Here is a 226,664-nt window from a genome sequence, read left to right on the forward strand (position 1 = left end):
CCCCCCGATACACGTTCTCGGTGTATCAGACAGGAGATGTCCGATGCTTACGCTCGATGCCGATTTATTACGGGTGATCGCGCCGAAAGTTACGGGTACGAGGGCGGTCAGGCAGGCTGAAATCATCGCCGACGTGGGCGCGGCGCTGGAAGACACATTGGAATACTACGATATTTTCTCACGAATCCGCATTGCGCATTTTCTGGCGCAGATTGCCCACGAGTGCGATGGCTTTTGCACGACCGAGGAGTACGCCAGCGGCAAGGACTATGAAGGGCGGCTCGACCTCGGCAACACCCAGAAGGGCGATGGAGTGAGATTCAAGGGCCGGGGGCTGCTGCAACTGACCGGCAGGTTCAACTATGCCGCAATGTCCGATACGCTCGGCATCGATCTCGTTGCGGACCCGCACCTCGCGGCCGAGCCGGTGACGTCGTTGAAGATCGCCGGCGAATACTGGAAGAGCCGCAAGATCAATGTGGCGGCCGACGCCGACGACCTGATCACGGTGACCAGAAAGGTCAATGGTGGTCTTAGGGGGCTGGCGGAGCGCCAAGCCTATCTCGCCAAGGCCAAGGTAGCGCTTGCCGGCAAGAGGGCGGAGCATATCGCCAATCCGTCCGGCGGCATGCCGGTCCTTCATCGGGGCCTAAGGGGTGATGCCGTCGAAGTCCTGCAGCGGCGCTTGCGGGCGCAGGGCTACCTCGTCGCAATCGATGGCGACTTCGGGCCGGGGACCGAAACGGCGGTTCGGCACTTTCAGGCGACCCGCAGCCTCAAGGTCGACGGCATCGTGGGCCCTTCCACCTGGGGCGCGCTGCCCGACGAACTGGCGCAGGCGGCCTGACGGTACGATCGGCTGGCGCGGCGCGAGCAGGAGATGAAGCGATTTACCGCCGAACTCGTATCGCTTATGTCGGTTCGATGACAGGTGAACCCCATTCGCCCCGGCGCAGGCCAATCGCCAATTCAGCCGACGCCCTCGCTGCCGGCTTCACGATCGGGGCGTCCGACACCGCCGCCCCGGAGATCGTCGCCCGCGCGGACGCGCCGGGCCCGCGCATCGAGCGTCTCGCGCGGGACGGCCGCACCTTGTGGATCAAGCGGCCGGCGCGTGACGACCGGCCGGTCTGGCTGGCGGCGCAGCGTGTGCTGGCGCGCCTGGTGCCGCTCGATTTCCTGAAACCCGCGCCGGGTCTCGACGGCGCCGGAGCGATCGCGCGCGAGGTCGGCATGATCACGGCGCTGCGCGCCGGCGGCTTTCACGTGCCGGAGATCGTCTACGCCTCGAGCCGGGCGATCGTGCTCGGCGACCTCGGGCCGACGATCGCCGCCATTGCCCGCGATGCGCGGGCGAGCGGCGACCGGGGGGACCTGCGCGCCGCGCTGTTACTGGCCTCCGCAGCGCTCGCCCGGTTGCACGCCGCCGGCCATGTGCACGGCCGGCCGAGCCTGCGCGACTTCACCTTCGACGGCGAAACGGTCGGCTTCCTCGACTTCGAGGAAATGCCGACGGCGGTGATGCCGTTCGCGGTGGCGGCCGCGCGCGATGTCTGGCTGTGGTCGATCCAGGTGTTTCACGCGATGGGGCCGGACGACACCGAAGCGATCCTGCGCACCTATGTCGCCGGTGTGCGCCCGGACGTCGAGGCGGAGCTGAAGCGCGCCCTGCGCCTGCTCGCCCCGGTCGCGCGCGCGCTGAACCGCCCGGTGACGCGGTTCGGAAACCGCGAGCTGCGGCGGTCCGTGGGCGGGACGCTGGTGCTCGCGCGGCTGCTGGCGGAGCGGGGCGTAGCTGCCTGAGCTCGGGGCTGCGGCGAATGCCCTGCCGGACATCCGCCGCATCCGCGTCAGTTGGTGAGCTTCACGACGTTCGCCTTGAGCTCCTTCGCCTTGCGAATGCCGTCGAGCTGGTCGTGCCAGTAGGAACTGCCGGCGGCGGCGGAGATGCCGGTGATGATGGTGCCAACGGGACCTTTCAGTCGATTGAGAAATTCAGTGAGGGCTGCGTAGGAGACCTCGTTGCCCGCCTGTCCAGCTTCACCGACTGCTGCCGGGTCGGGTGGGGTCGAAGCGCCGGCGCCGAGCGCGTCCAACGCGATCTGGAACACATTGAAATCAGCGAGCAAGGCAAGCACGATCCCGACGGCGGCAGAAATCAGCCGGATAATCCAGATGCGCAGCTGCTCACGCTGATCGTATTGCGCCTGAAACTTGGCGATCGCGGCTTTCGTCTTGCCAGCCAGCAGCAGCAGCTGTTCCTCGGTCGCGTCGGGACCCATCAGTCCGACAAGGTCCGTCTTGAGCTGGGCGGCGATGGCCTTCTTGTCCGTCACTGCCCCGATCGCCTCCTTTGCGGTGGCTTCCAGTGCGGCGATCTGGGCGGTGATCCGTGCCTTCGCCGTCGCGTTCTGGGGCAGGAACTCGGTCGAGAGTTTCAATGCATCCTCGATCGAGACTTCCGACGACAGCGACACCTTCTTGAACATTTCGTAGCCGGCGAGCTGGTTCAGAAAGCCCCGGATGGCCTCCATGATCGCCTCGACCACCGTCGAGAAAAACAACATCAGGAATACGAGCAACCCCAAAGTCCCCAGCGCCTGATCCATGACCGCCCCCCAAGATAGCGATGCCCCCATAGCGGGAGTCTCGATCATACAAGACACGTATTGCGCGTGAAGAGGGATTTTGCGGTTGATCGCGGTCGGTGATTGCGGGGCGAGCCGCCCGCGCAAATCATGGCCGCTCTCCGGCATCCGTGGTTGCCCGCTGCGACCGAGCGGTTATATCTCGCTTATCGATAGGCGCGCCGCCGCGACCCCCTCCGTCCTTTCCCCTTCCGGGTTCCCGAAGGCTCCAAGAAGGTTCCCCATGTCAGCACCGCTCACGCCCAAGTTCGGCATCGGCGCCCCCGTGCGCCGCCGCGAGGATGCGGCCCTGATCACAGGGCACGGCAGCTTCACCGGCGACATCACGCCGGCGGACTGCCTGCACGCCGTGGTGCTGCGCTCGCCGATGGCGCATGCGCGTTTCACGATCGGCGACCTTGCCGCCGTGCGGGCGATGCCGGGCGTGCATGTCGTCTGGACGGCGGACGACATCGGCGATCTCGCCGCGATGCCGACCAAGGCGTTCCCGAAGCAGGCGAACGGCCAGCCGATCCGGGTGCCGCGCCATCCGGTGCTGGCGGAGGGCACCGTGCGCCATGTCGGCGATCCGGTCGCCTTCGTCGTGGCCGACAGTGTCGTCGCGGCGCGCGATGCGGCCGAGGCGATCGAGGTCGCCTACGACGGCCTGCCGGCGATCGTCGACACCGGCGCGGCGCTGGACGACGGCGCCACCCTCGTCTGGCCGGAGCACGGCACCAATCTCGCCTTCGAGCACCATCTCGGCGACCGGGCCGCCACGGCGGCGGCGTTCGCGCGGGCCGACAGGGTGGTGGACCTCACCATCCTCAACAACCGCCTCGTCGCCAACTACATGGAAACCCGCGCCGCGATCGCGGACTACGACGCGGCGAGCGGTCGCTGGACGCTGACCGCCGGCACCCAGGGCGGCCACGGCATCCGCGACGTGCTCGCCAAGGACATCCTGAAGGTCGACCGGTCGCGCATCCGCGTGGTGACGCCCGACGTCGGCGGCGGCTTCGGCACCAAGGCGTTCGTCTACGCGGAATACCCGCTGCTGATGCGCGCCGCCGAGCAACTCGGCCGGCCGGTGAAGTGGGTCGCCGACCGCAACGACCATTTCGTCGCCGACGCGCACGGCCGCGACAACGTCACCACCGCCAAGCTGGCGCTGGACGCCGACGGCCGCTTCCTCGCCCTCGAGATCGATCTCGTCGCGGCGATGGGCGCCTACCTGCACCAGTTCGGACCTTACATTCCCTGCCTCGGCGTCACCATGTCGACCGGGCTCTACGACATCGGCGCGATCGACGTCACCGTGCGCGGCGTCTACACCCACACCACGCCGACGGACGCCTATCGCGGCGCCGGGCGGCCGGAGGCGGCCTATCTGATCGAGCGCCTCGTCGACGTCGCGGCGCAGGAGACCGGGCTCGACCCGGTGGAGATCCGCAAGCGCAACTTCGTCGCCACCGCCGCGCTGCCCTACAAGACGGTGACCGGGCGGCTCTACGACACCGGCGAGTTTTCCGGCCACCTCGACAAGGCGCTGGAACTCGCCGACCGCGACGGCTTTGCCGCGCGCAAGGCGGCGAGCGCGGCCGAGGGCAAGCTGCGCGGCTTCGGCTTTGCCACCTATATCGAGGCCTGCGCCTTCGCCGGCTCCGAGGAGGCGAACGTCACGCTGAACCCCGACGGCAGCGCGACCCTGTTCATCGGCACCCAGACCAACGGCCAGGGCCACGCCACCGCCTATGGCCAGGTGATCGCCGGCTACCTCGGCATCGATCTCGACAAGGTCGAGACCGTGCAGGGCGACACCGACCGGGTGCGCGTCGGCGGCGGCACCGGCGGCTCGCGCTCGATCCCGCTCGGCCTCGCCTCGGTCGACATCGCCTCGAAGGTGCTGGTGGAGAACATCCGCCAGCTCGCCGCCGACCGGCTCGAAGCGGCGCCCGGCGACATCGAGCTCGAAGGCGGCAGCGTCCGCGTCGTCGGCACCGACCGTTCGCTCAGCCTCGCCGACCTCGCGGCCGGCACGCCGGACCCGGAAAAGCTGAAGGCGCACGGCAATTTCGAGCAGGAAGAGTGCACCTACCCGAACGGGACGCACGTCTGCGAGCTCGAGATCGACCCGGAGACCGGCACGACCACGATCGCCCGCTACACCATCGTCGACGACTTCGGCGTGACCGTGAATCCGCTGCTGCTCGCCGGCCAGGTGCATGGCGGCGTGGCGCAGGGCATCGGCCAGGCGCTGCTCGAAAACACCGTCTATGACGGCGACGGCCAGCTGCTGACCGCGACCTTCCTCGACTACACCATGCCGCGCGCCGACGATTTCCCGATGTTCGACTTCAACACCCGCAACGTGCCCTCGACGACCAACCTGCTCGGCATCAAGGGTGCCGGGGAGGCGGGCACGATCGGCGCGGCGCCGGCGGTGATGAACGCGGTGGTCGACGCGCTGTCGGACGCCGGCATCCGCCACATCGACATGCCGGCGACGCCGTCCCGCATCTGGCAGGCGCTGTCGGCCGCCTGATCCCCGCCGCGGCGGGCTTCGGCCGGCCGCGACCAACGGAAGACGGCGGCCGTGACGCGATCGCGGCCGCCCCCGGGACGGACGGCGCCACGCCGGCCGGTCCCTTGGGAGCGAAGTCCCGTGTCCGGTCCCCTGCTCGGCGTCACGCTCAAGATCGCCGCCACCTTCGCCTTCACCCTGATGGTGACACTGGTGAAGCTGGTGGCGGACCGGCTGCCGGTCGGGGAGGTGGTGTTCGCGCGCTCGGCGCTCGGCCTGATCCCGGTGCTGCTGATGCTCGCCTGGCAGCGGGAGCTGCCGCGGGCACTCAGGACCAGCCATCCGGGCGGCCATTTCCTGCGCGCCATCGTCGGCACCACCAGCATGTTCTTCTGGTTCGCCTCGCTGGCGCTGTTGCCGCTGCCGGATGCCACCGCGATCAACTACGCCGGTCCGCTGATCTGCACCGCGCTGGCGGCGATCCTGCTCGGCGAGAAGGTGCGGGCCTACCGCTGGTCGGCGGTGACGATCGGCTTCCTCGGCGTGCTCGTGGTGCTGTCGCCGCATCTCGGCGGCTTCACCTCCGGCCGGCTCGACGGCGCGGCGGTCGGCGCGCTCTATGCGCTCGGCTCGGCGTTCTTTGCGGCCCTCGCCATGGTGACGATCCGCCGCCTGACCGCGACCGAGGGCACCGGCGCCATCGTGTTCTACTTCTCCGGCTCCGCCGCGCTGTTGGCGCTCACCACGGCGCCGTTCGGCTGGGTGATGCCGAGCGCCGGCGACGCGCTGATCCTGCTCTGCATCGGCCTCACCGGCGGCGTCGGCCAGGTGCTGATGACCCAGAGCTACCGCCACGCCGAAGCCTCGGTGATCGCGCCGTTCGACTACACCAGCATGATCTGGGTGATCCTGCTCGGCATCCTCGTCTTCGACGAGATCCCGACCCTCACCGTGCTCGCCGGCTCCGCCATCGTGGTCGCCGCCGGCATCTTCGTCATCTGGCGCGAACGCCAGCTCGGCATCGAGCGGGCGCGGGCGCGCAAGGCGAATACGCCGTCGTGAGACCGGGACGGCCGGGGCCGGGCACTTCGCCGGCATATCGTTTCCTTGACATCGGGGCATCGCAGTCACACATTCCGGGCAGTGACGAGGGGCGCCCTAACGGGCTGAGACGCACCCTTAGAACCTGATCTGGATCGTGCCAGCGGAGGGACGTCACCGGTTTCGAGCCTTCGCGGTTCGTGCTGCCCTCCGCCATATGCCGAGGGCTGTTTTGACAACTCCCGTCCCATCCTCATCGTCGTCGAGCGTCCGGCCCCCCGGGCGATCCGTCGACGTCGCCGTGCTCGGCGCCGGCGTCGCGGGGCTGGTGACCGCGGTGACGGCGCTGCGGGCGGGGTTGTCGGTCGCGGTCTACGAGCGCGGCCCGCGCGATTTTTCGGCCTCGGCCGGCTACAAGGCCGGCGGCATGCTGGCGCCGTTCTGCGAGGCCGACGGGGCCGAGGCGGATGTCGTCGACCTCGGCTTGCGGTCGATGGCGCTGTGGCCGACGCTGCACGACGGCGTCGTGATCCGCGGCTCGCTGGTGGTGGCGCCGCCGCGCGATGCGGCCGGGCTCGCCCGCTTCGGCCGGCTGACCGAGGGGCACGAGCCTGCCGATGCGGCGCGGATCGGCGACCTCGAACCCGACCTCGCCGGCCGGTTTCGCAGCGGACTGTTCTTCCCCGGCGAGGGCCATCTCGATCCGCGCCAGACGCTCGGCGCGCTGCGCGATCAACTCGAGGCGGCCGGTGTCGCCGTCCGTTTCGACTGGCGCGGCGATCCGGACGCCATCGCCGCCGGGCGCATCGTCGATGCCCGTGGGCTCGGCGCGCGCGACCGCTTTGCCGATCTGCGCGGCGTCAAGGGCGAGATGGTGGTGATCCGATCGCGCGATGTCGCGATCAGCCGGCCGGTGCGGCTGCTGCACCATCGCCACCCGCTCTACCTCGTGCCGCGCGGCGAGGGCGTCTACATGATCGGCGCGACGACGGTCGAGAGCGACGTCGGCGAGGCGGTCACGGTGCGCTCGGCCGGCGAACTGCTGACGCAGGCCTACGCGCTGCATCCCGCCTTCGGCGAGGCGGAGATCATCGAATTCAACGCTGGGCTGCGCCCGGCCTTCCCGGGCAACGAGCCGCGCATCGTCGAGGACGGGCGCGTGATCGCGGTCAACGGGCTCTACCGCCATGGCTGGCTGATCGCGCCGGCGCTCGCCGAGGATATCGTCGCCCGGATCGTGGGCGCGGCGCCGGCTTCCAAGAAACACGAGGTTTTCCATGCAGATCCAGCTTAACGGCGAGGCGATCGAGACTGCTGCCGCAACGCTCGACGCGCTGGTCGTCGCGCAGGACTACGACCCCGACATCGTCGCGACGGCGCTGAACGGCGAGTTCGTGCCGCGCGGCGAGCGCGCCGCGACGCCGCTCGGCGAGGGCGACGCGGTCGAGGTGTTCAGCCCGCGCCAGGGAGGATGAGATGACGGTTTCCGCAAAGCCGCTGGAGTTCTACGGCACGCCGGTCGAGAGCCGCTTCCTGCTCGGCACCGCGCGCTATCCCTCGCCGGATCATCTGCGCCGCGCCGTGGAGCGCTCGGGCGCCGGCATCGTCACGGTGTCGCTGCGGCGTGAATCCGCCGGCGGCGACAAGGCGGGGCATGCGTTTTGGGAGCTGATCCGCGGCCTCGGGGTCAAGGTGCTGCCGAACACCGCCGGCTGCCACTCGGCCCGCGAGGCGATCAAGACCGCGCTGATGGCGCGCGAGGTGTTCGGCACGCCGTGGATCAAGCTCGAGGTGATCGGCGACGACGCGACACTGCAGCCCGACCCGTTCGGCCTCGTCGAGGCGGCGGCGGAGCTCACGTCGCAGGGATTCCAGGTGTTCCCCTACATGACCGACGACCTGGTGCTCGCCGACCGGTTGCTCGAGGCCGGCTGCCGGGTGCTGATGCCGTGGGGCGCGCCGATCGGTTCGGGCCGTGGCCTCAACAATCCCTATGCGCTGAAGCTGCTGCGCGCCCATGTGCCGGACGTGCCGCTGGTGGTCGACGCCGGGCTCGGCGCGCCGAGCCACGCCGCCGCCGCGATGGAACTCGGCTACGACGCCATTCTGCTCAACACGGCCGTCGCCACGGCCGGTGACCCGCCGGCGATGGCCGAGGCCTTCGCGAAAGCGATCGAGGCCGGGCGCACCGCCTTCGAGGCCGGCATCATGGAAGCGCACGATCTCGCGCACGCCTCGACGCCGGTGTTCGGGGCGCCGTTCTCGCCGTTCGCCGGGCAGGGCAACTGACATGGCGCAGCCTGACCTCGCCACGTTGGGGCTCGACCGCTTCTATCTCGTCGCCGACCGGCTGCACTGGCTGCCGCGGCTGCTGCCGCTCGGGCTGAAGCTGGTGCAGCTCCGGATCAAGGACCAGCCGGAGACGATCGTCCGCGCCGAACTCGCCGAGGGGCTGGCGCTGTGCCGCGCGCACGGGGCGACGCTGGTGGTCAACGACTACTGGCAGCTCGCGATCGATCTCGGCGCCGACTGGCTGCACCTCGGCCAGGAGGATCTCGCGGACGCCGACGTCGCCGCGATCCGCCGCGCCGGCCTCCGCCTCGGCATCTCGACGCATTCGGACGAGGAGCTGGAGGTGGCGCTCGGCGTCGATCCCGACTACGTGGCGCTCGGGCCGGTCTACGAGACGACGCTGAAGAAGATGCCGTGGGGGCCGCAGGGGCTGGACCGGCTCGGTCACTGGCGCGGGCGCATCGCCTGTCCGCTGGTCGGCATCGGCGGCATCACGCTGGAGCGGGCACCGGGGGTGTTCGCGGCCGGCGCCGACATCGTCTCGGTGGTCTCCGACGTGCTCGGCGCGCCGGACCCGGAGGCGCGCTGCGCGGCGTGGCTGGACGCCCGGGACGGCTGGACGCGATGAGCGGCCGCTCAGAACGCCTTGAAGGTCGGGATCGTCTTGGTGTCGGCAATGCCGGCGATGACGTGGAGCTGCTCGTTGACGAAGCGGCCGATGTCCTCGCCGTCCTCGAGGTAGAACTTGACGATCAGGTCGTAGTCGCCGGCGGTGGAATAGATCTCCGAGGCGATCTCCGCATCTGCGATCGCCGTCGCCACCTTGTAGGACTGGCCGAGCTGGCACTTCACGAGCACGAAGAACGCCGTCATCTTGCCTCTCCCCGGGTTGGTCGTCCGCTGCGGCGCGCAGTCGATCACTTCGGGGGGCCGGGTGCAAGGGTGGGGGTGTGCCGGCGGCTTGCCGTGTTGCGCCCCCTCCCGTGCTGCGCACCTCCCCCGCTTCGCAGGAGAGGGGACGCAGGAGGTTAGGGCGCCGTCTCAAACAGCGCTTCGCTACGGCGTAACCTTCGTTTTGCGAAAGCCCCATCACCCATCGTCCCCTCTCCTGCGAAGCGGGGGAGGGACAGGGAGGGGGGAGGCCACACGGCAGGAACCTGCCGCAAGCCACCTCCCCAAAACCACGGAAACCCACACATGACCGCCATCGCCGTCACCATCGCCGGCTCCGATTCCGGAGGCGGGGCCGGGATCCAGGCCGATCTCAAGACCTTCTCCGCGCTCGGCGTCTATGGCGCCAGCGTGATCACCGCGCTGACCGCGCAGAACACCCGCGGCGTCACCGGCATCCACGCGGTGCCGCCGGCGTTCGTGCGGGCGCAGATGGATGCGGTGTTCTCGGACCTCGCCGTCAACGCGGTGAAGATCGGCATGCTGGCCGACCCCGGCGTGATCGAAGCCGTCGCGGCCGGGCTCGACGCCTGGTGCCTGACGCAGGTGGTGCTCGATCCCGTCATGGTGGCGGCGAGCGGGGATCCGCTGCTGCAGCCGGAAGCCGTCGAGACGCTGCGGACGCTGCTCCTGCCGCGGGCCGCGCTGGTGACGCCGAACCTGCCAGAGGCGGCGCGGCTGCTCGGCACCACGCCGGTGACCGACCCCGCCTCGATGGCGGCGCAGGGGCGGGCGATCGTCGAACTCGGCGCGCGCGCCGTGCTGGTCAAGGGCGGTCACGGCGACGACCACGAGAGCGCCGACGTGCTGGTGACCGCCGACAGCGTGCACTGGTTCACCGCGCCGCGGCACGCGACGAACAACACGCATGGCACCGGCTGCACGCTGTCCTCGGCGATCGCGGCGGGGCTCGCCCGCGGCGACGACCTGATCACCGCGGTCGGCAATGCGAAGACCTGGCTGACGGCGGCGATCGTCGCGGCCGACAGCCTCGCCATCGGGCACGGCCACGGGCCGGTGCATCATTTCCACGCCCTCTGGCCGGCACGGGACGACGGGTGACGCCCGCCGTTCCGAGGCTTATCCTCAACCGATGAGCACGATCGAACAGAGTGCCGCCCTCGAACCGGACCGCCTCGGCGCGCGTGATCGCGCCCGCTTCTTCCGCGCGGCCCGGCACGACCGGCTGGAGGGGCTCACCGCCGCCTTCCGGGCCCATCGCTACGCGCCGCACAGCCACGAGACCTATGTCGTCGGCGTCATCGTCGCCGGCTGCGAGGCGTTTCAGTTGCGCGGCGCGCGGCGGCTGGCGGCGGCCGGCGACGTCTGTTTCGTGCATCCCGGCGACGTGCACGACGGCGAGCCCGCCGGCGAGGGCTATGCCTACCGGATGACCTATCCGTCGATCGGGCTGATGCAGGAGATCGCCGCCGACCTCACCGACCGCGACGTCGCGCCGGCGCCGTTCTTCGCCGACCCGGTGCTGCGCGATCCGGCGGCCTATGCCGCCTTCGTCGCGGCGCACCGCGCGCTGGAGGCCGAGCCGGACGGTCTGCTCGGCGAGGAGGCGCTGGTCGCCGCCTATGGGCTGCTCGTCGCGCGCCATGCCGGCGTCGCGCCGATGGCGACGACGCGCGGCACCGGCGCCGCGATCGGCCGGGCGCGCGAGTTCCTCGACGCGCATTTCGCCGAGGAGATCGATCTCGCGCGGCTCGCCGGCGTCGCCGGCCTGTCGCGGCATCATTTCCTGCGCCGGTTCAAGCACGAGACCGGGCTGACGCCGCACGCCTATCTCACCGACTGCCGCGTCCGCGCCGCCCGCCGGCTGGTCGCGGCCGGCGAACCGCTGGCCGAGGTGGCGGCGGCGTGCGGCTTCTTCGACCAGAGCCATCTCACCAACGCCTTCAAGGCCCGCGTCGGCGTGGCGCCCGGGGCGTTCCGGCGCGGCTAGGCCGGGTCAGCCGGCGAGCGCGCGGACGATCATCGCATCATCGACATTGCCGCCCGAAACGATCGCGACCACCGTCTTGCCTTCCAGCGGCAGCTTGCCCGTGAGGGCTGCGGCGAGCGCCACGGCGCCGCCGGGCTCGACCACCAGCTTCAGCCGCCGCGCCGCGAAGGCGACCGCGGCGAGGGCCTCGTCGTCGCTGACGGTGAGGCCGCCGGCGACGCGCGGGCCGTTCACCGAAAAGGTGATCAGCCCCGGCGTCGCCGCCATCAGCGCGTCGCAGATCGAGCCGTCCGGCTCGGCGTTGCGCACGCGGACACCGCCGGCGAGCGAGCGGGCATGGTCGTCGAAACCGGCCGGCTCGACGGTATAGACCGCGCAGCCGGGCGCGAGGCGCTCGACCGCGAGCGAGATCCCCGCCGTCAGCCCGCCGCCGCTGGCGCAGACCAGCACCACGTCGGGGACGCGGCCGAGGTCGGCGAGCTGGCGGACCAGCTCGAGGCCGGTGGTGCCCTGGCCGGCCATCACGCCGGGGTCGTCGTAGGGGTGGACGAAGGTGGCGCCGGTCTCCGCGCAGATCGCGCGGGCGATGACGTCGCGGTCCTCGGTGCGGCGGTCGTAGAGCACGACGCGGGCGCCGTAGCCCTCGGTGTTGCGGATCTTGATCGCCGGCGCATCGCGCGGCATCACGATCACCGCTGGCATGCCGAGGATTTCCGCCGCGGCGGCAACGCCTTGCGCGTGGTTGCCGGACGAGCAGGCGACGACGCCGGGTCCGCGCGCCGCTTCCGGGATCATCGAGAGGCGGTTGAAGGCGCCGCGGAACTTGAAGGAGCCGGTGCGCTGCAGGCACTCGGCCTTGACGAACAGGCGGCCACCCCCGCCGACCGCGACGTCGTGCACGGGCAGCAGCGGCGTCAGGGTGGCGTAGCCCGACAGGCGCGCGGCGGCGGCCTCGATGTCGGCGAAGGTCGGGTCGTGCTGTGGCAGCGGCACCGCGCCGGAGAGATTGGTTGCCGTCGGAGTGCTCATGCCGCCGCCTCGCTCAGCCGCAGCCGGGGCGACGCCCGGCGGGCGGCCGCGGCTGCTTCATTCCGCCGCCGAGGGTTGCGCGATCTTGGGGGCGTTGGCAACCCGCTCGCCGTTGGCGATGCGGATGTTGGTGAGGAACTGCAGCGCCGCCGCCTGCCAGGAATAGGTCAGCGCCAGCTTGCGGCAGGCCTCGGGCGACATCTCGAGTGCGCCGAGGGCCGCGGTGCGCAGGTCCTCGTCGAGCACGCCGACGGGATGGCTGCCGACGATGTCGATCGGCCCCATCACCGGATAGGCCGCGACCGGCACGCCCGAGGCGAGCGCTTCGAGGATGACGTTGCCGAAGGTGTCGGTGCGGCTCGGGAACACGAAGACGTCGGCGGCGGCGTAATGCCGGGCGAGGTCCTCGCCGAACTTCGCGCCGGTGAACACGGTGTCCGGATAGCGCCGGCGCAGCGCGTCGAGCTGCGGGCCGTCGCCGACGACGACCTTGGTGCCGGGCAGGTCGAGGTCGAGGAAGGCCTCGATGTTCTTTTCCACCGAGACGCGGCCGACGTTCATGAAGATCGGCCGCGGCAGGTCGAGGAAGTCCTTGTCGCGCGGGCGGTAGAGGTCGGCGTCGATGCCGCGCGACCAGCGCATCAGCCGGACGAAGCCGCGCTCGGTGAGCTCGCGGGCGAGGCTTTCCGTCGCCACCATGCAGCCGGCGCCGGAATTGTGGAACCGGCGCACGATCGCATAGAGCCAGGATGAGGGGATCGGCAGGCGGGCCGAGACATATTCGGGAAAGCGGGTGTGGTAGCTCGTGGTGAACGGCAGCCCCTGCCGCCGGCACCAGCCGCGCGCGAACAGGCCGAGCGGCCCTTCGGTGGCGATGTGCACGTAGGACGGCTGGCCCTTGGCGATCTCGGCGGCGAAGCGGCGCGGCGTCGTCAGCGACAGCCGGATCTCCGGGTAGGTCGGGCACGGCACCGTGCGAAAGGCCTGCGGCGTCACCATGGTGACGTCGACGCCCATCTTGCGCAGCTCGGTGTTGTTGCGATCGATCGAGCGCACCACGCCGTTGACTTGCGGGTGCCAGGCATCGGTCACGATGGTGATGCGGGTCATGCGGCGGCCTGGGCGCCGGGGGCCGGCTCGCTCACCGGCTCGGCGAGGTCGGACGCCGCGGACCGCGCGGACAGCCGGGTCCAGCGCAGGATCTCCATGCGGCCGTCGTGGTGCTCGACCAGCGCCGTGCAGCTCTCGACCCAGTCGCCGGTGTTGTAATAGGCGATGCCGTCGATATCGCGGACGGCGGCGTGGTGGATGTGGCCGCAGACAACGCCGTCGGCGCCGACCCGGCGCGCTTCGCCCGACAGCGCCTGTTCGAAGGCGCCGATGAAGTTGACGGCGTTCTTGACCTTGAGCTTGCCCCAGGCCGACAGCGACCAGTAGGGGAAGCCGAGCCAACGGCGGACCTTGTTGACGACGGTGTTGAGGTTCAGCGCCGCGACATAGGCCCAGTCGCCGAGCAGCGCCAGCCATTTGGCGTGGCGCACGACGACGTCGAACTGGTCGCCGTGGATGACGAGCAGTTTGCGCCCGTCCGCTGTCTCGTGGATCGCGGTGTCGGTGACCTCGACGTCGCCGAAATGGGTGCCGAGGTAGCTGCGCAGGAACTCGTCGTGGTTGCCGGGGGTGTAGACGATGCGGGCGCCCTTGCGCCCCTTGCGCAGCATCTTCTGCACGACGTCGTTGTGCGCCTGGCTCCAGTACCAGGATCGCTTCAGGCGCCAGCCGTCGATGATGTCGCCGACGAGGTAGATCGTCTCGGCATCGTTGTAGCGCATGAAGTCGAGCAAGAGTTCGCTCTGGCAGCCGCGCGTGCCGAGATGGACATCGGAAATAAACAATGTCCGGAAGTGCCGGGCTTCTGGTTGTTCAGACATGACGCGATGCCGACGGGTCGCGTGGACCCTGATCTTTCAGGTGAAGACGACGGCATGTAAGGCGATTCCGACCACAGAATTATGACAGGGGAACTGTCGGAGCCGTCAGGCTTTTGCCGGCTTCCGGCTAACCGAGCAGCGCGCGCAGCGCGACGACCGCACCGACCCCGACCACCACCGCCGCGAGCAGCGGCAGCCGCAGCACGGCGACGATGGTGACGATAGTGGCGAGGATCTCGGCGGGGCCGGCCGCCGCGCCGGGGGCGATCACCGCGACGAGCACGGCGACGGGCAGCGCATCGAGGGCGGCGCGGGCGCGGCCGCCCTGCGGGATGCGGCCGGCGAGCCAGAGGCCGGCGACGCGGGTGGCGTAGGTCGCGACCGCCATGGCGGCGATGGCCGCGAGGTTGGCGGGGGTGAGCGCGAAGGCGTCCATGGCGCGTCTCCTCCGGTCAGCGCTTCGCGGCCGCGGGCAGCGGTGGCGCGGCGGGTGTCGTCAGCGCGGCGGTGGCGATGCCCGCACCGGCGCCGGCGATGACGTACCAGGCGCCCGGCAGCAGCCGGTGCACGAGGATGGCGGCGGCGGCGCTGGCGACGGTGATCTTCAGCGTCGGCCGGCCTTTCCAGAAGCCGGCGACGAGGCCGATGAACACGGCGGTGAAGGCGAAGTCGAAGCCGAGGGCGCGCGGGTCGGCGACCAGCTTGCCCAGCGCCGCGCCGGCGACGGTCAGCACCAGCCAGTTGACGTAGAGCGGCAGGGCAAGGCCGGCGTAGTAGGCCGGGGTCAAAGGGCGCTCCAGCGCCCGGCGTTCGGCGACCGCCCAGATCTCGTCGGCCATGAAGAACACGGCGACGAGGCGCCCGGCGCGGCCGAAGCGGCCGAGCTTCTGCGAAAACGACGCGCCCATCAGCACGTGGCGGAGGTTGATCAGCAGCGTGGTGAGGCCGAGCGCCGCCCAGGGCGCGGGATCGCGCCAGAGGTCGATCGCGAGGAACTGCGCGCTGCCGGCGAAGACGAAGGCGCTCATCGCCAGCACTTCAGCGAGCGACAGGCCCTTGGCGGCGGCGTTGGCGCCGAGGATCAGGCCGAACGGCATCACCGCCACGGCGAGCGGCAGGATGGCGACGACGCCCGCGGCGAATTCGGCGCGGGGGGAGGCGAGGTGCGTGGTCATGGCCGGGGCGTAGCGCGTCACAGCGCCCGCTGGCTTGGAAAAGATTGCTGCCGGGGCCGGATCGGCGCGGATGCTGCCGGATTTGGCGGTCGGGGCGCACGGGCAGATCGCGCCTGTCGTTGGTTCGCTTCCAGCTATCCGCAGACCACGGCCGAGATTGAAGGTGCCTGTCGCGCCGGCTTTTCCTCGCCCTTCGAGACGGCCGCTTGGCGGCTTCCTCAGGGTGGAGATCGGCGCCGTCGTCCGTCAGGCAAACAGGGCGTAGCGCTCGTCGAGGCTCAGGCGAGAGAGGACGTCGGTGTCGTCCTCGTCATGCGCCGCGGCGGCACGCAGCGCGGCGGGCCGGGGCTGCGGGTCGGCCGCGGGCGGCTCGAATGCGGTGTCCGGCTCTTCCTCCGGCTCGTCGAGCGCAGTGTCGGCGGCGAAGGCGTCGATGTCGCCGGCGGACGCCTCGTCCGCCGCGTCAACCGCACCTGCGTCGTCGATCGGTGCTTCCAAGGTCGAGGCGACTTCGAGGAGATCTGCCGCGGCGGCGGCTTCGGCCGTATCGAACGCGCCGGCCCCGAGGTCATTGGTCTCAAGGTCATCGGCCCCGAGCTCATCGGCGGCGAGATCGGCTGCCGTGTCCGAAACGTCGTCGAAGGCCGCGATCTCGTCAAAGGCGGCCACGTCGTCGGCGAGCGGTTCGTCCTCGGCCTCGATCCGGTCGAACACCATGGTGTCGGCGGCGGTGCCGTCGTCGAAGGCCGCAGGTGCCGCGGCCATCAGGTCGTCGACGTCGGCCTGCTCGGTGCCCTGGCCGGCGAGCGCCGGGCCGTTGAGGAGGTGGGCGTCGGGGCGGGTGTCCATGTGGTTGGGATGCGGCCTCGCCACGGGCGCCGCGGTCTCCGACGGCTCCATGCCCCAGATTTCGATCATCGAATCGATGCGGCTCTCGAGGTAGCGCAGCACGTGCACCACCTTCTGCGTCCGCTGGCCGGTGAGGTCCTGGAAGGAACAGGAGGTATAGATCGTGGTCGTCAGCGTCTCGAGCGCGGCGCAGATCTCTTCCTCGACCTTCGCCTCGCGCATCACCCAAGCGATTTCCTGGATCTTCTCCGCCGACTCGAGGATCTCGGAAGTGGCGTGCTCGGTCTGGGTGACGATCGCGTCGAGTTCGTCGGAGGCCTGGTGGAAGCGGCTGCCGGTCGCGCCCTCGAACTTGATCTCGGCGATCTCGGCCTTGGTGCGCTCGATCGCGTCCTTCATCTCGCCGATGTCGAGGCGGATACGGTCGGCGTCGGGGCGGCGCTCGCGGCGCAGCAGCTTCTCGAGCTTGCCGATGGCGTCGACCACGACCACCGTGTCGGCGGCGCGGTGGCGGCGGGCATATTCGGCGAGGAACCAGCGGCCACGCTCGGTTTCCATCACGGCGGCTTCGATCGCCTCGAAGTCCTGCTCGCGCAGCGGGGAGATTTGCGTGTTGGTCATAGCCGCGGGCGAGGCCCCATGATACGTCTTCGGTCGTTTTTCGGCGCCGCAGTTTCATCCGGTCATGCACCCCTGCCTCGGCAAGGGCGTTGTCATCCGTAAATCGACTGATCTGCAACGACGAAGCAGGCGCGACACTAGCGACTGATTCCTACTTTCGAGTTTATGGCCGGTCACTGGTCGTGGCAACCGCACAGTTCCGTCTCTCCGCCGCCGCAGCGATGTCGTTCTTCTTCGGCGCATCGTTGTTCAGCACCGGAATTCTGATTCCCTACTTTCCGCTGATCCTCGCGGCCCGCGGTCTGAGTGCGGAGACGATCGGCTATGTGCTGGCCGCGCCCTATCTGCTCCGCCTCGTCGCGCTGCCGGTGATCGCCGCCCTCGCCGGGCGGCTGCCCGACCGGCGCTTTGCGCTGTCGATCGTGGCCGCCGCGACCTTCGGCGCCGCCATCGCCTTCGGCAGTGCGACCGCGCCCTGGCAGATCTTTGTCACGGCGAGCCTCGTGCTGCTGCTCGTCCAGGGCTTGCAGCCGGTGACCGAGGCGATCGCGCTCAGCATCGACCGGCGCGGGCTCGGCAACTACGGGCGGATGCGGCTCTGGGGCTCGGCGACCTTCATCGTCGCCAACATGGCGGGGGGCGCGCTGCTCGCCGATCGCGGCATCGACGCGGTGTTCCTCGCGCTGCTCGCCACCTTCGCCTTCACCTTCCTCGCCACCTTCGTGCTGCCGGCGACGGGGCGCACGGTCGCCGCCTCGGGCGGCGCCAGCGCCGCGATCCTGCGCGACCGGGTTTTCCTCGCCGTGCTCGTCGCCGGCGGGCTGATCATGGCCGGCCACGCGGCGCTCTACGGCTTTGCCTCGCTGGTCTGGCAGCAGCGCGGCTACTCGGAGGCGGCGATCGGGATCTTCTGGGCGATCGGTGTCGTCGCGGAGATCCTGCTGTTCGCGGCCGGGCCGGCGGTGTTCCGGCACGTCTCGCCCTACGGACTGCTGGTGTTCGCCGCCGCTTCCGGCACGGTGCGCTGGCTTTTGTTTCCGGGCGACTACGGCCCGGCCGTGACGGCGCTGATGCAGGTGTCGCACGCCGGGACCTTCGCCTGCGCCCACCTCGGCATGATGCGCTTCATCTCGTCCGTGGTGCCGGACGGCCGCGTCGCCTCGGCGCAGAGCACCTACGTCATCTTCGTCGGGCTGTTCATGGCGGTGTCGACGGCGCTGTCCGGGGCGGGGTTTGCCGCGCGCGGGGGCGGGACCTTCACGCTGATGGCGGCGTTCTCGGCGGCGGCGCTGGTGCTCCTCCTCGCCGTGGGCCCACGCGTGCAGCGGTTGCCGGTCGCCAGCTGAACCCGGCCGCGGGGGCCTAGCCCCAAAGGTCCGGCGTCGCCGGCTGCACCGTAGAGCCCTCGTAGACGAGGCCGGGCACCCGGTCGGCGGCGAGCAGCAGCGGGCCGTCGAGATCGACGTAGCGGGCGCGGGCGGCGACCAGCAGCGCCGGCGCCATGGCGAGCGACGTCGCCAGCATGCAGCCGACCATGACGTCGAGCCCCGCCGCCTCGGCCGCCGCCGCCATCGCCAGCGCCTCGGTCACGCCGCCGGTCTTGTCGAGCTTGATGTTAACCGCATCGTAGAGCGTGGCGAGGCGCGGGATGTCGGCGCTGGTGTGGGCGCTCTCGTCGGCGCAGACCGGCACGTCGCGCGGCATGTCCGCCAGCGCCGCGTCGGCGCCCTCAGGCAACGGCTGCTCGACGAGGGCGACGCGGTGCTGGCGGCAGGCGGCCATCATCAGCGGAAAGACCTCGGCGGACCAGCCCTCGTTGGCGTCGACGATCAGCGCCGCATCGGGCGCGCCGCTGCGCACGGCGGCGAGGCGCTCGGCGTCGCCGGGGCCGCCGAGCTTGATCTTCAGCAGCGGCCGGCCGGCGTTGGCGCGGGCGGCGGCGGCCATCGCCTCGGGGGTGTCGAGGCTCAGCGTATAGGCGGTGACGAGGGGCGCGGGCTCGGGAAGGCCGAACAGCGCCGCGGCGCGGCGGCCGCTTTGCTTTGCCTCGAGGTCGACGAGGGCGCAGTCGAGTGCGTTGCGGGCTGCACCCGCCTTCATCGTCCGACGCAGCGTTTCGCGGTCCAATCCGGCCGCGACCGCGTCCGCCATCGCCAAGATGTCGGCGGCGACACCCTCGACGGTTTCGCCGTAGCGGGCATAGGGCACGCATTCGCCGCGGCCGGCGTGGGCGCCGTCGGTGACGGTCGCCACCACCACGGCGGCCTCGGTCTTCGAGCCGCGCGAGATGGTGAAGCGACCGGCGATCGGCCAGCGTTCCGCGGCGACGGTGAGGGCGCGCATCAGGCCGGGAACTCCGCGGCGAGGCGGTCGACGAGCGGGCCGACGCCGAAGCGGACCGGGTCGGACGCCGGCAGGCCGTACTCGTCGGCGGTAGCGGCCAGCACGGCGCGGGCTTCCGTCTCGTCGAGGGCGGCGGTGTTGACCGCGATGCCGATGCAGCGGATCGCCGGGTTGGTCAGCCGGCCGCAGGCGATGGTGAGGTCGATCACGTCGGCGATCGTCGGCAGCGGGTGGGCGACATTGCGCATCGTGGTGCGGGTCGGCTCGTGGCAGACGACGAAGGCGTCCGGCTGGCTGCCGTGCAGGAGGCCGAGGGTGACGCCGGCGAACGAGGGGTGGAACAGCGAGCCCTGGCCCTCGACGACGTCCCAGTGGCCGGGGGCGGCGTCCGGCGTCAGCCATTCGGCGGCGCCGGAGATGAAGTCGGCCACCACCGCGTCGATGGCGACGCCGCGGCCGGAGATCAGGATGCCGGTCTGGCCGGTGGCGCGGAAATCGGCGTCCATGCCGCGCGCCCGCATCTCGGCCTCCAGCGCCAGCGCGGTGTACTTCTTGCCGATCGAGCAGTCGGTGCCGACGGTGAGCAGCCGAAGGCCGCTGCGCTTGGTGCCCTTGCCGGTGGCAAAACGCCGGTCGGCGTGGCGCACGTCGAACAGCTTGGCGCCGGCCGCGTCGGCGGCGGCGCGGATTTCCGGCACGTCGCCGAGGCGCATGTGCAGGCCGCTCGCGACGTCCATGCCGGCGGCGATCGCGGCGACGATGGTCGCCACCCAGTGGTCGGGCAGCAGGCCGCCGGGGTTGACGACGCCGATGACGAGGGTCTTCGCGCCGGCGGCCGTCGCCTCGGCGAGGGTGAGGTCGGGCAGGCCGGCGTCGGCGTTGCAGCCGGGAAGGCGCAGCTGGCCGACGCACCAGTCGCGGCGCCAGTCGACGATGCCGAGCCCGGTCTTGGCGGCGAGCGCGTCGTGCACGTCGCCGAGGAAGATCAGATAGGGACGGGCGATCTCCATGGCGCGGACCTTTCGCGGAACGGCGCGTCGCCGCGCGCATTTTGCGACGGTCGACAGGGTGCGGTGCAAACCGGTATATGGGCGGGGAAGATCGGCGGCAAGCATCGGGCAGCGCCCGATGCGAGCCGATGGCGATGGCGGGAGTGACGGCGTGACGAACGCATCCGGTGACCGGTCGAGCAGCGACGCATGACGGAACCGACCGCTCCGGTCGCCGAAGCCGGCGCCGCGACGACCGACGCCGGGCGCGTCGCGCTGGCAGGTGACTGGACCATCGAATCGGCCGGCGTGCTGCGCGATCGGCTGACCCGGGCCATGGACGCCGAACCGGGCGACATCGTCGTCGACGGCAGCGCGATCACCCGCTTCGACACGGCCGGCGCCTGGCTGGTCGAAACCGCGCGGCGACGGCTGGACGCCGACGGCCGCAAGGTCGCGCTGGAGAATTTCGACGCGGACGCGGCGAGCCTGATCGAGACGGTCGGCCGCTTCGGCCAGGACCAGACGTCGGCGCCCGCGCGCGGCAACATCGCCCAGCGCTTCATCGAGGCCGTCGGCCGGCAGGCGCTCGACCTCGTCGGTGATGCGCTCGCGGTGCTCAGCCTGTTCGGCGAACTCTGCGCCGCGGTGGTGGGGCTCCTGACGCTGCGCCGCAAGATGCGCTGGGCGTCGCTGTTCAACCACATCGACCGGATGGGGCTGAAGGCGATCCCGATCGTCGCGCTGATGAGCTTCCTGATCGGCATGATCATCGCCCAGCAGGGCGGCTTCTATCTCCGCACCTTCGGCGCCGAGGTCTACGTCATCGCCCTCGTCGGCGTGCTGGTCTGCCGCGAGATCGGCGTGCTGCTCACCGCGATCATGGTGGCGGGGCGCACGGGCAGCGCGATCACCGCCGAGATCGGCTCGATGAAGATGCGCGAGGAGATCGACGCGCTCACCGTGCTCGGCGTCTCGCCGACCGACGTGCTGGTGATGCCGCGCGTGCTGGCGCTGGTGATCTCGCTGCCGCTGCTCACCATCGTCGCCGACCTCGCGGCGCTCGCGGGGGCCTGGGTGATCGTGGTCACCTATATCGGCATCCCGTCGAACACCTTCTTCCAGCTGCTGCGCGAGGCGGTGACGCTGCAATATGTGCTGATCGGCCTCGCGAAGGCGCCGGTGATGGCGGCGACGATCGGGCTGATGGCCTGCGTCGAGGGGCGCAAGGTGTCGGGCTCGGCCGAATCGCTCGGCCTGCACACCACGCTCTCCGTGGTGAAGGGCATCTTCATGGTGATCGTCATGGATGGCTTCTTCGCCATCATGCTGGCTTCGGCGGGGATCTGACGCATGGACGATCCGGCGCCCGAGGTCATGGAAGCGGCGACGACGGCGAAGACCGACGCAGGCGAGCGGCCGGTGGTGATCCGCGGCCGCGGCATCACGGTCGGCTTCGGTGGCAAGCCGATCCTCGAGGACCTCGACATCGACGTCTACCGCGGCGAGATCCTCGGCGTCGTCGGCGGCTCGGGCACCGGCAAGTCGGTGCTGCTGCGCACGATCATCGGCCTCAACCGGCGCATCGCCGGCACGGTGGAGATCTTCGGGCAGGATCTCGACGCGGCGACGGATGCCGAGCGCAACCGGATCGGCCGCCGCTGGGGCGTCCTCTTCCAGCAGGGCGCGCTGTTTTCCTCGCTGACCGTGCTGCAGAACGTCGCCGTGCCGATCCGCGAGCATTTCCCGATGCCCGAGGACCTGCGCAATGAACTCGCCCGGCTGAAGATCGAGCTCGTCGGCCTGCCGCCGGACGCGGCCGACAAGTTTCCCTCGGAACTGTCGGGCGGCATGATCAAGCGCGCTTCGCTCGCCCGCTCGCTGGCGCTCGACCCCGACATCGTGTTCCTCGACGAGCCGACCGCCGGGCTCGACCCGATCGGCGCCGCCGACTTCGACGCGCTGATCCGCAACCTGCGCGACACGCTGGGTCTCACCGTGTTCATGGTGACGCACGATCTCGACAGCCTGGTCGGCATCACCGACCGCATCGCGGTGCTCGGTAACCGGAAGGTGCTGGTCGACGGCACGTTCCGCGAACTGAAAAACTTCGACCATCCCTGGACGCAAGCCTATTTCAACGGCGAGCGTGCCCAGCACTATGATTTTGAAGCGATGGACGCCGCAGCCGCGGCAGCCGCTTCGACCCGGACCACGGAGAAGGCCTGATGGAGTCCCGCGCCAACTACGCTGCGATCGGCGGCGCCGTGCTGGCGATCGTCGTGATCACCATCGCGTTCATGCTGTGGCTGACCAATGCCGGTGAACGCGCGCAGCGCGTCGCGATCCGCGTCATCTTTCCGGGCGCCGTGACCGGCCTCAACACCGGCTCGGCGGTGCTGTTCAACGGCATCCGCATCGGCGAGGTCTCCGACCTGCAGCTCGATCCGGACGATCCGAGCACCGTCGTCGCGATGATCAACGTCGACCGCACCAAGCCGATCCGCACCGACACCCGCGCCGTGCTGAGCTACCAGGGCTTTACCGGCATCGCGAACCTCGCGCTGGAAGGCGGCTCGCGCAATGCGCCGCTGCTGACCGAGACGGTGCCGCCGGAGGGCGGGATTCCGACGATCCAGGCCGAGGTGTCGCCGTTCCAGGACATTCTGGAAAGCGCGCGCAACGTGCTGATCCGCGCCGACAGCGCGATGGCGGCGATCGACGACTTCATCACCGACAACGGCCCGGCCTTCGGCCGCTCGATCGACAACGTCGAGACCTTCACCCAGGCGCTCGCCCGCAATGCCGACGACATCGGCGGCGTGGTCGAGAACGTCTCCAAGGCGGCCGCGGCGCTCGGCGACATGTCGGACCAGCTGCGTGGCTCGGTGACGCGGGTCGAGGAGATCCTCACCGCGGTCGAGCCGCAGAAGGTGACGGAGATCGTCGACGGCGCGGTTGCGGCGGCCGAACGGCTCGACGGCATCCTCGCCCGCGCCCAGACCATCGCCGACGGCATCGAAGCGGCCGAGATCAACGCGCTGCTCGACAACGTCACGCAGGCGAGCGCCAGCCTCGCCCAGGTGATGGAGCGGGCCGACCAGGTCGTCACCGCGATCGATCCGGCCGAGGTGCGGGCGCTGGTGCAGGCGGTGCGCGAGGCGAGCGAGCGGGTCGGCTCGATCGCCGTCGATGCCGACCGCCTCGTCAAGGCGGTCGATCCGCAGCGCATCGAGACGATCGTGCAGTCGGTCGAGACGGCGACGCGCTCGATCGCCGATACCTCCACGGCGCTCGGCCCGATCGTCGTCACCGTGCGCGACACCTTCGCCCAGGTCGGCGCCGTGGTCGGCGCGATCGATCCGCCGCGGGTGAAGGCCGTCGTCGAGGACGTCAGCGCCTTCACGGCGCGGCTGCAGGGCACCGGCGAGGTGATGGACGAGGTGCTCGGCGACCTCCAGACCGCCTCGAACAGCCTCGCCGACCTCGGCCGGACCATCGACACGCGGCGGCCCGACGTCGACGCCATCATCGTTTCGGCCCGCCAGCTCGCCGACCAGATGAACGGCATCGCGAGCCGCGCCGACGGCGTGCTGCAGAAGATCGACAACTACGTCGAGGGCGACGGCGAGGGGCTGGTCGTCGAGGCGACGGCGGCAATGCGCTCGATCCGCTCGGCGGCGGATACGCTGAACGCGCAGATCGGGCCGATCACGGCGAATGTCGCCAGCTTCTCCGACCGCGGCCTTTCGGGCATCACGCAGTTCGTCATCGAGGGGCGGCGGGCGCTGAGCCGGCTCGAGCGGGTGCTGAGCGGCGTCGAGCGCGATCCGCAGCAGTTCATCTTCGGCAACGACGGCGTGCCGGAGTACGCGCCGCGGCGGCGCTGACCGGGCGTCCCGCACTGCTGAATCTGTTGCAGCGGCGCTACGACGCGGCGGGAACCGTGCCTGGCAGCCGTCGACGGTCTTTTCGTGCGAAGTGACCGTCTCTTAAGGATAGGTTGCGGGATCGGCGAATCGATCCCGTGCGGCTTCAAGGAACAGTCTCGATGATGGCAGGGCAGATGCCGGGCGGCATGGGCGAAGCACGATGCGGCCGGCGGGGATCGGCGGCGCGGCTTTTCGCGGCGTTGTCGCTCGCCGCCCTCGTCTCGGGATGCGCGGCGCTCGGTGGCGGCAGTACGCCGCCGTCGATCTACGACCTCACCGTGCCGGCGACGCCGCCGCCCGCCGGCAGCAGCACGGCGCAACTGCTGGTGCCGGTGCCCTCGGCGATCGAGGCGCTCGATACCGCGCGGATCGCGGTGAACCCGTCGCCGATGCAGATCTCCTATTTCCCCGCGGCGCAGTGGAGCGACGAGCTGCCGCGGCTGCTGCAGGCGAAGCTGGTGCGCGCCTTCGAGAACAGCGGCCGCGCCGGCGCCGTCGGACGCCCCGGCGAGAGCCTGACGATCGATTTCCAGATCATCGTCGACATCCGCAACTTCGCCTTCGACGCCGCCGGCGACGCCGCCGTCGTCTCGCTCGGCGTCAAGATCCTCGACGACCGCACCGGCCGCGTCGTCGCCACCCGCATCTTCGACACCCGCTCCCCCTCCGCCTCCGACACCGCCGAAGCCGGCGTCGCCGCCCTCGACCGGGCCGCGACCGACGCGATCGGGCAGGTGATCGGGTGGGTGCTGGGACGGGTGTGAGGCGGGCGATTTTGCTGACCTGCGGAGCGTGGTGAAGGGCAGGGGATAGGGCGGGTCCGCAGCGCCGGACGGCCTTTGTCCACGGGTTGGTTTCGTCCCAGCTGCTGACCGTCTGCTCCCCCGAGACTGCCGGCATGGCATGCTCAGCCCACGGCGGCTTGATCCCCGCAACTCACCCAAGTCCTCGATCGTCGTTTCCACGATGCCGAGCCTCCCGAAAGGTGGGGTCTGGCGCACCCGGCCTCGTCCTTCGAGACGGCCCTCACGGGCTTCCTCAGGATGAGGCCTCCGAGGGAATTCCTTTTCATTTCAGTCGCTTGCCCTTTTCGTCATCCTGAGGAAGCCGCGAAGCGGCTGTCTCGAAGGGCGAGGGAAAAGCCGCGGCGGCGCCGCGTCCCGTCCTTGCCAAGACCCCTTGGCGCGGGATGGCGAGGTGAGCCGGTTCCTCGATCCGGTGTCCTACAGGGCGACGACAGGCTGCGAACAAGCGGCGTGCCGCACGCCCGGCCGTGCCCCGCGCGCCTCCCGCGCCCCGCCGCCCAGCTCACCTTGATCCGTGGGACGCCCCGCGCGAGCTATCCGCCCACAACGCAGAAGGGCGCCCAACCGGGCGCCCTTCCACGCATTCAAACCATCCCCGCCCGGCCTCAGCCGAGCTTGCCGCTCGCGTGCGCCAGCATGGTGTAGACCTTGCCGGTGTCGGACGCGAGGTAGCCTTCCGCCACGGTGCCGTCGGTGTCGGTGCGCTCGATGTCCTCGAACAGCGACTGGAAGTAGGCGAGGTAGCGGTCGACGGCGGCGCGGAATTCCGGGTCGCGCTGGTACTTGCGGCGGATGTCGTCGAAGGTCTGCTGGCCCTGCAGCGTATAGAGGCGGCGCGTGAAGACGCCGGTCTCGCCGTTGCGGTAGCGATGCCAGAGGTCGACGAAAGCCTCGTGGTCGATCGCGCGGGCGATGTCGACCGACAGCGAGTTCAGCGACTCGACCATGTGCAGCGGGCTGCGGCCGTTCTCGGGCGCACGCGCCGGGGCGGGCTCGTTGCCACGGAGGGCAGGTGCACGCTCGTCGGAGGCGCGGCGCAAGAGGTCGGCGATCCAGCCGCGCTCGCCCTTCGGCGCGGCTGCGGCCGGCACCGTTTCGGGGGCGAGGGTGGCGGCCGGGGCGGCGACCGGCGTCGGCGCCGGACGCGGGGCGGGCTGCGGCCGCGGTGCCGTGGCGACGGCGGTGGCCGCCGCGGCGGGCGCGCTGCTGCGGGTCGGCGCGACGCCGCGCGGCGTCGTCGGTGCGCCGCCGCTGTTGCGGGCGACGATCTCGGAGAGCTCGTTCAGCGCGCGGATCTGCTCGCCGACGACCTTGCGCATCGCGGCGGCCGACTGCTGGGTTTCCTGCGGCAGGGCGAGGATGCCGTCGCGCAGGTCGCCGCGGATCGAGTCGAGCTCGGCCTGGACGGTGCCGGCGGTGCGGCGCATGTCCTCGGTCGCCTCGGCAAAGCGGCGCACCGCGTCGCCGATCGCCTCGCCGACCTCGCGGACGAGGTTTTCCTTCAGCTCGACGAGGGCGTTCTGGGTCTTCTCGCCTTCGAGCTCGGCGGTCATGCCGAGCGACTGCAGCTGCTCGGTGACGTTGGTCGCCGCGGCTTCCGCCGAGCGGGACAGCAGGTGGCCGACCTCGCGGGCGCGCTTGTCGGCGGTCGCCAGCGTGTCGCTGATCAGGGCGGTGAAGCCCTCCATCGAGCGGCCGACGGTGGCGGCGGTGTCGGCGAGGCCATTCGCCGCCGCTTCGAGCGCCGCCTGCTTCTCCGAGACGGTGCCGTCCAGGGTCGTGCTCGCCTCGGCGAGCGCCTTGGCGGCACCCGACAGGGTGCGGGCTTGGCTCTCGAAGCGCTCCGAGATCGCGGTGACGTTGGCCATCACGTCGGTCGAGACCGAGCGCAGCGTCGAGACGTTCTCGGCGATCACCTGGGCGGCGCCGGCGGTGTCGTCGACGACGCGGTCCATGGCGCTGCGGAAGTCGCCGGTCTGCTGGCTGAGGCCGCGCTCGATGCGGGCGAGGTTGCCGCTCGCCTGGGACAGGATCTGGCCGAGGCTCTCGTTGGCTTCGGTGAGCTGGCCGAGCACGCCGGTGATGTCGTCGCGGACGCGCTCGTTGGTGGTCGAGACGGCGGCGACGACGTCGCGGCTCTGCTGGTCGAGGGCGGCGAGCAGGGCGCGCGACGAGGCGGCGACGGCGCGGGACGCCTCGGTGCCCTTGCCGGCGATCTGCTCGACGATGCCGTTGCCGCTGCGGTCGAGTTCGCCGATCAGGCGCTCGCCAGCGAGGCGGACGCGGGCGGTGATCTCGTCGCTTCGGGCGTCGAAGGCATCGGTCAGCACGCCGGCGCCGGTGACGAAGGCATCGGCGAGTTCGCCGCCGCGGCCCTCGATCAGCTCGCGCAGCGTGGTGATGCGCTCGGCGAGCAGGTTGGTGAGGCGCGCGGTGCTGCCGTCGATGAGGCCGGAGGCCTCGCTGCTGCGCGCGGCGAGCGCCGCGTCCAGCGCCTCGGCGGCCTCGGCGAAGCGGCCGGAGATGTCTTCGGCCGAGCCGAGCAGGTTGGAGCGGATGCGGATGCTCTCGCTCGACAGGCGGTCGGAGACCTCGTCGACCGAGGAGACGAGGATCGAGCGGGCGCGCTCGCTCTCGTCGCCGAGGCGGCCGGTGAGGCTGTCGATCGCGGCGACGACGTCGGTGCGGACGCGCTCGCTCTCGGTGGAGAGGGCTTTCGCGAGCAGCTCGACGAGTTCGAGCACCGACTTGCTGGTGCGCTCGCGCTCGATGGCGAGGCGGCCGGTGACGGTGTCGGACATCGCGAGCAGGTCGCCGCGCGACCGCTCGATCTCGCCGCCGATGGCGCCGGTGACGCCGCCGAGGGTTTCCTCGAGCAGGGTGCGGGCGCGCTCCGATTCCGAGCCGATCGCCGCGGTGACGGTGCCGAGGGCGGTTTCGAGCGAGGCGCGGGCGCGCTCCGCCTCGGCGTTGATCGCGCCGGTGACACCGTCGGTGGCGCCGGTGAGCAACTGCTCGGCGCGGCGCGCCTCGGTGTCGATGGCGGTGGTCAGCGCCGTGGTGGTCGCCTCGATCAGCGCGCGGCTGCGACCGGTCTCGGCGGCGATCGCCTCGGTGAGGCTGCCGGCCGCGGCCTGCAGCTCGCCGCGCGACGCCTCGGCACCGCCGGCGATCGCGCCGACGAAGTCGGTGGCGGCCGTCTCGAGGTCGCCGCGGGTCTGCGCGGTGCCGCTGGCGATGGTGTCGACGACGCCGGTGGCGACGCCCTCGAGCAGGCCGCGCGAGCTTTCGGCGCTGCCGGTGACGGCGGCGGCGAACTCGCGGGCGGCGGCTTCGAGGTCTTCACGGGTGCGCAGCGTGCCGCTGGCGACGGTGTCGACGATGCCGCTGGCGACGCCCTCGAGCAGGCCGCGCGAGTTCTCGGCGCTGCCGGTGACGGCGACGGCGAAGTCGCGGGCGGCGGCTTCGAGATCGGCGCGCGAGCGCTCGGTGCCGTCGGCGATCGAGATCGCGACGGTGCCGGCGACGGCTTCCAGCAGGCTGCGCGAGGTCTCGGCGCCGGCGACGACGCGGTCGGCGAACGAGGTGGCGACGAGGTCGAGATCGGCACGCGAGCGTTCGGTGCCGGCGCCGACGGTGGCCGAGAAGCGGTCGGCGGTCTCTTCGAGCAGGGTGCGGGCGCGGTCGGCCTCACCGCCGAGCGAGCCGGCGAAGCCCGCCGTGGTCGCCTCGATGGTGACGCGGGCGCGGGCGGCCTCGTCGGAGATCGCGGTGGCGATCGCGGCGAGGGCGTCGTCGAGCACCGAGCGGGCGCGGTCGGTCTCGGTGCCGAGGCGGCCGGCGGCGTCCTCGACGGTGCCGACGAGCTCGGTGCGGACGCGGTTGCTCTCGCGCTCGAGGATCGAGGCGGCGTCGAGGATGGCGCGGGCGAGCGCCTCGCGGGCGGTCTCGGTCTCGCCGGCGAGGCGGGCCGTGATCGCGCCGAGGCGGGCATCGAGGGTCGTCTGCAGCAGCTCGGCGCGGCTGTCGAGGGTTTCGGCGACCTCGAACACCTTGGAGCCGAGCGAGATGTTGATCTCGGACACCTTGTCGGTGAGGACGTCGGTGAATTCCTCGGTCTTCTTCTGCAGCGACTGCGCCACGACCTCGATGCGGCCCTCGATGGCCTCGACCATCTCGGTCTGGCCGGAGGAGAACGCCTGGGCGAGATCGCGGGTGCGGGCGACGAGGGTCTCGGTGATCTGGCGGGCGCGGGCGTCGAGCGCCTGGTCGATCGCCTGGGTGCGGCGGTCCAGCGTTTCGGCGAGCTGGTCGGTCTTCACCACGATCAGCGCGGTGGCGTTGTCGAGGCGGCCGCCGACGTTCTCGTCGAAGCTGGTGAGGTGGGTGGTGAGGGCGCCCGAGAAGCGCTCGGTGCGCTCGTCGAGCGAGCCGAGCACGGCGCCGGTGCGGCCGTCGATCAGCTCGACCAGCGTGCCGGTGCGGCGGTCGAGCGACTGCTCGAAGTTGCCGAGGCGCTCGTCGAGGGTGGTGACGATGCCGCCGGTGCGGCCGTCGAACAGCGTCTGCAGCCGGTCGACGTTGTCGCCGAGGGCACGGTCGATGACGTTGGAGCCGGCCTCGATCGCGGCCTGGATCGCCAGCGTCCGGGCGGCGAGCGCCGTTTCAAAGCCGGTGACGCGCTCTTCCAGCGTCCGGTCGATCTCGCCGGTGCGGTTGACGAGGCTTTCGACGAGGGCGGCGGCACGGCCGTTGACGATCTCGTCGAGGACGCGGATGCGCGCCTCGAAGCTCGACGACAGCGCGTCGGAGCGATCGTCGAGCAGGGTCGCGAGCTGGTTGCCGGTGATGGCGATGGTCTCGGCGACCTTCTGGCCGCGGGCGTTGATCGAGCGGGCGATCTCGGCGCCGATGGTGGCGAGGCGGTCGGTGAAGTCGGTGCCGGAGGTGGAGAGAGTGCTCTCCACCGAGGCGGCGGCCTGGTCGATCAGGGCGCGGACGGAGTCCGAGCGCTCGGTCAGGGTGCGGGCGATCGCGGCGCCGGTCTCGGCGAGGCTGTCGGCGAGGCCGCCGCCGTTCACCGTGATGACGTCGTGCACCTCGCGGCCGGTCTGCGACAGGCGGTTGACGAGGTCGGTGGCGCGGGTGGCGATCTCGCCGGTGATGCGGCTGCCGGCCTCGTCGAGGCGGTCGTTGATCTCGCCGCCGCGGATGGCGAGGTCGATCATCAGCGCTTCGCCGGTGGAGCGCAGCGTGCCGGTGACGTCGTCCATGCGGTCGGTGAGGGCGGCGACGACCTCGGCGCTGCTGCGCGACACCTCGCCGGAGACCTCGTTGGCGCGTTCGGTCATCACCTCGGCGACCTCGGCGGCGCGGGCGCCGAGTTCCTCGGTGAAGCGGGCGGTGGTTTCGGCCACCGTGTCGGCGATCTCGCGGCCGCGGGCGGAGACGACTTCGTCGATCTCGCTGGCCGACCGGCCGAGCGTTTCGGCAAGCGCCGCGGTGCGGTCGGCGAGGCTCTGGTCGAGGCCGCCGGCGCGCTCGTCGAAGGCGACGACGATGGCGTCGGTGCGGTCGGTGAGCAGCCGCTCGATGGTGGTGGTGCGGCTGGCGAGGGCGGATTCGAGTTCGCCGGTGCGCGCGGCGAGGGTGGTTTCCAGCTCGCCGGTGCGGGCGGCCAGCGCGGTTTCGAGCTCGTTGGTGCGGGCGGCGAGGGTCGCCTGCAGCGCGCCGGTGCGGCTGGTGAGGGCGGTCTCGAGGTCCATCGTGCCGCCGGACAGCGCCGACTGCAGTTCGTCGGTGCGGGCGGCGAGGGCGGCCTGCAGCTCGCCGGTGCGGCTGGTGAGCGTCGCGTCGAGCTCGCCGGTGCGGGCGCCGATCAGCGTCACCAGTTCGCGGCCCTGGCCGTCGAGCGAGGCGACCAGCGCGCCGCCCTGCTCGGTGAGCGTGGCGGTGAGGGCGTTGCCCTGCTCGGCAAGGGTCGCGGCGAGGGTGCCGCCCTGGATCGACAGCGTCTCGACCAGGGTGGTGCCCTGGACGCGGAGCTGCTCGTTGACCTCGGCGCCGCTGGCGGCGAGGCGGTCGGTGATCTGGCCGGCGCGCATCTCGAAGTCGAACATGACGTCGGTGCCGGTCGAGGCGAGGCGCTCGGCGGCTTCCGAGCCGGTGAGCGCCAGGCGGTCGGCGATGTCGGCGCCGGTGAGGGCGAGCTTCTCGGTGACCTCGGTGCCGGTGGCGGCGATCGTCTCGGTGACGGCGCGGCTCTCGGCGGCGAGGCGCTCGGTGGTCTCGGTGACGGTGCGGGCGAGGGTGCCGGTGACGTCGGCGCCGGTCTCGGTGAGGCGGGCGGTGACTTCGGCGGCGGTACCGGCGAGCACGCCGGTGACCTCGGCGGCGGTGCCGACCAGGGCGCCGGTGACGGCGTTGCCCTCGGCGGCGAAGCGCGCGGCGGCCTCGTCGGCGGTGCGCGACAGCGTCTCTGTGACGTCGGCGGCCGTTGCGCTGACGGTGTCGACGACGCGGCCGGCGGCGGAGGCGAGCTGGAAGGTGAGGCTGGTTTCGGTCGCCTCGATCTGGCGGGCGAAGGTCTCGCCCTCGGCGGCAAAGCGGGTGGCGGCGGCGTCCGCGGCGGTGCCGAGGCGCTCGGCGACCTCGTTGCCCGAGGTGGTGAGCTTCTCGTCGACGGTGGCGCCGGTGCGGTCGAGCCGCTCGGCGATGTCGCGGCTCGATTCTTCCATGCGGGTGACGAACTCGTCGCCGCGCTCGGCGACGATCGAGGTGAGGTTGCGGCCGGCGGCGTCGAAGGCGAGCGTCAGCTGCTCGGCCTTTTCGCCCAGCGAGCGGGTGAGGCCGCGGCCGGTCTCTTCCAGGCGGGTCGAGATCAACTCGCCCGCGGTGCGCATTTCCTCGGACAGGTTCTGGTGGGCGCCGGCGATCGAGACGCGGACGCGTTCGGCGTTGGAGACGACGGATTCGCGCTGGTTGACTAGTTCCTCGATCAGCGCACGGATGCGGATCTCGTTCTCGGTGTAGGAGCGCTCGAGCGAGGCGACCTCGTTGTGCACGAGGACCTCGAGCTCGCTGGCGCGGGCCAGCGCCCGCTCGATGCCGTCGCCCATGGCGGCGACTTCGCGGCGGATGGCCTGGCCGACGGTGACGACGGATTCGCGGGCGACGCCCTCCGGCTCGGCGAGGCGCAGGGCGACCTCGGTCATGGAGCGGGCCGCAAGGCGCATTTCCTGCGCCCGCCACAGCATCAGCGCCATGGTCCAGATGAAGAAGACGGGGATGACGAACAGGGCGGCGAGCGTCAGCGCCTGCGGGCGGGCGGCGAGCGTCAGCGGCGCGGTGCCGGCGGCGATGTCGGCGGCGAAGATCGACCAGCCGGCGAGGCCGACGGCGACGCCCCAGGCGATCGAGGCGGCGAAGGCGAGCCAGAACACGGTGGTCGAGGGCCGGCGCTGCAGCTTGTAAAGGACGTTGCCGACGGCGCGGCGATCGTCGTTGGCGGCGCTGGTCGGACGGCCGAGGCGCGGCGGCGCCGGCTCGGCGGCGTCGGGCGCGGGTTCCGGCACGCGGTCGGGCCGCACGGCGTCGGCCCGGGCGGCGGCCTCGGGGCTCGCCGGCTCGGGATCGGAAAACAGGTTGGCGAAATCGCTGTCGGACGGCGTGCCGGAGCCGGGCTTCTGCGGCTCGTCGCCGACGCCGAAGTCGATCTTCAGCGCCTCCTCGACCGCCGACAGTGCCAGTTCAGCCGGATCCGTCTTCTTCGTCGTATTGTTCGCCATTGATCGCCTCGCGTCCGTACTCGATACAGACCGGCCGCTTCTCGCAACGCGCCGCCGATGAGGGGCAAGAGACCGATTGACCGCCGGGGTGACCTCTCCCGACCGCCGATCCGGCGGAAGCCTGCGTTTTCCGCGGAATTCTCCGCCGATTGCGCCGCTTCACAGCCTTGCCGCCCTCGCATGGTTTTGGCACATTGCCCTCGTACGGACAAGGAATTGGCCGGTCCGGCGCCAATTGTTAACAGGGTGTGAAGATGGTCGAGGGCAGCCGCAGGTCGGCGAAGGGCCCGTCGCGGCGACGCGCCGCCACGCCTTCCGCCCCGGCCGTGCCGAGCGACGCCGAGCGGCGCTATCTGGTGCGCGGCCTCACGGCGCCGGGTGGCAAGCTGCCGCTCTACGACATCGAGGAGCGCAGGATTCCGGCAAAAATCATCGAGGACTGCCTCGCGGCGGGCTGGGCGGAACGCTGGACGAGCAACCCGGTGAAGCCCGACTGGCTGGTCTGCCGGCTGACCGAAACGGGCCGCGCCGCGGTCACGTCGCGCCCGTCGCCACCCGGCGGCGACGAGGGTTAACCGCCATTAACCATATTTTCACTTTTCTGCCTGAAAGGCCGGCGCCAAGCGCCTCAGCCGCCGACCGAATCGCCGCTCCGGGCGCCGGGTGTCGACGCAGGCCGCGGGGCGCCGGGAGGGACCATGGGCGAGGGTGACGGGCGGGCGCCGGCCGGGCCGGGACGGGAACCGCCGATCGATGCGGCGCATCTCGCGGCGCAGACCTTCGACGACGCGGCGCTGGCGCGCGAGGTGCTGGCGATGTTCGTCGCCCAGGCGCGGCGCCTCATCGGTGAGGCGAAGGCCGGCGGCGACCTCGGGCGCATCGCGCACCTTCTCTCCGGCTCGGCGCGCGGGATCGGCGCGCACCGGGTGGCGGCGGCCGCCGCGGCGGTGGAAACCGCCTCCGTGCGCGGGGAGGACGATCCCGGCGCTGCCTTCGCCGAACTCGAAGCCGCCGTCGACGATGCGGTGGCGGCGATCGAGGCGGGCGACATCGGCGGCGCTTGACGGCAGCGTTTCAGTGGTTATGTCGGGAAGCGCCGCACGGCCGCGTCCTTTCGCGCCCGGTGCTTTCCGATGCGAAGGACCTCCATGCCCAAGATCACCTACATCACCCACGACGGACGCGAGTTCACGGTCGAGGCCGGCGTCGGTTCCACGGTCATGGAAAACGCGGTGCGCAACATGGTGCCCGGGATCGACGCCGAATGCGGCGGCGCCTGCGCCTGCGCCACCTGCCACGTCTACGTCGACCCGGCGTGGGCGGAGAAGACCGGCGGTCCGTCGCCGATGGAAGAGGACATGCTCGACTTCGCCTTCGAGGTCGGCCCGACCTCGCGGCTGTCGTGCCAGATCAAGCTGAGTTCGGATCTCGACGGACTGGTGGTGCGGGTGCCCGAGCGGCAGGCCTGAGGGGAAGAGATCGGGGCACGGGGCGGCGGAGCGCTTCCCATCGGGCTGGCGCATCCCTCCCCCTCGTGGGGAGGGTGGCCCGGCCAACGGCCGGGTCGGGAGGGGTAACAGCCTCGCCTTCGTCCGTGGAGAGGCCGTTACCCCTCCCGGCTCGCTGCGCTCGCCACCCTCCCCACGAGGGGGAGGGATGAATCCACCCTCATGGGAAGGGACGTGCGGCTCGGGACTCAGCCCTCAGTCCACCCCGCCTCACGCCGCCTTCAGCGAGAGGCCGAGTTCGGCGGCCTTGGCGCGGATGTCGGGCAGCGGGCGCTGCAGCTTCAGGCTGATCACCTCGGCCGTCGCGCCTTCCTCGGCGAGACTGACGAAGCGGCGAACGGCCTCGGTGGACCAGCCGGTGCCGAGCGGAACGGGATCGCTCATCGTTGGTTCCTCCTGGTATCGCGCCGGTTCATTCCGGCGACACCCGAGGATCTGGGGCCAGGCGCGGCGGCGTGCAAGGCATGCGGGCGGATTTCGCCGGCGCACACGCCAACCGCCGGCTCAGACGTTGAGCAGCAGGTATTCCCGTTCCCAGCTCGAGATCACCCGGTTGTAGAGCTGCAGCTCCAGTTCCTTCACCTCGATGAACGCCTCGACGAAGCGGGGTCCCAGCACGCGGCGCAGCGGCTCGCAGCCGCGCAGCGCCACCAGCGCGTCGTGCAGGTGGGAAGGCAGCGAGACGCCGAGGGTGTGGGCGTCGACCTCCACCACCGGCTCGGGCGGAATGCCTTCCTCGAGGCCGAGCAGGCCGCAGGCCAGCGTCGCGGCGGTCGCGATATAGGGATTGGAATCGGCGCCGATGACGCGGTTCTCGACGCGCCGGCTTTCGGGGCCGGAATCGGGCACGCGCAGGCCGCAGGTGCGATTGTCGCGGCCCCAGTGCACGTTGATCGGCGCGTCGGATTCGAGGCGGATGCGGCGGTAGGAGTTCACGTTCGGGCAGAACAGGCTCATCGCCTTCGGCACGTAGCGCTGCAGGCCGGAGATGTAGTGCATCAGCGCGCGCGTGTCGGAACCGTCGGATTCGGCGAAGATGTTGCGGCCGTCCGAGGTGCGCACGATCGACTGGTGGATGTGCGTCGCCGAGCCCGGCTCGTCGACGTGCGGCATCGCCATGAAGGTGGCGATCATGTCGTGCTTGCGGGCGGCGAGGCGGGCGGTGCGCTTGAACAGGAAGGTCTGGTCGGCGCGCTCGATGGCGCTGCCGTGGCGGAAGTTCATCTCGAGCTGGGCCGGGCCGGCCTCGTGCGCCATGGTGGCGATCTCGATCCGGCTCGCCTCGCAGTAGTCGTACATCAGGTTGACGACGTGGTCGAAGTCGTTGGCGTGCTCGATGCCGTAGGCCTGGCGGCCGGATTCGCGCCGGCCGGAAAGGCCGATCGGCTTGGTGAGCGGCAGGTCGGGGTCGTCGTTGCGGCCGACGAGATAGAACTCGAGCTCGGGCGCCACGACGGGACGCAGGCCGCGGGCCTCGTAGAGCTCCAGCACCCGGCGCAGCACTGAGCGCGGGGCGAAGTCGACCGGGGTGCCGTCGGCAAAGAAGCAGTCGCAGATCACCTGGACGGTCGGTTCCTCGTACCACGGCACCGGGCGCATGGTGCCGAGGTCGGGCACGCAGCGCACGTCGCGGTCGAGCGGGTTCACCACTTCGGAATCGTCGGCGGTGTCGCCGGTGACGGCCTGAAAGAACACGAACTCGGGCAGGCGGATGCCCTCGTCGATGACGCGGATGAAATCCTCGCGCGGCACGATCTTGCCCCGCATCATGCCGTTCATGTCCGGCACGATGCACTCGACCTCGTCGATGCGGTTGTCGCGCAGCCATTGCACGCGGCCGGCGCGGTCGGCCGGGAGCGCGGACATGGCTGTTCTGGAGGCTGTCATGGGGGGCTCCCGGACGGAATCGGCCACATCGGGCCGCATCGTCAGGAGATAGCTTCAACCGCGCCGGCTGTCATGTGGCGGCGCAGCGCCGCCCCGACGCGGGAACTCAGCCCGCGTTGCTCGCGGAGCGCGGCTCGGCCGCCCGGCGCAGGGCGGCGAGATTGTCGCCTTCGGTCTTCGCATCGCCGCGGCCGATCCGCTCGACGGTGACGTCGCAGCCCGGCAGCAGCGTCGCGAGCGTCAGCAACGCCTTGGCGTCGAACTGCACGGCATCGGCCGACGATGCGCGCGCCCGAAGGTACATCTCGCGCGAGATGTCGAGATGCTGAGCGGCGGCGACGCCGGCGTCGAACAGTTTGGCCGGGTCGTAGCATTGGATGCTGAGCTCGGTCCGAAAGCGCATGGCCGCTCCGATCCTCATTAGAAGGTATAATGACTTGTACGCGAACGAATATTGATTGACCATTCAGTCAAAAAGCTGGGCCGCCATGCATTAACGCATGACTGTCGGCTTGGAGTGCCAAAAGCTCAACTTTTTCAGGCGCTTCATCGCGTGCATTCCGGTTCTCGACAGATTGCCACGGATTCCGCGGATATCGGGTCGGGGGATCTCGTCCCGGCCGGGCGCGCCTGCAACTCTGAAGATGACATGCGGTACAACGCTTATGCGGCGATAGAGTGGCGCTAAGTAGAATTACGAATTAAAACACTTGTTCAGTAACGGTAACAGTTTGATTTGTAGATATAATTTTAATCTTCGGTTGCATCTGAGGGGGTGTTTGCATGCCGGTTGCACGGGATCTGCGGGTCAGCGTCGATGAACACCTCGACATCGGCACCATCGCATCGGCATCCGGCGACCTGCGCCGTCTCGCGCAGGACAAGATCAAGGCCGTGCAGGCGGTAACGTCGCAACTCAGGATGCTGGCGCTCAACGCGATGATCGAAAGCGAGCGCGTCGGCGAACTCGGCCGCGGCTTCCAGGTCGTCGCCGCCGAAGTGCGCGAGATCGCCGCTCGCGTCGGTGGCATCACCCAGGAACTCGACAAGGAACTCATCGAGCGGATCGACGCCATCACCGACATGACCTCGCGTCTGGCGGCGAGCGCGGCGGGCAGCCGGATGGTCGACCTCGCCCTCAACGCCATCGAGATCGTCGATCGCAACCTCTATGAGCGCACCTGCGACGTGCGCTGGTGGGCGACGGATTCGGCGGTGGTCGACTGCGCCACGGCGGGCGCGACGCGCGACACGGTGCAGCGGCTCGGCGTCATCCTCAATGCCTACACCGTCTATCTCGACATCTGGATCGTCGGCCTCGACGGCCGCGTGATCGCGAGCGGCCGGCCGGAGCAGTTCGCCGTTACCGGCCGCGACGTCTCGCACGAGGCCTGGTTCTCGGATGCGGCAGGCCTGCGCAGCGGCGACGACTATGCGGTCGCCGACGTCGCGCCGCAGCCGCTGCTCGGCGCGCGGCCGGTCGCGACCTATGCGACGGCCATCCGCGCCGGCGGGGCGGTGAACGGGCGGACGATCGGCGTGCTCGCGGTGCATTTCGACTGGGAGCCGCAGGCGCGGGCCGTGGTCGACGGCGTGCGGCTGACGCCGGAGGAGCGGGCGCGCTCGCGGGTGATGCTCGTCGACGGTCGCGGCCGGGTGATCGCCGCGTCGCCGCCGGTGCCGGCCGGGCGGGCCGAAGTGTTTCCGCTGGAGTCCGGCGGACGCCGGTCCGGCCACTATGTCGACAGCAACGGGGGCACTGTCGGCTTCCACGCGACGCCCGGCTACGAGACCTATCGCGGCCTCGGCTGGTACGGCGTCATCGTGCAGCAGCCCGCCTGATCCGGCCGGCGAGGGCAGGAAACAGCCCGTGCCTAACGGGAGAGCGCGCTCATGGCGGCGTCGAGGCCGGCGAGCGTCAGCGGATACATCCGCCCGCCGACGGCCTGGCGCACCAGCCCGACCGAGGCGGTGTAGTCCCAGTGCGCCTCGGGCAGCGGGTTGAGCCAGGCGAGCTTCGGCCAGGCGTGCGTCACCCGGGCGAGCCAGGCGGAGCCCGGCTCGTCGTTCCAGTGCTCGACCGAGCCGCCCGGATAGGTGATCTCGTAGGGGCTCATCGCCGCGTCGCCGACGACGACGATGCGGGTGTCGGCCGGGAAGGTGTGGATGAGGTCGATCGTCGGCACGCTCTCGACGTGGCGACGGCTGTTCTCGCGCCAGACCCGCTCGTAGATGCAGTTGTGGAAATAGAAGTGCTCGAGGTGCTTGAACTCGGAGCGCGCCGCCGAGAACAGCTCCTCGCAGATGCGGACGTGGTCGTCCATCGAGCCGCCGACGTCGAGCAGCAGCACCACCTTCACCGCATTGCGCCGCTCGGCCCGCATGCGCACGTCGAGCCAGCCCTGCCGGGCGGTGGCGTCGATGGTGCCGCCGAGGTCGAGTTCGTCGCGGGCGCCGGCCCGGGCGAACCGGCGCAGGCGCTTCAGGGCCACCTTGATGTTGCGGGTGCCGATCTCGACGCGGTCGTCGAGGTCGCGAAACTCGCGCCGGTCCCAGACCTTCACCGCGCGGCGATGGCGGCTGCGGTCCTGCCCGATGCGCACGCCCTCGGGATTGTAGCCGTAGGCGCCGAACGGCGAGGTGCCGGCAGTGCCGATCCACTTCGAGCCGCCCTGGTGGCGGTCCTTCTGCTCGGCGAGGCGCTGCTTCAGCGTCTCCATCAGCTTGTCGAAGCCGCCAAGCGCCGTGATCTCCGCCTTCTCCTCCTCGGTGAGAATGCGCTCGGCGAGCTTCTTCAACCACTCGTCCGGGATCTCCGCCGAAACTGAATCCGACAGAAGTTCCAGGCCCTTGAAAACCTGCGAGAAAACCCGGTCGAACCGGTCGAGATGCGCTTCATCCTTCACGAGAACCGCACGGGCGAAATAGTAGAAGCGCTCGACGTCGAGGTCGGGCACGTCCTGCTCCATCCCGGCCATCAGGTCGAGGTACTCGCGGACCGACACCGGCACGCCGGCGGCTTTGAGCTCGGTGAAGAAGGTGAGGAACATCGTCGCATCGCCCGCTGCTCGAGCGCCGTGCGGGCGGCGCGTGCCCCGGCGCGGAATCAGGCTATAGTCGCGCTCGGGGCAGGCGGGTCAACCGGTCCGCTGTCGCAGACCGCCCGGAACGGGGTCGCGCCGGGCCGGACGGACGCCTGTCTTCCGCGGCACGCGGCGGGTCCGGACCCGCAGGCGCCGCTCTTCGCAACGGCCAAGGATACCGAACCCGCATCATGGCGCGACTGCTTCTGCTTCGACACGCGAAATCGGCCTGGGGCGACCCGACGCTGCGCGACTTCGACCGGCCGCTCAACCTGCGCGGCCGCGCCTCGGCACCGCTGATGGGGCGGCACATGGCCGACCACCGGCTGGCGCCCGACCGGGTGCTGTGCTCCAGCGCCCGGCGCACGCGCGAGACCTTCGCCGGCATCCTGCCGTTCTTTGCGACCGACATCTCGGCGCACTTCGTTCGCCGGCTCTACGAGACCACCGAGGCGGGCTACCTGAAGACGATCCGCGATCTCGGCGGGGCGGCACGCACGCTGCTGGTGATCGGCCATAATCCGACGATCCAGTCCTTCGCGCTCTCGATGATCGACCGCGGCAACCCCGAGCTCACCGAGCAGATCCGCGAGAAATACCCGACCGCCGGGCTGGCGGTGATCGACGTCGACGGCGACGACTGGTCGAAGCTGGTGCCCGGCACCGGCCGCATCGTCGCCTTCTTCCGCCCGCGCGAGCTGGAACTCGTCGGCGGCGAGGAGACGGAAGAGGTCGACGACTAGGTTCGGTCTGCCTCCGGCAGGGCGTCTTTTGCAACGGGGCCGGCGACACCCTACATCGGGGTCGCATCTCCGGCGTCGCAGCCGGCCATCCGGCCCCGAAGGACGAACCCCGCTTGAAGCTCACCTCGCTCGCCGACGACGCCCGGATCGCGCTCGACAATCTCGTGGACTTCGCCGGCGGGCTCGCCGGCGGCGGCCAGATCCGCCTCGGCGTCGCGGGCCTCGCCCGCGCCGGCAAGACCGTGTTCATCACCTCGCTGGTGCACAACCTGGTGCACGGCGGCCGGCTGCCGCTGTTCGAACCGTGGCGCAGCCAGCGGCTGATCGGCGCCGAGCTGAAACCGCAGCTGCACGACGACGTGCCGACGTTCGACTACCGCTCGCATGTCCGCCAACTGGTCGACCAGCGCACCTGGCCGGAATCGACGCGGCAGATCGCCGAGATGCGGCTGACGATCGCCTATGAATCGGCGACCTTCCTCGGCCGCAACATCGGCGCCGGCAAGCTGCACCTCGACATCGTCGACTATCCGGGCGAGTGGCTGCTCGACCTGCCGCTGCTCGGCAAGGATTTCCGCACCTGGTCGCGCGAGGCGATCGACCGGGCGCGGTCGATCGGGCGCAGCGACATCGCCGGCGCCTGGCTCGCCGCGCTGCCGGGCCACGATCCGGCGGCACCCGAGAGCGACGAGGTCGCAGCCGAAGCCGCGCGGCTCTTCACCGCCTATCTCGCCGCCTGCCGCGCCGATACGCACGCCCTGTCGCTGGTGCCACCGGGCCGCTTCCTGATGCCCGGCGATCTCGAGGGCTCGCCGGCGCTGACCTTCGCGCCGCTGCTGCTGCCGGGGGAGGGCGGCGCGCGCAAGGACAGTCTCTGGGCGATGATGGAGCGGCGCTACGAGGCCTACAAGCAGGTGGTGGTGAAGCCGTTCTTCCGCACCCACTTCGCCCGGCTCGACCGGCAGGTGGTGCTGATCGACGCGCTCGCCGCGCTCAACGCCGGCCCCGCCGCGGTCGCCGATCTCGCGCTGGCGCTGGAGGAGATCCTCGCCTGCTTCCGGCCGGGGCGATCGTCGTGGCTCGGCTCGGTGCTGTCGCGGCGGATCGACCGCATCCTGATCGCCGCCACCAAGGCCGACCACCTGCACCACACCAGCCACGATCGACTCGAAAAGCTGATGAGCCGCATCTTGCGCTCGTCGATCGACCGGGCGCGCGATGCCGGTGCCAGCGTCGAGGTGAAGGCGATCGCGGCGGTGCGGGCGACGCGCGAGGCGAGCGTGCGCCAGGGCGGCGAGACGCTGCCCTGCATCCTCGGCATTCCGCAGGCCGGCGAGACCATCGACGGGCGGCGGTTCGATGGGTCCGAGGAAATCGCTTTGTTTCCCGGGGACTTGCCGGAAGATCCCGAAGTCTTTTTCCAGGTGGTTGAGAGCCTGATTCAAGCCGCTCACGCGCGGATCGACGCCCTGCACGGCGACGGAGCTCAAGTTGAGAATCCGATTCATGACGTTTCAGCGACGAATCCGGGTGCTGCGGGGCTGAATCCGGCGGGGCGGGCAGGGCCCTGGTCGGCGCGGCGTTCCCCGGTCGAGGCGGCCGGATCGCTGGTGCCCGACCTCCGCTTCCTGCGCTTCCGGCCGCCGCGGCTCGAGGTCACCGCCGAAGGCACCACGCTGTCGCTGCCGCATATCCGGCTCGACCGCGCGATCGACTTCCTCATCGGAGACAAGCTGGCATGAGCGAGACCCCGTCGCCGCGCCGACCCACCGCCTTCCGTCTCGACGACCCCGACGTCGTCGTCGCGGGGAGCCGCGAGGCGCCGGCCGGCCGCATCGTCGTCGAACCCGAGCCGGACGACGTGCCGGCGCTGCCGGTGCCGCCGCGGCGGCGCGGTTTTCGCTGGGGCCGCCTGTTCTGGAGCGGCGTCGGCGGTCTCGTCACCCTCGGCATCGGCCTCTCGGTCGACCGGCTGGTGCGCGACCTGTTCGCCCGCGAGGACTGGCTCGGCTGGCTCGGCCTCGGCCTCGCGGCGCTCGCGTCCGTCGCGGCGGTAGCGATCATCGTGCGCGAGGTCGCCGGGATCTGGCGGCTGGCTCGGATCGACGAGCTGCGCGCCGATGCGGCGGCGGCGGTGCTGGGCGACGACACGCCGAAGGCGGTGAAGGTCGCCGAGGGCCTCGTCGCGCTCTACCGCGAGCGGCCGCAGACGGCGCGCGGGCGGGCGGCGGTGGCCGGCCACCTCGGCGAAGTCATCGACGGGCGCGACCTGATGGTGCTGGTCGAGGCCGACCTCGTGACGCCGCTGGACCGGGCGGCGCAGCGGCTGGTGGCGGATGCGGCGAAGAAGGTCTCGATCGTTACCGCGATCTCGCCGCGGGCGGTGGTCGACCTCGTCTTCGTGCTGGTGACGGTGCTCGGGCTGATCCGCCGCCTCGCCGACCTCTACGGCGGCCGGCCGGGCACGATCGGCTTCCTCGGGCTCACCCGTCACGTCTTCGCGCATCTCGCCGTCACCGGCGGCATGGCGGCGGGCGACGGGCTGGTGCAGCAGATCCTCGGCCACGGCATCGCAGCGCGGCTCTCCACCCGGCTTGGCGAGGGCGTCATCAACGGGCTGCTCACCGCCCGCGTCGGGCTGGCGGCGATCGACGTCTGCCGGCCGATGCCCTTCGTCGCCGCCACCCGGCCCGGCATCCAGGAGGTGATGGGCGGGCTGATGCCGGAGGCCGAGGCGAAGACGCGCTGACGCGGCGCGTCGGGCTCGTCCGGCCCTCGTCCGGCGTTGACGGCGGCGCGGGCTTGGACCACCTTCCGCCGGCCTATCGCCCCGAGCCGCCGGTGCCCACCAGATGTCGAGCCCGCCTCCCGTCGCCGACGCCGTCGCCTCGCATTTCGATCCGTCCGGCCTCGCGCCCGGGCTGATCTGGGCCTATCGCTTCCGCCCTGGCGCAGCGCCGGTGGCGGTCGGCGCTGCGGCGCTCGAGGCGGGCGGCGAGGGCTGGACCTGGATCCACCTCAACCTCGCCGACCAGCGCTGCCGCGCGCTCCTCGCCGGGCTGACGTCGCTGCCGCCGGCCGCGCGGTCGTTCCTGCTGCTCGACGAGGAGGCGTTCGGCGTCGAGGCCGAGGGCGGCGCGCTGCACGGCGTCTGCGCCGACTTCTGCCGCGAGTTCGAGCGCGGCGACACCGCCGAGATCGGCCGGCTGCGCTTCGCCTTCAACGAGGCCGTCGTCGTCACCGGCCGGCGCACGCCGCTGGTCGCGGTGCACGATCTCGGCGTGGCGGTGGAGGCGGGCCTGCGGCTGGAGGCGCCCGCGGACGTCGTCACCGAGCTGATCGGCCGCTTCACCACCACCGCCGGCCGGCTGGTCCGCAGCATGATGGCCGACCTCGACACGATCGAGGACCACGTCGTGTCGGACGAGGTGAGCCAGGAGCGGCGCAATCTGGTGCCGGTGCGGCGCCAGGCGGTGGGCCTCCACCGCCAGCTCGCGGCGCTCACCGAAATGGTGCGAGAATGGGAGGAGCGCGCCGAGGTCGACGGCGGCACCTGGGCGCTCGCCGACGTCGGCCGGCTCGGCGACCGGCTCGCGGCGATCGGCGGCGGGGTCGCCACCGTGCAGGAGCGGGCGCGGCTGCTGCAGGACGAGGTGGCGGCAAAGCTCGCCGAGGAGACCAATCGCTCGCTGCGGACGCTGTCGCTGATGACCGGCATGATGCTGCCGGGCAGTCTCGTCGCCGGCTTCTTCGGCATGAACGTCGCCAGCCTGCCGCTGACCGACACGCCCGGCGGCTTCTGGATCGCCGTCGCGGTGGCGTTCGCCGCGACCTGGGGCTTCTACATGCTGCTGCAGAAGCTGAGCTGAACCGTCAGCGGCTCTCGCGCCGGGCCATGAAGGCGAGGCGCTCGAAGAGGTGGACGTCCTGCTCGTTTTTCAGCAGGGCGCCGTGCAGCGGCGGGATCGCCGACTTCGCGTCCTTCGCCCTGAGCACCGACGGGTCGATGTCCTCGTTGACGAGCAGCTTGATCCAGTCGAGCAGCTCCGAGGTCGAGGGGCGCTTCTTCAGCCCCGGCGTCTCGCGGATCGCGAAGAAGGCGCCGAGCGCCTCCGACAGCAGTTTCGGCTTCAGCTTCGGGAAGTGCACCTCGACGATCGCCGCCAGCGTGTCGGCGTCGGGGAAGCGGATGTAGTGGAAGAAGCAGCGGCGCAGGAAGGCGTCGGGCAGTTCCTTCTCGTTATTCGAGGTGATCAGGATCACCGGCCGCTGCACCGCCTTGACCGTCTCGCCGGTCTCGTAGACGTGGAACTCCATGCGGTCGAGTTCCTGCAAGAGGTCGTTCGGGAACTCGATGTCCGCCTTGTCGATCTCATCGATCAGCAGCACGGGGCGCACCGGCGCGGTGAACGCCTCCCAGAGCTTGCCGCGGCGGATGTAGTTCGCAACGTCCGCGACGCGCGGGTCGCCGAGCTGGCTGTCGCGCAGGCGCGAGACGGCGTCGTATTCGTAGAGCCCCTGCTGCGCCCTGGTCGTCGACTTGACGTGCCACTCGATCAGCGGCGCGCCGAGCGCGCGCGCCACCTCGCGGGCGAGCACCGTCTTGCCGGTGCCCGGCTCGCCCTTCACCAGCAGGGGGCGCTCCAGCGTCACCGCGGCGTTGACCGCGACGACGAGATCGTCGGTCGCGACATAGCTTTCGGTTCCCTGGAAACGCATCGGCCTTCGGCTCCCGTCCGGTTGATCCCGGGGGAGGGTAGGGGCGCTTGTGCAGCGCGGCAAGCGGGCGTGCGCAAGCGCCGCGGCGGCGCCGGCGACCGACATGCCCCGGCAGCTTTTGCCGGCATCGCCCGGAATTGCCGGGACCTGGGGGGTACGCACGCCGGGCCATCGCCGCAAGCCATTGATTTATATCGCGCCTTCTGCCGCGAAGCGCTGGCATGCGGCTTGCGCTTGGAAACCCGAGGCGGTCTCGCTCATCCGGACCGCGGACCATTTGCAACGAACGGGGAATTCGGCCGTGGGTATCCTCTCAGCCATGAACAAGTCGGTCGGCGGACTGGCTGCACAGGCGTTCGCACTCGAGAACATCTCGGGCAACATCGCCAACACGCAGACCACCGGCTACAAGCGCACCGACACGAGCTTCCAGGACCTGGTGCCGAACGGCGGCGGCCGCGTCAGCATCCAGCCGGCCGGCAACGTCACCGCGACGTCGCGCGCCACCAACACGGTGCAGGGCGCGATCGAGGCGTCGCAGTCCGAGACCTCGATGGCGATCAAGGGCGACGGCTACTTCGTGATCCGGCAGAAGGCCGGCGAGGTGGATGGACGCCCGATCTTCACCGAGCAGAACATCTACACCCGGCGCGGCGACTTCGAGATCGACAAGGACGGCTATCTCGTCAACGGCGCCGGCTACTACCTGACCGGCCTGCCGATCGACCAGGCGACCGGCAATCCTTCGGGCGACGCCACCGAGATGATCCAGATCACCAACGACGCGCTCAACGCCGAGGCGACGCAGGAGATCGAGTACCGGCTGAACCTGCCGAGCAGCCCGCTGACGGCGAACGCGGTGCAGGATCCCGACACCGAGGGCTCCGAGCTCTGGACGCCGACCGATCCGGACACGAGCTCGATCTCGGCCGCCAACTCCAGCGACTTCCTCAACGAATCGATCTCGGGCGGCGCGGTCACGGCCTATGATGCCAACGGCACGCCGGTCGGCGTGCAGTTCCGCTGGGCGAAGGTCGAAGTTCCGGCCGACGCAGAGGCGGGCGTCACGGACAGCTGGCAGCTGTTCTATCTCTCCAACTCGAAGGCGACCGGCGACGAGCCGATGTGGACCAACGCCGGCGAGCGCTACGACTTCAACGCCGGCGGCCGGGTGGTCAGCCCGACGACGACGCAGCTCTCCATCCCGGACATGACGATCAACGGCGTCGATCTCGGCGACATCCGGCTCGACCACGGCAGCAACGGCCTGACCCAGTACGACGACCAGAACGGCGTCACCAGCGTCACCCGCCTGACGCAGGACGGCGTGCCGCCGGGCGACTTCGTCGATCTGGCGATCACGGACGGCGGCCGCGTGGTGGCGAGCTATTCGAACGGGAGGACGATCGAGGTCTACCAGATCCCGCTCGTCTCCTTCAACGGCGACAGCAGCCTGCGCCGGCTCGACGGCGGCGCCTTCGCCCAGACGAAGGAGTCGGGTGCGCCGGTCGCCGGTGCATCGGGCTCGATCGTCGGCTCGTCGCTCGAAGCCTCCAACGTCGATCTCGGCGAGGAGTTCACCAAGCTGATCGTCACGCAGCAGGCCTTCTCGGCCAACTCGCGCGCCATCACCACGGCGAACGACATGCTCACCGAGGTGCTGAACATCGTCCGGTGAGCCGCCAGAGCGTGGGCGGAGCGCGGTTCCGGCGGCGGGTTAAGCCGAGGCCGGGACGCGCGCTCCGGCGCGAGGAAATGCGATGAGCATCACGAATGCCCTGCGGACGTCCCTGACCGGATTGAAGGTCAACCAGCGCGAGCTGGAGGTCGTCTCCAACAACATCGCGAACGCCGATTCCGTCGGCTATACGCGCAAGACGCTGACCACCAGCGCCATCGTCGCCGACGAGCGCACGATCGGCGTGCGGGTGACGGCGATCAACCGCGAGGTGGACCTGCAGGTCCAGAAGCAGTGGCGCTCCAGCGCCGCGGCCGGCGAATACGCGCGCATCCGGTCCGACGCGATGACCCGGCTGGACAGCTTCTATGGTGGCCCGGCCAACGTCAGCTCGCTCGACCAGCTGTTCTCCGAGTTTACCGGCGCGATGGAGACGCTCGCGACGTCGCCGGAGGACAATGCGGCGCGGATCGAGGCGGTGGCGGCCGCCGACAGCCTCGCCGCCAGCCTGCGCACCCTCTCGGCCAACATCCAGGCGCTGCGCGGCGAAACGGAATCCTCGCTCGCCGATGCCGTGGACGAGGCGAACTCGCTGCTCGCCCTCATCGCCGACCTCGACAAACAGGTCGTCGCCGCCCAGTCGTCCAGTGCGCCGGTCGGGCTGCTCGACCAGCGCGACGCGGCGATCGACAGCCTCTCGAAGCTGATGGACATCCGCGTCGAGGAGGACAAGTTCGGCAAGGTCACGATCCACACGACCAGCGGCCAGCAGCTCTACGGCGCCACCGTCTCGCGGCTCGGTTTCGACGAGCACGGCGTCGTCAACGCCAATTCGCAGTGGACCGACAGCGCCGAGACCCGAACGCTCGGCACGGTGACGCTCGACACCGGCGACGGCATGAAGGTCGACCTGTTCGCCGCCGGGGCCTTCCGCAGCGGTTCGATCGCGGCCTATCGCTCGCTGCGCGACGATGCGCTGGTGACGGCGCAGGCGCAGATCGACGAGCTCGCCTCGGTGATGGCGCGGGCGATCTCGAACACGACGGTCGCCGGCGAGGCGGCGAGTGCCGGCGGCGCCGAGGGCTTCGATCTCGACGTCTCGGGGCTTGCCACCGGCAACACGATCTCGCTCGCCTACAAGGACGCGGCCGGCGTCGACCGCCGGGTGACCTTCGTCGCCACCAACGGCGGCGCCTCGCCGGGCAACGGCTTCACGGCCGACCCGAAGGACACGGTCGTCGCGGTCGACACGCGCGGCGGCTCGGCCGCCCTTGCTGCGGCGATCCAGCAGACGCTGGGTGCGGGCTTCCAGGTCACGAGCCCGTCGGACGGCAGCATCCGCGTGCTCGACGACGGCGCCGGCGGCAGCACGGACGTGACCGCCCTGTCCGCTTCGGTGACGCTGACGGAACTGCAGTCCGGCGAACCGCAGTTCGCGCTCTTCGTCGACGGGCGCGCCGGCGGGCAGGCCTTCACCGGCTATTCGCTGGGCGCCGACCAGACGCGCGGCTTCGCCGAGCGGATCATGGTCAACCCGGCGCTGACGGCCGACTCCGCGCTGATGGTGAAGTACGCCGAGACGACGACGAGCGCCGACGCCACCCGGCCGCGCGCGCTGCTCGACGCGCTGACCAGCACCACGGCGATGTTCAACCCGGCGACGGGGGTCGGCACGACGTCGGCGCCCTACACCGGCACGGTGAAGAACTTCCTGACCCAGGTGCTCTCCACCCAGGGCGCCCAGATCGCCTCGGCGCAGCGCATCAACGAAGGACAGTCGATCGTCACGGCGAACCTCGAGGAGCGCTACCGGGATTCGCAGGCGGTCAACATCGACGAGGAAATGGCGCGCCTGATCGAGCTGCAGACGGCCTACCAGGCCAACGCCCGCGTCATGAAGGCGGCGCAGGACATGATCGACGCGCTGTTCGGAATCTGAGGATAGACCATGGCTGTCACCGCACTCTCCTCCTCCGGGATCATCCCGCGCCTGATCAAGATGCGCGAGCAGATGGACACCCTGCAGGCGCAGTTCGCGAGCCAGATGAAGTCCGACACCTATGGCGGGCTCGGGCGCGATCGCACGCTGTCGGTCAACTTCCGCCAGCAGATCGCCGCGGTCGACGCCTATTCGTCCAACATCGACATGGTGTCGCTGCGCATCAAGCTGATGGACACGGCGCTGACGCGGCTCGGCGAAATCCCGTCGGAGGTGAAGGGCGCCGCCGACCCCAACGCCTTCGAGGTGCGGCTCGACGGCAAGACCGACGCGCAGAAGACGGCACAGATCGCCCTCGACGAAGTGACCGGGCTGCTCAACTCGGAGGCCAACGGCCGCTACCTCTTCGCCGGCAACGCGAGCGATTCGAAGCCCGTGGCGACCTCGGCGACCATTCTCGAGGGCGGCGGCGGCAAGGCGGGCTTCAACAGCTTCGTCGACCAGCGCCGCCGCGCCGATCTCGGCGCCGACGGCCTCGGCCGCCTGGCCGTCGCCTCGAGCGGCAGTACGGTGACGGTCGGCAAGGCGGCGCCGGTGTCGGCGGAGTTCGGCTTCAAGGTCACGGGGGTCAACTCGACACTGTCGAACACCAGCGCGGCCGTCGCCGGCGACCCGGCGCAGCTGTCGGTGACTTTCACCGGCGTGCCGGAGGCCGGCCAGACGATCCAGGTCTCGCTCGGCAATCCCGACGGCACCACCTCGAACATCACGCTGACGGCGAGCCACGGGCCGGAGATCGCGAGCGGCGAGTTCCTGATCGGCGCCGATGGCGCTGCGACCGCGGCGAACTTCCAGTCCCAGCTCTCCGCCGCGATCGCCACCAAAGCGCAGACGGATCTCCGCGCGGCGTCGGCGATGGCGGCGGCGGACGATTTCTTCGACACCGCCGGCGGCCGGCTGCCGCAGGCGGTGGACACCAGTGGCGGCGTTCCGCCGGAGGAGGCGGTCGGCCTCACCGACGCCGACCCGGCCACCACCGTGATCTGGTACAGCGGCCAGAACGACCCGATCGACCCGGCCGACAGCAGCACGCGGCCGCGCAACGACGTCTCCGCCCGCATCGACAGCTCGATCGACGTCGCCTACGGCGCCCGCGCCAACGAGGAGGGCTTCACCACGGTGGTGAAGGCGCTGGCGGTGCTCTCGGTCGAGAGCTTCAGCACCTCGGTCGCGACGGACGAGAAGCGCTATGCGGCGCTGACCGAGCGGACGCGCGCCGCGCTCTCCTTCCCGAACGGGGCGGCGAGCCCGGAGGACATCCACGCCGAGATCGCCGTCGCCGGCCGCGCCGCGACGCAGGCCGCGACGCGCCACATCGCCACCAAAGGCGCGATGCAGGAGATCGTCGAGGGCGTCGAGGGCATCGACATCGAGGAGGTCGCCGCGCAGATGCTGCGGCTGCAGACGCTGATGCAGGCGAGCTACCAGACCACCTCGATGCTGTCGCAGCTGTCGCTGACCAACTACCTCTGACCGGGTTGCGGCTCGCGCCGTCCCGGCGGCGGGCGCCGTCGCGTCAGTCCCAGTCGACGCCGATCGCCGCGCCGCGCGGCGTGAAGCGCAGCGTGCGGCCGCCGAGCTCGACGCCGGCGCGGCCGTAGGCGGCGTAGGCCGTCGTCTCGGTGGCCGGGGGCGCCGCCGTCATCATCATCTCGCGAACACGGGGCGCGATGTCGAGCACGGTGCCGGCGGGCGCGCCGAGGCGCAGTCCGCAGGTGCCGGCGGGGAGAGCCGCGATCGTGCCGCTGCCGGCCTCGCCGAGCGGCGGCGCGACGACGGCGGCGGAGATCTCGCCCGCAATGACGTTGAAACAGGTGCCGCCGCCCGGGGCGAGCAGCGCCTCGACCAGAAGTCCAGATGCCGTCGCCGGTGTCGCCGCCGTTGTGGTCGGCGCCGGGGCCACTTGCGGCTCAGCGGCGGGCTCCGTATCCGCCACCCGGGGCGTCGGGTCACCGTCCGGTGCGGCGACCGCGGGTGCATCGGCCGGCGGGCTTGTCGCGGCCGCCGTCGCCGTCGGGTCGTCCGCGGGCGGGGCGCCGTACCAGGCCGCCGCCGCGGCGAGCGACACCACGACCACCCCCGCGATGGCCATCCGTCGCACCGACCGGCGCGGGGCGGCTTGCGGCGGCGGGCCACCGGGCAGCAGCACGGTCTTCTCCGTCGCCGGCCGCACCAGCGCGGTGCCGCGCAGCGCCGCGATGCCGTCGCCGACGGTGGCGCAGCGGTGAACCCTCAGCCCCGGCGCCTCGAGCCCGGCGAGGATCCCCTCGGCCGCGGCGAGGTCGCTCGGCTCGGCATTCGCCGGCAGCAGGACGATGACCGGGGCGGCGCCGGCGTCCGTGATCGACGACAGCGCCGACGTCATTTTTTCGGCCAGCGCATAGCGCTCGGCGCGGAACACCTGGCCGGCGAGCGGGCGGCGCGGATCGAAGGCGAGCGAGCCCGTCGCGACGACCACCGGCCGCGGCCCGCGCCCGAGCGCCGCGGCGAGGCCGTCCTGGTCGCGCTCGGCGAGGTGGGCGAGCAGCACGGCGAAGTTCCAGCTGTCGCCGCCGTCGATGTCGCGGCCGAGCTGCAGGATGAACTCGGCGTCGTCGCCGCCCGATCCCGGCAGCCCGAGCGGCCCTTCGGCCGAGACGAAGGCGCGGTAGCGCGGCGACATCGCCAGCGGCTCGAACGACGCGTCCTTCAGCACCACCGAGCGCGACCGCGCCGACGGGCGGCGGCGCGTGATCGCGACGATCTCCACCGGGCCGGCGGGGGTCGGGATCAGGAACCGCGCGGGCAGGGACGACGGAGCGGTCACAGGGCAGTCTCCGGCTGAGGGCGGGCGGTTCGGTGCAGTCGGCCGGGGTGCCCCGGCCAGGGCGTCACTCGAGGGCGATCAGCGCGGTGGGCTCGCCGAGGACGGCGACCGCCTCGGCGCTGCCGGGCGCTGCCGGCGCGAAGAAGAGCTCGATCAGCCCCTCCTGCGGCGGCGGCAGGTCGAGCACCACCGAGGCCCCCAGCCACTCGGCGCGCAGCGCCGCGGGTGCCGGCGCGCCGGCGGGCACCTCGATCACCAGCGCCGCGATGCCGTCATCGCCGGCCGGCAGCAGTTCGACTGCGTAGACGCCGATCATCCGGGTCGCGGCGGTGGCGTCGGCGGCGGCGTAGGCCATCGGCGAGCAGGCCATCGCCCGGGCGGCGATCATCCGGCCGAGCACGTTGCGGGCGACGGGATCCTCGCGCAGGCGCCGGGCGGTGGAGAGGTCTACGACATCGCCGGCCCGGCGGCGGGCATGGCGCCAGAGCGCGGCGTGGTCGAGGGGCGGCGGGTTCGGCGCGGGGTTCCGGGCAAGGCTGTCGATGACGGCCTCGGCGAGGAGCTGGCTTTCGACGTCGGCGGCAGGAGCCGGCCCGCCGTCAGACGGATTCGCGATCATTCTGGGACTCCGGCCTGGCATAGAGGGACTGGAAGGCGGCGGTGAAGACGGGACGGTCGGCGGGATAGGCGGCGGCGTGGCGGGCGGCGGCGCGGGCGAATTCCCGCGTCTCGGAGAGCAGCCCGGCGATCGCCGTCATCGCCGGCCGCAGCGCCGCGGCGAACGCCTCCGGCGGCAGGTCGAAGCCGCGGCGGCGGATGCGCTGGGCGCGCGGCAGGCCGTCCCGGTGCGGGCCGTCGCCGGCCTCGACGATCGAGACGGCGACGTTGCCGAGGTGGCGGACGTCCTCGTCGAGCTGGCGCAGCACGGCGGCGTAGTCGTCGCCGCCGATCTCGTCCGGCGCGAGGGCGCCGAGCCGGCCGTGCCGTCCGGCGAGGCGCTTCTGCTCGGCGCCGAAGGCGAGCGCGCGCAGGGCGGTCAGCCGCCGGTCGCGGTGGACGGGGTCGAGGCCGAACAGCGTCGCGAGGCGGTCACGCTCGGGCCCGGTCAGCACGTTGGGATGCTCGGGGACCGCGCGCAGCCAGTCCTGCGGCGTCGGCGCGTCGTCGTCGTCGGTGTAGTCGTCCCAGAGCTGATGCGGGCGATCGAGGGACGTCGGATCGGCAAAATCGCTGTAGGCCTTCTCGGCCCTGTCGCCATCGGCCATCCGCGGCGACTGCAGCGCCCGCTCCAGCGCGACGCAGGTTCGCACCACGGTCTCGAACAGCGAGCGCTCGCCGGCGGCGATCTCGGCGGTCCAGGCGGCGAGGATCTCGGCGTCAGAGAAGCGGGCGGACCTGGTGTTCGGATCATCCTTGCGGCCCGTCCCTCCCAAGGCATCCAGCAGCCGGCCGTGGCGGCGCAGGAGGTCGTGCTGGGGAAAATGCCGTTTGCGGTAGTCGTAGGCGATACGCGCCAGCGCCCGGGTGGTGCGGCCGGCGCTGTCGCCGTCAGCGGGATCGACCGCGTCGAGCACCGCGGTCACCTCGCCGATCTGCGCGGCGGCGTCGGCGACGAGCAGGAAGTGGACAAAGGCGAGGGCGTCGACGATCTGGCTGCGCGAGAGCGCGAAGGGCTGGCCGGGGAGGGCGTAGACGAGCGCTCCCGCCGGTGGCAGGTCGCCGGTATCCGCAACTGGCCGCGCCGTCGCCGGCCGGGCGGCACCGCAGCGCTCCAGCGCGGCGAGCAGCGCCAGGATCCGGCCGGCGTCGAAGCAGAGCTCGGCCAGAGAGGTGCGGGCAAAGGCCGGGTCGGCGTCGATCGCCGCGGCGGCGAGGATGAGGGCGTTGGCGGACAACAGCGCCGGGCGATCGTGGCGGCCGGTGCCGGTGCCGGTGACGGCGGCAGCAAGGCGGCGGATCCGGACGGCGCCGAGGCCGCGCAACAGGGCGACGTCGCTGATGTCGTTGCGGGCGGTCTCGTCGATGACGGCGATCTCGTCCATCGTATCCTCCGTTCGAAGACGCCCGGCCGGCGCCGGGGCGGCGGCGCCGGCCGGGCGGTCGCTCAGCGGGTGCGGATCTGGGTCACGTCGAAGACGTTGCCGGTCTGGGCGACGGTGCCCTTGGTGCCGAGATAGTCGAGCAGGAGCCGCAGGTTGCGTGACATGCGGCCGTCACCGGACGAGGTATTGTAGGTGTATTCGACCAGACCGCGCATGCTGCGCAGGGTGGCGTGGCCGGTGTAGCAGCCGAACTTCGACATGATCGGTTCGAACTGATTGATCTGGTCGTCGTCGAACTCGCGGAAGCGCAGCACGAAGGTGTCGGGCATGCCGGCGCAGTCGGGCGCGGGAGCGGCGGCGGCCGTCGCGGCGACGGCGGTTCCCTCGGCGCCGGCCGCTTCGTCGGCGACGACGAAGCCCTCGAGCTTGTCGGCTAGGGTTTCGCCGAGCGCGTTGGCGATCATGCGCGCCTCGGCGCCGATCGTCTCCAGCAGGCACTCGCTGTCGGTGCAGGAGCGCGGCAGCGGCTGCAGCGGGAACTCGGCCACCTCGAAGGCGCCGATGAACTGGCCGCTGTGCACGTTGAGCATCCGGCCGGCGATGCGCACCTTGGGGCGCAAGATGTTGGCGTGCTCCGAGCGCACGACGGAGGCATAGATCTGGAAGATCACCGCGACGTTGATCCGCGGCGTCACCGAGCGGCTGATCTCGAGGAACTCCGCATCGGTGCGGCGGGTGCGGTTCACGTCGGTGAAGCCCATCGTCGTCGAGGTCTCGTCGAAGACCTGGAAGCCGCGGAGATTCATCGTTTCCTGCAGCTGGGTGATCACCCGGTTGAAGATGCGGTTGTCGCGCGGGATCGTGTCGACGTCGGCATCGTCCGAGAACACCATCACGGTGACGTTGCGGCGACCGAGATCGGACTGGGCCGCGGCGGGCGCGACAAGGCCGATTGCGATCAGCAGCGCGGCGCAGGTCCTGGCGAAGAATTTCATGGTTGCCCCCCAAAGGCTGTCGACTGAGCGTCGTTGAAATCGGTCCGGCGCGGGGCGCCGGTCACTCGGTGCCGGCGACGAGGATGACCTCGACGCGGCGGTTGCGGCCGTCCAGCGGCGCCGCGGGTACCCGCGGCTGGCTGGCGCCGAAGCCGACGGTGTAGAGACGCTCCGGCTCGATCGGGAACGCGTCCGTCAGGTACTGGGCGACGGCCGCGGCGCGGGCCGCGGAGAGCTTCAGATTGTAGCCGGCGCTGCCCTTGGCGTCGGTGTGGCCGGCGACGAGGAAGGCGTAGGGGCCGAGTTCGCGGCCGGCGAGCGCCCGGCCGAGATCGGTGAGCGCGGCGCGGGCCGTCGCATCGAGCTCGGCGCTGTCGAAGGCGAAGAAGATATCGAAGTCGAGGCTGCGGCTGTGGTCGACCAGCACGGTCTGCGGCCGGTTCGCCAGCGAGGTCGCGGCGACGCGGGCCGGGCGGCGGGCGATGCTGGTCGCCTCGAGGTCGGTGCCGCCGCCATCGACGCTCGGCGGGGTGATCGGCGCGAGGCGCCGGATGATCGCGGTGGCGCCGGTATCGGTGCCGCCGGCGAGGGCGGCGGGCGGTGCGGCGACGCCCACGGCGAGGGCGACGAGAAGGACCTGTTTCAGTCGGGCAATCGACGGTGTCATGCGGCACGCCCCCGGTGTTCGAGGATAGACAAGCCTGTCATGGACGCGGGCGTCCCGCTTTTGCGGCCGGGACACGGGAGAAGTTCTAAAAAATACGCGGTGTGAAATTCAGGGTCTGCAACCAGATTGATAGGAAGGTTTGCCGTGCCCTGTAAAGCCCGCAGCGCCGCCCGGAAAATCACCGGAACCGCGCCGGGCGGGCCGGCCGCGGTGACGAAATACGGTCCTCCTCGTCCCTTCCACCTTCGACGCCGGACGGGTTCCGGCCCCGAGCACGAAGGGACCACCAAAATGCGCTTCCTGACCAAGGCCATCGCCACTGCCGCGGTACTGGTCGGCCTCGCCGCCGCCGCCGCTGCCGCCACCGACCGCACGGCGCCGGTGTCGCTCGCGTTCTCGACGCGGACGATGACCGCCCATGTCGACGGGGCCGCGATCCATCGCTTCGACATGGCGTTCCCGAACGGGGCGACCGACGTTTCCGGCCGTGCGGCCAGCGATCTGCGCCGTCAGTTTCCCGCCATCACCGCGCTGCTCGCCCGCAAGGAGCAGATGATCGTCGCCGTCACCTATCCGCGCGGCGACGTCGCGGCCCGTGACCTCGCCTATGCCAGGGCCCAGGCGATCCGGGTGCGGCTGCTGGCGGAATGGTCGCAGCTCCGCGCGCACCGCTTCGTCGTCGCGGCGCTCGCCGAGGATCCGGCGGCACGGCAGGCGGGGGGTGTGCTCGTCGCGCCGGTGGTGGTGGATGCGAGGCCCGGCGAAGATGCCGACCGCAACGCCCGCGCCGTGGCGCTGGATTCCGCCTTCGTCGGGCCGGTGGTCGCGGAAATCGAGCTGCCGGCCGCAGAGCCGGTGCTGGTCGCGGCGAGCGAAGCGGCACCGGTCGCGGTCCCCGCGCCGCGTCCCGTGGCCGACGTTCAGGTCCTGGCGGAAGCGCCGGTGCCGGCTGCCGCCGGGCCGGTGCACGCCGCCGGGCCGGAGCCCGTGAGCGCGGCCGAACCGGCGGTCGCCGCCGTGCTCCCGCCGCTGCCGATGCCGCGCCCGGCGGTGGCTGTCGCCGCTGCTCCGGCGGCGCGGATCGCGGAGGTGCTCCATGTGCCGGTGCCGGCGGTGCGGGTGGCCGGCGCCCCCCGCGTCATCCTCGCCGCCCCGGCGACGCGCCCGGCGCAGCAGGTCGCCGACGCCCGCCCGGCCGCCAGGACCGCCGCGGCTGCGAGCCGCCCGCCGATCGTGACGCCGAAGCCGGCTGCGGCGCCCCGTCCCGCGGCCGCGCTGACCACCGTCGCCGCCGCGCTGCCGGCACAGACCTGCCCGCGCCCGGCGGTGATCATCGACGATTTCTATCCGGGCGGGCCGATCGTTCCGTGCCCGGCGGACGTGCAGGCCTTCTGAGGATCGGCGGCGGGGTGGTGCCGGACGGCCCGCTCCGCCGCCTCGCTTGACTCGCCGCAGGCATGCATTGTTTCATCCCTGCAACGGGGAATATTGCCCTCGCCGCCGGCCGGTCGTCGACCGAAGTGTTTTCAGTGCCGGATCAATGCGTTCTGCTCTTATTCGCGTCGTTCCTTGGGGGGAACAGCATGCGTCCCGTGTCGATCGCCCTGATGCTGGCGGCCCTGATCGCCCTCGGCGCGCCCTCGCGGGCCGAAAATCTCAACGACCTGCTCAAGGCGCCGGTGCAGCGGGCGCAGGACGGTCTCGCCGCCGACCCGCTGGCAGCAGCCCCCGCGCCGGTAGCGCCGGCTGCTCCGCTGGCGGTGGCCCCGGTCGTGGTGCCGGCGGCACCGATGCCGGTGGCGGTGGTGCCGCCGGCGGCCGTCGTGCCGGCGCCGGCCGGTCCCGATACAGCCGCCGCGGCGCCCCTCGGCAAGGCGGCCCTGCGCGACCTCGCCCGGAACGCGACCGTGCTGGTGCTGAACCTGCGCACGGTGAAGAAGGGTGGCGGTCTGGTGATCGCGAGTACGGGAAGCGGCTTCTTCATTGATCCCCAGACCGTGATGACCAACAGCCACGTCGTCGCGGGGGCCGAGAAGCTCATCCTGTCGGTCGCGGGCGCGGGGCCGGTCGTGGCGGAGGTCGTCTCCGACACCTTCGTGCACGAGAACGGCCGCGCCGACTTCGCCCTGCTGCGCACGTCTCGCCCGGTCGGGCTCGCCACGCTGGCGCTCGGCACGCCGGTCGACAGCCTGACCGAGGTTTTTGCGGTCGGTTATCCCGGGGTGGTGACGGAGCGCGACCAGGGGCGGCTGGAGTTGCTGCAGGGTGATCTCAGCGCCGCGCCGTCCGTGGTGATCTCGATCGGTACCGTCCAGAACGTCATGGACAACGACAGCGGCGTCGAAATGATCACGCACTCGGCGATGATGCACCGGGGCAACAGCGGCGGGCCGCTGCTGAATGGCTGCGGCCAGGTCATCGGCGTCAACACGCAGATCAGCCTCGATCGGGCGGCGCTCAACGTCGGCGGCAAACCGCTCGTCGACAAGAGCGGCAACTCGGTGGGCAACGTCGCGGTGCATGGCGGCTTCGGCTTTGCGCAGTCGGTCGACGAGATGCGCCGCTTCCTGCGCTCGCGGCAACAGGCTTTCGCGGTGGCCGGGCCCTGCGCCGAGTAGGCGGCGGCCGGGCCGGGCTGCGGATCGAGGTTATCTCCGCCCGAACCGGCGGAGCGAATGTTTTGCACGGCGATCCCATGGGCGGGGACGCCGCAATGGGGGGTTAAGCGGATGACTGGTGGAGTGAAGGTGTTCGGCCGCTGGCCGATGATGGCCGTGCTCGGGACGAGCCTCGTGCTGGCCGGCTGCCAGACGACCGGCCAGGGCGCGACGACCGGGGCGATGATCGGCGGCCTCGGCGGCTGCGCCGTCGGTGCCGCCGTCGCCGACAATTCGGGCCAGGGCTGCCTGATCGGCGGCCTGTTCGGCGCGGTCGCGGGCGCGATCATCGGCGATGCGATCGAGCGCGAGCAGCAGAAGAGGATCGTCTACCAGGTGGCCCGCTCGGGCCGCGGCGGCTCGACCGGTACCTTCAAGAACTCGAAGGGCCAGCGCGTCCGCTACACCGCCAAGGTCAAGAAGACCTACAAGAAGCCGTCGGACTCGCAACTCACCTGCCGCGAGATCGAATACGCCAAGCAGGTCGACGGCAGCGCCGCCGGCACGGGTTCGGACACCCGCTGCCAGGTTCGCCTCGCGGGCAAGCCGAGTTGGGGTCTCGAAGAAGACGCGTGATGTCGCCGGATCCGGGGCGGGTTGCCGCCCCGGGTGGTCCGCCAATCTTAGCATCAGGAGGTGAGGGTGAACCGGACCGCGTCCCTGGCACTCGCAGTGCTCGCTGTGTTGGGCACGGCAATCCTGCCCGGCGTTTCCGCCGCGCAGGACGAGGACCCAGGCGCGGCGGCGGTTGTGACCTCACCGTCTCCGAACCCAGAGACCTATGAGTTCGCCGTGCAGTCGACGATCGTCGACGATCTCTGGCGAAAGGTGCGCGCGAATTCGAAGTGCTTCGGGCCTGGCGTAACCCAGCTCGACGTCGACAACGGCGGCGTTCCGCGCAGCAACGAGAATACCTCCGATGCGCTGCGCAATCTGCTGGTGACCAAGCTCAATGCCGCCTTCGATGCGAAGTTCGTCAACGATCCCAGCGGACGCCGGTTCGATCCGCCAGACGATGAAAAGGTCATCCTCCGCGATCGCGTCAATGGCGAATCGTTCGATCCCCATCCCGTCGTCGACCGCTACCGGGACAGGTACCTCTATACGAGCGCCGATGTGACCGGGACACCTCAGGGCCAGTGGCTGATGTCGGTCAGCGCACGCGGTTTCGGGGGCTGCGCGGCGCAGTCCGCAATCTACTTACTGCCGCCCGAGGTCACAGGCCGGCCGGTGGAACCCTTCGACGCCATCTTTGGCCGGCTGGCGGCGCGCATCCTCCAAGTCGTGCAGCGACGGGAAATCATCTTCGTCTATCTTTCGGCGGAGGTCGCCGGCGAGGGAACGGCGCCGGTGAGTTGGACCGACTCATTCGTGCGCGAGGCGCAGATTGCGATCCAGGCGGAGGTTGACCGGGCCTCTCCTCTGTCGGGAGAGGACAAGCCGATCATCAAGGTTCGCCGTCGTGACGAGGGCGCGACGGCCGAGGGGGCGGAGCCCTGGCCGTCGGACGTGGTTGTGGAGCGGCGGCAGAATACCTACCACGTCTATGTCAAAGTCGATCCGCCGCGCCGAAGAGATGCGGTGGCTGAAGGACTGGTCTCGACCGAGGCGCTGCCGCCAATGAAGATGGAGGAGCTCGCGCCGCTGAGCTACGCCGGCGCGACCCGGTCGCTCGGCGCCCGCGTTCTGTCGATGGGCGAGGATCGACGCACGTTGGAGGCGCGCTTTTCGGCGGCTCGGGAAGCGCATGAATATGGCTTCCAACTCGATCGGTCGGGCGTTGTCGAGATCGGCCTGCGGCCGGATGGCGACGGCGAACCGCCGACGATCGCGTTGTTCGGTCTGGATGGCGTGCCCATCGAGCCCAACATGCCGACGCAATCGCCGCTGCTGCGACGCTGGCGTCTCGATGGGCCGGGTATCTTCCGTGTGAAGGCCGAGAACCGCGCCGGGGCCAACGTCGGCTACCTGATGACGTCACGCGTGGCCGATGATGCCTTCCAGCCGGTGCTCGGAGCGGGAACGCGGGTTACACGCTCCTTTCAGGATTGGCAGTCCGGCGTCAACGAGGGCGACGGACGGCGCGGGTGCTTTGCGACCACCGTTTCGACCGGGTGGTCGCCGGCTGGCTGGCGCCCGGTCCGACCATCGATCTGGTTTTCGGTCGAGGCCGATCCCGCACCGGGAACCGAGCTGGAACTCACCCAGTACTTCGATCTCGCCCGCTTCTACCATCCAGATGGGGACGTCGTCGGCTATGTCACCGCAACGGCAGGCGGCGGCTGGCAGCTGCCGCTCTCTGAGTTCGACACGTTGCTGCAGGCGCGCCAGTCCAACGGGTTGATGCAGCACGATGCGCTCGAGGCGCTGACGCTCGGTCAATCGCTGCGGATCGCCGGGTTCACCGCCGATGGACAGCCGGCCGAAGTGCGCTATTCCCTCGCCGGCTATCAGGCGGCGATCAACGAGATGCTGACCAATTGCGGTCGACAGGAACTGCGGCAGGCGCTGATCCGGCGTTGATCCTCCCGGCGTTCCCGGGCGGCGGCTTCGCTGGGCCCGGTGCGGGGGTGGCGGGACATGCGCCATCGGGGCACGCGGGGCGGCGGCGCGTGCGACACCGGGACGGTACTCGCTCCAGAACGGGTCGTTGGGATGGAGGGGTCGCCGGGCATCCGGCCCATCGGCAGGAAAAGCCGACCGGGGGCTACAACAGCGATCGGGTGGTCATCCTGCACGAAATCGCATCGTCCCACGCGCGTCGCAGATGACGCTCAGGCGCTGTCGGACTGCTGCCCGCCGCGCAGGCCGGCGGCGATCTGGCGGTTGATGTTGATCAGCGAGCCGAGCTTCTCGGGCGCCGGGTTGGCGAGCACCCGGTTGGTGTGACTGAAGATGAACAGGCCGAGATTGGCGATGTTCTGCTTGATCGGCACCGGCAGGGGGTTGTCCTCCTGGGTCGCCGACGTCACGAGGATCGTCCAGAGCTTGCGGTTGTAGGTGAGGGCGTCGTCGAGGTCGACATCGCGCTGGCGATCGGGGGTTTCGTCCCAGTTGTCGCGGATCGCTTGAAGCCTGGCGGCGGCCCGGATGAGGAGCGAGGACTCGAGTTCGCGGGGATTAGCGGTCGCCTGACCGGTCCGCTGATACGCTTTCGCTACCTGAGAGTACATGGCCGATCAGCTTCTTTTCGTAGTCGATAAGGGACCTAGCCTCTTTAAGAGCTTTGTAGAGGGCATTGTTTAATATATGGTTACTTATTTGGGTCACATACGGCAGGGTACTGGGCGCCGCCTCGAGTATATCGGTGACGAGTTGGAAGTAGTTTGACTGAAACTCGCGAACATCCTTCGCCAGATACATGATCTGTACGGCGAGGTAGATCCGTTTGGCCGGTGTGTCGGCCAGTGCCGGTGTCAGGATGTCTTTTTCGCGCAGGATCGGGGCGTCGCCCTCGATGTAGAGGCGGGTTCGCTGACTGTCGTTCGTGATGAGCGACTCACCGATGATGATCCGCTCGCCCGGCTTCAACTCGACCTTCAGCGCCATCGAAAGTTTCCCCGCTTCTGCGGCCTCGTCTTCGTGCCCGAGTCAAGCAAGTTCCGCGCCGACGTCCTCGTCAACCGAACAACCTCAGGACGCCCTGTTCCGCCTGCGTCGCGAGCGACAGCGCGGTCGTCGAAAGCTGCTGGCGCGTCTGCAGCGCCAGCATGTTGGCGCCTTCCTCGTTCATGTCGGCGACGACGAGGCGGTCGGCGCCGGTGTTCAGCGTATCCGAAAAGCCGATGATGAAGGATTCGCGGTTCTGCAGCATCGTCATGTTGGTGCCGAACGTCGATGCCTGCAGGCGGATCGTGTCGGTCGCAGCCTTGATCCTGGTCAGCGTCTCGTTGATCTGGCCCTCGGTTGCCCAGGAACTCGCCACGCCGGCAACCGGATCATTGTCGAGCGAGCCGCCGACGGTGCCGCCGGTGATGGTGATCGCCTCGGCCGATTCGATCTTCAGCACGCCGCCGAGGAACGAGGCGCGGGAATTGTCGAAGGTGCGGTTGTACTCGGTGACGAAGTCGCTGACCGTCATCTCGGCGGTGATCTCGATCTCGCCGAGGGCGCCGTTGGCGTTGGTCACGGTGATGACGTTGCCGACGTCGAAGTCGTTGGTGTCGCTGGCGATCAGGCTGGAACCGGTCATCACCGCGCCGTTGTTCAGCGTGATGTTGCGCGTGCCGATCGTGGCTTCGGTCAGCTTCGTCAGCCCGAGTACGCCCGAGGCGTCGGTATAATCGACGTTCTCGATCGTCAGCCGGTTCGAATTGTCCTCGTTGAAGTACAGCGTCAGGCTGTTGTCGCCGCCGGCGAGCAGGTTCTTGCCCTTGTAGCTGGCGTCCTTGGCGAGGCCTTCGATCTGCTCGACGAGGTTGTTGTACTCGGTGATGTACTTGCTGCGGTCGAAATGGCTGGTCGTCTGCAACGCCTGATTGGCTTTCGCCTTGGCGGCATCGACGAGCTTGCCGATCGACGTGATCGCCTGATCGGCGGCCTTCAGGGTCTGGATGCCCTGGCCGAGATCGTCGAGCAGGTTGTTGAGGTCACTCGCGCGGTTGTTGAGGCCCTGCGCGGTGAAGAAGGAGTTCGGATTGTCGAGAGCGCTGTTGACCTTCTTGCCCGTCGACAGGCGGCCCTGGGTCGTTGCCATGAGCTGCGCCGTGTTCTTCAGCGCCGTCAGGCTGTCCCGCGAGGCGTTCGAAAGTACGATCTTGCTCATATTTCCACCGACACAGACGTGGTTAATCCTTCACTAATGAGACCATCACAGTGAAGGAGTTAACGATCAGTTAACCCTGTTCGTCATGAGTCGGCAATCACTCGATTTGGTGGCGTTCGGCGTGTTTTCCCCAGCTTTTCGGGTTTTGCTGCAACGCTTTCGCCGCGGCGGGCCGGTTGCCCGGGCCGCCGCGGCGAAAGCGGGATTCGATCAGAAGAGTCGGAGGACGGCCTGGTCGGCCTGCGAGGCGAAGGACAGCGAGGTGGTGGAGAGCTGCTGGCGCGTCTGCAGGGCGAGGAGGTTGGCGCCTTCCTCGTTGGTGTCGGCGAGGGTGAGCTTGCTCGCGCCCTCGGTCAGCGTGTTGATCAGCTTCTTGGTGAAGTCCTGGCGGATCTCGACGGTCGAGAGATTCGAACCGAAGGTCGAGGCCTGCTCGCGCAGGGTCGACAGCGCGGCGTTGATCGCGCTCACCGTATTGTTGATCGCGTCGTCGGTGGCAAAGCCGGAGTCGTCGGCGTCGATCGCGACGGTGCCGCTGGTGTCGGCGACTTCGGTGCGGTTGAAGTCGGCGTTGTTGGTGCTGATCGTGAAGTCGACGTCACCCTCGACGATCATGGTGCCGCCGGCGAACTGCGCGGTGAGGCCCTTGGTGCTGTTGATCAGGTCGACGAAATTCTGGACCGTGGTGTTCTCGTCGATCGCGAGCTTGCGGGCTTCGTAGCCGTTGCCGTCCTTGATCGAGATCACGTCGCCGGCCTTGAAGCCCGCCGAGGAGACGAGGGTCGAGGTCGCCGTCAGCGCTGCCGCCGTAACCGCAGTCGCAACCGCGGTGCCGCCGCCGGTGGTGTCCTTGTCGACGTCGACGTCGTAGTTCGAGCGGATCGTCAGCGCGCCGGTGTCGTTGTTGAACGAGGCGTCGATGCCGGGCTGGTCTTTCAGGAAATTGACGTAGTCCTGCACCGTCGTGTCGGCGGCGATCGTCAGCGTGTCGGTGCTGGTGCCGTCGTCGACGGTGATCACGTCGCCGACCGCATAGGCAGCCGCCCCGGTGAGCAGCGAGGTCGACTGCAGGCCGGTCAGCGTGACCGTGGCCGTGCCGCCGGCGAGGCCGAACGAGGTGCCGGCTGCGGCGCCTTCCTCGAGCGGGCTGAGGTTGAGGCCGGCCGCCAGCGTCGAGTCGGTGAAGTCGACGGCGCCGATCTTGAGCTTCGAGGTGCTGTCTTCGTTGAAGAGCACGGTCAGGTCGTTGCCGTCGCCGGCGAGCAGGTTCTTGCCCTTGTAGGAGGCGTCCTGGGCGAGGTCCTGGATCTGGCCGAGCAGCTCGTTGTACTGCGTGGCGAGGGCCTTGCGCTCGAACTGGCTCTGGGTCTGCAGCGCCTGATTGGCTTTCGCCTTGGCGGATTCGACCAGCTTGGTGATCGCGGTGATGCCTTCGTCGGCCGCCTTGATCGTCTGGATCGCCTGGCCCATGTCGTCGAGCAGGTTCGTCAGATCGCTGCCGCGGGCGTTGAGGCCGGTCGCCGTGAAGAAGGAGTTCGGATTGTCGAGCGCCGAGTTGACCTTGTTGCCGGTCGAAAGCCGGTTCTGGGTCCGCGACATCATGTCCGCGGTCGACTGAAGCGTCAGCAGGTTCTGACGCACGCCAGAGGAGAGCGTGATATCCGACATGTAGTGCCCCTATCCTGGGTTACTGACCGCTCTTCCTGAGCGGCCCGCTCGTTCTGAGCGGGTTGAGAACCACCATCCCGGATTAACCTTAAACGATGATTAATGCGTCGCAGTCTGCGAAAAATCTCCGTCAGATTGATGGTGGCGCCCCTCGCCGGGGCGCTGAGGGCAGGGTGGCGCGCAAAGAAAAACGGCGGGCACCCGGGGGTGCCCGCCGTTCATTCTGCGTCTTCGTTCGTCGCACCTCGTCCTGATCCTCGACGTCGCCGGCGGGGGCCGGCGCGACGGGTTCAGAACAGGCGGAGCACGTTCTGCGAGGCCTGCGCGGCCAGCGACAGCGAGGTGGTGGCGAGGGACTGCTGGGTCTGGAGCGCCAGCAGGTTCGCGCCTTCCTCGTTGGTGTCGGCGAGCGTCAGCTTGCCGGCGCCTTCGGTCAGGGTGTTGACCATCGCCTTGGTGAAGTCCTGGCGGGTTTCCACGATCGACAGGTTGGTACCGAAGGTGGAGGCCTGCGAACGCAGGGTGTCCTGCGCGGACTTCAGGTCGTCGATGACGGCGTTGATGGCCGCATCAGAGTTGAAGCCGCTGGAGCCCACGACCGCGGTGTCAGCGTTCTCGCCCGAGGATTCGACCGTCAGGTTGACGGAGGATTCGATCTCGATCGAGTCGTCGGTGGCGTTGAACTTCGCCTTGACGCCGCTGATTTCATTGAGGGCGTCGGTCAGGTCCTCGACGGTCGCCGTATCGGCGTCGAGTTCGGCGACCACGCCGCCCGAGCCGTTGCGGATGGTGACGGTCGAACCGGCATCGAAGCCGAAGGTCGCCAGCGTGTCGGTTTCGTCGGCGGTGCCGGCGAGGTCGATCGTGCCGGTGCCCGCGCCGCCGGCGACGGCGGAGAGGCCGAGGCCGGACGAGGTCAGGTCGACCGACGAGATGTCGAGCTTCGACGAGCCGTCTTCGTTGAACGACACCTTGAGGTCGTTCGCCGAGCTGGCGCCACCGATCAGGTTCTTGCCCTTGTAGCCCGAGTCGCCGACGAGGTCGTCGATCTGGGTCATCAGCTCGTTGTATTCCGAGGCGTACTGGTCGCGCTCGTTGGCGTCGGCGGTCGTCAGCGCCTGGTTCGCCTTCGCCTTGGCGGCGTCGACGAGCTTGCTGACGGCCTGGATGCCCTTGTCGGCGGCCTTCAGCGTCTGCACGGCCTGGCCCATGTCGTCGAGCAGGTTGGTGAGGTCGCCGGCGCGGTTCTCGAGGCCCTTCGCGGTGAAGAAGGAGTTCGGATTGTCGAGCGCGGAGTTGACCTTCTTGCCGGTCGCCAGCTTGTCCTGAACCTTCGACATCATGTCTGCAGTCGTCTGCAGCGTGTTGAGGTTGTTGCGGACGGCCGAAGTAAGAGTGATACCAGCCATAATATATTGCCCTTCTGGTCTGTCTTAGAGCGCTTTCTGCGCTACCTGTACTTCTGTCAGGTGGGCTTAAGTTGGCTGGCAAAAGATAATCGAAGAATAACAACTATGGTTAAGTGTAGTTAACCCTAACGTATGGTCTATTTTATACTTTGTCGCAATTTGAATTGCAGGAAGAAACTGCCGCGCGCGCAAAGACCGCGCCTTGCAGAATGCGAGGCACGGTTCGTCAGAATGGTCGGGAAGAGATGAAGGCCCGCGCGGGCGGGGCAGGGGACGCCGCTGGCCGGCGGCGGTCGGCAAGGATCGGCCGACCGCGGGTGCGTCAGGCGGTGAGGTCGTAGACGGGGCTGCGGCCCGGGGCGGCGACCTCGCCAAAGGCGCGCATGGTGGCGCGGATCTTGATCAGCACTTCCTCGGGCACCTGCTTGATCACGTCGCCGGTCTCGACGTCGACGCGCTTGAAGACCAGGTCTTCGGTGCGCTCGTCACGCTCGGTGCGGTCTTCGACGCGCTCGCGCCGTGACGGGTCGCCCGCCGTCTCGGGCGGCTTCTCGTCCGCTTCCGAAGCCTGGAACGAAACCTGACGCTCGGCGGCGAACGCGGCCGGGTCGGTGCCGTTGAGGCGGTTGCGGTAGTCGGTGACGGCTCGATCGCTCGCGTTCACATCCGTGACGACCGCAGGACCGGCGAGTTCCGTCGGAGATTCGGTTCGACCGGTTTCGGGCGGCCGCGGCGTCGGCGCGGTCACGCCGGCAATCACCGGTCTGACGAGGCCGAAATCCATTTCGCGCATCCTCTTTTCAGCGGTTCAGGAAAGCGAAGCTTCCCTACGCTGACGATCGCATGGCGCGACTGAAGAAGAAGTTTGGCGAATACTTAAAGTTTTAACGGTCGTTATCTTTGTTGTGTTGAGAGGCTGCTTGGTCGGCAGCGGCGCGTGCCTTGAAACGCGCGGCGCGGGCGCGGGCGGCGGGCCCCGTCATGGTTAAGCATGGGGCGGCGGCCCCGCCCCGGGACTGGCCGGGGCTGAAAGAATGCAGCCCTCCGGGCGAAAAGCCTCGCGAATTCAATCCGATAGTGCTTTCTGGCCCGGCCGCGACCGGAAGCGGCGGATCAGAGGCTGCGGTCGAGCGCGATGCCGCGGGCGCCGCCATAGGCGCGGGCGGCGGCTGTGGCCGGGCGGCCATAGGTCTGCGGCGTGCGCTGACCCTCGACTTCGCGGGCGACGGCGCGCATCAGGTCCTCGGCGACCTGGTGGGCGGTGGCGAGGACGGCGAGGTTGATCTGCAGGTCGGCCTGCAGCAGGTGATGGCGCTTGCGGATGCGCTGCGTCTCGACCGGGGCGAGGCGGCCGAGGGCGGCGACCTCGCGCTGGGCGCGCAGCATCAGCGCCACATAGACGTCGCTGCACTCCTGCTTGCGCGCCGCCATCGCCGCCGCCGCCTTGAGCCGCCCGGCGCGCACGAGGTCGGTTTCCTCGTCGATGACGGTGGACAGGGCGACGATCGACGCGTCGAGCTGGTCGATCAGGGCGCGTGCGGCCACCTGGCTGGTGACGGGCAGGTCGGCGGGGGTCGGGTCGGTCATTGCGGGTTGGCTTCCTGGATCTGGAGCAGCTGGCGGGCGATCGGTTCGGCGAGGCCGATGCCGCCGCGGGCGGCGAAGCTGTTGGCGTATTCGTCGACGAGGAGCTCCTTCCAGCTTTCGGTGCCGGTTCCGCCGCCGGTGATCTCGTTCTCGCCGACGCCCTCGAACATCGATTTCAGGTAATTGGCGAGGAAGACGGATTCGAAGTCCGAGGCCATCGCCTCGGCGCGGGCGCGCCGGGCGTCGGCGGGCGCCGCCGCGGGGGCGCGGGTGGCGGCGGGCGCCTGTACGGCCAGCATGGCGGCGACGTCCATCACATCACCTCGATTTCGGCCTGCAGCGCGCCGGCGGCCTTGATCGCCTGCAGGATGGAGATCAGGTCGCGCGGCCCGAGGCCGAGCGCGTTGAGGCCGTCGACCAGCTCGCGCAGCGTCACGCCGGCCTTCACCACCGCGAGCTTCTGCTCGACGCCGTCCTGGACGTCGACCTGGGTGCGCGGGGTGACCACGGTCTGGCCGTCGCTGAACGGTTCGGGCTGCGACACCTGCGGGTCCTCGGTGACGAGCACGGTGAGGTTGCCCTGCGCCACGGCGACGGTGGAGACCCGCACCTCCTGGCCGATGACGATGATGCCGGTCGATTCGTCGATCACCACCTTGGCCGGCAGGTCGGGCTCGACGATCAGCTGCTCGATGTCGGTGAGCAGGTCGACGATGTTGCCGTTGAACTTCGGCGGCAGGGTGAGGCGCACGGTCGAGGGGTCGGTCGGTTCGGCGACCGGCTGGCCGAGCAGTTCGTTGACGGCCATGGCGATGCGGCGCGCCGTGGTGAAGTCCGGGTTGCGCAGCGAGAGGCGCACCGTGCTCATGCTGGCGAGCTTGAAGGGGATCTCGCGCTCGATCACGGCGCCGCTGGCGATGCGGCCGGAGGTCGGCACGCCGCGCGTCACGCTGGCGCCGTCGCCCTCGGCCGAGAAGCCGCCGATCGCCAGCGGCCCCTGCGCGATGGCGTAGACCTCGCCGTCGGCGCCGAGCAGCGGCGTCACCAGCAGCGTGCCGCCCTGCAGGCTCTTCGAATCGCCGAGCGCGCTCACCGAGACGTCGATGCGCGCGCCCTGGGTGCCGAACGGCGGCAGGTGGGCCGTCACCATCACCGCGGCGATGTTGGCGGTGCGCATGGTCGAATCGCGCACGTTGACGCCGAGCCGCTCCAGCATCGCCTGCAGGCTCTGGCGGGTGAACGGCGTGTTGTTGAGGCTGTCGCCCGTGCCCTGGAGGCCGACGACGAGGCCGTAGCCGATCAGCTGGTTCTCGCGCACGCCCTCGATATCGACGATGTCCTTGATCCGCGACGAAGCCGCGGCCGGCAGAGCGGCGAAGCCGACCACGAGCGCGAGCGCTGCGGCGGCGAGGCGGACGAAATGGCGTTTCAGCATTGGCGGTATCTCCCGGCCTTCAGAGACGCAAGCGCCGGGCCAAGGCGGCGGCCAATGGAAAGTCCTTATGGATCAATGAAATGCGCGCGCGGCGCCGGCCCGGCTCACCAGCGAGACCGGTTCCGACCGGGCAAGGCCGTCCACCGCCCGGCAGAAACTGCCCTATCGTTAACAACGCATTAACCATTTCGGACCACATGCTTGGGTGCGATGCGGCGGTGCCGCGCCGGCCCGGACGGGGCGGCGACGGGGGTCCGCAACTCGCGATCCAGCTTGAGGGGAACCGCGGTTTCGATGCGCATCACGGGGCTCAATCGGCCGTCTCTCAGCCCTGTCGCCGGCGCGGTTCGCCGCGCGGAGGGTGGCGCGGTGTTCTCGCCCATGGCCGCCGCGACGGGCGGCGCCGCGGCGACGACGGCGGCCGCCGGCACCGCCTCGCTCGCCGGTCTCGACGCCCTGCTCGCGCTGCAGGCGCTGCCCGCCGAGAAGCCGAACCGGCAGAAGACGGTGCGCCGCGGCCACGACGTGCTCAACGTGCTCGACGAGATGAAGCTCGGCCTGCTCGGCGGCCCGGTCGGCGGCGAAGCGCTCGAGCGGCTGGCCACTCTGGTGCGCGAGGGCCGGTCCGAGGAGCTCGACGACCCGGTGCTGGCGGGCCTGATGGCCGACATCGAATTGCGCGCGATGGTCGAACTCGCCAAGCACGGCAAGTTCGTCGATTGAGCGCGGAGCGGCCGAAACCGGCGCGGCCGACGGCGAGGCCAAACGTGCGGCCTGTCATAAAGTCTTGAACAAGGTGTGTTTTCTGCTTCGCCTCAGAGGCGTGGCATTGGCGCCACCGGCAGTTGGCACGCGGGTTGATAGGGCGTTGTGATGCCGGGAGGGGATCGCTATATTCCCGCCGGCACCGGAGCCAAGGAGAGATGGCCGGATGTTGATCGAGCTAGCCGAGGACTATCGACCCTCTGACGACGAGCCGTTCATGAACGAACGGCAGCGGGAATATTTCCGCCGCAAGCTGCTGGACTGGAAGGACGACATCCTCCGGGAGAGCAAGGAGACGCTGCAGCATCTCCAGGACGACAATATCAATCTGCCCGACATCGCCGACCGTGCCTCGTCCGAGACCGACCGCGCGATCGAACTCAGGGCGCGGGATCGCCAGCGAAAGCTGATCTCGAAGATCGATTCGGCCATGAAGCGGATCGACGACGGCACCTACGGCTACTGCGAGGAAACCGGCGAACCGATCTCGCTGAAGCGTCTCGACGCCCGGCCGATCGCCACGCTGTCGATCGAGGCGCAGGAGCGGCACGAGCGCCGCGAGCGCGTCTACCGCGACGACTAGGACCGCGAGCGACCGACAACCACCGGCGTCTCTCTCTCCACGGCACCCTTCGGGGTGCCGTTTTTCGTTTGGGGCGGGCGCTTCTCCATCCGGTTCGAGCGGGCGGTCAACGAGGCGACGGGCACGGAGCGTCCGATGGGGGAGGGGACGCGCCGTGCCCGTGCTGGGGCCGGACGGCGAGGGGAGCGCCGCCGGCGGGCCGGGACCTGCTGCCGATGGGGAGCGGCGGGCGGGGTCCGGGAGGTGGTGTCCGGCCGCGGTGAGGGCGGCCGGACGAAGGTCGGGAGGCGTCAGAAGGGGAGGATGATGTCCATCACCTGCTGGCCGTAGCGCGGCTGCTGCACCTCGGTGATCTGGCCGCGGCCGCCGTAGGCGACGCGCGCCTCGGCGATCTTGGCGCTGTCGATGGTGTTGTCGGCGGCGATGTCCTCGGGGCGCACGACGCCGGCCACCACGAGCTCGCGCACCTCGAAGTTGACGCGCACCTCCTGGCGGCCCTCGATCACCAGATTGCCGTTCGGCAGCAGCTGGGTGACCACGGCGGCGACGTTGGTGGTGACGGCTTCCGAGCGGTTGATCGAGCCGGCGCCGGTCGACGACGAGGCGCTGCTGTTGGAGGCGATGGCGTCGAGTTCGGTGCCGCCCGGCAGCGCGTTGGCGATCGCGTTGCCGATGGCGCCCTCGATGCCCATCGTGTCGCTGCCGGTCCGGCTGCGCTGGGTCGAGTTGGCGATCTTGGCGTTGTCGGTGATGCGCACCTTGACGGTCAGGATGTCGCCGATGTTGCGGGCGCGCTGGTCCTTGAAGAAGCTGCGCGAACCGGACTGCCAGAGCGAGTTCGGGCTGTACTGCACCGGCTCGATCTGCGGCATCGGCATCTGCACCGGCCGGTAGCCGGGGCTGGTGGTGGGATCCTGGATCGCCGACAGCTTCGGCGTCTCGCCGACGGCCTTCAGCCGGTCGACGGTGGAGCCGCAGGCGCCGAGGAGCAGCGCGGGCACGAGGAGGGCCGCCAGCCGGCCGAGGGGGCGCGGGGTCATCGGATCGCTCCTTCACGGGTTTCGAGCCGGGCCGTGGTGAGCGGAGCGGCGAGCACTTCGACTTCGCCGCGGCCGACCACGGTCGCCTGCACGATGCGCTTCGACTGTTCGTTGAGGACGCGGACGGTGTCGCCGGCGGCGCCGTTGTCGAGCACGCGGCCGCGGGCGGTGAGCGCCATGCCCGGCCGCCGATAGACGACGGTGACGAGTTCGTTGCGGCCGACGAGGCGCGGTGCCTCGAAGTCCGCCAGCGCCAGCGCGGCGCCGACGCGCTGCGGCCGGCGGGCGGCGAGGCCGACGAAGCGGTCGGGTTCCCCGCCGGCCGAGCGGGCGACGCGGCGGCGGTCCTGGCGGACGAGCGCGATGTCGTTCGCGCCGACGACGTCGCCGCGCTCGATGCTGCGGGTCAGCACCACGACCTCGATCGTCTCGACGGCCTGGCCGGCGAGTTCGACGATCTCGGGCCCGGTGCCGCGGTCGAGGCTGAAGCGGGCGGTGAAGCGGCCGCTGCCGGTCTGGTGACCGAGCGAGACGAGGGTGAGCGGGGTGCTCGCGGCGGTGACCAGCGAGGCCGGTTCGGCGTCGAAGGTGACGTCGATGGCGGCGGCATCGAGAGCGCCGCGGTCGGCGACGGCGTCGCGGACGAGGTCGCCGAAGTCGTCGCCGCCGACGAGGATGCCGCGGCGGACGACGGCGATCTCGCCGGCGGCGGTGGCGTCCGGCGCCAGCGGCAGGCCGGCGGCGGTGGCGGCGGCGATGGCGTCGGCGGCGGCGAGGCGGCCCTCGACGCCGGGGTCCGGCGCCCGGAACACGGGCGTTGCGGCGAGCGGGCCGGCGGCGTCGAACAGGTCGCCGAGCGTGACGACGGCGGCATCGACGACGACGGAGGTCTTCAGCCGGGCCGCGGCATGGGCGGGCTGGCTGGCGATGAAGGCGACGAGGGCGGCGGCGATCGCCGCGCCCGCCATCACCTGCTTCAGGAAGGTCGCGAGGGTCATGATGGCCTCCCTCAGCTCAGCTGGGCCGTCGCCGACAGCATCTCGTCGGCGGCGCGGATGATGCGGGAGTTCATTTCGTAGGCGCGCTGGGCGGCGATCAGCGCGGAGAGTTCCGACACCGGCACCACGTTGGCCATTTCGAGATGGTTCTGCAGCAGCGTGCCGTAGCTCTCGTCGCCGGGGTTGGCGGTCTGGGCCGGGCCGCTGGCGGCGGTCTCGAGGAACAGGTTGTCGCCGATCGCCTCGAGGCCGGCCTTGTTGACGAAGCGGGACAGCTGGATCTGGCCGAGCACCGTCGGCGTCGTGTCGTTGCCGACGGTCGCCTGCACCACGCCGATCTGGCTGATGGTGATGTCGCGGGCATTCACCGGCACCACGATGCCGGGGGCGACGGTGTAGCCGTCCTCGGTGACGAGGGTGCCGGTGGCGTCGAGTTCGAAGCCGCCGTCGCGGGTATAGGCGGTGCGGCCGTCGGGCATCTGGATCGAGAAGTAGCCCTCGCCGCGCACGGCGACGTCATACTCCTTGTCCGTCCGCTCGATGTCGCCCTGGCTCATGATGCGCGGCGTGGCGACGACGCGGACGCCGGAGCCGACCTGCACGCCGGCCGGCACCACGGTGCCCGCGTCGGAGGTCTGCGAGCCCTGGCGGCGCAGGTTCTGGTAGAAGAGATCCTGAAAGTCGGCACGCTGGCGCTTGAAGCCGGTCGTGCGCATGTTGGCGATGTTGTTGGAGATGACCGAGACATTCGTCTCCTGAGCCATCATGCCGGTGGCGGCGATGTTGAGGGCCTTCATCATGGCGTCGTGTTCCCCGGCTTCAGTTCAGCTGGCCGAGGCGCGAGATCGCGCGACTGCGAAGTTCGTCCTGGTCCTTGATGACCTTGGTGATCTGCTCGTAGGAGCGCGTGGCGTTGATCATGCGCGTCATCTCGACGACGCCGCTGACGTTCGACCGCTCGATCGCCCCTTGCATCACCTGGACGCCCACGGCCGGCTCCGGCGCCGCGTCGGTCTCGAACAGGTTGGCGCCGGCCTTGCGCAGCAGGCGGTCGTCCTCGAAGGCGACGAGGCGCAGGCGGCCCTTGACGCCTGCGCTGGAGGCGATCGACCCGTCGGCGCCGATCTCGATGCCGATCTCGTTCTGCTCGAACAGGATCTCGCCGCCCTCGCCGAGCACCGGCTGGCCGTCGGCGGTGACGAGGCGGCCGCCGTTATCGATGCGGAAGTTGCCGGCGCGGGTGTAGCGCTCGCCGTCCGGCGTCTGGACGACGAAGAAGCCGTTGCCGTTGATCGCCACGTCGAGCGGATTGCCGCTCTGCTCGATGCTGCCGCTGCCGAAGTCGGTGGTGGTGGTCCAGTCGGCGACGAAGGTGTTGATCCGATCGGCCCGCTCGAACGACGACGCCCGCGCCTTCGGCATGACGAACTCCTCGAAGTTCAACGCCTGGCGCTTGAAGCCGTCGGTCGTGATGTTGGCGACGTTGTCTGCAATGACGTCGAGGTTGCGCCTGAGCGCGATCTGACGTGACAACGCGACGAGGGTCGCATTCTCCATCTTGGCATTCCCCATTCTGCGGGTCGCCAAACCCTCCCCGGCCGGCAACCCGTCGTTTCTCTCGCGAGAGACGTGCCAACTTGGAAGATTTAATTAAAACAATAGGATAATCCGTTTTCGGCGCCGTTTCGGGCGGGACGGATCCTCCTGGGCGGCAAAGCTCGCCGGCAAAAATTGCCGCCCGGAGGGCTTCGTCAACCATTCGTTAACCATTGCGGCCCGAAATCGGTTCTGGGGCAGTCGTCCGGGCGCGAGAGTCGCGCCGGGGCTCGAATGGGCGGCCGGAAGATCGGGAACGAGCGCTGAGATGGCGAAGAAGCCGAAGTCGGCCGATGGCGCGGCGGAAGAGGGCGAGGCCCCGGCGGGCGGGGGCAAGAAGAAGCTCCTGATCCTCGGCGGCGCCGGTGTCGCCGTGCTGCTGCTCGTGGGTGGCGGCGCCTTCTTCATGCTGTCGGGCGGCGAGGAGGAGGTCGCGGGCGCGACCAGCGGCCCGCCGCCACCGCCGCCGATCTACTACCTCGACCTGCCGGAGATGGTGGTGAACCTCTCCACCGCCGACCAGCGCGCCTCGTTCGTGAAGCTCAGCGTCTCGCTGGAGGTGCCCGAGCAGACGATGATCGCGCAGATCGAGCCGAACCTGCCGCGCGTGCTCGACGCCTTCCAGACCTACCTGCGCGAGCTGCGCGTCACCGACCTGCAGGGGTCGGCCGGGCTGTTCCGCATGAAGGAGGAGTTGCAGCGCCGCATCAATCTCGCGGTCTACCCGGCCCGGGTCGACGACGTGCTCTTCCGCAACATCCTCGTGCAGTGAGAACCGGTCATGGCGGGTGAGGACGACGATCTCTCGGCCGACTGGGGTGCCGCACTCGCCGAGCAGGGCGCGGGTGACGACGACCTCGCCGCCGACTGGGGCGCCGCGCTCGAGGAGCAGGGCGTCGAGGGCGGCGAGCAGATGGCGGCGCAATGGGCCGCGATGATCGACGACGGCGACGCCGACATCGAGGAGGCGACACGCGGCGCCGACCGCGTGCTGAACCAGGAGGAGATCGACAACCTTCTCGGCTTCAATCTCGACGAGCACATCTCGAACGAGCAGAACGGCATTCGCGCGCTGATCAATTCGGCGCTGGTGTCGTACGAACGCCTGCCGATGCTCGAAATCGTGTTCGACCGGCTGGTGCGCGAGACGACGACCAGCTTGCGCAATTTCACGTCCGACAACGTCGAGGTGTCGCTCGACTCGATCTCCTCGGTGCGCTTCGGCGACTACCTCAACTCGATCCCGCTGCCGGCGATCCTCGCCGTCTTCAAGGCGGAGCAGTGGGACAACTTCGGCCTGATCACGGTCGATTCCAGCCTGATCTACTCGATCATCGACGTGCTGCTCGGCGGCGGACGCGGCACCACGGCGATCCGCGTCGAGGGCCGGCCCTACACGACGATCGAGACCAATCTGGTGCGCCGGATGATCGACATCATCCTCGCCGACGCCGAGAAGGCGTTCGCCCCGCTGACGCAGGTGAAGTTCAACCTCGAGCGGCTCGAGACCAATCCGCGCTTCGCCGCCATCTCCCGCCCCGCCAACGCGGCGATCCTGGTCGAGTTCCGGGTCGACATGGAGGACCGCGGCGGCAAGGTCGAGATGCTGCTGCCCTACGCCACGATCGAGCCGATCCGCGAACTTCTGCTGCAGATGTTCATGGGCGAGAAGTTCGGCCGCGACGCGACGTGGGAAGGCCATCTCGCCACCGAGGTGTTCCACGCCGACCTCGAGGTCGATGCGGTGATGTGCGAGGAAGAACTGCCGCTCTCCATGATGCTCGACCTCGCCGTCGGCCAGACGCTGGTGTTCAACGTGGCGCCGACCGACCCGATCGCCATCAAGTGCGGCGACATCCACCTCACCTCGGGCAACATCGGCCGCTATGGCGAGAACGTCTCGATCAAGGTGAGCCGGCCGCTGCGCCGACCCAAGATGACCCTCGCGGCCTTCGAAAAGGCGGCGCAGAAGGAGCTCGAGAAGACATGACCGGCTTCACCCTCGGGCTCGCGATCGAGATCGTCGTCGCGCTGCTGCTCGTCACCACGATCGGCTACTGCTTCGTGCTGAACAAGCGGCTGGTGCGGCTGCGCGCCGACGAGAACGTGCTGCGCGCCACCATCGGTGAACTGATCACCGCGACGGAGATCGCCGAGCGAGCGATCCTCGGCCTCAAGGCCGCCGCCGCCGACTGCGACCAGACGCTGGGCCGCCGCCTCACCGCCGCCGAGGGCGTCTGCGCGGCGCTCGACCGGCGCCTCGAGGCGGGCAGCGACGTCGTTCGCCGGATCAGCGCCATCGCGATCGCCGCCGAGCAGCGCGCCCCGGCCGCCGCGGCACCGGTCGCGCCCGCGCCCGTCGCCGTTGCCAGCGAGGCGCCGGCCCCGGTGCAGGAGGCGGGCGCCCGCGGCCTGCAGCAGGCGGCGGCGGAAGCTGCCGAGCGGCTGGCGGCGTTCCGCCGACCGCGCCAGGGAGCGGCGGCATGAAGGACATCCGGCTGCTGCCGATCGTGCTCGTCGCGGTCTCGGGCCTCTTGATGCTGAAACTGCTCGGCTTCGCCACCGGCGAGGCGGTGGTGCCGCTCGGGCCGATGCCGGCCTTCGCCAACGAGGACGCGGCTGCGCCGGCCGAGGCCGAGGGCGAAGCGCCCGCCGCCGCGGACGAGCCGGCGGCGGAGAGCGACGCGGCCGCGGCCGAAGAAAAGCCATCCGCGGAAGGCGAGCCCGCCGCGGATGCGGGCGCCACCACCACCGCGACCGGCATGCCGGTCTCGACCACGCGGCCCGAGGAAGTGCGATTCGAGACGCCGACGTCGGAGGATGCGCTGCTGAAGCGGCTCGCTGAGCGGCGGATGGAGCTCGACAAGCGCGAGCAGGAGATCGAGCTGCGCGCCCGGCTGCTCGAGGCGGCCGAGTCGCGCATCGGCGAGCGGGTCGAGGAACTGAAGGCGCTGGAGACGAAGATCGGCGTCGCTGCCGAGGTCAAGAAGGCCGACGAGGTGCAGCAGCTGAAGGGCCTCGTCACCATGTACGAGAACATGAAGCCGAAGGACGCGGCACGGGTGTTCGACAAGCTCGGCTTCGAAGTGCTGCTGCCGCTGGTCGAGCAGGTGAACCCGCGCAAGATGTCGGCGATTCTCGCCAACATGAACCCGGAAGCCGCCGGAAGGCTGACCGCGGCGATCGCGCGCAAGAATGCGTCCCGGCCCGAGGTGGTGGCCGAGACGGCGCCGCCGGCCCCGGCCCCGGCCGCGATGCCGGTCGACCAGTTGCCGAAGATCGGTCCTGCCGGCGGCTGATGCCGCCTGGCAGCGCCCCGGGCAGCGCCGGAGCCGCGGATCTCCGCGGTCGGCGAAACAGCCTGTTAAGCCGGCCCCCGTATGCTCGAACTCGCGGATCTGCGTAACGATCCGGCTTCGAGTGCTGCGTAATGGACATTGGACGGGGGCGTCCGGCTGGCCGATGGGTCGCCGGAGCAGGGCGAAGGGTGGTGCTGTGCGCTGCCGGCGCGGGCCGGTGGCTCGGCGTCGTCGCGCTCGCCGCGCTCGGCCTGCTCGCCGCCGCCGCATCGCCCGAGGCGGCCGACCGCGTCGCGGTGACCGCCTGGCAGGAGCCCGGTTACGGGCGCCTCGTGCTCAGCTTCACCGACCGCGACCTGCTGCCGCAATACAGTCTTTCCACCGCCAACGGCGTGCTCTCGATCAGCTTCACCGAGCCGGTGATGGCCGACGTCGGCCGCGTCGCCACCACTTTGTCGGCCTATGTGCCGGTCGCCCGGCTCGATCCGGACGGCACCGGCATGCGTTTCGTGCTCGGCCGCGGCGTCAAGGTCAACAAGCTCGAGGCCGGCGAGCGGCTGTTCGTCGACCTGCTGCCGCCGGACTGGCGCGGCGAGCCGCCCGGACTGCCGCCGGAGGTGGTCGCCGAACTCGCCAAGCGGGCCGAGGCGGCGATCCGGCGGGTGCGCGAACTCGAAAGCGGCGACATGCGCCGGGTCGAGCCGAAGCTCGAGGTCCGCACCGGGCGCAGTCCGACCTTCAGCCGTTTCGTCTTCAACTGGAACGTCCCCTTCGACACCGAGTTCTCGCGGCAAAACGAGGCGGTGTCGCTGACGTTCAACCGACAGGCCGATGTCGACATCGAGCGACTGCGGATCGACCTGCCGCCGTTCGTCGACGACATCCGCGCGCTGACGACCGCCGACGGCGGCCTGAAAATCATTCTCGACGTGCCGACGACCGCGGACGTGCGCGGTTTCCGCGAAGACAGCGGCTTCGTTGTCGACGTGCAGCCGCAGCTGAAGGCGGACGGGACGCCGACCGGGGCCGAGAAGGTGCGCGAGGCGTTCACCGGCCCGGCGCCGCCGGTCGGCGCGGTCAATGCGCCGGGCACGCCCGCGGTGCAACTGGCGGAGGCCGTCGCCGCCACCGCCGCGCCCGTCGCCGCCCCGCCTGTCGCCGCGGCACCCGCCGCCGCTGCTGCTGTCGCAACGACGCCCGTCGCAACCGCGCCCGCCGAGCCGCCCGTCGCGGCGACCCCGGCCGCGGCGGCCCAGCCGTCGTCGGCCGAGATCGCGGTGTCGCCGGCGCCGGCCGCAGAGGAGGCGGCCGCCGCTCCCCCGGCCGCCGAACCCGGTGCCGCCGGCGTGCCGCTGCCGCGACCCTCGCCGCTGCGCGCCGTGGCCGAGGCCGCCCCGGCGGCGCCGGCCGAAACCCCGGTCGAGACCGTAGCCGAAGCAACTCCGGCCGCCGAACCGGCGCCGGCCAGCGGCGCCGCGCTGCCCGTGCTCGCGGCAGGACCGCCGCAGGTCGAGCAGGGGCCGCAGCCGGTGGACGATCCGCGGATCAAGGTGCAGTCGCAGCGCGTCGGCAGCACGAACCGGCTGGTGTTCGCCTTCCCCGAACCGGTCGGCGCGGCGATGTTCACGCGCGGCGGCGCGATCTGGCTGGTCTTCGACGACGACCGGACGATCGAGCTCGGGCCGATCCAGGAGGGCCTCGCGGGGATCGCGCGGCGCATCGAGTCGCTGCGCCCCGGCGGTCGCCAGGCGCTCAGGATCGAGATGGTCGACCCGCTGCTCGCGACGCTCGACGCCGACGGCTCGTTCTGGGTGGTGACGATCGGCGACCGGGTGATGCATCCGACGCGGCCGCTGCCGGTGCTGCGGTCGGTGCGTCCCGATGGCCGGGTCGCGCTCGACGTGCCGTTCGGCGCCTATGACCGCATCCTGCCCGTCGACGACCCGGTGGTCGGCGACCGCATCATCGTCGTCACCGGCCGCGGCGAGCCGCGCGGCCTGATCAAGACGCAGATTTTCACCGAGGTCGAGGCGCTGACCTCCGCCTTCGGCCTCGCCTTCGTGCCGCGCGCCGACGACGTCACCGTCACGGGCACGACGTCGGGGATCGCCATCGAACGGCCCGGCGGCCTGTCGGCCACGGTCTCGGTTCCGGTCGGTACGCAGGCGGGCGGGGCAAGCAACCTGCCGGCCGGCGATTCGCTGCCCGATCTCGCCGCGCTCGCGGTGCCGCCGGCCGAGTTCGCGGCACTGCGGCACGATCTCGACGCCGCCGTAGCCGCCGCCGAGGGCGACGCGGCGCGGGCGGACGCCTGGCGCCAGCTCGCCGCCTTCTATCTCGCGAACGGGATGGGGCCGGAGGCGCAGGGCGTGCTCGCGCTGATCGGCGGGATCCAGCCGGCCGCGACGACCAGCGCGCGGCACCGGCTGATGCTCGCGGCGGCGCGCGTGCTGTCCGGCCGCCCCGAGGAGGCGCTCCCGCTGCTCGCGGCGGATGGGTTGCGCGACAATCCCGATGCGGCGGTGTGGCGGGTGATCGCGCAATCCGACACCGGCGGATATGCCGCCGCCCGGCGCAGCATGCCGCGCGCCGAGATGGTGGCCGGATCGCTGCCGCCGGCGCTCACTGCGCTGTTCCAGACCGCGGCGGCGCGGGCGGCGATCGAGCAGAACGACTTCAGCACCGCCGTCTCGATGCTGCGCCAGGTCGACCGCAGCAATCTCGAACCGGAGATGCTGGCGACGGTCGACCTGCTCAACGCCCGGATGGCCGAGGCTTCCGGCCGCACGATGGACGCGATCGGCCTCTTCAGCCGCCTCGTCGTCGAGCAGAAGGGGCCGGTGGCGATCGAGGCCGGCTACCGGCTGGTGCGGCTGCAGGAGCGCGAGGGCGTGCTGACGCTCGACCAGGCCGTCGACCGGCTCGAGGGGCTGGCAGTGGCCTGGCGCGGCGACGAACTGGAGCTCAAGGTGCTGCGCCTGCTCGCCGAACTCGCGGTGGAGAAGGGTGACTATCGCCGCGGCTTCGAGGCGCTGCAGGCCGCGACGGCGGTCGACCCGACCTCGGAAACGACGCGGCTGATCAGCGAGGAGATGTCGGCGGCGTTCGCCTCGCTGTTCCTCGACGGCCACGCCGACAAGATGGATCCGCTCGCAGCCCTCGCCCTCTACTACGATTTCCGCGAACTGACGCCGATCGGGCGGCGCGGCGACGAGATGGTGCGCCGGCTCGCCGACCGCCTCGCCGACGTCGATCTCCTGACCCAGGCGGCCGACCTCCTCGAGCATCAGGTGCAGAACCGGCTGAAGGGGGTCGCGCGCGCGCAGGTCGCGGCCGATCTGGCGCTCGTCCACCTGCTCGACAAGCGCCCGGACCGCGCGCTTGCCGCCCTCGGCCGCACCCGCCAGGCGCAGCTCCCCGCCGCGATCGAGCGCCAGCGCCGGCTGGTCGAGGCGAAGGCGCTCGCGGGCATGGGCAAGCCCGACCTCGCCCTCGAGATCCTCGGCACCCTGTCGGGTCCCGACGCCGACCGCCTGAAGGCCGAAACGCTGTGGGCGAGCAATCGCAACCAGGAGGCCGGCGAGCAGTTCGAACGCCTGCTCGGCGCCCGCTGGAACGACCCGACGCCGCTCGCCGATGGTGACCAGGCGGAGGTGATGCGGGCGGCGATCTCGTTCGCGCTCGCCGGCGACCGGCTCGGCGTCGACCGGCTGCGGGAGAAGTACGGGGCGTTGATGGCCGATTCGCCGCTCGGCTCGTCGTTCGCGGTGGTGACCGGGCCGGTCGATACGTCCGGCGTCGAGTTCCGCGCGATCGCCGCGAACATCGCCACAATCGACACGATGCAGACCTTCCTCGCCGACTACCGCGCGAAATACATCGACAGCAGCCGCGGCGGGACCAAGCCCGACGTGGTGCCCGCGGCGGAGCCCGCCGCCGACGCCGCGCCGGATGCCGCGCCGGACTCAGCGCCGGATGCAGGGCCCGAAGTGCCGCAGGCCGCCGCGCCGGGCAATGACGCGCCGGACGAAGCGCCGGCGGCCTAGCCGGCGAGACGGTCCGGCACGAGCGTGTCAGGATGACCGACCGGGCGCCTGGTTGACCCGCCCGGAGGCGGCCGGTTTCTTCCCAGTCGAGACCCACAATGACTTTGACGCTCTTTGCCCACCCGTTCTCCTCTTACTGCCAGAAGGTGCTGATGGCGCTGTGGGAGAACGATACGCCGTTCACCTATCGCCATATGGAAGAGCCCGGCGCGGGGGAGGACCTCGCGCGGCTCTGGCCGATCAAGAAATTCCCGGTGCTGGTCGACGGCGACCGCACCGTGATCGAAACCAGCATCATCATCGAGTATCTGGATCAGCATCATCCCGGAGAGGTGCGATTCCTGCCGGGCGAAGCGGCTGCCGGGCTCGAAGTCCGACTGCTCGACCGGTTCTTCGATCAACACGTGATGAACGCCGCGCAGGTCGCCGTAAACGAATCGCTGCGCCAGAAACCCGATCGTCTGGATGAGGCGAGGCAGAGTGCCGCCCAGGCGCTGGAGATTGCCTACGGCTGGCTGGAACAGCGGCTCGGCGGGCGCGCATGGGCCGCGGGCGACCAGTTCTCGCTGGCCGACTGCGCGGCGGCGCCGTCGCTGTTCTATGCCGACTGGGTGCACCTGATCGACGATGCCACCTATCCGCGCCTGCGGGCCTATCGCACGCGGCTGCTTGCGCGGCCATCGTTCGCGCGGGCGGTGGAGGAAGGGCGGAAGTACCGGTCCTATTTCCCGCTCGGTGCGCCTGACCGGGACTGAGGCGGGAGCCGCCGGCCCGCTTCCGCGAGCGCGAAGCTGGACGTTCCTCCGGTCCTGACGGCGGGGCGTCGTCGCGGCTAGAGGCGGATCAGCCCAGAACACTCGCCGCGCCTGCGGCGGACAGCCGCCGCTCGGCGCCGCTCGCCGACGTTGGCGTGCGCAGCGCATTCGCCAACTGCCGGGCTTCGGGAAACACCCCGTGCCCGCTGGCGACGTTGACATGGCCGGCCTCGCCGAGGTCGACCAGGCGGGCGCCCCAGGCCGACGCGAAGCGGCGCGCGCGCGAGAAATCCATGAACGGGTCGTTGCGACTGGCGACGAGGGTTGCCGGGAACGGCAGCGGCAGGCGCGGCACGGGGGCGAAGCTCGCGAACTGCGGATAGTCGCCGAGCACGGCCTCGACGTCGGCCGGCGCGACGAGCAGCGCGCCGGCGATCGCCGCCTGCGGCCGCAGCCGGGCGTAGTGCGCGATCAGGATGCAGCCGAGGCTGTGGGCGACGAGGACCGCACCCGGGTTTGCCGCGATGGCCGCGTCGAGCGCGGCGAGCCAGGCGGTGCGGGCCGGACGGTCGAAGTCGGCCTGCTCGACCAGCAGCGCGTCCGGATCCTCGTCGGCCCAGATCCGCTGCCAGTGCCCGTCCCCCGAGCCGAGGTAGCCCGGGACGATCAGCGTGGCGACGGGCGGGGCGAAGCCGGAGTGGGGAAGCGTGTTCATTCCCTGATCATGGCGCGTTTGGCGCCAGCGACGAAGGCACGGTGTCCCAAAGTTTGCCGCGGCGCGCGGAGATCGTTCCAGAGATCGTCGTCGCCGGCGAATGCCGCTGGCCGCCCGAAACGCAAGGCGGCGGCCGGGAAGCCCGGCCGCCGCCATCTCACATCGCGATCAGGTCGATCGGATCAGTTGGTCGCCTGCAGCTTGCCGATGCCGACGAACAGCGTCTCGCCGTTGGAGCCGTCGATGCCGTCGTTGTCGGTGACGAAGAAGGCGTCGCCGGCGGCGTCGACGGTGAAGCCCTCGACCTTGTCGAGGATGTAGCCGTTGTGGGCGGCGAGGTCCGGCATCAGGTCGCGCTCCAGCGTCTTGGCGACGACCGGGAGTTCACCGCCGAGGGCGGCCGGCGTGACGGCCGAGAGGTCGACGCGATAGAGCTTCTTCAGCTCGGCGGCGTCGCCGATCTGGTTGTCGCGCTCGATGATGATCACCTGGCCGTTGCCGATCGAGGTGATCTCGGAGAGGCCGACCCAGCCCTTGCCGGCGGCGTCGAGCGGGTAGTGCACGGCGCCCCAGCTCTTCGTCGCCGGGGTGTAGGCGAGCAGCTTCACCATGCCCTTCGGGTCGTCCTTCCACTCGCGCTGCACGGCGAGCCAGACGGTGGCGGCGTCGCCTTCACCGACGACGGTGACGCCCTCGTAGCCGAAGCGCTCCTGGTGCTCGGCGAGCTCGGCGGGGAGGGCGATCTCCTCGACGACCGCGCCGGCCGCATCGACGCGCAGCAGCGCGTGCGGGACTTCCTTCTTGGCGTCGCCTTCCGAGGCGAGCCAGAAGCCGCCCTGGCCGTCGGCCGCGATGCCCTCGAGGTCGAGCTTCTCGGCCGCGGCGCCGTCACGGGTGACGAGCGTCTCGGCGACGATCAGCGCCGGCTTCTGCGTCGCGTCGATGGTGAGGATGCGCGGGGCGGCCGAGTAGAAGCTGTCGGTGACGGCATAGAGCTTGCCGGCCTCGGCCGGGTCGGCGGCGAGGCCCGACAGGGCGCCCCAGGCGATCGGCGGCGTGCCGGCGACGTTGGCCGAGCGGATGGTCGGGTAGGCGGCCGCGCCCTCGGCGCGGGCGAACAGGGTGACGTGGGTGCGCACGCCGCCGTCCTCGACGAGATCGGTCTCGTTGGCGACGACGAGGAGGTCGCGCGCGGGCAGCGCCAGCAGGCCCTCGGGGCCGATGCCGGCGGGCAGCATCTGCAGCAGTTCCGGCTCGGCGCCGGTGTCGCGGTAGACGCCGACCAGCGAGCCGCGCTCGGAGGCGACGAAGATCAGGCGGTCGTCGCCGAAGGTGCCGACCTCGGCGCCCTCGGGCTCGACGCCCTTCTTGTTGCGCTTGTCCGGGTAGTGGCCGAGCGAGACGATCTCGTGCTCGAAGCTCGCGCCCGACTCGTAAGACACCGTGCCGTCGGCGTTGAAGATGGTGAAGCCGCGCGAGCCGCCCTTCCAGTCGCCTTCGTTGGCGGTGACGAAGCGGGTGTCGTCGACCCAGATCACGCTGTCGGGCTCGCGGCGGACGCCCTCCATCGCACCCGAGAGATCGATCTTGCCGTCCTTCTCGACGTCGATGCCGGCGAGATCGACGGTGCCGGCGCTGAAGTGCGTCTCGACCGTGCCGGTGGCGCCGTCGACGATGACGATGTGGTTGTTCTCCTGCAGCGTGACGACGATCTTGCCCTGGCTGTTGACCGAGACGAACTCGGGCTCGGGGTCTTCCGGGGCGATCTCGGCGAGGCCGGTGAGCTCGACCTTCTTCAGGGCGGCGCAGTCGGCGACGCCGTTCGCGACCGGCACGATGACGAGGAAGCCGGCGGGCATCTGCGGGATCGCGGCGTCGTTCACCTCCTCGTCGCGCTCGTTCTCGATCGCGACCGCGAGGAAGTCCTTCGCCGGGCTGAAGGCGACGGCGTCGGGCTGGCCGCCGAGGTCGCAGGTCGCGGTGACGGTGCGGCCGGCGAGATCGACGGTGGCGAGGTGGCCGGAGGGGGCCGTGAAGCTTTCCGAGGTGACGACGCCGACGAAAGCGTTGCCGCCGGCGACCTTGACCGAGGTCGGCTCACCGCCGAGGGCGAGGAAGCCGGCCGGCTTCGGCGCGGCCGGGTCGGTGATGTCGACGAAGCCGACGCCTGCCTGCGGGCTGTCGGTGTAGACGAGCAGGTTGCCGTCCTCGGAGGCCGCGATGATCTCGGCGACCGTCTCGGTGCCCTGCTTGTCGGCGGGAAGGTTCTGGTAGACCGGGAAGGAGGCGATGCGGTTGAAAACCGGCTCGGCATTGGCCGAGAGCGCGGTGCCGGCGAGCAGCGCGGCGGCGAGCGAAAGACGGGCGAAAGGCGCGGACATGGTGAGATCCCCCAGTTCCATGGCAAGCGGAATGGGGCTTCCTAGCGCCCGGCCGATGACGGGACGATGACAGCCGGCGGGGAGTTGAAGTGAGGACCTAGGGCGTCAGCCGAAGGAGCGGATCAGGCTGCCGGCGAGCAGTTGCCAGCCGTCGACCAGCACGAAGAAGATCAGCTTGAACGGCAGCGAGACGACGACGGGAGGCAGCATCATCATGCCCATCGCCATCAGGATCGACGACACCACCATGTCGATGATCACGAAGGGCAGATAGATCAGAAAGCCGATCTCGAAGGCGCGGCGCAGCTCCGAGATCATGAACGCCGGGACGAGGATGCGCAGGCTGACCTCCTCCGGCGTCGCCGGCGGCGGCGTGTCGGAGAGCTCGACGAAGAGGGCGAGATCGACCTCGCGGACATGGTCGAGCATGAAGGTGCGGAACGGCGCCGCGGTGCGCTCGAAGCCCTCGGCGAGTTCGACCTCGCCCGCAATCACCGGCTGGACGCCCTGCTCATAGGCCTGCTCGAAGGTCGGCATCATGACGAAGGCGGTGAGGAACAGCGCGAGGCTGATCATCACCGAATTCGGCGGCGCGCTCTGCAGGCCGATCGCCGTGCGCAGCAGCGACAGCACCACGACGATGCGGGTGAACGCCGTCACCATGACGAGGATCGACGGCGCGAGGCTCAGGACCGTGAGCAGGCCGATGAGCTGGACGGCGCGCTCGGTGAGGGTGGTGCCCTCGCCGAGCTCGATCGAGATGTCCTGCGCCCCGGCGCCCGCGGTGAGCAGCAGCAGGGCGGCCGCGGCAACCGCTCCGGCCGCCGCGGCGTGACGCACGCCCGAACATGGTCGGAGCGCGCGTGGCGCCATCACGGCTTGGACTTGTCGCCGCCGGTCAGCTCGTCGAGCAGCCGGCTCATCTCGTCCTCGAGCGCGTCGAAGCCACTGTCGCTGCGTGCCGGCGCGGCGGGCGCTTCTGTCGGCTCGGCGGCCGGCGCAGCCGCCGCGGCGGCGACGGGTGCCTTGGCCGCCGGGGCGGCGGCCGGCGCGGCCGTCGGGGCGCTCGGGGCCGGGACGGCGGCGTCCTCTTCCGTCACCGGCTCGATCGGGCGCAGCAGGCGATTGCGCACCGGGCCGGCCGATCCGGCGGCGTCGGCGGGCGCCGCTTCGGCGGAAGCACGCGGCGCTTCGGGCCGGGGCGGACGGGCGGGTGCCGCGGCGCGGGGCTCGGCCGGCTCCGGCCGACGGGGCTTCGCCGGCGCCGGCTCGGCTGCAGCGGGCTCCTCAGGCAACGGGGCGCGGAAGAAACGCTCCAGTTCCTCGAGCAGCGGATCGGTGGCGGGCACCGGGGCCTCGGCGGGCGCGGCGCGCTCGGCGGGTGCCGGATCTTTCGGCGGGCGCGGCGGCTTTGCGACCGCGGCGGGCCGGCGCTCGGGCTCGGCGGGAGCCGGCTCGGGCTCGGGCTGGGATTCTGGCGGAATCGCCGGCTCGTCAGCTTCGGGCGGCGGCGGCATCGGCACGGGATCGATCGCGGCGATCGGGCGGCGCGGCACCGGGCGTACCGGCGCCGGCTCGGCGTCGGCGGCCGGGTCGAGGCGCAGCGGCTCGAGCACCGGTTCGGCGGGCGGCGCGGTCTCGGCGGGTGCCGCGACCGGGCCTTCGACGGTGGTCGCCTGGGCGGCGGGGCCGCGGCTCGGCCGCATCCAGCCCTGACCGTCGCGCGGCGGCGCCTCGCGGGCGGCGGGTTCGCGGACAGGCGCCTCACGCACCGGAACCTCGCGGACCGGCACGTCGCGCGGCGGGGGTTCGCGGCGAATCGGCAGCGGCTCGGCCGCGAGGTCGATGCGCAGCGCCTCGTCGAGGCGGAGGGCGAGATCGTCGAGCGGCTCGGCGGCCGGCACCGGTTCGACCGGGATCGGCCCGGTCGCGACCGGCTCGGCCGACTGCGGCGGCTTCACCGCGATCGGCGGCACATAGGGACCGTCCTCATCGGCTGCCGGCTCGGCGGGCGCGACCGCGGCCGGCGGCACCACGATCTCGGGCGCGGGCGCCGCACGGCGGGCCGGCTCGGCGACGCGGGGCTCGGACTGGCGCGGTTCGGCCGAGCGCGGCTCCGACGGGCGCAGCCCTGCGGGGCGCGGCTCGGACGGACGGGCATCGGCCAGGGCGACGGGGGCCAGGGCGACGGGGGCCGGGGCAACCGGAGCGGCGGGCTGGCGCGGCTCGGGCGCGGCGACGGCCGGCGGTTCGACGCGGACGTCGACACGCGGCTCGGTCGCCGGTTCCGCCGCCGGGCGGCGGCCGGCGCGCAGGCTGGAGCCGATCCCGGAGGCATAGCCTGCGCCGGCCGCCGCGGCGGCGGCAAGGCGCGAACCGGGGCGCTGCGGCTCCGGGGCGGGGTCGCCGAGTTCGGCGGGGGCGGACCCCGGGGGCGACGGCGCCAGCGGCGCGGTGGCGCCCTGCGCCGGCTGGCCCGGGGCGGTCGGGGCGGGGCGCAGCGGGCGCGGCTCGAGCCGGCCCTGCGGCGGGGCGGTGCGATCCGCGGGGGCCGGCTGCGGCTGCGGGGCGGCGCCCTGCGGCGGCATCGGCCGCGGCATCGCGATCTGCCGGCCGATGCCGGGCTCGACGACGATGTCGTTCGGACCGCCGATCAGCAACAGATGCTCGATGCCGTCGCGGCGCACGAGCACCAGCCGGCGCCGCGCGTCGACCGGGGTCGCCTCGAGCACGGTGACGCGCTTCTGCCGGCCGCGATTGCCGACGTGCACCGAGCCGCCGGCGAAGCGCCGGAGCAGCCAGGAGCCGAGCGCGATCAGGATCGAAACGACCACGAGCGCGGTGATGAATTGTACGGCTGTCGTGCCGTCTGAACCGAACAGATCCACGAGTCGATCCTGTACCTGGCCTAAACATAAGCCCGAGATCCGGGCCGGTTGATCAGCCTATACGCTGCGGGCCGAGGCAGCGCACGCCCCGAACCGCCCGAAAAACGCAACCCGACGAATCTTCCGCCGGACACGAGCCTAGTCGATCCCGGCAAATTTTGCCGCTTCGATCTTGGCGCCGAAAAGGCGCAAGGGCCGCACAAGCCGCTGCGCTCCCACGGCTTTGCCCGGAAACCCGCCGTTGGGCAAGAGGTGCCGTCCCGGCATTAACCAAGCATTAACCATGCAGTCGGCAAGAATTGCCCATCGCAGGGAGGCGAAACCGGGGCAGGGCCCGGTCGTCTTCACGCGGCCCGGCCTTTCGAGTGGGCCAGCCGCGAGGCGCACGACCTCCGTCCGGGATGACCACCGGACAAGCAACGAACCTGCCGGGAGCTTGATCCATGGCGATGACCGACCTGCCGATCTTCCGCGCCATCCGCGAGAAGATGATGTTCCACGAGGCGCGCCAGCGCGTGCTGGCCGAGAACGTCGCCAATGCCGAGACCCCCGGCTACAAGGCGCACGAACTCGCGACGCCCGACTTCTTCCGCATGGCGGCCGCGGCCGGCGGCGGCGCGATCGCGCCGGTCGCGCCGCGCGTCACGGTCGCCGGCCACCTGCCGGGCCGGAGCATCTCGACCCAGTCCGCCTTCAAGCAGGAGCGCGTCGCGGGCTACGAGATCACGCCCGACGGCAACGGCGTCGTGCTGGAAGAGCAGATGATGAAGGTGACGGGCAACCAGCTCGACTACCAGATGGCCGCGTCGCTCTACCAGCGCAGCCTCGGCATCCTGAAGACCGCCGTCGGCCGGCGCTGACCGGCCGGCCGCCAATCCGCCCCCACCTTCTACCGTCCAGGAGACGCCGCATGGATTTCCTTAAGTCGCTGATGATCTCCGCCGCCGGGCTCAAGGTGCAGTCGGGGCGCATGCGCGTCATCGCCGAGAACATCGCCAACGCCGATTCGGCCGCCCGCACCCCGAACGAGGACCCCTACCGCCGCAAGATCCCGACGGTGCGCTCCTCGTTCGACAAGGAACTCGGTGCCGAGATGGTGCGGCTCGGCAAGATCGAGCCGGACCGCTCCGAGTTCGGCGTCCGCTTCGAGCCGGGCCATCCGGCGGCCGACGACAAGGGCTACGTCCGCTACCCGAACGTCTCGACGCTGATCGAATCGGTCGACATGCGCGAGGCGCAGCGCACCTACGAGGCGAACCTCAACGTCGTCAGCAGCACGCGGCAGATGCTGCAGAAGACCCTCGACATCCTGCGCGGCTGAGTAGCCGCCGTCCTCCGTTTCAAGATGGATCCAACTCATGGCCCTCACCACGCCGCTCGGAGCCGCCAACGCCTACCTGCAGACCTCGAAGCTGGCGAATCGCGGGCCGGAGGAGCAGAATTTTGCGGCCGGCTCGGGAATCGGCGGCTTCGCCGACATGCTGCGCGACCAGGTCGCCGGCGTCGTCGAGACGGGCAACACGGCCGAAGCCAAGCAATCGGCGCTGATCGCCGGCAAGGCCGACGTCGTCGACGTGGTGACGGCGGTGGCCGAAACCGAGGTGGCGCTCGAGACCATGGTCTCGGTGCGCGACCGGGTGATTTCGGCCTACGAGGAAATCATGCGGATGCCGATCTGATGCCGTGCATCAGGCGGCGGACGATGGCGGGCGCCGCCCTTTCTGGGTGCCGGGCAGGGGACGGGGTGAGGACATGAACGGCGCCGACGTACTCGACCTCGCGCGGGACGCGATCTGGGTGACGGTGGTGATTTCCGCGCCGGTGATGCTGGTCGGCCTGCTCGTCGGCGTCGCCATCGCGCTGGTGCAGGCGCTGACGCAGATCCAGGAGATGACGCTGGTCTTCGTGCCGAAGATCATCGCCATCTTCCTCGTGCTGCTGCTGGCGCTGCCCTTCATGAGCGACGCGCTGGCGGGCTTCATGGTGCGCGTCTCCGAGCGGATCATCGCCGGTTGAGGGGCCGGCTGACGGCAAGCGAACGACGGCGCCGGGCCGCAACCCGGCAGGGGGCGAGGCCGCGGCAGCGGCGGCGGAGCGCACAGGCGGCATGATCATCAACATCGCCCCCGAGGTGACCGTGCTGTTCCTGCTGCTGTTCGCGCGGCTCGGGGCGATGGTCATGCTGATGCCCGGCCTCGGCGAACAGGCCGTGCCGGCGCGCATCCGCCTCGCGGTAGCCCTGCTGCTCACCCTCATCTTCTATCCGCTGACCGCGCCGCTGCTGCCGACGGGCCTCGCGGGCGACCCGCCGCGGCTGATCCTGCTGCTCGGCCAGGAACTGGTGGTCGGCCTCGCCCTCGGGCTGCTGACGCGCATGCTGATGGCGGCGACGCAGATCGCGGGCGCCACCATCGCCTTCCAGATCGGTCTCAGCTTCTCGCAGACCGTCGACCCGACCATGGGCCAGCAGGGCGCCATCATCGGCAGCTTCCTCGCCGTCACCGGCATGACGATGATCTTCCTCACCGACCTGCACCACGTGGCGCTCGCCGGGCTCGCCGGCAGCTACCGGGTGTTCCCGCCGGGCGAGTTCATCCCGGTCGGCGACATGGCCGACGCGGCGGTGCGCACGGCGTCGGAGGTGTTCGCCATCGGCGTGCGGATCTCGGCGCCCTTCATCGTCTTCGGCCTCGTCTTCTCGCTCGGCCTCGGCGTGCTCGCCAAGCTGATGCCGCAGTTGCAGGTGTTCTTCCTCGCCATGCCGGTGACGATCTTCGTCGGCCTCGTCCTCTTCGCGCTGCTGCTCGTCACCATGATGACCGTCTATCTCGGTCATCTGGAAAGCGGGCTGATGCGCCTCGTGCCGCGGTGACGCCATGGCCGAGGGGCAGGACGACAGCGAAAAGACAGAAGAACCAACCCACCGAAGGCTCGAACAGGCGCACGAGAAGGGCGACGTCGCCAAGAGCCAGGAGGTGGTCGCCTTCTTCACCATGGCCGCGGTGACGGCGATCATCGCGCTCAGCGCCGGCCGGATCTCCTCGACGCTGTTCACGCCGCTCGGCGGCATCATCGAGCAGGCCGGCATCCTGTCGCTCGACGGCGGCGTGCTGCGCCGGCTCTGGCTGGAGATCGGCATCGACCTCATTCTCGCGCTCGGGCTGCCGCTGGCGATGATGGTGATCGCCGGTGCCGCCGGGCACATGGTGCAGCACCGGCCGGTGTTCTCGGCCGAGAGCCTGAAGCCGAAGTTCTCCAAGGTCTCGCCGCTCGCCGGCGTCAAGCGGCTGTTCTCGCCCGAAGCGCTGGTCAACTTCGCCAAGGGCCTGACCAAGCTCACCCTCGTCGCGTCGGTGATGCTCCTCGTGCTGTGGCCGCAGCGCCGCCTGCTCGACGGCATGGTGACGACGGACGTCGCCGCGATCCTCGGCATCACCCAGGCGCTGTCGGTGCAGATGCTGATCGCGGTGATGGCCGTGCTGGCGCTGATCGCCGGGCTCGACTTCCTGTGGCAGAAGCAGCGCTGGATGAAGCGGCAGCGGATGTCGCTGAAGGAGATCAAGGACGAGTTCAAGCAGCAGGAAGGCGATCCGCACATCAAGGCGAAGATCCGCCAGATCCGCATGGAGCGCTCGCGCCGCCGCATGATGGCCGCGGTGCCGAAGGCCTCGGTGATCATCACCAACCCGACGCACTACGCCGTCGCGCTGATGTACGAGGCCGGCATGCAGGCCCCCGTCTGCGTCGCCAAGGGTGTCGACGCCGTCGCGCTGAAGATCCGCGAGGTCGGCCGCGACAACGACGTGCCGATCGTCGAGAACCCCCCGCTCGCCCGTGCCCTCTACGCCGCCGTCGACCTCGACGCGACGATCCCGGAAGAGCACTACCGCGCGGTCGCCGAGGTGATCGGCTTCGTGATGTCGCTGAAGGGGAAGCGGCGGAACTAGGTGGGGCCGGGCTGGTTCGATCGTCGATGGCTGCCGAGACGGGGCACCGTGGTCGCCAGGCCGGTGAGCCGAATGCCGAAATCTGTCGAAACCCTTCTATCGAGACCGGTGGCGGCTTGCTGTAAAAGGCCGTTCAGTCAGTTTTCATCGAACCGCGGGCTCCGGCTGATTCGGGGCGGGCAACGCGGGCAGTGGGCCGGGGCGCGACAGGATGATCGACATGGGCGACAGCGACAGCGGGCAGGGCCCTGGGCCCGCCACCGAGCCGGCTGTCGTCGACCGGTCGGAGCGCACCGGCAACATCGGCATGCTGGTCGCGCTGGCGCTGGCGCTGGTGGCGGCGACGTCGGTGTTCGCGATCCTCGACCGCTCCAAGGCGGAGCCCTATGTGCTCGGCCTGCTCGGCCTGCTCGCGGTGGTGGGCGTGTTCTCGCTGTTCGCGGGGGCGATCGGCCTGATCCGCTTCGGCGCGCGCGTCGACGGGCAGGATCTGTCCCGCCGCTTCCTCGACACCATGGGCGACGGCGTCTGCATCACCGATCCCGACGGCCGGATCGTCTATGCCAACGGCGCCTATGCCGGGCTGATCCGCGCCGACACGCCGAGCGCGGTGCGCTCGGTGGAGCGGGTGTTCTCGGCCGATCCGGAATCCGCCGACGTGATCTTCCGCCTCGTGCAGGCGGCGCGCGCCGGGCGGGCGTCGCAGGAAGAGGTGCGCCGCGCCCATCCGCTCGGCCGCAGCGAAGGGCCGGCGCGCTGGTACCGCATCCGCGTGCGACCGCTGCCCGCGGCGGCGCGCGACCGGATCCTCACCGTCTGGCAGGTCGCCGACGTGACGCGCGACCGCGACGAGCAGGAGAACAGCTTCCAGCAGCTGCAGCGCGCGGTGAACTTCCTCGACCACGCCCCGGCCGGCTTCTTCTCCGCCGATGCGCTCGGCCGCCTCGTCTACATGAACGCGACGCTCGCCGACTGGCTCGGCTACGACCTCGCCGAGTTCGAGGCCGACGAGGTGCGCCTCGCCGACGTGGTGCAGGGCGACGGCGCGGCGCTGCTCGAAAGCGTGCACGGCGCGCCGGGCGAGGTGAAGACCGGCATCATCGACATCGACCTGATGAAGCGCAACGGCCAGAGCCTGCCGGTGCGCCTGATCCACCGCGTGCCCGTCGGCGCCGACGGCGGCATCGGCGACAGCCGCACGCTGGTGATCAACCGCTCGCCGGGCGAGGACGTGTCGGAATCGCTGCGCGCGGCCGAAGTGCGCTTCGCCCGCTTCTTCAACAACACGCCGATCGCGATTGCCGGCGTCGACAAGGAAGGCCGCATCGGGCGCACCAACGCGCCGTTCATGCGGCTCTTCGCCGACTTCGTGAAGAACGACCCGCGCTCGGGCCGCGGCCGCCTCGTCGACGTCGTCGCCGAGCGCGAGCGGCCCGCCCTCGCCGAAGCGCTCGCCGCCGCCGGCCAGGAGCAGGGCCAGATCCCGCCGATCGACGCCGCGCTGCCCGACGAGCGCGCCCGCTCGGCCCGCTTCTACATCTCCTCGGTGGAGGAGGGCGCCGGCGACGGCGAGGTCGCCGTCGTCTATGCGGTGGAGACCACCGAGCAGCGCGCGCTGGAGGCGCAGTTCGCGCAGGGCCAGAAGATGCAGGCGATCGGCCAGCTCGCCGGCGGCGTCGCGCACGACTTCAACAACGTGCTCACCGCCATCATCGGCTTCTCCGACCTCTTGCTCGCCAACCACCGGCCGACCGACCCGTCCTTCCAGGACATCATGAACATCAAGCAGAACGCCAACCGCGCCGCGGCGCTGGTGCGGCAACTGCTCGCCTTCTCGCGCCGCCAGACGCTGCGGCCGCAGGTCTTGGTGCTCTCCGACGTGCTCGCCGACCTTTCGATGCTGCTCGACCGGCTGCTCGGCGAGAAGGTCGGGCTCGACGTGGTGCACGGGCGCGACCTCTGGCCGATCATGGCCGACGTCAACCAGTTCGAGCAGGTGGTGATCAATCTCGCGGTCAACGCCCGCGACGCGATGCCCGAGGGCGGCCGGCTCTCGATCGTCACGCGCAACCTCGATGCCGACGAAGTCGAGGCCTTCGAGTATCAGGGCCTGCCGGCGGCGGACTACGTGCTGATCGACGTCGCCGACACCGGCACCGGCATGACCGCCGACGTGATGGAGAAGATCTTCGAGCCGTTCTTCTCGACCAAGGAGGTCGGCAAGGGCACTGGCCTCGGGCTCTCCACGGTCTACGGCATCGTCAAGCAGACGGGCGGCTACATCTATCCCGAGAGCGAGCTCGGCAAGGGCACCACCTTCCGCATCTTCCTGCCGCGCCACATTCCGGTGGCCGAGGAAGCGCCGAAGAAGGTGGTCGAGCCGACCCCGGCGCTCTCCGACCTCACCGGCACCGCGACGATCCTGCTGGTCGAGGACGAGGAGGCCGTGCGCGCCTTCGCCGCCCGGGCGCTCGCCTCGCGCGGCTACACCGTGCACGAGGCCGGCAGCGGCACCGAGGCGCTGGAGGTGATGGAGCGTACCGGCGGCAACATCGACCTCGTCGTCTCCGACGTGGTGATGCCGGAAATGGACGGGCCGTCGCTGCTGCGCGAGCTGCGCAAGACCCGCCCCGACCTCAAGATCATCTTCGTCTCCGGCTACGCCGAGGACGCCTTCAAGAAGAACCTGCCCGAAAACGAGAAATTCCACTTTCTCCCCAAGCCGTTCAGCCTGAAGCAGCTGGCGACGACGGTGAAGGAGACGCTCAGTAGCTGAGTGTTTACTAAGGGAGAACCCCCCATGCAAAGGCTAAGAAATCTTTTAGCTTTGTTGAGCTTGTTTTTGGTCATGGCGGTGCTTTACGCTGCAAATTTATTTTATGGTCTAAATCTATCTCAGTCCGAGCGCGGTATATTTGGCGATATGTTCGGCGCAGTAAATGCGCTGTTTTCCGGATTGGCTTGCGTAGGCATTGGTTATGCAATTTTTTTGCAGAGACAAGAAATAGGTTTGCTGCGGCTGGACGCCGACCGTTCCCGGGATTTAGTTGAAAAGCAAAACGTTCACATGGAAACTCAGTTCAAATCTATGTCTATAAGTAATAGGCAAGAAACATTTTTTAATTTAGTAAATTTACTTGAATCTATTAGATCAAATCTATCTAAAAATAATGATGATGAAGATTACTTAGACGATCAAGGGTCATTGTTTTCTAAATTGGACGCTGTGACTAAGCATATGTCTAAGGCTTACATTTTTGAGACACAAATTGATATGGCAAGGCGTGAGTCTAATGCGGAGAAAGCTGTAGAAAAATACATAGCTGGAGAAATTACGAGATTCACTCACGAGTATAATTCAATTATTAAGGCGCGGTATCGATTTCAGTTTGGAAAGTATTTCCGATTTTTGTTATATGTATTGAAGTATGTTGACGAGGAAACTGGAGATCATGCAAAATTATACGCGGGGATCGTTCGGTCAACGATGTCAGATCATGAGCTGCGAGTGCTGTTTTTTCATCTCGCAACCGATGTGAATGAACTCAAGGGTTATTTTGAAAAATACTCGCTGTTTAAGGATATTACCTTAGACACAGAGCTATCTATTCAGATAAAAAAACGACTGTATCAGTCTCAGGCCTTTCATTGAGATGATCCAAAATGTCAGAAGTCAATTAAATCTCTCTCCTTCTGATCCCGCCTTCGTGCAGGATCCCTACGCCGCCTATGCCGCGATCCGCAGCATTGCGCCGGTGTTCTTCTGGGAGGACTACGGCCACTGGTGCTGCCTCGACCATGACGACGTCGCCGCGCTGTTTCGCGACCGGCGCTTCGGCCGCGACGTGCTGCATGTCGCGACGCGGGCCGAGCTCGGCTGGCCGGAGATCCCGCCGCATCTGGCGCCGTTCTATGCCGTCGAGGCGCATTCGCTGCTGGAGCTCGAGCCGCCGGTGCACACGCGGCTGCGCGGCCTCGTCAACCGCGCCTTCGTCTCGCGCAGCGTCGAACAGCTGCGCCCGCGCATCGAAAAACTGGCGCACGAGCTGATCGACGGGTTCGAGGCGCGCGGCGAGGTGGAGCTGATCGCGGCGTTCGCGACGCCGATCCCGGTGGTGGTGATCGCCGAGCTGCTCGGCGTGCCGGTGGACGCCGCGCCCGACCTGCTCGACTGGTCGCACAAGATGGTGGCGATGTACCAGTTCGGGCGCAGCCGCGCCGACGAGGACGCCGCCGTCGCCGCGACCGAGGCTTTTGCGAGCTTCCTGCGCGACTACATCGCCGCGCGCCGCGGCCGGCCGGCGGACGACCTGATCAGCCACCTGATCGCCGCCGAGGCGGCCGGCGAGCGGCTTTCCACCGACGAACTCGTCTCGACGTGCATCCTGTTGCTCAACGCCGGCCACGAGGCGACCGTGCACGCGATCGGCAACGGCGTCGCGGCGCTGCTCGGGGCGGAGGGCATCGACCGGGCCGCGGCCTTCGCCTCGCCGGCGGCAACCGCGGCAACCGTCGAGGAACTGCTGCGCTTCGACCCGCCGCTGCACATGTTCACCCGCTACGCGCTCGAAGACCTCGACTGGCGCGGCATCCGCTTCAGGACGGGCGACAAGGTCGGCCTCGTCATCGGCGCCGCCGGCCGCGATCCGCGCCGCTTCGCCGACCCGGACCGGCTCGATCCCGCCCGCACCCCGGCCCAGCATGCCGCCTTCGGTGGCGGCATCCACTTCTGCCTCGGCGCTCCGCTCGCCCGGCTGGAGCTGCAGGTGGCGCTGCCGGTGCTGCTCGGCCGGCTGCCCGGGCTGCGGCTCGCCGCGCCGCCGCGCTATCGCGACAGCTACCACTTTCACGGGCTGGAGCGACTCGACCTCGCCTGGTGAGAGCAGGGGCGGACGCAGCCGAGTCGCCCGCGGGGAGGGCGCAAGGCCTTGTGCGAACGGGGCAAACCGCCATGAGAACGATGCCGGAACGCGCCCCGGAAAAACCTTTGCGCAGAACATGTTGACTTCGAAGGGCCGATATGGAACAAAGCATGTACGCAAGCCGAGTTTGAAACCCCGGTCGGCACGTGGAATAAGGAGCGGACGCCATGGCGCAGAATACGCTACGCCTCGTCGAGGGAAGTTCGATGGACAAGACCAAGGCGCTCGATGCGGCCCTTTCGCAGATCGAGCGCGCCTTCGGCAAAGGCTCGATCATGCGCCTCGGCGCCGGCCAGGTCGTCGAGGTCGAGTCGGTGTCCACCGGGTCGCTCGGGCTCGACATCGCGCTCGGCATCGGCGGTCTGCCGCGTGGCCGCATCGTCGAGATCTACGGGCCGGAATCCTCCGGCAAGACCACGCTCGCCCTGCACACGGTGGCCGAGGCGCAGAAGCGTGGCGGCATCTGTGCCTTCATCGACGCCGAGCACGCGCTCGACCCGATCTACGCCCGCAAGCTCGGCGTTAATCTCGACGACCTCTTGATCTCGCAGCCCGACGCCGGCGAGCAGGCGCTCGAGATCTGCGACACGCTGGTGCGCTCGGGTGCGGTCGACGTGCTGGTCATCGATTCGGTGGCGGCGCTGACGCCGCGGGCCGAGCTCGAAGGCGAGATGGGCGATTCGCTGCCCGGCCTGCAGGCCCGCCTGATGAGCCAGGCGCTGCGCAAGCTGACGGCGTCGATCTCCAAGTCGAAGACCATGGTGATCTTCATCAACCAGATCCGCATGAAGATCGGCGTGATGTTCGGCAGCCCGGAGACCACCACCGGCGGCAATGCGCTGAAGTTCTACGCCTCGGTCCGCCTCGACATCCGCCGCATCGGCGCGATCAAGGCGCGCGACGAGATCGTCGGCAACCAGACCCGCGTCAAGGTGGTGAAGAACAAGCTCGCGCCGCCGTTCCGCGAGATCGAGTTCGACATCATGTACGGCGAGGGCATCTCCAAGCTCGGCGAACTGGTCGATCTCGGCGTCAAGGCCGGCATCGTCGACAAGTCGGGCGCCTGGTTCTCCTACAACAGCCAGCGCCTCGGCCAGGGCCGCGAGAACGCCAAGGTCTTCCTCGGCGAGAACAAGGCCATTGCCGACGAGATCGAGCTCGCGATCCGGCAAAACGCCGGCGTCATCGCCAAGGACATCCTGCAGGGCGCGCCCGAGCCGGACGGCGACGCCGACTCGCCGGATTGATCAAGGCGGCGACCGGCGCGTGCAGCACCGGTCGCCGTCCCTCGCGGCCGGCGCGCCCGGGCGGCTCTCTCGCAGGGCCTCTGCGGAAGGTCGAGCGTCTCGCGCTTTCGTCATGATTTCCGGTGATTGTGGACACATTCCGCCCGCCCGTCTAAAACGCCGAGACGTGTGCTGCCGCGGCTGTCCGCCGCGGCTTTCTCGGTTTCATGGGTGATGTGACTGTCATGAGCGGCGTCAACGAGATCCGGTCGACCTTCCTCGACTTCTTTGCGCGCAACGGCCACGAGATGGTCGCGTCCGGGCCGCTCGTGCCGCGCAACGACCCGACGCTGATGTTCACCAGCGCCGGCATGGTGCCGTTCAAGAACGTCTTCACCGGGCTGGAAAAGCGCCCCTATGTGCGGGCGACGACGGCGCAGAAGTGCGTGCGCGCCGGCGGCAAGCACAACGACCTCGACAACGTTGGCTACACCTCCCGGCATCACACCTTCTTCGAGATGCTCGGCAACTTCTCGTTCGGCGACTATTTCAAGGAACGGGCGATCGAGCTCGCCTGGACGCTGGTGACGAAGGACTTCGCGCTGGCGAAGGACCGTCTGGTCGTCACGGTCTATGCCGAGGACGACGAGGCGCACCGGCTCTGGAAGAAGATCGCCGGCCTTTCCGACGACCGCATCATTCGCATCGCGACGTCCGACAATTTCTGGGCGATGGGCGACAGCGGCCCGTGCGGCCCGTGTTCGGAAATCTTCTTCGACCACGGCGACAAGATCTTCGGTGGCCCGCCGGGTTCGGCGGACGAGGACGGCGACCGCTTCGTCGAGATCTGGAACCTCGTCTTCATGCAGTACGACCAGGTCGACGGCGTGCGCGTGCCGCTGCCGCGGCCGTCGATCGACACCGGCATGGGCCTCGAGCGCGTCGCCGCCGTGCTGCAGGGCGTGCACAGCAACTACGAGATCGACCTGTTCCGGGCGCTGATCCGCGCCTCGGAGGAAGCGACTGGCGTCGGCTCGACGGCGGAGACGGCGGCGAGCCACCGCATCATCGCCGACCACCTGCGTGCGTCGAGCTTCCTGATCGCCGACGGCGTGCTGCCGTCGAACGAGGGCCGCGGCTATGTCGTGCGCCGCATCATGCGCCGCGCCATGCGCCACGCCCACCTGCTCGGCGCCAAGGATCCGCTGCTGCACCGCCTGGTTCCGGCGCTGGTGCGCGAGATGGGGCAGGCCTATCCGGAACTCGTCCGGGCGCAGTCGCTGATCACCGAGACGCTGCTGCTCGAGGAAACCCGCTTCCGCCGCACGCTGTCGCGCGGGCTGATCCTGCTCGACGAGGCGTCCGCCGATCTCACCTCCGGCGACCGGATCGACGGCGAGACGGTGTTCAAGCTCTACGACACCTACGGCTTCCCCTATGACCTCACCGAGGACGCGCTGCGCTCGCGTGGCATCGGCGTCGATCGCGACGGCTTCGAGACCGCGATGGCGCGCCAGCGCGCCGAGGCGCGGGCGAACTGGGCGGGCTCGGGCGAATCTGCCGCCGAAACGGTGTGGTTCGGCGTGCGCGACCGGGTCGGCGCCACTGACTTCCTCGGCTACAGCACGGAAACCGCGGCCGGCGCGGTGATGGCGATCGTCACCGACGGCGCGGAAGTGACGCGGCTCGAGACCGGCGCCGCCGGCATCCTCGTGCTCAACCAGACGCCGTTCTACGGCGAATCCGGCGGCCAGGTCGGCGACACCGGCGTGATCACCGGCCCAAACGGCCGCTTCCGCGTCACCGACACCCAGAAGAAGACCGACGGCGTCTTCGTCCACATCGGCACCGTCGAAGAGGGCACCATCGCGGTCGGCGACGGCGTCGACCTCGTCGTCGACGGCGATCGGCGCGGCCGCATCCGCGGCAACCATTCGGCAACGCACCTGCTGCATGAGGCGCTGCGTCAGGTGCTCGGCACCCACGTCGCGCAGAAGGGCTCGATGGTCTCGGCCGACCGGCTGCGCTTCGACTTCTCGCATACGAAGCCGGTCAGCGACGCCGAGCTGGAAGCCGCCGAGGAGATCGCCAACGCGATCGTGCTGCAGGACGCGCCGGTGACGACCCGGCTGATGGCCGTCGACGATGCCATCGCGTCGGGTGCGATGGCGCTGTTCGGCGAGAAATACGGCGACGAGGTTCGCGTCGTGGCGATGGGCACGGCAACCGAGGGCGACAAGGCGGGCAAGGCCTATTCGGTCGAGCTCTGCGGCGGCACCCATGTCGGCCGCACCGGCGAAATCGGCCTCGTGCGCGTGGTGCAGGAGGCGGCGGTCGCCGCCGGCGTGCGCCGCATCGAGGCGCTGACGGGCGCGGCCGCCCGGCGTCACCTCGCCGAGCAGGAGCGCCGGCTGAAGGACGTCGCCGGCGTGCTGAAGGTGCCGGTCGGCGAGGCGGCGGCGCGGGTGCAGAGCCTCGTCGACGAGCGCCGCAAGCTGGAGCGCGACCTCGTCGAGGCGCGCAAGAAGCTGGCGATGAGCGCGGGCGCCGGCGAGGCGCCGCGCGAGATCGCCGGCATGCAGTTCCTCGGCCGGATCGCCGAGGGCGTCGCGCCGAAGGACCTGAAGAACCTGGTCGAGACCGCGCGCAAGAAGCTCGCGTCCGGCGTCGTCGCGATGGTCGGCGTATCGGAAGACGGCAAGGCCGGCATCGTCGTCGGCATCACCGCGGATCTCGCCGGCAAGCTCGACGCGGTCGACCTCGTCCGCGTCGCCGCGGACGTGCTCGGCGGCAAGGGTGGTGGCGGCCGGCCGGATATCGCCCAGGCGGGCGGGCCGGACGGCGCCAAGGCGAACGATGCGCTGGAGGCGATCGCCGCCCGGCTCGGCGAACTCGCCGCGGCCTGAGGGTTCGCCCGCCCGGCAGCGGCGCGGCCGGCCTTCGCGCCGGCCGGTCGCCGTGGTCGCGGCTCAGGCCGCGACGTCGGGCCGGGCCGTGGCGGCCCGGCGCGGGACGGCAACGCGCCGCGGCCGCAAGGTGGCGATGTAATAGCTGCGCTGGCCGTCGCGCCACTGCGCGTGGCGCGTGGTGCCGTCAAGACCCAGCATTTCGGCAAATCCGGCGACGATCAGGCGTGGCACGCTGGCGACCAGCGCGGCGCGCCGGGGCTCGTCGGCGAGGAAGGCCGCACGGGCGCGCTCGGTCATGTCGGTGAAGTCGGTGATGGTGAGCCCGCAGGCGCGCGCGCGTCGCACCAGCTTGGCGCGGGCGTGGTGGATCGGGCCGGAGTGGAACTCGGCGAGCACGAGGCATCCGTCGTGGCAGAGGAGGCGCGCGGCCTCGCGCGTCGCCGCGATCACGTCCTCGCAGCACATCAGCCCCTCGACGGAGACGACATAGTCGCAGCTCGCCGCCGGCTGCGGCAGCTGTTCGGCGCCGGCGCGGCGCATGTCCAGCCCGCGGGCGCGGGCGTGGCGCACGGCGGACCAGGAGCGTTCGAAGCCGATGCAGCGCCAGTCGGCGCGCCCGGCGAGTTGGCCGAGCCCGCCGCCGCGGCCGGCAGCGATTTCCACCATCACGTCGCCGGGCCGCACCGGCCGCTCAGCGTCGGCGGCGCGAAACACTTCGGCGTAGGTCTGGAGCTGGAACGCTTCGCGCGTGCCGGCAGGTTGCGCCAGGATCTCCGGATCGGCGGGCGAGATGCCGACGTTGAACGTCGTCAGTTCGCGCCAGATCGGGATGGCGTAGATCATTTCATAGCGGACGAGATTGACGAGGCGCAGAAGGCGCGGGAAACGGCGCAGGACCTTGGACACGGACCACCATGACGACGGCGCAGAGCGTCCGTGGCCGCGATGCCCCCCACCGCGCCCTTCGGGCCCCCGCCGCCGATATGTATGATGTCTGCGATCCGACGCGGGTATCCGTAGAACTCCGAGGGTGGCCAGAAGGACATGCGAGGCGTTCTGGCCGGAACCCGATCGGTGGCTCGCGATCGGCGATCATGGTGCCGCCAAACAGAAAGCGGCGGGATTGCTCCCGCCGCTCGTGTGATCGTCCGGACGGTCGCGGGGCGAGCCGTTAATTCCAGCTGCCCATCTCGGTGTCGAGGTTGGCGGCAATCTTGTCGAGGAAGCCGGAGGTCGAGAGCCAACCCTGCTCGGCGCCGACGAGCAGCGCCAGATCCTTGGTCATGTGACCGGCCTCGACGGTGTCGACGCAGACCTTCTCAAGGGTCGCGGCGAAGCGGGCGAGCTCGGCGTTGTCGTCGAGCTTGGCGCGGTGCGACAGGCCGCGGGTCCAGGCGAAGATCGAGGCGATCGAGTTGGTCGACGTCTCCTTGCCCTGCTGGTGCAGGCGGTAGTGACGCGTCACCGTGCCATGCGCCGCCTCGGCCTCGACGGTCTTGCCGTCGGGCGTCATCAGCACCGAGGTCATCAGGCCGAGCGAGCCGAAGCCCTGCGCGACGATGTCCGACTGCACGTCGCCGTCGTAGTTCTTGCAGGCCCAGACGTAGCCGCCCGACCACTTCAGCGCCGAGGCGACCATGTCGTCGATCAGGCGGTGCTCGTAGGTCAGCTTGCGCTTGGTGAACTCGTCCTTGAACTCGGCCTCGTAGACCTCCTGGAAGATGTCCTTGAAGCGACCGTCATAGGCTTTCAGGATGGTGTTCTTGGTCGAGAGGTAGACCGGATAGTTGCGCATCAGGCCATAGTTCAGCGAGGCGCGCGCGAATTCCTTGATCGACTCGTCGAGGTTGTACATCGCCATGGCGACGCCGGCGTCGGGGAAGTCGTAGACGTCGTGCTCGATGGTGGTGCCGTCCTCGCCGACGAACTTGATCGAGAGCTTGCCCTTGCCCGGCACCTTGAAGTCGGTGGCGCGGTACTGGTCGCCGAAGGCGTGGCGACCGACGATGATCGGCTTGGTCCAGCCCGGCACGAGGCGCGGCACGTTCTTGCAGATGATCGGCTCGCGGAAGATGACGCCGCCGAGGATGTTGCGGATGGTGCCGTTCGGCGACTTCCACATCTTCTTCAGCTTGAATTCCTCGACGCGGGCCTCGTCGGGGGTGATGGTGGCGCACTTGACGCCGACGCCGGTGCGCTTGATCGCGTTGGCGCTGTCGATCGTGACCTGATCGTTGGTCGCATCGCGGTTCTCGACGCTGAGGTCGTAGTACTCGAGGTCGACGTCGAGATAGGGGTGGATCAGCTTGTCCTTGATCGTCTGCCAGATGATCCGGGTCATTTCGTCGCCGTCGAGCTCGACGACGGGGTTGGCCACCTTGATCTTCGTCATGAATCGGACCTCGTTCAACGCGCGGACATTCGCTCTGCGGGGTGGCGCCGCGCGCCGCGGCGAGGCGGCGCAACGATGCCGGTGGGAGTTACGCTAACGTAAACGTCACTCGGAAATGGTCTAGCTTCGAGCGCTTCATAACATCGCGGGCCGGATCCGGAAATCATTCTTTTCGCGGCTTTCGGGGTTTTCTGCGGCGACGGTTTGAGTGTTATAGCGATGCGGTTCCGGGCGGCCGGCGGACCTTTGCGGGGGCCGATCGGTGGCCGGGGACAGCGAGATCCAAGGCAGGACGGCAGGGCGATGGACGAGGCGGACGGCGAGGCGGCGAACACGCCGGCAGGAACGGAGACGGGCGGTGCGGCGAGCGGCGACCTGCGCCCCGTGGTCGTTCTGGTGCAGCCGCAACTCGGCGAGAACATCGGCGCCGCGGCGCGGGCGATGGCGAACTTCGGCCTCGCGCATCTCAGGCTGGTGGCCCCGCGTGACGGCTGGCCGAACGAGCGGGCGCGCGCGTCCGCCTCCGGCGCCGACCACATCATCGACGCGGTCGAGGTGTTCGACGACCTCGCCAGCGCGACCGCCGATCTCGCCTTCCTCTATGCGACCACCGCGCGCGACCGCGACCTGTCGAAGCCGGTCTGCGGGCCGGTCGAGGCCGCGGCGACGATGCATCGCTTCGCGCGCCAGGGGGCGCGCACCGGCGTGCTGTTCGGGCGCGAGCGCTGGGGGCTGGAGAACGAAGAGATCTCGCTCTCAGACGAGATCCTGACGTTGCCGGTCGATCCGACCTTCGCGTCGCTGAACATCGCGCAGGCGGTGCTGGTGATCGCCTATGAGTGGCGCCGCACCGGCCTTGCCGAGGTCGACGGCGGCCTGCCGTTCACGATGCCCGAGCGGGCGCCGCCGGCGACGAAAGAGGCGCTCTACGGCTTCTTCGAGCATCTCGAAGCCGCGCTCGACGAGGCGGGCTTCTTCCGCCCGGCGGAAAAGCGGCCGACGATGGTGCGCAATCTCCGGGCGATCTTCCAGCGCGCGCAGCTCAACGCGCAGGAGGTGCGCACCATGCGCGGCGTCGTCGCCGGGCTCGAGCGCCGCCATCTCCGGCCGCGCCGCGACGGCTCGGCGGTGACGCGCGGGCCGGCGACGCTGCCGCCGGACGAGGACGATCCGGAATCGTCGGTCTGAAGCACGCGCCGGCGGCGCGGATCGGGGAGGGGCGAGGCCCGTGCAACTGCTCGTGTTCGATTCCGGCCTCGGCGGGCTCTCCGTGGTGGCGGAAATCCGGCGGCAACTGCCGTCCGCCGCGATCGCCTATCTCGCCGATACGGCGGTGTTTCCCTATGGCGACCTCGGCGAGGAGGCGCTGGTCGCGCGCGTCGCCGGGCTGATGGAGATCGCGGTGCCGCGCTTCCAGCCGGATGCCGTGGTGATCGCCTGCAATACCGCCTCGACGCTGGTGCTGCCCAGCTTGCGCTCACGCTTTTCCATGCCGATCGTCGGCACGGTGCCGGCGATCAAGCCGGCGGCCGAGCAGAGCCGGTCGCGCCGGGTTTCCGTGCTGGCGACGCCGGGGACGGTGGCGCGCGACTATACCCGCGACCTGATCCGCACCCACGGCGGCGACTGCCGCTTCACTCTGGTCGGCTCGCGCCGGCTGGCCGGGCTCGCCGAGCGCGAACTCGCCGGCGAGCGGATCGAGGACGCGGACTACGCCGCCGAGATCCTGCCGTGCTTCGTCGCCGATCGCGACGCGGGGGAGGGGGAGGTGCGCACCGACATCGTCGTCCTCGCCTGCACGCATTTCCCGCTGGTGCTGGGCCGGCTGGCGGCGCTGGCGCCGTGGCCGGTCGCCTGGATCGACCCGGCGCCGGCGATCGCCCGCCGCGTCGTGGCGGTGACGGCCGACATCGCGGCGCGCGCGGCGGGGCAGGCGATGGAAGGTTTCTTCAGCACCGGCCGCCTGCCGCCGCCGGCGCTGGCGGAGCGGTTCGGCTTCCGCAGCGCTGCGGCGTTCCTGCCCGAGGCGACGGGCGACGACTGACGCCTCAGCGGCCCGCCGGGAAGCGCGGGGCGGGGCGGACGGCGATGGCGTCGATCGAGAGCTTGGCCGCGCGCTTGGCGTCGGCGATGCGGCGGGAGATGGCGACGACGTCGTCGATCACCTCGTCATGGCCGATCTCGACGACGGCCGCCGAGCAGGTCATCAGCGGGAAGATCTGGGCGTTGCCCTCGCGGTCGGTGCCCTCGAGATAGCCGCGGCGGTGATCCTCCGGCGCATAGAAGCTCACCACCTCGGCGCGGAAATCGCTGGTGACGGCACGAGCCTTGCGCTCGACCTCGTCCAGCGTCACGCCGCGCACGCCGGCGAAGAAGTCGTCGCCGCCGACATGGCCGAGGAAGGCGCCTTCGCTGAAGTGGCGGCGCAGGATGTCGGCGAAGAGGATGATGACGCGGTCGCCCTGGCGAAAGCCGTAGTGATCGTTAAATGGTTTGAAGTGGTTGAAATCGAAGTAGCAGAACAGCCGGTTGGCGCCGGTCGCCTCGGCGGCGTCGACGAGGTGGTTGTTGATCGAGAGGTTGCCCGGCATCGTGGTGAGCGGGTTCTGGTCCTGCGCCACCTGCAGCCGCTTCTCGTTGACGAGCTTCAGGAGCGCCGCCGACGACAGCATGCCGACATAGACGCCCTGCTCGGTGAGCACGATGCCGTCGGCGTCGCTCCAGTGCGCATAGACCTCGAGCACCTTCTCGACCGGCATGCGGATGTCCGCCGTCGGGCAGCGCGTGACGAAATCGGCGATGCGGTAGCCGAGCGAATCGTTCTGCAGGATGTCGCGCCCGACCGGGTTGAACACGAAGGCGCGAAAGTTGCGCTCGTGCAGCAGGCCCACCGGCACGTCGGCGCTGTCGACGACGGGGAAATAGGCGCGGTCCGGCACGCTGCGGAAGCGGTCGAACACGGCGCTGATCGCCTGATCGGTGCGGATCGGCGCGACGACGTCGATCTCGCTGCGGATCAGCGGCTCGTCGCTGTTGCGGGTGCGGCGGTTGCGGGTGCTCGTCGCCAGCACATGGCGGAACACGTCGGAGGTCGCCTCGGGCGCGGGCATCGGGCGGGCGATGTAGTAGCCCTGGGCGAGGTCGCAGCCGATCTCGCGGCAGGCGACGTGTTCCTCGGCGGTCTCGACGCCCTCGGCGATCACCTTGGCGCCGACGGCGTGGGCGAGGTTGACGACGGTGGCGAGGAACAGGCGTTTGCGGTTGGAGCGGCCGATGTCGGCGACGAAGAAGCGATCGACCTTCACATATTCGGGCTGCAGCGCGTAGAGCAGCGCGAGTTCGGCGCAGCCGTGCCCGAAATGGTCGAGCGCGAGGCGGACCTGGCTGGCGCGCAGGGCGGCGATCAGCATCGGCGCATTGCTGCCGAGCGCGCCGCGCTTGCGGCCGAGCACCTCGATGCAGAGCGAGGACGCCTGCAGGTCGCGCCGGCGGGCGGCCTCGACGAACTCGCGCGGGCGGAAGGCCGGATCCTCGAGCGTGCGCTCGTCGATGTTGAGGAAGAGCCGCGCATCACGGCCGGGCAGCGATCCGAGCTTCGCCATCGCCGCATCGGCGAGATGAAGTTCGGTCTCGGCGAGGCGCCCCTCGGCGTCGATGCGGTCGAAGAACGAGCCGATGTGCTCGCAGCCCGCGTGTTCGACGCCGCGCAGCAGCGCTTCATAGGCGTGGACGACCCCGGTGTGGATGTCGACGATCGGCTGAAACGCATGTGACAGGCCCTCGAGGCTCATCGCCTCGGCGTAGGGCGAGCCGACCGGGGCGGCCACTGCGCGCGAATAGGCTGCGCCGATCGCCTGCAATGGCTGCGTCATGAGAGCTCCCGGCAAAGCGTTATGAAAAATGAGTACCTGCGGTCCGGACGTTGCCGGTGGTCTTGTGGCCGCCTATGCGGCCCTTGCCAATTGGACACATTTCTATCGGTACACCCGTTATGACAAACTGAACGACATCGCTCGAATTTAAGTGATCTCGGCTATTGTCCGTACTTCTCCGGATGCTCGGATCCGGGTCCGGCAGGGCCTGGCGGCAAGGCAGCGGCGCTGCGGGTTTGACATTCGCGGGCGTTGCGACTAGAAGCCGGCCATCGCGCGGGCCCGATGACGGCCCGCGTGTTTGTTCACGCACCCGTGGGTTCCGGTCGCAGCGCGCGTCCGGCCCTGTCGGCCCCACGTTCACAGTGGGGCAGAGGAGGGCGTGTGTCCCTCAACCCGTTCCCTTGAGGATACGCGATGTCCAAGCGCCATAGCGCCAAGTACAAGATCGACCGCCGTCTTGGCGAAAACATCTGGGGTCGTCCGAAGAGCCCGGTCAACAAGCGCGAATACGGCCCCGGCCAGCATGGCCAGCGCCGCAAGAGCAAGCTTTCGGACTTCGGCCAGCAGCTGCGCGCGAAGCAGAAGCTGAAGGGTCACTACGGTGACATCTCCGAGAAGCAGTTCTACAAGATCTACCAGGAAGCCTCGCGCATGCGCGGCGACACCTCGGAGCAGCTCATCGGCCTGCTCGAGAGCCGCCTCGACGCGATCGTCTACCGCGCCAAGTTCGTGCCGACGATCTTCGCCGCCCGCCAGTTCGTCAATCACGGTCACGTGAACGTCAACGGCAAGCGCGTCAACATCGGCAGCTACCGCTGCAAGGCCGGCGACGTGATCGAGGTGCGCGAGAAGTCGAAGCAGCTCGCGATCGTGCTGGAATCGGCCGATCTCGCCGAGCGCGACATTCCAGACTTCCTCGACGTCGATACGTCGAAGGCCGTGGCCAAGTTCGTTCGCGTTCCGGCGCTGGGCGACGTGCCCTACGCCGTGCAGATGGAACCGAACCTCGTCATCGAGTTCTACTCGCGCTGACGCCTGCCGTTCCCGGCAATCGATCGAAGGGCCGCCCCACCGGGGCGGCCCTTTTTGCATGTGCGAACCGGCGTCGCCAAAGGAGAATGCCGGCGCCGTGCCTGTTCCATGATCAGGCGGCGTGCGTTGTATAATCCGGGATGTTTTGCTGATCAAAAGCTAGGCAGCAGCCTAGCTTTGCAGCAAACTTAATATATGGCCGACACTCCACAATAAACCGGGTGTTAAGAGCGGTCGCGAATACTCGTCTTATCAAGCCAGAAGGCGGGCGAAGACGTGACCGACGAAAAGCAAATCGCATGTAGTGGCGACATTCCGCAGCGATCGGCCCGGCGCGCGCGCGGGCGTCCCATGCTGCGGCGCGGCCGGCAACGCACCGGCACGCTCGATGCGGCGCTGCGGCTGGCGGCCGCCGAGCAGGAGGCGCAGCGGGCGCGCGACCAGCTGCGCGCCGCGATCGAGGCGATGCCCGAGGGCGTCGTGTTCCTCGACGAGGACGGCCGCTACATCCTGTGGAACCGGCAATATGCCGAGATCTATGCCGGCAGCGCCGATCTCTTCAAGGTCGGCGAACTGCTGGAGGATCAGCTGCGCATCGGCGTCGCGCGCGGCCAATACCCGGAGGCCGTCGGCCGCGAGGAAGAGTGGCTGGCGCGGCGACTGGCGCTGCTCGCCAACCCGGGCGGCCGGCATGAGCAACTGCTCGCCGACGGCCGCTGGATCATGATCGAGGAACGCCGCACCGACGACGGCGGCACGATCGGCATCCGCGTCGACATCACCGAGATGAAGCAGCGCGAGGCGTCGTTCCGGCTGCTGTTCGACGAGAACCCGCTGCCGATGTGCCTCGTCGATCCCGAGTCGCTGATGGTGCGCCGGGCGAACACGGCCGCCTGCCAGCACTACGGCCACGACGACGCCGCGTTCCGGACGCTGTCGCTGCTCGACCTGCACCATCCCGAATCGCGCTGGGACCTCTTCCGCGACGCCTGGGGCACGATTGCCGCCGACAAGGACCGCACCTGGCGGCAGTTGCGCGCCGACGGCAGCACGATCGAGGTCACGGCGTTTGCCCGCCAGCTGACCTATGAGGGCGCGCCGGTGGTGCTGACGGCCTTCGTCGACGTCACGGAGCGCCGCCGCTCGGAAGAGCGGATGACGCACATGGCACGGCACGATCCGCTGACCGGGCTGCCGAACCGCCTCGCCTATGGCGAGTTCATCGTCGAGGCGGTGTCGCGGGCGCGGATCGCCGGTCAGCACCTCTCGGTGCTGCTGATCGACCTCGACAACTTCAAGACCGTCAACGACACGCTCGGCCATTCCGTCGGCGACGAGCTGCTGCAGCAGGTGGCGAGCCGCCTGCGCGAATGCCTCGGCGACGACTGTTTCGTGGCGCGGCTCGGCGGCGACGAGTTCGCCGTGCTGGTGCCGGTGGCGCCGGGCAGCGTCGCCGACGAGCAGATCGCGGCCCGGCTGATCGCCAATCTCAGCACCACGGCGATCGTCGGCGGGCATCAGGTCGCGGCCGGTGCCAGCATCGGCATCGCGCGCATGCCGGCCGACATGGATGTCGCCGAACAGTTCCTGAAGAACGCCGACCTCGCGCTCTACCGGGCGAAGGCGGCGGGGCGGGGCACGTTCCGCCACTTCGAGCCGGGCATGGACGAGCAGCTGCAGCGACGGCGGCACCTCGAGATGGACCTGCGGCAGGCGCTGGTGCGCGGCGAGCTGTCGCTGCACTACCAGCCGCTGGTCAACCTGCAGAGCGGCCGCACGTCGGGCTACGAGGCGCTGCTGCGCTGGACGCACCCCGAGCGGGGCTCGGTGCCGCCGGCCGACTTCATCGCGCTGGCCGAAGAGACCGGCCTCATCGGCGACATCGGCCGCTTCGTGCTGGAGCGAGCGTGTGCGGACGCCGCCGCCTGGCCGGAGGACACCAAGGTGGCGGTCAACCTGTCGCCGGCGCAGTTCCGCAACGGCGGCATCCTCGCCACCGTGATGCGCGCGCTGGAGCGCACCGGCCTTCAGCCATCCCGGCTCGAGCTCGAGATCACCGAGTCGCTGCTGATGGAAAAGAGCGAATCGGCTCTGGCGACGCTGCGCGCGCTCAGGGCGCTCGGCGTCGGCATTTCGATGGACGACTTCGGCACCGGCTATTCGTCGCTGAGCTACCTGCGCAGCTTCCCGTTCACGAAGATCAAGATCGACAAGTCGTTCATCCGCGACTTGCACACGAGCCCGGACTCGCAGGCGATCGTCAGCGCCATCGTCAGCCTCGGGCGCAGCCTGAAGATGACGGTGATCGCGGAGGGGATTGAGGATCCCGCCGACCTCGCGCTGCTGCTCGCCGAAGGCTGCGTCGAAGGGCAGGGCTACCTCTTCAGCGTGCCGCTGCCGCTCGACCAGCTCGCCCCGCACGAGGGTGACGCCGCCGACGCGGAAGACGCCGCAGCCTGATGCAGCCGTGCGTCGAGAGGGGCCTGGCACCGGCGCGCCCGCCCGTCGCCGACCGAGGGTTAACGAGAGCTGAAGTCCACTTCCGACGTAGTGCACGTTGAACGCGGCATTTGCTAACCGCGCCTTTTAACGGGCTGGTCGGACTCGTTTGCTAGTCTGCTCCCTAGACGAACGGCGCCGTTCTGATTGACGGCGGGGAGCGGAAGAATGAATTCGGCAGCAAGACGGTTCCTGGGCGACAGACACGGCAACATCGCCATGATCTTCGCATTCTCGGCCGCAGGGATCTGTGCAGTCGGTGGCGGCGCCATGGACTTCGCGCGGATGTACAACTTCCGCGCCGGCGTCCAGTACGCGACCGACGCCGCGGCCCTGACGCTGGCGCGTGATGCAAAGCCGACCGACACCGATCTCAACGCGCGGGCGGAAGTGCTCGTCACCGACCTCCTGTCGACGCGCATGGGCGAGGTGAGCGATGTGACCGCGTCGGCCACCTCGACGTCGCTGACGGTCACCTCGTCGGTGCAGATGCCGACCACGTTCCTCAACCTGATCGGTATGGCGGAGCTCAACACCGAAATCCGGTCGACCGCGGTCTGGGGCCTCGGCATCGACGAGCAGGCGACCGTCGAGATCGCGCTCGTGCTCGACAACACCGGCTCGATGCTCGACGACAACAAGTTCACCTCGCTGAAGACCGCCGCCACCACGATGGTGACGACGATGCAGGGCAAGATCACCGGCGTGAACCAGCTGAAGTTCGCGCTGGTGCCCTTTGCGAACTTCGTCAACGTCGGCACGACCTATGCCAGTGCCAGCTGGATGGACACCCAGGCGAAGTCGTCGATCCACAGCACCTATTTCACCGGGCTGAACCGCTTCACGCTGTACAGCAACCTCGGCAAGAGCTGGCCGGGCTGCGTCGAGACGCGTCCGTCGCCCTACGACGTGACCGACACGGTGCCGGCGACGGGCACGCCGGACACGCTGTTCGTGCCCTCGTTCCATCCCGACGAGCCCGACGGCAGCAGCTGGGGCTCGCCGCTCTATGCGAACAACTATCTGAACGACAAGACGTCGTCGTCCAACGAGTGGACGAAGATGAGCTACGTCCAGAAGTATTCGTCGCCGACCGGCCTCAGCTTCTCGAACTCCACCTATTACTCGAACTACGCCAAGCCGAAGGGCCCCGGGTTCTTCTGCGACACCCGGCCGATCATGCCGCTGACCACCAACTACACCGGCATCACCACGGCGATCAATGCGATGGAAGCCGCCGGCAGCACCAATATTCCGGAGGGCCTCGCCTGGGGCTGGCGCGTGCTGTCGCCGGGACTGCCCTTCGACCAGGGCCGCGCGAAGACCGACAAGGCCAACTCGAAGATCGTCGTGCTGCTGACGGACGGTACCAACTCGGTCAATACGCCCAACCGCAACCTCGGCAGCGCCTATTCGAGCTGGGGCTATTCGCTGAGCGGCCGCCTCGGCAACAGTCCGGGTACCAACCTGCGCAACGGCCTCGACGCGAAGCTCAACACGATCTGCAGCAACGTCAAGGGCGACAACATCGAAGTCTACACGATCGGCCTGATGATCGACGACTCGGCGACCCAGACCATGCTGCAGAACTGCTCGTCGGGGTCCGGCTACTACTACAACTCGCCGTCGGCCGCGCAGCTGCAGTCAATCTTCGACGCGATCGCCGCGAAGATCATCATGCTGCGCCTCGCGAGCTGACCGGCGCCAAGCGCCGCACGACGTCGCCCGCACACCGAAAAGGCCCGCCCCGAATGCATCGGGGCGGGCCTTTTCGTGTAGGTCAGGCCGCTGCACAGCCGTCCGCGGGCGGATGGGGCAGGGTGGTGTCAGGCCTGCTCGCGCACGGCGACGCCGGCCGTCTTCAGGTGATCGGCGAGCTCGCCGGCCTGGAACATCTCGCGGACGATGTCGCAGCCGCCGATGAACTCGCCCTTGACGTAGAGCTGCGGGATGGTCGGCCAGTTCGAGAAGACCTTGATCCCGTTGCGGATTTCCTCGTCCTCGAGCACGTTGATGCCCTTGTAGGGCACGCCGAGGTAGTCGAGGATCTGGACGACCTGGCCGGAGAAGCCGCACATCGGGAACTGCGGTGTTCCCTTCATGAACAGCACCACGTCGTTGGTCTTCACTTCGTTGTCGAGGAAGGCATTGATGTCGGACATGTCTCGTTCCTTGCGAGGGCTCGCCCCACCCGGGGACGGGTCGTCTGGTGTCATCGCGCCGGGCGGCCTTGGCGGACCGGACCCTGCGCAGGCAAATTCGAGCGGGCGGCGTAGTCGAGGCTCACCGCCGGGCGCTGGTCGATCCGCCCGTTGACGATGCCGGCGATCTCCGCCGTGGCGCCGGCTTCCAGCACCAGGCCGCCGAGGACGATGCCGCGCACCGTCAGACGGACGCCTGGCAGCACCCGGACGGGCGCCAGCACGATGCCAAGAAGCAGCGTATCCTCCGCGATCGTCAACGACCGAAAGTGAATGCCTGCCATCCTGTGCATGCCGCCGGCCCCCTCATCGTCGCAAGCGGGCGAAGCATGCCCGCCCCGGATCTCCCGCCCTTACTCGGGTACGCTGGTCTGCAGCGCCAGCGCGTGCAGCACGCCGCCCATGTTGCCCTTCAGGGCGTCGTAGACGATCTTGTGCTGCTGCACGCGGCTCTTGCCGCGGAACGTCTCGGAGACGACGATCGCCGAGTAGTGGTCGCCGTCGCCGGCGAGATCGCGGATGTCAATCCGGGCGTCGGGCAGAGCCGCCTTGATCAGTTCCTCGATTTCCCGCGCCTGCATCGCCATCGGTCGTCATCCCCATTCGTTGTCGAGGCAGTCTATCCCGCCATGAAGGCCGGGAACCAGCCCTCGTGTGCGTCCGTGAGCCGCTTCACCGATATGGTGCCGGCATCGCCCAGGGTCAATTCCGATCCGCCGACCGTGCCGATGCGCTCGACGTCGACGCCGGCGGCCCGGGCGTCGGCGAGCACGGCCTCGGCGTTTCCGGCCGCGACCGTGACGATGTAGCGCGCCTGGTCCTCGGCGAAGAGGGCGACGTGCGGCACCAGCCCGTCGAGCACGATGCGGGCGCCGGTCGCCCCCGCGATCGCCATTTCGGCAAGCGCCGCGCCGAGGCCGCCGTCGGACAGGTCGTGGCAGGCGGTGGCGGTGCCGGCGCGGATCAGTGTGCGCACGAAGTCGCCGTTGCGGCGCTCCGCGGCGAGGTCGACCGGCGGCGGCGGGCCGTCCTCGCGGCCGAGGATCTCGCGCAGGTAGATCGACTGGCCGAGGTGGTCGCCATGGCCGCCGACCAGCAGCACGGCATCGCCGGCGGTCTTGAAGGCGATCGAGGCGCGCTTGTCGATCTCGGGCAGCAGGCCGACGCCGGCGATCGCCGGGGTCGGCAGGATGCCGCGGCCGTGCGTCTCGTTGTAGAGCGAGACGTTGCCGGAGACGATCGGGAAGTCGAGGGCGCGGCAGGCTTCGCCGATGCCTTTGATCGCCATCACGAACTGGCCCATGATCTCGGGCTTCTCGGGATTGCCGAAGTTGAGGTTGTCGGTGGCGGCGATCGGATCGGCGCCGACGGCGGTGAGGTTGCGCCAGCATTCGGCGACCGCCTGCTTGCCGCCCTCGAACGGATCGGCCTCGCAGTAGCGCGGCGTGACGTCGGCGGAGACGGCGAGGCCCTTCGTCGTGCCGTCGACGCGGACGATGCCGGAATCGCCGCCGGGGATCTGCGCCGTGTTGCCCTGGACGAGGCTGTCGTACTGCTCGAACACCCAGCGGCGCGAGGCCATGTCGGGCGAGCCGATCATGCTGAGCAGCGCCGCGGCGACGTCGGCGGGGCCGGGCACGTCGGCCGCATGCAGCGGCGCGGGGCGCGGCGGCACGGTCCACGGGCGGTCGTACTCGGGCGCCTGATCGCCGAGGTCCTTGATCGGGAGATCGGCGACGACCTCGCCCTGGTGGCGGATGCGGAAGCGCAGATCGTCGGTGGTCACGCCGACGACGGCGAAATCGAGCTCCCACTTCGCGAAGATCGCCTTCGCCTCGGCTTCCTTCGCCGGCTCCAGCACCATGAGCATGCGCTCCTGGCTCTCCGACAGCATCATCTCGTAGGCGGTCATCCGCTCCTCGCGGACCGGCACCTTGTCGAGGTCGAGCTCGATGCCGAGGTCGCCCTTGGCGCCCATCTCGACGGCCGAGCAGGTGAGGCCGGCGGCGCCCATGTCCTGGATCGCGATCACCGCGCCGGACGCCATCAGTTCGAGGCAGGCTTCCAGCAGGCGCTTCTCCGTGAAGGGGTCGCCGACCTGCACGGTCGGGCGCTTCTCCTCGATGGTGTCGTCGAACTCGGCCGACGCCATCGTCGCGCCGCCGACGCCGTCGCGGCCGGTCTTGGCGCCGAGATAGACGACGGGGAGGCCGACGCCCTTCGCCTCGCTGAGGAAGATGCCGTCACGGTTGGCGAGGCCGAGCGCGAAGGCGTTGACGAGGCAGTTGCCGTCGTAGCGGGTGTGGAAATTGACCTCGCCGCCGACGGTGGGCACGCCGAAGGCGTTGCCGTAGCCGCCGACGCCGGCGACGACGCCGGAGACGAGGTGACGCGTCTTCGGATGGTCCGGCGCGCCGAAGCGCAGGGCGTTCATCGCAGCGATCGGCCGGGCGCCCATGGTGAAGACGTCGCGCAAGATGCCGCCGACACCGGTCGCCGCGCCCTGGTAGGGCTCGATGTACGAGGGGTGGTTGTGGCTCTCCATCTTGAAGACGGCGACCTGGCCGTCGCCGATGTCGACCACGCCGGCGTTCTCGCCGGGGCCGATCACCACCTTCGGGCCGGTGGTCGGCAACGTGCGCAGCCAGCGCTTCGAGGATTTGTAGGAGCAGTGCTCGTTCCACATCGCCGAGAAGATGCCGAGCTCGGTGAGCGTCGGCTCGCGGCCGATCAGGTCGAGGATGCGCTGGTACTCATCGGGCTTCAGGCCGTGGCTCCTGACGAGGTCGGGCGTGATTTCGATGTCGTTGCGGAGCACGGGGGCGGTCCTCGGAGCTGGCGGCGCGGGGGCGCGCGGAGGCACGGGCGGCGCGCGGCGAAACGGGACCCGCGCACCGGACTGGGTCCGCCGGTCGGATAGCCCGTCGATGGCGGGAAGTAAATGGAAAGGCGCCGCGCACGGGGGAAAAGCGCGGCCGCGGCCGGCCGATGGCCGCCGCGATCGCCACGAGATCAGGACGGAGTGCGTTCAGGCGGCGAGGGTCGTCACGACGCTTTCGAACAGCCCGCGGCCATCGGTGCCGCCGTGCAGCGCCTCGATCAGGTTTTCCGGGTGGGGCATCATGCCCAGCACGGTGCCGGCGTCGTTGAGGATGCCGGCGATGTCGTTGACCGAGCCGTTCGGGTTGGTGCCGTCCGCGTAGCGGAAGGCGACCCGGCCGTCGCCCTCGAGCCGCGCGAGCGTCTCGGGGTCGGCGAAGTAGTTGCCGTCGTGGTGGGCGACCGGGCAGCGCAGCACCGCGCCGGCGCCGTAGGCGCGGGTGAAGTCGGTGTCGGCGTTGGCGACGGAGAGCTTCACCTCGCGGCAGACGAACTTCAGCCCGGCATTGCGCATCAGCGCGCCTGGCAGCAGCCCCGCCTCGGTGAGGATCTGGAAGCCGTTGCAGACGCCGAGCACCCGCACGCCTTCGGCCGCCTTCTCGCGCACCGCCGCCATGATCGGCGAGCGGGCGGCGATGGCGCCCGAGCGCAGGTAGTCGCCATAGGAGAAGCCGCCGGGCAGCACGACGAGGTCGACGTCGGGCAGGGTGGTGTCCTGATGCCAGACCATCATCGGCGCTGTGCCGGAGACCTTGGTCAGCGCCGCGGCCATGTCGCGTTCGCGGTTGGAACCGGGGAAGACGACGACGGCAGATTTCATCTCGGAGCCTCGACGGACACGCCGGCTGGCGGCGGAAGGTGAAAGACGGTGGCCACCGGCAGCATGACTGCGCCGCGGCGGATCAGGCGTCAGCGAGGTCGAGGCGGCGGTTGATGCGATCGACCTGCCGGCCCTGTTCGCCGAGGATGGCGTAGATGTTGGCGACGTCCTGATGCGTCGCCAACATGTGGCCGCGGATCGCCTGCAACTCGTTCTTGACCTCACGGATCTCCGACCGCGCCGTGGCAACGTCGCCACGGATCGCCTTCAGGACCTCGTAGAGCAGTTCATTCGAGACTTCGGCCATGGGCGGCTCCCGCGGCGTTCGGCGTCCGGATCAGCCGACGATGTCGATAGAATAGTTCTCGATCACCGTGTTGGCGAGGAGCTTGTCGCACATGGCGGCAATGTCGGTACGCGCCTTCTCGGCGTCGGTCTCGTCGAGTTCGAGATCGATGATCTTGCCCTGGCGGGCGGAGCCGACGCCGGCAAAGCCGAGCCCCTTCAGGGCGCCTTCGATGGCCTTGCCCTGGGGATCGAGCACGCCGTTCTTCAGGGTGACGGTGACGCGAGCCTTCATGGGGGTCTTCCGGGCTGGGGAGCGATGCGGCAGAGCCGATTTCGCGCCCTCTTTACGGGGGCCGGACGCAAAAGGGAAGGGCGGACGCCGGCCGCGCCGCCGGTTCTCACCGGACCCTCACTTCACTAGCGTGGTGAGAAAGGCCTCGTAATTCTGCTGCGCCGACTTGCGGTTCGGCGACGAGCTGATGAGGGAGAGGCCGGTCATCTCGCCCGAGACATAGCCCGAATACCGGTACTCGATATCGCCCTTCGCGCCTCGGTGACGCTTCACCGTGGTGATGATGATCTGGTCTCCGATCATCCGCACCTCCGTCTCGCCGATCACATCGACCTTGATCCGCTGCTGCGCAAACTCCCGCATGGCCTGCCGGTCGGCCAGAAGCCGTTGCAGCAAGACTTCGTCCACGCCGATTCCGATCAGCTGGGGAGCGGACATGAACGAGACGATCGAGCCCGCTCCACAGGCCGGAACCGCACAGTAGAACTGCGTCAGGGGGCCGGTCATCACCGGTCCGTTCCACCCGGCCTTCTCCGTGAGAAGGGGCGGGCCGCTGGTCGTCGTGCAGCCTGCAAGGGCGAGGAGGGCGAGGGCGGCGGCAAGGACGCGGAGGAAGGCGGGGAAGCGGAGCCGTTGCATGGGCGTGACCACCGGTTGCATCTCGTCAAGGCATACTGCTTCCACCGGAAATGGGAAGGTCGGTCCTGAGCTCCTCGTCAGCCGCAGACCGCCGGCCCGAGAAATTTTTCTTCGGCTCACCTGGAACAAATTCCGAAATGGCGCATTTTCCTGCTCGGATCGTTCTCGTGCAGGGCTCGGGATGCGTTCCGATCCTATGTCGAGGAGCCGGACCTTCTGCATGAAACTCGTGTCGCTGATCTACGTGAGCACCGTCAGTCTCGGGCTCACGAAAGCCGAAGTCGCGGACATCGTCTCCGAATCGGCCCGTAACAATGAGCGCAACGAGATCACCGGTCTCCTGCTCTACAACGGTCTCAACTTCTGCCAGGTCATCGAGGGCGAGGCGGACGCGATCGAAGCGCTGTACCGCCGGCTCGGCACCGACCCGCGGCATACCGGCATCGTGCGCATCCTGCACCGCCCCATCGAGACGCGGGAATTCGATGGATGGTCGATGGCGTTCGGCGATGTCGAGCCGCTCGCCCACATCGACGGCGAGGGCCGGTTCTGGAAGACCAGCGCCCAGATCGCGGCGCTGCTCGACCGGGTGACGTCGATCGAGACGCGCGGCATCCTGCAGAGCTTCAACACGCTGCAGCCGGCCTGACGGGCCGCTTTCTCGACCCCCGACATGAAAACGGCGGCCCTGCGGCCGCCGTTCTGCGTTCGGATGTCCGTCGGCGCGTCGGGGCTCTGCCCGTCCGCGCCGATCGGCGGATCATTTCACCAGCGTCGGGCCGGCGCCGCGCGGCGGCTCCTGCTCGTTGAGGATGCCGAGCCGGCGGGCGACTTCCTGGTAGCTCTCGACGAGGCCACCCATGTCGCGCCGGAAGCGGTCCTTGTCGAGCTTGTTGCCGGTGGCGATGTCCCACAGGCGGCAGCTGTCGGGCGAGATCTCGTCGGCGACGACGATCCGCATCATGTCGCCTTCCCAGAGCCGGCCCGTCTCCATCTTGAAGTCGACCAGCTTGATGCCGACGCCCAGGAAAAGGCCGGCGAGAAAGTCGTTGACACGAATGGCGAGCGCCATGATGTCGTCGATCTCCTGCGGGGAGGCCCAGCCGAACGCCGTGATGTGCTCTTCCGACACCATAGGGTCGTTGAGCTGGTCGTTCTTGTAATAGAACTCGATGATCGAGCGGGGCAGCTGCGTGCCTTCCTCGATGCCGAGGCGGCTCGACAGCGAGCCGGCCGCGACATTGCGCACGACCACTTCGAGCGGGATGATCTCGACTTCGCGGATCAGCTGCTCGCGCATGTTCATCCGACGAATGAAGTGCGTCGGGATGCCCATGTTGTTGAGCTGGGTGAACACGTACTCGGAGATCCTGTTGTTCAGGACGCCCTTGCCGTCGATCACCTCATGCTTCTTCGCATTGAAGGCCGTCGCGTCATCCTTGAAGTGCTGGATGAGCGTACCCGGCTCCGGGCCTTCGTACAGGATCTTCGCTTTGCCTTCGTAGATGCGCCGGCGCCGGTTCATAGGGATGTACCGTGGTCTGTTGGGGAAATCCATCGTGTGCCGTGGTCCTCGGAGTCGTTTGGAGTCGACGGCCGTTGCCTCGGCTCAAGCGCAAAGAGCGGGCCGGTTTTTGGCCGGGCCCGCTTCACGTTCGACGGCGCGGAACTTACGCGATAAGCCCGCCGAACACAATGTTTGCGACGCCGGCGGCGAAAACGCCCGGCGGCGGGCGGCCCCGCCGGGACCGGGCGGCGCGAAAATCGGTCGCCGCGACGCCCCGCCGGGGGTGCTCCGGATTGATCTCGCCGCCCGAGGACAGATATGCAGGGGGCCATGACGCGAGCTGCCGCCGCGGACGCCGCACGAGCGGCGCCGGAGCGTGGCGGCCTTGGGTGCGGGCGCGGCTGCGCCCTTCGGAGGATCACAGCATGACGACGTTCGACAAGCGCGAAGAAGGCTTCGAGAAGCGGTTCGCGATCGACGAGGAACTGCGCTTCAAGGCGCACGCCCGCCGCGCCCGGCTGCTCGGCCTCTGGACGGCCGCCAAGCTCGGCATCACGGGCGAGGCCGCGGACGACTACGCCATGTCGGTCGTCAAGGCGGACTTCCAGGAAGCCGGCGACGAGGACATCTTCCGCAAGGTGAAGGCCGACCTCGAGGCCGCCGGCAAGCCCGCCTCCGACACCGAGATCCGCGCCGCGATGATGGACCTGCTCGGCAAGGCAATCGAGCAGATCAAGGCCGACCTCTGATCGGACTGCTCCGGTGACCGGGCCAGCCCGGTCGCCGGCGTTCCCTCCGGACCAAGGCCGCCGCCGCACAGCCCACGCCCGCCTCGCCGGGTCCGGGCCGAGAAAACGGCCGGCGAACGGCCGCAGGGGAGGGACGACGATGACGATGGCGCCGACGCTGGCCGGACGACTTGCCCGCCGCGAGACGAGCTTTGCCGCCTGGTGCGGCTTTCCCGAACCGCTCGTCGGCGAGGCCTGCGCCCGCGCCGGCTTCGACGCCGTGGTGCTCGACATGCAGCACGGCCAGATCGACACCGCGGCCGCGGTGCGGGCGGTGCTGCCGATCCGCGCCGTCGGCAAGCCGGTGGTGGTGCGCATCCCCGTCGGCGCCTATGAGACCGCCTCGCGCATGCTCGACGCCGGCGCCGAGGCGATCATCGCGCCAATGATCAACAGCGTCGCCGACGCGCGGGCGTTCGCGGCGGCCGCGAAGTACCTGCCGGTCGGCGGCCGGTCGTGGGGGCCGACGCGGGCGGTGCAGGTGTTCGGCCTCGCCGCGCCCGACTATCTTGCCCGGGCGAACGCCGAGACCGTCACTCTCGCGATGATCGAGACCCGCGCCGCGCTGGCGCTCACCGACGAGATCCTCGCCGTCGACGGCATCGACGGCGTCTTCCTCGGCCCGAGCGACCTGTCGCTCAGCCTGTCGGACGGCGCGGCCGTCGACGTCGATTCGCCCGAGACGGTGGCGGCGATCTCCCGCGTCGCGGCCGCGGCGCACGCCGCCGGCAAGGCCGCGGCGATCTACGCGACCACGCCGGCACACGCCAGGCGCTACGCCGCGCTCGGCTTCGGCCTCGTCTCGATCGCCTCCGACGGGGGATATCTCACCGCCGGCGCACGGCTGATGCTGGACGCGGCGCGCGGCGGCTGAGGCGGGACGGGCTTTTCGCCCACCGTCGCGGCGGCAGGCGCTGCCTTCGGGCTGCGAGCCGCTTTTTCCACTTCGATGCCGACCTTGCGCGCGATCTCTTCGAGCGTCGCGGTGAGCCTATTCAGCTTGGACAGCTCCGGCATGCTGCCCGGCGCGTAGCGGGCCGCGACATATTCGTGACGCGACGCCACGAAATCGAGATGCGCCGCGGTACGCCGACGCAGCACGAGGCCATGCTCTGACGCCAGCGCCGCCCGGGCGGCGAAGTTGTGCTGCAGCCGGCGCAGTGCCGCAGCGGGTAGGCCGCGCTCGAGCAGGAAGGCGTTGATGTAGAGCTCGATCGCGTGCAGGGCGGTGAGGCGAAACGGTGCGAAGGCCAGCGGCTGCTTCGGTGCGGCGGCGGCGACGAGTTGCAGCGCCGCGACGCGGTAGGCCTTCGCCAGCGCGAGGATGGCGGCGGAACTGTCGGCATCCGCGGGGGGCGGGCAGCAGTCGGGCAAGGGCGACGTCCGGGTTGGTCCCGGACTACCGTGACGGGAAATTTCCCAACGAAGCCTCAACCGGAATACTGGAATCCGCCGGTATTTCCGCTTTCGGCCCAGTCCGCGCCGGGTCCCGTCAGATCCGCGCCAGCAGCGTCGCGAGCCGGGTCAGCCCTTCGGGCCACGGGCCGTGGCCGGACTCGGTGTTGATGTGCCCGGCGTCGCCGGCGTCGACGATCACCGATCCCCAGGCGGCGGCGAGGTCGTCGGCGACGGCGTAGTCGCACCACGGATCGGTGCTGCTGGCGATCAGCATCGAGGGGAACGGCAGCGGCTCGCGCGGCGGCGGGCCGAAGCTGGCGCCGACGGCGGGCGGCATGTCGGCGCGGCCGGTGTCGGGCGGGGCGACGAGGAACGCGCCGACGACGCGGGCGTCGCCTTCCGTCAGCAGCCGCGGGGCCGCGTTGGCGAGGGCGACCACACCCAGCGAATGGGCGACGAGGAACACCGGCCGCGTCGACCGCGCCACTTCGGCGACGATCCGCTCCACCCAGTCGTCGCGGTCCGGCCAATCCCAGCTCGCCTGCTCGACGCGCCGCGCGGTCTTCAGCTTGCGCTCCCAGCGCGTCTGCCAGTGCTCCGGGCCGGAGTTGCCGAGGCCGGGAATGATGAGGATGTCGAGGTCCGACGACTTCATGGCGGTCCTTGCCGATTGAGTGGGGTTAAGGCGGGCGCGGGACCGCTCAGGCGGGAGCGCGGCCGGTGCGCAGCGGGCCGACCCAGTCGGCCGCCCCGGCCGCGGCCGCCCGCTGGGCGGCGTCGTCCCAGTCGTAGGCGACGAGGCGGAAGCTCGCCGTCCAGCCGGACGGCCCGCGTTCGACGAGGGCATAGCGCGCGTGCGGGCTGCCCGTCTCCATCAGATGGTCGCACGGGTGGTCGTCGCGATAGGCCTGGATGCCGACCGCGCCGGGGTTCACCACCAGCCGGCCGTCGGCGAGCCAGACCGCGCGCGGCGTGTGGCTGTGGCCGCAGAGCACGACCTTGGCCGTGACGCCGGCGAGGTCCGCGACGATGTCGGCGGGCGGGCGCAGGGCGGGGCCGTCCGCCCGCGGCGTTTCCAGCAGGTAGGTCGTGTCGCTCGCCGGGCTGCCGTGGCAGAGCAGCACCTCGTCCACCGCCGCGGTCTCCGGCAGGCCGCGCAGCCAGTCGAAGTGGCGGGGGGCGAGATCGTCGAAGGCCGGGCCGTCCCACGAGCCCATGGCGGCGCGGTCGCCGGTGAGCAACACGCGGTCGTGGTTGCCGCGCACGGTGAGCCAGTTTTCGGAAATCAGCCGGTCGGCGGTGGCGCCGGCGGCGAGCGGGCCGGACAGGCAGTCGCCGAGATTGACGACGAGATCCGGGCTTTCGCCGCGCAGGTCGGCGAGCACGGCTTCGAGGGCGGCGAGGTTGCCGTGGATGTCGGCGAGGACGGCGATGCGCATGGGGGGCCGCTTGCGAGACTGTGGTGTCGGCAAACCGCTAGCACGGCCGGTGCGCGGCTCCAACGGTGTCAGCGAGCCGCTGAAGGAGGGTGCTGCATCACGGGGGGTTGTTGGCGGAGTGGCTGCGGAGCGGCTGGACGGGGACAGCAACGCATCTCGAAGTACAATCAGAGGATGAATTAGTCAACATACAAAACTTTTGATTTAGTTTTATGGCTGTGCCTTCCTTTGGGTCGTCGCGGCGGGATGGGCGACCGCTGCGGCCATAGCTTCGGGGGGAGCCGTCATGCTGGTCGAGGAGAATGTCCAGAATCTCACGCCGTGGATCCCGTTGATGAGTACGATCATCACGGCAATCGTCGCACCGGTGATCCTTGCCGTCGTGCAGGCCCGGGTAGAGCACCGGCGCGGCATCGCTCCGAACATTCCGCAAGGCTCGCTCGGGACGAGGACGCCGGAGGCGGCGGACGTCGATACACCGGCGGAGCGAGTGCGGGCGCGGCGCAACGTGTTCTGGCTACTGCTGCGGCGCCTGATAGCCGGCGGCGTCTCGATGGCGCTCTGCTTCTACGGCATCTTCCTCGTCTTCGAGGCCGACATCTCCGATGAGATCTGGACTGTCCTGATCATCCTGCTGATCGTGCTTCTCGTGACGATCGCGGTTCTAACGATCATCAATCTCTTCCGGATCGTGCTGTTCGGCCTGAGATATCTTTACGTGATCTCCGAACACTGAGCGCATGACAATCCCGAAGGCCCGGTCTTCAGTCCGGATCGTGCTGGCTTTGGCGGCGACGATGGCGCAAGCCGTGCCGGCCGCCGCGCAAAAGTGCTCGGCGAACCACACCTGCCGCGACTTCAGCACCTGCGCCGATGCCCTCGCCGACTTCCGGCTTTGCCGTCGCACCGACCTCGATCGCGACGGGGACGGAATTCCCTGCGAGACGCTGTGCGGCGGCGATGCGGCGGCGTTCGGGCTGCGGCAGGCGGCGCCGGCGCCGGGCGGGTTCGGCCTGATCGATGCCGGCGGCGGCTTTTCCTGCCGGCCAAGGAAGACGTGCGGCCAGATGGCGAGCTGCGACGAGGCGCGCTACCACCTCGAGAGCTGCGGCAACCGGCGGCTCGACCGCGACCGCGACGGCACGCCCTGCGAGGGGCTGTGCCGCTGACGCCAGGGCTCTGACGCTGCTGCCCGCCGGGCGGATCAAGCCTCGCCGAACACCCGCGCAAAAATCGTGTCGACGTGCTTGGTGTGATAGCCGAGATCAAAATTCTCGCGGATTTCCGCCTCCGACAGGGCGGCGCGGACGTCCGCGTCGGCCAGAAGCTCCTCGAGGAAATCGACGTTGGCGGCGCCGGCCTGCTGGTAGCTGTCCCAGACCTTCATCGCGTTGCGCTGCACGAGGCGGTAGGAATCCTCGCGGCTGACGCCCTTCTGGGTGAGGGCGAGCAGGATGCGCTGCGAGTGCACCAGGCCGCCGAGCCGGTCCATGTTGGCGACCATGCGTTCCGGATAGACCAGCAGCTTGTCGACGACGCCGGTGAGGCGGGCGAGGGCGAAGTCGAGGGTTACGGTCGCATCGGGGCCGATCATGCGCTCGACCGAGGAATGCGAGATGTCGCGCTCGTGCCAGAGGGCGACGTTCTCCATCGCCGGCAGCGCGTAGGAACGCACCATGCGGGCAAGGCCGGTGAGGTTCTCGGTCAGCACCGGGTTGCGCTTGTGCGGCATCGCCGACGAGCCCTTCTGGCCCGGCGAGAAGTACTCCTCGGCCTCCAGCACTTCGGTGCGCTGCAGGTGGCGGATCTCGATGGCGAGGCGCTCGACCGAGGAGGCGACGACGCCCAGCGTCGCGAAGAACATCGCGTGGCGGTCGCGCGGGATCACCTGGGTCGAGACCGGCTCGACGGCGAGGCCGAGGGCCTTTGCGACGTGTTCCTCGACGCGCGGGTCGATGTTGGCGAAGGTGCCGACCGCGCCGGAGATGGCGCAGGTCGCGACCTCCTCGCGGGCGGCGACCAGCCGCTTGCGGCAGCGGGAAAACTCGGCATAGGCCTCGGCCATCTTGAGGCCGAAGGTGACCGGCTCGGCGTGGATGCCGTGGCTGCGGCCGATGCAGACCGCGTCCTTGTACTCGAAGGCGCGGCGCTTGCAGGCGGCGAGCAGGGCGTCGACGTCGGCGATCAAAAGGTCGGCGGCGCGCACCAACTGCACGCTGAAGCAGGTGTCGAGCACGTCGGACGAGGTCATGCCCTGGTGGATGAAGCGGGCGTCGGGGCCGACGAATTCGGCGAGGTGGGTCAGGAAGGCGATGACGTCGTGCTTGGTGACGCGCTCGATCTCGTCGATGCGCGCGACGTCGAAGGTGGCCGCGCCGCCCTTTTCCCACACGGTCTTTGCCGCGTCCTTCGGCACCACGCCGATCTCGGCGAGGGCGTCCATCGCATGCGCCTCGATCTCGAACCAGATCCGGAACCGCGTCTCCGGCGACCAGATCGCGACCATCTCGGGGCGGGAATAGCGGGGGATCATCGGCAGCCTCGTGCGGAGAAGGGCGGGAATTGCGCGAGGGTTTAGCAGAGCGGGGGGAGGGGGGCTAGGCAAACGACCCGCAAGTTTGGATTACGCTGCGATCACGGTGCCTCGGGGGATACCGCGCCGGGTGATCCGGTGCTGACGAGCGAGCGCCCGACGGCGCGCTCCCGGCGCCAGGCGCCCGGCCCCATTCCGGTCTGCCGCCTGAAGATGCGCGTGAAATGGCTCTGATCGGCAAAGCCGCAGGCCAGCGCGATTTCCGCCAGCGGCAGATCGCCGCTGACCAGCAGCCCGCGCGCCTTGTCGACCCGGCAGGTCTGCAGCCAGCCGTGCGGCGTGGTGCCGGTCGACGCCTTGAAGGCCCGCGTGAAGTAAGACAGCGAAAGACCGCAAGCCTCGGCGATGTCGAGCAGCGAGAGCTCCTTGTCGAGGTTGTCGGCCAGCATCTCCTGGGCGCGTCGGAGCTGCCAGGGCGCGAGCGCCGACCGGCGCTGCAACGCCGGCCGCATGTTGCCGTAAGTCGCCGCGACGTGGGCGGCCACAGCCAGCACCAGATGGTCGACAACGGTCGGCGCGGCATTTTCCGGCGCCCTGACGGCTTCGAACAGGATCGGTTGCAGGCCGCGTATCAGGCTGTCGGCCGGTTCCCAACCATCGCGGACGACGAGATCGTCGACCGGCCGGGCGCCGGCATCTTCCGCGATATCGTCGAGAGCCTCGCGGGGCAGATGAACGTGGAGGCTGTCGAGCGGATGCACGAACCGGGCAGACGATTCGCGCCGGAGGTCGAGGATGCCGAGACTGCCCGCTCCGGTGAACGGCATCCGGATCCGCTTGTCATCGGCCCAGAAATCGTGTGGCGGGAGATCGCGCAACTGCATGACGACAAGATGGGCATCCTGCGCCGGCGCCGAAGCCACGGTCTCGACCGAACTGCCGACCTGATGCCGGAAGATGCCGATCTTCGAATGCCGGGTCGACACCGACACCGGACAGCGCGCCCGCGCCGATCCGTCGAAAAGTCTTTGGTGCTCCATGACTTGTAGTTCCAATAGTGCGGCGCGATGCTGCGGGCGCCCGGCAAAAGCAAAAACTCTACGAAGGCGAAATAATCAAACGCCGGGCGTCCTAAAATCGGACTTCGCCAAAATCATGGCGACCGGCTTTCGTCGCGAACGGCCTTGACCTTGATTTCAAATCGCGTTGCGGCACCGATCCGATCCGATCCGGCATCGGCCAGGACGCCGCGGCCGGCAGGGCGTGCGGTGGCCCTGCCGGTTTCCGGATGGGCAGCGAAAAAGCCGCCATCGGATGAATTACGGCTGCATCGGGGGGCCGAGCACCGTCGTCCCGTAGCTCGCGGCGATCGGCGGCACCTTGTCGAGGGGCAACCCGGCGATCTCGCTGAACATGTTCTCGATGCCGCCCGGCGCGAAGATGGCGAGCATCCGCACATCGGCGTTGCTGCGATTGATCCAGGCATGGGGCGTGCCGGCGGGAATGACGACCGTGCATCCCGCCCGGACCTCGTGGATGTCGTTGCCGAGCTGAAAAGTCGGCGTGCCCGAGAGGACGTAGAAGACCTCTTCTTCGGCATGGCTGTGCAGAGGAGCCGCGGTGCCGGGGGCAGCGACCGATTCCAGAATGCAGAAGCGACCCGAGACGTCGCCGGCACGGACGAGGATCGCGAGGTGCTCGCCGGGGATGGCTTCGAAGACGTTGATCGTTTCGCGCGAGCGGATGGAGGCGGTATCGGATCGGCGGTCGGACTTCCCGCGCGAGGCGATGCCTTGGAGGGTTTTCATCGTGAATGCTCCGGTTGATGTCGCTAGACGGCCCTCCTCTAAGCGCGGACCCGATCGCCCGATTGACCGATCCGGTCCCGTTTGGTCGCTTTCTGTCGCCCCGCAATCCACCTTGGTCGGCGCCGGCTCGGCAACGACGCCGGCTCCGGGGGCGCGCGGGCCGGGGCCCGGACGGCCCTGCGGCAGGCGCAGCGCGGCGCAAGGTCCCCCTCGCGGGTGGTCCAGTGGTCAGGTCAGCGCCGCCAGCACGTCGCCCGCCTTGAACGGCTTTTCGATCACCCGGCAGCCTGCGATCTCGCCGTCGGCGATGCCGCGGCCGAAGTGGTCGCCGGTGACGAAGACGATGCGGGCGGCGAGGACCGGGTCGCGGGCGGCGAGGGCGGCGTGGAAGCCGCGGCCGTCGAGGCCGGGCATGCGCAGGTCGCAGAACACCGCGTCGAAGGCGGCGCTGGCCGTGCGGGCGAGCGCGGCGGCGCCGGTGTCGGCGATCTCGACCCGGTGGCCGGCGCGGCGGAGGATGTCGCCGATCAGGGCCGCGACCTCGGGCTCGTCGTCGACGACGAGGACGCGGCGGCCGGCGGCGCGCACCGGCTCGGCGGCTTCGGGCTCCGCCGCCGCTGCCCCCGCGGCGCTGCCGCCGAAGGGAAGGGTCAGGCGGAACAGGGCGCCGCCGCCGGGGCGGTTTTCGGCGACCAGCGTGCCGCCATGCGCCTGCGCCATGCCGAGGCTGACGGCGAGGCCGACGCCGGTGCCGGCGCCGACGGCCTTGGTCGTGAAGAAGGGCTCGAAGATGCGCGGCATCGCCGTCGCCGGGATGCCGGGACCGGTGTCGGCGACCTCGACCACCAGCCGCTGCGCCGTGACGTCGGTGCGGGCGCGCACCTCGACGCGGCGCGGGCCGGTGCTGCCCTCCAGCGCCTGCACCGCATTCACCATCAGGTTGACCAGCACCTGCACCAGCTGGTCGGGGTCGGCGTCGAGTTCGGGCAGGCCGGGGTAGAGGTCGAGTTCCAGCCCGACACCGCCGGAGCGGGCGGCGTAGGCGACGAGGTCGCCGGCGCTGCGGATGATCTCGTCGATGCGCACGGTGCGGCGCACGGCGGGGGTCTGGCGCGCCATCTTCAGGAAGGTCTGGGCAATGCGGGCGCAGCGTTCGGCGGCTTCCCGCAGGCGCCGGAGCTGGTCGCGCTGGCCGGCGTCGCGGGCGTCCTCCTCCAGCATGATCGCGCGGCCGACCACCACCGACAGCGGGTTGTTGAGCTCGTGCGCGATGCCGGCGAGCAGCGAGCCCAGCGCCGACATCTTCTCGCTCTGGTGCAGGGCGTTGCGCTGGCGCGCGGCCTCCGCCTCGGCGGCCTTGCGGTCGGTGAGGTCGCGGACATAGGCGGCGAACAGACGGCGGCGCGACACCTGGATCTCGGTGATGGTGAGCTCGATCGGGATGGTCGAGCCGTCGGCGCGGATCGCCTCCTCCTCGATCCGCCGGCCCATCATCTTCGGCGTGCCGCCGGCGCGGTATCGGTCGAGGCCCGCCTCGTGGCCGGCGCGACCGGCGGGCGGGATGATCACGTCGCTGAGGCGCTGGCCGATGACCAGCGCGCGCTCGTGGCCGAACATCGCCTCGGCGGCTGGGTTGAACTCGATGATGCGGCCGTCCTCGTCGATGACGACGATGCCGTCGAGGGCGGCGCGCAGCATCGCCTGGCGGCTCGCCTCGCTCATCATCAGGCTGGAGCCGGAGAGCTCCACGGCGTTGCCGATGAGGTAGGCGACCGATTCCAGCACCGAGCGCTCGCCGGCGCTCCAGCCGCGCTCGCGCTCGCAGTCGTCGAAGCCGATGTGGCCCCACCAGGCACCGTTGACCATGATCGGGATCGACAGGAACGAGCGGATGCGCTGGTGCTCGAAGTCGGCGCGGAGATAGCCGGTGAGGTCGCGGGTGAGGCCGTGGATGGTCTCGCCGCGGCGGCGCCGGGCGGTCCAGTCCTCGAACAGCGGGTCGACGGCGAAGGCCTCGTCGACGTTGCGCGGGTCGCTGGCGAGCGGCTGCAGGCCGGGCGCCGCCCAGTCGAAGCGGCAGGTCTGGCCGAGGCGGCCGTCGTCGATCTCGTGGATCTCGAAGACGTAGACCCGGCTCACCGCCATCCGCGTGCCGAGCAGGACGAGGATGTCGCGGATCGAGCCGGTCCAGTCGCGGCTGCCGCGCAGCAGGCGGACGACGTCGGCGATCACGCCGGCGAGGTCGCCGGGTCGCGCTGCCGACTCATGGCTGCCGGCGATGCTCATGCGTCCGCCTCGCTGCCGGGGACGAAGACGTAGCCGGCGCCGCGCACGGTCTTCAGGACGCGGGGCTTGGCCGGGTCGAGCTCGATCTTCTTGCGCAGCCGCATGATGCGGATGTCGATGCTACGGTCGAAGGCCTCGGTGTCGCGGTTGTGGGCGATCTCGAGCAGCGTATCGCGCGACAGCACCCGGTTCGGCCGTTCGGCGAAGGCCTTCAGCAGGTCGAACTCCATGGTGGTGAGCGGGATCTCCTCGCCGACGAGGGAGTAGAGCCGCTGCGACTCGAGATTGAGGGCGTAGCGGCCGAACCGGACCTCGGTGCCGAGCCGGCCGGCGGGCGCCGCCTCGCCGGGCGGGCGGTGCAGGCGGCGGGCGAGGCTGCGCACGCGGGCGAGCAGCTCGCGCGGATCGAACGGCTTCGAGACGAAGTCGTCGGCGCCGAGTTCGAGGCTGACGATGCGGTCGACCGGCTCGGCGCTCGCGGTCAGCATGATGATGCCGATGCCGCCCGGCCGGCCGAGTTCGCGGGCGAGGCTGAGGCCGTCCTCGCCGGGCATCTTCAGGTCGAGGATGACGATGTGCACCGGGCGCTCGGCGAGCACCGCGCGCATGGCGGCGGCGCCGTCGGCGAGGCTGACGGCAAAGCCGTTGCGGGCAAGATAGTCACCGACCATCTCGCGCACCTCGAGTTCATCGTCGACCACCAGGACGTGCAGGCTCTCCGCGGCGGCCTCCGCCCGAGCCGGCACGGCCCCGGCGGACCGCTGCGCGTCGTCCATCCCGTCTCCCCCGCTACGACGCGAACGATATCAAAGCGGAATGCCGGGTGAAACAATTGAAACGAAACGACGGCCGCATTGGCAAACGGCTGAAACGAATCGAGCCTAGAAGTTGCCCCCAAGAACGAACCAGGGGGGAAACCGATGTTCCGTTCCTTCGGGCGCCAGGCTGCGGTCGCCGCAGTCACCGTCGGCGCCGGCCTCGTCCTCGCCGGCATGATGCCGGTCGCGGCACAGGATCCACGGCCCGCCGCGACGCCCGATGTGGCGGCCGTCACCATCGCCTGCGCGCCTGCCGGCTGCGGCGCGGCGGCCGGCCAGCCCACGGTGGGCGTCCGGTGGATCACCGTGGAAACCCGAGTCGGCGCAGACACTTCGGTGCTGATGCGGACACGGATCTTCAACTGAACCGGCCGCTTCGGCCGGATCCGTCCGGTCGGTGCAGCCCTGCGGCATTTCAGCAGGAAGCCCTTTTCAGCCTGACGTTTTCCAGCCGGCCGGGGTCCCGGACGGCGTAGTGTCGATAGTTCCAAGACTGATTGAAAGCCGCAGGCCGTGACCCTCTACGCCCTCAAGCCGCGATTCCAGAGATTGCTGCGTCCGGTCGTGGAGGGTCTGGCCCGCGGTGGCATCACGGCGAACCAGGTGACGATCGCGGCCCTCGCCGGCTCGCTCGCCACCGGGTTCGCCGTGACCTTTGCCGCCGACCGCGTGTGGCCGTTCCTGCTGCTGCCGGTCTGGCTGTTCCTGCGCATGGCGCTCAACGCCATCGACGGCATGCTCGCCCGCGAGCACGGCCAGAAGAGCCGGCTCGGCGCCTATCTCAACGAGATCGCCGACGTCGTGTCCGATGCGGCGCTGCTCGCGCCGTTCGCGGTGCTGCCGGTGTTCGGGGCGCTCCCCGTCGCGGGCGTTGCCGTGCTCGCCGTCGTCTCGGAGTTCGCCGGGGTGATGGGGCCGACGGTCGGCGCCTCGCGGCGCTACGACGGGCCGCTCGGCAAGAGCGACCGGGCGCTGGTGCTCGGCGCGCTCGGCCTCTGGATCGGCGCCGGCCTGCCGCTGGCGCCGTGGGCGTTCTGGTTGATGCCGGCGCTCGCCCTGCTGCTCGCCCTGACGATCATCAACCGGGTGCGCCGCGGCCTCGCCGAGGCCGAGCGTGCACCGTCCGAGAGCGCTCTCCCGCCTCAGATCCTGCCGAAGGCCCCCATGCGCCGCTGGACCGAACTCCACTTCCAAAGCCACGACGGCGCGCGCCTGTTCTATCGCCACACGCGGTCCGAGGGCACCTCGCGCGGGGCAATCGTGCTGTTGCATCGCGGCCACGAGCATTCGGGGCGCATGCTGCACGTCGCCGACGAACTCGGCCTGCCGGACTTCGACGTCTTCGCCTGGGACGCGCGCGGGCACGGCAAGTCGCCGGGGCCGCGCGGCTATTCGCCGAGCTTCGCCCATTCGGTGCGCGACCTCGACGCCTTCGTCGCCCATCTCGGCGAGGCGCACGGCGTCCGGCCGGCGGACATCGCCGTCGTCGCGCAGAGCGTCGGCGCGGTGCTGGCGGCGACCTGGGTGCACGACTACGCGCCGGCGATCCGGGCGCTGGTGCTGGCGGCGCCGGCGTTCAAGGTGAAGCTCTACGTGCCGTTCGCGCGGCCGGGCCTCAAGCTGCTGCAGCGGCTGCGCGGCGAGTTCTTCGTGCAGTCCTACGTCAAGGCGCGGTTCCTGACCCACGACGCGGAGCGGATCGCCTCGTTCGAGGCCGACCCGGAGATCACCCGTGCCATCTCGGTTAACGTGCTGCTCGGCCTCTACGAGGCGGCGGAGCGGGTGGTGGCCGACGCGCGGGCGATCACCGTACCGACGCAGGTGCTGATCTCGGGCGCCGACTGGGTGGTGCACCATGGCCCGCAGCACCGGTTCTACGAGAACCTCGGCGCGCCGGTGAAGGAGCGGCTGGTGCTGCCGGGCTTCTTCCACGACACGCTCGGCGAGAGCGAGCGGGCGGTGCCGATCGCGGCGATCCGGCGCTTTCTCACCGAGCGCTTCGCCGAACCGCTCGAGGTGCCGTCGCTGCTCGCCGCCGACTTGAGCGGCCACACCCGCGACGAGGCCGACCGGTTGGCGACGCCGCTCCGCCCCTTGTCGCCGCGCGGCCTCTACTGGGCCGGCCAGCGCGCCTCGATCGCCGCCGGCGCCCTCCTGTCGGAGGGCATGGCGCTCGGCCGCCGGACCGGCTTCGATTCCGGTTCGACGCTCGATTACGTCTACCGCAACGAGCCGCGTGGCCGCGGGCCGCTCGGGCGGATGGCCGACCGCGCCTATCTCGAGAGCATCGGCTGGCGCGGCATCCGGGTGCGCAAACGCCATATCGAGGAACTGCTGCGGCTCGCCATCGCCGAGCTCGCCGCGGCCGGGCGACCGGTGCGCATCGTCGACATCGCCGCCGGCCACGGCCGCTACGTGCTCGACGCGATCGAGGGCGCGGCCGGGCGCCCCGAGCGCATCCTGCTGCGCGACTACAGCGCGCTGAACGTCGACGCCGGCCGGGCGCTGATCGGCGAGAGAGGCCTCGCCGACATCGCCGCCTTCGAGTTCGGCAACGCCTTCGACGGCGAGGATCTCGCCGGGCTGCTGCCGCGGCCGACGCTGGCGCTGGTCTCCGGCCTCTACGAGCTCTTTCCCGACAACCGGATGATCCGCGCCTCGCTGGGCGGGCTCGCCCGGGCGACCGAGCCGGGCGGCTATCTCATCTACACCAACCAGCCGTGGCATCCGCAGATCGAGCTGATCGCCCGGGCCCTCACCAGCCACCGCGACGGCGCCGCCTGGGTGATGCGGCGGCGGACGCAGGGCGAGATGGACCAGCTCGTCGCGGCGGCCGGCTTCGACAAGCTGACGCAGCGGATCGATCCGTGGGGCATCTTCACGGTGTCGCTCGCCCGGCGCAGGGCGGACTGAGCATGGCTTCCGCCCCCGGCGGCCGGCCGTTCGCCCGCGCGGCGGCCTGGCTCGCCGTCCTCGCCCCGTTCTTCTACCTCAGCTATGGCGCGGCCAACTGGCTGGCGGCGCAGCGCATGGGCGTGCCGGTGGTGGTGTTCGGCTGGGAACGGCACATTCCGTTCATCGCCTGGACCATCATCCCCTACTGGTCGGTCAACCTCTTCTACGGTGCCTCGCTGTTCGTCGCGCGGACGCGGGCCGAACTCGACACGCACGGCCGACGGCTGCTTACCGCGCAGGTGATCGCGGTCGCCTGCTTCCTCGTCGCGCCGCTGCGTTTTTCCTTCGAGAAGCCGGACACCGGCGGCGGCCTGCCGGGGTTCCTGTTCGACGCGCTCGCCGGTTTCGACAAGCCGTTCAACCAGGCGCCGTCGCTGCACATCGCGCTGCTGGTCATCCTCTGGGTGCTCTACGCGCGCCACCTGCCGCGCTGGCTGCGGCCGCTGCTGCACGTCTGGTTCGCGCTGATCGGCGTCTCGGTGCTGACCACCTACCAGCACCATTTCATCGACGTGCCGACCGGCGCGCTGCTCGGCCTCGCCTGCCTGTGGATCTGGCCGGACGCGGCGCCGAGCCCGTTCGCCGCGGCAGCGCTCACCAGCGATCCGCGCCGCCATGTCCTGGCGCTGCGCTATCTCGCGGGAGCGGCCCTGTTCGCCGCGCTCGGGCTCGCCCTCGGCGGGGCGGGGCTGTGGCTGTTCTGGCCGGCGGTGGCGCTGGGGCTGGTCGCGGCGAACTATGCGTATTTCGGTCCCGCCGGCTTCCAGAAGCGCGCCGACGGGCGGATGAGCCTCGCGGCCCGGCTGCTGCTCGCGCCCTACATCCTCGCCGCCTTCGCCAATTCGCGGCTCTGGACCCGGCGTGCGCCGCGGCCGGTCGCGGTTTCTGACGGTGTCTACATCGGCCGGTTCCCGGCGCGGTCAGACCGGTCGCCGGTCTGGCAACAGCCGTTCGTCGCCATCGTCGACCTCGCCGCCGAGCTTCCCGCCGTGCGCGGCGCGCCGGTGGTCGCCGTCCCGGCGCTCGATCTCGTCATGCCGCCGCCACGGCTGCTGCGCGACGCGGCGATCGCGATCGAGCGGGTGCGGGCGGCGGGACGCGGGCCGGTGCTGGTCTGCTGCGCGCTCGGCTTCTCGCGCAGCGCCGCGGCCGCGGCGACCTGGCTGGTGCGCACAGGCCGAGTCGCCGACGCGCATGCGGCCGTCAAGCTGCTTGCGGCGGCCGGCGCGCGCGTGGTCCTCTGCGACGATACACTGATCGCTGTGGAAGAGGCGGCCCGGTTGCCATGAGCGAATCCGGCCCGGCAACTTCAGGGACGACCCAAACATCCGGTGCGCCCGCGGCCGAAAACGAGATGCTCGCCGGCATCGCCGCGGACCTCTGCGCCTGTGGCCGCCCGCTCGGGGCGCTGTCGCGGTTGCTGACGCTGGCGGGGGCCATCGGCGCGGTCGCGGCGCTCGTGGGCACGATAGACGCCGCGCTGCTGGCGCCGGGCCTCGTCGCGGTCGCAATCGGCCTCTGGTGCCTCTGGCTCGGCCTTCGGGTCGATCTCGACGCCCGCCTGTTCCGCCGCCTCGCCTGCAGCCCCGACCTCGCCGCTTTCGACGCCGCGATGCGGACGGCAGGCTTGCTGCCGCCGGAAAAGGCCGGCCGGCCGCTCGGCGCGCGCGTCGCCGGGGCGAAACGGCTGTTGCGCCTGCAGGTGATCGCGGCGGTGGCGCAGATTGTCCTGCCGATCGCGGTCGCGTTGCTTTTCATCGGGGAGGGCGGTCGATGATCCGCCGATTTGCCGCCACGCTTGCCGCCTTCGCCGTCACGGGCTTCGCCCGGGTCGTCACCGGCGTGCGCGGCAACTGGATCGGCTGCACGCCATCGCCGGAGCCGCGGATCTATTTCGCCAATCACGCCAGCCACGGTGACTTCGTGCTGATCTGGACCGTGCTGCCGCCGGCGCTGCGCCGGCAGACGCGGCCGGTGGCCGGGGCGGACTACTGGCAGGCCGACCGGGTGCGCCGCTTCCTAGGCCGCGACGTGTTCGACGCGCTGCTGATCGACCGCGATCCGGCGACGCGCACCAATGATCCGGTGACGCGGATGGCCGAGGCGCTCGGCGCCGGGCAGTCGCTGATCCTGTTTCCCGAGGGCACGCGCAACACCAGCGGCGCCGGGCTGCTGCCGTTCAAGTCGGGCCTCTACCATATCGCGCGCACGCGGCCGGAGGTCGACCTGGTGCCGGTCTATATCGACAATCTCAGCCGGGTGCTGCCGAAGGGCGAGGTGCTGCCGGTGCCGCTGCTCTGCGACGTCCGCTTCGGCGCGCCGCTGCGGCTCGGCGAGGGGGAGGAGAAGGATGCGTTCCTCGCCCGCGCCCGCGCCGCCGTGGTGGCGCTGTCGGCCAAGCCGGGCACGGCGGTCGCGGACGGGGCAGGGGAGGCGCGGCCATGACGGCGCGGGAGCAGACCATCGCGCTCTTCCTCGGCATCGCCGCGTTCCTCACGCTCGCCTCGGCGATCGGCCTCGTGCTGAAGCGGCGGGCCGGAGCCGGGCCGAGCCCGGGCATCGACAATCTCAACGCCCGCATCAAGGCGTGGTGGGTGATGGTGGCGCTGATCGCCGCCGCCTTCGTCGCGGGCAAGGCGGGGGTGATCATCCTGTTCGCCTTCGCGTCGTTTGCCGCGCTGCGTGAATTCCTGACGCTGACCGACACCCGCCGCGCCGACCACCGGGCGCTCGCGGCGATGTTCTTCGTGGTGATCCCGGCGCAGTACTGGCTCGTCTACGACGAATGGTACGGGCTCTATTCGATCTTCATCCCGGTCTACGTCTTCCTGCTGCTGCCGATCATCATGGCGCTGCGCGGCGACACCACGCGCTTCATGGAGCGCGTCGCCGAGATGCAGTGGGGGCTGATGGTCTGCGTGTTCTGCCTCAGCCACGTACCGGCGCTGCTCACGCTGCCGATCCCCGGCTACGAGGGCCGCGGGCTGCTGCTGATCGCGTTCCTCGTGCTCGTCGTGCAGTCGAGCGACGTGCTGCAGTACGTCTGGGGCAAGCTCTTGGGGCGGCGGAAGATCGCGCCGGCGCTGTCGCCGTCGAAGACCTGGGAGGGCTTCGTCGGCGGGGCGGCGAGTGCGGTGCTGCTCGGCGCGGCGCTCTGGTGGATCACGCCGTTCACGCCGCTGCAGGCCGCTGCGATGGCGCTGGTGCTGGCGCTGCTCGGCTTCTTCGGCGGGCTGGTGATGTCCGCCGTGAAGCGCGACCGCGGCGTCAAGGACTGGGGCCGGATGATCGAAGGGCACGGCGGAATGCTCGACCGGCTCGATTCGGTCGTGTTCTCCGCGCCGATCTTCTTCCACCTCGTCCGCTACTGGTGGGTGCCCTGACCCTTGTCTCAGTCGTCGGTGCCGCGGGTGCGGGCGATGTGGACGCCGCGGGCGATGGCCCGGGCGAGCGTCGCCGCGGCTGCGGCGCAGAGCTCCATCATCGCGTCCTCGCCGAGCGGCCGCCGGCCGGTCGAAAGGCCGAAGACGAGGTCGCCGTCGAACGGCGTATGCGCCGGCCAGACGGCGTGGGCGATGCCGTCGTGCGCGGCGCTCGCCATCCGCTTCGCCTCCGCCTTGTCCAGCGTCGCGTCGGTGGCGACGATGGCGATCGTGGTGTTCGCGACCGGCAGTCCGCCGCGCTTGGTCACGAGGTCGACCGCATCGCGGGGCATCGGCGAAGGCCAGCCGCGACCGCCGAACTCGTCGCCGATCTCGAACGGTGCCGCCCAGTAGTGGTCGCTGTCGCCGATGGTGACCGAGCCGAGCGCGTTCACGGCGACGAGGGCGCCGACGATGGTGCCGTCGCTGAGCACGGTCGAGGCCGAGCCGAGGCCGCCGCGGCCGCGGGCGGCGGTGCCGCCGAGGCCGGCCCCGGCGGCACCGATCGTGAAGCGGCGATCCCCGCGCGCGAGCGCCGCCTCGAAGGCCGCACGGCCGAGACGGCGGTGCGGCGGCTCCGGGCCGTCGGCGCCGGGCAGGCTCCACGGCTTGTCGCCGACGGTGAGGTCGAACAGGATCGCCGCCGGCACGATCGGCACCAGCGCCCCGCCGACCTTGAAGCCACTGCCGCGCGCGACGAGACCGGCGGTGACGCCCGCCGCCGCCTCGAGCCCGTAGGCCGAGCCACCGGCGAGCACCAGCGCGTCGACCGTCGGCACGGTCTGCTCGGGCGAGAGCAGGTCGGTCTCGCGCGTGCCGGGCGAGCCGCCGAGCACCGCGACGGAGGCGGTGGCCGGCTCGTCGGGCACGAGGACGGTGACGCCGGTCATGCCGGGATGGTCCTCGGCGTTGCCGACGCGCAGGCCGGGAACGTCGGTGATCAGGTTGAGGGGGCCGGTCTGTCGCATCAGATCTCCCGATAGCCGCGGTCGTGGTAGAGCAGGATTTCCGCCGCGTCCGGCGCGGCGGGTTTGATCGCGACGCGGTCGACTTCGCCGAACAGCACGTGGTGGCTGCCGACTGGCGTCAGCGCCGAGAGCCGGCACTCGAGCACGACCCGCGCCGATTTCAGCACCGGAACACCGCCGGCGCCGCGCTGCCAGAGGGCGGGATCGAATCGCAGCGGCGCCGCCGTCTTGGTGAAGCCCGCAAAAAGGTCGGCGACGGCGCGGCCGTCGGCGGGCAGGAGGTTGACCGAGAAGACGCCGTTGGTCCGGAACACCTCGGTTTGGGTGCTCTTCCGGTTGAGGCAGACGAGGATCGTCGGCGGCGCGTCGGAGACCGAGGTAAAGGCCGTCGCCGTGAAGCCACCGAGCCCGGCGGTGCCATCGGTCGCCACCACGACGACGGCGGCCGGCACGCGGGCCAGCGCATCGCGGAACGCCGCGGCATCCGATTGAGGGGCGACCGGCGCGTCGGGCGGCGGGAAGGGGCCGGTGGGGCGGGTCATGGAACGGACTTTCTACGCGCGGAGCGAACGGGTGGGGCGGGGCCGGGGAGGGTGGCGGCGGAACGTGCACCCGGAATATGGCGCATGTCGCGCCGATCGGAAGCCCAGGGCGCGATCACGCCCGGCCCGGCGTCGACGTCGACCGGGCGATGCACCGGTCGGCATCGCGGATTTCACCAGATCGCTCCCGGCAATATCGCAAAAATCTCCGTGATGCCGGCCTCTTGCCGGGATACTCACCAAACGATCGCTATCCCCATGCGATTGCATCCGCACGCCGTTGTGCTGACGAAGTCGGCTTGCTAATGGAACCGGCACGCACAACAATGGTGCGACAAAAAGGGCATGACGGCGAAAACGCCGCGCGACCGCAGGGGACATCGGACGCATGGAGCTTTTCCTTCAGCAGTTCATCAATGGGGTGACGCTGGGGTCGATCTACGGGTTGATCGCCATCGGCTACACCATGGTTTTCGGCATCATCGGCATGGTGAACTTCTCCCATGGCGATGTGTTCATGGTTTCCTCGTTCATCGCGCTCATCTTCTTCCTCGTGCTGACCACCTGGCTCGGGGTCGCGTCCGTCGCGCTCGCCCTGCTGATCGTGATGGTCATCTCGATGGTGCTGACGGGCCTCATGAGCTGGACGATCGAGCGGGTCGCCTACAGGCCGCTGCGCGGCTCGTTCCGCCTCGCGCCGCTGATCTCGGCGATCGGCATGTCGATCGTGCTGTCGAACTTCATCCAGGTCGCCCAGGGCCCGCGCAACAAGCCGGTGCCGCCGATGGTCACCGAGTCGATCGCGCTGTGGGAACGCAACGGCTTCACGGTGTCGGTCTCCTACAAGCAGCTGATCATCATCGCGGTCACCGCCGTGCTGCTCGCCTGCTTCTGGTTCCTCGTGCAGAAGACCTCGCTCGGCCGCGCCCAGCGCGCCTGCGAGCAGGACCGCAAGATGGCGGCGCTGCTCGGCATCAACGTCGACCGCACCATCTCGCTGACCTTCGTGATGGGCGCGGCGCTCGCCGCCGTCGCCGGCACGCTGTTCCTGATGTACTACGGCGTGGTCAACTTCTCCGACGGCTTCGTGCCGGGGGTGAAGGCGTTCACGGCCGCGGTGCTCGGCGGCATCGGCTCGTTGCCGGGGGCCGTGCTCGGCGGGCTGCTGATCGGGCTGATCGAGACGTTCTGGTCGGGCTACTTCTCGATCGACTACAAGGACGTGGCCGCCTTCTCGATCCTCGCCATCGTGCTGATCTTCATGCCGCAGGGCATCCTCGGACGACCGGAAGTCGAGAAGGTCTGATCATGAGCACCTCCGCTCCGGCTCGCCCGTTCGAGCCCGACTTCGCCGCCGCCGCGAAAGACGCGGTGCTGTCCGGGGTCATCGCGCTGGGTATCTTCGGGCCGCTCGTCGGCCTGAGAACCACCCAGAACATGAGCAACCAGCTGATCGTCGAGAGCCACTGGGGCCTCGTCGCGATCATCGTCGGCATCGTCGCCGTCGGGCGCTTCGTGCTGCGCGCCTTCGTCTTCCCGCGCATGGCGATGTGGAAGGCGCAGCCGAAGGTCGAGAGCACGGCCGAGCCGTCGTTCCTCCGCCGCAACATCAAGACGATCGGCCTCGTCTTCCTGCTGTTCTACCCCGTGATCATCGTGTCGATGCTCGGCTACCAGCAGTCGATCAAGTGGGTGGACAACTTCGGCATCCAGATCCTGATCTACGTGATGCTCGGCTGGGGCCTCAATATCGTCGTCGGCCTCGCCGGCCTGCTCGATCTCGGCTACGTCGCCTTCTACGCGGTCGGCGCCTATTCCTACGCGCTGCTCGCGACGCACTTCGGGCTGTCGTTCTGGATCCTGCTGCCGCTCGCCGGCATCCTCGCCGCGATGTGGGGCATCATCCTCGGCTTCCCGGTGCTGCGCCTGCGCGGCGACTATCTCGCCATCGTCACGCTGGCGTTCGGCGAGATCATACGGCTCGTGCTGATCAACTGGCGCGAGCTCACCAACGGCTCGGCGGGCATCTCGTCGATCCCGAAGGTCGATCTGTTCGGCTGGATCACGTTCAACGTGGCCGACCCGAACTACGTCGGCAAGGTGTTCGGCCTCGCCAACTCCAGCGCGTACTACAAGATCTTCCTCTACTATCTGATCCTCGCGCTCGCCCTGCTCACCGCCTTCGTCACGATCCGGCTGCGCCGCATGCCGATCGGCCGGGCGTGGGAAGCGCTGCGCGAGGACGAGGTCGCCTGCCGCTCGCTCGGCATCAACACGACCAACACCAAGCTGACGGCGTTCGCCATCGGCGCGATGTTCGGCGGCTTCGCCGGCTCGTTCTTCGCCGCCCGCCAGGGCTTCGTCAGCCCGGAATCCTTCGTGTTCCTCGAATCGGCGGTGATCGTCGCCATCGTGGTGCTCGGCGGCATGGGCTCGATGATCGGCGTCGCGATCGCGGCGGTGGCGATGATCGGCGGCACCGAGATCCTGCGCGAGCTGTCGTTCCTGAAGGTGGTGTTCGGGTCGGACTTCAACCCGGATCTCTTCCGCATGCTGATCTTCGGCCTCGCCATGGTCACGATCATGGTCTGGAAGCCGCGCGGCTTCGTCGGCCAGCGCGAGCCGACCGCGTTCCTCACCGAACGCAAGGCGGTTTCCGGCTCCCTCGTGCAGGAGGGTCACGGCTGATGCCCGCTCCGTCCTGGGAAAAGGATCCCGTCCTTTCGGTCGAACACGTCACGATGCGCTTCGGCGGCCTCGTCGCGGTGAACGACCTGTCGTTCGCCGCCGGGCGCGGCGACATCACCGCGCTGATCGGGCCGAACGGCGCCGGCAAGACCACCGTGTTCAACTGCATCACCGGCTTCTACAAGCCGACGCAGGGCATGCTGCGCCTGCAGCATGGCGACGGCTCGACGCACCTTCTGGAGCGGATGGCGGACTTCAAGATCTCGGCCACGGCCAAGGTCGCGCGCACGTTCCAGAACATCCGGCTGTTCTCGGGCATGACCGTGCTCGAGAACCTGCTGGTCGCGCAGCACAATCCGCTGATGATCGCGTCCGGCATGACCGTGCTCGGCCTGATCGGCTTCCCGGCCTACAAGAAGGCCGAGAAGCGCTCAATCGAGAAGGCGAAGTACTGGCTCGACAAGATCAACCTGACCGACCGCGCCGACGACCCGGCCGGCGACCTTCCCTATGGCGCGCAGCGCCGGCTGGAGATCGCCCGGGCGATGTGCACCTCGCCGGAGCTGCTCTGCCTCGACGAGCCGGCGGCCGGCCTCAACCCGCGTGAATCGGGCGAGCTCAACCAGTTGCTGCTCGACATTCGCAAGACCGAGGGCACGTCGCTGCTGCTGATCGAGCACGACATGTCGGTGGTGATGGAGATTTCCGACCACGTCGTGGTGCTCGAATACGGCATCAAGATCTCGGACGGCACCCCCGCCGAGGTGAAGGCCGACCCGCGCGTCATCGCCGCCTATCTCGGCGTCGACGACGACGAGGTGGCGGAGGTCGAGGAGGCCCTCGACGTGGTGGTCGAGGAGGCGCGGCAATGACGGCGGTGATCGAAACCCAGGACACCACCGTCGCGAAGGTCGGGCCGCCGCTGCTGAAGGTCGAGGGGGTCAAGACCTACTACGGCAACATCATCGCGCTGAAGGGCGTCGACGTCGACGTCTATCCGGGCGAGATCGTCACGCTGATCGGCGCCAACGGCGCCGGCAAGTCGACGCTGATGATGACGATCTTCGGCAACCCGCAGGCGCGCGAGGGCCGCGTGCTGTTCGACGGGCGCGACATCACCCGGATGCCGAGCCACGAGATCGCACGACTCCGAATCGCGCAGTCGCCCGAGGGTCGGCGCATCTTCCCGCGCATGACCGTGCTCGAAAACCTGCAGATGGGCGCGTCGCTCGACAAGCTGAAGTATTTCAACGACGACGTGGAGCGGATGTTCACGCTGTTCCCGCGGCTGAAGGAGCGCCTGACGCAGCGCGGCGGCACGCTGTCGGGCGGCGAGCAGCAGATGCTGGCGATCGCCCGTGCGCTGATGGCGCGGCCGCGGCTGCTGATGCTCGACGAGCCGTCGCTCGGCCTCGCGCCGCTGATCGTGAAGCAGATCTTCGACGCCGTGCGCGATCTCAACCGGACCGAGGGGCTGACCGTGTTCCTCGTCGAGCAGAACGCCTTTCATGCGCTGAAACTCGCCCATCGCGGCTACGTGATGGTCAACGGCCTCGTGACGCTGTCGGGCACCGGCCAGGAACTGCTCGCCAATCCGGAAGTGCGCGCCGCCTATCTCGAGGGCGGGCGCCACTGAGCGCGGAGGGAGACATCTTCGATGCAGGGCATTCTCTACGAAGAAACCTCGATCTTCCTGTTCATCCTCGTCACCTGCATCATGGGCGGGTGGCTGGCGTGGATGACGGGCCGGGCCTGCGCGCAGACCTGGCGCGGCGGGCTTTCGCTCGCCTTCTATCTGCTGATCCTCGGCTTTGCCGTGCGGTTCATCCATTTCGCGATGTTCGAGGGCACGCTGCTGTCGCTGCACTACTACATCGTCGACACGATCGTGGTCAGCCTGATCGGGGCGGCGGGCTTCCGCTACACCCGGACCGGGCAGATGGCGAAACAGTATTACTGGCTCTACGAGAAGACCGGGCCGTTCAGCTGGCGCGAGAAGGCGAAAGCCTGAGCGGCACCCGGAACAACGAGTTGTAATACAAGGGGTTAAGGCGCATTCGATCCGACCTTCGGATCATTCGAATCCGGATGACAAGGCGAGCGAACTGAGACAGATTTCGCGAGCGACATCCGCATGGGGGCGTCCAGAGGGGGCGCCCATCTCGAAAAATCGAACGGGAGACGCAGTCATGAAGAACTATCTGTTGTCCGGTCTGGTCCTCGCGGCCGGCCTGGCATTCGCGGGTGCCGCGCAGGCCGACATCAAGATCGGCGTCGGTGGTCCGTTCACCGGCCCGAACGCCGCCTTCGGCGCGCAGCTGCAGAAGGGCGCCGAGCAGGCCGTGGCGGACATCAACGCCGCCGGCGGCATCAACGGCGAGATGATCGAGATCGTGCTCGGCGACGACGTGTCGGACGCCAAGCAGGGCGTCTCGGTGGCGAACAAGTTCGTCGGCGACGGCGTGACCTTCGTGGTCGGCCACTTCAACTCGTCGGTCTCGATCCCGGCTTCGGAAGTCTACGCCGAAAACGGCATCTTCCAGATCACCCCGGCCTCGACCAACCCGACGTTCACCGAGCGCGGCCTGTGGAACACGTTCCGCACCTGCGGCCGTGACGACCAGCAGGGCGCGGTCGCCGGCGCCTACATCGCCGCGAACTTCGCCGACAAGGCCGTCGCGATCATCCACGACAAGACCACCTACGGTCAGGGCCTCGCCGACGAGACCAAGAAGGCGGCCAACGCGGCCGGCATCACCGAAGCGGTCTACGAAGGCGTCAACGTCGGCGACAAGGACTTCTCGGCGCTGATCTCCAAGCTGAAGTCGGCGAACGTCGAAGTCATCTACTGGGGCGGCCTGCACACGGAAGGCGGCCTGCTGATCCGCCAGGCGTCGGAAGCCGGCCTCAAGGCCGTGCTGATGTCGGGCGACGGCATCACCTCGGACGAGTTCGCCGCGATCGGCGGCCCGGCCGTCGAAGGCACGCTGATGACGTTCGGTCCGGACCCGCGCAAGAACCCGGCCGCAACCGCCGCGGTCGAGAAGTTCCGCGCCGCGGGCTTCGAGCCGGAAGCCTACACGCTCTACGCCTACGCCTCGATCCAGGTCATCGCCGCCGGTGCCACCAAGGCCGGCAGCAACGATCCGGAAGCCGTCGCGACCGCGCTCAAGGGCGGTGACGCCGTCGAGACCGTCATCGGCAACCTCGCCTTCGACGACAAGGGCGACCGTACCGACGCCGACTACACGATGTACGTCTGGAAGGCGAACGACGCCGGCAAGATCACCTACACCGAGCTGCAGTAATCCAGCTTCGTGTGGTCCGGCCGCCTGAGGCGGCCGGCTGGCCGCTGCATCTGAAAGATCCGCCGCATCACCCGATGCGGCGGATTTTTCTTGTCCGGATATCACGCGATCTTGAAGCGCTGCGCCCGTCCCGCCGATCACCTGCCCTATGTTCGACATCGGCTTCCGGCACACCGGGAGACGTTGCCAACCACAGGAGCACGGCCGATGACCATCCGTCCCGCCCATCGTGTCGCCGGCCGGCTGGCGGTTGCCGCGGCCCTGGTTTTCACCCTCGCCGCGCCGTTGCCCGCGCTTGCGCAGGACGGCGCCTGCGCCGCCACCGAGACGATGCGCGGCGGCCGCAACAACTATGTCGCCGGCGCGCCGATGGTCGAAAACCTCGGCACCGGCTTCATCGTCAGCGGCACCGTGCGCCATGCCGGGACCTGCGCGCCGATCCCCAACGTCCGCGTGCAGATCTGGACCGCCACGGAGCGCGGCGGCGAGCGCGAGCCGAGCAACCGCGGCAGCGTGATGACCGACGCCGAGGGTCGCTACCGGCTGGAGACGTCGCCTGTGGTGCCGCAGTTCGGCCAGCCGCACATCCACATCGCCTATGAGGATCCGGGCTACGGCACGCTGTTCCTCCGCCCGGTGCTGGGCAGCCGCAACGACACCAGCATCGAGGTCGACTTCATCCTCGCACCGAGCACCGATGGTGCCGGGAGCTGACGTGCTGCGCATCGTGCTGGTGACGACCGTCGCGGTCGTGCCGGTGGCGATCGCCGCGGCGAGCCCGCTGCTCGCCGGGCGCGACGCGGTCTGGGTCGCCGGTGGCTTTGCCGGCATCGTCGCGCTGTCGCTGCTGTTCGTGCAGCCGCTGCTCGCCAGCGGCGCGCTGCCCGGTCCGCAGCGGCTCGGCTGGCACCGTCTGGTCGGCGCGGTCGCGGTGGCGCTCGCCGTCGGCCACGTCATCGGCCTCTACCTCTACAGTCCGGACGACATCATGGACGCGCTGCTGCTCGAGTCGCCGACGCCGTTCTCGGTCTATGGCGTCGCCGGGCTCGTGCTGCTGATGGTCGTCGCGCTGCTCGGCGGGCTCGTGCGGGCGGTGCCCCGCCCGGTGGTCGCGCGGCGCGTGCACAGCCTCGTCGGCCTTGCCGCGGTGGTCTGCGCGGCCTGGCACGCGGTGCTGATCGACGGCGCGATGGAGATGATCAGCAAGCTGGTGCTCTGCGCCGGCGCCGTCGGGGCGGCCGCGCATGCGGTGGTCCGCCTCTATCGCCCGTTGCTCGCGCGCTGGCGGCGGCGCGCCGGGACCTGAGGCCAGAACCTGACGCCAGAACCTGGCGCCAGAACGTGGTGCTTGGCCGTGCCGCGCGGGCATCCGCCGCCGCGGGGCTTGCCCGCCCCGGTGATCGTGCTACGAAAGCCCATGCGCCGTTTTCCGCCGCCAAAGACGCTTCTTCTCGCCGCCATGCTCGCCGCGCTGGCCGTCGCCGCCCCGGCCGCCGCCGAGGTGCGGATCGCCGTGGTCGCGCCGTCGTCGGGCGCCTTCGCGCCGTTCGGCGATGCGATCCGCGCCGGGGTCGCCGCCGGGGCCGCCGCCATCGGCGAGGTCGAGGGCGAGCCGATCGTGGTCGAGGAGGCGGAGGACGCCTGCGACGCCGAGCGCGCCACCGCGACGGCGAACCGGCTGGTCGGCCGCGGCGTGCGCCTTGTCGTGGGGCATTTCTGCTCGCTCGCCTCGGTCGCGGCAGCGAACGTCTACGCCGAGAACGGTATCGTGCTGATCACCCCGTCGGCGGCCGGGTCGAAGGTCACGGACACCCGGCCCGCGCCGATGGTGTTCCGCATCGCGCCGCGCATCGATGCGGCGGGTCGCTTCCTCGGTGCCTTCCTCGGGCGCTCCTACCGCAATGCCGCGGTCGCCTTCGTCGGCGACGGGTCGACTTACGGCAAGGGCCTCGTCGACGGCGCGCTGCCCGCCTTCCGCTCGCGCGGCGGCAAGCCGGTGCTGATCGAGACCTTCCAGGCCGGCGAGCGCAGCTTCGAGACGCTGGCGGCGAAGCTCGCCGGCGAGGGCATCGACGTGCTGTTCATCGGCGGCTACCAGGCCGACGCCGCGCAGATCGTCACCGACCTCGCCGCCGTCGGCGAACGGCCGACCGTCGTCGGCGGCGACGCGCTGATGGTGGACGACTATCTCGGCCTTGCCGGCGACGCGGCCGAGGGCACCGTGTTCGCCGCTCCCGCCGATCTCATCGGCGCCGGCGACGCGGCGGGCTTTGCCGGTTACGCCCGCCGGGCGCAGGCCGCCGTCGAGGTCTGGGCCGCCGCGGCCGGGGAGGCCGGGTCGCTGGCGGGACCGGATGTTGCCGCCGAAATTGCTGCCGGTTCGTTCGACACCGTGCTCGGCGAGATTTCCTTCGACGCCGCGGGCGATTCGGACCTGCCGGGCTACGCGCTCTACCAGTGGCGCGGCGGGCGAATCGCGGCGCTGCGCTAGGTTGGGCGGTGCCGCGTGGTCGCGGCGCCCGCCGTCACCTCAGATCGTCTGTCCGCCCGAGACCTCGATCCGCTGGCCGGTGACCCAGCGGTTGTCGGGACCGAGCAGGCTCGCGACCATCGGGCCGATATCGTCGGGCAGGCCGACGCGGCCGAGCGCCGTCATGCCGGCGAAGGCCTGGTTGTAATCCGGGATGTCGCGCACCGCGCCACCGAGGAAGTCGGTCTCGATCGCGCCGGGGGCGACGCTGTTGGCGGTGATGCCGCGGCCACCGAGTTCCTTGGCCATGTAGACCGTCAGGATCTCCACCGCGCCCTTGGCGGCCGAATAGGCCGAGAAGCCGGGGAACGACACGCGGGTCAGGCCCGACGAGAAGTTGACGATGCGCGCGCCATCGGCCAGCACCGGCAGCAGCGCCTGCGTCAGGAAGAACACGCCCTTCACATGGACGTCGAACAGCCGGTCGAACTGCTCTTCGGTGGTGGCGGCAAAGTCGGCCATCTCGCCGTGGCCGGCATTGTTGACGAGGTGGTCGAGCGTGCTGCGGCCCCAGATGGTGCTGAGCGCGCCGCGCAGCGCCTCGATGAACGCCGGCAGGGTCGACACGGCGCCGGTGTCGAGTTGCAGCGCCGCCGCCTTGCGGCCCATGGCCTCGATCTCGGCGACGACCGCGTCCGCATCGGCCTTGCCGCTGCGATAGGTGAGGATCACGTCGCCGCCGTGGCGGGCGATGCTGATGGCGGTGTTGCGGCCGAGACCGCGGCTGCCGCCGGTGACGAGAGAGATGGTGGTCATGGATGCCTCCTTGGTTGCGGCATCCTTATGCGGCCACCCGCCCTTCGGCAGTTGCGCGATCGTCCCGAACTCTTGCTCGATTCTCCAGCCTTGTTGTCAACGGGCCCCGTTCGCCCTATCAAGGTGGCATGACCGATCAGCTGCTCGACCACGCTCGTCGCTACGCCGATGCCCACGCCGACCGGGATGGCGTCGCCGCCACGCCGGTCGCGGGCCTGGTGATCCTGCGCGAAACGGCGCCGACCATGTTGCAGTATGCGATCTCCAAACCGTTGGTCGCCCTGGTTCTGCAGGGCGGCAAGCGGGTGACGATGGGGAGCCGCACCTTCGATTTCGGGGCCGGCGAATCCCTCCTCATCACGACCGATGTTCCGACCGTCAGTCAGATCACGCGCGCCAGCCGGGTCTTGCCTTATTATTCGCTGGTGCTGGAACTAGATCCGGCGGTCATCGGCGACCTGGTCGGTCAGATCGGCCCGGCGCCGTTCGAGGCCGCCCAGCCGGTGCGGGTCGATCCGACCGAAGCGGAGATGGCGGACACGGCGCTGCGCCTGCTGCGGCTGTTCGATCGGCCGGCGACGCTGGCGGTCCTCGGCCCGCAGCTCAGCCGCGAGCTGCACTACTGGCTGCTCATCGGCCGGCACGGCGGCGCCATCCGGGCGCTCGGCGTTGCCGACAGCCATGCCCAGCGGATCGCACGCGCGGTCGCGCTCCTGCGCGCCCATTATGCCGAGCCGGTGCGGATCGACGCCCTGGCGAAAGCCGCGGGCATGAGCCTTTCCGCCTTCCACGTCCACTTCCGCAGCATCACGTCGCTGACGCCGCTGCAGTTTCAAAAGCAGCTCCGCCTTATCGAGGCGCGGCGCCGGATGCTCGCCCAGGGCGAGGCGATCAGTGATGTCGCCTACGGCGTCGGCTACGAAAGCGTGCCCCAGTTCACGCGGGAGTATGGCCGGCTGTTCGGGCAACCTCCGGCGCGCGATGTTCGCGAGGCCCGGGCCCAGATGAACGTCGCTGCCGGTTAGATGCAAAGCCGGGAGCGGGGTGCTCCGCCGGTCTCGCACCTTCGACCGGGTGGGATTTGCCCGCCGCGCTGCTATATCTCGCTGTCGGTGCTGCACGGCGCGCCACCCGCGGGCCGTTGCCCGCGGCAACATGATCCCGAACCAACGGAGACGCCCGATGGCCGACGCGCCCGCGCTGCCCGCCTCGATCGATGCAACGGTGGATCTGCTCACCGCCGGTGGCTATGTCGCCGACCGGGCGCTCGCCACCGTGCTGTTCCTCGCCCTGAAGCTCGGCCGGCCGCTGTTTCTCGAGGGCGAGGCCGGCGTCGGCAAGACCGAGATCGCCAAGGTGCTCGCCGAGCGGCTCGGCCGGCCGCTGATCCGGCTGCAGTGCTACGAGGGGCTCGACGTCGCGAGTGCGGTCTACGAGTGGAACTACGCCGCGCAGATGATCGAGATCCGCATCGCCGAGGCGTCGGGCAGCGCCGACCGGGCGCGCATCGCCGAGGACGTGTTCTCCGACCGCTTCCTGGTGCGCCGGCCGATCCTGCAGGCGCTGGAGCTCACCGCCGAGGGCCGCGCGCCGGTGCTGCTGATCGACGAGCTCGACCGCGCCGACGAAGCCTTCGAGGCGTTCCTGCTCGAGGTGCTGTCGGATTTCCAGGTGACGATCCCGGAGCTCGGCACCATCAAGGCGGCCGAGCCGCCGATCGTCGTCGTCACGACGAACCGGACGCGCGAGATCCACGACGCGCTGAAGCGGCGCTGCCTCTACCACTGGGTCGACTATCCAGACGCCGAGCGCGAGCTCGCCATCGTGCGCGGCAAGGTGCCGGGGGCGTCGGCGCAGCTCAGCGCCGAGGTGGTGGCCTTCGTGCAGAAGCTGCGGACGATCGACCTCTTCAAGGCGCCCGGCGTCGCCGAGACGCTGGACTGGGCGACGGCGCTCGCCGAGCTCGACCAGCTCGCCCTCGATCCGGACACGGTGTCGGACACGCTCGGCGTGCTGCTGAAGTATCAGGACGACATCGCCCGGATCCGCGGCTCTGAGGCGGGCAAGATCGTCGCCGAGATCCGGCGCGACGCGGTGGCGGGCTGAGGCGGTGAACGCCCCCGCCGATCCGAGCGGTGCCGTGCCGGTGCCCAAACCCGGCGGCCGCTTCGCCGACAACATCGTGCATTTCGCGCGCGTGCTGCGCAAAGCCGGGCTGCCGGTCGGCCCGGCGGCGGTGATCGATGCGGTGGGTGCCGTGAGTGCGGCGGGCATCGGCAGCCGTGACGACTTCTACTGGACGCTGCACGCCGTGTTCGTGAAGAAGCGCGAGCACCGCGCCGTCTTCCACGAGGCGTTCGAGACCTTCTGGCGCAGCCGAGGGCTCGTCGAGAAGATGCTGGCGATGCTGTCGCCGCAGGCACCGCCGCGCGCGCCCGCCGCCAAGCCGAAGGCGGGGGCCGCCAGGGTCGCCCGGGCGCTGTTCGACGACCGCGACGCCGTGAAGCTCGTCGAGCGGCCGGAGGTCGAGGTCGACGCGCGCTTCACGATGTCCGCGCGCGAGATCCTGCAGCGCAAGGATTTTGCGCAGATGACGGCGGAGGAACTCGCCCGGGCGCGCGAGGAGATCCGCCGCCTCGCCATGCCGCACGACCTCGTGCGCACCCGGCGCGCGGCGGCGGCGCGGCGCGGTGAACTGGTCGATCTCCGCCGCACCATGCGCGGCTCGCTGCGCACCGGCGGCGCGATCATCCCGCTCGCCTTCCGCCAGCGGGTGGAGGTGGCGCCGCCGCTGGTGGCGCTGATCGACATCTCCGGCTCGATGAGCCAATACTCGCGGCTGTTCCTGCATTTCCTGCACGCGCTGACCGAGAAGCGGCGGCGGGTCTCCACCTTCGTGTTCGGCACGCGGCTCAGCAACGTCACGCGGCAGCTCCGCATGCGCGACCCCGACGAGGCGCTCGACGCCTGCTCGGCGGCGGTGCTCGACTGGTCGGGCGGCACGCGGATCGCGGCGAACATCGGCAGCTTCAACCGGCTGTGGTCGCGCCGGGTGCTGGGGCAGGGGGCCGTGGTGCTGCTGATCACCGACGGGCTGGAGCGCGAGGGGCTGGACGATCTCGGCCACGAGATGGACCGGCTGCACCGCTCGTGCCGGCGGCTGATCTGGCTCAACCCGCTGCTGCGCTTCGACGGTTTCGAGGCGAAGGCGGCCGGCATCCGGGCGATGCTGCCGCATGTCGACGCGTTCCGGCCGATCCACTCGCTCGCCGCGGTCGGCGACCTCGTCGCAGCGCTCGACGGGCGCGGCGATCCAGGCCCCGACCCGAAGGCGCTGTTGCGTCAGGCTTCGCGGGAGGCTGGCAGCACTCGCTAGAGTCTGCTGCTAAGCCTCTGTTTCGAAAAGAGAATTATTCGTAGTTCGTTAAAATTTCCGGCTCATCATTGCCATGAAGCCCCTCACCGTGCCGGTTGCAGTGCGGCATGATCGAGGGGTCTTACGACGGCAAAGGAGCAGGGCATGGTGGTCTCGAGCGACTTCAGGCTTCAACTCGCCGGCTACGGGCTGACGACCGCGAACATCCTCTATCGCCTCCCCGATCACCCCGCCATCCTGCAGAGCTACCTCTGGCAGCAATACGACCTCGCCCCGGAGTTCCCCGAACTCAACCGCTTCCTCGCCTTCTGGCGCGAACGGCTTGAAGGCCCGCTGCATTCGGTGGAGGTCGCGCACAAGAAGCTGATCAGCCCGGGCATCTGGAAGAAGGTCGATGCGTCGTACCTGCTGAACTGAGAAACGCTCCCGACCGCCTGAAACGGCGGCCGGTCGATCCGGGCTCCCGGCCTGTTCACCCCACGTAGGGCGGGCGGGGGATGTTCTGGTGGGCCTGGCGGAGGGCGGCGGACCAGCGCTCGCGCAGGTCGTGGAAATAGGGCTCGCCGGGTTCGACCCGGTGCAGGAGATCGTGCGCGACGGCGTTGCGGCGGACCGTGATCAGGTCGATCGGCATGCCGACGCCGAGGTTCGAGCGCATGGTCGAATCCATCGAGATCAGACCGATCTTCAGCGCGTCCTCGAGGATCGTGTCGAATTTGATCGCACGGTCGAGGATCGGCTTGCCGTACTTGTGCTCGCCGATCTGCAGGTAGGGGGTGTCCTCGGTCGCCTCGATGAAGTTGCCGGCGCGGTAGACCATGAACAGGCGCAGCCGCCCGCCCGCGACCTGACCCCCGAGCAGCATGGTGACATCGAAGCTCGCCGCCGACTGCTCGAGCGCCGGCCCGTCGATGCGGAACACCTCGCGGATGGCGCGGCCGACGAACTGCGCGGCGCGGAACATCGACGGCTGCGTCCAGATCGTCTCGACCTTGCCGTCCTCTTCCGAGCGGATGCCCTCCTGCAGGATCGAGATCACCGCCTGGGTCACCGCGAGGTTGCCGGCGGTGGCGAGCGAAATCACCCGGTCGCCCGGCTTCTCGAAGACGTGCAGCTTGCGGTAGGTGGCGATGTTGTCGAGCCCGGCGTTGGTGCGGGTGTCGGCGATCATCACCAGTCCCTCACGGACCAGGATTCCGACGCAATAGGTCATCTCGCCCTCTTTCAGGGCCCGCAGACGGCGAGGCGTCGTCCCGGTGCCCGGCGCGCGTGGCGCGCTTTGTATGCAACGTGATTGGTTCTACCGCAGCGCAGCGCGGCGACGGAGAGATAATTCCACCAGATCAGCGATTCGCACGGATAACTCGGACCTGTGACGACGTGACGCCGTCGTCCGGCCCGCTGCTCGCCCCGCGCAGCGGCGAGGCGTCGAGCCAGTCGAGCCCGACGGCGACGCGGATATAGGCGTCGGTCGGGCAGCGGTCGTGCGGCGGGTCGAAGCCGACCCAGCCGAGACCGTCGACGAACACCTCGGTCCAGCTGTGGCAGGCGTCGGCCTCCGCGTCGTCCTCGTCGTACATGTAGCCCGCCACCAGCCGGGCCGGCATCATCAGCCGGCGGGCCGTGGCGCAGAAGACGTGGGCGATGTCGATGGCACTGCCCTCGGCCTTGCCGAGCACGGCCGCGGCCGCCTGCAGCGTGCCCTTGCCGTCGCGGGTACGGGCGACGCGCTCGGTCAGCAGGCCCATCAGGCCGTGGCAGCGGTCGAGCGGTGAGGCCGACAGGGCCTGCACCTCGCCGGCGAGCGCCTCGACGGCGGGGTCGATGTCGGTGAGCGGCGTCTCGCGCAGGTAGAGGCCGATCGGCAGGCGGTCGTGGCCGGGCTCGACCACGCCGGCGGTGTCGTCGACCTCGACGACGCCCGCGGCGGTGACGGCGAGTTCGTCCAGCGGTCCGTCGACCGAGAAGGTGTGCACGACATTGCCGAAGGAATCGACGGCGCGGTCGAGCCGGCAGTCGTGGTCGACGTCGATGCGCCAGTCGCAGACGTACTGGCCGCCGTGCGTCTTCGGCGTCATGCGGAGCTTGCGGATCGCATAGGAGGCCGGCTGGCCGAACCCGGTGCGGACCTCGTGCGAGATTTCAAGACGAAGCGACACGATGGTTCAACCCAGATACTGGTCGGCGATGGCGGCGCCGAGACGGCCGTTGTCGGCGAGGAAGCCGGCGAGGAATTCGTCGAGGCCGGCGTCGGTGAGGGCGGCGTAGTCGGCGTTCTGCAGCCGGCCGTAGGTCGCCCGTGCCGAGCGCTGCGCCGGGCCCTGGCGGCCGTAGTCACGCGCGAGGCTGTCGAGGAAGCGGGTGATGTTCTCGTAGCAGTGCGCCAGCGAGCGCGGCATCTGCTCGCGCAGGATCATCAGGTCGGCGATGAGGTGCGGGCGCAGGCTCTCGCGGTAGACCCAGTGATAGCTCGTCAGCGCCGAGACGCAGCGCAGCAGCGAGGAGAGCTGGTAGTACTCGAGGCTGCCGCTGATCGTCTCCCGGGTCGGGTCGAACAGGCTGCTGCGGGCGTCGAGGATGCGGGCGGTGAAGTCGGCGCGCTCGATGTAGGAGCCGAGGCGCAGGAAGTAGTAGGCGTCGTTGCGCAGCATCGTGCGATAGGCCGAGCCGTCGAAGCGCAGCGAGGCTTCCTTGACCCAGTTGATGAAGCCGTTCAGCTCCTGGCGGGTCATCTTGCCGGTCTGGAAGCGGCGCAGCTCGAGCCAGCTCGAGTTGATCGTCTCCCACATGTCGATGGTGAGCGCGGTGCGCACCGAGCGGGCGTTGTTGCGGCCCATTTCGAAGCAACTGCGGATCGACGAGGGATTGTTCGGCGAGAAGGCGAGGAAATCGACCACCGTGCGCGGCGTCGCCTCGTCGTAGAGCGACTTGAACAGGTCCAGCGCGCCGGTGGCGTCGACGGCGGCCTCCCATTCGTTGCGGGCGCCGCTGGTGCCGTTCGGCACCGAGGCGAGGCGGGAGGCGGTCTCGAGGACACGGGCGGTGTTCTCGGCGCGCTCCATGTAGCGGGCGAGCCAGAAGAGGCTGTCGGCGTGGCGGCTCAGCAGCATGCGGCAACTCCGGGACGGCGCGCGGGGGACGAGGGCTTCTGGGGGGTGTCGCGAACCGTCCTCATGCGCCCGGGTCCTCGATGATCCAGGTGTCCTTGGTGCCGCCGCCCTGGCTGGAGTTCACCACCAGCGAGCCCTCCTTCAACGCGACGCGGGTCAGCCCGCCGGGAACGATGCGCACCTTGTTCGCGCCCGAGAGTACGAAGGGGCGCAGATCGACGTGGCGCGGCGCGACGCCTTCGCCGACGAAGGTCGGCGAGGTGGAGAGCGCCAGCGTCGGCTGGGCGATGAAGCCGGCCGGATCGGCTTTGAGCTTCTCGGCAAAGGCGGCGATCTGCGCCTTGTCGGCCTTGGGGCCGACCAGCATGCCGTAGCCGCCGGAGCCGTGCACTTCCTTGACCACCAGCTCGGGCAGGTGCTCCAGCACGTATTTCAGCGCGTCGGGCTCGCGGCAGCGCCAGGTCGGCACGTTCTTCAGCTTCGGCTCCTCGCCGAGGTAGAAGCGCACGATTTCCGGCATGTAGGTGTAGACGGCCTTGTCGTCGGCCACGCCGGTGCCGACGGCGTTCGACAGCGTGACGTTGCCGGCGCGGTAGGCGGCCATCAGGCCCGGCACGCCGAGCACGGAATCGGGCCGGAAGGCGAGGGGATCGAGGAAGTCGTCGTCGATCCGGCGATAGATCACATCGACGCGCTTCGGCCCCTCGGTGGTGCGCATGTAGACGATGTTGTCGCGCACGAAGAGGTCGCGGCCCTCGACGAGTTCGACGCCGAGGCGGTCGGCGAGGAAGGAATGCTCGTAATAGGCGCTGTTGAGCGGCCCGGGCGTCATCAGCGCCACGGTGGGCTCCGACGGCGCGGACCGCGGGGCGAGGCTGCGCAGCGTCGCCAGCAACTCGTCGGGATAGTTCTCGACCGGACGGATCTGGTGCTCGGCGAAGAGATCGGGGAACAGCCGCATCATGACGTCCCGGTTCTCCAGCATGTAGGAGACGCCGGAGGGGGTGCGCGCGTTGTCCTCGAGGACGTAGAAGTCCTTGTCGTCGGTGCGGATGATGTCGATGCCGGCGATGTGGACGTACATGTCGTACGGCAGCTTGACGCCGACCATCGCCGGCTGGAACGCCGGATTGCGGAAGATCAGCTCCTCGGGAACGATGCCGGCGCGGACGATCTCGCCTTTGCCGTAGACGTCGGCGAGGAACATGTTGAGCGCGCGCACGCGCTGGGTCAGGCCGTCGGAGAGGTCGGCCCATTCGCGGCTCGTCAGCACGCGGGGCACGATGTCGAACGGGATGATGCGCTCCTCGGCGGCGGCGTCGCCGTAGACGGCGAAGGTGATGCCGATGCGGCGGAACAGGAACTCGGCCTCTTCCTGGCGCCGCTTCATGTCGGCGGGGTCGGAATCCTCGAGCCAGGTCTTGATCGCGGCATAGGCTGGCCGGCACGCCCCGTCGACGCCAGACATCTCGTCGAAAATCGGCCCCGCCATTCCAGTCCTCCCGCTACGCCGTGCCTTTTTGCACTCCCGCATACTAACCGGGAATGCCACGGCTAAGGCAAGTGCGGCCATTAGGCAGCGAAAAATCCGATTTCAGCGGAATTTCATGCCATGTGCCGCCTTCGAAGGCGCCACCCATTCGGCGGCTGCCCGATTTCTGGGCGCCAGAAGCGAGGGCCGGGCCCGGAGGTCGTAACGCGTCAGATGAGTTGCAAGCCCTTGAGGCTCGCGTGGCCCTCGCGGCCGACGATGATGTGATCGTGCACCGCGATGCCGAGCGGCTGGGCGACGTCGATGATCTGGCGCGTCATCTGGATGTCGGCCCGCGACGGGGTCGGATCGCCGGACGGGTGGTTGTGCACGAGGATCAGCGCGGTCGCCGAGAGTTCCAGCGCCCGCTTCACGATCTCGCGGGGATAGACCGGCGTGTGGTCGACGGTGCCGACCTGCTGCACCTCGTCGGCGATCAGCGCGTTCTTCTTGTCGAGGAACAGGATGCGGAATTGCTCCTTCTCCTCGAAGGCCATCGCGGCGCGGCAATAGTCGATCACGGTGCTCCACGACGAGAGCACCGGCCGGCCGCGCATCTCGCCGCGAATCATGCGCTGGGCGGCGACGTGGACGAGCTTCAGGTCGGTGACCACCGCATCGCCGACGCCGGGCACCCCGCGCAGCCGCGTCTCGGACGCGCCGATCACCCCGCCGAACGAGCCGAAGGTGTCGAGCAGCAGCTTGGCGAGCGGCTTGGTGTCCTGGCGCGGGATGGAGCGGAACAGCAGCAGTTCGAGGAGTTCGTAGTCGGCGAGCGCCGAGCCGCCGCCGTCGCGGAAGCGCGCGCGCAGGCGGTCGCGATGGCCGTGGTAGTGCGGCAGGCTGGTGGGGATGTTGGTCTTGCCGCTGTCGTCGAAGCCGCTCATGCCCGCCCCGCGGTTGCCCGGACCGGTTCGCCCCGGCCCCTTCGCGCGGGGCTCGCGCGCCACCGTCCGTCCGAACGTCGTGCCCGCAGGCGCCGCGATTCGGACGGCAGCCGGCGACGGTGCCCCCGGCGCATCGTCCGCGAACCGCCCGTAAAATCAATCGTCCTCGCGCAGCGGTTGACGATTGTTCAGCCGGAAATGTCGAGCGGCGGCTTGTCGAGGCCTTTCGGCGACAGCGTGAAGATCTCGCAGCCGTCGTCGGTGACGCCGACGGCGTGCTCGAACTGGGCGGAGAGCGAGCGGTCGCGGGTCACCGCGGTCCAGCCGTCGGAGAGCACCTTCACGTGCGGGCGGCCGAGGTTCACCATCGGCTCGATGGTGAAGATCATGCCGGGGCGCAGCTCGACGCCCTCGCCGCGGCGGCCGTAGTGCAGGATGTTCGGCGTGTCGTGGAAGATCTGGCCGACGCCGTGGCCGCAGAAGTCGCGCACCACGGAGCAGCGCTCGCCCTCGACATAGGTCTGGATCGCCTCGCCGATGTGGCCGGTGGTGTTGCCGGGCTTCACGGCGGCGATGCCGAGCAGCAGCGACTGGTAGGTGACGTCGATCAGCCGCTCGGCGGCGCGCTTGATCTGGCCGACGCCGTACATGCGGCTGGAATCGCCGTGCCAGCCGTCGACGATGAAGGTGACGTCGACGTTGACGATGTCGCCGTCGCGCAGCGGCTTCTCGTTCGGGATGCCGTGGCAGACGACGTGGTTGATCGAGGTGCAGGTGTGCTTGGTGTAGCCGCGGTAGTTCAGCGTCGCGGGCAGCACGTTGTGATCATTCGCGAAATCGCGGACGTAGTCGTCGATCTCCTGGGTCGGCAGGCCCGGCCGCACCACGTCGACCAGCCCGTCGAGGCATTCGGCGACGAGGCGCCCGGCGCGGCGCATGCCCTCGAAGCCGTCGGGCCCGTAGAGCCGGATGCTGCCGGTGTTGCGGAGCGGCGCCGTCTCGGCGCTGACATAGGTGACCATCGTCGTTCTCGTGGTTGCCCGGCGGATGGCCGGCGCCTCATTGCTCCAAATATAGCAATTCGGCCCCGCGCCGCTACCCGAACCGGTGCGGTGCGGCCATGCGGACCGGCGAATTCGGCGCTTTCGGCGGGGCTTGTGGCCGATGCGCCGCGATCAGCGGACGACCGGCAAGGGCCGGTCGACGACGATCTCGTCGGCCGAGATCCGGCAGGCATAGGCGATCGCCTCGACGCCGCCCGCCGTCGCCGCCGCAAAGGCGCGGGCGTAGGCGGGGTCGAGGTCGGCGGCGAGGGCGAAGCGGTCGCAGTCGGTGCGCTGGACGAGGTAAAGCATCACCGCACGGGCGCCGACGGCGACGATTGCCTGCAACTCGGCGAGATGGCGGCTGCCGCGGGCGGTGACGCTGTCGGGAAATTCGGCAAGGCCGGGCTGCCGCATCAGGTGCACGTTCTTCACCTCGACATAGGCCGGCGGCCGGTCCGGGCCGGCGAGCACCATGTCGACCCGGCTGCGCTCGCCGTACTTCACCTCGCGCCGCAGCGTCGCATAGCCCGCGAGTTCCGGGATGCGGCCGGCGGCGATCGCCTCGGCGACGAGACCGTTCGGGTGCGCGGTGTTGATGCCGACGAGGCCGCCGTCGACCTCGAGCAGTTCCCAGGAATGGGCGAGCTTGCGCTTGGGGTCGGCGGAGCGCGACAGCCAGACCCGTGCGCCGGCGGGCCGCAGCCCGAGCATCGCGCCCGGGTTGGCGCAGTGGACCGTGATCTCGGTGCCGTCGGCGAGGCGGACGTCGGCGAGGAAGCGTTTGTAGCGGCGGAGCAGCGTCGCCTCGATGAGCGGATGGGGAAAGCGCACGGCGGCTCCTGAACGCGGGATCGGGGCCGAGGAACCAGCTTGGCCCGGCCGGGTCAAGCCATGGCGCGGCGGTTGAGAAGCGCCCCGGCTTGGGGTACATGGCTTGATCGGTTTTCGAGGGGCAGCGGACATGGTCGATGCGGTCGCCGGCACGGATGCCGGGGCGGGCGGTGAGGCAAGGCGCATCACCGCCGCGGTGCTGGTCGTCGGCGACGAGATCCTGTCCGGGCGCACCCGCGATTCGAACTCCGGCACCATTGCCGCGCGGCTCACGATGATGGGCATCGACCTTTCCGAGATCCGCGTCGTTCCCGACGAGACGGACCGGATCGTCGAGGCGGTGAACGCGCTGCGCGCCCGCTACACCTACGTCTTCACCACCGGCGGCATCGGCCCGACCCACGACGACATCACCGCCGATGCGGTGGCGGCGGCGTTCGGCGTCGGCATCGACGTCGATCCGCGGGCGCGGGCGATTCTCGCGACGCACTACGCGACCGAGGCCGACCTCACCCCGGCCCGCCTGCGCATGGCGCGCATCCCGGACGGCGCCGAGCTGATCGCCAATCCGCTGACCAAGGCGCCGGGCTTTCGCATCGGCAACGTCTATGTGATGGCCGGCGTGCCGAAGATCATGGAAGCGATGTTCGAGGGCATCGCGCCGACGCTCGAGGTCGGTGCCGTCGTGCTGTCGGAGACCGTCGACTGCCCCTATGGCGAAGGCACCATCGGCACCGCGCTCGCCGCCGTGCAGAAGGCGCATCCCGACACGGCGATCGGCAGCTATCCGACGTTTGCCGGCACGCATTTCTCCACCAAGCTGGTGGTGCGCTCGCGCGATGCGGAGGCGCTGGCGCGCGGCGTTGCGGCCGTCCGGGCGATGCTGGCCGAGATCGCCGCCGCCGACCTCGCTTCCACCGCCTCCTATTAGGATTCGATCCGCCGATGAGTGACGACGCCGCCCCGCAGGCGAAAGCCTTTCCTGTTTCCTGGGACCAGTTCCACCGCGATGCGCGGGCGCTCGCCTGGCGGCTGTCGGGCCAGGGCGAATGGCAGGCGATCGTCTGCATCACGCGCGGCGGGCTGGTGCCGGCGGCGATCGTCGCGCGCGAACTCGGCATCCGGGTGATCGAGACGGTCGGCGTCGCCTCCTACCACGAGTACAAGGAACAGGGCTCGATGCAGGTGCTGAAGCGCGTCGATCCGGAGATCGTCGCGCTCGGCGGCGGCGCGGGGGCCGGCGTGCTGATCATCGACGACCTCGTCGACACCGGCGCCACGGCGCGCATCGTGCGCGAGATGCTGCCGAAGGCGCATTTCGCCACCGTCTACGCCAAGCCCAAGGGCCGGCCGCTGGTCGACACCTTCATCACCGAGGTGAGCCAGGACACCTGGATCTATTTCCCGTGGGACATGGGCCTCAGCTTCCAGCCGCCGATCAACCAGCGCTCCGTCGGCTGAGCACGCCGCGGCGTCGGCACCGGACGGTGTCCGATCGCGTCCGCCGACGAAAAAAGGGCCCGGAAATCTCCGGGCCCTTTTTCGTTGGTCGCATCACCGGGCCGCGGACGCGGCGCCGGGTCAGAACTTGTAGGTGAGGTGGGCCGAGATCGTGTGGACGTCGAGGTCCTGGTCGCGCGGCGTGAACGGAGCGACCGCGGAGTAGTCGGCGCTGCCGAAGTCGTAGTAGCGGTACTGCAAGCCGACGATGATGTTCTCGGTCGCGGCATAGTCGATGCCGGCACCGACGGTCCAGCCGGTGTAGTTCTCGCTCTGCGAGAACGACGCACCGAGACCCGGGGTGCGCTGGTTCGTGCTGATGTCGGCGAAGGCGACGCCGGCCGTGCCGTAGATCAGGATGCGGTCGAGGGCATAGCCGAGCTTGCCGTTGACCGAGGCGAACCAGTCGACTTCGTTGCCGACGAAGTTGCCCGGCTGGACTTCAGCCGTTTCGTTGAAGTCGGACCAGTTGAACTCGCCCTCGATACCGAAGACGACGGAATTCCACTGGTACTGGTAGCCGACGATGCCGCCTGCGAACCAGCCGTCGGTGTCGAGGCTGGCGTCGAGGCCGGTGATGCCGTTGTCGTCGATGCGCGAGTCGCCGAAGCCGTAGCCGCCCTGCACGCCGAGATAGACGCCGGACCAGTCGTAGACGCCGTTGTAGGGCGCTGCTTCCGGGACGAAGGGGGAATCGGACATCACGTCCGCGGCGTGGGCCGTACCGGCGAGCATCGCCGTGGCCGTCATCGAGAGAAGCAGGGTGCGCAGCGTCATCGTCATTGTCCCTCCGTGGGCCATGTTCATGGCCGGTCATTTATCCATTGGCCGGATCGTGCGGTGCCGGTGCTTCGTTCAATCCCCGAGGCGCGACCGGCCACTCCGAACATCGCCGGTGGCAGGCCGAATCCAAGGTGTTCAAATCGGCGGCAGTTCTCAAGTCGAATAAACGTGATCTCATTATGGTTAAGGCGACGTTAAAAGGCGCTTTCCGTCAAAAAGGGACCGGGATGTTTTTGTGGCCCCAAGTCGTATTATAAATCAGCCGAGGGCGTGACCTGTGGGCGCCGCGTCTTTATTGCCCACCAATCCGCTGCGCCTGCATCGCCACGGTGAACGGACACCGGTCAGCGAAAGGCAGCGGTGAAGCTCAAGAGGGGGAATGCAAGCGATGATCATTAAGAACGATACTTCGCTTTTGCCTGCTGCCGGCTTCCACAACTTTGGGTTTATCAATGAAATGCGAGTCAGCAGATACTTCGATGGCAACGGATATCGCCCCTATGATCTGGTTGTATCGCTTAGAGAAGATATGAGCTCATCAGCTCGAGTAGCAATATTGTCCTGCTATGGCGTTTTCGATATGAATGTTTCAATGTCCGATGGGCTCCTTAAATCAGTGATATCGATCGTTGAGGTTTCTCATCATCAAATCGAGACCGCAAATTTTAGAGTTTTCGACGAAGAAGAGTCTGCGTTGAGGTTCTATTGCAAAGAGTTTCTGTTGGAGATTTGAATTCAAGATATAGGCGCGGTTGCTTCATTGTTGATCTTGGTTTTCGCATGGACATTTTCCAGCGGCGGCAACGAGAAAAATCTTATAGAGCGACGGTTCGGGCCGAAGACGCGAGAGGAAGCCAGCATGTCCGAGTTGCCGCGCCGAGATGCTCCGACCGGCTCCGTTGCCGACGCAGCGCCGGGAAACTGGGTGGATCGGCTGCTGCCACAGGCACTTAGGCCCTATGCCCAGCTCGCGCGGTTCGATCGGCCGATCGGCTGGTGGCTGCTGATGTGGCCGTGCTGGTGGGCGGCGGCGCTGGTTGCGATCGCCGCCGGGCGGCCGGGTCCGGACCTCTGGCACCTCGCGCTGTTCTTCGTCGGGGCGGTGGTGATGCGCGGGGCGGGCTGCACCTGGAACGACATCACCGACCGGGACATCGACGCGCAGGTGGCGCGGACGCGCTCGCGGCCGATTCCGGCAGGAAGGGTCAGCGTGCGGCAGGCGCTGGTGTTCATGGCGCTGCAGGCGCTGGTCGGGCTCGCCGTGCTGCTGCAGTTCAATCTTTTCACGATCGGCCTCGGCCTCGCCTCGGTCGGCGTGGTGGCGATCTATCCGTTCATGAAGCGAATCACCGGCCACCCGCAGATCGTGCTCGGCCTCGCCTTCTCCTGGGGCGCGCTGGTCGGCTGGTCGGCGGTGGCGGGGCAGGTCGATATCGCGGCCTGGATCCTCTACGCCGGCTGCGTCGCGTGGACGGTCGGCTACGACACGCTCTATGCGCATCAGGACCGCGAGGACGACGCGATGATCGGGCTCGGTTCGACGGCGCTCACCTATGGCGACAAGTCGGCACCCTTCATCGGCGGCTGCTACATCGCGACGACGCTGGCGTTCGCGATCGCGCTCTATTCGGCGGGGGCAGGTGTCTTAGCCTGGGTCGGCCTCGCCGGCTTTGCGATGCACCTCGCCTGGCAGATCGCGCGCTTCGACCATACCGACGGCGCGCTGTGCCTGAAGCTGTTCAAGTCCAACACGCAGGCCGGCTGGATCTTCTTCGCCGGCCTCGTCGCCGACGGGCTGATCGCGGCGGCGATGGCGCCGGCCGCGCCCTGACGAGACCGCTCGGCAGGCGCCATCAGAGATGGCATCATCGCGATGATGGGTCTGATGCAGCGGGGACCGGGATGACCGTCGTGACCGTCGAACTTCGCAATGTCGCCGGAACGGCCGCGGCCGTCGGCTGGGCCGGCGCCCATACGATCGTCGTCGACCGGCCGGAGGGCAGGGCGGGTGGTCTTGGCCTCGGGTTCAATGGGGCCCAGCTGCTGGCGCTGACCATCGGCGGCTGCTTCTGCAACGACCTGCGCTATGTCGCCGAGGCGATGGGGCTGGAGATCACGGCGCTGGCCGTCACGGTGAACGTCGAACTCGGCGGCGAGCCGCTGCTCGCGACCGCCGCCACGATGACGGTCGACTGCAGCCTGGCGGACGGGTCGGACCCGGAGCCGGTGATCGACCGCGCCCGGGCGAGTTGCATGGTCTCAAATTCGTTGCGGCGCGGCGTTCCGGTCGCGATTCTTTCGGCGGGCGCGCCGGGTTAAGGCCGGCGGCGCCCGGTTTCAGTTGCGGGCGATGATCTCGGTGCCCTCGATGACGGGCATCGGCCGCGAATGGCCGGGCTTGCGCCGGGCGAGGAAGCGCGGGCGGCGGTTCTGCAGGGCGGCGCGGCGGCGGCGCGGCTTGGGCGCCTCGATCCGCACCTTGGCCTCACCGCCGACCACGCGGTTCTGGCCGTCGGTCTCGGTGAGCAGCATCGGCAGGCCGAGGATGCTCGACCAGCTTTCCCAGTCGAGCGCGGCCTCTTCCATGTCGCGCGTCACCATCAGCGGCAGGGTCAGGTCTGGGTCGCGGTGGGTCAGTTCCACGTGGGCGACGAGGCCGTCCACGCCTTCCGGCTCGATGCGCACCGAAATGCCCTCGAAAGCCGAAATCGGCAGGGACAGCGTCAGCGGCAGACCGGACAGCCGGCGCTTCACCACGACGCCGCGCCGGTCGAGGTAGACCGCCGCGTCGCTGCCGCCCGCCGGCATCGTGAACCGGGCGGGCAGGGCCTGGGGATCGAGGCGCTGGGCGCGCACGGCGTAGGCAGTTGCGGCTCCCGTCATCGTCATCTCTCTTCGTCTCTCGCCTGTCAGCAGTGTCCGAAGGATCCGTTGCTCTGGGTCTGGCGCCCGAAGATCCGTTCGTGACAACAACACCCTAGCGGTGCCTCCCCCACGATCGGCTTAAGGATCGTCGTTAAATTTCTCTGATCTCTGAGAGGGTTAGCAGAACGTCACCGGGCTGCTCGCCCGGGATCCGGCTCTAGCCTCGGCGCGGTGCAGGCGAGTTCCGCTTTGCCGTGAAATGCTTTAGAAGCGCTCTGACACGATGAGGCTGGCGCCGGCGCATTCCCGCAGGGCCGGAACCGCCGCGACGCCCGCGGCATCTGGGAACGGATATGGACGAACTTCTCGACGTCGGCGCACTGGAAGCCCAGGCGCAACGTCTCGTCACCGCGGCGCTCGCCGCCGGCGCCGACGCTGCCGACGCCGTCGCGGTGCGGGGCTTCTCGCAGTCGGTCGACGTCCGCCTCGGCGCGCTCGAGGATTCGACGCGCTCGGAGGGCGACGACTTCGGCCTGCGCGTCTTCATCGGCGACCGCAGCGCCCATGTGTCGGCCAACACCCTCGCCGGGCTCGACCGCATCGCGGAACGGGCCGTGGCGATGGCGAAGGTGGCGCCGAGCGATCCCTACGCCGGCCTCGCCGACCCCTCGCTGTTTGCGACCGCCCCGGCCGACCTCGATCTCTTCGACGGCGTCCAGATCGACGCCGAGGCCCTGCGCGCGGATGCGGCCGCCACCGAGGCGGCGGCGCTCGCCGTGCCCGGCGTCGCCAACTCCGGCGGCGCCAGCGCCTACTGGAGCTGGGCCGGCGTCGCGCTCGCCACCTCCGGCGGCTTCTCGGGCGGCTACCGGGTGTCGCGCCACGGCCGCTCGGTTTCGGTGATCGCCGGCGAGGGCACGGCGATGGAGCGCGACTGGGACGCCTCGGGCCGCAACCACCGCGCCGACCTCGAGGGTGCCGACGCCATCGGCCGCAGCGCCGGCGAGCGGGCCGTGCGCCGGCTCGGCAGCCGCCGCGTCGCGACCTGCACGGCGACCGTGGTGTTCGATCCGCGCGTCGCCTCCGGGCTGCTCGGGGCGTTGGCGGGCGCGATCAACGGCGCGTCGATCGCGCGGCGCACCAGCTTCCTGAAAGAAAAGCTCGGCCAGCGCGTGTTCGCGCCGGGCATCCGCATCACCGACGATCCGCGCCGGCCGCGCGGCCCCGGCTCGCGCCCCTTCGACGGCGAAGGCATCGCCGGGGCGCCGATCGACATCGTCGACGACGGAATTCTCACCACCTGGCTGCTCGACAGCGCCACGGCGCGCGAACTCGGCCTCGCCAGCAACGGCCGCGCCGCGCGTGGCACCGGCTCGCCGTCGCCGTCGTCGACCAACCTCTTGCTGCACCCGGGCTCCGTATCGCCGGCCGAACTGATCCGCGACGTCGGCACCGGCTTCTACGTCACCGAGTTCATCGGCCACGGCGTCAACGGCATCACCGGCGATTACAGCCGCGGCGCCTCGGGCTTCTGGATCGAGAACGGCGAGATCGCCTGGCCGGTGTCGGAAGTCACCGTCGCCGGCAACCTCGTCGACATGTTCGCGCGGGTGGTGCCGGCGAACGACCTCGTCTTCCGCACCGCGCATGTCGCGCCGACGCTCGCCATCGAGGGCCTCACCATTGCCGGCAGCTGAGGCGACCAGCGCGATCGACGACCTCGAGCTCGTCGCCGCCGCGGCGCGGGCGGGCGGGGCGTTGGCGCTCGAGTTCTTCGGCCGCGATCCCGAGGTCTGGAGCAAGAGCAACAACTCGCCGGTCAGCGCCGCCGACCTCGCCGTCGACAAGTTCCTGTTCGAGCGGCTGCGCACGGCGCGGCCGGATTACGGCTGGCTCTCCGAGGAGACCGAGGACGACGCCGAGCGGCTCGGCCGCCGCCGCGTCTTCGTGGTCGATCCGATCGACGGCACGCGCGGCTTCCTCGCCGGCAGCGACGAGTGGACGATCTCCATCGCGGTGGTCGAGGACGGCCGTCCCGTGGCGGGCGCGCTCTACCGGCCGGTCACGGGCGCGCTCTATACCGCGAGCCTCGGCGGCGGGGCGCGCAGGAACGGCCGGCTGATCCAGGTGACGGCGCGCGAGACGCTGGCGGGGGCCACGATCGCCGGGCCGCCGGTGATGCTGCACAAGATCCGCGCCCATGTCGCGGCGATGGGCGAGCAGATGGTGGAGGCGGGCTACATCGCCTCGCTCGCGCTGCGTGTCGCGCTCGTCGCCGACGGCGCGCTCGATCTTGCCGTGGCGCGCAAGAACTCGCACGACTGGGATCTCGCCGCGGCCGACCTCATCCTCGCCGAGGCGGGGGGCCGGCTGATCGGTTCCGACGGCGAGGAACTCGGCTACAATCGGCCGAAGCCCGTGCAGCCCGCGCTGATCGCCGCGCCGCCGGCGGTCGCTGCGTTGATTTGGCCGCTTGTGCGGCGCGAGGCGGAAAGCCACGAGTCGTCGGGCGACCGCGCCCCGCGCGCCCACTGATCCTTCCATCCGCATCCCGAGGGGATAGACCGACCGATGAGCCAGACGCCTTCCGACAAGCAACTGCTCCACCTCGTGTTCGGCGGCGAACTGACGTCGCTCGACGGCGTCACCTTCGCCGACCTGTCGCAGCTCGACATCGTCGGCATCTACCCGAACTACGCCGCCGCCTTCGACGCGTGGCGGGCGAAGGCGCAGGCGACGGTGGACAGCGCCCAGACGCGCTACTTCATCGTGCACCTGCACCGGCTGCTCGAGCCCAACGCCGCCTGAGCCCGCGCCGGCGCGATCTTTGAGGTGACGCGGCGGCCGCTTCTGCGCTAGACCGACGCGCGTGAGCGGCCGTCTTTCCGGACATGCCGGCCGACCCAACAGGACGAAGCTTGGCATGGTGGTGACCGACACCCGTCAGGACGGCGCGCCGCGCGCGGCCTGGCAGGAGATGGCCGACGGCGGCGATGGCTGGCCGATCATTCGCCGCATCGCGCGCAACCACGTCGCGCCGCGCTGGAAGCAGCTCGCCGTGGCGATGGTGGCAATGGCCTTCGTCGCGGTCACGACCGGCGCGCTGCCGTTCCTGCTGCAGATCGCCGCCGACCGCATCTTCATCGGCAAGGAAACGGCGGTGCTGTGGACGCTGCCCGGCGTCATCATCGCCGTGATGGCGCTGCGCTCGTTTGCCGAATATTTCGGCCGCCTGACGGAAGCCTCGATCGGCAACGGTATCGTCTCCGACCTCCGCAAGCTGCTGTTCGAAAAGCTCGTTTCCGCCGACCTCGGCTTCCTGCAGCGCACCCATTCGGCCGCCTTCGTCTCGGTGTTCGCCAACGACACCCAGATCGTCAACAACGCCGCCGCGCAGACGCTGACCTCGATCGCCAAGAACCTGCTGCAGTCGATCGCGCTCGCCGTCGCCATGCTGGTGATGGACCCGGTGCTGGGGCTGATCGTGCTGGCGGCGGTGCCGCTCGCCGTGGTGCTGATCGGGCGGCAGCGCAAGCAGATGCGCTCGTCGGTGCACCGGACGCTGCGCGGCGCCGGCGATCTCTCCTCGCTGGTCTCGCAGACCCTGACCGGCATCCGCGTCGTCAAGGCCTACGGCCAGGAAGCGGCGGAGGCGGCGCGCGCGGGCACCGTGATCGACCGCACGCTCGCGGCGATCCTGCAGACCGCGAAGTCGCGGGCGGTGAGCGGCCCCGTCACGGAGGGCCTGTCGGGCATCGGCTTCGCCGCGGCGATCTTCTACGGCGGCTGGCAGGGCATCTACGGCAACCTGACGCTCGGCGAGTTCATGGGCTTCATGGCCGCGGCGCTGCTGGTGTACCAGCCGCTGAAGGCGCTCGCCTCGCTGCAGAACGTGCTGCTCGAGGGCCTGATCGCGGCGCGGCGCGTGTTCTCGATCCTCGACGAGCCGGCGCGGATCACCGAGGTGGCCGGCGCCCGGCCGCTGGCGGTTTCCGCCGGCAACATCCGCTTCGAGGACGTCGTGTTCGCCTACGAGCCCGGCCGGCCGGTGATCGACGGTGTCACCATCGACATCCCGGCAGGGTGCAAGGTGGCGCTGGTCGGGCCCTCGGGCTCGGGCAAGTCGACCTTCCTCAACCTCGTGCTGCGCTTCTACGATCCGGATTCCGGCCGCATCACCATCGACGGCCAGGACGTGCGCACGGCGACGATCAGCAGCGTCCGCCGCGCCTCGGCGCTGCTCACCCAGGACCCGGTGCTGTTCGACGACACCATCCGCGCCAACATCGCCTACGGTGCCCCGGAGGCCGACGACGCGGCGGTGGTGGCGGCCGCGCAGGCGGCGAACGCTGAGGAATTCATCACCCCGCTGCCCCAGGGCTATGCGACGCGTGTCGGCGAAGCGGGGGGCCTGCTTTCCGGCGGGCAGAAGCAGCGGATCGCCTTTGCCCGCGCCATGCTGCGCGGCGCGCCGATCCTGCTGCTCGACGAGCCGACCAGCGCGCTCGACGCGACCTCGGAGGCGAAGGTGCAGGAGACGCTCGACACCATGTTCGAGGGGCGGACCGTGCTGATGATCGCGCACCGGCTGTCGACGGTGAAGCGCGCCGACATGATCCTCGTCTTCGACCGCGGCCGCATCGTCGAGACGGGGACGCACGACAGCCTCGTCGCCGCCGGCGGGCTGTACGACCGTCTGCACCGCACCCAGCTCGCCGGCGGCGAGCCGGCGGCGAACTGAGGGCATGCCATGGATCTCGGCCGCCGGCTGCTGCGCTCACCCACCGTCCAGCGGGTGCTCGGCCGCACGCTCGCCGGCTATCTGAAGCTCGTCCACCGCACCAGCCGCATCGTGCACCAGGATCCGCTGATCCGCGACTTCGCGGTGCCGAACAAGCCGGTGATCGTCGCGCTGTGGCACGGCCAGCACCTGATGGTGCCGCTGGTGCGCCCGCCCGAGATGCCCTTCGCCGTGCTGCTCGCCCGGCACGCTGACGCGGAAGTGAACGCGATCGCCATCAGCCGGCTCGGCCTCGGCACGGTCCGTGCGTCCGGAGCGCACCGCAGCAAGGACGTGCGCCGCAAGGGCGGCGCGGCCGGGTTCCTCGAGATGCTGTCGGCGCTGGGCGAGGGGATTTCGATGGCATTGACGGCGGACGTGCCGCGGGGACCGGCGAAGCAGGCCGGGCGCGGGATCATCCTGCTCGCGCAGCATTCGGGGCGGCCGATCCTGCCGCTCGCCTATGCCTCCAGCCGGCGCCTCGACGTTTCGAGCTGGGACAGCGCCTCGGTCAACCTGCCGTTCAGCCGCGCCGCCATCGTCTGCGGCGAACCGATCCTGGTGCCGAAGGACAGTTCTGACATGGCGATCGAGGCGCTGCGGCGCCGGCTGACCGCGAGCCTCGACGCGGCGACGGCGAAGGCCTACGCCATCGTCGACGGCACGACGCAGGCGAACTGACATGCAGGACGGCGCCGACCATCTGATTGCCGCATACGCGCATGCGACGGGGCTCGCGCGGCCGCTGGCGCACGGCCTCGTCGCCGTGCGCCGCCGCCGCGGCAAGGAGCACGCCGAGCGCTGGCGCGAACGCTTCGGCGAGCCGAGCCTGCCGGCCTCGGCGGCGCCGACGGTCTGGGTGCATGCGGCGAGCGTCGGCGAGACGATCGCGGTGATGCCGCTCATTTACCGGATCGCGGCGACGGGCCTTGCCGTGGTGCTGACGACGGTGACGCTGACCTCGGCGCAGCTCGTCGCGGGGCGGCTGCCGCCCGGGGCGGTGCACCAGTTCGTGCCGCTCGACGTGCTGCCCTACGTGCGGCGCTTCCTCGACGCCTGGAATCCGCAGCTGGCGATCTTCGTCGAATCGGAGATCTGGCCGGCGACGATCTATGAACTCGCCGCGCGCAACGTGCCGCTGGTCGTGTGCAATGCACGAATGTCGGAGCGGTCGTTCCGCGGCTGGCAGCGCTGGCCGCGGGTGGCGCAGGCGGTGTTCGGCCGTATCCGGCACTGCCTCGCGCAGTCGGCGGTGGACGGCGAGCGATTCCGGGCGCTCGGCGCGCCGCGGGTGACCAACGTCGGCAACATCAAGTTCGACGCCGTGGTGCCGGAGGCGCCGCCCGCCGCCGCCGCGGCGCTGAAGGCGGCGCTCGCCGGCCGGCCGATGCTGCTCGCCGCCAGCACCCATCCCGGCGAAGACCAGATCGTGATCGACGCCTTCGTCCGCATGCGTCCGTCGCTGCCGGACCTCCTGCTGATGATCGCGCCGCGCCATCCGGTGCGGGCGGGCGAGATCGCCGGGCTCGCCGAGGCCGCGGGCCTCGCGTCGCAGCGCCGCTCGACCGGGGCGCTGCCGCAGCCGGAGGTGCCGGTCTACATCGCCGACACCGTCGGCGAACTCGGCACCCTCTACCGCCTCGCCACCGTCGCCCTGATCGGCGGCACCTTCAGCCCGAAAGTCGGCGGGCACAATCCGATCGAGCCGGGCAAGACCGGCACCGCGATCGTCGCGGGGCCACACGTCAAGAACTTCGAGCAGATCTTCGCCGCGCTGACCGAGGCCGACGCCGTGGCGCGGGTGCGCGACGCCACCGACCTCTACGACGTCGCCGAGCGGCTGATCCGCAACGCGGTGATCCGCAAGCGCCAGACCGACGCGGCGGCCCGCGTGGTCGCGAGCTTCGCCGGTTCGCTCGCCCGCACCCAGGCCGCGATCGACCCGCTGGTCGATCCACTGGTGGTGGCGGCGCGGCTTGCGTCAAGGCGCTGAGGATGCCGTCGGCGCCGGCCTTCTGGTGGCGTCCGCCCGGCCTTGCCGCGGCGCTGCTGGCGCCCGTGGCCACGGTCTGGGGCACGGTCGCGGCGCGGCGGATGCGGCGCGGCGGTGCGGTGGCGCCGGTGCCGGTGGTCTGCATCGGCAATTTCGTGGTCGGCGGCGCCGGCAAGACGCCGACCGCGCTCAGCGTCGCGGCGCTGGCGGCCGCACGCGGCCATCGGCCGGTGTTTCTGACGCGCGGCTACGGCGGCCGGCTCGCCGGGCCGGTGCTGGTCGGCGCGGAGCATGGACCGGCGGAGGTTGGCGACGAGGCGCTGCTGCTGGCGCGGGCCGCGCCCACCGTGGTCGCGCGCGACCGCGCCGGCGCCCTGCCGTTGCTGGGACAGCTGAAGCCGAGCCTCGTCGTCATGGACGACGGCTTCCAGAACCCGGCGATCGAGAAGACGCTGTCGCTGGTCGTGGTCGATGCGGGGCAGGGGGTCGGCAACGGGCGCGTGATGCCCGCCGGGCCGCTCCGGGCGCCGCTCGGCGTGCAACTCGCCCATGCCGACGCGCTGGTGCTGGTCGGCGCGGCATCGGCGGACGGGGCGGCGGTGGCGGCGCTGGCGCAGGCCGAGGGCGTGCCGGTGTTCGGGGCGCGGCTGGTGGCGCGGGCGCCGGAGGCGCTGCGCGGCCGTCCGCTGCTCGCCTTCGCCGGCATCGGCCGCCCGGAAAAATTCTTCGACCAGCTCCGCCGCGAGGGGCTCGACGTGCGGCGCACGGAAGCCTTCGCGGATCACCGTCCCTACGGCGAAGCGGACGCGGCGCGGCTGCTCGCGGATGCTGCGGCCGAGGGGCTCGATCTGGTGACGACGGAGAAGGATCTCGCGCGGCTCGCCGGGGCGGACGGCGCGCGGGGAGGTCTCAGGGACGCGTCGGCGGTGCTCGCCGTCGATCTGGTGTTCGATGCACCGGACGCCGTGGCGGCGCTGCTCCCGCCGGTGGCCTAACGGATCAGCGCCGTCCGGTGGCGCGGCGTTCGGCTTCCAGCGAGGCGGCGGCGTCGACGTAGGCCTCCTGCCGGGCGACGCTCCAGTACTTCAGGTCGTGCGGCAGCAGGATGCTCTGGCCGGTGATCGCGCAGCGCACGAAGGAGCCGCTCTTGACGACGCGGTAGTCGCCGTCGAGGTACTCGACGACGGCCTCGCCGCCACGGCCTGGAAAATCGATCCGGTTCATCAAAGATCCTCGCGGCCGTGCGCCTGCTCATGCCCGCCCGCCCGGGGCTGCCCGGGCATCTGCTCCGGCCGATTAATAGGCGAGAATCGCGCCCGTTCAAGCGCGCGTCGCCTCACGTCACCGTGCGGCGGCCGAAACGAGGCACTTACGCCGCCTCGTCGCTGCCGCGGGAGGAGCGCGAGGGCGGTGCCGGCATGTGCAGCAGTTCGAGGCTGCCCTCGGTGTCGCCCTGCGCCTCGAGCGCGAGACGCTCGAGGTCGAGGCGGCGGACGTGCTCCTCGACCTCGCGGACGCGCTCGGCGGGGATGCCGAGCTCGAGCAGGGCGTGGCGGCCGAAGACGAGGCCGGATTCCACCGTCTCGCGGATCTGGAACTCGACGCCGGTGCGGATCAGCTCGGCGGCGTGCAGCCGGTCGCGGGCGCGGCAGAACAGGCGGGCGCCGGGGAAGTCGGCGCGGATGATCTCGATCGACTTGCGCATCGTCGGCTGCGATTCCATGCACAGCGCGATCAGCCGGGCCTCGCCCGCACCCGCCGCGCGCAGCACGTCGGCGCGGGTGGCGTCGCCGTAGTAGACCTTGACGCCGATCTTCGCCGCCTCGCGGATGCGCTGCGGCGAGTTGTCGATCGCGGTGATGCCGATGCCCTCGGCCTCCAGCATCTGCGCCACCATGCGGCCGAAGCGGCCGAAGCCGATGATCAGCACGTTGGCGCGGGTCTCCTCGAAGCTCTCGAAGGCGGTGGCGGCGACGCCGCGTTCGCGCAGCTCGGCGATCACCCGGTCGAAGGCGGCGGTGATCACGGGGGTCAGCGCCATGGTCACGATCACCACCGCCGACAGGATGCTGGCGAGCTGCTGGGTGAACAGGCCACCGGCCACGGCGGCGGCAAACAGCACGAAGGCGAACTCGCCGCCCTGTGGCAGCGTCGCGGAAATCAGCAGCGCATCGGCGTTGCCGGACCCAAAAAGGCGCGAGGCGCCGTAGAGGATCAGGCCCTTGATGGCGAGGGTGGCGAGGGCGAAGCCGAGCACGATGTGCCAGGAATCGATCAGCACCGCGATATTGAGCGTCATGCCGACGCTCATGAAGAAGAGGCCGAGCAGCAGGCCGCGGAACGGTTCGAGATCGGCCTCCAGGGTGTGGCGGAAGTTCGATTCCGACAAGAGCACCCCGGCGAGGAAGGCGCCGAGCGCCATCGAGATGCCGACCGACTGCATCACCCCCGCCGCGCCCAGCACCACGAGCAGCCCGGCGGCCGTCATGATCTCGCGGGCATGCGCCCCGGCGAGAATGCGGAACACCGGATTGAGCAGGAAGCGCCCGGTGAAGACGACGAGCGCGACCGCGCCGGCGACGGCGGCGACCTCGGTCGCGGCCTCGCCGAGGCTCTGCGGCTGCTCGCCGCCGCGCGCCGCGAGCAGGGAGACGAGGGTCAGCAGCGGCACGATCGCCATGTCCTGCAAGAGCAGGATCGAGAAGGCGCGCCGGCCGAACGGCAGGGTGGAGTGGCCGCGCTCCTGCAGGATCTGCATCGCAAAGGCGGTCGAGGAGAGCGCGAGGCCGGCGCCGGCGACGGTGGCGATGCGGGCATCGAAGCCCGACAGCGCGAACATGCCCGCCAGCGCCGCCGTCGAGGCGACGACCTGCAGCGTGCCGAGGCCGAAGATGTCGCGTCGCATCGACCAGAGCCGCGAGGGCTGCAGTTCGAGCCCGATCAGGAACAGCAGCAGCACCACGCCGAGTTCGGCGACGTGCAGCACGCGTTCGTCGTCGGCGACGAGGGCAAGGCCGGCCGGGCCGATCGCGACGCCGGCGGCGAGGTAGCCGATGACGGAGCCGAGGCCGAGCCGCTTGAACAGCGGCACGGCGACGACCGCCGCCGCGAGATAGGCGAGTGGCTCTGCAAAGGTGAACGCGGCGGCGACGGCCATTCTGGTCCGGGCGAACGGTGTTTCAGCGGAGGGGGCGGCGAGGGCTTCGGGCGAAGCGGTCGCCACCGCAAGGAACTGCCATTACGAGGCATTCTTGCGGCGCGGCCAAGCCAATTCCGCTGAATTTCGACAAATGCCGGCAATCAGCCGCGATCAGTGCCGCCGACGGTCATCGCGTCGATGCGCATGGACGGCTGGCCGACGCCGACCGGCACGCCCTGGCCGGACTTGCCGCAGGTGCCGATGCCGCGGTCGAGGGCGAGGTCGTTGCCGACCATGCGCACGCGCCGCATCGAATCGGGGCCGTTGCCGATCAGCATCGCGCCCTTGATCGGGTAGGCGACCTTGCCGTTCTCGATCCGGTAGGCCTCGGTGAGGTTGAAGACGTACTTGCCCGAGACGATGTCGACCTGGCCGCCGCCCATGCCGACCGCGTAGATGCCGTCTTTCACCGAGGCGAGGATTTCGGCCGGGTCGCTGCTGCCCGACAACATGTAGGTGTTGGTCATCCGCGGCATCGGCACATGGGCATAGGACTGACGCCGGCCGTTGCCGGTCGGGGCGACCCCCATCAGCCGGGCGTTCTGACGGTCCTGCATGTAGCCGACGAGGCGGCCGTTCTCGATCAGCGTGGTCGAGTTCGAAGGCGTGCCCTCGTCGTCGACCGAGATCGAGCCGCGGAGATCCGGCAGCGTGCCGTCGTCGACGATGGTGACGACGTCGGAGGCGACCATCTCGCCCATCAGGCCGGAGAAGGCGGAGGTCTTCTTGCGGTTGAAGTCGCCCTCGAGCCCGTGGCCGACGGCCTCGTGCAGCAGCACGCCGGGCCAGCCGGGACCGAGCACCACGTCGAAGGTGCCGGCGGGGGCGGGGCGGGCGTCGAGGTTGACGAGGGCCTGGCGCAGCGCCTCGGCGACGGCGTGCTGCCAACGCTCCGGCGTGATGAAGGTCTCGTAGCCGAGCCGGCCGCCTTCGCCGTAGCTGCCCGACTCCTGCCGGTCGCCATCGCCGACCACGACGGAGACGTTGAGGCGGACCAGCGGCCGGACGTCGCGGACGCGGCGGCCGTCGGCGCGCAGGATCTCGACGAGCTTCCAGGAGCCGGCCAGCGAGGCCGTCACCTGGCGGACACGCGGGTCGAGAGCGCGGGCGTGAGCGTCGATCTCGGCGAGCAGTGCGGTCTTGTCGCCGAAGGCCGGGCCTTCCAGCGGGTCGACGTCGCCGTAGAGCCGGCGGTTGGTGTCGGCGGGCGCCGCCGCCAGCACGCCGGAGCGGCCTTTGGAGACCGCCGAGACCGCGGCGCCCGCCCGCTTCAGCGCCGCTTCCGAGATGTCGTCGGCATGGGCATAGCCGACCGCCTCGCCGGCGACGGCGCGAAGGCCGAACCCCTGGCTGGTGTCGTAGCTCGCCGTCTTCAGGCGGCCGTTGTCGAAGGCGAGGATCTCGGAGTGCGAATATTCGAGGTAGAGCTCGCCGTCGTCGGCGCCGGTCAGCGCCTCGGCGAGGATCGCGCGCGCCGCCTCCGGATCGAGGCCGGTGGATGCGAAGAGGTCGGCGGGACGGTCGGACATGCGGGCGCCTTCGGCTGCGGGATGAACCCGGTAGATAAGGCAACGCCGCGGCGATTGCACCCGCGGCGCCGGCCCGATGCGGTCGCCGACGTCAGTAGAGCGTTTCCCGGTAGCGCTCCACCATCTCTTCCTGGGTCTCGCACAGGGTGTTGCCGGCGATCTGGTCTTTGAGGATCTGGCCGAGCGAGGGGAAGCTCGCGCGGTCGATCCGGGTGGCGGGATCCCAGAGATGCGAGCGCATCAGCGCCTTGGCGCACTGGTAGTAGGCCTCGACCACGGTGACGACGAGCACGGTCTTCGGCGGCTTGCCGTCGGCCACGCAGCGGGCGAGCAACTCGGCATCGTCGCGGATCTCGGCGGTGCCGTGCACGCGCAGCGTCTCGTCGATGCCCGGAACCAGGAAGAGCAGGCCGACGCCGGGATTGGCGAAGACGTTGGCGAGGTTGTCGAGCCGGTTGTTGCCGAGCCGGTCGGGCAAGAGCAGCGTCTTGTCGTCGAGCACGGCGATGAAGCCCGGCGCGTCGCCGCGCGGGGTGATGTCCGGCAGGCCGTCGCCGCCCGTGGTCGAGAGGACGACGAAGGGAGAAAGGGCGATGAAGTTGCGGCAGTGCACGTCGAGCCGGTCGAGCTGCTTCTTCAGCGACCGCTCGCCGGGCTGGCCATAGAGCGCGCGCAGCGACGCCTCGTCGGAAATGCGGGCCATGTGAATCTCCTCGCGCCGCGTCAGGGCAGGGCGGCGACGCCCTCGCGGAAGCCGTTGAGGGAGATCGGGATGCCGATGCCTTCCTCGGGCGTCTGGAAGATGATGAAGGTGGCGGCGCCGCCGTTCTCCATCTGCCGGATCAGGTCGGCCTCCATCACCACCTCGGCGAAGCAGCCGTTGGCGAGGCAGCGCACGAAGCCGGCGCGGCCGATGTCCTTGTCGTCGATGCGAAGGCCGAGGCCGGAGGGCAGCAGCACGCCGAGCGGCGCGAGCACGCGCAGGATGCGGGCCTGCTTGTCGGCGGTCTTCACGACGATCACCGACAGGCCGACGTTGTCGCGGTCCTCGGCGGTGACGTTCTGGATCAGCGCACACTGTTCCTCGCGCGCGCCGGGCGGCTGGTCACAGCGGATCTGCCAGTCTTCGAAAGTGGTCTTCACCTCGCCCTGCGCCCTCGCCCCCGCCGGGCTGAGCGCCGCGACGAGAAGCACGGCGGCCGCGACGGTGCGCCGCAGGGCAGTGGAGGTCTGAAAAGGCTGCATCTGGTTTTCCACGTGCTGTCCGGCGTGGCGGCCGTCGCCGCCGTGCCCTGCCGAAGCTCTTCAGGCGCCCGAATCCGTAGGATTGCGTAGCGGCGCAGGAAGTGGCGCGCGCCGACGAATCGCCGAACCCGTTCCTCAGGCAAAACCTATACTGCGCCGCGGCCTTTGCCAAAGGCCGCGCTGCGGGCGACCAGAAGCCGCGCGCGCAAATCCGCCGCAATTTCCGCCCGCTTCTGCCATTGCGACGTTTGGGGCCTTGTGCTTTTTGTCCCGAAAGGTTTGAACGATACCAAACATGCGTCGTCGGTCTGCGCTGGACGAATTGTCCATACTGATCGACATAGCGAAGCGGCCGTCCACGAACCGACCCGGCGCACCAGCCGGCCTTCGTGCAGGCGCCGCATCGACGGACGAGTTGGGCAGATTTGCCAGACGGCATCGTGCATCGCGGCCCCCGGGCCGGCGCCGACGGCCAGATGGGCATTGTTGAGGGGAGCTGTGGACGTGACGACAACCGTTGAACGCCTGAAGGGACTGGTCGCCGCCGCGGCGGCCTTCGCCGGCAGCGCCACCGCCGCTGCCGCGGCACAGCCGACCCCGTGGCAGGCCAGCCTGCAACCGGCCGCGACCGAAGTGATGGCGGACATCGTCTGGTTCGAATCCTTCACCTTCTGGATCGTGACGGTCATCACGCTGTTCGTGCTCGGATTGCTCGTCTACATCTGCGTGCGCTTCAACGAGAAGAACAACCCGGTCCCGTCGCGCACCTCGCACAACACGATGATCGAGATCGTGTGGACGATCGCGCCGGTGCTGATCCTGCTCGTGATCGCCATCCCGTCGTTCCGCCTGCTCTACAAGCAGCTCGTCATCCCGGAAGCCGACATGACCGTGAAGGTCACCGGCTACCAGTGGTACTGGGGCTACGAGTATCCGGACAACGACGGCATCGCCTTCGACGCCTACATGGTCGAAGAGGCCGACATCACCGATCCGGTGCGGCAGCCGCGCCTGCTCGCGACCGACTATCCGGTGGTCGTGCCGGTCGGCAAGACCGTCCGCCTGCAGGTGACCGCCGCCGACGTGATCCACTCGTTCGCGATGCCGGCCTTCGGCGTCAAGATCGACGCGCTGCCCGGACGCCTGAACGAGACCTGGTTCCGCGCCGACGCCCCCGGCGTCTACTTCGGCCAGTGCTCCGAACTCTGCGGCCAGCGCCATGCCTTCATGCCGATCGAGATCCACGCGGTGACCGACGAGCAGTTCGCGCAGTGGGCGACCGCCGCGAAGGACGACATCGACGCCGCCAAGGAACTGCTCGCGGAGCTGACCCGCGAAGACACCGCCACCGACCAGCTCGCCCAGCGCTGAGCGTCGCCACCGAAATGCAGACGACCGGGCACCGTGCGCCGCAAGGCCGGTGATCCGCAGGGGAAAGAGGAGCCTCGCGAATGGCCACCGCGCATGCAGCGGCACACGCCCATCCGACCGGATGGCGGCGCTACGTCTACTCGACCAACCACAAGGACATCGGCGTGATGTACCTGATCTTCGCGATCATCGCGGGGATCATCGGCGGAGCACTCTCCGTCGGCATGCGCATGGAGCTGCAGGAACCGGGGATGCAAATCTTCTCGGATCCGAACGTCTTCAACATGTTCACCACCGCCCACGCGCTGATCATGATCTTCTTCATGGTCATGCCGGCGATGATCGGCGGCTACGCCAACTACTTCGTCCCGATCATGATCGGCGCGCCGGACATGGCGTTCCCGCGCATGAACAACATTTCGTTCTGGCTGCTGCCGCCGGCGCTGATCCTGCTGGTGCTGTCGATGTTTGTCGAAGGCGCTCCGGGCTCGAACGGCGTCTCGGGTGGCTGGACGATCTATCCGCCCTATTCGACGACCGGCCAGCCGGGCCCGGCGATGGATTTCGCGATCCTGTCGCTGCACGTCGCGGGTGCCTCGTCGATCCTCGGCGCGGTCAACTTCATCACCACCATCTTCAACATGCGCGCCCCGGGCATGACGCTGCACAAGATGCCGCTGTTCGCTTGGTCGGTGCTGATCACGGCGTTCCTGCTGCTGTTGTCGCTGCCGGTTCTCGCCGGCGCGATCACCATGCTGCTGACCGACCGCAACTTCGGCACCACCTTCTTCACCCCCGAAGGCGGCGGCGACCCGATCCTGTTCCAGCACCTGTTCTGGTTCTTCGGCCACCCCGAGGTGTACATCCTGATCCTGCCGGGCTTCGGCATCATCAGCCACATCATCTCGACCTTCTCGAAGAAGCCGGTGTTCGGCTACCTCGGCATGGCCTACGCCATGGTGGCGATCGGCGCGGTCGGCTTCATCGTGTGGGCGCACCACATGTACACCGTCGGCCTCAGCGTCGACACGCAGGCCTACTTCGTCGCGGCGACCATGGTCATCGCGGTGCCGACGGGCGTGAAGATCTTCTCCTGGATCGCGACGATGTGGGGCGGCTCGATCGACTTCCGCACCCCGATGATCTGGGCGATCGGCTTCATCTTCCTGTTCACCGTCGGCGGCGTCACGGGCGTCCAGCTCGCCAACGCCGGCCTCGACCGCGCGTTGCACGACACCTACTACGTGGTGGCCCACTTCCACTACGTGCTGTCGCTCGGCGCCGTGTTCGCCATCTTCGCGGCCTGGTACTACTGGTTCCCGAAGATGTTCGGGTACATGTACAACGAGACGCTCGGCAAGCTGCACTTCTGGGTCACCTTCATCGGCGTGAACCTCGTGTTCTTCCCGCAGCACTTCCTCGGCCTCGCCGGCATGCCGCGCCGCTACGTCGACTATCCGGACGCCTATGCCGGCTGGAACTTCGTCTCGTCGATCGGCTCCTACATCTCGGCCTTCGGCGTGGTGATCTTCATCTACTCCGTGATCGAGGCCTTCGCGAAGAAGCGCATCGCCGGGGACAACCCCTGGGGCGCGGGTGCCACGACGCTGGAGTGGACGCTGTCCTCGCCGCCGCCGTTCCACCAGTTCGAGAAGCTGCCGCGCATCAAGGGCGACGTGCACTGATCGCAAATCCCCCGCCGGGCCGTCGCGGCCCGGCGCCGGGGTGACGACAAGGGGTCCGCCCACGGCGGGCCCTCTCGCTTGCGGGACACGGCCCCGCTGATCGGGCCGGACCGTGCGGGGGTGATCTTCTCCCCGCTGTGACTTGATCGATGCCAGGCGTCTCCGCCGGCATCCGTTTCTGGGTAGGGTGCCATGTCACTGGTCGACGAGCGCTCCGCATCCGTCGCCACGAGCGACTGGAGCGGCGGTGCTTCCGTTCCGGACTTCTTCGAGCTCCTGAAGCCGCGCGTGATGTCGCTGGTGATCTTCACCGCGCTCGTCGGCATGGTGCTGGCGCCGGGCAGCATCCATCCGCTGATCGGGGCGGTGGCGCTGCTCGCCATCGCGGTCGGCGCCGGCGCCTCGGGCGCCCTCAACATGTGGTACGACGCGGACATCGACCGCGTGATGCTGCGCACCGCGGGCCGGCCGGTGCCGTCGGGGCGGATCGAGCCCGGCGAGGCGCTGTCGTTCGGCCTGGTGCTGTCGTTCCTCTCCGTCTTCACGCTCGGCGTCGCCGTCGACTGGTTCGCCGCGGGGCTGCTCGCCTTCACGATCTTCTTCTATGCCGTGATCTACACGATGTGGCTGAAGCGCTCGACGCCGCAGAACATCGTGATCGGCGGCGCCGCCGGCGCCTTCCCGCCGATGATCGGCTGGGCCGCGGTGACGGGCTCGGTGTCGCTCGAGAGCCTCGTGCTGTTCCTCATCATCTTCTTCTGGACGCCGCCGCACTTCTGGGCGCTGGCGCTGGTGAAGTCGGACGATTACGCCCGGGCCGGCATTCCGATGATGCCGGTGGTCGCGGGTGCGCCGTCGACGCGGCGGCAGATCGTGCTCTACTCGCTGGTGCTGCTGCCGCTCGGCCTCGCGCCGTGGTGGATCGGTTTCGGGGGGGCGGCCTATGGTGTCGCCGCGCTGGTGCTCGGCCTGATCTTCGTCGCGCTCGCGGTCGACATCCTGCGCGCCGGCGACGGGCCGCGCGCCCGCAAGGCGTCGATGCGGCTGTTCCTGTTTTCGATCTTCCATCTCTTCGCGCTGTTCGCCGTGCTGCTGTTCGAGCGGCTGACGGCAATGGCGATCCAGGTGTTCGCATGAGGCAGGTCATGGAAGACGATTCGATCGAGCTCACGCCGGAGCAGAAGCGCCGGCGCCGCGGCCGCAACATTGCGATCGCCGTCACGCTGTTCGGCCTCGTCGTGCTGTTCTATCTGGTGACGGTCGTGAAACTCGGCATCAACGTGATGAACCGGCCGCTCTGAGCGGCCGAAGACCGACGGGAAGAGACGAGGGCAGGGCATGCAGGAGCGGGACGACGAGATGAACAGGACGGCGCCGCGCAATGTCGCGGTCGCACTCGCCTGCGTCGCCTTCGTCGGGGCGATGGTCGGCGCCGCCTATGCGGCGGTGCCGCTCTACCAGCTGTTCTGCCAGGTCACCGGCTACGGCGGCACCACCCAGCGCGCCGAGGCACCGTCGGGCACCGTGGTCGACGTGCCGGTCACGGTGCGGTTCGACGCCAATGTCGGCCGCAAGCTGCCGTGGGCCTTCGCGCCCGACCAGCGCCAGATCACGCTGAAGCTCGGCGAGATGCAGACCGTCTTCTACAAGGCGCGCAACACCGCCGACGTGCCGACGACCGCGTCGGCGACGTTCAACGTGACGCCGCCGCAGGCCGGGGCCTATTTTTCCAAGATCGCCTGCTTCTGCTTCACCGAGCAGACGCTGCAGCCGGGCGAGGAGCTGGAAATGGGCGTGACCTTCTACGTCGATCCGGCGATGCTCGACGACGTGGATGCCGCATCGATCCGGACGATCACGCTATCCTATACTTTCTATCCGGTGGCGGGGACGGTTGCGCCGCTCGCGGCGGCGACCGGCAGCGAGACGGCGAAGCCGCTCTGAGGTCGGCGCGGCCGACGGCCGCGTGGGGGACAACGGGCTTCGGCCCGCACTGAAGGAACGTCGAGGCCGCCGGCGCGGATCTTTGCCCGGCAGTTTCGAAAGGTTGGACTTGATTCCGTGGACCGCCGCCGGCATGCCGGCAGGGAGCGGCCCGATACGGGGGAGCAGGACGCATGGCAGGCGCACACCAGACCGATCACGAATACCATCTCGTCGACCCGAGCCCCTGGCCGGCGCTCGCGTCGCTCGGCGCCTTCATCATGGCGATCGGCGCGATCGGCCTGATGAAGTGGAACTCCGGTAGCGACCTGATCCTGTTCGGGATCAATCTCGCGACGCCGTGGCTGTTCTTCGTCGGCCTCATCATCGTGCTCTACACGATGTTCGTCTGGTGGCGCGACACCATCAAGGAGGCCCATGCCGGCTTCCATACGCGCGTCGTGTCGCTGCACCTGCGCTACGGCATGATCCTGTTCATCGCCTCCGAGGTGATGTTCTTCGTCGCCTGGTTCTGGGCCTATTTCGACGTCAGCCTGTATCCGAACGAGGCGCACCAGGTGCTGCGCGCCGAGCACACCGGCGGCGTCTGGCCGCCGGCCGGCGTCGAAACGTTCGACCCGTGGCACCTGCCGCTGTTCAACACCATCATCCTGCTGACCTCGGGCACGACGGTCACCTGGGCGCATCACGCGCTGCTGCACAACGATCGCAAGGGCCTGGTCGCCGGCCTCGCGCTGACCGTGGCGCTCGGCCTGCTGTTCTCCTACGTGCAGGCGGTGGAATACAGCCATGCCGCGTTCGAGTTCGGCGGCAATATCTACGGCGCCACCTTCTACATGGCGACCGGCTTCCACGGCTTCCACGTCATCGTCGGCACGATCTTCCTGTTCATCTGCCTGCTCCGGGCGCTGAAGGGGCACTTCACGCCGAAGCAGCACTTCGGCTTCGAGGCCGCGGCCTGGTACTGGCACTTCGTCGACGTGGTGTGGCTGTTCCTGTTCGCCGCGATCTACGTCTGGGGCGCCGGCCCGTCGCACTGATCCGGCGACATGGCGGCCGTCCCGGCCGCCGGGTTTCCTGGAAGGCCCGGCCATCCTAACCGATGGCCGGGCCTTCCGTTTTTCTACGTTGTCGCAATTCTGCATCAGCCCGACTGAACGATCGTCCGACATCGCCGATTTGATCTGGCGCAACGGACCGGCGCCGACGCGGCGCGAAGCTCTCCCGGTCGCAACACCGATCGGGAGACAGAATCGTGTTCAGGACTTCGAAGACCGCCATCCGTGCCACCCTCGCCGCCGCGGTCGCGCTCGCCGGGCCGTCGGTCGCCGCCGCGGCGGATCCGACCGCGCCGGAGGTGATCCCGGCAGGCGAGATGGCTTTGCCGGAGGCGGTGAGCCCGTGGCAGGTGCGCCTCAGGGCGCTCGGGGTGATCACGCGTGATTCGGGCGCGGTCGACGGCGTTGCCGGGTCGGGCCTGTCGTTCTCCGACACGGTGATCCCGGAACTCGATATCAGCTACTATTTCACGGACAACATCGCGGCCGAACTGATCCTCGGCACCACCTTCGCCAACGTCTACGGCGAGGGCTCGATCGCCGGGCTCGGCCGCGTCGGCAAGACCTGGTTGCTGCCGCCGTCGCTGACGCTGCAATATCACTTCACCGATTTCGGTGCCTTCAAGCCCTATATCGGCGCGGGCGTGAACTACACGATGTTCTATTCGCAGTCCGGCGCCGCGGCGACGTCGCTCGACGTCAAGAACAGCTTCGGCGTGGTGCTGCAGGCCGGCTTCGACTACATGCTCGACGAGCACTGGGGCCTCAACGTCGACGTCAAGAAGGTGCTGCTGCGTCCGGATTTCGACGTCACGGTCGGCGGAGCGCCTCTCTCCGGCTCGGCGGAGCTCGATCCCTGGCTGATCGGCACGGGCATCACCTATCGCTTCTGAGCGGGCGGCGCTATCATCGCCCTGCCACCGGCCGGCGCGTCAGTGCGGGGCGGTGCCCAGGTGAATTTCAGGGCCGGGACGGCGGTCACGCCGCGCCGGCCTTCCTTTTTGCGGGACTGGCGGCAGAGCCGTCGCCGCCCGGGAACCCGAGGACAGATGACGACCCAAGGTGCCGAGGACAAGGCTCAGTTCGCACCCGTACCGCCGGTTGCCGCCGGCCTGCGCGGACGCTGCCCGCGGTGCGGCGGCGGGCATCTCTTCAAGGGCTTCATCGACGTCGCGCCGCGCTGCTCGGCCTGTGGCCTCGATTTCGATTTCGCCGATGCCGGCGATGGTCCGGCCGTCTTCATCATCCTGCTGGTGGGCTTTGCCGTCGTCGGCGGCGCGCTGGTGACGGAGGTTTCCTACCAGCCGCCGATCTGGGTGCACGTGTTGCTCTGGCTGCCGCTGACGCTCGGCCTCAGCCTCGGCATGCTGCGGCCGCTGAAGGGCCTGATGATCGGCCTGCAATATCGCAACAAGGCCGAGCAGGGCCGGCTCGTCAGCCCGCCGACCGATGAGGCGGGGCAGCCGTGACCGAGCGCAACGACGACGCCTGGGACGGCGCCGCGCCGCGGCGCGCCTCGCCGATCCTGCTCGGCGTGCTGGTGCTGGCGGCGCTCGCCGTGCTGCTGTCGCTCGGCACCTGGCAGCTGCAGCGGCTCGCCGAGAAGGAGGCGCTGATCGCGCGCGTCGCCGAGCGGATCAACGCCGCCCCGGAGGCGCTGCCGGCGCGGGCCGACTGGCCGGCGCTGCAGGCCGATCAGATCGAGTTTCGCCGCGTCGAATTCGAGGCGACGTTCCGCCATGATGACGAGGTGCACGTCTTCATCACGCTCGGGGCGCCGAAGGGCCCGATCGGCGGTCAGGGCTATTTCGTCGTGACGCCGGCGGACCTCGCCGACGGCACCGTGGTCTTCGTCAACCGCGGCTTCGTGCCGCTCGCCGCGAAGGACCCGGCGACGCGGGCCGGCGGGCAGGTCGAGGGGCCGCAGCAGATCACCGGCCTGATCCGCCCGCCCGAACCCGGCACCTGGGTGACGCCGGCCGCCGATGTGACCCGCAACGTCTGGTTCTCGCGCGACCCCGCGGCGATGGCGGCCGCGCGCGCTATTCCGGCCGACCGGGTGGCCCCGTTCACGGTCGACCAGGAGCGGGCCGCTCTTCCCGGCGGCCTGCCGCAGGGTGGCGAGACGCTGGTGAGCTTCCCCAACAGCCACCTGCAATATGCCGTCACATGGTACGGGCTGGCGGCGGCGCTGGTCGCGGTCTACGCGTCCTTCCTCTTCAACGGGCGTCGCCGCCGCGGCTGATCCGGCCGATGTACGGCTGCGGGGCAGGGTGGCGCCCGCCGCTGCCGGCGATCGATCCGTCCGCACGATGTCCGGCTTCCGCTTTCGCCGATGACAGGATAATCAGCGCCTATGCCGCCCGCCGGCGCGTGCTGACCGCCTGAAAGGATGCCCGATGCGGCTTTCCGACTGCCACAATTTCCATGACTTCCGGCGCCTGGCGCAGCGGCGCCTGCCGAGCCCGATCTTCAACTACATCGACGGCGGCGCGGACGACGAGACCACGCTGCGGCGGAACACCGACGCCTTCGCGGCCTGCGATCTCGTGCCGAGCGTGCTGCGCGGCGTCTCCGACGTCGATCTCTCGGTGACGGTGATGGGGCAGAAGCTCGCGCTGCCGGTCTATCTCTCGCCGACGGCGCTGCAGCGGCTGTTTCATCACGAGGGCGAGCGCGCCACCGCGGCGGCCGCCGAGGCCTATGGCACCATGTTCGGCGTCTCGTCGCTCGGCACGGTGTCGATGGCGGAACTCGCGCGGAAACACGCCAATCCGCAGGTCTACCAGTTCTATTTCCACAAGGACCGCGGCCTCAACCGCTCGATGATGCAGTCGGCCAAGGACGCCGGCATCAAGGTGATGATGCTCACCGTCGACAGCATCACCGGCGGCAACCGCGAGCGCGACCTGCGGACCGGCTTCTCGATCCCGTTCCGGCTGACGCTCGGCGGCATGTTCCAGTTCGCGATCAAGCCGATGTGGGGCCTCAATTATGTCACCCACGAGAAGTTCAGCCTGCCGCAGCTCGACGCCCACATCGACATGAAGGGCGATTCGCTGACCATCGGTCGCTACTTCACCGAGATGCTAGATCCGTCGATGACCTGGGACGACGTCGCCGCGATGGTGGCGGAGTGGGGCGGCGAGTTCTGCCTCAAGGGCGTGATGAGCGTCGAAGATGCGCGGCGGGCGGCGGCGATCGGCTGCACCGGAATCGTGCTGTCGAATCACGGCGGCCGGCAGCTCGACGGCTCGCGTACCGGCTTCGACCAGCTCGACGAGATCGTGCAGGCGGTCGGCGATCGGCTCGACGTGCTGATGGACGGCGGCGTGCAGCGCGGCAGCCATGTGCTGAAGGCGCTGTCGCTGGGCGCCAAGGCCGTGGGGCTCGGGCGCTACTACCTGTTTCCGCTGGCGGCGGCCGGCCGGGCCGGCGTCGAGCGGGCGCTCGGCCAGATGCAGGCCGAGATCCTGCGCGACATGCGCCTGATGGGGGCGAAAAACGTCGGCGAGCTGTCGCGGGACAATCTGCGCTTCCGGACCTGACCGCAGCGCCGGGTTCGTGCATCCGTCGCTGCGGAAACGCCGCTCGCGGCGGGGAACACCTGGTGGCCGCTGTGGGACTCGAACCCACATGGGCAAAGCCCGAGGCATTTTAAGTGCCTTCCGTCTACCGATTCCGGCAAGCGGCCCTGATGGCGTGCCGACCCGGAGGCCGGGCGCGGCACAACCATGGCGTAGCGGGCGGCGCGGCGGCAGGTCAAGGCCGCAAAACGAGCCTTCGATCCGTCGGCGTCGGCTGGCGGGACGGTTCGCCGGTCAACATGACGAAAAAATAACTAAACATCTGGTTTCGACTTTTGTACCAAGAGGTTGCATCAGCCGGCAGATCAGGGTTCCCTCACCTCGATCCGATGTCGGCCCGCGTCGCTGCCGCGGCGGGGCCAGCCGACCCGGCGCCCGGAAACCGGGCGCAGCGACCGCGTCGCCGGAGGCGCGGGACAGCAGGCGAAACGCCGGGAGCCGGGCAGCGCTTTGAATTCAGTTTCAGCGGATGTCATGCTCGTCCGGATCATCACGACCCGAGTCAACCGGGCGGCATGAGCAGGGAGGAAGACCAGTGACCCTTCGAATCGCGCTTTTCGCGCTGGCGCTCGCGGCCCCGACGGTGGCCGGCGCCCAGGTGGTGAACGACTTTCCGACCGAGGCGCGGGCCGACTACGTGTTCGGCTGCATGAAATCGAACGGCGAGACGCAGGAGGTGCTGTCGCGCTGCTCGTGCTCGATCGACGTGATCGCCACCATCATTCCCTACCGCCGCTACGAAGAAGCCTCGACCTTCATCAGCATGGGCCTCGTGACCGGCGAGAAGGGCGTGCTGTTCCGCACCTCCGAGGAATCGCGCGCCGCGATCGGCGACCTGCGCCGCGCCCAGGCGGAGGCCGAGATCCGCTGCTTCTGAGGCCGGCTGTTCCGAACGACGTCCCGACCAACGAAAACGGCCCGCGGCTCTTCCGAGCCACGGGCCGTTTTCGTTGGTCGGGGATGGCTCAGCCTTCGCTGGAGGCCCGCGGCCATTCCGCCGTGAAGACGTTGCCGTCGGTGTCGGAGGCGCTGACCGAAACGGTCTCGGCACCGTTCGGCACATAGGCGAAGCGGAAGTTCGGATCCTCGGAGATCGAGATGCCGCCTTCCATCTTCAGGATCATGTCGCTGCCCTGACTGATCGTCACTTCGTCGATGAAGTGCGCCGGGATGTAGTTCAGCGTCACCTGATCCTTCTGCAGCCCGGAATTGTTCGGGTGGCGGATCATCAGCTGCGCCTCTTCCGGCCCGCTCGTCGCCTCGGCGGGTGCGAAGCTGCGGAAACGCATCTTGCCCATTTCGGCGCGGGCCAGCGCCTGATCCTTGCCGGCCGGGGCCGAGCAGCCGCCGGCCGCCTTCACATAGCGGGCGACGACATAGAGCGATCCGTCGCTCGCCTCGGCCACCGCGTGGACGTGGCTGTAGGCGTTGATGCGGACGCGCGTCTCGATGTGGCTGACGCCGGCGGCCTCGCCGAGGGTGAAGACGGCGGCGACCGGGGCGGGATTTTCGTCGATCACCAGCGTGATGCGCGCAATGCGGCGCGTGTCGCCGGGCGGCAGGGTGAAGTCGAGCGTGATCGGCACGATCGCGGCGTCTTCCGCGCGATAGGGCGCGCCGATATCCAGGATGCCGGTGCCGTCGAGCAGCGGGCGATCCCCGAACACGTCGCTCTTCAGTGCGGTCCAGCTTTCGGTTTCGGGCGGCATCGCGGTCTTCGCCGCGTCGGTCGCCGACGCGATGGCCGGGACGGCGAGATAAAGGCCGAGTGCGCCGGCCCCGGCCATCAGGCTACGCCGGGTCGGGGAGAGCGGGGACGGCCGGTCGATCCTCTTCATGGCTTCCTCCAAAGCGTCAGTGTCTTATTTTAGGCGATGCTAACACACCGGCCATCCCGAATCATCGGTGATTTTTCCCCGATCTGCGGGGACTCATTCCCACTCGAGTTCGGCGTAGGCGGCGGTGGCATTGCGGACGTTGAAGTCGTCGAACAACTCCCAGCGGCCCGATTCGGCTCGTCCCGCCGTCGTCACCGCGCGCGAGAGCGGGATACCGTCGGCGATCGCCGCGCGCAGGTCGGCCGCGAGGGTCTCGAAATAGCGCCGTTCCGCGCCGAAGGCGCCGTCGGCGGGCACGGCGGCGGGGCCATGACCCGGTACAATCTGTCGCAGGTCGCGGCGCTCGAGTTCGTCCAGCACCCGCAGCCAGCCGAGCAGCGATCCGTCGACCGACGGAAGGTGTTGAACGAAAAGGAGATCTCCCGCAAATAGCGTCCTGGTTCGCGCGTCGAGCACGGTGAGGTCGTTATCGGTGTGCGCGACCGGCCAGGCCTCCAGAACAAGCTGCCTGCCGCCTAGATCGAGCGTCACTTTATCCTCGACGGTAAGGGTCGGCGGGATGATCTCGACTTCGGCGATGCGGGCAGCCCCGAGCGCCTCGCTGTTGGCGCCGAGGTAGAAGTCGCCGCGCGCGGCGAGCGCCGCGCCGAGATTGCGATGTCCGACGACTTCGGCACCGACGTCCCGGAATGCTGCATTGCCGAAGACGTGGTCCGGATGCATGTGGGTATTGATGACGTAGCGGACGGGCAGGGCGGTATGCGCGCGTACCGCGGCGAGCAGGCGGCGACCCATCTCGGTGCTGCCGCCGGTGTCGATCACCGCGACCGCCTCGTCGCCGATGATGAAGCCGATGTTGCTGATGTCGCCGCCGTTTTCGGCGTTCATCTGGGCGTGGACACCCGTATGGACGAAGATCCCCTCGGCGACTTCGACGACCGGCAACGGCGCCGGCGCGCCGGTGGCGGCGCGCACCGCCGGGGCCGGAAGGGCGGCCGCCACGAACGCGAGCGCGACCCCGGCGGCTGCTGCGATGCAGCGCCTCGCGCGGCAAATTCGTTGCTGCGACGCAGCAGGATGTTCGTCCACGAAGTACATTCTCCCGATTGATCGATAGGCCTGGCCTATCATGGGCAGCGCGCGGGACGCGCCGCCGGCGCCACCGGGCATTTAAGCGCTTTCGCCGGGCAGGCAAAAGTACCCGTCCGTTCCCGCCGGTTCCCGGCCGATTAGGGCAGAAGTTCTTACTTAATCGCTTTAACCCCGTGCTCCGCTTCGAACTTGCGGCCCATGGGAAAGATGATTACAGTCCTGTTAGTCGCCGATTTCGGGAAGCCGGCCGTTTGAGGGAATGGCCGGTTTCGTTCGAAGGTCGCAAAATGAGCCTCCCGACGCACCTCTGCGCGTCCTCTGGTGCTCTGATGACCGTGACACGCGGTCGGTGACGATCCCTGTCGAAAATCGATTTAACACGGGTCCGGTAGCCCGTGGGCGGGCGGTTGTTCGATAGCAACACTTAAGAAGTGTGGTCTAGGGAGAACACATATGAAAAGAGCAATCCAATTCGCGTCCATGACGGCTGCGGTCGCCCTGATGGCGTTTCCTGCGGCGGCGAACGAGGAGCTGATCCAGCTCCAGCAGGACGCGAAGCAGTGGACCCAGCAGGCCGGCAACTACGCCAACACCCGTTACTCCGAGCTCAGCCAGATCAACAAGGACAACGTCGGTTCCTTGCAGGTCGCCTGGACGTTCTCGACCGGCGTGCTCCGCGGCCATGAAGGCGGCCCGCTGATCATCGGCGACGTGATGTACGTGCACACGCCGTTCCCGAACATCGTCTACGCGCTCGACCTGAACGACAACGGCTCCATCATCTGGAAGTACGAGCCGAAGCAGGATCCGAACGTCATCCCCGTGATGTGCTGTGACACGGTCAACCGTGGCGTGGCCTACGGCGACGGCAAGATCATTCTGCATCAGGCCGACACGACCGTCGTGGCGCTCGACGCCAAGACCGGCGAAGTCGCCTGGTCGGTGAAGAACGGCGATCCGAGCATCGGCGAGACCGGCACCGCCGCTCCCGTGGTGTTCAAGGACAAGGTCCTGATCGGTATCTCGGGCGGCGAGTTCGGCGTCCGTGGTTCGATCACCGCCTACAACCTCGCCGACGGCACGCAGGCCTGGCGCGGCTGGTCGATGGGCCCGGACAGCGACACGCTGATCAATCCGGAGACGACCACCCACCTCGGCAAGCCGGTTGGCGCCGACTCCGGCACCAACACCTGGGAAGGCGATCAGTGGAAGATCGGCGGCGGCACCACCTGGGGCTGGTTCTCGTTCGATCCCGAGCTGAACCTCGTATACTACGGCACGGGTAACCCCTCGACCTGGAACCCGTCGCAGCGCCCGGGTGACAACCGCTGGTCGATGACCATCTTCGCTCGCGACGCCGACACCGGCGAGGCGAAGTGGCTCTACCAGATGACCCCGCACGACGAGTGGGACTTCGACGGCGTCAACGAGATGATCCTCACGGATCAGGAAATCGACGGCACCGCTCGCAAGCTGCTCACGCACTTCGATCGTAACGGCTTCGGCTACACGCTCGACCGTGAGACGGGTGAACTCCTCGTCGCCGAGAAGTACGACCCGGTCGTGAACTGGGCCACGGAAGTGGTGATGGACCCGAACAGCGACCAGTACGGCCGCCCGCAGGTCGTCTCGCAGTACTCGACCGCCCAGAACGGCGAAGACGTGAACACCACCGGCATCTGCCCGGCGGCGCTCGGCACCAAGGATCAGCAGCCTGCGGCCTACTCGCCGAAGACCGAGCTGTTCTATGTCCCGACGAACCACGTCTGCATGGACTACGAGCCGTTCCGCGTGTCCTACACCGCGGGTCAGCCCTACGTCGGTGCGACGCTCTCGATGTACCCGGCGCCGAACAGCCATGGCGGCATGGGCAACTTCATCGCCTGGGACGGCAAGAAGGGCGAGATCAAGTGGTCGCTGCCCGAGCAGTTCTCGGTGTGGTCGGGCGCTCTCGCCACCGCTGGTGACGTCGTGTTCTACGGCACGCTCGAAGGCTTCCTGAAGGCTGTCGACGCCGAAACGGGCAAGGAACTGTACAAGTTCAAGACCCCGTCGGGCATCATCGGTAACGTCACGACCTACGAGCACAGCGGCAAGCAGTACATCGCTATCCTGTCGGGTATCGGTGGCTGGGCCGGCATCGGCCTCGCAGCTGGCCTCACCGATCCGAACGCCGGTCTCGGCGCGGTCGGTGGCTACGCCAGCCTGTCGAAGTACACGGCGCTCGGTGGTCAGCTGACCGTCTTCTCGCTGCCGAACTAAGTTCGACGCGGACTGAATGAATGTCGGAGGCCCGGTCGTTCCCTGGAACGTACTGGGCCTCCGATATTTGGCGTTTGAAGAATGCTTGCGCCGCGAGACAGAATCCGCGTGGCCCGTCTTTAGTCCTGTCTAAAGATTAAGGTTGCGCTGTCTTGTCTTATTGATCGCCCCCCCTAAAATGTACTCCATAGGTGCGCCCGATCAGGGGCACCAACAAAGAAGCAGGCCGATCAAACCGACGTGACGAATCCGTTTCCGTTCACGAGATACGCCAACGGCCAGACTTACTCGCTCGATGCGAAAATCGAAGAACTGGAGAGGATTGATGCTCTGGAGAAGCTTGACTCTGGCGACTGCCGTCGTCGTCTGCGCCGGTACGGTCGCACTCGCCGATAGCACCGCCGTCAGCGAAGACGCCGGCAAGTGGTTCGATGCGGACGACGTTCCGACCTACAAGTTCGCCGAAGATGGTACGGCCGACTGGTTCACGTGGCGCGGTTACAAGAAGTACACCGCCAACTGCTTCCAGTGCCACGGCCCGGACGGGCTCGGCAGCTCGTTCGCGCCCAACCTCGCGGACTCGCTGAAGCGGATCGATTACTACAAGTTCACGGAAATCGTCTCGAGCGGCCAGCAGAACGTCTGGCATCCCGAGAACAGCATCATGCCGGCCTGGGGCACGGACAAGAACGTGATGTGTTTCCTCGACTCGATCTACGTCTACCTGCGGGGCCGCTCCGACGGCGCGATCGATCGCGGCGAGCCGAAGCGGCCGGCGATCAACACGGCGGCGCGCGACGAAGAGAACGCCTGCCTCGCCGAATGACCTGCCGTCGCCCCGGCCCCGTGCGGTTCTGCCGCAGGGGCCGGGGCGCCTGGCCGCCGGCGGGATCCAATCGGTCTGGATCACCGGTAGCCACTTGGATGCGCGGTGATCCGCGGCCGGCGATGGCAAGCATCGCGCCGCGATGAGATTGCCGAGTCGGACCGCCGGCGACCACGTCGCGCCGGTGCCACATGGTGGCCGCGGCGCGGCTTCGGGACCGATCCGAAACGACGTCGATAAACTGCCTTCCGCCGGCCCCAATGGTCCGCCATCCAGTGGACGGGGATCTGGCGGATGAGAAAAAGCCAAGAGGAAACGAGACCATGGCGCGCATTTCGACGCTTCGCGGGGCGGCCCTTGCCGCGGTCGTCCTGCTGGGTGCGGCCCAGACGTCCGGCGCATGGGCGCAGGACGGAGCCACGCCGGTCGTTCCCGGAGCCCCGGCGGGCGAGCCGGAGACCGTGTTCGGCGAGGCCATCGAGCTGATCGACCCGAACGTGCTGCGCGTCTGCGCCGACCCGCGCAACCTGCCGTTCTCCAACCAGGAGGGCGAAGGCTTCGAGAACAAGATCGCCGACCTCGTCGCCGAGAAGCTCGGCAAGTCGGTGTCCTATACCTGGTTCCCGATGGCGACCGGTTTCGTGCGCAAGACGCTCGGCGAGCACCGCTGCGACGTGATCATCGGCTACGCCCAGGGCGACGAGCTCGTCCAGAACACCAATGCCTACTACCGCACGGCCTACACGCTGGTGTTCAAGCCCGGCAACGGCCTCGACGGCATCGATTCGCTGGCCGATCCGCGGCTCAAGGAAAAGACGATCGGCATCGTCGCGGGCACGCCGCCGGCGAGCAACATGGCTCAGAACGGCCTGATGGGCCGGGCGCGGCCGTACCAGCTGATGGTCGACACCCGCATCGATTCACCCGCCGCCCGCATGGTGCAGGACGTGCGCGACGGCACCATCGACGTCGCCGTCCTGTGGGGCCCGATCGCCGGCTACTACGCGACGAAGACCGAGCCGAAGCTGACGGTCGTGCCGCTGGTGAAGGAGAACGGCGGCCCCCGCATGGCCTACCGCATCACCATGGGCGTTCGGCCGTCGGACCAGAACTGGAAGCGCGAGCTGAACCGGCTGCTGACCCGCAGCCAGGCCGAGATCAACGCGATCCTGCTCGACTACGGCGTGCCGCTGCTCGACGAGCGCGACCAGCCGATCACCCAGTGAGCCGCGGGTCGCGCGCGGGCGTGGGCGTCGCCCCGCGCCGCCACACCCGGTCGAGGCCGGGCAGAATGCTGATGGCCGCCGCGGGCGCAAGCCTGCTGGCGGCCGTTCTCGTCTGCGCCGCACCGGCTGCCGCCGGCGATGTGCCCGAGCCGGCCGACTACCGCAAGGACGACTACCGTGCCCCGGTGCCGGCCACGCTCGCCGGCGCCGCGGTCGTCGATACGGCCGGGGCCAAGCGGCTGTGGGAGGAGGGCGCCGTCTTCATCGACGTGCTGCCGATGCCGCCGAAGCCGAAGCTGCCGCCCGGCACCTATTACCGCGAGAAGCCCCGCCTCGACATTCCGGGCAGCATCTGGCTGCCGGACGTCGGCTACGGCCGGCTCAATGCGGAGATGGAAGGCTACTTTCGCACGGAACTCGTCAAGGCGACCGGCGCCGACAAGGCCCGGCCGGTGGTTTTCTACTGTCTCGCCGACTGCTGGATGAGCTGGAACGCCGCGAAGCGCGCGGTCGAATGGGGCCATACCGCCGTCACCTGGTTTCCCGAGGGCACCGACGGCTGGACCTTCGAGGATCTCCCCGTCGAGAAGCGCACCGCCGTGCCGCGGCCGGGCGAAACGCAGGACTAGGCGTTCCCCGGACTCCCGTCTTTCCAATCAGCTCCAGTCCGCCTCACGTCGTCGCGAAGAAGCGCACCTGCTTGCTGAAGCGCGGGTGCCGCAGGCCGAACAAGTGGTGGAGGATCGAGTCGACGTCCTCCGGGTAGAACGGCTTGCGCATGAAGGCGCGGGCGCCGACGCGCTCGGCGGCGCGATCGAGCGCATCGGTGTATTCCGTCGACATCAGGATGACGTCGGCGGAGGCCGCGTCGGTCGCCAGCCGTTCGGCGAGCTCGACGCCGGTCATGCCGGGCATGTTGAAATCGGCGAAGATGATGCGGAAGCCCTGCTTGCGGATCCGGTCGAGGGCGGCCGCGCCGCTTTCGGCTTCGACGATATCGAGATTGAAGATGCTGCGCCCGAGCACCTTGGTGACGATCCGGCGCACGGTGGCGGAATCGTCGACGACGAGGATCGGGCAGGGCGCACGAATGGCGTCGAAGGTCGTGAGAATGCGCCGGACGTCGGCCTTGGTGAACGGCTTGGTCAGGAAATCATAGGCGCCGAAGGATTTCAGCAGGGTCTCGGAATGGTCGCTGAGCGCGTTCGACATCGAGATCGCGAAAGTTTCCGCTTTCTGCAGATGCAAGGCGCCCATCACCGCGATGCCGTCGATCTGCGGCATGTTGATATCGAGAAAGGCGAGGTCATAGGCCTCGCTGGCGAGGCCGCGCACGGCTTCGCGTCCATCCGAGACCGACGTCACCGAAAGGGTGCGGCCATCGCCGGCTTCCTGCAGGGCAATCTCGATGAATTTGCGAACCGTCGCCGAGTCGTCGGCGATCATGATCTTCACCGGTGCCGGCGAGCCGAGTGTCAGATCCATCGTGGTCAAAGATCCGTTAGAGGTATGACGAATCTTTGACGGATAACCGATAAAGGAAGTCTGAAGGGGAACTGGCGGCTGCTCGTCACGTCTCGCCGACGATTCGTCGGCCTTGCGGACATTCGACGGCAGCGGATCCATCGCGGGCTCTCGCCAGCGCGCACGTTGCATCCGACCATCAGCCGGCGCTCAGGCGATCGTCTCCGGAAAGCGGCGGATCAGGTCCTCGCGCAACGTCTCGATGAACGCGGTGTCGCGCGCGTCCTGGGGGCGGTCGATCGCGACATCGCCGATCATGCGGCCGGGCCGCGGCGCGAGCAGCACGAGGCGGTCGGCGAGCTGGATCGCCTCGCGGATGTTGTGCGTCACCAGCACGGTGGTCGGCCGGTCCGCCTGCCAGACATCGAGGATCAGCGCGCGCATGCGCTGGGCGGTGGTCTCGTCGAGCGAGGCGGAGGGCTCGTCGAGCAGCAGGATTTCGGGCCGGATCGCCAGCGCGCGGGCGATCGAGACGCGCCGGGCGAGGCCGAGCGACAGTTCGCCGGGAAAGCGGCGGCCCATGTCCGAGATGCCGAGCCGGCCGTAGATCGCGGTGAGGTCGACGGCGTCCGGATCGTCCAGCACCAGCCGGACGTTCTGGTCGACGCTGCGCCAGGGCAGCAGGCGCGGTTCCTGGAAGACATAGCCGATGCGGGTTTCCGGCCCGACGCTGACGCTGCCGTCATAGTCGTGGTCGAGACCGCCAAGAATGCGCAGCGTCGTCGTCTTGCCACAGCCCGACGGGCCGATCAGCGCCGTCAGGCTGCCGGCGGCGATGGAAAGGTCCAGCCCGCGCACGGCCTCGACCTCGCCGCCGTTGGCGCCGTGGAAGACCTTGCGATCGATGCGGACCTCAACGGGTCTGGATGCGCCAGCGGTTTGCACGGGACTCGATCGGTTGCAGGATGAAGATCTCGATGCTGAGCATCACGAGGATGAAGGAGAGGGCGTAGGCGAGGATGCTCGCGACGTCGAACAGCTGGAAATAGAGATTGAGCTGGAAGCCGATGCCGTTCGAGCGGCCGAGCAGCTCGACGACCAGCACGATCTTCCAGACCAGCGACAGGCCGGAGCGGGCGGCGGCGGCGATGTAGGGCTGCAACTGCGGTAGCACGACCTCGAACAACCGCTTGCGCCAGTTGAGCTTGAAGGCCCGCGCCATCTGGTCGAGATCGGGATCAAGCGCGCGGGCGCCCTCGCGGATCGTCACGATGACGTTGGGCAGCTTGTTGAGCGCCACCGCGCAGATCGCGGCGGTCTCGTTGAGCCCGAACCAGACGTAGGCGAGGATGATGACGACGAGGGCGGGGATGTTGAGCAGCAGCACCAGCCAGACGTCGAGCGCGCTATTGACGACGCGGCTGCGGCCCATGGCGAGGCCGATCGCCGAGCCGATCAGCATCGCCGCGGTGAAGGCGGCAATGACGCGGCCGAGCGTAGCCGTGAGGTGAAACACGAGATCGCCGGAGACGATCGCGGTGATCATCAGGTCGAACACGCGCCAGGGCGTCGGCAGCAGCCGGCTGTCGGCGATCAGCGCCGCGACGGCCCAGACGACGAAGACGGATGCGGTCGACGCCAGCGCGCCGATGAGGCGTCCCTTGCCGCCGCGGCGGCGGCGTCCGGCATCGGCTGCGACGGCCATGCTCAGGTCCCGGCGCGACGGTTGCGTCGTCCGGTGCGCGGGCGTATGGCTGCGGCGCAGCGGTCCATCGGGAGGATCCTCCAGCTTGTCCGGCACTCTGCGGTGCCGCTCAGGTCCCGACGGGCGGGTGTTGCCACGATAGGCGCCGACGATAGCCGCGTCAGGTGAACAAACGTTAAGGTTCCGGGCCGGGCGACGGGCCTGGAGCCGAAATCGCCGCCGTTCCGCCCGTTTCGGCAACCGGGCACCCTGCCGTGCGGCGTCGCGTCGCCGCACTAGTTCCCGGACCGAGGAGCCGCCTGCATGGCCGCGTTCGACGACGATGATTTTCTCGCGTTCCTGATCGAGACCGCGCTCGCCGCGGGCCGCGAGATCATGGCCGTCTATGAGGCCGGCGAGATCGCCGTCGCACACAAGGCCGACGCGTCGCCGGTGACGCTGGCCGACGAGCGGGCCGAGGCCGTCATTCTCGCGGCGCTCGCGGCCTATGCGCCCGGCGTGCCGGTCGTCGCAGAGGAAGAGGTCGCGGCGGGCCGGGTGCCGGAAACGGCGGAGCGGTTCTTTCTCGTCGATCCGCTCGACGGCACGCGCGAGTTCATCGGCCGCAACGGCGAGTTCACCGTCAACATCGCACTGATCGAGGCCGGCACGCCGGTGGCGGGCGTCGTCTACGCCCCGGCGCTCGGCAGCGTGTTCGCCGGCATCGCCCGCGGCGACAGCCGCCGGGCGGTGCGCGCCAGCGTCACCGGCGGCACGGCCGGGGCGCTCGAGCCGATCGCGGTGCGCGCCTGCGGCGAGGGCGTCGTCGCCGTCGGCAGCCGGTCGCACGACACGGCGGAGACGCGGACCTATCTCGCGCGCTATCCGGTGTCCGACTATCGCGCCGCCGGCTCGTCGCTGAAGTTCTGTCTCGTCGCGGGCGGAGAGGCGGATCTCTACCCGCGCTTCGGGCGCACGATGGAATGGGACACCGCGGCCGGCGACGCCGTGCTGCGCGCCGCAGGGGGCAAGGTGGTGACCGTCGACGGCGCGCCGCTCGCCTATGGCAAGCGCAACCAGCGCGGCGACTGCGACTTCGCCAACCCCGCCTTCATCGCCGCCGGGCCGCTCGCCCTCGTCACTCACGACGACACGGTGAGTTGAGCGACGATTTGCTTTGAACTTGCCGGGGCCGACCAGATATAGGGGGCCGAGTTTTCGAGCGCCCGGTGCGGGCGGCGTCGGCGGCGACTAGCCCGTCCGGCACCGCGGCGGCATCTGGCGCGTCGCGGCGGTTGCGGCAGTGTCGCCACAGCGCCGGTTGCCGAGGGAAAGGTTCCCGTGTCCGTCGATCGCCTGACGCATCTGAAGCGGCTCGAAGCCGAATCCATCCACATCATCCGCGAAGTCGCCGCCGAGTTCAGCAACCCCGTGATGCTGTACTCGATCGGCAAGGACTCGTCGGTGATGCTGCATCTCGCGATGAAGGCGTTTTACCCCGCGAAACCGCCGTTCCCGCTGCTGCACGTCGACACGACGTGGAAGTTCCGCGAGATGGTGAAGTTCCGCGACGAGACCGTCGCCCGGCTCGGGCTCGACCTCATCGTCCATACCAACCAGGACGGCGTCGCGAAGAACATCAACCCGTTCGACCACGGCTCGTCCTACTACACCCAGGTGATGAAGACCGAGGCGCTGAAGGAGGCGCTGACGAAGTATGGCTTCGATGCCGCCTTCGGCGGCGCCCGGCGCGACGAGGAAAAGAGCCGCGCCAAGGAGCGCATCTTCTCGTTCCGCACGGCGAGCCACGGCTGGGATCCGAAGAACCAGCGGCCGGAGCTCTGGAACCTCTACAATGCCCGCGTGAAGAAGGGCGAATCCATCCGCGTCTTCCCGCTGTCGAACTGGACCGAGCTCGACATCTGGCAGTACATCCTGAAAGAGAACATCCCGATCGTGCCGCTCTACTACGCCGCGATGCGGCCGGTGGTGGAGCGCGACGGCATGCTGATCATGGTCGACGACGGGCGGTTGCCGCTCGGCGCCGGCGAGAGCGCCGAAGAGCGCCTCGTGCGCTTCCGCACGCTCGGCTGCTATCCGCTGACCGGGGCGATCGAGTCCGATGCCGCGACGCTGCCGGAGATCGTGCGCGAGATGCTGATCGCGCGCACCTCCGAGCGCTCGGGCCGGCTGATCGACCACGACGAGTCGGCCTCGATGGAAAAGAAGAAGAAGGAAGGCTACTTCTGATGTCGCTCGCAGAGACGCCCGTCGAGGAACTCGGTCTCGAGGCTTTCCAGGAGTATCTCGCCCGGCACGAGACGAAGACGCTGCTGCGCTTCCTGACCTGCGGGTCGGTGGACGACGGCAAGTCGACGCTGATCGGCCGGCTGCTGTACGACACCAAGCTGCTGTTCGAAGACCAGCTCAAGAGCCTCGAGCGCGACTCGCGCCGGCACGGCACGGTCGGCGAGGAGATCGACTTCGCGCTGCTCGTCGACGGGCTGGAGGCCGAGCGTGAGCAGGGCATCACCATCGACGTCGCCTACCGCTTCTTCGCCACCGACCGGCGCAAGTTCATCGTCGCCGATACGCCCGGCCACGAGCAGTATACCCGCAACATGGCGACGGGCGCCTCGACGGCCGACCTCGCCGTGATCCTCGTCGACAGCCGCCAGGGCATCCTGACCCAGACGCGTCGCCATTCGTTCATCGCCTCGCTGCTCGGCATCCGCCATGTGGTGCTGGCGGTGAACAAGATCGACCTGATGGGCTACTCGCAGGAGGTGTTCGACAAGATCGCCGCGGAGTACCGCGTGTTTGCCGCCGACTTCGGCTTCAAGACGCTGCAGGCGATCCCGCTGTCGGCCCGCTACGGCGACAACGTGCTCGATCGCAGCCCGAACATGGGCTGGTACACCGGGCCGACGCTGGTCGAGCATCTCGAGACCGTCGAAGTCACCGAGGATCTGCTCGAAAAGCCGTTCCGGCTGCCGGTGCAGTTCGTCAACCGGCCGAACCTCGACTTCCGCGGCTTCGCCGGCACCATCGCCAGCGGCCGTGTCCGGCCGGGCGATCCGGTGGTGGTGGCGAAATCCGGCCGCTCGACGACGGTGAAGGCGATCGTCTCCTATGACGGCGAGGCGGCGGAGGCCGTCGCCGGCGAGGCGGTGACGCTGACGCTCACCGACGAGATCGACATCTCGCGCGGTGACCTGTTGTCGGCGCCGACCGACCGGCCCGACGTGTCCGACCAGTTCGCCGCCCACCTGATCTGGATGGCCGACGAGCCGCTGCTGTCCGGCCGGCCGTATCTGCTGAAGATCGGGCCGAAGACGGTGTCGGCGACGGTGACCGAGATCAAGCACAAGATCGACGTCAACAGCTTCAACAAGCTCGCGGCGAAGACGCTGGCGCTGAACGAGGTCGCGCTGGTCAACTTCGCGCTCGCCGAGCCGGTCGCCTTCGACCCCTATGCGTCGAACCGCGAGACCGGCGCGTTCATCGTCATCGACCGCATGTCGAACCAGACGGTGGGCGCCGGCATGGTCGATTTCGGCCTGCGCCGGGCCGACAACATCCACTGGCAGGCGCTCGACGTCTCGAAGGAGTCGCGCGCCGCGGCCAAGGGCCAGAAGCCGGTGGTGATCTGGCTGACCGGCCTTTCCGGCGCCGGCAAGTCGACGATTGCCAACCTCGTCGAGAAGAAGCTGCACCTGCTCGGCCGGCACACCTACACGCTCGACGGTGACAACGTCCGCCACGGCCTCAACCGCGACCTCGGCTTCACCGACGCCGACCGCGTCGAGAACATCCGCCGCGTCGCCGAAACGGCGAAGCTGTTCGTCGACGCCGGCCTGATCGTGATGGTCTCGTTCATCTCGCCGTTCCGCTCGGAGCGGCTGATGGCGCGCGAACTGATGGGGCCGGGCGAGTTCATCGAGGTGCACGTCGACACGCCGCTGGAGATCGCCGAGGCGCGCGACGTCAAGGGCCTCTACCGCAAGGCCCGCGCCGGCCAGATCAAGAATTTCACCGGCATCGACAGCCCCTACGAGCCCCCGGAAAGCGCGGAACTGGTGCTCGCCGCCGGCACCGAGCCGCTGGAGGCGCTGGCGGACCGGGTGGTGGCCCATCTGAAGGACGGTGGCTACATCGGGTGAGGGGGGAGGCTGCCGGCTGTTGCCGGTGACCGTAAACAGGCATCATGCGTCGTTCCGACATTCGGAGGATCGCATGCCGGCCCCATCGCCCCGCGAAGATGAACTCGTTGCCAAGGCGCGCGCTGCCACGGGCCTGACGGAGCCATCGGCTCCGGCGGGCGGGGCGCCTTGTGCCTTAATCGAGCGAGAGAGCGCCCGTCGGCTCGCCGAGCTCGGTGGCAGCGATCCCACCGCGACCGCGCCGCCGCGCCGCGCCTGAACGCGCTGGCTGCCACCCGGCGCGGTTCATGTCGTGCGGGCGTCATGGCTGTCCGCTACGCAGGTCGGCAGCTTTCCCTCCAGGAACGGTCCTCACGACCTCATGCGCTTCCTCATCACCGGCACGGCGGGCTTCATCGGCTTCCATCTCGCGCGGCGGCTGCTCGCCGACGGGCATTTCGTGGCCGGGTTCGACGGGATGACGCCGTATTACGATCCGAAGCTGAAGGCGGCGCGGCATGCGATCCTCGCGCGCTCGAACGGCTTCCGGGCCCATCTCGGCATGCTGGAGGACCGGGCGGCGCTGGAGCGTGCGGCGGAGGATGCGGCGCCGGACGTGATCGTGCATCTCGCGGCGCAGGCGGGCGTGCGCTACAGCCTCGAGGCGCCCAAGGCCTATGTCGACGCCAATCTCGTCGGCACCGCCAACGTGCTGGAAATCGCCCGCGCGCTGCAGCCGCGGCACCTGCTGATCGCCTCCACCAGCTCGGTCTACGGCCTCTCCGAGGCGCCCGTGTTCCGCGAGACCGACCCGACCGACCAGCCGATCACCCTCTATGCCGCCACCAAGAAGGCGGGCGAGGTAATGGCGCACTCCTATGCGCATCTCTTCGAGGTGCCGACAACGCTGTTCCGCTTCTTCACGGTCTACGGACCCTGGGGCCGGCCGGACATGGCGCTGTTCAAGTTTGTCAGCGCGATTCTCGCCGGGGCGCCGATCGACGTCTATGGCGAGGGCCGGCAGGCGCGCGACTTCACCTATATTGACGACCTCGTCGAGGCGATCGTCCGGCTGATCGACGTCGTGCCGGTGCGGGGCGCGCCGGCCTCGGCCATCGACACGCTGTCGCCGGTGGCGCCGCACCGCATCGTCAACATCGCCGGCGGCGCGCCGGTGCAACTGATCGCCTTCATCGAAACCATCGAGCGCGTGCTCGGCCTGACCGCCGAGCGCCGGCTGCTGCCGATGCAGCCGGGCGACGTGCCGCGCACCTATGCCGATCCGGCGCTGCTGCGAGAACTCACGGGCTATGTGCCCGATACCGACCTCGAGACCGGCGTCACCGCCTTCGTCGATTGGTACCGCGCCTACCACGCCGCCTGAGCGTCAGCCGTCCCGCCAGCGATAGATCCAGTCGACGCTCGCCGCCAGCGGCCGGCCGCCGACGAGGCGCATGCCGAGGTCGCGGCCACGCGCCGCAATACCATCGAGGTGGTAGATCGCGGCGTTGCGGCGGGCGAGGGCGGCGACGCGGCTGGCGCGGCCGCGCCGCGCGGCGACATAGGCGGCGATCGCGCGCGTCGGATCGGCTTCAGCCGCAACGTGGCGGGCGAGCACCGCGGCATCCTCGATCGCCATCGCGCCGCCTTGCGCGGCGAACGGCAGCATGGCGTGCGCGGCGTCGCCGATCAGCACGACGCGGCCCTTCGACCAGGGGCCGGCCGGATCCACCGCACACAGCGCCCATTTGCGCCAGGTGTCGGGCGCGGCGATCAGGCGGCGGATCGGCTCGGCCCAGCCGGAAAAATGCGGCGCGATGTCGTAGCCGGTCGCCTCGGTGTTCCATCGCGTCGCGGTCCAGGCGTCGTCGACGAGGGCGACGAGGTTGAGCCGGTCGCCGGCGTGGACGGGGTAGTGGACGAAGTGGGCGGCGGTGCCGAGCCAGAGGCCGGTGGCGGTGGCCGGCTCCAGCGCCGCGGCGAGGCCGGAGTCGCTCATCGGGATCGTCGCGCGGAAGGCGACGCGGCCGCTGTAGGCGGCCGGCGGGCCGCCGACGAGGCGCACCCGCACGTCGCTCCAGACGCCGTCGGCGCCGACCAGCAAGGCGGCGGCGTCGGCATGGTCGCCGGCGGCGTCGCGCCAGTGCACGGTCATCGCCGGCCCGTCGTCGGCGACGGTCGTGACGCTGGCGCCCAGCCGCAGCGTGACGGCGGGCTCGGCGGCGACGGCGGCGAGCAGCGCCTGCTGCAGGTCGGCGCGGAGCAGCGTCCAGTAAGGGGCGCCGAAGCGCGCCGCGGCTTGCCGGCCGAGCGGCAGCCGGGCGAGCAGGCGGCCGTCACCGCCGCTACGGATCGCCACGGCCTCCGGCCGCACGGCCCAGCGGCCGATCGCGGCGCCGAGGCCGAGACTGACCAGCACATGCGCGGCGTTCGGCGAGATCTGGATGCCGGCGCCGACCTCGGCGAGTTCACCGGCGCGCTCCACCACCACCGAGGCGATGCCGCGGCGGGCGAGGGCGAGCGCCAGCGTCAGGCCGGCAATGCCGGCGCCGTTGATGAAGACGGGGTGGCGATCGGCCAAGGCCGCACGTCCATTTGCGGCCGTGCCGACGCCGCCAAGGGCGCTCTGCCGTTCGGCCGGGAAGAGGGGATCAGGCGTGGTCGAGGACCAGCGCGCATTCCGCCGGCACCGCGGCGCCGGCCTTCAGCGACGGGTCGTAGCGGTACAGCGTCGAGCAGTAACCGCAGATCTTCTCGTTATCGCTGCCCATGTCGAGAAACACGTGCGGATGGTCGAACGGGGGCTTGGCGCCGATGCACATGAATTCACGCGCGCCGACCAGAATCACGTCCACGCCGGCGTCGTTGTGGAAATGGGGGACGACCAGTTCTGCCATCTCGCGCCTGTCCTCTGTCTTGCGATCGCGCCGCACCATAGCCCCGGCCGCCGGTCGAGGGTAGAGGTTTCGTCATGCCGCCCCATGCGGAATGACCCTGACCGCCACCGTTCCGAGGACCCAGGATGCCAAGCTTTCGCCACGACGACCTCGACTTCGCCTATCTCGACGAAGGTGCCGGCGATCCGGTGCTGATGATCCACGGCTTCGCCTCGAACAAGGCGATCAACTGGGTCTATCCGGGCTGGGTCGACACGGTGGTGAAGAGCGGCCGGCGCGCGATCGCCATCGACAATCGCGGCCACGGCGAGAGCGACAAGCCGCGTGACCCGCGCTTCTATCGCCCGAGCCTGATGGCCGGGGATGCCCGGGCGCTGCTCGATCACCTGGACCTGCCGGCGGCCGACGTCATCGGTTACTCGATGGGCGCGCGCATCTCGGCGCTGCTGGCGCTGGCGCATCCGGACCGGGTGCGTAGCGTCGTCTTCGGCGGGCTCGGCATGGGGCTGGTCGAAGGCCTCGGCTCGTCGCAGCCGATCATCGACGCGCTGGAGGCGGCGAGCCTCGACGACGTGTCGGACGCGACCGGGCGGGCGTTCCGCCAGTTCGCCGACCAGACGCGCAGCGACCGCGTGGCGCTCGCCGCCTGCATGAAGGCGATCCGCGAAACGTTGTCGCCGGAGGACGTCGCGCGCATCCGGACCCCGGCGCTGGTGGCGGTCGGCAGCAAGGACGTGATCGCTGGCTCGGCGGCCGGTCTGGCGGCGCTTCTGCCGAATGCCGAAGCGTTGGAAATTCCCAACCGCGATCACATGCTGGCGGTCGGCGACAAGGCGTTCAAGGCCGGAGTGCTGGACTTTTGGCGGCGTCAGGGGTGAGACGGCCGGTTCTTCACGCTGCACGGTTAGGTCGGTTTGCTCACGTTGATGAGCAACATGAAGAGATGGACGATCAATCAGCGTAAACAGAGGATTAACGCGCACTCCGAATCTGTTTTCGAACTTCACCCAGAGGCAGAAAGCGAAATCGCGGCGATGCGCTGTCCGGGGCAGAGAGAATCAGAGCGGCGCCGGTCTGGCAAGAGGAATCACCGTCGCGGTTTGACTTCACGGCGGGGTGGTGTCCGGTCGTCGACATGGTCGCGCAGAGGTTGATGGCGGGGGTGCCGCGGGCTCCTCGGCGCGGCGAGACACGGGCCTGGACCGCTCGGAAAGCGAGTCAGACCCGGGGACCAAGTCGCTGGTTCGGGACTCGTTTCAGGTGTCTCGCTGCGAGTTGGAGTCATCTCGCTGAGGTGGTGAGTCAGGTCGTTGAGGCGCCGATTCATGTCGCTGAGAGATCGAGTCAGGCTGCATGGGTGGTGTCCGCAGGCTCGGCCCGACGCCCCGGGGCATGAGCGCCCGCCGTAGCGCGCCTCCCCTCCACCGTCTTCGCCGGGCTTGACCCGGCGACCCAATAGCCTCGCCGCCGGCGATGGTGGAGAGAGCATCCCCGGCCGAGAGATCCGTGCGTGTCGGCGAGGCCAGTAGGTTGCCGGGTCGAGCCCGGCAAAGACGCGGGAGAGGTTGGGGGCAGTGGATGGGTCCGGGCACGATGGATGGGTTGGGATCGCCGCCGCGGTCCGGGATCGGTCGTTAGGGGGCGATCGGGGAACCCCGCACCTCCAGCTGATCATCCGAGTCCGCTCTCGCCGCCAAGCCTCTGCGCCGTCGTCCGGTTCGCGCAGCGACCCCGCCGACCGCCGACCTCAGTCGCCCGAAAACACCGGCGCGCGCTTGGCGAGAAACGCCGCGCGGCCTTCGGCGTAGTCGGCGCTGTCGAAGCAGCGCTCGGCGGCGGTGTGGGCGGCGGTCCAGTCGGCGGTGCCGGGCAGGGCGACGATGGCGGCGACGGCGGCCTTGATCGCGGCCTGGGTCAGCGGCGCGTTGGCGGCGACGGCGGCGACGTAGTCGGCGGTCGCGGTCTCGAGGTCGGCGGGCTCGACGAGCCGGTCGACGAAGCCGATGGCGGCCGCCTCGGCGGCGTCGACGCGGCGGGCGGTGAAGATCAGGTCCTTCGTCCGCGCCGCGCCGATCAGGCGCACGAAATCGGCGACGGCCTCGGGCGGATAGGCGAGGCCGAGGCGGGCGGCGGGCACCGCGAACACCGCGTCGCGGGCGGCGATGCGGATGTCGCAGGCGGCGGCGAGGCCCATGCCGCCGCCGATGCAGAAGCGGCGGATCATGGCGATGGTCGGCTTCGGCGCGGCGCGGATCGCGGCGAAGGCCGCCTCGTTGGCGGCCTCGTAGGCGCGGGAGTTTTCGGCATTGCGGCGGACCTCGGCGAACTCGGAAATGTCGGCGCCGGAGACGAACGCGCCGTCGCCCGCGCCGCGCAGCACGATCGCGCGGACAGCCGGGTCGCCGGCGAGCTCGGCGATCGCCGCCGGCAGCGCCAGCCACATCGCCTTCGAGACCGCATTGTGCCGGCTGGGGTTGTCGATCACCACCACGCCCGCCGCGCCGCTGCGCTCGGTGCGGATCCGCCCGCCGATGTCTTCGTCCGCCATGCTCTTCGCCCCGCCAGACCGCTGTGCAGGCTTCATGCGGCGACGCGGCGGCCGAGGCAAGCCGGCGATTCGTCGCCGTGCCGCCCGATCGGTTGCCCCCCTGCGGTTGCGCCGCCGATCTGCGGTGTGGTCCGCGTCCAGCGCATGACAGGGAAAATGCTTATGTCTCAAATGCTTTTCGAGCAGCGCCGCCGGATATCCCCAACAGCCGAAAAATCCAGCTTGAAAAACTCCGGTATCGATTCATGATCGGGCATGACAGGTATCGTTAAAAATTTAGAATTCTAATCATGAACATTGTGACTATCGCGAGGATTGAAGAACAAGTGGGGCAAAGGCACGTTTGGTGGTTTGGATTGGTTCGAGAAATACAGTTGAAATCGGCTGACGTGCGCTTGGGGAACTTTGTTCGATGAGGTTGATCGCATCTTCTGCAGACTGGATCGTGGCAATTCCACGGATCGTCTATGGCCTGCGCTGGCGTCATCTGCTGCGGGCAGACCTTGCCCCCGCCGCTGCCGGGCGCGCGGCAGGGCCGTCTGGTGCCGGCGGGGGGACGCTGGCGCCGCACGAGCTCGCGCCCGGCCCGACCGCCTCGCCACGGGCGGTGCGCGACGCCGTCCTGCGGCATCTCCAGACGCGCCCGGTGGCCCACGCCGATCTCGTCGCCATCGCCGACATCTGTCTCGGTGCGGCGCCGCCGGCGGTGCCGGCCGAGGCCGCCGATGCGGTGGCCGGCGTGCACCGGCTGGTCGATCTCCGCCTCGGCCCGCGACCGTCCGCGGAAGTCGTGAAGCCGGCGACATTCGCGGCGCTGATCGACGACGTCGACCGGCGGATCGCCTGGGCGCCTTGCGACCTGCAGCAGGTGGGGGAGGCGATGCTCACCATGGTGCTCCGGCGCCACGCCGCGGTCGCCGCCGGCGTCTCCGTGTACCGGCGCGCCGCCGATGCGCGCGGCGGCCCGGGCGCGCGGCGCTGCGACGGGGCGGACCGGCCGCTGCCGGTCGGGCCGGGGCGGCGGGCGATGGCGGAAGGCCTGAAACTCGCGCATCGTTGAACGGCGTCAGGCCGTTTGGGCGCGCTTTCGGACCAAGGTCCCCTGCCTGCGGCGACCGGTCCATGCTAAGACAACGCGAAACGACCGGCCTTTCGGGCTAATTTCATCGCAGGAACTGGTTCATGGTTGTCTCGATCAAGCATGCGGCGGGCGCGCGCATCCTCGACAGCGTCGATCCGGTCTGGCGCCGCGTTCGGGACGAGGCGATGCTCGCCGTCGACCGCGAGCCGGCTCTCGGCGGCTTCATCTACCGGGTCGTGCTCGACCAGCCGACGCTCGAAGCCGCGGTGGCCGAACGGGTGGCCGACCGGCTCGACCACGTCGCGGTGCCGGCCTCGGCGCTGCGGCAGGCGTTTCTCGAGGCCTATGCGGCGGAGCCGGCGATGTCGGAGGCGATGCGGGTCGACATGCTCGCCGTGCTCGATCGCGACCCCGCCTGCGGGCGCCTGCTGGAGCCGCTGCTCTACTTCAAGGGGTTCCATGCGATCCAGGTGCATCGCTTCGCACACTGGCTCTGGACGACGAACCGGCGCGACCTCGCCTATTATCTGCAGTCGCGAAGCTCCGAGGTGTTCCAGGTCGACATCCATCCGGAGGTGCGGATCGGGCGTGGGTTGTTCTTCGACCATGCCACGGGCATCGTCGTCGGCCAGACGGCGGTGATCGAGGACGACGTGTCGATCCTGCAGGGCGTCACGCTCGGCGGCACCGGCAAGGAAACCGGCGATCGCCATCCGAAGATCCGCAAGGGCGTGCTGATCGGCGCCGGCGCCAATGTGCTCGGCAACATCGAGGTCGGCCGCTGCTCGCGCGTCGCGGCCGGTTCTGTGGTGCTGAAGCCGGTGCCGCCGAACACGACGGTGGCGGGCGTGCCGGCCAAGGTGATCGGCGAGGCCGGCTGCTCGGAGCCGTCGCGCAGCATGGACCACGTCCACCTCGGTCCCGAGATCTGAGCGGCCGGGACCTGCGGGGCCGGATTGCGCGGCGCAGGGTTGGTTTGCCGGCACGGCTGTGCCAAGAAGTGCCCCCGAGCGGAGCGGGGCGCCACGGCGGACGCCGCACCGACACCAACGAAGGAAAGCCGCAGCCGTGACGAAGGAAGAACTGAAGAAGGTCGAGACCTACATGCGCCGGGTGTTCTCGAGCCCGTCCATCTCGGTCCGCATGCGGCCGCGCAAGACCGACTCGGCCGAGGTCTACGTCGGCGAGGAGTTCATCGGCATCCTGTTCAAGGACGACGAGGACGGCGACCTCTCCTACAATTTCAGCATGGCCATCCTCGAGGGCGACCTCGAGTAACGACCGACCGGACCGGCGCGGCGCCTTCGGGCGTGCCGCGCCGCCGCGGGATCAGTTCAGGAAGACGCCGAAGCTGACCAGCAGCGCGCGGGTCGAGCGCGAAATGCTCTGCCAGTGCGGCAGCAGCCCCTTGCGGAAGCGCAGTTGCACCGAGAGCTCGCCGCCGGCGTGGATCTCGCTGAGGCAGCTCATCGGGAAGCCGCTGCCGTCCTCGGCGAGGCAGTGCACCGTGAACGGCCGCGTCGAGCCGGCCTCGAAATAGACTTCCTCTCCCGCCAGCCCCGAATCTTCCGACAGCAGATGGCCGACGAGGCCGTCCGGCGCCGCGATCGCGTCGCCGGCGAAGAAGTGCTGGTAGACGCTGGAGAGGCGCCCGGCGCTGTCGGTGGCGGCCTGGCGGCGCTGGATGGTGAGGAACAGCAGCGGCGCCTGATCGGTCGGATCGACGAAGGCGGCCGCGTTGCCCGGCTCGTAGCCGCGCAGCGTCGGCCAGTGCACGCCGAGGTCGATGCGCGGCTGCTCGGCATCGGTGCGCTGGTTGTCGAAGCGGATCATGTTGGCCGGGATCTGCAGGCGCGTGCCGTTGATCGAGACGGCGATCGGCGTCGGATCGGTGGCGCGCTGGCCGTGGCCGACGATGTCGCGCGTCCATTTCACCGCATAGCTGCCGACCATCAGCGCCCCGGCGATGCACAGCGAGATCGTGGTCACGCGCAGGATCCAGCCGCCGCGGTCGGCCGGCCGGTGGCGCCGGCGCACCTCGAAAGCGCTCTGGTCGACCTCGAACGGGTCGGCGATTCTGGGCAAGACCAGCCTCCCGGATTGAGACGGACCGCCCCATTCGGAGACAGTCCGGGCAGCAGCGCCCGCCGGGCGCGCCGCAAAACATGGTGAATTTCCCGTAAACGCCGGCTTGCCGCAAAACGGAACGAGTGTTGCGACGCGACACATACGAGCGCATCGCCGTATCATTCCGGCCAACATGGTTAAGAGGGCGTAAACGACATGCTGGGTGAAATCGCCATCGCCGGCTACATCATCGCCGCCGGCTTCGTCGCGGCGGGCGTCATCGCCTCGTTCTACCAGCTCGTCACCGCGCAGCCGGCGCGGTTCGATTTCAGCGGCGGCGGCTTTGCCTCCGGGCTCGCGACCATCGTGATCTGCATGTTCGCCGGGCCGGTGATCCTGATGCGCAACGCGCTGCGCGGCCGGCGCATCGAGCGGCGCCCGCTCGGCTGGCTGCTGGCGACGCTGGCGATCGCGTCGGGCTGGAGCCTGTGCTCTGGCGTCGTGGTGATGGAATTCGCGCTCGCGATCCGCGCCAGCCTGGTCTGACCGCAGCCGCCCGGACCGTCCGGCGCCGGGCCTGCGACATCCCGAGGCTTGATTGCGGCGGCCGGTCCCGGCGAGATGGCGGCATTCGCGTGGGCGCCCGGCGCCCGTTCATCGCCAAGGAGCCAGCCGATGCCGATCTATGCCCTCGACGGCGTCACCCCCGCCTTCGACGCCGATGCCGCCTGGGTCGCCCCGGATGCGACGCTGATCGGGCGTGTCGTGCTCGAGGACGACGCCAGCGTCTGGTTCGGCGCGGTGCTGCGCGGCGACAACGAGGAAATCCGGGTCGGCCGGCGCAGCAACATCCAGGAGCTCTCGGTGCTCCACACCGACATGGGCTTTCCGCTGACGATCGGGGAGGGCTGCACCATCGGCCACCGCGCGATCCTGCACGGCTGCACCATCGGCAACAACAGCCTGATCGGCATGGGCGCCACGGTGCTGAACGGCGCGGTGATCGGCGACAACTGCCTCATCGGGGCCAATGCGCTGATCCCGGAGGGCAAGGTGATCCCCGACAATTCGCTGGTCGTCGGCATGCCGGGCAAGGTGACGCGCACGCTGGACGAGGCGGCGATCGCGCGGCTGCGCGCCTCCGCCGACGGCTACGCCCGCAACTGGAAGCGTTTCAAGGCGGGGATGGTCGTGGTCTGAGGCGATTGCCGGTCCACCCTGCGGCCGGCGGTGCCCCGGCGCTGCGTTCTCGGCTATGGTCGCGGTCCTGTCGCGTCCGGTGGAGCAGGGCATCCCGTTCCCCGGCGCACCTCTCCACGCGGACCCTGTCATGGAATGGACCAGCGAAGGCATCCTGCTCGGCACCCGCCTGCACGGCGAGACGAGCCTGATCCTCGAGGTGATGACGGCGGCGCACGGCCGCCATCTCGGGCTGGTGCGCGGCGGGCGCTCGCGGCGGCAGCAGGCCGTGCTGCAGCCGGGCAATACGCTGCTCGTCAACTGGCGGGCGCGGCTCGACGGCCATCTCGGCCATTTCACGGCCGAGCCGGTGGTGAGCCGCGCGGCGCGGCTGATGGACAGCGCGGTCGGCGTGTTGTCGGTGCAACTGCTCGCGGCGCACCTGCGCTTCCTGCCCGAGCGCGACCCGCACCCTTCGCTCTACGAGGCGCTGGAGCTGATTCTCGATCATCTCGACGATCCGGTCGGCGCGGCGCGGATGATCGTGCGCTTCGAACTCGCGCTGCTCGACGAGCTCGGCTTCGGCCTCGATCTTTCGACCTGTGCCGCAACGGGCGTCAGCGACGATCTCGCCTATGTCTCGCCGAAGAGCGGGCGGGCGGTGAGCCGGGCGGCGGGGGCGCCGTGGGCAGGGCGGATGCTGGCGCTGCCGGCGTTTCTCGCCCGCAGTGAGCTGGTGCCGACGCCGGACGACCTGCGTGATGCGCTGGCGCTCACGGGCTTCTTCCTCGCCCGTCGGGTCGCCGAGCCGCGCGGCGAGATGCTGGCTCCCGCCCGCGCGCAGTTGATCGCGCGGCTGCCGGCGGGGCAGGCGGCCCCGGCCGGGGAGACCGGCCGGGATGCGGCGGCCGAGGATCTTACTCGGCTGCCTTGACGGGGACCTTCTTCGGCGCCGCCTTCTTGGTGGTGGTCGCCTTGGCGGTGGCCGCCTTCGCCGCTCCCGTCTTCGCTGCCGCGGGCTTGCGCGCGGGCGCCTTCTTCGGTGCGGTCTCGCCGTCGGCCTTGGCGGTCTTCGCGGGCGCCTTCTTGGCCGGAGCCTTCTTCGCCGCGCCCTTCTTCGACGGGCTCTGGCCCGCCTTCTCGGCGATCATGGCGAGCGCCTGCTCGACGCTGACGCCGGCGGGGTCGGTGCCCTTCGGCAGGGTCGCGTTGACCTTGCCCCAGTTGACGTAAGCGCCGTAGCGGCCGTCGCGGATGGTGATGGCGCCGCCGTCCGGATGGTCGCCGAGCGACTTCAGCGCCGCCGGGGCGCCGCGGCCGCGGCCGGCCTTGTCCTTCTTCTCGGCGATGGCGGCAACCGCGCGGTTGATGCCGACCTCGAACACTTCCTCGATCGAATCGAGATTGGCGTAGGCGCCGTCGTGCTGGATGAACGGCCCGTAGCGGCCGAGGCCGGCGGTGATCAGCTTTCCGGTCTCGGGATGCGTACCCACTTCGCGCGGCAGCGACAGCAGCGCGATGGCTTTTGCGAGATCGATCGTCGCCGGGCTCCAGCCCTTCGGCAGCGACGAGCGCTTCGGCTTCTCGCCCTCGCCGAGCTGGGCGACGTCGCCGAGTTGCAGGTAGGGGCCGAAGCGGCCGGATTTGAGCACGATGTCGAAGCCGGTGGCCGGATCCTGGCCGAGCGTGCGGTCACCGCTCTCCTCGCCCTCGCCGCCCTCGGCGGTGCCGAGCTGGCGGGTGTAGCGGCACTCGGGATAGTTTGAGCAGCCGACGAAGGCGCCGTACTTGCCGAGCTTCAGCGACAGCTTGCCGGAGCCGCAAGTCGGGCAGATGCGCGGGTCGGAGCCGTCGGCGCGCGCCGGGAAGACGTGCGCCGCCAGCATCTCGTTCAGTGCATCGAGCACCTCGGAGACGCGCAGGTCCTTGACGCCGGCGATGGCGGCGGAGAAATCGCGCCAGAATTCCCGCAGCACTTCGCGCCAGTCGAGTTCGCCGGCGGAGATGCGGTCGAGCTTTTCCTCGAGGTCGGCGGTGAAGTCGAACTCGACGTAGCGGTCGAAGAAGCTCTTCAGAAACGAGGTGACGAGGCGGCCCTTGTCTTCGGGCACCAGGCGCTTCTTGTCGACCACGACATAGCCGCGGTCGGACAGCGTCGTCAGCGTCGCGGCATAGGTGGAGGGCCGACCGATGCCGAGCTCTTCCATCTTCTTCACCAGCGTCGCCTCGGTGTAGCGGGGCGGCGGCTCGGTGAAGTGCTGCGTCGTGGTGATGCGGTCGCGCCGGATCGTCTCGCCGACCTGCATCGCGGGCAGGCGGCGCGACTCCTCGTCGTCCTCGTCGTCCTTGGTCTCGGTATAGAGCGTCAGGAAGCCGTCGAAGCGCATCACCGAGCCGGTGGCGCGCAGCGTCGCTTTGCGGCCGCCGGTGCTCGCGGTGATGTCGACGGTGGTGCGCTCGAAGTCGGCCGATTCCATCTGGCTCGCGACGGTGCGCTTCCAGATCAGCTCGTAGAGGCGGGCCTGGTCGGGGTCCATGCCGCGCGCGACATGCTTCGGCAGCCGGCTGAGCTCGGTCGGGCGAATCGCCTCGTGCGCTTCCTGGGCGTTCTTCGCCTTGGTCGAGTAGAAGCGCGGCTTTTCGGGCAGGTAGCGGTCGCCGTATTCGGCGGCGATCACCTTGCGCGTCGCGGCGACGGCCTCCGGGGCGATCTGCACGCCGTCGGTTCGCATGTAGGTGATGAGGCCGACGGTCTCGCCGCCGATGTCGACGCCCTCGTAGAGCCGCTGCGCGACCTGCATGGTGCGGCTCGCCGAGAAGCCGAGCTTGCGCGAGGCCTCCTGCTGCAGCGTCGAGGTCGTGAAGGGCGCATAGGGGTTGCGCTTCTGCGGCTTTGCCTCGACGGAGGCGACCGCGAGCGCGGCGGCCTCGAGGAACGCCTTGATCTCGCTCGCCTGCGCTTCGGTCTTCACGTCGAGCCGGGCGAGCTTGCGGCCGTCGAACTCGGCGATGCGCGCCTCGAAGCCATCGCCGGCGGCGGTGGCGAGGGCGGCGATGATCGACCAGTATTCCTGCGGATCGAAGCTCTCGATCTCGGTCTCGCGGTCGCAGACGAGGCGCAGCGCCACCGACTGCACCCGGCCGGCCGAGCGGGCACCGGGCAGCTTGCGCCACAGCACCGGCGACAGGGTGAAGCCGACGAGATAGTCGAGGGCGCGGCGGGCGAGGTAGGCCTCGACCAGCGGCCCGTCGATCTGGCGCGGATGCTTCATCGCCTCCAGCACCGACTGCTTGGTGATGGCGTTGAAGACGACGCGCTCGACCGGCTTGTCCTTCAGGACGCGCTTCTTCTGCAGCACCTCGAGCACGTGCCAGGAGATCGCCTCACCTTCGCGATCCGGGTCAGTGGCGAGAATCAGGCGGTCGGCGTCCTTCATCGCGGCGGCGATGTCGTTCAGCCGCTTCTGCGACTTCGGATCGACCTCCCAGCTCATCAGGAAGTCCTGCTCGGGATCGACCGACCCGTCCTTCGCCGGCAGATCGCGGACATGCCCGTAGGACGCGAGGACGTGATAGTCGCGTCCCAGGTACTTGTTGATCGTTTTCGCCTTTGCGGGCGATTCAACAACGACGACGTTCATCGATCCTCGGATCCGTTGGAAAAGCGGGTGCGCCGGCCCGGAAAGCTCCCGGCGGTGGTCCGCGGCCGCGACGTGGTGCGGCAAGGCCCCTGAAATGGGGGACGATCGGGTCGGGGGTCAAGCCTCGAAAAGCTGCCATCACGCTGCTGCAATCAGAAAGTGCACCGTTGCAGAATAGCAACTCTGTGCGTAGGATGCCCGTGATAATAACAGTTATTCAATTGATGCAATTACAGGTTGCAGCAATCAACGGCGCCGCGAACGAGGCCTCCATGACCGACCAGGCGGGCCCGGGACCTGATCCCGGCCGTGATGACAATCTGCGTTACATCGAACAGATGAGTGTCGAACTCGCCCAGATCGCGGAGCGGGCCGGGGCCGGCATGATCGTCTACCTGCTCGGCATGGTGCGTGAGGAAGCGGCCAACGAGATGGCCGCGCGCAGCGTCGGCCCCGGCCGTCCGCGGCGGCGCCGCACGCCGGGCTGACCTCCGGACGGCGGGTGCGGTCAGCCGACCAGCGCGACGGCAGGGCCGGGGTGGCGGCTGATTCGGCCGGCGAGATCGAGTTCCAGCAGCACGAGATGCACGGTCGCGGCGCGCAGGCCGGTGTGGTGGACGATGTCGTCGATCGCGGTCGGCGTCGGGCTGAGGGCGGTGAGAATCAGGCGGCGGTCGCCGTCGGCGATCTCGTCGCCGCTGGCCGCGCCGTCGTCGTCACGCTCGCGGATCGGCTCGTCCGCGCCCAGGTCGCCGCCGCCCGCCACCCGGCCGAGCATCGGAGCGAGCACGTCGAGGATGTCGGCGGCGTGGCGGGTGAGGGTGGCGCCGGTGCGGATCAGCGCGTTGGTGCCCGACGCGCGCGGATCGAGCGGCGACCCCGGCACGGCGAACACCTCGCGGCCCTGCTCGGCGGCAAAGCGCGCCGTGTGCAGCGAGCCGGAGCGCTCCGCCGCCTCGATCACCGCGACACCGAGGGCGATGCCGGAAATGATCCGGTTGCGGCGGGGAAAATCCTGCGCGCGCGGCACCCAGCCATAGGGCATCTCGGAGACGATCGCCCCGCCGCGCGCGACGATCTCCTCGATCAGCCCGCGATTCTCCTCCGGATAGACGTGGTCGATGCCGCCGGCGATGACGGCGATGGTGCCGCTGTCGAGGGCCGCGCGATGGGCGGCGGTGTCGATGCCGCGGGCGAGCCCCGAGACCACCACGACGCCGGCGTCGCCGAGTCCGTGCGCGATGCGCTCGGCGATCTTGACGCCGATGACGGAGGCGCTGCGCGAGCCGACGATGGCGATCGTCGGCCGGCGGGCGAGGTCGGCCGCGGCGCCGGGCGCGTTGCGGATAGAGACGAGCGGTGGCGGGGCGTCGAGGCGGGCGAGGTGCTGCGGGTAGCCGGCCTCGCCGATCGCGACGAGGTCGGCGCCGGCTCTCCGGATCGCGGCGATCTCGTCCTCGGCCTCGCCCTGGCCCGGGATGCGCGGGCTGTGCCGCGCGCCGCCGCGCCGCGTCAGCCCCGGCAGGGCCTCGAGCGCGGCCGCTGCGGAGCCGAAATGGTTGACGAGCTGGCGGAAGGTGGCCGGGCCGACGTTGTCGCAGCGGATCAGCCGCAGCCAGGCGACGCGCTGCCGGTCGCTGAGGACGACGGGCGAGCGGTCGCTGGGCATCGGCGGCGCCTCAGGCCTGGCGGCCGATGCGCCGTTCCTTGCCGGCGATCAGCTTGGCGATGTTGCCGGAATGCCGGATCCAGACGAGGACGGTGAGCACCACGAAGAGCTGCATCAACTGGATACGGTCGAAGCTCCAGAGCACGGCGGGCGTCGCAAGCGTCGCGAGCAGGGCGGCGAGCGAGGAATAGCGGGTGATGTAGGCGACGAGGATCCACACCGCCGCGAAGACGAGCACCGCCGGCCAGTGCAGCCCGAGCAGGATGCCGATGTAGGTCGCGACGCCCTTGCCGCCGCGGAACTTCAGCCAGACCGGGAAGAGATGCCCGAGGAAGGCGCCGAGGCCGGCGATCACCGCCGTCTCCGGCCCGTAGAGCGCCGCAACCGTCACCGCCGCCGTGCCCTTCAGCCCGTCGCCGAGCACGGTGGCGAGTGCGAGGCCCTTGCGGCCGGTGCGCAGCACGTTGGTGGCGCCGATGTTGCCCGAGCCGATGGCGCGGATGTCACCGAGCCCGGCGAGCCGCGTCAGGATCACGCCGAACGGGATCGACCCCAGCAGGTAGCCGAAGGCGAGCGCGGCGAGATAGTAGGGCCAGACGAACGACCAGCTGATCGGATCGGGCAAGGAGAATCCCCCGGGGCACGGCTTCGAACGGCCGCGTGAACGTGGCGCATGACAGTCCGATTTGCGGCGGTTCGTCAATCCCGGGAAAGGCGTGGGGGAGGGATGGGGGCGGCGAGTTTGCTCGGGCGAGAGATAGTGAGGGGGCTGGCCGGCAAGGATGACAGCGGCGACCTCGCGTGCCGGGGCCGGCAACGGGCCGGCCGCATTGCCGCGCGCTACCTCTCGATCTCTGCACTTCCCCTCAATCGTCATTGCCGGGCTTGACCCGGCAACCTACTCGCCTCGCGCCAAGGGATGGGGCAAGCTCATCAAATCCTAGAGCTATTCGACATCCACCGTCGATAGCCGCGAAGCTATTGGGTCGCCGGGTCAAGCCCGGCGATGACGGTTGAGGGGCGGAGAAAAAGCGTGAGTCCGCACGCCTGGCTCGATTTGGACGCCGTCAGTTCGTCCATCTCGCCGTTGGCTGAGCCCCGGCGCTCACTTACGAACAACCCCCCCTCACCCCCCGAACACCAGCCGTCCCCCCACCCACGTCTTCACCGCCCGGCCCGAGAACCGCGCGCCCTCGAAGGCGGTGTTGTGGCAGCGGGAGAGGATGGTGGCCTCGTCGTAGACCCAAGGGGTGTCGAGGTCGATCAGGACGAGGTCGGCGGCGGCGCCGGGCTGCAGGGTGCCGCTCGGCAGGCCGAGCAGGGCGGCGGGGCGGGTGGACATGGCGTCGATCAGCCGCGACAGCGAGACCCGGCCGTCGTGGACGAGACGCAGGCCGGCCGAGAGCAGGGTCTCGAGGCCGATGCAGCCGTCGGCGGCTTCCGCAAACGGCTGGCGCTTGGTCTCGACGTCCTGCGGGTCGTGGCCGGAGACGACGACGTCGATGGTGCCGTCGGCGAGGCCCTCGACGAGGGCGAGGCGGTCGGTCTCGGCGCGCAGCGGCGGCGACATCTTGAAGAAGGTGCGGTAGGCGCCGATGTCGTTCTCGTTGAGCGAGAGATGCGCGACGGAGACGCCCGCGGTCGCCGGAATGCCGAGCGATTTCGCCCAGCGCATCAGCTCGACCGATTCGGCGGCCGAGAGCAGGGCGGCGTGGTAGCGGCCGCCGGCGAGGCGGGCGAGGCGCAGGTCGCGGGCGAGCATGATCGTCTCGGCCTCGGCCGGCACGCCCTTGAGGCCGAGCAGCGTCGCCACCGCGCCGGCGTTCATCACGCCGTCGCCGGCAAGATCCGGATCCTCGGCGTGGTGGATGACGAGGGCGCCGAAGTCGCGGGCGTAGGTCAGCGCGCGGCGCATCACCTGCGCGTGCGAAACGGCCGTGCGCCCGCTCGCGAAGGCGACGGCGCCGGCCTCCTGGAGGAGGCCGAACTCGGTCATCTCGCGACCCTGCTGACCCTTGGTGAGGGCCGCCATCGGATGGACCCGCACGGTCGCGGTGTCGCGGGCGCGGCGCAGCACGAAGTCGACGAGGGCGGGCTCGTCGATCACCGGGTCGGTGTCGGGCATGGTGACGATGGTGGTGATGCCGCCGGCGGCCGCAGCCCGGCTCGCCGAAGCGAAGGTCTCGCGGTAGTCGAAGCCCGGTTCGCCGACGAAGACGCGCATGTCGACGAGGCCGGGGGCAATGACGGCGCCGCCGGCGTCGATCCGCTCGGTGCCCTCGGGTCCCGCGATCGCCACCGCCTCCGGCCCGGCGGCGACGATGCGGCCGTCCACGACGAGTACCGCGCCGCGGGTGTCGAGCCCGCGCGACGGGTCGACCAGCCGGGCGTTGTCGATCTTCAGCGGCCGGAGGCCGGACGGATTGTCGGTCGGCATGGCCGGCGGCCTCGCATTCGGGGATTTCAGAGGTTGGGCAGCGCTTCGGACACGGCTTCCAGCACCGCCATGCGCACGGCGACGCCCATTTCCACCTGCTCGCGGATCAGGCTCTGCGGCCCGTCGGCGACGGCGGGGTCGATCTCGACGCCGCGGTTCATCGGGCCGGGGTGCATCACCAGCGCGTCGGGCTTCGCATAGCCGAGCTTCTCGGCGTCGAGGCCCCAATAGCGGAAGTATTCGCGCACTGAGGGCACGAACGAGCCCTGCATGCGCTCGCGCTGCAGACGCAGCATCATGACGATGTCGGCGTCCTTGAGGCCGGCGCGCATGTCGGTGGTCACCTCGATGCCGAGGTCGCGGAAGGCGCCGGGCACCAGCGTCGTCGGGCCGACGAGGCGGACGCGGGCACCGAGCGCCGTCAGCAGCAGGATGTTCGAGCGGGCGACGCGCGAATGCAGCACGTCGCCGCAGATCGCGACCGTGAGGCGGGCGATCTTGCCCTTGTGGCGGCGGATGGTGAGGGCGTCGAGCAGGGCCTGGGTCGGGTGCTCGTGCGCGCCGTCGCCGGCGTTGACCACCGAGCAGCCGACCTTCTGGGCGAGCAGCGCCACGGCGCCGGCGGCGTGGTGGCGCACGACGATGATGTCGGGCCGCATCGCGTTCAGCGTCACGGCGGTGTCGATCAGTGTCTCACCCTTCTTCACCGAGGACGAGGCGACCTGCATGTTGAGCACGTCGGCGCCGAGCCGCTTGCCGGCGAGCTCGAACGACGACTGCGTGCGGGTCGAGGCTTCGAAGAACAGGTTGATCTGGGTGCGGCCGCTCAGCGTGTCGAGCTTCTTGCGCACCTGGCGCCCGACCTCGACGTGCGCCTCGGCGCGGTCCAGCAGATCCTCGATCTCGTGCGGCGACAGGCCGTCGATGCCGAGCAGGTGCTGGCGGGCGAAGCGGGGCAGAAGGGGATCGCGGGCTGGTTTCATCAAAGCCGTCTGATAGGCCGTTCGCTTGCCCCCCGCAAGGCGCGCGGCGGCGGCGCGGCCGCGTCGTCCACACCCGGTGCGGCGCGCGGCTACAGGCGGCGCAGGTCCTCGCGGCGCTCCTCGGCGTGGAGGCGGTCGAGAAAGCCCTGCAGGATGAAGGCGGCGGCCATCTTGTCGACCAGCTCGGCGCGGCGGGCGCGCGAGGCGTCGGCGTCGAGCAGCGTGCGGGTGACGGCGGTGGTCGAGAGCCGCTCGTCCCAGTAGGCGACGGGAATGGCGATCATCGGCGCGAGGTTGCGCACGAAGGCGCGGGTCGACTGCACGCGCGGGCCTTCCGAGCCGTCCATGTTGACGGGAAGGCCGAAGACGAGACCACCGACCTCGTGCTTCGTCGCGATCTCGACGAGGCGCACGGCGTCGGGGGTGAACTTCACCCGCTTGATGGTCTCGAGCGGCGTCGCGATGCGGCGGCCGAGGTCGGAGAGGGCGAGGCCGATCGTCTTGGTGCCGAGGTCGACGCCGATCAGCCGCGCAGGCCCGCCGAGGCGGGCGGCGAACTCGGCGTAGGGCAGGACCGGATCTTTCGAAGGCGACGCCAAGCTGCTGGTTCCCCGACGAAGGCGGTCCGAGCCGCGCGGGCCGGCACCGGGGGTGCGGCCTTCGGTCGGCGATGGGACGGGAGTGGTGAGCGCGCTGGGACTCGAACCCAGGACCCCATGATTAAAAGTCACGTGCTCTACCGGCTGAGCTACGCGCTCCCATCCTGCGCAGCCATGGCCGCCGGACGGGCCATCCCATACGCGAGCGGGCCGGCTTCTGCAACAGTGACGCTCCGGCCGGCGGCGCGGCGGTTCCGGCATCGTGATTTTGCAGTGCCCGCCGCGTCGGGGTATGGAGACCGGCGCCGCGCCATCGAGGTCGCGCGCAAGGGCCGGCGCCGCAGGGGCCGAACCGAACGACGGGGAGCCGACGGAACGCGATGACCGGCGACGTGACGATCTGGCTGGCCTTCCTCGCCGGCATCCTCTCCTTCGTCTCGCCCTGCGTGCTGCCGCTGGTGCCGCCCTATCTCGGCTTTCTCGCGGGCGCCACGATCGACCAACTCGCCGACGGCGGCGAGGACGGCGCGGTGCGCCGGCGCGCCGTGCTGGTGGCGGTGTGCTTCGTGCTCGGCTTCACCACGGTGTTCGTCGGGCTCGGCGCCTCGGCCTCGGTGATCGGGCAACTGTTGTCGCGGCACGCCGGCACGCTGGCGATGGTCGCCGGCGTGCTGATCATCATCATGGGCCTGCATTTCCTCGGCCTGTTCCGCATCGGCCTGCTCTACCGGGAAGCCCGCTTCGACACCTCGTCGGTGCGCGCAGGCCCGACGGGTGCTTATGTCATGGGCCTTGCCTTCGCCTTCGGCTGGACGCCGTGCATCGGGCCGATCCTCGGCGCGATCCTCACGGTGGCGGCGTCGCGCGAGACGGTCGGGGCCGGGGCGGGGTTGCTCGCGGTCTATTCCGCCGGGCTCGGCGTGCCGTTCATCGCCGCGGCCCTCTTCGCCGGACCGTTCCTGCGGCTGCTGCGCCGCTTCCGGCGCGGCTTTGCCGTGGTCGAAAAGGCGATGGGCGCGGTGCTGGTGCTCACCGGCATCATGTTCATCACCGGCCACATGCAGCAGCTGTCGTTCTGGCTGCTGGAAACCTTCCCCGGCCTCGCGACGATCGGCTGATCCGGCGACGTCAGGGCGTCGCCAGCGGCTGGCCGACGAAGAAGGCCGGCGCGCAGGGGATGCCCTCGTTCTCGATTTCGAGGCAGTTCTCGGCGGCGGCGGCGGCCGAGGCGATCGGGCCGGCGACGAGCAGGAGTTCGGTGCGGCCGCCGCGGTCGCGCATGGCGGCGACGGCGCGGAACTGGCCGAAGAGGTCCGGCCGGGCGGCGCGGACCTCGCGCCAGTGGCTGCGCAGGCCGGTGAGGTCGGCGAAGGTGCCGAGCTCGAGGCCGAAGTCGACGCCGGGCGCCGGGGGCTCGGCCACGGCGACCGGCGGCGCCGGCGCGGGACGGGCGGCTTCCGGCGGCGGATCGGCAAACGGCTCGCCGCGGCCGATGCTGCCGGTGATTTCCTCGAAGCCGCGCTGCTCGATCGCCCCGAGGCGCAAGGTCATGTTGTCGCCCTGGCTGCGCAGCAGCTCGACCGACTGGCGCAGGCGGCGCACCTCTTCGCGCAGGGCGGCGATCTCGTCGGCGGTGGCGGTGGAAGCCTCGCGGTCGGCGCGCGGCATCGCCGCGATGCTCTGGTCGGCGGCGACGGCGTTCGGCGGCGGCAGGTCGACGGTGTTGCGATCCGGGCCGCCGTACTGCAGGGCGACCACGGCGATGCCGAAAGCGAGTGCAGCGGCGACGCCCCAGGCCATCACGACCAAGCCGGGAGCCTCGCCCTGCTCGTCGCCGAGCGGATCGTAGCCTTCGCCGCGCCTTTGATCGGCTCCCCTACTCACACGCCGTCGCCCCGAACGCCTCGATTCCCGCGCGGCACCGCAAGGGGTCCGGTTCCCGCGGCCAGCCGTCGCCGATGCCGGGCCGCGAATCCCCCGCCGCGCCATTAGCCGAGGAAACGCCACCACTTAAGGCGGGGCAAGCGGATTCGGCCGCTTTGAGGGCGGCCAGGGCGCTCGTCCCCGACTGGTTTACCGGCCGTCGCGGCGGCTCAGGCCGAGGGGCGGCTCACCACATAGCCGGCGCAGCCGAGCAGGGCGGCCGCGACGACGAGGGCGAGGGGCAGCGAGGGATGCGCGCCGAGGAAGAAGACGAGGAAGCCGACGGCCATGCCGGTGCAGGCCATCGCCTTGGCGGCGGGGGGAATCGCGCCGCGCTCGCGCCAGCGCTTCAGCGTCGGCCCGAACAGGCGGTGACCCAGCAGCCAGGCCTCCAGCCGCGGCGAGGAGCGGGCGAAGCAGCCGGCGGCGAGGATGATGAAGATCGTCGTCGGCATCACCGGCAGCAGCGCGCCGACGACGCCGAGCGCCACGAACAGAAAGCCGGCGATCAAGAAGAATATACGCTGCAAGTTGGGCTTCCGTTGCACCGGCTTCGACGGCAGTCTCCCGATCATCGGGCGCCGTCGCCGGCCGTCAAGGCCAGCCGCGTGCCCGGCACGAATCCTGCTGACGGCCACCCCACGGACCCGGCGGGCAGGGCGACGCGACGACAAAATCATGCGACTGAAATTCAGCTATTTCCAGTCGCAATCCGGTGTACGACGCTAGCGGCCCGCGCGCGCGGCCGCGAGGACAGGACGGACGATGATCACGAGGCTGCGAACCTACTTCCTGACGGGGCTGATCGTCGCGGGTCCGGCCGGCATCACGCTCTACGTCTCCTGGTCGCTGATCACCTGGATCGACGGCTGGGTAAAGCCCTATCTGCCCCGGGCGTACAACCCGGAGACCTATCTCTCGATCCCGGTGCCGGGCTTCGGACTGTTCGTCGCGCTGTTCGGCATCACGCTGATCGGCTTCCTCACGGCGAACATCGTCGGGCGCACGCTGATCCACTGGGGCGAGGGGCTGCTCGGGCGCATGCCGATCGTGCGCAATCTTTACGGCGGGCTGAAGCAGATCTTCCAGACCGTGCTCTCGAATCGCGGTGAGTCGTTCCAGAAGGTCGGCGTGATCGAGTATCCGCGCCTCGGGCTCTATTCGCTGGTGTTCGTCTCGGTGCCGGCGCGCGGCGAACTCGCCGCCCGGCTCGCCGACACGACCGGTGACGACGACGAGATGATGGGCGTGTTCCTGCCGACGACGCCGAACCCGACCTCGGGCTACCTGCTCTATGTCCGGCGCAGCGAGATCATCTACCTCGAGATGAGCGTCGAGGACGCGGCCAAGCTGATCATCTCGGCCGGTCTCGTCACCCCCGACATGCTGTCGAACGATCCGGACCAGCCGAAGCCGCTGCACGCGCCCGCCGCCTGAGGCCCGCCCGTGCGCAGGGCTCAGCCGGCGCGCAGCAGCCGCACCGCCTCGTCGCGGCCGAAGAGGTAGAGCAGCGCGCGCAGCGCCGTTCCGCGCGGGCTGGCAAGCTCCGGATCGCGCGCGAGCACCAGCGCCGCGTCGTCGCGGGCGATCTCGATCAGCTCGCCGTGCAACTCGGGACGGACGATGCGGTAGCCCGGCATGCCGCTCTGGCGCGTGCCGAGCACCTCGCCGCCGCCGCGCAGCTCGAGGTCCTTCTCGGCGATGACGAAGCCGTCCTCGGTCTCGCGCATCACCTCGAGCCGCGCCTTGGCGGTCTCGCCGAGCGGCGCCTTGAAGAGCAGCAGGCAGCGCGAGGCCTTGTCGCCGCGTCCGACCCGGCCGCGCAGCTGGTGCAGCTGGGCGAGGCCGAAGCGCTCGGCGTGCTCGATCACCATGATCGTCGCGTCCGGCACGTCGACGCCGACCTCGATCACCGTGGTCGAGACGAGGACACGGCTTTCGCCGGCCTGGAAGCGGCGCATGGCGGCGTCCTTCTCGGCCGGCTTCATGCGGCCGTGCACGAGGTCGACGACGGGGCCGAAGGTGCGCGTCAGGTCGCCGTGGCGCTCGGCGGCGGCGGCGAGGTCCGAGACCTCGCTCTCCTCGACCAGCGGGCAGACCCAGTAGACCTTGGCGCCTTCGTCGCGCACCACGGCACCGATGCGATCCACCACCTCGCCGATCCGGTCGAGGCTGATCGAGACGGTGGTGATGGGTTTGCGCCCGGCCGGCTTCTCGTCGAGGCGCGAGACGTCCATGTCGCCGAAATAGCTCAGCAGCAGGGTGCGCGGGATCGGCGTCGCCGTCATCACGAGCAGGTCGGTGCCGGCGCCCTTCGACGACAGCGCGAGGCGCTGGTGCACGCCGAAGCGGTGCTGCTCGTCGACGACGGCGAGGCCGAGGTCGCGGAAGGCGATGTCGGACTGGAAGATCGCGTGGGTGCCGACGACGATGTCGACGCTGCCGTCGGCGATCTCGGCGACGAGCCGGTCGCGCTCGCGGCCGCGGTCGCGCCCGGTAAGCACGGCGAGGCGGATGCCGGCCGCCTCGCAGAGGGGGCCGAGCGAGCGGGCATGCTGGCGGGCGAGCAGCTCGGTGGGAGCCATGATCGCCGCCTGCGCGCCCGATTCGACCACGGCGGCGGCGGCGAACAGCGCCACCATCGTCTTGCCGGAGCCGACGTCGCCCTGCACGAGGCGGATCATCCGGCTGGGCTCGGCGAGGTCGGCGAGCACCTCGGTGATCGCCCGTTCCTGCGAGCCGGTGAGGGCAAAGGGGAGGGCGCTGCGCAGCTTCGCCGCCATGGCGCCGGTCGCGACCCGGCGCTTGCCCGCCGCGCGGCGCAGCGAGGCGCGGACCATCGCAAGGGCGAGCTGGCCGGCGAGCAACTCGTCATAGGCGAGCCGCAGCCACGCCGGGCCGGTCGGCAGCGCGTCGACCGTGTCGGTCGGCTGGTGCACATCGCGCATCGCCTCGGCGAACGGCGGCCAGCGCCGCTCGGCGAGGAAGGCGGGGTCGAGCCAGTCGGGCAGCACGGGCAGGCGGGCGAGCGCCGCGTCGGCGAGCTTCTGCAGCAGCTTGCCGGAAATGCCCTCGGTGAGCGGATAGACCGCCTCGACCAGCGGCAGCTTCTCGAAATCGGCTTCGGCGACGACGTGGTCGGGGTGCGGCATCTGCGGCGCGCCGTTGAACCACTCGACGGTGCCGCTGATCCAGCGCGTCTCGCCGACCGGGAACAGGCGCTCGATCCAGCCGGCCTCGGCGTGGAAATAGACCAGCGCCATCTCGCCGGACTCGTCGTGCACATAGACCCGGTGCGGCTGGCGCCGGCCGCCGGGGCCGGTGCCGCCCGGCTTGTGCCGGTCGACGCGGACGAGCAGCGTCGAGATCGCGCCCTCGGGCGCGCGGGCGATCAGCGCCTTGCGGCGGCGGTCGACGGTGCCGGACGGCAGATGGAACAGGAGATCGGCGACCACCGCGTCGCGCGCGGTCTCGCCCGGCGGCCCGACGAGGCGCGCGAGTTTCGGCGCGGTGCGCGGCCCGACCCCGGGGAGGTCGGCGAGCGGCTGGAACAGGGGATTGAGGATCTCGGGACGCATCACCCGTCCATAGCGCGTCCGGCCCGGGCGATAAATCGGCAAGGCGGCCGGAGGTAAACGACGCCTCTGGCGAACCGGCGCGGGGCAACGGGAATGGCTGTGTCGCAATTTTGCAACAATCTTGCTACCTTGTGCCGCGCAGAGGCCGCGGGTCCGCGCGGCGGACGGGCGTTTGGCCGGGGAGGCTCCAGCATTTGGTGACGATCGTCGACGAGACGGGACGCCTTCCTGCGGCGCGGCTGGACAATGGCCGCGGCGACGGACGGTTGCGCCGGCGGCTCGGTCTCGCGGCGGTGGTGCTCGCCTTCATCTCGTCGGTGGCGACCTTCGTGCTGCTCGCCGGCCTCGCGCCGATCGAGCCCAATCCGCGCATGGTGCAGATCTCGCTCGGCATCAACGCGGTGCTGGTCATCGCGGTGCTGGTGGCGATCGGTGTCGAAGTCAGCAAGCTCTGGCGCGCCTGGCGCGAGGGGCGTGCGGGCGCGCGGCTGCACCTGCGCATCGTCGCGCTGTTCTCGCTGATCGCCGCGCTGCCGGCAGCGCTCGTCGCCGGGGCCTTCGCGGTGACGCTGAACCAGGGCTTCGACCGCTGGTTCGAGACGCGAACGCGGCAGATCGTCGACAACGTGCTCACCGTCGCCAGCGCCTACATGCAGGAGCACGCCGGCGTGCTGCGCGGCGACCTGATCGGCATCGCCACCGCGGTGGACGCGGCAAAGCCGCTCTACGACTTCGAGCCGTCGCGCTTCGAGCAGGGCTTCGAGGCGCAGTCGTCGCTGCGCGGCGTGCAGGGCGCCTTCCTGCTCGACGCCGACGGCAACATCATCCTGCGCAACCAGCTGCAGCCCGACACCGAGGTGATCATGCCGCCGGCGCGGGCGATGGCGGAGGCGGCCAAGGGCTCGCCGGTGCTGATCTCGCCCGGCGCGTCCAACCAGGTCGGCGGCGTCCTGAAGCTCAAGGCCTATGAGGATACCTACCTCTACGTGGTGCGCTCCCTCGACGCCGTGGTGCTCGACAACCTGCGCCTCGCCCGCGAGAGCGCGGTGGAATATCGCCAGCTCGAGGCGAGCCGCTCCGACGTCCAGACGGTGTTCGGCCTCGTCTTCGCCGGGCTGACGCTGATCATGCTGCTCGGCGCGATCTGGCTCGGGCTCGCCTTCTCCACCGGCCTCGTCGCGCCGATCCGGCGGCTGATCGGCGCGGCGGGCGAGGTCGCCGGCGGCAACCTGCTGGTCGAGGTGCCGGTCGGCGACCGCAACGACGACCTCGGCAGCCTCGGGGAGACCTTCAACAAGATGACGTCGCAGCTGCGCAGCCAGCGCGACGACCTGTTGCAGATCACCGATCAGGCCGACCGCCGGCGCCGCTTCACCGAGGCGGTGCTGTCGGGTGTCACGGCGGCGGTGGTCGGCGTCACCAGCGAGGGGCGGATCTCGATCGCCAACCGCTCGGCGACCGATCTCATCGGCCTCGACGAGGCCGACCTGATCGGCCGCCGGCTGATCGACGAGGTGCCCGGCGCCGAGCCGCTGCTCTCGGCGGCGATGCGCGACGACAGCCGCATCTTCCAGGGCACGTTCACCTTCGTCCGCCCCGGCATGGAGCGGGTCGTCTCGGCCCGCGTCGCCAGCGACCGCTCGCCCGATTCGGCGCACGGCTACGTGGTGACGCTCGACGACATCTCCGACCTGATCTCGGCGCAGCGCACCTCGGCCTGGGCCGACGTCGCCCGCCGCATCGCGCACGAGATCAAGAATCCGCTGACGCCGATCCAGCTCTCCGCCGAGCGCATCCGCCGGCGCTACGGCAAGCTGATCGATCCGGACGATCCGGTGTTCAATCGCTGCGTCGACACCATCATCCGCCAGGTCGGCGACATCGGCCGGATGGTCGACGAGTTCTCCGGCTTCGCCCGGATGCCGAAACCCAGCATGGACCGTCACGATCTCGCCGATTCGATCCGCGAATCGGTGTT

The 226,664-nt window shown here is 69.6% G+C and carries 212 protein-coding genes, 2 tRNA genes, 2 pseudogenes and 1 riboswitch (1 of these 217 only partly in view); of the genes and pseudogenes, 121 read left to right on the top strand and 95 right to left on the bottom strand.

The genetic code is table 11. From position 1 onward, the window contains the following. Positions 1-43: 43 nt before the first annotated feature. On the top strand, positions 44-847 hold the full coding sequence (locus tag I5731_RS03125; RefSeq protein ID WP_197309904.1) for a peptidoglycan-binding protein: 804 nt from the start codon (positions 44-46) through the stop codon (positions 845-847). Between the two features lie 77 nt (positions 848-924). Next, positions 925-1,803 (top strand): serine/threonine protein phosphatase, encoded by an 879-nt coding sequence (locus tag I5731_RS03130; protein ID WP_197309905.1) that lies wholly within the window; start codon positions 925-927, stop codon positions 1,801-1,803. A 47-nt stretch (positions 1,804-1,850) separates the two neighbouring features. Here the strand turns inward: I5731_RS03130 and I5731_RS03135 are convergent, their stop codons facing one another. Beyond that, positions 1,851-2,609, bottom strand: coding sequence for a hypothetical protein (locus I5731_RS03135; protein WP_197309906.1), 759 nt, complete (start codon positions 2,607-2,609; stop codon positions 1,851-1,853). A 262-nt stretch (positions 2,610-2,871) separates the two neighbouring features. Here I5731_RS03135 and I5731_RS03140 point away from each other — a divergent pair, with 262 nt between their 5' ends. From I5731_RS03140 to I5731_RS03165, 6 genes are all read left to right on the top strand, one after another. Beyond that, positions 2,872-5,172 carry a xanthine dehydrogenase family protein molybdopterin-binding subunit gene (locus tag I5731_RS03140; protein WP_197309907.1) on the top strand — a complete coding sequence of 767 codons (2,301 nt, stop codon included), beginning with the start codon at positions 2,872-2,874 and terminating at the stop codon, positions 5,170-5,172. Between the two features lie 120 nt (positions 5,173-5,292). Next, positions 5,293-6,213, top strand: coding sequence for a DMT family transporter (locus I5731_RS03145; RefSeq protein ID WP_328838043.1), 921 nt, complete (start codon positions 5,293-5,295; stop codon positions 6,211-6,213). Between the two features lie 77 nt (positions 6,214-6,290). After that, positions 6,291-6,381: riboswitch (TPP riboswitch) on the top strand. 112 nt (positions 6,382-6,493) lie between these two features. Next, entirely contained in the window at positions 6,494-7,486 is a 993-nt protein-coding gene (locus I5731_RS03150; RefSeq protein ID WP_328838045.1) for an FAD-dependent oxidoreductase, read from the top strand. Next, on the top strand, positions 7,470-7,667 hold the full coding sequence (gene thiS / locus I5731_RS03155) for a sulfur carrier protein ThiS (RefSeq protein WP_197309909.1): 198 nt from the start codon (positions 7,470-7,472) through the stop codon (positions 7,665-7,667). The genes I5731_RS03150 and thiS overlap by 17 nt, the downstream gene beginning before the upstream one ends. A 1-nt stretch (position 7,668) precedes the next feature. Beyond that, positions 7,669-8,481: a thiazole synthase gene (locus I5731_RS03160; RefSeq protein ID WP_197309910.1), complete on the top strand. Its 813-nt coding sequence runs from the start codon at positions 7,669-7,671 to the stop codon at positions 8,479-8,481. Between the two features lies 1 nt (position 8,482). After that, positions 8,483-9,112 (top strand): thiamine phosphate synthase, encoded by a 630-nt coding sequence (locus I5731_RS03165; RefSeq protein WP_407941810.1) that lies wholly within the window; start codon positions 8,483-8,485, stop codon positions 9,110-9,112. Between the two features lie 8 nt (positions 9,113-9,120). Here the strand turns inward: I5731_RS03165 and I5731_RS03170 are convergent, their stop codons facing one another. Beyond that, complete coding sequence (locus tag I5731_RS03170) at positions 9,121-9,357, bottom strand: Lrp/AsnC ligand binding domain-containing protein (RefSeq protein ID WP_197309911.1); 237 nt, start codon at positions 9,355-9,357, stop codon at positions 9,121-9,123. A 324-nt stretch (positions 9,358-9,681) separates the two neighbouring features. On the opposite strand from I5731_RS03170, the gene thiD reads away from it, so the two are divergent. Then, the gene (gene thiD / locus I5731_RS03175) at positions 9,682-10,497 is read left to right on the top strand and encodes a bifunctional hydroxymethylpyrimidine kinase/phosphomethylpyrimidine kinase (protein WP_197309912.1); all 816 of its coding nucleotides are present in this window, start codon (positions 9,682-9,684) and stop codon (positions 10,495-10,497) included. Positions 10,498-10,528: 31 nt separating this feature from the next. After that, positions 10,529-11,386, top strand: a complete 858-nt coding sequence (locus tag I5731_RS03180; RefSeq protein WP_197309913.1) for an AraC family transcriptional regulator — start codon at positions 10,529-10,531, stop codon at positions 11,384-11,386. Positions 11,387-11,392: 6 nt separating this feature from the next. Here I5731_RS03180 and I5731_RS03185 read toward each other — a convergent pair whose 3' ends face one another. The 6 genes from I5731_RS03185 to I5731_RS03210 all read right to left on the bottom strand — a co-directional run bounded on the left by I5731_RS03185 (position 11,393) and on the right by I5731_RS03210 (position 16,991). After that, complete coding sequence (locus tag I5731_RS03185; RefSeq protein ID WP_197309914.1) at positions 11,393-12,415, bottom strand: threonine ammonia-lyase; 1,023 nt, start codon at positions 12,413-12,415, stop codon at positions 11,393-11,395. A gap of 57 nt (positions 12,416-12,472) precedes the next feature. Further along, positions 12,473-13,525, bottom strand: coding sequence for a glycosyltransferase family 4 protein (locus I5731_RS03190; protein WP_197309915.1), 1,053 nt, complete (start codon positions 13,523-13,525; stop codon positions 12,473-12,475). Continuing rightward, the gene (locus I5731_RS03195; protein ID WP_197309916.1) at positions 13,522-14,346 is read right to left on the bottom strand and encodes a UDP-2,3-diacylglucosamine diphosphatase; all 825 of its coding nucleotides are present in this window, start codon (positions 14,344-14,346) and stop codon (positions 13,522-13,524) included. The genes I5731_RS03190 and I5731_RS03195 overlap by 4 nt, the downstream gene beginning before the upstream one ends. A 127-nt stretch (positions 14,347-14,473) precedes the next feature. After that, positions 14,474-14,782: an AzlD domain-containing protein gene (locus tag I5731_RS03200; RefSeq protein WP_197309917.1), complete on the bottom strand. Its 309-nt coding sequence runs from the start codon at positions 14,780-14,782 to the stop codon at positions 14,474-14,476. Positions 14,783-14,798: 16 nt separating this feature from the next. Further along, positions 14,799-15,521, bottom strand: a complete 723-nt coding sequence (locus I5731_RS03205; protein ID WP_197309918.1) for an AzlC family ABC transporter permease — start codon at positions 15,519-15,521, stop codon at positions 14,799-14,801. 246 nt (positions 15,522-15,767) lie between these two features. Then, positions 15,768-16,991, bottom strand: coding sequence for a protein phosphatase CheZ (locus I5731_RS03210; RefSeq protein ID WP_197309919.1), 1,224 nt, complete (start codon positions 16,989-16,991; stop codon positions 15,768-15,770). Between the two features lie 182 nt (positions 16,992-17,173). Here I5731_RS03210 and I5731_RS03215 point away from each other — a divergent pair, with 182 nt between their 5' ends. Beyond that, entirely contained in the window at positions 17,174-18,337 is a 1,164-nt protein-coding gene (locus I5731_RS03215) for an MFS transporter (protein ID WP_197309920.1), read from the top strand. Positions 18,338-18,353: 16 nt separating this feature from the next. Here I5731_RS03215 and dgcA read toward each other — a convergent pair whose 3' ends face one another. After that, complete coding sequence (gene dgcA, locus I5731_RS03220; RefSeq protein ID WP_197309921.1) at positions 18,354-19,334, bottom strand: N-acetyl-D-Glu racemase DgcA; 981 nt, start codon at positions 19,332-19,334, stop codon at positions 18,354-18,356. After that, positions 19,334-20,344 carry an N-acetyltransferase DgcN gene (gene dgcN, locus I5731_RS03225; RefSeq protein ID WP_197309922.1) on the bottom strand — a complete coding sequence of 337 codons (1,011 nt, stop codon included), beginning with the start codon at positions 20,342-20,344 and terminating at the stop codon, positions 19,334-19,336. Before dgcN ends, dgcA begins: the two co-directional genes overlap by 1 nt. A gap of 189 nt (positions 20,345-20,533) precedes the next feature. Here dgcN and I5731_RS03230 point away from each other — a divergent pair, with 189 nt between their 5' ends. The 4 genes from I5731_RS03230 (at position 20,534) to I5731_RS03245 (ending at position 25,019) form a co-directional block, all read left to right on the top strand. Next, positions 20,534-21,673 (top strand): ABC transporter permease, encoded by a 1,140-nt coding sequence (locus tag I5731_RS03230; protein WP_197309923.1) that lies wholly within the window; start codon positions 20,534-20,536, stop codon positions 21,671-21,673. 3 nt (positions 21,674-21,676) lie between these two features. Then, entirely contained in the window at positions 21,677-22,552 is an 876-nt protein-coding gene (locus tag I5731_RS03235; protein ID WP_235981495.1) for an ABC transporter ATP-binding protein, read from the top strand. Continuing rightward, positions 22,552-24,213 (top strand): MlaD family protein, encoded by a 1,662-nt coding sequence (locus I5731_RS03240; protein WP_197309924.1) that lies wholly within the window; start codon positions 22,552-22,554, stop codon positions 24,211-24,213. Before I5731_RS03235 ends, I5731_RS03240 begins: the two co-directional genes overlap by 1 nt. A gap of 161 nt (positions 24,214-24,374) precedes the next feature. Next, positions 24,375-25,019 (top strand): ABC-type transport auxiliary lipoprotein family protein, encoded by a 645-nt coding sequence (locus I5731_RS03245; RefSeq protein WP_197309925.1) that lies wholly within the window; start codon positions 24,375-24,377, stop codon positions 25,017-25,019. Between the two features lie 647 nt (positions 25,020-25,666). On the opposite strand, the gene I5731_RS03250 is transcribed toward I5731_RS03245, so the two are convergent. Next, positions 25,667-32,848, bottom strand: coding sequence for an apolipoprotein A-IV repeat region-like domain-containing protein (locus I5731_RS03250; RefSeq protein WP_197309926.1), 7,182 nt, complete (start codon positions 32,846-32,848; stop codon positions 25,667-25,669). Positions 32,849-33,102: 254 nt separating this feature from the next. Here I5731_RS03250 and I5731_RS03255 point away from each other — a divergent pair, with 254 nt between their 5' ends. From I5731_RS03255 to I5731_RS03265, 3 genes are all read left to right on the top strand, one after another. Next, positions 33,103-33,423 carry a hypothetical protein gene (locus I5731_RS03255; protein WP_197309927.1) on the top strand — a complete coding sequence of 107 codons (321 nt, stop codon included), beginning with the start codon at positions 33,103-33,105 and terminating at the stop codon, positions 33,421-33,423. Positions 33,424-33,546: 123 nt separating this feature from the next. Next, positions 33,547-33,912 (top strand): Hpt domain-containing protein, encoded by a 366-nt coding sequence (locus I5731_RS03260; protein ID WP_197309928.1) that lies wholly within the window; start codon positions 33,547-33,549, stop codon positions 33,910-33,912. Positions 33,913-33,996: 84 nt separating this feature from the next. Then, a complete protein-coding gene (locus I5731_RS03265) occupies positions 33,997-34,317 on the top strand; it encodes a 2Fe-2S iron-sulfur cluster-binding protein (RefSeq protein WP_197309929.1) in 321 nt (106 codons plus the stop codon). Between the two features lie 249 nt (positions 34,318-34,566). Here I5731_RS03265 and I5731_RS03270 read toward each other — a convergent pair whose 3' ends face one another. From I5731_RS03270 to I5731_RS03280, 3 genes are all read right to left on the bottom strand, one after another. Further along, positions 34,567-34,740 carry a hypothetical protein gene (locus I5731_RS03270; protein WP_197309930.1) on the bottom strand — a complete coding sequence of 58 codons (174 nt, stop codon included), beginning with the start codon at positions 34,738-34,740 and terminating at the stop codon, positions 34,567-34,569. Positions 34,741-34,860: 120 nt separating this feature from the next. Then, on the bottom strand, positions 34,861-36,222 hold the full coding sequence (locus I5731_RS03275; protein ID WP_197309931.1) for a glutamine synthetase family protein: 1,362 nt from the start codon (positions 36,220-36,222) through the stop codon (positions 34,861-34,863). Between the two features lie 127 nt (positions 36,223-36,349). Then, entirely contained in the window at positions 36,350-36,646 is a 297-nt protein-coding gene (locus tag I5731_RS03280) for a hypothetical protein (protein ID WP_197309932.1), read from the bottom strand. Between the two features lie 380 nt (positions 36,647-37,026). Between I5731_RS03280 and I5731_RS03285 the strand changes: the two genes are divergently transcribed. After that, positions 37,027-38,085 carry a methyl-accepting chemotaxis protein gene (locus I5731_RS03285; protein ID WP_197309933.1) on the top strand — a complete coding sequence of 353 codons (1,059 nt, stop codon included), beginning with the start codon at positions 37,027-37,029 and terminating at the stop codon, positions 38,083-38,085. A 32-nt stretch (positions 38,086-38,117) separates the two neighbouring features. Here I5731_RS03285 and I5731_RS03290 read toward each other — a convergent pair whose 3' ends face one another. After that, a complete protein-coding gene (locus tag I5731_RS03290) occupies positions 38,118-39,293 on the bottom strand; it encodes a vWA domain-containing protein (RefSeq protein ID WP_197309934.1) in 1,176 nt (391 codons plus the stop codon). 224 nt (positions 39,294-39,517) lie between these two features. On the opposite strand from I5731_RS03290, the gene I5731_RS03295 reads away from it, so the two are divergent. The 4 genes from I5731_RS03295 to I5731_RS03310 all read left to right on the top strand — a co-directional run bounded on the left by I5731_RS03295 (position 39,518) and on the right by I5731_RS03310 (position 43,938). Continuing rightward, positions 39,518-40,069 (top strand): SixA phosphatase family protein, encoded by a 552-nt coding sequence (locus I5731_RS03295; protein ID WP_197309935.1) that lies wholly within the window; start codon positions 39,518-39,520, stop codon positions 40,067-40,069. A 113-nt stretch (positions 40,070-40,182) separates the two neighbouring features. Further along, positions 40,183-41,811: a YcjX family GTP-binding protein gene (locus tag I5731_RS03300; RefSeq protein ID WP_197309936.1), complete on the top strand. Its 1,629-nt coding sequence runs from the start codon at positions 40,183-40,185 to the stop codon at positions 41,809-41,811. Then, complete coding sequence (locus tag I5731_RS03305) at positions 41,808-42,818, top strand: YcjF family protein (protein ID WP_197309937.1); 1,011 nt, start codon at positions 41,808-41,810, stop codon at positions 42,816-42,818. The genes I5731_RS03300 and I5731_RS03305 overlap by 4 nt, the downstream gene beginning before the upstream one ends. A 103-nt stretch (positions 42,819-42,921) precedes the next feature. Then, complete coding sequence (locus tag I5731_RS03310; protein WP_197309938.1) at positions 42,922-43,938, top strand: CorA family divalent cation transporter; 1,017 nt, start codon at positions 42,922-42,924, stop codon at positions 43,936-43,938. A 4-nt stretch (positions 43,939-43,942) separates the two neighbouring features. Here I5731_RS03310 and I5731_RS03315 read toward each other — a convergent pair whose 3' ends face one another. Then, positions 43,943-44,788 carry an AAA family ATPase gene (locus I5731_RS03315; RefSeq protein WP_197309939.1) on the bottom strand — a complete coding sequence of 282 codons (846 nt, stop codon included), beginning with the start codon at positions 44,786-44,788 and terminating at the stop codon, positions 43,943-43,945. Positions 44,789-45,089: 301 nt separating this feature from the next. Between I5731_RS03315 and I5731_RS03320 the strand changes: the two genes are divergently transcribed. The 3 genes from I5731_RS03320 (at position 45,090) to I5731_RS03330 (ending at position 49,938) form a co-directional block, all read left to right on the top strand. Further along, complete coding sequence (locus I5731_RS03320) at positions 45,090-46,466, top strand: flagellar hook protein FlgE (protein ID WP_197309940.1); 1,377 nt, start codon at positions 45,090-45,092, stop codon at positions 46,464-46,466. Between the two features lie 82 nt (positions 46,467-46,548). Further along, the gene (flgK, locus tag I5731_RS03325) at positions 46,549-48,405 is read left to right on the top strand and encodes a flagellar hook-associated protein FlgK (protein ID WP_197309941.1); all 1,857 of its coding nucleotides are present in this window, start codon (positions 46,549-46,551) and stop codon (positions 48,403-48,405) included. A 9-nt stretch (positions 48,406-48,414) separates the two neighbouring features. Next, a complete protein-coding gene (locus tag I5731_RS03330) occupies positions 48,415-49,938 on the top strand; it encodes a flagellin (RefSeq protein WP_197309942.1) in 1,524 nt (507 codons plus the stop codon). Positions 49,939-49,981: 43 nt separating this feature from the next. Here I5731_RS03330 and I5731_RS03335 read toward each other — a convergent pair whose 3' ends face one another. The 5 genes from I5731_RS03335 to I5731_RS03355 form a co-directional block, all read right to left on the bottom strand. Further along, positions 49,982-51,271, bottom strand: coding sequence for a hypothetical protein (locus I5731_RS03335; protein WP_197309943.1), 1,290 nt, complete (start codon positions 51,269-51,271; stop codon positions 49,982-49,984). Positions 51,272-51,335: 64 nt separating this feature from the next. Beyond that, the gene (locus I5731_RS03340) at positions 51,336-51,890 is read right to left on the bottom strand and encodes a hypothetical protein (protein ID WP_197309944.1); all 555 of its coding nucleotides are present in this window, start codon (positions 51,888-51,890) and stop codon (positions 51,336-51,338) included. Then, complete coding sequence (locus tag I5731_RS03345; RefSeq protein WP_197309945.1) at positions 51,871-53,313, bottom strand: hypothetical protein; 1,443 nt, start codon at positions 53,311-53,313, stop codon at positions 51,871-51,873. Before I5731_RS03345 ends, I5731_RS03340 begins: the two co-directional genes overlap by 20 nt. A 62-nt stretch (positions 53,314-53,375) precedes the next feature. Continuing rightward, positions 53,376-54,308, bottom strand: a complete 933-nt coding sequence (locus tag I5731_RS03350) for a hypothetical protein (protein ID WP_197309946.1) — start codon at positions 54,306-54,308, stop codon at positions 53,376-53,378. Between the two features lie 61 nt (positions 54,309-54,369). Continuing rightward, positions 54,370-54,975: an OmpA family protein gene (locus I5731_RS03355; protein WP_197309947.1), complete on the bottom strand. Its 606-nt coding sequence runs from the start codon at positions 54,973-54,975 to the stop codon at positions 54,370-54,372. Positions 54,976-55,266: 291 nt separating this feature from the next. Here I5731_RS03355 and I5731_RS03360 point away from each other — a divergent pair, with 291 nt between their 5' ends. The 4 genes from I5731_RS03360 to I5731_RS03375 all read left to right on the top strand — a co-directional run bounded on the left by I5731_RS03360 (position 55,267) and on the right by I5731_RS03375 (position 60,155). Continuing rightward, on the top strand, positions 55,267-56,370 hold the full coding sequence (locus I5731_RS03360) for a hypothetical protein (RefSeq protein ID WP_197309948.1): 1,104 nt from the start codon (positions 55,267-55,269) through the stop codon (positions 56,368-56,370). A gap of 188 nt (positions 56,371-56,558) precedes the next feature. Then, positions 56,559-57,593 (top strand): S1 family peptidase, encoded by a 1,035-nt coding sequence (locus tag I5731_RS03365; protein WP_197309949.1) that lies wholly within the window; start codon positions 56,559-56,561, stop codon positions 57,591-57,593. Positions 57,594-57,704: 111 nt separating this feature from the next. Beyond that, positions 57,705-58,208: a glycine zipper domain-containing protein gene (locus I5731_RS03370; protein ID WP_235981496.1), complete on the top strand. Its 504-nt coding sequence runs from the start codon at positions 57,705-57,707 to the stop codon at positions 58,206-58,208. A 66-nt stretch (positions 58,209-58,274) separates the two neighbouring features. Then, positions 58,275-60,155, top strand: a complete 1,881-nt coding sequence (locus I5731_RS03375; RefSeq protein WP_197309950.1) for a hypothetical protein — start codon at positions 58,275-58,277, stop codon at positions 60,153-60,155. Between the two features lie 251 nt (positions 60,156-60,406). Here I5731_RS03375 and flaF read toward each other — a convergent pair whose 3' ends face one another. From flaF to I5731_RS03420, 9 genes are all read right to left on the bottom strand, one after another. Next, a complete protein-coding gene (gene flaF, locus I5731_RS03380) occupies positions 60,407-60,805 on the bottom strand; it encodes a flagellar biosynthesis regulator FlaF (RefSeq protein ID WP_197309951.1) in 399 nt (132 codons plus the stop codon). Continuing rightward, the gene (gene flbT, locus I5731_RS03385; RefSeq protein ID WP_197309952.1) at positions 60,753-61,181 is read right to left on the bottom strand and encodes a flagellar biosynthesis repressor FlbT; all 429 of its coding nucleotides are present in this window, start codon (positions 61,179-61,181) and stop codon (positions 60,753-60,755) included. The genes flaF and flbT overlap by 53 nt, the downstream gene beginning before the upstream one ends. Before the next feature lie 70 nt (positions 61,182-61,251). Continuing rightward, complete coding sequence (locus tag I5731_RS03390; RefSeq protein ID WP_197309953.1) at positions 61,252-62,397, bottom strand: flagellin N-terminal helical domain-containing protein; 1,146 nt, start codon at positions 62,395-62,397, stop codon at positions 61,252-61,254. Between the two features lie 210 nt (positions 62,398-62,607). Continuing rightward, complete coding sequence (locus tag I5731_RS03395; RefSeq protein WP_197309954.1) at positions 62,608-64,065, bottom strand: flagellin N-terminal helical domain-containing protein; 1,458 nt, start codon at positions 64,063-64,065, stop codon at positions 62,608-62,610. A 290-nt stretch (positions 64,066-64,355) separates the two neighbouring features. After that, positions 64,356-65,474 (bottom strand): flagellin N-terminal helical domain-containing protein, encoded by a 1,119-nt coding sequence (locus tag I5731_RS03400; RefSeq protein WP_197309955.1) that lies wholly within the window; start codon positions 65,472-65,474, stop codon positions 64,356-64,358. A gap of 322 nt (positions 65,475-65,796) precedes the next feature. Continuing rightward, the gene (locus I5731_RS03405; RefSeq protein WP_197309956.1) at positions 65,797-66,258 is read right to left on the bottom strand and encodes a hypothetical protein; all 462 of its coding nucleotides are present in this window, start codon (positions 66,256-66,258) and stop codon (positions 65,797-65,799) included. Positions 66,259-66,587: 329 nt separating this feature from the next. After that, positions 66,588-67,061, bottom strand: coding sequence for a hypothetical protein (locus tag I5731_RS03410; RefSeq protein ID WP_197309957.1), 474 nt, complete (start codon positions 67,059-67,061; stop codon positions 66,588-66,590). Next, positions 67,058-67,375, bottom strand: coding sequence for a rod-binding protein (locus I5731_RS03415; protein WP_197309958.1), 318 nt, complete (start codon positions 67,373-67,375; stop codon positions 67,058-67,060). The genes I5731_RS03410 and I5731_RS03415 overlap by 4 nt, the downstream gene beginning before the upstream one ends. Beyond that, positions 67,375-68,496 carry a flagellar basal body P-ring protein FlgI gene (locus I5731_RS03420; protein WP_197309959.1) on the bottom strand — a complete coding sequence of 374 codons (1,122 nt, stop codon included), beginning with the start codon at positions 68,494-68,496 and terminating at the stop codon, positions 67,375-67,377. The genes I5731_RS03415 and I5731_RS03420 overlap by 1 nt, the downstream gene beginning before the upstream one ends. 294 nt (positions 68,497-68,790) lie before the next feature. Between I5731_RS03420 and I5731_RS03425 the strand changes: the two genes are divergently transcribed. Together I5731_RS03425 and dksA are read left to right on the top strand one after the other, a co-directional pair. After that, positions 68,791-69,219, top strand: coding sequence for a flagellar assembly protein FliX (locus tag I5731_RS03425; protein WP_197309960.1), 429 nt, complete (start codon positions 68,791-68,793; stop codon positions 69,217-69,219). A gap of 208 nt (positions 69,220-69,427) precedes the next feature. Then, on the top strand, positions 69,428-69,844 hold the full coding sequence (dksA, locus tag I5731_RS03430) for an RNA polymerase-binding protein DksA (RefSeq protein ID WP_235981497.1): 417 nt from the start codon (positions 69,428-69,430) through the stop codon (positions 69,842-69,844). A gap of 290 nt (positions 69,845-70,134) precedes the next feature. Here dksA and flgH read toward each other — a convergent pair whose 3' ends face one another. Genes flgH through flgF form a run of 4 tightly spaced genes read right to left on the bottom strand, consistent with a single transcriptional unit; the run spans position 70,135 to position 73,439 of the window. Further along, the gene (gene flgH, locus I5731_RS03435; protein ID WP_197309961.1) at positions 70,135-70,884 is read right to left on the bottom strand and encodes a flagellar basal body L-ring protein FlgH; all 750 of its coding nucleotides are present in this window, start codon (positions 70,882-70,884) and stop codon (positions 70,135-70,137) included. Further along, on the bottom strand, positions 70,881-71,882 hold the full coding sequence (gene flgA / locus I5731_RS03440; protein ID WP_197309962.1) for a flagellar basal body P-ring formation chaperone FlgA: 1,002 nt from the start codon (positions 71,880-71,882) through the stop codon (positions 70,881-70,883). The genes flgH and flgA overlap by 4 nt, the downstream gene beginning before the upstream one ends. Positions 71,883-71,893: 11 nt before the next feature. Next, on the bottom strand, positions 71,894-72,679 hold the full coding sequence (gene flgG, locus I5731_RS03445; RefSeq protein ID WP_197310153.1) for a flagellar basal-body rod protein FlgG: 786 nt from the start codon (positions 72,677-72,679) through the stop codon (positions 71,894-71,896). A 22-nt stretch (positions 72,680-72,701) separates the two neighbouring features. Further along, positions 72,702-73,439 carry a flagellar basal-body rod protein FlgF gene (flgF, locus tag I5731_RS03450; protein ID WP_197309963.1) on the bottom strand — a complete coding sequence of 246 codons (738 nt, stop codon included), beginning with the start codon at positions 73,437-73,439 and terminating at the stop codon, positions 72,702-72,704. A gap of 307 nt (positions 73,440-73,746) precedes the next feature. Here flgF and I5731_RS03455 point away from each other — a divergent pair, with 307 nt between their 5' ends. From I5731_RS03455 to I5731_RS03480, 6 genes are all read left to right on the top strand, one after another. Further along, positions 73,747-74,250 carry a flagellar basal body-associated FliL family protein gene (locus tag I5731_RS03455; RefSeq protein ID WP_197309964.1) on the top strand — a complete coding sequence of 168 codons (504 nt, stop codon included), beginning with the start codon at positions 73,747-73,749 and terminating at the stop codon, positions 74,248-74,250. Between the two features lie 9 nt (positions 74,251-74,259). Continuing rightward, complete coding sequence (gene fliM / locus I5731_RS03460; protein WP_197309965.1) at positions 74,260-75,468, top strand: flagellar motor switch protein FliM; 1,209 nt, start codon at positions 74,260-74,262, stop codon at positions 75,466-75,468. Beyond that, positions 75,465-75,965 (top strand): DUF6468 domain-containing protein, encoded by a 501-nt coding sequence (locus tag I5731_RS03465; protein WP_197309966.1) that lies wholly within the window; start codon positions 75,465-75,467, stop codon positions 75,963-75,965. Before fliM ends, I5731_RS03465 begins: the two co-directional genes overlap by 4 nt. Further along, a complete protein-coding gene (locus I5731_RS03470) occupies positions 75,962-76,777 on the top strand; it encodes a MotE family protein (RefSeq protein ID WP_197309967.1) in 816 nt (271 codons plus the stop codon). The genes I5731_RS03465 and I5731_RS03470 overlap by 4 nt, the downstream gene beginning before the upstream one ends. 188 nt (positions 76,778-76,965) lie before the next feature. After that, entirely contained in the window at positions 76,966-80,823 is a 3,858-nt protein-coding gene (locus I5731_RS03475; RefSeq protein WP_197309968.1) for a tetratricopeptide repeat protein, read from the top strand. A gap of 98 nt (positions 80,824-80,921) precedes the next feature. Then, the gene (locus I5731_RS03480) at positions 80,922-81,578 is read left to right on the top strand and encodes a glutathione S-transferase family protein (RefSeq protein WP_197309969.1); all 657 of its coding nucleotides are present in this window, start codon (positions 80,922-80,924) and stop codon (positions 81,576-81,578) included. Between the two features lie 88 nt (positions 81,579-81,666). On the opposite strand, the gene I5731_RS03485 is transcribed toward I5731_RS03480, so the two are convergent. The 4 genes from I5731_RS03485 to I5731_RS03500 form a co-directional block, all read right to left on the bottom strand. Next, on the bottom strand, positions 81,667-82,293 hold the full coding sequence (locus I5731_RS03485; protein ID WP_197309970.1) for an alpha/beta hydrolase: 627 nt from the start codon (positions 82,291-82,293) through the stop codon (positions 81,667-81,669). Positions 82,294-82,475: 182 nt separating this feature from the next. Then, positions 82,476-84,674: an esterase-like activity of phytase family protein gene (locus I5731_RS03490; RefSeq protein WP_197309971.1), complete on the bottom strand. Its 2,199-nt coding sequence runs from the start codon at positions 84,672-84,674 to the stop codon at positions 82,476-82,478. Between the two features lie 105 nt (positions 84,675-84,779). After that, on the bottom strand, positions 84,780-85,547 hold the full coding sequence (fliP, locus tag I5731_RS03495) for a flagellar type III secretion system pore protein FliP (protein WP_197310154.1): 768 nt from the start codon (positions 85,545-85,547) through the stop codon (positions 84,780-84,782). Then, positions 85,547-87,562 (bottom strand): flagellar biosynthetic protein FliO, encoded by a 2,016-nt coding sequence (locus tag I5731_RS03500; protein ID WP_197309972.1) that lies wholly within the window; start codon positions 87,560-87,562, stop codon positions 85,547-85,549. The genes fliP and I5731_RS03500 overlap by 1 nt, the downstream gene beginning before the upstream one ends. Positions 87,563-88,005: 443 nt before the next feature. Here I5731_RS03500 and flgB point away from each other — a divergent pair, with 443 nt between their 5' ends. From flgB to alaS, 11 genes are all read left to right on the top strand, one after another. Continuing rightward, positions 88,006-88,422: a flagellar basal body rod protein FlgB gene (flgB, locus tag I5731_RS03505; RefSeq protein WP_197309973.1), complete on the top strand. Its 417-nt coding sequence runs from the start codon at positions 88,006-88,008 to the stop codon at positions 88,420-88,422. A gap of 50 nt (positions 88,423-88,472) precedes the next feature. Further along, a complete protein-coding gene (gene flgC, locus I5731_RS03510) occupies positions 88,473-88,883 on the top strand; it encodes a flagellar basal body rod protein FlgC (protein WP_197309974.1) in 411 nt (136 codons plus the stop codon). Between the two features lie 37 nt (positions 88,884-88,920). Continuing rightward, positions 88,921-89,241 (top strand): flagellar hook-basal body complex protein FliE, encoded by a 321-nt coding sequence (locus I5731_RS03515; protein WP_197309975.1) that lies wholly within the window; start codon positions 88,921-88,923, stop codon positions 89,239-89,241. A gap of 73 nt (positions 89,242-89,314) precedes the next feature. Further along, the gene (fliQ, locus tag I5731_RS03520; RefSeq protein ID WP_197309976.1) at positions 89,315-89,578 is read left to right on the top strand and encodes a flagellar biosynthesis protein FliQ; all 264 of its coding nucleotides are present in this window, start codon (positions 89,315-89,317) and stop codon (positions 89,576-89,578) included. Between the two features lie 91 nt (positions 89,579-89,669). Next, entirely contained in the window at positions 89,670-90,434 is a 765-nt protein-coding gene (gene fliR / locus I5731_RS03525) for a flagellar biosynthetic protein FliR (protein ID WP_197309977.1), read from the top strand. A 4-nt stretch (positions 90,435-90,438) separates the two neighbouring features. Then, positions 90,439-91,509 carry a flagellar biosynthesis protein FlhB gene (gene flhB / locus I5731_RS03530; RefSeq protein WP_197309978.1) on the top strand — a complete coding sequence of 357 codons (1,071 nt, stop codon included), beginning with the start codon at positions 90,439-90,441 and terminating at the stop codon, positions 91,507-91,509. Between the two features lie 220 nt (positions 91,510-91,729). Beyond that, on the top strand, positions 91,730-94,285 hold the full coding sequence (gene cckA, locus I5731_RS03535) for a cell cycle histidine kinase CckA (RefSeq protein WP_197309979.1): 2,556 nt from the start codon (positions 91,730-91,732) through the stop codon (positions 94,283-94,285). A 24-nt stretch (positions 94,286-94,309) separates the two neighbouring features. Beyond that, positions 94,310-95,161 carry a putative phage abortive infection protein gene (locus tag I5731_RS03540; protein WP_197309980.1) on the top strand — a complete coding sequence of 284 codons (852 nt, stop codon included), beginning with the start codon at positions 94,310-94,312 and terminating at the stop codon, positions 95,159-95,161. Beyond that, positions 95,139-96,389 carry a cytochrome P450 gene (locus tag I5731_RS03545; protein WP_407941816.1) on the top strand — a complete coding sequence of 417 codons (1,251 nt, stop codon included), beginning with the start codon at positions 95,139-95,141 and terminating at the stop codon, positions 96,387-96,389. The genes I5731_RS03540 and I5731_RS03545 overlap by 23 nt, the downstream gene beginning before the upstream one ends. 209 nt (positions 96,390-96,598) lie before the next feature. After that, positions 96,599-97,678, top strand: coding sequence for a recombinase RecA (gene recA, locus I5731_RS03550; RefSeq protein ID WP_197309982.1), 1,080 nt, complete (start codon positions 96,599-96,601; stop codon positions 97,676-97,678). A gap of 224 nt (positions 97,679-97,902) precedes the next feature. Continuing rightward, positions 97,903-100,563 (top strand): alanine--tRNA ligase, encoded by a 2,661-nt coding sequence (gene alaS / locus I5731_RS03555; RefSeq protein ID WP_197309983.1) that lies wholly within the window; start codon positions 97,903-97,905, stop codon positions 100,561-100,563. Positions 100,564-100,626: 63 nt separating this feature from the next. On the opposite strand, the gene I5731_RS03560 is transcribed toward alaS, so the two are convergent. Both I5731_RS03560 and I5731_RS03565 read right to left on the bottom strand, forming a co-directional pair. Continuing rightward, positions 100,627-101,472 carry a class I SAM-dependent methyltransferase gene (locus tag I5731_RS03560; RefSeq protein ID WP_197309984.1) on the bottom strand — a complete coding sequence of 282 codons (846 nt, stop codon included), beginning with the start codon at positions 101,470-101,472 and terminating at the stop codon, positions 100,627-100,629. A gap of 265 nt (positions 101,473-101,737) precedes the next feature. Next, positions 101,738-102,958, bottom strand: a complete 1,221-nt coding sequence (locus I5731_RS03565; RefSeq protein ID WP_197309985.1) for an NADP-dependent isocitrate dehydrogenase — start codon at positions 102,956-102,958, stop codon at positions 101,738-101,740. A gap of 303 nt (positions 102,959-103,261) precedes the next feature. Between I5731_RS03565 and I5731_RS03570 the strand changes: the two genes are divergently transcribed. Both I5731_RS03570 and murI read left to right on the top strand, forming a co-directional pair. Further along, positions 103,262-104,146 (top strand): RNA methyltransferase, encoded by an 885-nt coding sequence (locus tag I5731_RS03570; RefSeq protein ID WP_197309986.1) that lies wholly within the window; start codon positions 103,262-103,264, stop codon positions 104,144-104,146. Between the two features lie 40 nt (positions 104,147-104,186). Then, positions 104,187-105,002: a glutamate racemase gene (murI, locus tag I5731_RS03575; RefSeq protein WP_328838078.1), complete on the top strand. Its 816-nt coding sequence runs from the start codon at positions 104,187-104,189 to the stop codon at positions 105,000-105,002. A gap of 4 nt (positions 105,003-105,006) precedes the next feature. Here the strand turns inward: murI and I5731_RS03580 are convergent, their stop codons facing one another. Beyond that, a complete protein-coding gene (locus tag I5731_RS03580) occupies positions 105,007-106,830 on the bottom strand; it encodes a GGDEF domain-containing protein (RefSeq protein ID WP_197309987.1) in 1,824 nt (607 codons plus the stop codon). Between the two features lie 417 nt (positions 106,831-107,247). Here I5731_RS03580 and rpsD point away from each other — a divergent pair, with 417 nt between their 5' ends. The 3 genes from rpsD (at position 107,248) to I5731_RS03595 (ending at position 112,062) form a co-directional block, all read left to right on the top strand. Then, complete coding sequence (gene rpsD / locus I5731_RS03585) at positions 107,248-107,865, top strand: 30S ribosomal protein S4 (RefSeq protein ID WP_197309988.1); 618 nt, start codon at positions 107,248-107,250, stop codon at positions 107,863-107,865. Positions 107,866-108,216: 351 nt separating this feature from the next. Continuing rightward, complete coding sequence (locus I5731_RS03590) at positions 108,217-110,325, top strand: putative bifunctional diguanylate cyclase/phosphodiesterase (RefSeq protein ID WP_197309989.1); 2,109 nt, start codon at positions 108,217-108,219, stop codon at positions 110,323-110,325. Positions 110,326-110,583: 258 nt separating this feature from the next. Continuing rightward, positions 110,584-112,062: a vWA domain-containing protein gene (locus I5731_RS03595; protein ID WP_197310156.1), complete on the top strand. Its 1,479-nt coding sequence runs from the start codon at positions 110,584-110,586 to the stop codon at positions 112,060-112,062. A 128-nt stretch (positions 112,063-112,190) separates the two neighbouring features. On the opposite strand, the gene grxD is transcribed toward I5731_RS03595, so the two are convergent. The 8 genes from grxD to I5731_RS03635 form a co-directional block, all read right to left on the bottom strand. Beyond that, complete coding sequence (gene grxD / locus I5731_RS03600) at positions 112,191-112,526, bottom strand: Grx4 family monothiol glutaredoxin (protein ID WP_197309990.1); 336 nt, start codon at positions 112,524-112,526, stop codon at positions 112,191-112,193. A gap of 50 nt (positions 112,527-112,576) precedes the next feature. Then, positions 112,577-112,858, bottom strand: coding sequence for a hypothetical protein (locus tag I5731_RS03605; protein WP_197309991.1), 282 nt, complete (start codon positions 112,856-112,858; stop codon positions 112,577-112,579). A gap of 60 nt (positions 112,859-112,918) precedes the next feature. Further along, a complete protein-coding gene (locus I5731_RS03610; RefSeq protein ID WP_197309992.1) occupies positions 112,919-113,152 on the bottom strand; it encodes a BolA family protein in 234 nt (77 codons plus the stop codon). 32 nt (positions 113,153-113,184) lie between these two features. Beyond that, positions 113,185-115,383 carry a phosphoribosylformylglycinamidine synthase subunit PurL gene (gene purL / locus I5731_RS03615; RefSeq protein WP_197309993.1) on the bottom strand — a complete coding sequence of 733 codons (2,199 nt, stop codon included), beginning with the start codon at positions 115,381-115,383 and terminating at the stop codon, positions 113,185-113,187. A 210-nt stretch (positions 115,384-115,593) separates the two neighbouring features. Next, positions 115,594-116,265 (bottom strand): phosphoribosylformylglycinamidine synthase subunit PurQ, encoded by a 672-nt coding sequence (purQ, locus tag I5731_RS03620; RefSeq protein ID WP_197309994.1) that lies wholly within the window; start codon positions 116,263-116,265, stop codon positions 115,594-115,596. Positions 116,266-116,347: 82 nt separating this feature from the next. After that, on the bottom strand, positions 116,348-116,572 hold the full coding sequence (locus I5731_RS03625; RefSeq protein ID WP_197309995.1) for a hypothetical protein: 225 nt from the start codon (positions 116,570-116,572) through the stop codon (positions 116,348-116,350). Between the two features lie 30 nt (positions 116,573-116,602). Beyond that, positions 116,603-116,845: a phosphoribosylformylglycinamidine synthase subunit PurS gene (purS, locus tag I5731_RS03630; protein WP_197309996.1), complete on the bottom strand. Its 243-nt coding sequence runs from the start codon at positions 116,843-116,845 to the stop codon at positions 116,603-116,605. 117 nt (positions 116,846-116,962) lie between these two features. Beyond that, positions 116,963-117,706: a hypothetical protein gene (locus I5731_RS03635; protein ID WP_197309997.1), complete on the bottom strand. Its 744-nt coding sequence runs from the start codon at positions 117,704-117,706 to the stop codon at positions 116,963-116,965. On the opposite strand from I5731_RS03635, the gene I5731_RS03640 reads away from it, so the two are divergent. Next, positions 117,705-118,133, top strand: a complete 429-nt coding sequence (locus tag I5731_RS03640) for a BLUF domain-containing protein (RefSeq protein WP_197309998.1) — start codon at positions 117,705-117,707, stop codon at positions 118,131-118,133. The two genes, I5731_RS03635 and I5731_RS03640, sit on opposite strands and share 2 nt — an antisense overlap. A gap of 111 nt (positions 118,134-118,244) precedes the next feature. Here the strand turns inward: I5731_RS03640 and purC are convergent, their stop codons facing one another. Continuing rightward, positions 118,245-119,042, bottom strand: coding sequence for a phosphoribosylaminoimidazolesuccinocarboxamide synthase (purC, locus tag I5731_RS03645; RefSeq protein ID WP_197309999.1), 798 nt, complete (start codon positions 119,040-119,042; stop codon positions 118,245-118,247). A 374-nt stretch (positions 119,043-119,416) separates the two neighbouring features. On the opposite strand from purC, the gene I5731_RS03650 reads away from it, so the two are divergent. Both I5731_RS03650 and I5731_RS03655 read left to right on the top strand, forming a co-directional pair. Beyond that, complete coding sequence (locus I5731_RS03650; protein ID WP_197310000.1) at positions 119,417-119,740, top strand: DUF1476 domain-containing protein; 324 nt, start codon at positions 119,417-119,419, stop codon at positions 119,738-119,740. 145 nt (positions 119,741-119,885) lie between these two features. Continuing rightward, the gene (locus tag I5731_RS03655) at positions 119,886-120,653 is read left to right on the top strand and encodes an HpcH/HpaI aldolase family protein (RefSeq protein ID WP_197310157.1); all 768 of its coding nucleotides are present in this window, start codon (positions 119,886-119,888) and stop codon (positions 120,651-120,653) included. Here the strand turns inward: I5731_RS03655 and I5731_RS03660 are convergent. The 3 genes from I5731_RS03660 to I5731_RS03670 form a co-directional block, all read right to left on the bottom strand. Beyond that, the gene (locus I5731_RS03660) at positions 120,554-121,153 is read right to left on the bottom strand and encodes a hypothetical protein (protein ID WP_197310001.1); all 600 of its coding nucleotides are present in this window, start codon (positions 121,151-121,153) and stop codon (positions 120,554-120,556) included. The genes I5731_RS03655 and I5731_RS03660 overlap by 100 nt on opposite strands. 118 nt (positions 121,154-121,271) lie before the next feature. After that, a complete protein-coding gene (locus tag I5731_RS03665) occupies positions 121,272-121,832 on the bottom strand; it encodes an RBBP9/YdeN family alpha/beta hydrolase (protein ID WP_197310002.1) in 561 nt (186 codons plus the stop codon). Positions 121,833-121,878: 46 nt separating this feature from the next. Beyond that, complete coding sequence (locus I5731_RS03670) at positions 121,879-122,616, bottom strand: metallophosphoesterase family protein (protein ID WP_197310003.1); 738 nt, start codon at positions 122,614-122,616, stop codon at positions 121,879-121,881. A 286-nt stretch (positions 122,617-122,902) separates the two neighbouring features. Between I5731_RS03670 and I5731_RS03675 the strand changes: the two genes are divergently transcribed. Then, positions 122,903-123,352, top strand: coding sequence for a hypothetical protein (locus I5731_RS03675; RefSeq protein WP_197310004.1), 450 nt, complete (start codon positions 122,903-122,905; stop codon positions 123,350-123,352). Positions 123,353-123,356: 4 nt separating this feature from the next. Beyond that, positions 123,357-123,785 carry an excalibur calcium-binding domain-containing protein gene (locus I5731_RS03680; RefSeq protein WP_197310158.1) on the top strand — a complete coding sequence of 143 codons (429 nt, stop codon included), beginning with the start codon at positions 123,357-123,359 and terminating at the stop codon, positions 123,783-123,785. Positions 123,786-123,820: 35 nt separating this feature from the next. Here the strand turns inward: I5731_RS03680 and purB are convergent, their stop codons facing one another. From purB to I5731_RS03705, 5 genes are all read right to left on the bottom strand, one after another. Beyond that, positions 123,821-125,149, bottom strand: coding sequence for an adenylosuccinate lyase (gene purB, locus I5731_RS03685; protein ID WP_197310005.1), 1,329 nt, complete (start codon positions 125,147-125,149; stop codon positions 123,821-123,823). 101 nt (positions 125,150-125,250) lie between these two features. Then, complete coding sequence (locus I5731_RS03690; protein WP_197310006.1) at positions 125,251-126,189, bottom strand: AraC family transcriptional regulator; 939 nt, start codon at positions 126,187-126,189, stop codon at positions 125,251-125,253. 279 nt (positions 126,190-126,468) lie between these two features. Beyond that, complete coding sequence (locus I5731_RS03695; protein ID WP_197310007.1) at positions 126,469-126,957, bottom strand: cupin domain-containing protein; 489 nt, start codon at positions 126,955-126,957, stop codon at positions 126,469-126,471. A 228-nt stretch (positions 126,958-127,185) separates the two neighbouring features. Then, the gene (locus tag I5731_RS03700) at positions 127,186-129,243 is read right to left on the bottom strand and encodes a hybrid sensor histidine kinase/response regulator (protein ID WP_197310008.1); all 2,058 of its coding nucleotides are present in this window, start codon (positions 129,241-129,243) and stop codon (positions 127,186-127,188) included. Next, complete coding sequence (locus I5731_RS03705; protein WP_197310009.1) at positions 129,240-130,019, bottom strand: response regulator; 780 nt, start codon at positions 130,017-130,019, stop codon at positions 129,240-129,242. Before I5731_RS03705 ends, I5731_RS03700 begins: the two co-directional genes overlap by 4 nt. Before the next feature lie 144 nt (positions 130,020-130,163). On the opposite strand from I5731_RS03705, the gene I5731_RS03710 reads away from it, so the two are divergent. The 7 genes and pseudogenes from I5731_RS03710 to I5731_RS03740 all read left to right on the top strand — a co-directional run bounded on the left by I5731_RS03710 (position 130,164) and on the right by I5731_RS03740 (position 136,399). Then, positions 130,164-130,427 carry a hypothetical protein gene (locus tag I5731_RS03710; RefSeq protein ID WP_197310010.1) on the top strand — a complete coding sequence of 88 codons (264 nt, stop codon included), beginning with the start codon at positions 130,164-130,166 and terminating at the stop codon, positions 130,425-130,427. A gap of 147 nt (positions 130,428-130,574) precedes the next feature. After that, positions 130,575-131,186 (top strand): annotated as a pseudogene (locus I5731_RS03715) (CDP-alcohol phosphatidyltransferase family protein); the annotation flags it as partial. 39 nt (positions 131,187-131,225) lie between these two features. After that, a complete protein-coding gene (locus I5731_RS03720; RefSeq protein WP_197310159.1) occupies positions 131,226-132,974 on the top strand; it encodes a bifunctional alpha/beta hydrolase/class I SAM-dependent methyltransferase in 1,749 nt (582 codons plus the stop codon). A 2-nt stretch (positions 132,975-132,976) separates the two neighbouring features. Next, a complete protein-coding gene (locus I5731_RS03725) occupies positions 132,977-134,305 on the top strand; it encodes a phosphatase PAP2/dual specificity phosphatase family protein (RefSeq protein WP_197310011.1) in 1,329 nt (442 codons plus the stop codon). Positions 134,306-134,433: 128 nt separating this feature from the next. Further along, a complete protein-coding gene (locus I5731_RS03730) occupies positions 134,434-134,793 on the top strand; it encodes a hypothetical protein (protein WP_197310012.1) in 360 nt (119 codons plus the stop codon). Further along, positions 134,793-135,461, top strand: a complete 669-nt coding sequence (locus I5731_RS03735) for a lysophospholipid acyltransferase family protein (RefSeq protein ID WP_407941817.1) — start codon at positions 134,793-134,795, stop codon at positions 135,459-135,461. The genes I5731_RS03730 and I5731_RS03735 overlap by 1 nt, the downstream gene beginning before the upstream one ends. Further along, the gene (locus I5731_RS03740; protein WP_197310014.1) at positions 135,458-136,399 is read left to right on the top strand and encodes a phosphatidate cytidylyltransferase; all 942 of its coding nucleotides are present in this window, start codon (positions 135,458-135,460) and stop codon (positions 136,397-136,399) included. Before I5731_RS03735 ends, I5731_RS03740 begins: the two co-directional genes overlap by 4 nt. A gap of 8 nt (positions 136,400-136,407) precedes the next feature. Here the strand turns inward: I5731_RS03740 and I5731_RS03745 are convergent, their stop codons facing one another. Together I5731_RS03745 and I5731_RS03750 are read right to left on the bottom strand one after the other, a co-directional pair. After that, positions 136,408-137,406 carry a P1 family peptidase gene (locus tag I5731_RS03745; protein WP_197310015.1) on the bottom strand — a complete coding sequence of 333 codons (999 nt, stop codon included), beginning with the start codon at positions 137,404-137,406 and terminating at the stop codon, positions 136,408-136,410. Further along, positions 137,406-137,948, bottom strand: a complete 543-nt coding sequence (locus tag I5731_RS03750) for a flavin reductase (protein WP_197310016.1) — start codon at positions 137,946-137,948, stop codon at positions 137,406-137,408. Before I5731_RS03750 ends, I5731_RS03745 begins: the two co-directional genes overlap by 1 nt. A gap of 388 nt (positions 137,949-138,336) precedes the next feature. Here I5731_RS03750 and I5731_RS03755 point away from each other — a divergent pair, with 388 nt between their 5' ends. The 9 genes and pseudogenes from I5731_RS03755 to I5731_RS03795 all read left to right on the top strand — a co-directional run bounded on the left by I5731_RS03755 (position 138,337) and on the right by I5731_RS03795 (position 146,435). After that, the gene (locus I5731_RS03755) at positions 138,337-139,254 is read left to right on the top strand and encodes a branched-chain amino acid ABC transporter permease (protein WP_197310017.1); all 918 of its coding nucleotides are present in this window, start codon (positions 138,337-138,339) and stop codon (positions 139,252-139,254) included. A gap of 2 nt (positions 139,255-139,256) precedes the next feature. Then, entirely contained in the window at positions 139,257-140,636 is a 1,380-nt protein-coding gene (gene livM, locus I5731_RS03760) for a high-affinity branched-chain amino acid ABC transporter permease LivM (protein ID WP_197310018.1), read from the top strand. Beyond that, positions 140,636-141,481 (top strand): annotated as a pseudogene (locus I5731_RS03765) (ABC transporter ATP-binding protein); the annotation flags it as partial. The gene livM and the pseudogene I5731_RS03765, both read left to right, overlap by 1 nt. Before the next feature lie 23 nt (positions 141,482-141,504). Then, the gene (locus I5731_RS03770; protein WP_197310020.1) at positions 141,505-142,272 is read left to right on the top strand and encodes an ABC transporter ATP-binding protein; all 768 of its coding nucleotides are present in this window, start codon (positions 141,505-141,507) and stop codon (positions 142,270-142,272) included. Positions 142,273-142,293: 21 nt separating this feature from the next. Next, positions 142,294-142,647: a DUF6867 family protein gene (locus tag I5731_RS03775; RefSeq protein WP_197310021.1), complete on the top strand. Its 354-nt coding sequence runs from the start codon at positions 142,294-142,296 to the stop codon at positions 142,645-142,647. 178 nt (positions 142,648-142,825) lie between these two features. After that, on the top strand, positions 142,826-143,944 hold the full coding sequence (locus I5731_RS03780) for a branched-chain amino acid ABC transporter substrate-binding protein (protein ID WP_197310022.1): 1,119 nt from the start codon (positions 142,826-142,828) through the stop codon (positions 143,942-143,944). A 207-nt stretch (positions 143,945-144,151) separates the two neighbouring features. Beyond that, the gene (locus tag I5731_RS03785) at positions 144,152-144,658 is read left to right on the top strand and encodes a peptidase associated/transthyretin-like domain-containing protein (protein ID WP_235981498.1); all 507 of its coding nucleotides are present in this window, start codon (positions 144,152-144,154) and stop codon (positions 144,656-144,658) included. Beyond that, positions 144,642-145,250, top strand: coding sequence for a ferric reductase (locus I5731_RS03790; protein ID WP_197310023.1), 609 nt, complete (start codon positions 144,642-144,644; stop codon positions 145,248-145,250). Before I5731_RS03785 ends, I5731_RS03790 begins: the two co-directional genes overlap by 17 nt. Positions 145,251-145,361: 111 nt before the next feature. After that, complete coding sequence (locus tag I5731_RS03795; protein ID WP_197310024.1) at positions 145,362-146,435, top strand: branched-chain amino acid ABC transporter substrate-binding protein; 1,074 nt, start codon at positions 145,362-145,364, stop codon at positions 146,433-146,435. A 39-nt stretch (positions 146,436-146,474) separates the two neighbouring features. Here I5731_RS03795 and I5731_RS03800 read toward each other — a convergent pair whose 3' ends face one another. Beyond that, positions 146,475-147,230 (bottom strand): SDR family NAD(P)-dependent oxidoreductase, encoded by a 756-nt coding sequence (locus I5731_RS03800; RefSeq protein ID WP_197310025.1) that lies wholly within the window; start codon positions 147,228-147,230, stop codon positions 146,475-146,477. Between the two features lie 128 nt (positions 147,231-147,358). Here I5731_RS03800 and I5731_RS03805 point away from each other — a divergent pair, with 128 nt between their 5' ends. From I5731_RS03805 to I5731_RS03820, 4 genes are all read left to right on the top strand, one after another. Then, positions 147,359-148,255, top strand: coding sequence for an AraC family transcriptional regulator (locus I5731_RS03805; protein ID WP_197310026.1), 897 nt, complete (start codon positions 147,359-147,361; stop codon positions 148,253-148,255). 157 nt (positions 148,256-148,412) lie between these two features. After that, on the top strand, positions 148,413-149,336 hold the full coding sequence (locus I5731_RS03810) for an AAA family ATPase (protein WP_197310027.1): 924 nt from the start codon (positions 148,413-148,415) through the stop codon (positions 149,334-149,336). A gap of 4 nt (positions 149,337-149,340) precedes the next feature. Next, positions 149,341-150,606, top strand: a complete 1,266-nt coding sequence (locus tag I5731_RS03815) for a vWA domain-containing protein (protein ID WP_197310028.1) — start codon at positions 149,341-149,343, stop codon at positions 150,604-150,606. A 144-nt stretch (positions 150,607-150,750) separates the two neighbouring features. Next, positions 150,751-151,023: an usg protein gene (locus I5731_RS03820; protein ID WP_197310029.1), complete on the top strand. Its 273-nt coding sequence runs from the start codon at positions 150,751-150,753 to the stop codon at positions 151,021-151,023. Between the two features lie 55 nt (positions 151,024-151,078). Here the strand turns inward: I5731_RS03820 and I5731_RS03825 are convergent, their stop codons facing one another. The 7 genes from I5731_RS03825 to sfsA all read right to left on the bottom strand — a co-directional run bounded on the left by I5731_RS03825 (position 151,079) and on the right by sfsA (position 158,011). Next, entirely contained in the window at positions 151,079-151,819 is a 741-nt protein-coding gene (locus I5731_RS03825; protein WP_197310030.1) for a proteasome-type protease, read from the bottom strand. 130 nt (positions 151,820-151,949) lie between these two features. Next, positions 151,950-152,765 (bottom strand): transglutaminase family protein, encoded by an 816-nt coding sequence (locus tag I5731_RS19675; protein ID WP_197310031.1) that lies wholly within the window; start codon positions 152,763-152,765, stop codon positions 151,950-151,952. A 6-nt stretch (positions 152,766-152,771) separates the two neighbouring features. Continuing rightward, positions 152,772-153,713, bottom strand: coding sequence for an alpha-E domain-containing protein (locus tag I5731_RS03835; protein ID WP_197310161.1), 942 nt, complete (start codon positions 153,711-153,713; stop codon positions 152,772-152,774). 64 nt (positions 153,714-153,777) lie between these two features. Continuing rightward, positions 153,778-155,208: a circularly permuted type 2 ATP-grasp protein gene (locus tag I5731_RS03840; protein ID WP_197310032.1), complete on the bottom strand. Its 1,431-nt coding sequence runs from the start codon at positions 155,206-155,208 to the stop codon at positions 153,778-153,780. A gap of 209 nt (positions 155,209-155,417) precedes the next feature. Next, on the bottom strand, positions 155,418-156,134 hold the full coding sequence (gene radC, locus I5731_RS03845) for a RadC family protein (RefSeq protein WP_197310033.1): 717 nt from the start codon (positions 156,132-156,134) through the stop codon (positions 155,418-155,420). Positions 156,135-156,322: 188 nt separating this feature from the next. Further along, the gene (gene map / locus I5731_RS03850) at positions 156,323-157,156 is read right to left on the bottom strand and encodes a type I methionyl aminopeptidase (protein ID WP_197310034.1); all 834 of its coding nucleotides are present in this window, start codon (positions 157,154-157,156) and stop codon (positions 156,323-156,325) included. A 153-nt stretch (positions 157,157-157,309) separates the two neighbouring features. Beyond that, positions 157,310-158,011 carry a DNA/RNA nuclease SfsA gene (sfsA, locus tag I5731_RS03855; protein ID WP_197310035.1) on the bottom strand — a complete coding sequence of 234 codons (702 nt, stop codon included), beginning with the start codon at positions 158,009-158,011 and terminating at the stop codon, positions 157,310-157,312. Between the two features lie 130 nt (positions 158,012-158,141). Between sfsA and I5731_RS03860 the strand changes: the two genes are divergently transcribed. Together I5731_RS03860 and gpt are read left to right on the top strand one after the other, a co-directional pair. Beyond that, positions 158,142-158,942, top strand: a complete 801-nt coding sequence (locus I5731_RS03860) for a competence/damage-inducible protein A (protein ID WP_197310036.1) — start codon at positions 158,142-158,144, stop codon at positions 158,940-158,942. A 14-nt stretch (positions 158,943-158,956) separates the two neighbouring features. Beyond that, positions 158,957-159,472: a xanthine phosphoribosyltransferase gene (gene gpt / locus I5731_RS03865; RefSeq protein ID WP_197310037.1), complete on the top strand. Its 516-nt coding sequence runs from the start codon at positions 158,957-158,959 to the stop codon at positions 159,470-159,472. A gap of 120 nt (positions 159,473-159,592) precedes the next feature. Here the strand turns inward: gpt and I5731_RS03870 are convergent, their stop codons facing one another. Then, positions 159,593-160,294: an outer membrane protein gene (locus I5731_RS03870; RefSeq protein WP_197310038.1), complete on the bottom strand. Its 702-nt coding sequence runs from the start codon at positions 160,292-160,294 to the stop codon at positions 159,593-159,595. A 379-nt stretch (positions 160,295-160,673) separates the two neighbouring features. Between I5731_RS03870 and I5731_RS03875 the strand changes: the two genes are divergently transcribed. From I5731_RS03875 to I5731_RS03885, 3 genes are all read left to right on the top strand, one after another. Continuing rightward, the gene (locus I5731_RS03875) at positions 160,674-161,027 is read left to right on the top strand and encodes a hypothetical protein (RefSeq protein WP_197310039.1); all 354 of its coding nucleotides are present in this window, start codon (positions 160,674-160,676) and stop codon (positions 161,025-161,027) included. Positions 161,028-161,153: 126 nt separating this feature from the next. Further along, entirely contained in the window at positions 161,154-162,125 is a 972-nt protein-coding gene (ubiA, locus tag I5731_RS03880) for a 4-hydroxybenzoate octaprenyltransferase (RefSeq protein WP_197310040.1), read from the top strand. A gap of 71 nt (positions 162,126-162,196) precedes the next feature. After that, entirely contained in the window at positions 162,197-162,613 is a 417-nt protein-coding gene (locus tag I5731_RS03885) for an OsmC family protein (protein WP_197310041.1), read from the top strand. Between the two features lie 18 nt (positions 162,614-162,631). Here the strand turns inward: I5731_RS03885 and I5731_RS03890 are convergent, their stop codons facing one another. Then, the gene (locus tag I5731_RS03890) at positions 162,632-163,177 is read right to left on the bottom strand and encodes a DUF6101 family protein (protein ID WP_197310042.1); all 546 of its coding nucleotides are present in this window, start codon (positions 163,175-163,177) and stop codon (positions 162,632-162,634) included. A gap of 335 nt (positions 163,178-163,512) precedes the next feature. On the opposite strand from I5731_RS03890, the gene I5731_RS03895 reads away from it, so the two are divergent. The 7 genes from I5731_RS03895 (at position 163,513) to lpxK (ending at position 170,927) form a co-directional block, all read left to right on the top strand. Beyond that, the gene (locus I5731_RS03895; protein WP_197310043.1) at positions 163,513-164,856 is read left to right on the top strand and encodes a TldD/PmbA family protein; all 1,344 of its coding nucleotides are present in this window, start codon (positions 163,513-163,515) and stop codon (positions 164,854-164,856) included. Next, a complete protein-coding gene (locus tag I5731_RS03900) occupies positions 164,843-165,694 on the top strand; it encodes a 3'(2'),5'-bisphosphate nucleotidase CysQ (RefSeq protein ID WP_235981502.1) in 852 nt (283 codons plus the stop codon). The genes I5731_RS03895 and I5731_RS03900 overlap by 14 nt, the downstream gene beginning before the upstream one ends. Positions 165,695-165,730: 36 nt before the next feature. Next, entirely contained in the window at positions 165,731-165,967 is a 237-nt protein-coding gene (locus tag I5731_RS03905) for a DUF4170 domain-containing protein (protein WP_197310045.1), read from the top strand. A 115-nt stretch (positions 165,968-166,082) separates the two neighbouring features. Then, complete coding sequence (locus tag I5731_RS03910; RefSeq protein ID WP_197310046.1) at positions 166,083-167,900, top strand: ABC transporter ATP-binding protein; 1,818 nt, start codon at positions 166,083-166,085, stop codon at positions 167,898-167,900. 9 nt (positions 167,901-167,909) lie between these two features. Further along, on the top strand, positions 167,910-168,620 hold the full coding sequence (locus I5731_RS03915) for a lysophospholipid acyltransferase family protein (RefSeq protein ID WP_235981503.1): 711 nt from the start codon (positions 167,910-167,912) through the stop codon (positions 168,618-168,620). A 1-nt stretch (position 168,621) separates the two neighbouring features. After that, positions 168,622-169,932 (top strand): 3-deoxy-D-manno-octulosonic acid transferase, encoded by a 1,311-nt coding sequence (locus I5731_RS03920; protein ID WP_197310047.1) that lies wholly within the window; start codon positions 168,622-168,624, stop codon positions 169,930-169,932. Between the two features lie 2 nt (positions 169,933-169,934). Continuing rightward, positions 169,935-170,927, top strand: coding sequence for a tetraacyldisaccharide 4'-kinase (gene lpxK / locus I5731_RS03925; RefSeq protein WP_197310048.1), 993 nt, complete (start codon positions 169,935-169,937; stop codon positions 170,925-170,927). 4 nt (positions 170,928-170,931) lie between these two features. Here lpxK and I5731_RS03930 read toward each other — a convergent pair whose 3' ends face one another. From I5731_RS03930 to I5731_RS03950, 5 genes are all read right to left on the bottom strand, one after another. Then, positions 170,932-171,156 carry a DUF2093 domain-containing protein gene (locus I5731_RS03930; protein ID WP_197310049.1) on the bottom strand — a complete coding sequence of 75 codons (225 nt, stop codon included), beginning with the start codon at positions 171,154-171,156 and terminating at the stop codon, positions 170,932-170,934. Between the two features lie 145 nt (positions 171,157-171,301). Next, positions 171,302-173,089 carry a monovalent cation:proton antiporter-2 (CPA2) family protein gene (locus tag I5731_RS03935; protein WP_197310050.1) on the bottom strand — a complete coding sequence of 596 codons (1,788 nt, stop codon included), beginning with the start codon at positions 173,087-173,089 and terminating at the stop codon, positions 171,302-171,304. A 143-nt stretch (positions 173,090-173,232) separates the two neighbouring features. Then, positions 173,233-174,660, bottom strand: a complete 1,428-nt coding sequence (tldD, locus tag I5731_RS03940; RefSeq protein WP_197310051.1) for a metalloprotease TldD — start codon at positions 174,658-174,660, stop codon at positions 173,233-173,235. Positions 174,661-174,751: 91 nt separating this feature from the next. Further along, positions 174,752-175,363 carry a pyridoxamine 5'-phosphate oxidase family protein gene (locus I5731_RS03945; protein ID WP_197310052.1) on the bottom strand — a complete coding sequence of 204 codons (612 nt, stop codon included), beginning with the start codon at positions 175,361-175,363 and terminating at the stop codon, positions 174,752-174,754. Between the two features lie 20 nt (positions 175,364-175,383). Further along, on the bottom strand, positions 175,384-175,905 hold the full coding sequence (locus I5731_RS03950; RefSeq protein WP_197310053.1) for an invasion associated locus B family protein: 522 nt from the start codon (positions 175,903-175,905) through the stop codon (positions 175,384-175,386). A gap of 504 nt (positions 175,906-176,409) precedes the next feature. Between I5731_RS03950 and coxB the strand changes: the two genes are divergently transcribed. The 10 genes from coxB to I5731_RS04000 all read left to right on the top strand — a co-directional run bounded on the left by coxB (position 176,410) and on the right by I5731_RS04000 (position 185,511). Then, positions 176,410-177,276 carry a cytochrome c oxidase subunit II gene (coxB, locus tag I5731_RS03955; protein WP_407941811.1) on the top strand — a complete coding sequence of 289 codons (867 nt, stop codon included), beginning with the start codon at positions 176,410-176,412 and terminating at the stop codon, positions 177,274-177,276. A gap of 80 nt (positions 177,277-177,356) precedes the next feature. After that, positions 177,357-178,961 (top strand): cytochrome c oxidase subunit I, encoded by a 1,605-nt coding sequence (gene ctaD / locus I5731_RS03960; RefSeq protein WP_197310054.1) that lies wholly within the window; start codon positions 177,357-177,359, stop codon positions 178,959-178,961. A 192-nt stretch (positions 178,962-179,153) separates the two neighbouring features. After that, on the top strand, positions 179,154-180,098 hold the full coding sequence (locus tag I5731_RS03965) for a heme o synthase (protein WP_197310055.1): 945 nt from the start codon (positions 179,154-179,156) through the stop codon (positions 180,096-180,098). 8 nt (positions 180,099-180,106) lie between these two features. Continuing rightward, positions 180,107-180,262, top strand: a complete 156-nt coding sequence (locus I5731_RS03970) for a hypothetical protein (protein ID WP_197310170.1) — start codon at positions 180,107-180,109, stop codon at positions 180,260-180,262. A gap of 37 nt (positions 180,263-180,299) precedes the next feature. Beyond that, positions 180,300-180,905: a cytochrome c oxidase assembly protein gene (locus I5731_RS03975; protein WP_197310056.1), complete on the top strand. Its 606-nt coding sequence runs from the start codon at positions 180,300-180,302 to the stop codon at positions 180,903-180,905. A 173-nt stretch (positions 180,906-181,078) separates the two neighbouring features. Next, a complete protein-coding gene (locus I5731_RS03980) occupies positions 181,079-181,945 on the top strand; it encodes a cytochrome c oxidase subunit 3 (RefSeq protein WP_197310057.1) in 867 nt (288 codons plus the stop codon). 215 nt (positions 181,946-182,160) lie between these two features. After that, the gene (locus I5731_RS03985) at positions 182,161-182,856 is read left to right on the top strand and encodes an OmpW/AlkL family protein (protein WP_328838110.1); all 696 of its coding nucleotides are present in this window, start codon (positions 182,161-182,163) and stop codon (positions 182,854-182,856) included. 156 nt (positions 182,857-183,012) lie between these two features. Further along, the gene (locus tag I5731_RS03990; protein ID WP_197310058.1) at positions 183,013-183,432 is read left to right on the top strand and encodes a DUF983 domain-containing protein; all 420 of its coding nucleotides are present in this window, start codon (positions 183,013-183,015) and stop codon (positions 183,430-183,432) included. Continuing rightward, complete coding sequence (locus tag I5731_RS03995) at positions 183,429-184,208, top strand: SURF1 family protein (protein ID WP_328838112.1); 780 nt, start codon at positions 183,429-183,431, stop codon at positions 184,206-184,208. Before I5731_RS03990 ends, I5731_RS03995 begins: the two co-directional genes overlap by 4 nt. A 154-nt stretch (positions 184,209-184,362) precedes the next feature. Then, complete coding sequence (locus I5731_RS04000) at positions 184,363-185,511, top strand: alpha-hydroxy acid oxidase (protein WP_197310059.1); 1,149 nt, start codon at positions 184,363-184,365, stop codon at positions 185,509-185,511. A gap of 60 nt (positions 185,512-185,571) precedes the next feature. Here the strand turns inward: I5731_RS04000 and I5731_RS04005 are convergent. Further along, positions 185,572-185,657: transfer RNA gene (locus I5731_RS04005), tRNA-Leu, on the bottom strand. Positions 185,658-186,019: 362 nt separating this feature from the next. Between I5731_RS04005 and I5731_RS04010 the strand changes: the two genes are divergently transcribed. Beyond that, a complete protein-coding gene (locus I5731_RS04010; protein ID WP_407941812.1) occupies positions 186,020-186,427 on the top strand; it encodes a hypothetical protein in 408 nt (135 codons plus the stop codon). Between the two features lie 88 nt (positions 186,428-186,515). Here the strand turns inward: I5731_RS04010 and I5731_RS04015 are convergent, their stop codons facing one another. Together I5731_RS04015 and I5731_RS04020 are read right to left on the bottom strand one after the other, a co-directional pair. Then, positions 186,516-187,337 carry a quinoprotein dehydrogenase-associated SoxYZ-like carrier gene (locus I5731_RS04015; protein ID WP_197310166.1) on the bottom strand — a complete coding sequence of 274 codons (822 nt, stop codon included), beginning with the start codon at positions 187,335-187,337 and terminating at the stop codon, positions 186,516-186,518. A 144-nt stretch (positions 187,338-187,481) separates the two neighbouring features. Beyond that, entirely contained in the window at positions 187,482-188,486 is a 1,005-nt protein-coding gene (locus I5731_RS04020; protein WP_197310061.1) for a quinoprotein relay system zinc metallohydrolase 2, read from the bottom strand. Positions 188,487-188,933: 447 nt separating this feature from the next. Between I5731_RS04020 and xoxF5 the strand changes: the two genes are divergently transcribed. The 4 genes from xoxF5 to I5731_RS04040 all read left to right on the top strand — a co-directional run bounded on the left by xoxF5 (position 188,934) and on the right by I5731_RS04040 (position 193,423). Further along, positions 188,934-190,742 (top strand): lanthanide-dependent methanol dehydrogenase XoxF5, encoded by a 1,809-nt coding sequence (xoxF5, locus tag I5731_RS04025; protein ID WP_197310062.1) that lies wholly within the window; start codon positions 188,934-188,936, stop codon positions 190,740-190,742. 340 nt (positions 190,743-191,082) lie between these two features. Next, entirely contained in the window at positions 191,083-191,568 is a 486-nt protein-coding gene (locus tag I5731_RS04030; protein ID WP_235981505.1) for a c-type cytochrome, methanol metabolism-related, read from the top strand. Between the two features lie 323 nt (positions 191,569-191,891). Further along, on the top strand, positions 191,892-192,794 hold the full coding sequence (locus I5731_RS04035) for a substrate-binding domain-containing protein (protein WP_197310064.1): 903 nt from the start codon (positions 191,892-191,894) through the stop codon (positions 192,792-192,794). A 65-nt stretch (positions 192,795-192,859) separates the two neighbouring features. Then, positions 192,860-193,423, top strand: coding sequence for a PQQ-dependent catabolism-associated CXXCW motif protein (locus I5731_RS04040; protein WP_197310065.1), 564 nt, complete (start codon positions 192,860-192,862; stop codon positions 193,421-193,423). A gap of 43 nt (positions 193,424-193,466) precedes the next feature. Here the strand turns inward: I5731_RS04040 and I5731_RS04045 are convergent, their stop codons facing one another. From I5731_RS04045 to I5731_RS04055, 3 genes are all read right to left on the bottom strand, one after another. Continuing rightward, positions 193,467-194,279 (bottom strand): response regulator, encoded by an 813-nt coding sequence (locus I5731_RS04045; protein WP_197310066.1) that lies wholly within the window; start codon positions 194,277-194,279, stop codon positions 193,467-193,469. 189 nt (positions 194,280-194,468) lie between these two features. Further along, positions 194,469-195,203, bottom strand: a complete 735-nt coding sequence (locus I5731_RS04050; protein ID WP_197310067.1) for an ABC transporter ATP-binding protein — start codon at positions 195,201-195,203, stop codon at positions 194,469-194,471. Further along, positions 195,172-195,963 (bottom strand): ABC transporter permease, encoded by a 792-nt coding sequence (locus I5731_RS04055; protein ID WP_197310068.1) that lies wholly within the window; start codon positions 195,961-195,963, stop codon positions 195,172-195,174. Before I5731_RS04055 ends, I5731_RS04050 begins: the two co-directional genes overlap by 32 nt. 303 nt (positions 195,964-196,266) lie before the next feature. On the opposite strand from I5731_RS04055, the gene cysQ reads away from it, so the two are divergent. The 4 genes from cysQ to I5731_RS04075 all read left to right on the top strand — a co-directional run bounded on the left by cysQ (position 196,267) and on the right by I5731_RS04075 (position 201,468). Continuing rightward, positions 196,267-197,106 carry a 3'(2'),5'-bisphosphate nucleotidase CysQ gene (gene cysQ, locus I5731_RS04060; RefSeq protein WP_197310069.1) on the top strand — a complete coding sequence of 280 codons (840 nt, stop codon included), beginning with the start codon at positions 196,267-196,269 and terminating at the stop codon, positions 197,104-197,106. Positions 197,107-197,283: 177 nt separating this feature from the next. Further along, positions 197,284-198,192, top strand: a complete 909-nt coding sequence (cysD, locus tag I5731_RS04065) for a sulfate adenylyltransferase subunit CysD (protein WP_197310070.1) — start codon at positions 197,284-197,286, stop codon at positions 198,190-198,192. Further along, the gene (cysN, locus tag I5731_RS04070) at positions 198,192-200,105 is read left to right on the top strand and encodes a sulfate adenylyltransferase subunit CysN (RefSeq protein ID WP_197310071.1); all 1,914 of its coding nucleotides are present in this window, start codon (positions 198,192-198,194) and stop codon (positions 200,103-200,105) included. The genes cysD and cysN overlap by 1 nt, the downstream gene beginning before the upstream one ends. Positions 200,106-200,466: 361 nt before the next feature. Next, positions 200,467-201,468 (top strand): NAD-dependent epimerase/dehydratase family protein, encoded by a 1,002-nt coding sequence (locus tag I5731_RS04075; RefSeq protein ID WP_197310072.1) that lies wholly within the window; start codon positions 200,467-200,469, stop codon positions 201,466-201,468. 3 nt (positions 201,469-201,471) lie between these two features. On the opposite strand, the gene I5731_RS04080 is transcribed toward I5731_RS04075, so the two are convergent. After that, complete coding sequence (locus tag I5731_RS04080; protein ID WP_197310073.1) at positions 201,472-202,665, bottom strand: FAD-dependent monooxygenase; 1,194 nt, start codon at positions 202,663-202,665, stop codon at positions 201,472-201,474. A 70-nt stretch (positions 202,666-202,735) separates the two neighbouring features. After that, on the bottom strand, positions 202,736-202,981 hold the full coding sequence (locus I5731_RS04085; RefSeq protein WP_197310074.1) for a zinc-finger domain-containing protein: 246 nt from the start codon (positions 202,979-202,981) through the stop codon (positions 202,736-202,738). 125 nt (positions 202,982-203,106) lie between these two features. Here I5731_RS04085 and I5731_RS04090 point away from each other — a divergent pair, with 125 nt between their 5' ends. Then, complete coding sequence (locus tag I5731_RS04090; RefSeq protein WP_197310075.1) at positions 203,107-203,859, top strand: alpha/beta fold hydrolase; 753 nt, start codon at positions 203,107-203,109, stop codon at positions 203,857-203,859. A gap of 869 nt (positions 203,860-204,728) precedes the next feature. On the opposite strand, the gene I5731_RS04095 is transcribed toward I5731_RS04090, so the two are convergent. Further along, positions 204,729-205,529 (bottom strand): enoyl-CoA hydratase, encoded by an 801-nt coding sequence (locus I5731_RS04095; RefSeq protein WP_197310076.1) that lies wholly within the window; start codon positions 205,527-205,529, stop codon positions 204,729-204,731. Between the two features lie 445 nt (positions 205,530-205,974). Here I5731_RS04095 and I5731_RS04100 point away from each other — a divergent pair, with 445 nt between their 5' ends. From I5731_RS04100 to I5731_RS04110, 3 genes are all read left to right on the top strand, one after another. Further along, on the top strand, positions 205,975-206,589 hold the full coding sequence (locus I5731_RS04100) for a hypothetical protein (protein WP_197310077.1): 615 nt from the start codon (positions 205,975-205,977) through the stop codon (positions 206,587-206,589). Positions 206,590-206,711: 122 nt separating this feature from the next. Further along, the gene (cysE, locus tag I5731_RS04105) at positions 206,712-207,542 is read left to right on the top strand and encodes a serine O-acetyltransferase (protein ID WP_197310078.1); all 831 of its coding nucleotides are present in this window, start codon (positions 206,712-206,714) and stop codon (positions 207,540-207,542) included. Between the two features lie 136 nt (positions 207,543-207,678). Further along, positions 207,679-207,888 carry a DUF3126 family protein gene (locus I5731_RS04110; RefSeq protein WP_197310079.1) on the top strand — a complete coding sequence of 70 codons (210 nt, stop codon included), beginning with the start codon at positions 207,679-207,681 and terminating at the stop codon, positions 207,886-207,888. A 51-nt stretch (positions 207,889-207,939) separates the two neighbouring features. Here I5731_RS04110 and I5731_RS04115 read toward each other — a convergent pair whose 3' ends face one another. Further along, positions 207,940-208,695, bottom strand: coding sequence for a hypothetical protein (locus tag I5731_RS04115; protein WP_197310080.1), 756 nt, complete (start codon positions 208,693-208,695; stop codon positions 207,940-207,942). A 198-nt stretch (positions 208,696-208,893) separates the two neighbouring features. Between I5731_RS04115 and I5731_RS04120 the strand changes: the two genes are divergently transcribed. The 3 genes from I5731_RS04120 to recO all read left to right on the top strand — a co-directional run bounded on the left by I5731_RS04120 (position 208,894) and on the right by recO (position 210,790). Next, positions 208,894-209,223, top strand: a complete 330-nt coding sequence (locus I5731_RS04120; RefSeq protein ID WP_197310081.1) for a DUF6949 family protein — start codon at positions 208,894-208,896, stop codon at positions 209,221-209,223. A 129-nt stretch (positions 209,224-209,352) separates the two neighbouring features. Beyond that, entirely contained in the window at positions 209,353-209,877 is a 525-nt protein-coding gene (locus I5731_RS04125; RefSeq protein WP_197310082.1) for a gamma carbonic anhydrase family protein, read from the top strand. 130 nt (positions 209,878-210,007) lie between these two features. Beyond that, positions 210,008-210,790 (top strand): DNA repair protein RecO, encoded by a 783-nt coding sequence (gene recO, locus I5731_RS04130; protein WP_197310083.1) that lies wholly within the window; start codon positions 210,008-210,010, stop codon positions 210,788-210,790. On the opposite strand, the gene topA is transcribed toward recO, so the two are convergent. Then, positions 210,774-213,497: a type I DNA topoisomerase gene (topA, locus tag I5731_RS04135; protein ID WP_197310084.1), complete on the bottom strand. Its 2,724-nt coding sequence runs from the start codon at positions 213,495-213,497 to the stop codon at positions 210,774-210,776. The two genes, recO and topA, sit on opposite strands and share 17 nt — an antisense overlap. Before the next feature lie 272 nt (positions 213,498-213,769). Between topA and I5731_RS04140 the strand changes: the two genes are divergently transcribed. Then, on the top strand, positions 213,770-213,985 hold the full coding sequence (locus I5731_RS04140) for a hypothetical protein (protein WP_197310085.1): 216 nt from the start codon (positions 213,770-213,772) through the stop codon (positions 213,983-213,985). A 20-nt stretch (positions 213,986-214,005) separates the two neighbouring features. On the opposite strand, the gene dprA is transcribed toward I5731_RS04140, so the two are convergent. The 6 genes from dprA to I5731_RS04170 all read right to left on the bottom strand — a co-directional run bounded on the left by dprA (position 214,006) and on the right by I5731_RS04170 (position 219,344). Beyond that, positions 214,006-215,166: a DNA-processing protein DprA gene (gene dprA / locus I5731_RS04145; protein WP_197310086.1), complete on the bottom strand. Its 1,161-nt coding sequence runs from the start codon at positions 215,164-215,166 to the stop codon at positions 214,006-214,008. 10 nt (positions 215,167-215,176) lie between these two features. After that, the gene (plsY, locus tag I5731_RS04150; protein WP_235981507.1) at positions 215,177-215,791 is read right to left on the bottom strand and encodes a glycerol-3-phosphate 1-O-acyltransferase PlsY; all 615 of its coding nucleotides are present in this window, start codon (positions 215,789-215,791) and stop codon (positions 215,177-215,179) included. Between the two features lie 501 nt (positions 215,792-216,292). Then, positions 216,293-217,603, bottom strand: a complete 1,311-nt coding sequence (locus tag I5731_RS04155) for a dihydroorotase (RefSeq protein WP_197310088.1) — start codon at positions 217,601-217,603, stop codon at positions 216,293-216,295. 26 nt (positions 217,604-217,629) lie between these two features. After that, positions 217,630-218,586: an aspartate carbamoyltransferase catalytic subunit gene (locus tag I5731_RS04160; protein ID WP_197310089.1), complete on the bottom strand. Its 957-nt coding sequence runs from the start codon at positions 218,584-218,586 to the stop codon at positions 217,630-217,632. Positions 218,587-218,675: 89 nt separating this feature from the next. Continuing rightward, the gene (gene ruvX / locus I5731_RS04165) at positions 218,676-219,185 is read right to left on the bottom strand and encodes a Holliday junction resolvase RuvX (protein WP_197310090.1); all 510 of its coding nucleotides are present in this window, start codon (positions 219,183-219,185) and stop codon (positions 218,676-218,678) included. Between the two features lie 83 nt (positions 219,186-219,268). Beyond that, a tRNA-Lys gene (locus I5731_RS04170) sits at positions 219,269-219,344 on the bottom strand. Positions 219,345-219,565: 221 nt separating this feature from the next. On the opposite strand from I5731_RS04170, the gene I5731_RS04175 reads away from it, so the two are divergent. Further along, a complete protein-coding gene (locus tag I5731_RS04175) occupies positions 219,566-220,303 on the top strand; it encodes a cytochrome c biogenesis CcdA family protein (RefSeq protein ID WP_197310091.1) in 738 nt (245 codons plus the stop codon). Positions 220,304-220,313: 10 nt separating this feature from the next. On the opposite strand, the gene I5731_RS04180 is transcribed toward I5731_RS04175, so the two are convergent. Together I5731_RS04180 and I5731_RS04185 are read right to left on the bottom strand one after the other, a co-directional pair. Beyond that, a complete protein-coding gene (locus I5731_RS04180; protein WP_197310092.1) occupies positions 220,314-221,069 on the bottom strand; it encodes a hypothetical protein in 756 nt (251 codons plus the stop codon). Positions 221,070-221,278: 209 nt separating this feature from the next. Further along, positions 221,279-221,683, bottom strand: a complete 405-nt coding sequence (locus I5731_RS04185) for a YbaN family protein (RefSeq protein ID WP_197310093.1) — start codon at positions 221,681-221,683, stop codon at positions 221,279-221,281. Positions 221,684-221,873: 190 nt separating this feature from the next. Here I5731_RS04185 and I5731_RS04190 point away from each other — a divergent pair, with 190 nt between their 5' ends. Continuing rightward, on the top strand, positions 221,874-222,545 hold the full coding sequence (locus I5731_RS04190; protein ID WP_328838125.1) for a DUF502 domain-containing protein: 672 nt from the start codon (positions 221,874-221,876) through the stop codon (positions 222,543-222,545). Positions 222,546-222,565: 20 nt separating this feature from the next. On the opposite strand, the gene recG is transcribed toward I5731_RS04190, so the two are convergent. Continuing rightward, on the bottom strand, positions 222,566-224,686 hold the full coding sequence (gene recG, locus I5731_RS04195) for an ATP-dependent DNA helicase RecG (RefSeq protein WP_197310094.1): 2,121 nt from the start codon (positions 224,684-224,686) through the stop codon (positions 222,566-222,568). A gap of 197 nt (positions 224,687-224,883) precedes the next feature. On the opposite strand from recG, the gene I5731_RS04200 reads away from it, so the two are divergent. Continuing rightward, positions 224,884-226,664: the 5' portion of a sensor histidine kinase NtrY-like gene (locus I5731_RS04200; RefSeq protein WP_197310095.1), read on the top strand. It continues 442 nt past the right edge of the window; 1,781 of the gene's 2,223 nt are visible here — the first part of the coding sequence; the start codon lies at positions 224,884-224,886; the stop codon falls past the right edge of the window.

The sequence above is a fragment of the Methylobrevis albus genome (assembly GCF_015904235.1).
GTDB classification, from domain to species: domain Bacteria; phylum Pseudomonadota; class Alphaproteobacteria; order Rhizobiales; family Pleomorphomonadaceae; genus Methylobrevis_A; species Methylobrevis_A albus.

Coding starts and splice junctions, on each gene's coding strand:
- I5731_RS03125 (WP_197309904.1), top strand. CDS start 44: ATGCTTACGCTCGATGCCGATTTATTACGGGTGATCGCGCCGAAAGTT.
- I5731_RS03130 (WP_197309905.1), top strand. CDS start 925: ATGACAGGTGAACCCCATTCGCCCCGGCGCAGGCCAATCGCCAATTCA.
- I5731_RS03135 (WP_197309906.1), bottom strand. CDS start 2,609: ATGGATCAGGCGCTGGGGACTTTGGGGTTGCTCGTATTCCTGATGTTG.
- I5731_RS03140 (WP_197309907.1), top strand. CDS start 2,872: ATGTCAGCACCGCTCACGCCCAAGTTCGGCATCGGCGCCCCCGTGCGC.
- thiS (WP_197309909.1), top strand. CDS start 7,470: ATGCAGATCCAGCTTAACGGCGAGGCGATCGAGACTGCTGCCGCAACG.
- I5731_RS03160 (WP_197309910.1), top strand. CDS start 7,669: ATGACGGTTTCCGCAAAGCCGCTGGAGTTCTACGGCACGCCGGTCGAG.
- I5731_RS03165 (WP_407941810.1), top strand. CDS start 8,483: ATGGCGCAGCCTGACCTCGCCACGTTGGGGCTCGACCGCTTCTATCTC.
- I5731_RS03170 (WP_197309911.1), bottom strand. CDS start 9,357: ATGACGGCGTTCTTCGTGCTCGTGAAGTGCCAGCTCGGCCAGTCCTAC.
- thiD (WP_197309912.1), top strand. CDS start 9,682: ATGACCGCCATCGCCGTCACCATCGCCGGCTCCGATTCCGGAGGCGGG.
- I5731_RS03180 (WP_197309913.1), top strand. CDS start 10,529: ATGAGCACGATCGAACAGAGTGCCGCCCTCGAACCGGACCGCCTCGGC.
- I5731_RS03185 (WP_197309914.1), bottom strand. CDS start 12,415: ATGAGCACTCCGACGGCAACCAATCTCTCCGGCGCGGTGCCGCTGCCA.
- I5731_RS03190 (WP_197309915.1), bottom strand. CDS start 13,525: ATGACCCGCATCACCATCGTGACCGATGCCTGGCACCCGCAAGTCAAC.
- I5731_RS03195 (WP_197309916.1), bottom strand. CDS start 14,346: ATGTCTGAACAACCAGAAGCCCGGCACTTCCGGACATTGTTTATTTCC.
- I5731_RS03200 (WP_197309917.1), bottom strand. CDS start 14,782: ATGGACGCCTTCGCGCTCACCCCCGCCAACCTCGCGGCCATCGCCGCC.
- I5731_RS03205 (WP_197309918.1), bottom strand. CDS start 15,521: ATGACCACGCACCTCGCCTCCCCCCGCGCCGAATTCGCCGCGGGCGTC.
- I5731_RS03210 (WP_197309919.1), bottom strand. CDS start 16,991: ATGACCAACACGCAAATCTCCCCGCTGCGCGAGCAGGACTTCGAGGCG.
- dgcA (WP_197309921.1), bottom strand. CDS start 19,334: ATGCGCGCCCTCACCGTCGCCGCGGAACGCTGGCCGATCGCCGGTCGC.
- dgcN (WP_197309922.1), bottom strand. CDS start 20,344: ATGGAGATCGCCCGTCCCTATCTGATCTTCCTCGGCGACGTGCACGAC.
- I5731_RS03230 (WP_197309923.1), top strand. CDS start 20,534: ATGACGGAACCGACCGCTCCGGTCGCCGAAGCCGGCGCCGCGACGACC.
- I5731_RS03235 (WP_235981495.1), top strand. CDS start 21,677: ATGGACGATCCGGCGCCCGAGGTCATGGAAGCGGCGACGACGGCGAAG.
- I5731_RS03240 (WP_197309924.1), top strand. CDS start 22,552: ATGGAGTCCCGCGCCAACTACGCTGCGATCGGCGGCGCCGTGCTGGCG.
- I5731_RS03245 (WP_197309925.1), top strand. CDS start 24,375: ATGATGGCAGGGCAGATGCCGGGCGGCATGGGCGAAGCACGATGCGGC.
- I5731_RS03250 (WP_197309926.1), bottom strand. CDS start 32,848: ATGGCGAACAATACGACGAAGAAGACGGATCCGGCTGAACTGGCACTG.
- I5731_RS03255 (WP_197309927.1), top strand. CDS start 33,103: ATGGTCGAGGGCAGCCGCAGGTCGGCGAAGGGCCCGTCGCGGCGACGC.
- I5731_RS03260 (WP_197309928.1), top strand. CDS start 33,547: ATGGGCGAGGGTGACGGGCGGGCGCCGGCCGGGCCGGGACGGGAACCG.
- I5731_RS03265 (WP_197309929.1), top strand. CDS start 33,997: ATGCCCAAGATCACCTACATCACCCACGACGGACGCGAGTTCACGGTC.
- I5731_RS03270 (WP_197309930.1), bottom strand. CDS start 34,740: ATGAGCGATCCCGTTCCGCTCGGCACCGGCTGGTCCACCGAGGCCGTT.
- I5731_RS03275 (WP_197309931.1), bottom strand. CDS start 36,222: ATGTCCGCGCTCCCGGCCGACCGCGCCGGCCGCGTGCAATGGCTGCGC.
- I5731_RS03280 (WP_197309932.1), bottom strand. CDS start 36,646: ATGCGCTTTCGGACCGAGCTCAGCATCCAATGCTACGACCCGGCCAAA.
- I5731_RS03285 (WP_197309933.1), top strand. CDS start 37,027: ATGCCGGTTGCACGGGATCTGCGGGTCAGCGTCGATGAACACCTCGAC.
- I5731_RS03290 (WP_197309934.1), bottom strand. CDS start 39,293: ATGTTCCTCACCTTCTTCACCGAGCTCAAAGCCGCCGGCGTGCCGGTG.
- I5731_RS03295 (WP_197309935.1), top strand. CDS start 39,518: ATGGCGCGACTGCTTCTGCTTCGACACGCGAAATCGGCCTGGGGCGAC.
- I5731_RS03305 (WP_197309937.1), top strand. CDS start 41,808: ATGAGCGAGACCCCGTCGCCGCGCCGACCCACCGCCTTCCGTCTCGAC.
- I5731_RS03310 (WP_197309938.1), top strand. CDS start 42,922: ATGTCGAGCCCGCCTCCCGTCGCCGACGCCGTCGCCTCGCATTTCGAT.
- I5731_RS03315 (WP_197309939.1), bottom strand. CDS start 44,788: ATGCGTTTCCAGGGAACCGAAAGCTATGTCGCGACCGACGATCTCGTC.
- flgK (WP_197309941.1), top strand. CDS start 46,549: ATGAGCATCACGAATGCCCTGCGGACGTCCCTGACCGGATTGAAGGTC.
- I5731_RS03330 (WP_197309942.1), top strand. CDS start 48,415: ATGGCTGTCACCGCACTCTCCTCCTCCGGGATCATCCCGCGCCTGATC.
- I5731_RS03340 (WP_197309944.1), bottom strand. CDS start 51,890: ATGATCGCGAATCCGTCTGACGGCGGGCCGGCTCCTGCCGCCGACGTC.
- I5731_RS03345 (WP_197309945.1), bottom strand. CDS start 53,313: ATGGACGAGATCGCCGTCATCGACGAGACCGCCCGCAACGACATCAGC.
- I5731_RS03350 (WP_197309946.1), bottom strand. CDS start 54,308: ATGAAATTCTTCGCCAGGACCTGCGCCGCGCTGCTGATCGCAATCGGC.
- I5731_RS03355 (WP_197309947.1), bottom strand. CDS start 54,975: ATGACACCGTCGATTGCCCGACTGAAACAGGTCCTTCTCGTCGCCCTC.
- I5731_RS03360 (WP_197309948.1), top strand. CDS start 55,267: ATGCGCTTCCTGACCAAGGCCATCGCCACTGCCGCGGTACTGGTCGGC.
- I5731_RS03365 (WP_197309949.1), top strand. CDS start 56,559: ATGCGTCCCGTGTCGATCGCCCTGATGCTGGCGGCCCTGATCGCCCTC.
- I5731_RS03370 (WP_235981496.1), top strand. CDS start 57,705: ATGACTGGTGGAGTGAAGGTGTTCGGCCGCTGGCCGATGATGGCCGTG.
- flaF (WP_197309951.1), bottom strand. CDS start 60,805: ATGTACTCTCAGGTAGCGAAAGCGTATCAGCGGACCGGTCAGGCGACC.
- flbT (WP_197309952.1), bottom strand. CDS start 61,181: ATGGCGCTGAAGGTCGAGTTGAAGCCGGGCGAGCGGATCATCATCGGT.
- I5731_RS03390 (WP_197309953.1), bottom strand. CDS start 62,397: ATGAGCAAGATCGTACTTTCGAACGCCTCGCGGGACAGCCTGACGGCG.
- I5731_RS03395 (WP_197309954.1), bottom strand. CDS start 64,065: ATGTCGGATATCACGCTCTCCTCTGGCGTGCGTCAGAACCTGCTGACG.
- I5731_RS03400 (WP_197309955.1), bottom strand. CDS start 65,474: ATGGCTGGTATCACTCTTACTTCGGCCGTCCGCAACAACCTCAACACG.
- I5731_RS03405 (WP_197309956.1), bottom strand. CDS start 66,258: ATGGATTTCGGCCTCGTCAGACCGGTGATTGCCGGCGTGACCGCGCCG.
- I5731_RS03410 (WP_197309957.1), bottom strand. CDS start 67,061: ATGACCGACCCGACCCCCGCCGACCTGCCCGTCACCAGCCAGGTGGCC.
- I5731_RS03415 (WP_197309958.1), bottom strand. CDS start 67,375: ATGGACGTCGCCGCCATGCTGGCCGTACAGGCGCCCGCCGCCACCCGC.
- I5731_RS03420 (WP_197309959.1), bottom strand. CDS start 68,496: ATGCTGAAACGCCATTTCGTCCGCCTCGCCGCCGCAGCGCTCGCGCTC.
- I5731_RS03425 (WP_197309960.1), top strand. CDS start 68,791: ATGCGCATCACGGGGCTCAATCGGCCGTCTCTCAGCCCTGTCGCCGGC.
- dksA (WP_235981497.1), top strand. CDS start 69,428: ATGTTGATCGAGCTAGCCGAGGACTATCGACCCTCTGACGACGAGCCG.
- flgH (WP_197309961.1), bottom strand. CDS start 70,884: ATGACCCCGCGCCCCCTCGGCCGGCTGGCGGCCCTCCTCGTGCCCGCG.
- flgA (WP_197309962.1), bottom strand. CDS start 71,882: ATGACCCTCGCGACCTTCCTGAAGCAGGTGATGGCGGGCGCGGCGATC.
- flgG (WP_197310153.1), bottom strand. CDS start 72,679: ATGAAGGCCCTCAACATCGCCGCCACCGGCATGATGGCTCAGGAGACG.
- flgF (WP_197309963.1), bottom strand. CDS start 73,439: ATGGAGAATGCGACCCTCGTCGCGTTGTCACGTCAGATCGCGCTCAGG.
- I5731_RS03455 (WP_197309964.1), top strand. CDS start 73,747: ATGGCGAAGAAGCCGAAGTCGGCCGATGGCGCGGCGGAAGAGGGCGAG.
- fliM (WP_197309965.1), top strand. CDS start 74,260: ATGGCGGGTGAGGACGACGATCTCTCGGCCGACTGGGGTGCCGCACTC.
- I5731_RS03465 (WP_197309966.1), top strand. CDS start 75,465: ATGACCGGCTTCACCCTCGGGCTCGCGATCGAGATCGTCGTCGCGCTG.
- I5731_RS03470 (WP_197309967.1), top strand. CDS start 75,962: ATGAAGGACATCCGGCTGCTGCCGATCGTGCTCGTCGCGGTCTCGGGC.
- I5731_RS03480 (WP_197309969.1), top strand. CDS start 80,922: ATGACTTTGACGCTCTTTGCCCACCCGTTCTCCTCTTACTGCCAGAAG.
- I5731_RS03485 (WP_197309970.1), bottom strand. CDS start 82,293: ATGAACACGCTTCCCCACTCCGGCTTCGCCCCGCCCGTCGCCACGCTG.
- I5731_RS03490 (WP_197309971.1), bottom strand. CDS start 84,674: ATGTCCGCGCCTTTCGCCCGTCTTTCGCTCGCCGCCGCGCTGCTCGCC.
- fliP (WP_197310154.1), bottom strand. CDS start 85,547: ATGGCGCCACGCGCGCTCCGACCATGTTCGGGCGTGCGTCACGCCGCG.
- flgB (WP_197309973.1), top strand. CDS start 88,006: ATGGCGATGACCGACCTGCCGATCTTCCGCGCCATCCGCGAGAAGATG.
- flgC (WP_197309974.1), top strand. CDS start 88,473: ATGGATTTCCTTAAGTCGCTGATGATCTCCGCCGCCGGGCTCAAGGTG.
- I5731_RS03515 (WP_197309975.1), top strand. CDS start 88,921: ATGGCCCTCACCACGCCGCTCGGAGCCGCCAACGCCTACCTGCAGACC.
- fliQ (WP_197309976.1), top strand. CDS start 89,315: ATGAACGGCGCCGACGTACTCGACCTCGCGCGGGACGCGATCTGGGTG.
- fliR (WP_197309977.1), top strand. CDS start 89,670: ATGATCATCAACATCGCCCCCGAGGTGACCGTGCTGTTCCTGCTGCTG.
- flhB (WP_197309978.1), top strand. CDS start 90,439: ATGGCCGAGGGGCAGGACGACAGCGAAAAGACAGAAGAACCAACCCAC.
- cckA (WP_197309979.1), top strand. CDS start 91,730: ATGGGCGACAGCGACAGCGGGCAGGGCCCTGGGCCCGCCACCGAGCCG.
- I5731_RS03540 (WP_197309980.1), top strand. CDS start 94,310: ATGCAAAGGCTAAGAAATCTTTTAGCTTTGTTGAGCTTGTTTTTGGTC.
- recA (WP_197309982.1), top strand. CDS start 96,599: ATGGCGCAGAATACGCTACGCCTCGTCGAGGGAAGTTCGATGGACAAG.
- alaS (WP_197309983.1), top strand. CDS start 97,903: ATGAGCGGCGTCAACGAGATCCGGTCGACCTTCCTCGACTTCTTTGCG.
- I5731_RS03565 (WP_197309985.1), bottom strand. CDS start 102,958: ATGACGAAGATCAAGGTGGCCAACCCCGTCGTCGAGCTCGACGGCGAC.
- I5731_RS03570 (WP_197309986.1), top strand. CDS start 103,262: ATGGACGAGGCGGACGGCGAGGCGGCGAACACGCCGGCAGGAACGGAG.
- I5731_RS03580 (WP_197309987.1), bottom strand. CDS start 106,830: ATGACGCAGCCATTGCAGGCGATCGGCGCAGCCTATTCGCGCGCAGTG.
- rpsD (WP_197309988.1), top strand. CDS start 107,248: ATGTCCAAGCGCCATAGCGCCAAGTACAAGATCGACCGCCGTCTTGGC.
- I5731_RS03590 (WP_197309989.1), top strand. CDS start 108,217: ATGCTGCGGCGCGGCCGGCAACGCACCGGCACGCTCGATGCGGCGCTG.
- I5731_RS03595 (WP_197310156.1), top strand. CDS start 110,584: ATGATCTTCGCATTCTCGGCCGCAGGGATCTGTGCAGTCGGTGGCGGC.
- grxD (WP_197309990.1), bottom strand. CDS start 112,526: ATGTCCGACATCAATGCCTTCCTCGACAACGAAGTGAAGACCAACGAC.
- I5731_RS03605 (WP_197309991.1), bottom strand. CDS start 112,858: ATGCACAGGATGGCAGGCATTCACTTTCGGTCGTTGACGATCGCGGAG.
- I5731_RS03610 (WP_197309992.1), bottom strand. CDS start 113,152: ATGGCGATGCAGGCGCGGGAAATCGAGGAACTGATCAAGGCGGCTCTG.
- purQ (WP_197309994.1), bottom strand. CDS start 116,265: ATGAAATCTGCCGTCGTCGTCTTCCCCGGTTCCAACCGCGAACGCGAC.
- I5731_RS03625 (WP_197309995.1), bottom strand. CDS start 116,572: ATGGCCGAAGTCTCGAATGAACTGCTCTACGAGGTCCTGAAGGCGATC.
- purS (WP_197309996.1), bottom strand. CDS start 116,845: ATGAAGGCTCGCGTCACCGTCACCCTGAAGAACGGCGTGCTCGATCCC.
- I5731_RS03640 (WP_197309998.1), top strand. CDS start 117,705: ATGAAACTCGTGTCGCTGATCTACGTGAGCACCGTCAGTCTCGGGCTC.
- I5731_RS03635 (WP_197309997.1), bottom strand. CDS start 117,706: ATGCAGAAGGTCCGGCTCCTCGACATAGGATCGGAACGCATCCCGAGC.
- purC (WP_197309999.1), bottom strand. CDS start 119,042: ATGGATTTCCCCAACAGACCACGGTACATCCCTATGAACCGGCGCCGG.
- I5731_RS03650 (WP_197310000.1), top strand. CDS start 119,417: ATGACGACGTTCGACAAGCGCGAAGAAGGCTTCGAGAAGCGGTTCGCG.
- I5731_RS03655 (WP_197310157.1), top strand. CDS start 119,886: ATGGCGCCGACGCTGGCCGGACGACTTGCCCGCCGCGAGACGAGCTTT.
- I5731_RS03665 (WP_197310002.1), bottom strand. CDS start 121,832: ATGAAGTCGTCGGACCTCGACATCCTCATCATTCCCGGCCTCGGCAAC.
- I5731_RS03670 (WP_197310003.1), bottom strand. CDS start 122,616: ATGCGCATCGCCGTCCTCGCCGACATCCACGGCAACCTCGCCGCCCTC.
- I5731_RS03675 (WP_197310004.1), top strand. CDS start 122,903: ATGCTGGTCGAGGAGAATGTCCAGAATCTCACGCCGTGGATCCCGTTG.
- I5731_RS03680 (WP_197310158.1), top strand. CDS start 123,357: ATGACAATCCCGAAGGCCCGGTCTTCAGTCCGGATCGTGCTGGCTTTG.
- purB (WP_197310005.1), bottom strand. CDS start 125,149: ATGATCCCCCGCTATTCCCGCCCCGAGATGGTCGCGATCTGGTCGCCG.
- I5731_RS03690 (WP_197310006.1), bottom strand. CDS start 126,189: ATGGAGCACCAAAGACTTTTCGACGGATCGGCGCGGGCGCGCTGTCCG.
- I5731_RS03695 (WP_197310007.1), bottom strand. CDS start 126,957: ATGAAAACCCTCCAAGGCATCGCCTCGCGCGGGAAGTCCGACCGCCGA.
- I5731_RS03700 (WP_197310008.1), bottom strand. CDS start 129,243: ATGAGCATCGCCGGCAGCCATGAGTCGGCAGCGCGACCCGGCGACCTC.
- I5731_RS03705 (WP_197310009.1), bottom strand. CDS start 130,019: ATGGACGACGCGCAGCGGTCCGCCGGGGCCGTGCCGGCTCGGGCGGAG.
- I5731_RS03710 (WP_197310010.1), top strand. CDS start 130,164: ATGTTCCGTTCCTTCGGGCGCCAGGCTGCGGTCGCCGCAGTCACCGTC.
- I5731_RS03720 (WP_197310159.1), top strand. CDS start 131,226: ATGCGCCGCTGGACCGAACTCCACTTCCAAAGCCACGACGGCGCGCGC.
- I5731_RS03725 (WP_197310011.1), top strand. CDS start 132,977: ATGGCTTCCGCCCCCGGCGGCCGGCCGTTCGCCCGCGCGGCGGCCTGG.
- I5731_RS03740 (WP_197310014.1), top strand. CDS start 135,458: ATGACGGCGCGGGAGCAGACCATCGCGCTCTTCCTCGGCATCGCCGCG.
- I5731_RS03745 (WP_197310015.1), bottom strand. CDS start 137,406: ATGCGACAGACCGGCCCCCTCAACCTGATCACCGACGTTCCCGGCCTG.
- I5731_RS03750 (WP_197310016.1), bottom strand. CDS start 137,948: ATGACCCGCCCCACCGGCCCCTTCCCGCCGCCCGACGCGCCGGTCGCC.
- I5731_RS03755 (WP_197310017.1), top strand. CDS start 138,337: ATGGAGCTTTTCCTTCAGCAGTTCATCAATGGGGTGACGCTGGGGTCG.
- livM (WP_197310018.1), top strand. CDS start 139,257: ATGAGCACCTCCGCTCCGGCTCGCCCGTTCGAGCCCGACTTCGCCGCC.
- I5731_RS03770 (WP_197310020.1), top strand. CDS start 141,505: ATGACGGCGGTGATCGAAACCCAGGACACCACCGTCGCGAAGGTCGGG.
- I5731_RS03775 (WP_197310021.1), top strand. CDS start 142,294: ATGCAGGGCATTCTCTACGAAGAAACCTCGATCTTCCTGTTCATCCTC.
- I5731_RS03780 (WP_197310022.1), top strand. CDS start 142,826: ATGAAGAACTATCTGTTGTCCGGTCTGGTCCTCGCGGCCGGCCTGGCA.
- I5731_RS03785 (WP_235981498.1), top strand. CDS start 144,152: ATGACCATCCGTCCCGCCCATCGTGTCGCCGGCCGGCTGGCGGTTGCC.
- I5731_RS03790 (WP_197310023.1), top strand. CDS start 144,642: ATGGTGCCGGGAGCTGACGTGCTGCGCATCGTGCTGGTGACGACCGTC.
- I5731_RS03795 (WP_197310024.1), top strand. CDS start 145,362: ATGCGCCGTTTTCCGCCGCCAAAGACGCTTCTTCTCGCCGCCATGCTC.
- I5731_RS03800 (WP_197310025.1), bottom strand. CDS start 147,230: ATGACCACCATCTCTCTCGTCACCGGCGGCAGCCGCGGTCTCGGCCGC.
- I5731_RS03805 (WP_197310026.1), top strand. CDS start 147,359: ATGACCGATCAGCTGCTCGACCACGCTCGTCGCTACGCCGATGCCCAC.
- I5731_RS03810 (WP_197310027.1), top strand. CDS start 148,413: ATGGCCGACGCGCCCGCGCTGCCCGCCTCGATCGATGCAACGGTGGAT.
- I5731_RS03820 (WP_197310029.1), top strand. CDS start 150,751: ATGGTGGTCTCGAGCGACTTCAGGCTTCAACTCGCCGGCTACGGGCTG.
- I5731_RS03825 (WP_197310030.1), bottom strand. CDS start 151,819: ATGACCTATTGCGTCGGAATCCTGGTCCGTGAGGGACTGGTGATGATC.
- I5731_RS03840 (WP_197310032.1), bottom strand. CDS start 155,208: ATGGCGGGGCCGATTTTCGACGAGATGTCTGGCGTCGACGGGGCGTGC.
- radC (WP_197310033.1), bottom strand. CDS start 156,134: ATGAGCGGCTTCGACGACAGCGGCAAGACCAACATCCCCACCAGCCTG.
- map (WP_197310034.1), bottom strand. CDS start 157,156: ATGGTCACCTATGTCAGCGCCGAGACGGCGCCGCTCCGCAACACCGGC.
- I5731_RS03860 (WP_197310036.1), top strand. CDS start 158,142: ATGGTCGATGCGGTCGCCGGCACGGATGCCGGGGCGGGCGGTGAGGCA.
- gpt (WP_197310037.1), top strand. CDS start 158,957: ATGAGTGACGACGCCGCCCCGCAGGCGAAAGCCTTTCCTGTTTCCTGG.
- I5731_RS03870 (WP_197310038.1), bottom strand. CDS start 160,294: ATGACGATGACGCTGCGCACCCTGCTTCTCTCGATGACGGCCACGGCG.
- I5731_RS03875 (WP_197310039.1), top strand. CDS start 160,674: ATGCAAGCGATGATCATTAAGAACGATACTTCGCTTTTGCCTGCTGCC.
- ubiA (WP_197310040.1), top strand. CDS start 161,154: ATGTCCGAGTTGCCGCGCCGAGATGCTCCGACCGGCTCCGTTGCCGAC.
- I5731_RS03885 (WP_197310041.1), top strand. CDS start 162,197: ATGACCGTCGTGACCGTCGAACTTCGCAATGTCGCCGGAACGGCCGCG.
- I5731_RS03890 (WP_197310042.1), bottom strand. CDS start 163,177: ATGACGGGAGCCGCAACTGCCTACGCCGTGCGCGCCCAGCGCCTCGAT.
- I5731_RS03895 (WP_197310043.1), top strand. CDS start 163,513: ATGGACGAACTTCTCGACGTCGGCGCACTGGAAGCCCAGGCGCAACGT.
- I5731_RS03905 (WP_197310045.1), top strand. CDS start 165,731: ATGAGCCAGACGCCTTCCGACAAGCAACTGCTCCACCTCGTGTTCGGC.
- I5731_RS03910 (WP_197310046.1), top strand. CDS start 166,083: ATGGTGGTGACCGACACCCGTCAGGACGGCGCGCCGCGCGCGGCCTGG.
- I5731_RS03915 (WP_235981503.1), top strand. CDS start 167,910: ATGGATCTCGGCCGCCGGCTGCTGCGCTCACCCACCGTCCAGCGGGTG.
- I5731_RS03920 (WP_197310047.1), top strand. CDS start 168,622: ATGCAGGACGGCGCCGACCATCTGATTGCCGCATACGCGCATGCGACG.
- lpxK (WP_197310048.1), top strand. CDS start 169,935: ATGCCGTCGGCGCCGGCCTTCTGGTGGCGTCCGCCCGGCCTTGCCGCG.
- I5731_RS03930 (WP_197310049.1), bottom strand. CDS start 171,156: ATGAACCGGATCGATTTTCCAGGCCGTGGCGGCGAGGCCGTCGTCGAG.
- I5731_RS03935 (WP_197310050.1), bottom strand. CDS start 173,089: ATGGCCGTCGCCGCCGCGTTCACCTTTGCAGAGCCACTCGCCTATCTC.
- tldD (WP_197310051.1), bottom strand. CDS start 174,660: ATGTCCGACCGTCCCGCCGACCTCTTCGCATCCACCGGCCTCGATCCG.
- I5731_RS03945 (WP_197310052.1), bottom strand. CDS start 175,363: ATGGCCCGCATTTCCGACGAGGCGTCGCTGCGCGCGCTCTATGGCCAG.
- I5731_RS03950 (WP_197310053.1), bottom strand. CDS start 175,905: ATGCAGCCTTTTCAGACCTCCACTGCCCTGCGGCGCACCGTCGCGGCC.
- ctaD (WP_197310054.1), top strand. CDS start 177,357: ATGGCCACCGCGCATGCAGCGGCACACGCCCATCCGACCGGATGGCGG.
- I5731_RS03965 (WP_197310055.1), top strand. CDS start 179,154: ATGTCACTGGTCGACGAGCGCTCCGCATCCGTCGCCACGAGCGACTGG.
- I5731_RS03970 (WP_197310170.1), top strand. CDS start 180,107: ATGGAAGACGATTCGATCGAGCTCACGCCGGAGCAGAAGCGCCGGCGC.
- I5731_RS03975 (WP_197310056.1), top strand. CDS start 180,300: ATGCAGGAGCGGGACGACGAGATGAACAGGACGGCGCCGCGCAATGTC.
- I5731_RS03980 (WP_197310057.1), top strand. CDS start 181,079: ATGGCAGGCGCACACCAGACCGATCACGAATACCATCTCGTCGACCCG.
- I5731_RS03990 (WP_197310058.1), top strand. CDS start 183,013: ATGACGACCCAAGGTGCCGAGGACAAGGCTCAGTTCGCACCCGTACCG.
- I5731_RS04000 (WP_197310059.1), top strand. CDS start 184,363: ATGCGGCTTTCCGACTGCCACAATTTCCATGACTTCCGGCGCCTGGCG.
- I5731_RS04010 (WP_407941812.1), top strand. CDS start 186,020: ATGTCATGCTCGTCCGGATCATCACGACCCGAGTCAACCGGGCGGCAT.
- I5731_RS04015 (WP_197310166.1), bottom strand. CDS start 187,337: ATGGCCGGGGCCGGCGCACTCGGCCTTTATCTCGCCGTCCCGGCCATC.
- I5731_RS04020 (WP_197310061.1), bottom strand. CDS start 188,486: ATGTACTTCGTGGACGAACATCCTGCTGCGTCGCAGCAACGAATTTGC.
- xoxF5 (WP_197310062.1), top strand. CDS start 188,934: ATGAAAAGAGCAATCCAATTCGCGTCCATGACGGCTGCGGTCGCCCTG.
- I5731_RS04035 (WP_197310064.1), top strand. CDS start 191,892: ATGGCGCGCATTTCGACGCTTCGCGGGGCGGCCCTTGCCGCGGTCGTC.
- I5731_RS04040 (WP_197310065.1), top strand. CDS start 192,860: ATGCTGATGGCCGCCGCGGGCGCAAGCCTGCTGGCGGCCGTTCTCGTC.
- I5731_RS04045 (WP_197310066.1), bottom strand. CDS start 194,279: ATGGATCTGACACTCGGCTCGCCGGCACCGGTGAAGATCATGATCGCC.
- I5731_RS04055 (WP_197310068.1), bottom strand. CDS start 195,963: ATGGCCGTCGCAGCCGATGCCGGACGCCGCCGCCGCGGCGGCAAGGGA.
- cysQ (WP_197310069.1), top strand. CDS start 196,267: ATGGCCGCGTTCGACGACGATGATTTTCTCGCGTTCCTGATCGAGACC.
- cysN (WP_197310071.1), top strand. CDS start 198,192: ATGTCGCTCGCAGAGACGCCCGTCGAGGAACTCGGTCTCGAGGCTTTC.
- I5731_RS04075 (WP_197310072.1), top strand. CDS start 200,467: ATGCGCTTCCTCATCACCGGCACGGCGGGCTTCATCGGCTTCCATCTC.
- I5731_RS04085 (WP_197310074.1), bottom strand. CDS start 202,981: ATGGCAGAACTGGTCGTCCCCCATTTCCACAACGACGCCGGCGTGGAC.
- I5731_RS04090 (WP_197310075.1), top strand. CDS start 203,107: ATGCCAAGCTTTCGCCACGACGACCTCGACTTCGCCTATCTCGACGAA.
- I5731_RS04095 (WP_197310076.1), bottom strand. CDS start 205,529: ATGGCGGACGAAGACATCGGCGGGCGGATCCGCACCGAGCGCAGCGGC.
- cysE (WP_197310078.1), top strand. CDS start 206,712: ATGGTTGTCTCGATCAAGCATGCGGCGGGCGCGCGCATCCTCGACAGC.
- I5731_RS04120 (WP_197310081.1), top strand. CDS start 208,894: ATGCTGGGTGAAATCGCCATCGCCGGCTACATCATCGCCGCCGGCTTC.
- I5731_RS04125 (WP_197310082.1), top strand. CDS start 209,353: ATGCCGATCTATGCCCTCGACGGCGTCACCCCCGCCTTCGACGCCGAT.
- recO (WP_197310083.1), top strand. CDS start 210,008: ATGGAATGGACCAGCGAAGGCATCCTGCTCGGCACCCGCCTGCACGGC.
- topA (WP_197310084.1), bottom strand. CDS start 213,497: ATGAACGTCGTCGTTGTTGAATCGCCCGCAAAGGCGAAAACGATCAAC.
- I5731_RS04140 (WP_197310085.1), top strand. CDS start 213,770: ATGACCGACCAGGCGGGCCCGGGACCTGATCCCGGCCGTGATGACAAT.
- dprA (WP_197310086.1), bottom strand. CDS start 215,166: ATGCCCAGCGACCGCTCGCCCGTCGTCCTCAGCGACCGGCAGCGCGTC.
- I5731_RS04155 (WP_197310088.1), bottom strand. CDS start 217,603: ATGCCGACCGACAATCCGTCCGGCCTCCGGCCGCTGAAGATCGACAAC.
- I5731_RS04160 (WP_197310089.1), bottom strand. CDS start 218,586: ATGAAACCAGCCCGCGATCCCCTTCTGCCCCGCTTCGCCCGCCAGCAC.
- I5731_RS04175 (WP_197310091.1), top strand. CDS start 219,566: ATGACCGGCGACGTGACGATCTGGCTGGCCTTCCTCGCCGGCATCCTC.
- I5731_RS04185 (WP_197310093.1), bottom strand. CDS start 221,683: ATGATCGGGAGACTGCCGTCGAAGCCGGTGCAACGGAAGCCCAACTTG.
- I5731_RS04190 (WP_328838125.1), top strand. CDS start 221,874: ATGATCACGAGGCTGCGAACCTACTTCCTGACGGGGCTGATCGTCGCG.
- recG (WP_197310094.1), bottom strand. CDS start 224,686: ATGCGTCCCGAGATCCTCAATCCCCTGTTCCAGCCGCTCGCCGACCTC.